Below are 230,686 nucleotides of genomic sequence, written 5' to 3'. Positions count from 1 at the left end.
TACATTACTGCGCCGTACAGAAGTATTGACTGAACGTATGGATGAAATGCCAAAAAACTTCTCTGGAGGAATGCAGCAGCGTGTGCAAATTGCCAAGGCATTAGCCACTAATCCACCCTTACTTTTTTTAGACGAAGTCACTACAGGTTTAGATTTATCTGTCCAGGCAGCCATTCTAGATTTAATTATGGAAATTCAACGTGAAAGCGAAACGGCCATGATTGTGGTAACCCATGACTTAGGTGTTATCCGCCTATTGGCGGGACGTACTATTGTGATGAAGTATGGTCGCATTATTGAAACAGGCTTAACGGATCAAATCTTAGAAGATCCGCAAGATGCTTATACACAACGCTTGGTTGCGTCAGCACTTTAAGGGGACCATGGACAATGAGTATTCAACCTATCTTAGAAGTCGAAGACTTTTCAAAAACTTTTATGCTGCATGAACAAGGAACAGAACTGCCTTCGGCGCACAGCGTATTTTTAAAAGCTTACCCTGGTCGTTTAACCGCTTTAACCGGTCCTACAGGTGCAGGGAAATCGACAGTTTTAAAAGGCATTTACCGTACTTATTTACCGACCAGCGGGCGCATAATATTTACCACGGAACAAGGACAACAAACGGATTTGGCTAAGGCTGATGAACATCAAATTCTAGAGTTGCGTAAAGACGAGATTGGATTTGTCACCCAGTTTTTACATACTCTGCCCCGGCAGTCGACTGAAGATGTCGTGGCCATGCCTTTAATCAAGAAAGGCATATCGCGGATTATCGCACTTGAAAAAGCACGAGAAATATTAAGCCAACTGAACCTGCCGGAAAGACTGTGGGCAGTTTCTCCTGCTACTTTTTCAGGTGGAGAAAAACAACGCGTCAATTTGGCACGCGGGTTATTAGCACAACCAAGATTATTGTTACTCGATGAGCCGACCGCAAGCTTAGATCCAAAAACCACGGATCGTGTTGTTGAATTGATTAACAACCTCAAACAGACGGGTACCGCGATGATTGCCATCTTTCACGATATGGATTTAGTGAAAAGGCTAGCCGATAGTGTGGTGGTGCTTGAACCGCCAATCGGTACCGAAAACTTCTTTAATTCAGATATAAACAAGGCTCCATAACCATGAATACGCAACCTTTATATATTAAAAATGCAACGCTCGTATTGGCTGACAATGTTCTCAACAAGGCGAGTTTATTAATAGAAAATGGGAAAATCTCTGCTATTAATCCTAAAATCGTCTCTGATGATGTTCAAACAATTGATGCTAAAGGCAAAACTGTAATGCCTGGCATGATTGATTTGCATTGTGATTCATTAGAAAAAGAAGTGGAGCCGCGTCCTAATGTGCATTTTCCATTAGATTTTGCTTGTGCTCAGGCAGATAAAAATAATGCCAGTGCAGGCATTACCACCGTATACCATGCTCTGTCTTTTGCAAATGAAGAGTTGGGCGTACGTAACAACCAGTTTGCGAAACAAATTGCGCAAGCTGTTCATCAATTCCAGCCACATGCCTTAGTCGATAATCGTGTCCATTGTCGTTATGAAATTACAGATCCAACCGGCCTGCCTATTCTAATAGACTTAATGAAAAACCAAGTGATGCAGCTTGTATCATTAATGGATCACACCCCGGGACAAGGACAGTTTAAAGATTTAGCTTCCTATAAAGCCTATTTTGGTAAAAGTTATAAAAAGTCTGACCAAGAGTTAGATAAGATAATTGCCAATAAAAAACAACAAGCAGAAGGGGCCATGGAGCGTGTTGAACTGCTGATAAAAACCGCTAATGAACAAGGCATAGCAGTGGCTTCTCATGATGATGATTGTAAAGAACGTGTTGATACTATGACCGCGTTTGGCGTGGGTATTTCGGAATTCCCTATTAATATGGAAACGGCTGAATATGCGCGTAAAAAAGGCATGAAAACCATTATGGGTGCACCCAACATTCTACGTGGTAAAAGCCAGTCAGGTTCAATGCGCGCCTTAGATGCGATTAATGCGGGTGTCTGCGATTGCCTTTGTGCGGATTACGCGCCAGCGGCTTTAATCGTTGCTGTTTTTAAACTACCTGAAATTTCAGATTTAACCCTTGCACAAGCGGTACAGTTAGCGACCAAAAACCCGGCAGAAGCCGCGAAACTTTATGATCGGGGTGTGATTGAAGTGGGTAAACGCGCCGATCTTATTATGGTTGCTAATTTAGACGGTTTAGTACAAGTCTCTGAGGTGTTTGTTGCCGGTGTTTCTGCCTTTAAAGCCAGTTATGACCATGCCTAATTCGATTATTAAAAAGTATCCCTCTAAGGGTAAACTTTTCTATGTGATTGGCGCGTCGGGTGTAGGTAAAGACTCTTTGCTGCATTATGCACGGCAGCGCCTGGCCAATGAATCGCTGGTTTTTGCACATCGTTATATTACACGCCCGGTAGAGTTGAAGGGTGAAAATCACATTCAGCTTACGAAGGAAGAATTTAACAATCGTCTACAACGGGGCTGTTTTAAATTTAATTGGCACTCCCACGAGTTAGATTACGGGATTGGCGTCGAAGTGGATAGATGGTTAATGCAGGGGTCAAATGTGGTTATTAATGGCTCCAGAGGTTATTTAAATACGGCAGTGGCATTACATCCAGGTCTTGTGCCGGTATTGATTCAAGTGGATTCAAATTTATTACATGAGCGCTTAATTAAGCGTGGACGTGAAACATTAGAACAAATTGAAAAACGTATTCAACGAGCACAAGCCTTTGTGGGATTAACTTCCCCAAATATGCAAATTATTGAAAATAACAGTGAGCTTTCTGTTGCTGGAGAACAGTTGGTAAGCTTACTTAGAAATCAGGCAGTGAAAATCTTATGAAATTTACTTTTTTAGGCACAGGCTCAGTGAAGGGCGCTCCCGTTTATGGTTGTGAGTGCATAGTATGTAATAGAGCACTCGCTAACCCCGATTTACGGCGTAATCCCGCTTGCGGTTTTTTAGAAATAGCTGGGCAATTGGGTACGGTACGTTTATTAATTGATGCCGGTTATCACCATCTTGCCGAGCGGTTTCCACCGGGCAGTTTAGACGCTGTTTTACTGACTCATTTCCACATGGATCATGTGCAGGGCCTATTCCCTATTCGCTGGGGAGTCGGCGAAACTATTCCAGTTTTTTCACCCGATGATCCAAAAGGCTGTGATGATCTGTTTAAGTATCCCGGAATATTTGATTTTTCTCAAAAAACACGGCCATTTCAGACATTTGAATTTAAAGATCTTCTTATTACCCCGATCCCATTAGTTCACTCCAAACTAACCATGGGTTATGTTATTGAGTTAAATGGTAAACGTTTTGCATATTTGTGTGATTCCGGTTTACTGCGTCGTGATGTAAAGCAATACCTCATTGACCAACCTATTGATCTTATGATTCTAGATTGCGAGCAACCACCGCTTGAAACTGCGCCAAGAAATCATAATGATTTAACCCGGGCCTTAGAGATATTTGCAGAGGTTCAGCCTAAAAAACTGGTGCTTACTCATATTAGTCATAATTTAGATGAGTACTTTATCAATCATCCAAACTGCCTACCTGAAAATGTGGCCATAGGTTATGACAACCAAGCATGGGAATTATAGTGCTGGCCTCTTTTTCTACCTTTGAACAGGCCTGGCTGTTTATTATTCTTTCGGTACTGATGCACGTCAGCTGGAATTTAATGGCTCGACAGGTCAACCCTAAAGCCGACTTTTTATGGTGGGGGTTATTGGGTCATCTTCTTTTATTGGGTGGTTATGGTTTGTATCACTTAGTGCAAATCGAATGGAGCTGGACATTGACAGGTTTGATTGCCATCACCGCTTTTGCGAATAGCCTGTATTTTCTCTCTTTACGAGAAGCTTACGCTTTAGCGCCTGTTGCTTTTGTCTATCCTATTGCCCGCAGCTCTCCCATTCTGGTGGCTATTTGGGCGTTATGGATTTTTGACGAAACGCTCTCTAATCTAGCTTGCCTTGGCATTTTAGTCAGTATTATTGGCTTGTGGATACTGGGCAATACAGTGAAACATAAGCACAACCCCAAAGTGCTATTATGGACACTCTCAGCGGCTTTTTTTACCAGTATCTATTCGCTATCGGATAAAGCAATCAGCCAGCAGATAGATAGCTTTTCGGCTTTATTAGGGGTAGTTACGCTGGGTTATTTGTCTGCTTGGATAACATTATGCCTCTATCGGAAAAAACATTGTGAAACTATTATTCCTGCCGTCTGTCCGCATTTAGGTGTGTGGCTCGCAGGCAGCCTGTTTATTGGAACCGCCTATGCTTTGGTGATACTCGCTATGCAAACCCTACCCACCGCTTATGTGCTATCCATGACCAATATTGGCATTTTATTAGCCGTGGTTTTATCCATACTGTTTTTTAAAGATCGCGTTCATCTTAAGCAAAAAATAGTTGCGACCCTATTTATTACCAGTGGTTTGTTGATCTTAGGAATTTTTGGTTAATCTAAAGTAGACCGATTAGCTTTCTGAAGTGGTTATTAAAATAGGCAGCGTTTGATGATTAATCATAGCAAAAATATAATTAAGCGATTACATTGAAAAATATAAAAACCTGTAAAGCATTGATTTAATAAATGGATTTTAATTAGGATTTATACCGACATTGAAGATCAACGGACAAAAGATAGGGCTATTTTACGTGATAGGCGCAACGGCCTATCACGGTTTACTTAAATAAAATCAATGGTATTTTAGCCATTCTTGTGCTGTTCAAACCACCACATAAATGCAAACATAAGCCCGGATGTTTTTGCGATGCTGACATCAAAAATAAGCGCTTTGGCTTCGTTTATCGGCAGGTACACAACTTCGATCATTTCAGCATCGATACCGCCGCCTTCATTGACCTTCATACTCTGATCAACTTCTGCATAGTAGAGTATTTGCCTGCTTCCGGCAAAGCCTACGGAGGTATGAAAAGAGGTGATTTCTTCTATCCTCTCAAGCGCTATATCATAGCCGCACTCTTCTTCTATTTCTTCTTTGGCTATCTGTTTTAAAGAGAGGTCTTTATCGACAATACCCGCGCACAGCTCAATGGTTAATCCATTATCATTGTTCAAATACACTGCCGGGCGGAACTGTTCTACAAGCACAAAAGCCTCTTTTTCTTTATGATAAATAAGGATAGCTACAGAGTCATGCGCTTTGACTACTTCCCATGATTTTTTGACACCGTTTTGCTCATAGGTTGCCAGTGAAGTTTTAATAAATTTCGCATCAACTAAAGGCTGAAGTTTAAAATTTTTGAGCGTATTGGCCATCTTAACTCCTTATACTTGTCGGTGTATTAGCATTCCAAAAAAAGCTAATACTGTGTTGTGTTGTTGCCAGTCTTTATTGCTTTATGATAATTGCCGCACTGTCTGCGTCATTAAATTTGATTGGCATTCAAGTTTTCATACATCCAAGCGTGCCATGGTAAGACTTGGATTTATGATTGCCTTTGCCACTTAAGTTTAGTCATTTATATAAATGACTTCCTATCATTTGCTAGAAACGATTTTTTGTCACCGCTTCATTGATACCAAAAGAATTTAATTTGTGATCAGATTGGCCCAGTCTCTTTGGCAAAGTGATTTTACGTGGTCAACTTGATGCCTAAAATTATTCCAACCTCTACTCACCTGGTCAACTATATCTTCATAATTTTTGAATGCGAAGTTTGCTAAGTCATTATCTCGCAACCAAGCCCATACTTGTTCAATAGGATTAAGCTCTGGAGAATAGGGGGGAAGGTGCATAATAGTTAGATTATCAAATTTAATGGCGGTCTTATTTGAATGCCAACTCGCACAATCCATTACAACAAGCGCATGCCGACCTGCGGGTGTCGCATATGATATCTGTTGGAGATGTTTCTCCATCATTTCCATACTCAAGATAGGACTGATTAATGCTTCTGTTTGACCTGTTGATGGGCAAACAGCACCATAAATATGCGTAGAAATAAATTGTTGCTGCCTGATTACTCTCGGTCGACTACCTTTCGTTGCCCAAACACGTGTTGTTGTATTTTGTTGGCCAAACCGTGCCTCATCTTGAAACCAAACATCCACCTTATCAAGTGCTATATGGCCAGGGATTATGATGATCGATTCAATTAGGAATTTTTTTAAACACTTCCTGAGCCGCTAAGTCTTGCTTAGGGTGTTTAGAACGAGAAGTTATCCAAACAATATCTAACTCTTTCATTAAACGATAAATATTTCTGACGCAGTAGTTCACATTGAAGGTTTCTTGGATATATTTTTGTATATTTTACCCATCAATCTGCCTCCTTGCACTTTAACTGCATGAGCTATTACGTATTCTTTTAATTGTATTTTTTGTTCATTGCTTAAGCGAGAAGGCTGTCCTGTTGCTAGCTTTAATGCCAATGCATCAAAACCACCTGATAAGTAATTTGTGATCCATTCATTAACCAAGCGTCGACTTGCATTAAGTGTTTTTGCAATTGATGTTCTTGAATAGCCTTCATGGAATTTTTGTACTGCCAAGTAGCGTAGTTTAAGGCTCGCATTATTTGTATATGGGATTTTTATTTGAGAAGTCTTTTTCATATGATAATCGCTCAGGTAATGATAAATGAACGATATCACATTAGATCACAAATTAAATTCTTTTGGTATAAGCTCCACATCTTCTATCGCACAGGCACTCGGTTGACGTTCACGCCAATCGTAATAGCCACTTTTAGATACACACAAAAACGCCAGTAACCTAACAACTTTTATGTCGGCTCTGAGTTTTTCGATGCATCGATAGCGGCTTGATGTTCCTCCCCAAGAAACCGTTGCCACTTTTTTAGGATATACAGCTCCTCCTTGAGTTGTTTGTTTTCGCGTTCAAGTTGTTGCTCTTTGGTGAGTACTTTTTTGGTTTTGTTTTGACCGCTACTTTTTTACGTTTATCCACCACAATGATCCCTTCACGATACTCTTTTCGCCATCGTGACAGCATAAATGGGTGTATGTCGAGTTTTTCAGCAACGGATTTTATGGTAACGCCGACAGTAAAACTGAGTTGAACCGCGTTAACTTTAAACTCATTTGAATACTGCCAAGTTCGTCTTGGATTGTTGTACTTGGGCATAGAACACCTCATCTTTAGTTATGATTTTGGTGTCCGTTAAAGCGGGGGAAGATCATTTTCCGTTTGAAGTTCTTGTTAGTTTTTTATTTACAAACACTTGTCACTTTAAATTATTGTCATTAACATTTTGATACTAAGAGTGATTAACAATAATGAAAATATCTTCTTTAACACTGAAACTGGCAAATAATGAGCTAGTTTTACACCATAAGGCGCACTGAAAAAACTGGTTATTGATATTAATACAACAGCTGGTAGATATATAAACCCAAAAGTATAGTTTTCTACCGACGTATTTGACCACCCATTAATTAGGTAGCCTAAAGTCCCTGCTATCGAGATAGGTAAACCAATAGCTGCTGAGGTACCTACAGCTTTTTTAATATTTATATTTCTCCAAACTAAATATGGAACAGTTAAAGAACCACCGCCAATAGAAACGAAAGCGGAAATAGCACCAATACCCGTACCGGCAAAAAATATTTCTTTATTCCCCGAGATGTTTTTATCTGGTTGTGGTTTTTTATTTAAAAACATTTGGATAGACACATACGCCATAAAAATTGAAAAGAATATAGCAAGATAGATAGAGTCAATTTTAGATGCAACAAATGTGGCAAAAAATGTCCCCAATAAAACACCTAAACTAATACCTTTAACAATTACCCAAATTACAGCATCATTTGAGTTGTGCGCTCTCATACTTGAAAAAGAAGTAAAAATCATAGAAGCCATTGACGTACCTAAAGCTAAATGAACTACTTTTTCGACTGGAAGCCCTTGAGCCAAAAAAATTGTTGTTAGAATGGGAACCATAATTCCACCACCGCCGATACCTAACAATCCAGCCATAACACCAACAAATGTACCGAGTAACAAAAAAGATAAAATCCATTCAATTTCTAACACTGCAACCTCCGAATATATTCTGAAAAAATTAACGCCACATTAAGAGGCAAATAATTGTTGGCTAAAATAAGCGACGAAGGAGCAAGTAGCTAGCTGTTATTTGTCCTGCTTGAATGCCTTGTTAGGTGCGATTATCACGCTTTGTGCAGCTTTTAAAAGCATAAAAACACCAATAAAAGTGTACATATATACTGGAGCTCAACTATAAGCTCCAAAACCAATTTAAAAACTCAATAAAGCTAGCTATAAGTAGAACAAAGTGATGAATAGTTGTAGTTTTATCTTTGCTTGGCTCACCAAACACTACCAACTCTTTGAGTATAAATAAAGAACTATACTTAAATAAAATACATATAGAAACATTTTGAGTACCAACAAGCTGACCAACATAAAGCTAATAAGGTGGAAGAACTAATAAATATTTTCAGTAAGAATGTAATTAATTTTTTTTATAAAAGAAGTACATTCCAATACTGCAGTTATAGGGGGTTAGTTTAATGAATCTCCGGCTGAACATAAGAACTAATTGAATTATTTGAATCTTGTGGAAAGCTAATTAATAGGAACTTCTCAAATATTACATTTGTAAATTCACAATATTGTCATACCTTCACCGTCGTCCTTCAACTCTTTAAGTAATTTACTGAATACAATTTTTAGTATTTTATTACCGTTCAGGGATAAAAAACATCAAATTCATTGACATCGAAAAAGTAAAAAAATCATTTAATACCTATAACCTTTAGATTTTTCTATATTAATTTAAAATCTTCAACGCCAAACCTATGTGGTAACTACTCAGCAGGGGTGAAAATATTCGGCAGCATACGATTTAACAATAGCGCTAAAGCAGTGGAGCCACTAACACCCTGCTTTTTACAGCTCGATAAGTAACTTCGTAGGCCAAAAAACATCTCAGCTCCATATTCATTTCTGAAGCAACCTGATATCTTTTGCTGAACTTTTGCCATTCTCAAGTCATTTTCACCCTGATTATTGGTAAAAGGAACCTCTTTATTGCTCATAAATCTGAGTACATCATCTTCATATTTTTGTAAGCGTTCCAGTAAATTTCGAGATTTGGTTCTTTTCAATTTGCCACGCTTACCTTTTATTGGTATTGGCGGAGGGCTTTCTTTTTCTCCCTCTTTTAAAATAACTCTGTATTGATCAATGTAGCCAGTTTGTTTTTCTGGGGTAAGCACATCATCAGAATCCCTCACAATTTGATTCAGATTAACTAAAAATAGACGCATTGTTTCAGCCCAAGCCTGATCATCTTGTTCATAAGATCGGGTTAATTCACGTAAATGATGTGCATTGCATAACGAGTGCAGACAGTTATAACGATAATAGGGCTTCCAATGATCATGGCATAATACCCCCTCGAAATGAGGCAATATGCCTATCGAGTTCATTGCATCCTGGCCGCGTTTTTCATGAGCAGACAAATAGGTCCATTTTAGAGAGGAAGCGTTGTGCAACCACTGCCGTGTCACATTAATATTAATTCCCGTTTTATCGGCATGTAGTACTTTCTCTTTTTGTAAATTCGCTTTAATTAGGTCACCTACATTGAGCGCTTCAAGCTTGCTATAAGCACTGTTAATGAAGTTATAAAGGCTACCACTGCTCAGGGGGATATCTAATTGGTCGGTGAAGTATTCACGAATACGTTCATAAGGCAGTAACTGATATTGCGAGAGGTACACCGCATGCGCCTTAACGCCATTACCGTATTGAATTCGACTATTAACACCATCAGGAAAGGGGGCGGTAAAGCGTTTGCCCGCTTCATTTTCAAGTATTTGAGCCTGATATTCAGTGACAATGCGTTTAAATTCAATATCAACAACTTGACGTGTTTCATAACCCACTTCTTTATAATGCCCTTTGGGCAAGAGAATTGTATCGACAGGTAATTGATGGGTGATATCTGGATCTATCTCACGTTCCAGTGTTGATCCATTATGACCTTTTTGTCCGCCTGTTTTATTTGAACTGTTATTCCTGGGTGATTTTTCTCTGTTCGGACACTTGATGGGGGCTTACCACTATTGCGACTGTTGAGTCCAAGGCGCTGGCAAAGCAAATTAACGATAAGCAGTAATAAATCTAACGTTGTGCGCATAGAAGGGGACAATGTTTTGTCATCCGCTATTTGCTATTTTATTTTCTCGATATTACTTTCAATATCAATGCCACTTACTTTCATTCTGTATCATTACGCCAATAGGAAGAGAGTAGTTAGAATAACGACTCAAAAGGATCAAGCAAGTCGATCTTTTTTGATCTTCTATAAATAATCAAAAATGTGATCAAGGTGCTGAGCAGTTACCCTATCTGTATATTTATAGCTTGCTAAAAATACTTAAGCCGCTATTGTGGATACTCATTTATGTATAGGAGAAACAAGAATGCTTAAATCACACATAATAAAAAGTTTGACGTTTACCACAATTTTACTTTCATCAGGAGCCTTAAGCGCTACTGAATTAAACCTCTCTCATCAATGGTCTACAAACGATGTACGCCATAAAGTTGTGAAAATCATTGCTGACGAAGTATCTGCAGCTAATGTAGATCTAAATATTACAATTTTCCCTTCAAAGTCATTATTTAAACCTAAAGAGCAATATACTCTAATGAGTAGAAACTTACTTGATATGTCAATTTTTCCATTAAGTTACGCTGCAGGACAACAGCCAGCTTTTGATTTAACCCTAATGCCAGGCTTAGTCAAAAATCATGATCATGCGGTCAGATTAATAGAATCGCCATTTATGGATGGTATAAAAGATAAAATGGCACAAGACGATGTTATGGTGCTGGTCGACGGTTATCTTGCTGGTGGATTTGTGAGTAAAGGCGAGTGTATAGAAAAGCCTAGTGATATGGAAGGTCTTCAAGCTCGTGCAGCCGGTAAATCCTTTGAACAGATGTTAATTGGAGCGGGTGCGTCTATCACCTCAATGAGTTCAGCTGAGATCTATAGCGCAATGCAAACAGATATTTTAGATGTAGCTAATACTTCTTCATCTTCTTTCGTTTCTTATCGTATTTATGAACAAGTAAAGTGTTACACCCCAGCATCTAAAGACGTCGCTCTTTGGTTTTTATACCAGCCAGTCATTATGAATAAAACTAAATTTGAAAAACTAAATTCAACTCAACAAGAAGCTCTATTGGCTGCAAGTAAAAAAGCAGAAGCTTATTACTCAAAAGAGGCTAAGTTACAAGATTCAAATTCAGTCGAAGTGTTTCGAAAAGCGGGTGTTAAAATCGGTACTATGACACCTGAAGACTTTGATGAGTGGAAAAACCTTGCTCGAGAAACATCTTACAAAAAGTTTTTAGAAAGCTACCCTGAGGGTGAAGAACTATTGGATATGGCCCTGTCTGTTAAATAATTATTTATAGCATGATATTCGTTTGGGCAGTATGTTACTGCCTATTTAAAGCAATGTGGACAAGAGAGGTATATATGACAGTTCACTCTACTATTAATTCATCTAATTCATCTGATTCATCTGATATTAGCCCTTCTAATGACAAGGAAAGACCTTTTTTTCTGAAAATAACCTCTTGGTTATCGACAATTTCTGGTTGGTGTTCAGCATCTATGACGTTGGCTGCAGTTTTTATTACTTGCCAAATGATCTTTGTTAGATTTGTGCTTAATGGCTCTACCACATGGCAGACCGAAGCTATTATTTATTTAATTCTTGGTGCAACTCTTATTGGTTTACCTTTTGTACAACAAGTACGCGGGCACGTTAATGTAGATTTAATCCCCTTGATGTTACCTTCTCGTGCACGCTATTACTTGGCGATTTTTACTTTAACTTTATCTGCTGTTGTCATAGGTACTATGTTTTGGTATAGCTTTGAATACTGGCACTTATTGTTTTCTCGTGGCTGGACAACAGACAGTGTTTGGGCAGTTAGATTATGGATTCCACATTCATCGATGATCATTGGTTTTGGTTTACTTTTTTTACAATTAGTTGCCGATTTAGTTGCTGTTTTATTAAAAATTGATAAACCTTTTGGGTTGGGAGAAAACTAATGGATCCTCTAATTCTTAGTGCCTTGGTCGGTATAACGACCATTCTTATATTGTTTTCTGGTGTATCTGTTGGTATTGGTTTGCTCGTAGTTTCAGGATTATTTTTGATTGTTTTTGATGGATTACAGTCGTTACAGCTAATGCCAGAAATATTTTTTGGCAAATTGGATAGCTTTGCTCTTTTATCAATCCCTATGTTTATTCTCATGGGATCGACTATATCCTCTACAAAAGCAGGCGCTGATTTGTATGAAGCGCTAGAGCGATGGTTAACAAGAGTTCCCGGTGGTTTAGTGGTATCAAATTTGGGGGCTTGTGCTCTGTTTGCTGCTATGTCCGGTTCTAGCCCTGCCACTTGTGCAGCGATTGGGAAAATGGGTATTCCTGAAATGCTTAAGCGAGGTTATCCTGAAGGAATTGCAACCGGATCAATTGCTGCCGGTGGTACATTAGGAATTTTAATTCCTCCATCAGTCACCATGATTGTTTATGGCATTGCAACAGAGACATCAATTGGTCGTTTATTTCTTGCAGGAGTGCTGCCTGGCCTGATGCTTGTGGGATTGTTCATGGCTTGGTCTATATACGCAACTTGGCGTTCAGGTAACCGTGCGTTAATGACACCAATCAATTATAGCTGGCGAGAAAAATTCGAAATACTGCCTCGTGTATTACCATTTGTTGGCATTATTATTGCTGTGCTTTATACCATGTATGGCGGTATTGCAACGCCATCTGAAACAGCAGCTCTGGGCGCAATAATGTGCTTAGTTGTTGCGATGATTATTTATCGTTTAACTAGTCCGAAAGATTTGTGGACAATATTGCGCGATAGCACCAGAGAGAGCGTAATGATTTTATTTATCATTGCAGCAGCGGGCGTTTTTTCTTATATGTTGTCTAGCCTTTATATTACTCAAGCAATAGCTGAGTGGATTGGAGCACTAGAAATTAATCGTTGGAGTTTAATGATTTTAATTAATTTCTTTTTGATTATAGCGGGATTCTTCCTCCCTCCGGTAGCAGTAATTTTAATGACAGCCCCTATTTTGTTGCCTGTGCTTATGAATGCTGGCTTTGACCCTATCTGGTTTGCTGTAGTCCTTACCATCAATATGGAAATTGGTTTAATTTCACCACCAGTCGGTTTAAATCTTTATGTGATTAATGGCATTACTCCAAACATTTCTTTGAAAACTATTCTGTGGGGTTCATTACCTTTTGTTGCCTGCATGATTATTGCCATTGTTTTACTCTGCTTGTTCCCTAGCATTGCTACATGGCTACCTGAGGCCGTAATGGGCTCAGCTATATAATATAATTTAATTATTAAGGAGTATTAGCTATGAAGATCAAATCTAGAAATTATCGTGTTGGGCTAATTGTGCCTAGTTCAAATATTACAATGGAAACCGAAATACCTTCACTATTGCGTGGTCGTGAAGCAATTTTACCTGAACGTTTTACGTTTCACTCCTCTCGCATGAGAATGAAAAGTGTTACAAAAGAAGAGCTTGAGCGAATGGATGATGATAGTTTGCGTTGCGCATTAGAATTATCCGATGCAGCGGTTGATGTACAAGCTTACGCTTGTCTCGTTGCGATTATGAGCCGAGGTAAAGGTTACCATCGAGTGGCGGAAGAAAGGTTATACAGAGTAAGCTTGGAAAATGGTATACCTGCTCCTGTTATTAGTTCAGCAGGTGCATTAGTTGAAAGCCTACATGAGATAGGTGCTAAGAAAGTATCCATCATTTGTCCCTATATGAAACCGCTCTCTCGACTGGTGGTAAACTATATTGAAAGTGAAGGGATAGAAGTTCAAGATTACCTGGCATTAGAAATTCCCGATAATTTAAAAGTTGGGGCCCAAGATCCAAATGCACCAACTGAATTGTGGAAAAAACTTGACGTTACTGGTATCGATGCCATTGTTGCTTCTGCTTGTGTACAAATGCCATCGTTACAATCAATTGAAAAAATTGAAAGAGCTTCTGGTTTACCAACATTATCTGCTGCGGTAGCCACAACCCGTAGTATTTTAAAAGCACTCAAACTCGACCCTGTAGCACCAGGGGGAGGCACATTATTAACACCAAGTAATTCATAAGTAATTCATGAGTAATTCATGAAATAATTTTTTAAGTCAATGACTCGTCCTAGCATGGGTTAACACATTTTGAATTAAAACGCCTGATGAACTTCATCGGGCGTTTTTTATTTTAAGGCCGTATACGCCTTCCTTCCATTATATATCATCACAGACTCCTCAACCATTTCCTTAGCTTCTTCTATACCCCTCACCATTCAAAGTGCGGGTTATAAATATCTCGGCCGCAAGCGACCGAGTTTTAAAACAAGTCCAGCTGATCTGAGTTTATTTCTTTACGATCTAATTCAATCAGTTGGTTTTGAACATATTTCCTAATGACTTCTTCAGTGGCATTTCCAATAGTTTCAACAAAGACACTTTGAGTCCATAATTTACCTCCCCAGAAGTATTTCTTTTTAATTTCAGGATAAGTCCTGAAAAATTCACGTGCTGTAATACTTTTAATTATTTGCATTACATCACTTGGTGACTGCTCAGGTATTCCCCTAATCACCATATGAATATGATCTTCTGGTATTTCTAATTCCACTATATCGATATCGTAATCATATCCAATTTTTTGAATTATAGCTTTAATCGTAGAACGATGAGGCTCATTGAATACTTTGTGACGATATTTAGGTATCCAAACAAAGTGATATATTAATCGATAAACATGATGTGTATTTCTTTGAGTATCCAGCACGGGGACAAGCCCCCGAGATTTACGCTTCGCTAGTTAAAACCTAAAAGTTGTCATTAATCCAACTATCACGAGTATTAGCAATTTCTGGTAGTGTGATTGTAAAAAACTCACCAACTCGCCGTCGAAATTCTTTCGTAGACGCAAAATATTCACCATTTCTAGTATGTTTATTCATCACCTTCCAAAGTCGCTCTATTGGGTTTAAATTAGGGCTATAGGGTGGTAAATAAATTAAGTCGATATTCAATTTTTTGCTTCATCTTTAACGATATCTGAACGGTGATAACCTGCTCCATCTAATACTAACTTTATCGTGCCACTTTCTAGGTAGCTTGCACGGACCTTGTTAAGAAAATCAACAATTGCCTCGCCATTAACGGTTTTTTCATATTCTTTGATAACGGCATTTTCTAAATAACCTAATTCAATTGCACCAACAATATTGATACGAGAGCGACTACCTGTTTTTTTTACGGCTTTATCGTCACCTTTTTTATCCAACCTGCCGTAATCTTGGTCGCTTGGGTTGGGTGAACAGCATCCATGAACAATAACCGCTCATCAGGTGCTAGCGTTGATTTTAGTTGCTCGTAAAACGCAATAAATCGGCTTGCTTATCTTCATCAAATTTATGAGGTACACCTTTGGGTTTTTTATAGCTGAAATTATGCTGATGTAACCATTTATTCAATCCGTATATCTGATAGATAACGGCATACTTTTCTTTAATATAATCCGCGATTTGATGTGCATGAAGATAAGTGACGTCACATAAATGCTCGATGAGTTCTTTAGTTTGCTCATCCGTTAGATAACTGTCGGAGCCACCACTATTTGTCGTTAATTTTTCGCTGGTTACATAATCATCAATATATCGAACAACACTGGTTTCATGTATGCGTAACGCTTGAGCAATCATGTGTGTTGACCAATCCTCATCGCGCAGTAAAACTATTCTGGTTTAATTGAACTGGACACTTTAATTTTGGATAATACAATCCACTATCGAGGTGAACATGAATACAAAACTTATACGAGTGAATTTAAAACAGAAGCATTAGGGTTAATCAGTGAGCAAGGTTATAGCGTTCAGGAGGCCGCTTCTGCTTTAGGTATCACAACTAGCCTGCTTTATAGCTGGAAACAAAAAGCCGAAGAGCATGCCAATTCAACGGTAAATTCTGATGAGCGGACGGAGTTATTATCCTTGCGAAAAGAAGTTAAACAGCTTCGTATGGAGAAAGAAATACTAAAAAAGGCCAGTGCCTTCTTCGCAAAAGAAATGAAGTAAAGTTTCGATATATTCGAGCATGTCGCTCTAAATATCCAATAAAACTACTTTGTAATGTACTACAAGTGAGTCGTAGTGCATTTTATGATTGGCTTGAACGGCCAGTTAAAATAAATAGTGAAGAAGAGCTGAATATGTACCGTACGGCGCGTCAGCTATTTAAACGCAGTCGTGGCAGTTTAGGCTCTCGCCAGTTGTGCAAGAACTTGAGACGAGCGGGTTTTAATGTGGGCCGTTACTGTACGCGCAGCATCATGCGTAAGCTGAAACTTGTGGTGACCCAACGCCAGGCATATAAAGTAACAACAAAGCGTAAGCATAGTAATAGCGTTGCTGATAACGTATTAAACCAGCAGTTCAATCCCGCACAGGTAAACTTGGTTTGGGCGGGTTATGTAACGTATTTGAGAACCAATCAAGGCTGGATGTATTTAGCCATTGTCATGGACTTATACTCCCGCAGGGTTGTCGGTTGGTCTATCTCGAAACGTATGACTGTTGATTTAGTTGAACGCGCATTACAAATGGCGATTAACATCAGGGAACCTAAAGCTGGATTAATGTTCCATAGTGATAGAAGCGCTCAATATACTAGCGGGCGATTTAGTCGATTGCTGAACAAGTATAAAATAACAGCCTCAATGAGCAGTGTCGGTGCTTGTTTATATAACGCTGTTGTAGAACGATTTTTTGGCAGTTTAAAGAATGAATGGTTATTAAATGTTGTGCATTTAACACGTGAAATGATGAAGATGGATGTTGAAGAATATATCCGTTATTACAACCATGAACGACTTCATACAACACTCGGTGATTTAACGCCGATTAACTATGAAAATTTACAAAGTCAGGTGTCCGGTTGGACTTGACCAGAATATGGTTTGATCACTGCTACATCAATAATTCAATTTATAATGATCTTGCCGTGCCATTGTGATGTATAATTATCGATTAAATTACCATAGTGATATATAATTATATATAATTATATATCAGTCATCTAAATACAGTTACATATCAGTTATCTAAATACAGGACAACTAATGACGCGGGCTGCGGACAAACTAATATCACAAATTACACAAGACATTACTTCAGGGGTTTTACAGCCTGGCGATCAACTGAAAGAATCTTTTTTAGCGGAAAAGTTTGGAGTTTCTCGGACACCTATTCGTGAAGCTATAAGAGCCATGGTAAGGCTTGGTTTATTAGAAGCTATCCCAAGAAAGGGAGTAAAAGTCAGAATTTTAAACACGAAAGAACTTTTGGATTTGTTTGAAGTAGCTGCAGGGTTGGAGGGCATGGCTAGTAGGTTAGCAGCATATTCACTCACAGACGAGCATGCAAAGGTAATTCTGAGTAAGTTGGAAAACTGCAAAGTAGCCGCTGAAAATGAGGATAAAGTTCAATATAGTATTGCGAATATAGAATTCCATGCAGCAATTCATGAGGCTACCAATAATCGCTGGTTAATTGAACAACTTCAACATATCGGTATACATATTAATACATATCGTTCTTTACCTTATAACGTTCGAGAACGACTTTCAAAATCAACAGAAGAACACGAGGCTATTTGCAAAGCAATTCTTGCTGGTGAAGGTAGTACAGCGAGTCAGTTAATGCGTGATCATATGATGTTGCAAGGACAACGATTACCATCTGTATTAAAATTTTTCACAAAATAAGTAATTGCTAACCTAACGATGTATCATAGGTTGGATCTTAAGAAATAAAACAATTGAAAACATGCTCTAAATTTGATCTGATAGTAATCACCAAACCACCACCTATCCCAAAAATAGAGCACGAATAAACATAATATTGAGTTAAACAAAATAACAATAGTGCTTAATGATTTTATACCCATCATCATTCAAAGCGCGGGTTATAAACGAATCGGCTGCAAGCGACCTAGTTTTAAGATAGTCCAAAGCTTTATCGCAAACGATAAAGCTAACAAAGCCTTGAAAAGCCAATGCTGGATAATCTAGACTAGGCTTCGCCCCGTCAACACTATCCAGCACGGGGGCAAGCCCCCGATATTTTCGCTACGCTCTGTTAAAACCTAAAAATTATCATTAATTCTGCTCGCCAAGACATCACCTATCTTAGGAAGCGTTTGACTAAAGAACTCATCAATTTTGTTTCTAAATTCTTTCGCTGTTGCAAAATATTTATTATTTCTGACATGCTCATTCATTACTTTCCATAGCCGTTCTATTGGGTTTAAATTAGGACAGGGCAAGATCATGAGATTTCTTTTATAGCTAAAGTGTGATCAAATAGCAGAAACAGTCACTTTGAGTTTCCTATGCTATGTCCCGTTCGTATCGTTCGGACAATAAGTTGTATATAAATCAATGGTCATTTTTGACATTTTGACCGTTAATTTGATTTATGGGGCATAAACTAATAATTAACTTTCTAATTTATGCTCTTTTATAAACGGAATGTGATAAAAATTATCATTTAGTAAGAACGATAATACTTCCATTTTTTTAATACAGCTCATTGTGATCAGTCAGGAAAGTAATAACCTGACAATACGCCACACCAGTCAGAAATAAATATTCCTTTACCTTTTGTTTTCTTGTTTGTAAAAAACTCAGCTGGCGTTCGATCATTTAAATTGGAGTGGGTTTTCACACAGTTATACCAAACTTGAAAACTATTCAATTCTGCTTTTAGGCAACGAGGAGAAAAATTTATCCAGTCAATCTGCTTAAATTTTATTTCTATAATATTCATGGTTTCCAGGTACATATATAATCGGTTGCTTAAAATGCTCACGAGCCCAAATCAAGCCTTTTATACCGATATGAATATCACCCGCTAAAATAACAACATCTGCATAAGCAGCTTCTAGTGGGGGTACCCATGTTTCAAATTCACAATGCAAATCAGAATAAATAGCCAGTTTCATTTTTGGTCTAGCTCTTTATGTTTTGCTAAGCAATTTAACCAAAGCTGTTTAGAGAAACTGGTAGATTGATGAAGTTTATCAATAAGCATATCGCTAATATCAAGCTCATCCTTTTTGAATTGGCAAAATTCATCCGTAGTTAAGTCGAGCATATCTTGCGCATGAATATCTGATACGTGATGGGTGATTTGCCATTTAACGAATAAATTAGCAAAGCTATACCTAAAGGTATTACTGCTCTCGCTTGTCGTTTTTAAGGTATAAAAATAGGCACTTCGGCCTTGACCAATGCGAAGTGGTTTCGCATTTTATCAATGAATAACTCTCCCTCATCAATCATCGCAACGGCGCAAACTTTAATCTAAGCCAAATAGAATTCAATAGGGGCGCAGTTGATATTATTCATTCCACCGTTTACAGCTATATATAGCTGGTTTTCATCTAGAGTATCAACACCAACATGTAACCAACTTGGGCTATTAGGTTGCTTTATTCGCTTTATAAAACTTTCTTGGGTTAGCATAAAATAGATGCACCATTTATCTTAGTGATAGAGCCGAAAGACTAGATGTTATTTTCTATTCTTATCGTTATTTCTATTAATTAATTTGAATCAATATAGAAAAGTATTGGTGAACCATCTTGAATGAAAAAACAATAAAAGCAAATCATACCCCTTGTAACAAAAGGAAAACCTTAGCATATGACGTCACTTTTATAATCCCTTATTACTTAACTAATTGAAATGTATAAACAGTCAATTTTATTGATAAATATTAAGAACTTTTTGTTATTTATTTTTAGTTTATTATATAAATAATGAATATACGAGGATCGTTTGAGTGGCTCATACTGGCAAAGTTACTGATAAATGTTGGCTATGTTTGACCGTAATGTTGGCAATAGATGATCGTAACGCTGGTCAATAATCACTGGAATATACAATATGAATAGGTTCGTGAGTAAGTTTAGGAAAAACATTCAGTATGCTCGTAAAAGTTTTCCTCATTTTGAACATCACTTTATGATTTGGACACCTGTAGTTAAAAATCAAGGACCTAATGCAAAACGGGACCAATCAAATTAGGGCTATTTAGGGTAACAATCCAATAGCTATCGCCAGCTCAACAAATGCTGAACGGGTAATATAAATCAGGTGGAAAAGGGTGTTTTAGTGAGCGTATTTTTAGGGCGGAAAGCCCAGAAGCGTCAGCCAATCATTGACGCATGTTCCGGTCAATAATTCATACGCAGAGGTCCCTTTACGCGGTCCATTACGACGCTCTCGCAGGTTATACCAAGCTTTAAATATCTCTAAGAATCCTTGATTAACCCCTTTTTTCGCATAAAGATAAGTTCGCAAGGTTGCGTTAAATCCTTCAATTGCACTTGATGCCATATGTCGAGTTTGCAGGAGTTGTTCTATTTTACTTGTGATTTCAGCAATCTCAGTATCAATAAGTTCGCGGCCGAGTAAATAATACGCCCCCGCCATTTCGATTGCCACATGACGGCGCTTCCATGGATTCATCTTTTTTATTTTCCTTTTACGCTCAATTATACGGCAAGTCAGTGAGATAGCTTCATCAGAATATTGGCCTCGAAGCGCAGATAAGCGTTGATGCAATGCTGATGTCGCTGACGTTAAGCCAGTGAGTCGATTATCTATGTAGAGTGCTACGGATAGGCAATCTCTATGCTCTGTTTTACGTAAGTGCACGATTGCTTGAGTCAGTAATTACTGTGCGGCATCCAGTGTAATTAACTCCCCACTCTTAAAATTGATACAGCAAAATGCACGACGTATTTTTTGAACCGCTTGCGCTGCTAAGGTATATCGTTTAATGGCATCTGCGTATTTTTTCTTAGCCCAATCTAATGATTTTGCTACACTTCTCTTATTTTCAGGCGATGCTTTAAGGTGCTTTTTGACAGCGTGGGCTTCATAAGCTATGTGGCGATAGGCTTTATGCTCAAGTTTCAATCTGGCTTTACTGGCTAAGTAAACGGCGTGAAAAGCATCGTCGCGTTGCTCTATCTCATCAAAAGTCATTTCAATACCTTTGGTTATCCCTTTTGCGCCATCTTTAACGACATGCTTAGGCTCCATACCTTGCTCTTTAGCTTCATTAAGCACCCGAGCCCATGTTTCACCAACACGTGAGGTTTCATGTGATAAAGAAAATAAATACCCGCTATCAAGGTCAATACCCGCCAATACAGGATCTCCTTGACTAAACATTTCATCAACGGCAATACTTTCAATATTGGCTAAAGGGATGGTGTTGTTAAATAGTGCAGTCTGCTCTTGCGCCTCAATGATCACCCCTTGAACATAGCCAAAACTAACGGAGCACCCTGGATACATAATGGGTATCTGATCTTGAATTGCGCGGATAGAGTTGGCTGATGTAATGGATAAAGCCACGATAGCGCGACGTAACTGAGATTTATCGACACCAACACGGATAATGCAATTTGGTTCACGCGTATCTTGAGTCAGCGCATTTAGAGCTGTTTGCATCGCATCGCGTGCTGCGTAAACTGCTTTTCTGGAGATAGAAAAATCACTTGCTAAAGAAGTAATGTTGCCATGAGCTTGGCAAGAGAACGATTTTACGAGAAGATGTAATTTGTCTGAGGGAGCAAGTCGTGTTCGGTCAAGTATCGGCATATTTTTTACTGTTATAGAAACTGCTTTTGGCAGAGCAATTGGTTTAAATAACGTAGTTTGATCTCTCAGACTCTCCTTGTCAATTTGTTACCCAAGTTTGATTGGTCCCTGCAAAACACAATCAAATGAGAGATATTGAACAGATAATAGATATCATTTCAAAAGAATTTGATGAGAAAATTAAGCCTTTAATTAATCAAGATTATGCTCACCTGAGGAGTTTTTAGCCACTTATCAACATGCAGTAGAAGCACCTTTCAAGCATGGTTATTACTCTATCAGTTCCGATTTCAGGTCTTATGCTAATCAAGTTAGAGAAGATAAAAATGAGCCTCTAGCTAATGCATTAGATTTATGTGCATGTATTTTATCGATGAAGTTAAACCCAAGTAGTCCAAATGAGCCATTTACTGCTTTCATGCACTTAAGTGATAAGCGTTCAGCTATTGCTGATGATTTTAATGAGATTGAAATTAATTTTATTGCGCAAGTTGTTAAGGATGTTAGCGAACCTATGATACAGGCTCGATTTGCCGATTTACTTTGGTTGTTGGTTACTACCGTATACCATGCTCTCTCTTTTGCAAATGAAGAATTGGGCGTACGTAACAACCAGTTTGCGAAAAAAATTGCGCAAGCTGTTCATCAATTCCAACCGCATGCCTTAGTCTATAACCGTGTCCATTGTCGTTATGAAATTACAGATCCAACCGGTCTACCTATCTTAATAGACTTAATGAAAAACCAAGCCATGCAGCTTGTCTCATTAATGGATCACACACCAGGGCAAGGGCAGTTTAAAGATTTAGCTTCCTATAAAGCCTATTTTGGTAAAAGTTATAAAAAGTCTGACCAAGAGTTAGATAAGATGATTGCCAATAAAAAACAACAAGCAGAAGGGGCCATAGGGCGTGTTGAACTGCTGGTGAAAACCGCTAATGAACAAGGCATTGCAGCGGCTTTTTTTACCAGTATCTATTCGCTATCTGATAAAGCAATCAGCCAGCAGGTAGATAGCTTTTCTGCTTGGGTAACCTTATGCCTTTATCGGAAAAAACATTGTGAAACTATTATTCCCGCCGTTCGACCGCATTTAGCTGTGTGGTTAGCAGGCAGCCTGTTTATTGGAACCGCCTATGCGTTAGTGATACTCGCCATGCAAACTCTGCCCACCGCTTATGTGCTATCCATGACCAATATTGGCATTTTATTAGCCGTGGTTTTATCTATGCTGTTTTTTAAAGATCGCGTTCATCTCAAGCAAAAAATAGTTGCGACACTATTTATTACCAGTGGCTTGTTGATTTTAGGGATTTTTGGTTAATCTAAAGTAGATAGATTAGCTTTTTGAAGTGGTGATTAAAATAGGCTGGGGTTGATGGCTAATTAGTTCATCTTTTGAATATTTATAGATAGGCAAGCGCGGCCGTTCTTATTATTAACAACAACTTGAAACGCATGCACGGGAAGCCTATCACGGCTTACTCAAAAGATATTGTGACTAACATTAGCCCTGTTTTCTAGCGGTTCTTTTGCTGTTCAAACCACCACATAAATGCAAACATAAGCCCGGATGTTTTTGCGATGCTGACATCAAAAATAAGCGCTTTGGCTTCGTTTATCGGCAGGTACACAACTCCGATCATTTCAGCATCGATACCGCCGCCTTCACTGACCTTCATACTCTGATCAACTTCTGCATAGTAGAGTATTTGCCTGCTTCCGGCAAAGCCTACGGAGGTATGAAAAGAGGTGATTTCTTCTATCCTCTCAAGCGCTATATCATAGCCGCACTCTTCCTCTATTTCTTCTTTGGCTATCTGTTCTAAAGAGAGGTCTTTATCGACAATACCCGCACACAGTTCAATGGTTAATCCATTATCATTGTTCAAATACACTGCTGGGCGGAACTGTTCTACAAGCACAAAAGCCTCTTTTTCTTTATGATAAATAAGGATAGCTACAGAGTCATGCGCTTTGACTACTTCCCATGATTTTTTGACACCGTTTTGCTCATAGGTTGCCAGTGAAGTTTTAATAAATTTCGCATCAACTAAAGGCTGAAGTTTAAAGTTTTTGAGCGTATTAACCATCTTATATCCTTATACTTTCCCGTATATTACCATTCCAAAAAAAGCATTAACTGCCTGATTATAATGAAAAAATTAATGCGTCTTGTTTTTTACCAGTTTTTATTTTTTAATGATTGCCGCACTGTCTGCGTTATTAAACTAAATTAAATTCGATTAACCTTCAATTTTTCAAGAAATCCAAGCATAGCATGGTAATGTTTAGATTTATTATTGCCTCTGCCATTCTTAGTTATCTAGGTTTACTCATTTAGAATATTTTCCTGCTTCAATGCGGTTAGAGAGAATTTTTTTTTCGTCGCATTCTGCGCTGAAAAAAAGTCTAACGGCAGCTAATCCGATGCCAAGAAAAAATCATTTAGCATCTCTTAATGATTTTGCATAAAGATGGCACTGCTTTGTAAAAGCTAATATTTTTGGTTCTTTTGAGCGACTGGCAAGGCAAACCATAGTAATAGTTTGTTTTATTTTGTCCTGCTCATGTAGTGGGATTAATTTAACTTTGTCATTTAAAATACGCGCAATTCTGTTTGGTAACAGACTGTAACCAAGACCGGTGCTGACCATGCTAATAAGGCTGAAAATATCATTGACTTCCATTACCACATTGGGCTTTATCTGTGCTTTTTCAAAGGTTCTTAAGACATCTTGAGCGGTGGCAAAACCTTTACTGAGCATCACAAAAGGGCAATTTTTTATATCCGCCAAGGCAATGCTGGAATAAGACGCAAGGGGGTCATTCACCGGAACGGCAAGCGCTAAGTGGTCCTCAAATAAAGGAAAGAAAATTAATGATGGATCAAGCAGTGGCGCGTCTAAAGAGACAACAATGACATCTAACTCCAAGGCCGTTAATTTCTTGAATAAATATTTATTAGAGGAGGTCGTTAACTCAATTTCAAGTTTCTTATCCTGTTTTTTCATGCTGGTTATCAATGCAGGGATGGAATTAAAAGTTAATGAATAGATAGATCCAAGCTTAAAATGAGCAGAAAAAATACCAGCTGTTTCTTGTGTCTCTGAAATAGTCCTCCCTAATTGCTTTAATAATATTTTTGCTTCTATCTCTAATGTTTTTGCACTGTCTAACGGGGACAAAAGTCGTCCTTGTTGTTGGAATAAGGGGCATTGTAATTCTGTTTCTAAAGAATGAATGGCTCTGTGTATGCTGACAGTACTCATATTTAACATCTCAGCTGTTTTATTCATTGTGCGGCATTTCATAAAAGTTAAAAAAATGTGTAATTTTTTTAAAGTAATATTTTCATTGAGCATGCTGATTTTCCTCGCTTCAACCTAAGATCATTACTTTCACAGTAATGATGGTGATGCGCTAGTTATTGATTTGTTAGAAGCACAACATTAAATTAACATCTCTTTAACATTATGATGTTCTTTATTTTATCAAGTGCTCATATATTTATTGTGTTCAGGTAAGCAAAGAAGCGTTTCATTTGCCTAAACCTGAATTTTAGTCATCTTGATTGAGTAACACTTTTTATTATAATAGGTAACTATATGTCTCTAAATAAAAAAAATTGGGCAACAAAAAAAGCATTAAAAGTGGAACGAATCAACTCAGTGCAGCATATTAGCCATGGCAAAGTGATTCCTACAGAGCAAATGGTCGCTGCATTAGAATGTTTACTACATATAGGGGATCGGGTGATCCTAGAAGGTAATAATCAAAAACAGGCAGATTTTCTGGCGCGTGCGTTAGAAAAAGTAGATAGCACTAAAGTAAATAATCTCCATATGATTATGCCCAGTGTTAGCTTACCTGAACATATGAATATTTTTGAAAAAGGCATTGCCTCTAAATTGGATTTTGCCTTTGCCGGACAGCAAAGTGTACGCATTTCACAAATGTTAGAAGATGGAATTTTAGAAATTGGTGCGGTACATACCTATGTGGAATTGTATGCGCGTTTATATTGTAATCTGATCCCGAATGTGGCCTTAGTGTGCGGCTTTAAAGCGGATAAACACGGTAATCTTTTCTGCGGAGGGTCAACAGAAGATACTCCGAGTCTGGTTGAAGCACCGGCTTTTAAAGATGGGATAGTGATTGCGCAAGTAAATGAGATTGTGGATGAAACCACGGATTTACCGCGTGTGGATATCCCCGGTGATTGGATTGATTTTATTGTTCAAGCAGACAAACCTTTTTATATGGAACCTTTATTTACGCGCGACCCGCGCCTCATTAAAGACACTCATATATTAATGGGGATGATGGCAATTAAAGGCATCTATGCAAAACATAAAGTGCAAACGCTTAATCATGGTATTGGTTTTAATACCGCCGCTATCGAATTATTGCTACCAACCTATGGGGAATCACTCGGTCTTAAGGGAAAAATTTGTAAGCATTGGCTGTTAAATCCTCATCCGACCTTAATTCCGGCCATTGAGTCGGGATGGGTGGAAAGTGTCCATTCTTTTGGGGGTGAATTAGGCATGGAAGAGTACATCAGAGAGCGTTCCGATGTGTTTTTCACCGGGCCAGACGGCTCGATGCGTTCTAACCGCACTATGTGTCAGCTGGCCGGGCAGTATGCTGCCGATATGTTTATTGGTGCCACCCTGCAAATGGACGCCGAAGGAAACTCTTCGACAGTGACTCGCGGCAGGTTATCGGGTTTTGGTGGTGCCCCCAATATGGGACACGATCCGCGTGGACGCCGCCATAGTTCAGAAGCTTGGTTAGATCTGATCACAGACAAAAAAAGTGATGTTGTGAAAGGGCGAAAGCTGGTTGTACAGATGGTTGAAACCTTTCAAAGTGGCGATACACCAACTTTTGTTGAAAAATTAGATGCTGTTGAGGTAGCTCACAAAACAGGCATGCCTATCGCACCTATTATGATTTATGGCGATGACGTAACCCATGTTTTAACCGAAGAAGGCATTGCTTATCTGTATATGGCTGAGGATTTGGCCGAGCGTAAACTATTAATTGCATCGGTTGCGGGTGTAACTGAGCTTGGTAAACAAGTCAGCACCGAGCAAGTTCAGTTATTTAGAGAGCAAGGTAAAGTGGCAACGCCTGAAGATTTAGGGATTAGGCGCTCGGAGGCGAATCGCAGCTTGCTTGCGGCTAAAAATGTCAGTGAATTGGTTCAATGGTCCGAAGGACTGTATCAGCCACCTGCTAAATACAGAAGTTGGTGATTATGGATAATTTATTAATAGATAACGACGCGACTTGGACTTGTTTGAAAATAGCTCAATTAGCGCAATGGGCGCTGCAGGAAGAAGTTCTTCTGACGCCTAAGCCGGGTTTAGTGGATGCTGCGGATAATGGTGCGCATCGAGATCTAAGCCTTGAACTAATGCTCTTATCCGCGCAGACATTAACCCCTTATTTTACTGAGATGTCATCCGTTGCATGGGGGCAGCCAACGGGTAAATTATTGCGTGAAAAGATAGGGGAGATTGGCCGTGACGCCGAGTCAGCTATGTTATTAGCTACCCGGCAAGTGAACACACACCGCGGTGCGATCTGGGCACTGGGTCTTATCAGCGCCGCGGCTGCACAAAATAATAGACAGTCCGATGCTGTCAGTTTATGCGCGCGAGCCGGTGCTATTGCGAGGTTAAATGATAAGTATATCCCTATTACCTTTAGTAAAGGTAAGAGTGCTTGTCAGCGTTATCAGGTCACTGGGGCGAAAGAAGAAGCACAACAGGGATTTCCCAGTATTATCAAATTAGCTTTACCAACATTACGAGCAAGCCGAGCGAAGGGTGACAGTGAACAAGCCGCGCGTCTCAATGCTTTATTAGTATTGATGGCAAATATTAATGATACCTGTGTCTTATCCCGGGGCGGGGAAAATGCATTATTGACTGTCCAACATTTTTGCCAGGAAATTATAGATGGTGGCGGCGTGGCAGCAGAAAATGGCATGTCTCAGCTGCTTAAATTAGGCGAAATCATGATTGAAGGCAATCTTTCACCAGGTGGTGCGGCTGATTTGTTATCGGCAACGTTATTTATTGATGCACTAGAAAATAAATTAATTTCGAGGTTCCACTATGCAACCAATTAAACTTTTTTTTGAAGGAAATGAAACCATATCGGACTCAGTGCGTGTTGGTAATGTAGGGTCGGGTGATCTTGAAGTTATTTTTTTACCCGCTTCGAGCAATAAAACCCAGGTGGTTATTAACACCTCAGTGAATAACCGTCAGCAATTATGGTCCGATATTCTGGATAAATGTTTGGGCAAAGAAAGGCTGCTGATGGATGTGTTGATCAATGATTTTGCGGCGACACCCGGGGTTGTTTCACTGCGTGTAGAGCAAGCCCTGGAACAAATTAAACAGGGGAAAAACCCACCCGTTTCCGGTAAATTTGGTATTTCTTTTGTCGAACTAAGCAGCAGAGAAAGAGCACATTATTTATTAGATGATGGTTCACAAAGAGAAGTATTAGGGCCGGAGAAAAACCTCACTTCCCCCTGGTTAATTCCTCAGGGCATAGTGCCGCAGTCCGATGATGGTTGTATTGTTATGAAAGGAACAATGAATTCCCTTAATACAGTAGTGATTGGTATTGAGGGCGCTTTTCAAGGCGGCGCTATTGGTGAAGTATCAGGTGCTAAAATGGCTGCGGCATTAGATCTTGCCCTGCAAGATAACCAGCAGGGAAAAACCACACAAGTTGTCTTGCTGCTGGAAACGGGGGGAGTGCGCTTACAGGAAGCTAATTTAGGATTAGCGGCCATTGCCGATATTCATTCTTCTATTGTGGCATTGCGTGAGCATATCAATGTGATCGGTGTTATTGCCGGTAGTGTTGGCTGTTTTGGTGGTATGTCCATGGCTGCGGCATTGTGCAGTACCTTAATTGTGACTCAAGAAGCACGTTTAGGATTGAATGGTCCTGCGGTTATTGAACAAGAAGCTGGTATTGAAGAGTATGACTCGCGCAATCGACCCTTTATTTGGAGTATTACCGGCGGCGCGCAGCGTCACGCCAGTGGTTTTGCAGATTATTTCAGCCAAGATAATGCCGACGAGATTAAGCAGGCTGTTATTCAAAGGCAAAATAGTGATTTGAAAACAGTGCGTTGTGAGCAGATAGAACATTACTTGTCGATCTTTAATAAGATCAATAAACAAGATCAATCTACCCCGGAATTAGTAAGAAAGTATTTTTCTGAAGGAGCGGCATAATGAGTGAACGAGGTTTAATATGGCTAAACAGTTTAACCAATGAAGGGTCATTAATAACGGGTTTTATCCCTTCGGTTAAAGTCATCGATAGCGAAATCAATGGCACTAAAGCGCGTTTTATCAGCGTAGTAAAAGATTCAGAGAATGCCTTTGTACGTGCACGTAAAGGTGAGGTCGGCTTACTTGAAGGCTGGAATATTGCTAAAGCCGTACAGGAGGTGGTTGAAAAAGATGTGGGCAGCATTTACAAAACGGCCATTATTGCTGTGGTTGATGTCTCTTCACAGGCCTATGGCCGACGTGAAGAAGCCTATGGCATTCACCTTGCGTTAGCAGCTGCAGTTAATGCTTATGCGCAGGCGCGTAATGCAGGTCATGCCATTATTGCATTAATTGTGGGTAAAGCCATGTCAGGAGGACTGCTTGCCCATGGTTATCAAGCTTCCCGAATCATCGCATTAAATGATGATGCCTGTATGGTTCACGCTATGAGTAAGGAGTCCGCCGCTCGTGTCACGATGCGCAGTGTTGAGCAATTAGAAGCATTAGCAGAAAAAATTCCAGCAATGGCATACGATATTAATAACTATAATCGCTTAGGTCTGTTATCTAATCTACTGGATGTTAGTAATGCGGATAACCCGACGCTTGATGACACCCATATTGTCCAGCAGGCCTTGGCGGATGCATTACAGGATATCCAGAATAACGGTAATGATTTGAGCTGTCGTTTACATGGAGAAGGGCGTAAGGCAACAAAAAATGTGCGTCAGCTGATGCAAGCTGACTGGTAAATAATAAGATGCTTACCGTTCTGTAAGCATCTATTCCTTAGCGTTTATGTATTTAAACTCCAATAAGGTGCAGAGAATGCAGGTTTCACTTTATCAGCCCCATGATTTACTTTGGGTGAAAGATATTGTCATCCATCAAGAAAACCCTAACTGGTATGCAAATCATATTATAACAAGGCCAGTGGTAGTACGCAGGGCAAAGGATCACCCGCTCATTCCTGTGGGTGTACGTGGCAGTCAAAAAACACAAAGGTTAGCTTGTTGGGTTAACCGTCAGGATATTATTAAAAGCATCTCAGCGATCGAGGTTGTTAAGCGGCAATTATGGTTAAGTCAGTACGCACAACACCCCTTACAACAGTTTAAAGTGCTGCAAAAAATAGAGCTTATATTCTCGCAATTAAACTTAAGTTGGGGATTATGCGGCAGCTTGGGATTTGAATTAGCAACGGGCTTAATGGTTGCAAATGAGAACAGTGATATTGATTTGATTGTTTATATGGCAGATAAACCGCAAAATGAAAAATTAGTATTACTTTGGCAAATGTTACAAAAACTGCCTTTTAAAGCAGATCTGCAAATTGAAACACCAATTGGAGCAATTGCTTTATATGAATGGATGAATAAACCAGAAAAAATAATGGTCAAAACCAATCTGGGGCCGATTTTATGTACGGATCCCTGGTCAGCAATAACCAAAGTATAAGTGAGGGGAAGATCAGCAATGAGTCTTTTATTTACCTTTCCCGGGCAGGGTGCACAAAAACCGAACATGCTTCGAAAGCTAAATGTTAATGCGCTAACTCAGGGGGTTTTTGAACAAGCATCGGATATGCTCGGTTATAATGTCTTTGATTTGGACTCGCAAAGCGCACAAAAAAACAATAAAAATGTGCAGGTGGGACTGACGGTTTGCGCTGTTGCTTGTGTGGAATTATTAGCCAGTGAAGGTATTCAAGCGGATTATGTTCTGGGCTTATCGATCGGCGCATTCCCCGCCGCAATTGCCAGTAAAATAATGAGTTTTGAGCAGGGATTAAAGCTGGTTAGTTTACGCGGAAAACTCATGTCCGAAGCTTATCCGACCGGATATGCCATGGCCGCTATTATTGGATTGCCCCTGCATAAAATACAAGTGTTGATTCATAGTGTTAATCAAACTCACTTACCCGTGTATCTGGCGAATATCAATACGGAATACCAATACATTATTTCCGGTCCAATTAGTTCATTAGAGATTATTTGTCAGCAAGCCAGACTATTGCAAGCAAGCAGCGCTAAGCTGATGAATGTTAACGTGCCTTCTCATTGCTTGTTATTAGAAGAACAGGCGCAGTCGTTATACCAAGAAATTCAAACCGCCACCTTTGCACCCCCACAATCCACTTTTGTCAGTGCTAATGCGGCGCGAGTTATCTTCAAAGAAGATTTTATCAAAAAAGATTTAGCCTTTAATATGGCTCAACAGGTGAAGTGGTGGGAAACCGCCGCCATGCTCAATCAGAGAGGCGTTTCTATGGCTATCGAAATGGCACCGGGCAGTGTGCTGAGTAAATTATGTGCCGTCAGCATGCCCAGCACTCAATGTTTATCCATTGAAACTTCATCGCTTAATAGCATTAGGGTATTAGCGGATCGTTTAAGCTAAGAAGTTGCAGGGATTTTTAAAAGCAAAAGCTGTTCCAGTTAATGCAGTACAGTCGAAGTGTTTATAATAAAAAAGCAGTTTTTTAAAGCTTATGTTTTACTGTGCCGGGGTTAAAAAAATCTCACCTAAGGTTGAGTTCAGTTAATTGGCAGTAATGGCTGATAGCCATCCATTACTGTTTTTTAATCGCTAATTTCGACTAGGAAAAAGGGACAGAAGTTTAGCCATTTGTAATAAAAAAATTAATAAAAATGGGCGTTAAAAATGAGGACATCCAAAGCTTTTATAATTAGCTTTACCGGCAAAAAGAATGTCCTCACTTTTTTCTTTAAAGAGAGCGGCTGGCAGTCTGTTTTTTACCGAGATTAGAGGCCATAGTTAGCATCAACTAACTCACCCACCTCAACGTTTTTAATAAGTGATTTTTCCTTTAACCAATTTGATAAAGCAAGACGATCTTCTTCTGAAGCTGAGCCGTATCGATCACTTGAAGACACAAAAGTATCAAATACATCAAGCCCGCCTCCACCAGCAATCATTAAGTTTCTCGACTCAACAAAATCGACAATTTCATCCAGAAAAGGGTCTAAAACACTTTCATCAATCTCCTTAAAGCTCAATGACACTTCAAATCCATAAATTGTGTATTCGTTAACATATAACTTTTTACGAAGTCGACGGCTTCTTTTTACATTCTGATCAATCTTCATTTTATCTCTCTTGTATTTCATTTATCAGGTTACAAAATATAAAGCTGAATATCTATTTCAAGCATTAGCTTAGCTTATGATTAAACCACCTATTCTGGTTTAACACCATCATTCACTGCGTTGGCTTGTTGTCCAAGTCTTATTCAAGTCGTGTAGGGAAATAACCCTTAGGTATATTGCACTCTAGGAAGCTTTTTACCTCTGGGACTGCACCTGCAAAGCCTTTCGTCAATTCCAGTTTGCAAAGAGAGAGGAGGATCATCACTCGATACACTTTGTTCAGTTCTTTTAAGCTGGTGCTGTTTTCAATGGCGGCTAATACAAAGGGAAGGTTTACATAATAATCAGTAGTGAGTTTTCCTTATTTAGCGCTGTCACCTTTTTGGTTATTAACTTTACCTGCTAGGTGATCGGCGTATTCAAACTGATAAAGGTTTTCCTGCTGCTGATCACTAAACAAGTAATACACTGGAATCCCATAAAAACAACAAAGCCCCGATATACGGGGCTTATATTAAGATATCTAACAACCTGAAATCGGCTAAAACATTATTCTATGTTCTGCACCTGCTCGCGCATTTGTTCAATTAATACTTTGCATTCTACTGCTGCGGCGGTGATTTCACTGTTAATCACTTTTGAGCCTAGGGTATTTGCTTCACGGTTAAATTCCTGCATCATAAAGTCCAAACGACGCCCTACTGGGCCACCTTTTTTTAAGACCTTACGGCTTTCTGAAATATGTGAATCTAAACGATCCAGCTCTTCTGCCACATCGGTTTTTTGTGCCAGTATCACGAGTTCTTGTTCAACACGCGTACTGTCTAATTCCACCTTGGCATCTTCGAATTTTTTAAGAATACGTGCTTTCTGCCATACCTGCACTTCCGGCATAAATGAACGTACTTTATTTGCCTGTTCGCCGATAGCGGTTAAACGCTGCTCTATAAATGCCGCCAGGTTGGTGCCTTCAGCGGCACGTGCATCAATGAATTCATTAAGTGTCTGTTCAAAACCTACCATTAGCTCAACGGTGACGGCATCCAGATCCTGCTCAGGTGTCTGCATTACGCCAGGCCAGTTTAGAACATCAATGGCGTTAAAGGTGCCGCTGCCGGCTTTATCGAGTATCCACTGCGTATTTTGAATCACTTGCGCGGCTAATTCCTGATTCATGCTTAATGCATTGTCATTGCTGCTGCTTGCTTCAAAACGCAGGTTACATTCGATCTTCCCGCGTTGTACTCGTTTGCGGAAAATATCTTTTAAGTTAACTTCAAGACCGCGAAACTGCTCAGGAAGACGAAAATAGCTCTCTAAATAACGCTGGTTAACTGAGCGAATCTCCCACACTGCAGTGCCCCAATCACCTTTGAATTGTTTGCGCGCAAATGCTGTCATACTGTAGATCATAATTACCTCCCTGAATTTGAATAAACAGTATAACTGAGTGATCCGTAAAGATGCTACGATAACCTGTTGGCAGGGTTATTTAAGCTTGGGGGGATGACCGTTATTGTGCTTTTAATTGTTATCAGTATTGATAAATATAAATTTTCAGGAAATAGTGAATGAAAAAAGCGATCCCTTGTCATCTTATTGCGGGTTTTTTAGGCTCGGGTAAAACGACTTTTATCAAACAGTTATTAACTTATAAACCGGTCGGTGAAAAATGGGCGGTATTAGTGAATGAATCGGGCAATAATCCGTATTCCGATCAATATTACAAAACAAATAATATCTTTATTAGCGAGGTTTATGGCGGTTGTTTATGCTGCAGTGCGGGCATGCCTTTTCGGGTGGCGCTTAATAATTTAATCAAACAGGTCAGACCGGACAGGTTGTTTATCGAGCCATCGGGTGCAGGGCATTTGAGTAATATTAAGCAGTTACTTCAGGGGCCGTTTTACCAACAAGTTGTGCAGGTTAAACCCATTATCTGCATTTTATCCGAGTGGCAATTGTCGGATCAAAAATATGCTGAGAATAAAAACTATCAGGCATTGGCAGCTCAAGCCGATAAACTCTGTATTAAAAGCCACTTAAGCAATGAACAGGCAATAAAAATGGCTCGCAAATATGCACCGCCACTCTATTTTTTACAGGGAACAAAAACAGATTTAGATTTTATTGAACGGCTTTAATCTCCGGCGCGCTAAAGTGATAGCCGGTGATATTTTTGTCCAGACAAAATTGTTGCAGCTTTGTCTGAATCTCTAATACGGCATCAATCGGATACGGCGCTTTATGTTCAGTACCCCAAACAACCCCGGGCCAGCATAGATCTGTCGTGGTACGGGCAATGATATGAAGATGAATTTGCGCGACTATATTGCCGATACTGGCCACATTTAATTTATCACAAGCAAAGTTTTGGGTGATAAATTCACTGATCATATTGCTTTGTTGAGTCAGTTTTTGCTGCTCTTGTTCCGTTAACCTGTAGAGCTCCGTCTGGGCGGTATTAGGGACAATAATCATCCATAGGAAATAGCGGTTATTGAGTAATAACCATAAATAATCCTCACTCTCAGCTAATTTATAACAGTCTTTTTGTAGATTTTGGTCTAATTCAATACTCATTTTCTTCCTCTTGAACATTTTCTCATCGATTGTTGTCAAATTAGTGCCAGCTTAATTTATAAGCCTTATTATTTTTCAAGTATACCCGGATCCCGTTGATTTTAATGTGACACCTAAATTATTTGCGTCATACTGAGGAAAAAAGGATTTTAAAATCCATGATTCACTTCTCTAAAGTTGCTAGACTCACTTCTTTGATCCGTTGTAATTGGATAAGATGATTGGAAAGCAAACATTATTTGATATTTGCAGCTCTTGCTCTGATTTATAACACAAGGAAATCACGATGAAGTTTAACCCGTGCGTTGATAATTGCACTAAAGATGGTACGCATTGCGAAGGATGCGGGCGCAGCCATCAGGAAATTCAATCCATGTCTGCGATTGGTGTGCAATTACTTAATCACCTGATTGAATATGATTATGATGATCCGGAGGTATTCGTCGAGATTGTCAGTAATAAAGCATTAAAGCGGCTTCGCAAGCATCAACAAAAAAAGTGTAAATAATATGGCTAAAAATAATCCGGAGGTATTCGTCGAGATTGCCAGTAATAAAGTATGACAGTGGCTTCGCAAGCATCAACAAAAAAGTGTAAATAATATGGCTAAAAATAATCCGAAAACTATTTCTCCAGAAACACAAAATGAAGCAATGCAGTTTGCCAAAAAGACCAATAAGCCGGGGCAAAGTAAAGAACAAACGCGCTTAATTGCCTTAGGTATTCAAAAAGGTATCGCTGAATATAAAAAAAATGTTAAAAGTAAACAGCGTGAAGCCGATAAAGCCAGTAAAAGAAGGAAAAGTCAGCAAACACCCGCAACAGAAGAAGTACAATCACCCGTTGTCACAAAGTCTCGTTATAATATTTTACCTTGGGGTTTGTTGCTGCTTAGTTGGGCTGCGATGGCGGCCTATTTTATAACAAAGGTTAACTAAAACGCTGTTGTTAAAAAATTAATTAGATTCTACAGATACAATTTATACTAGAAATAGTAAGGAAATAAAAATGGTCACAGTTATCGTAAATGGTGCAAAAGGGCGTATGGGCAGTGAAGCTGTTAATGCGATAAATAACGACCCGGCACTGCAATTGGTTGGGCAGTGTGATGTTGGTGATGACTTAACCCAGCTTATTATTGCGTCTGGTGCACAGGTGGTGGTTGATTTGACTGCGGCTTCTGCTGGTTTTAATAATACCAAAACTATTTTAAATGCAGGTGCTCGGCCTGTTGTTGGTACAAGTGGCTTTCAAGTTGAACAAGTAAAAGAACTGCAGGCATTAGCGGCGGAGAAAAAATTAGGTGGTTTAATTGCGCCTAATTTCTCCGTGGGGGCTGTATTGATGATGAAATTTGCAGCAGAAGCGGCCAAATATCTACCTGATGCTGAAATTATCGAAGCGCACAGTACGCAAAAAGAGGAAAGCCCTTCTGGTACAGGTATCCGCACCGCAGAGTTAATTGCACAAGCGCGCATTAAAAACGCGACGGCTTTTAATGATACAGAGCTACTCGAGGGTGCTCGCGGGGCCGAGTTACATGGTGTGAAAATACATTCTATACGCTTACCCGGGGTGGTCGCACAACAAACGGTTTTCTTTGGCGGTTTAAGTGAAACCTTAAAGATTGAGCATAACTCGTTGCATCGGGAGTCATTTATGCCGGGTATTTGTCTGGCTTGTAAGCAGGTCGTAAAGCGTAATGAATTAGTTTACGGCTTAGAGCATTTGATGGATTAAGCTTGTTTATCTGAGATATTCATAGGCTTATTTCAGTCAATTAATTGCGGTTAATGCACGGTAGAGCGTTATAAATCAAACTGTTATCATTGTTTTCGATCATATCAACCGGATATGCACGTTACTAATTGATATAACCGTGGTTATCTCCCTAAATAGAGTTAAAAAATGACCTTAAAACACCAATTGAGAAAGTTTGATCAATTTCGCCGCAGTAAAATGCCCAACCTTGAAACAGCGTTTTATCACCTTTTCAGTAATACAGCGAATTTAGAAAAGCATAAGCTCACAAAAGATAAAGTAAAACATATTCTCCTGATTCGTAATAATAAGCGTATTGGCAATATCTACTTTTTATTACCTTTTGTCCGCCAGCTTCGTGATGCTTATCCCGATGCAAAAATCGATATAATGCTTAATGAACCATGGCAAAGTAATATTTTTAATAATTTAGAAATCAATCATTTCTATTATTCCCACTTTTCGTTTCAGGGAATTTTTAAATTTTTAAAAATGATGAAAACACTACGGAAAATCACTTACGATATGATTTTGCTTCCTCAGACTTCCGCTGGCGATACTATTATAACGGCACTCTTAGATGGACGAAATAAAGTTTCAAGCTATCATCCCCAGCGTAACTTAATTTGTATGCATGCCGTCCGCATAGAGAACCCGAGAGAGCATGCCGCTCTTGGCTGTTTATCTGTTTTAGAGGGCTTAGGTCATACCCTTGTTGAGCCTTTTTTGCATACTTTAGCCTTTACCAAAGAAGAGCTGGATAGCGGATTGCAAGTCAGTCGGAATTTGCGCAATAATCAGGCGCGTTTAACTATTGCCTATTTTAGAGGTGCGCGCGGGGATAAATTATTATCTGACAAGACCTGGTTAACTATTTTATCAAAATTTGAAAGAGCGACAAATCAACAGGTTCAGTGGGTAGAGATATTAAGTCCGGATATTAGCAGTCCAATAAAAACGGGCGTAAAAACCTTTCAGACTGCCGATCTGCGTCACTTAGCTGCTGTGCTTAAGCATTTAGATGCTTTTATCTGCTGTGACACCGGGCCGCTGCATTTAGCGGACGCGGCAGGAGCAAGCTGTATTGGTTTATACAGCCACACTAATCCAAGTAGTTTTGGGGTCATTGGTGAAAATACGATTAACGTTGCGGATATAGAAAATCTGGATGCACAGGCAATAGGCAAAAAATTAAATCTTTTTTAGTGGCATTCGCACCTGAAGATTAATTATCTGCCTGTTGTTGTACTGATGCCGGTGGTTTTTAACCCTAATCGACCAACTTTATAAATATCAGTATTAATAATAGGATATTGGCAAATAACCCAAGCAGGTAAAAGTAAGAGCGCGGGCTTGGGTTTTTTTCCGTAGCGATAAGATAGTACAATATCATATGTATGATACGTGCGAGGGCATAAACCCAGACAGTCAGCGCGGTCCAAAATGGATCAACGTTGATTAAAATAGCTAAAAAAGCACTGCCAAGAAAAACACTGATATTTTCTAAAGAGTTTTCCATAGTGCGATTAGCACGGTAGGCAAAGCTCTCATGCCCAAGTGAAGGATCTATTTTACCCGGAATATGATTAGGTAATCTCGATTTGCTAATATTTGCGACAAAAGACTGCCCCACTAGGGTCAGCAAAACCACAAGTAAGCCACTAAATGCTAAATCGTACACTGTAAAATCCATCGAATCCTCTCATTTTTTATCCGTTGTGTTTAAAAGAATAGTATCATAATCATTTAGTTAGCAGTTGCTCCCTTTTCAGAATAGCAGCATTTGTCTATAGATCTTTCTGCAGTAGTAAATCAGTTTGAATATCACCGGCCATATTAAAGGGGTGGGTGCCTATTTTATAAAATCCCATTTTTTTATAAAAGTGTAATGCAGGAATGTTATTTTCCCAAACTCCTAACCAGATAAACTCTTTATTCTCTTGCCGGGCTAAATCACAAGTAAAATTCATCAACTGTTTACCTAATCCTTTACGTAAAAAAGACTTCCGAATATAAAAACGTTCAATCTCTAATGCATGATAATCCTTAATATCTGTTTGTGCGCTCATGACATTTACTTTTAAAAAACCAGCCACTTTTTTTGCAACGTAGATAAAATAGAAAGTACTGTTGGGATGATTCAGTTCTGCCTGCAGTTTTTCTTTATTTAAGGCATCCTGAAAATAGTGTGTCATTAATGTTTCACTGTTGCTGTTTGAAAATGTATCCCGATAGGTTTCAATTGAGATAGCACGTAATAAATCCAGCTGATTTTTTTTACAAATTTTAATATTGTCTGGCATTGTTCTCATCCGGTTTTTAATTTATAGCAATCCGCATAATTAATATGATTAATATTAAAGGTATTTATTGCTGAGTCATATGCATATTTAAAAATCATGACTGCTAATAAGCAATGTCTGACCAACCTCTGATTTTTTGTTTTTAGCTATTTCTATCTGTGATAAATGCATAAAAAGGCTGTTTATTGGACATTAACAGTGCTATTTTTGAACGGTTTTATTAGGGTATACATTCATTATTTTTTAATAGGCGTATTTATGAAATTAGAATCTCTCGCGTTACACTGTGGTTATGAGTCTGAAGCCACTACCAAAGCTGCAGCTGTGCCAATTTATCTAACCACTTCCTATACTTTTGATGATACCCAGCACGGTGCAGATCTGTTTGATTTAAAGGTTCCCGGTAATATTTATACGCGTATTATGAATCCTACCACGGATGTACTGGAAAAACGGATCGCAGCGATGGAGGGCGGGATCGGCGCACTGGCCGTGGCATCAGGGATGTCAGCAATCACTTATGCGATACAATGTATATGCGAAGTTGGTACTAACATTGTGAGCAGCAGTCAACTCTATGGCGGCACTTATAACCTCTTCGCCCACTCATTGCCTAAGCAGGGTATCGAAGCCCGAATGGTCAACTTTGATGATTATCAGGGCTTTGAGGATGCAATAGATGAAAATACGCGGGCGGTTTTTTGTGAATCAATTGGTAACCCTGCCGGTAATATTGTTGATCTTGAAAAGTTGGCTGAGATTGCCCATCGTCACGGTGTCCCTCTGATTGTGGATAATACCGTTGCTACACCGGTATTATGTCGTCCCTTTGAGTTTGGTGCTGATATTGTGGTGCATTCACTGACGAAATATATCGGCGGTCACGGTACCTGTATTGGCGGTATTATTGTTGATTCAGGTAAGTTTGACTGGGTCGCAAATAAAAAGCGCTTTGCTATTTTAAATGAACCGGATCCTTCTTATCATGGTGTTGTTTATACCGAAGCATTAGGTGCTGCAGCTTATATTGGACGTTGCCGTGTTGTACCGTTGCGTAATACCGGCGCAGCGATTTCACCAATGAATTCGTTTCAAATTATGCAGGGTTTAGAAACCTTGTGTTTACGCATGGAGCGGCACTGTGAAAATGCTGAGAAATTAGCAGCTTACCTCAGTACACATGAAAAAGTTGAGTGGGTTAACTACGCCGCACTTAAAAGCAGCCCTTATTATTCAATCTGTCAAAAAATATGTGGCGGTAAGGCTTCTGGTATTTTAAGCTTTGGTATTAAAGGCGGCGCAGTATCAGGCGGTCAATTTATTGATGCGCTGGAGATGATTCTACGCTTAGTTAATATAGGTGATGCTAAGTCGTTAGCCTGTCACCCGGCTTCAACAACGCATCGCCAGCTGAATCCCGATGAACTAAAAGCGACGGGTGTCAGTGAAGATTTGGTCCGTATTTCTGTGGGTATTGAAAACATCGATGATATTATTGCCGATGTTGAGCAAGCCTTAGCAAAAGTGTAAAAACAACTAAGCCGGTATAGCAGCCAATAAATGGTGACAAGCATATCGGCTACGATTTTTAAGAGGCAGTATTATTGTTAGATGATCCCAAAGTGCTCAGTGAAGCAATCAATCAAGTGATGCCCTTTGGTAAATATGCGGGGCGTAAGCTGATTTATCTGCCGGAGCCTTATTTAGTCTGGTTTAATAGCAAAGGTTTTCCTGAAGGAAAACTGGGGCGGCAGTTAGCTTTGATCTATGAAATAAAATTAAACGGGCTGGAAAAAATGTTAGCTCCTTTAGTTAAAGCTGGTGGTTTTGATCATAAAAGCTATCGCTAGGTTATTGTTTTTGTAACAATCTTTTTCACTTTTTTTTTAACGGCTTAGCTTAGATATTTCAATTTTAAGCAAACTTCGATGCATATTGTCATAATAACAGTGCGCATCAATATTGGCGGTTAAAATAAAGGTTGATATCATTTTTTGATTCGCAATGACTATCTATTACTCCATCACCCGCCAGGCGACCATTCATTTTTCCCCCAGATGGGCATTTTTGTGTAAATCCGCATGCTTATTAAGCTTATCTTTGATAGCATCAAAGGATTATTTTATTCACGAGAAAATGCATAAATGACTGCTCAAAAAATTCGTATTGCGACTCGCCATAGCCCTCTGGCTATGTGGCAAGCTAACTTTATTAAATCAGAACTTTTAAAATATCACCCGAATCTAATCGTTGAACTTTTACCGATGAAAACTAAAGGCGATATAATATTAGATACGCCTTTAGCTAAAGTGGGCGGAAAAGGTCTTTTTGTTAAAGAGTTAGAAGTTGCCATATTAGAAGGGCGAGCAGATATCGCGGTACATTCGATAAAGGATGTGCCTGTTGATTTCCCCGAGGGATTAGGGTTAACAACTATTTGTAAACGAGAAGATCCCCATGATGCTTTTGTGTCCAATCATTATAAACAGTTAGATGAGCTACCAGAAGGTGCAATAGTGGGGACCTGCAGCCTGCGCCGTCAATGTCAGATTCTAGCTTTACGCCCGGACATTATTATTAAAAATCTGCGTGGTAATGTGAATACACGTTTACGTAAGTTAGATGAGGGTGAATACGATGCTATTATTTTAGCCGCAGCGGGTTTAATGCGTTTAGAAATGCAACATAGAATCACCTCTTTGATCGCACCTGAGGTTAGCCTTCCCGCTGTAGGGCAAGGCGCAGTCGGAATTGAATGCCGTTTAGATGACGAGCAGACTATCACCTTATTGAAACCACTTGAAGATCCAGAAACGCGCATAAGAATAACGGCTGAACGAGCAATGAATCTCAAATTGCAGGGCGGTTGTCAGGTGCCTATTGGGAGCTTTGCCATACTTGAAAATGAACAACTATTTTTGCGCGGTTTAGTTGGCAGTGTAGATGGGAAACAGATTATCCGCAAAGAAATAACTGGCCATCAGAATGATGCGCAGCAATTAGGCATTACCCTTGCTGAGCAATTATTAGCCTGCGGCGCAGAAGAAATTCTTGCTGAAGTTTATAAAAACCAATGAAAGAAGCGCGCTTATTAGTGACACGTTTTGCACCTCATGCACAACGCTTAGTGAATTTACTCAATGCGCAGGGGACGGTTGCCTTTGCGCAACCCTTATTGGCACTTCAGAAAACAACAGAATTTAACCATGCAAGTAAAGTGTTGGCAAAAAATTATGATTATATTATCGCGGTAAGTCCCAATGCGGTTGACTATACCCAGAAGGCTCTGGCGGGTATCAACTGGCCGCAGACTGAATATTTAGCTGTTGGATTAGCGACTCAGGCTAAGCTAAAAGCAGCAACCACGCAGAATGTCGTTGTGCCTGAAAAATGCTTTGATAGTGAAGGGTTACTTGATTTACCCTTATTACTGAATTTACAGGGTAAGCATATCCTTATTTTACGCGGAGTCGGCGGCCGTGAGTTACTCTGTGACACCTTAAGACAACGCGGGGCAATCGTTGATTATTATCAGCCTTATCAACGTGTTGCTATTGTACTGTGTGGGAAAGCTTTAATAAAAGAATGGCAACAACAAAATATTAATGGTGCTATTATCAGTAGTATTGAATTGCTGGAAAGATTAATGTCTGTTGTGCCGCTTGCCGCGCATGAATGGTTGAAGGAGCTTACTATTTATGCCCCAAGTGAGCGTATACTCGATCAGGCAAAGCGTTGGGGCTGGTCAAATACAAAAGTACTTCCCGGAATGTCTGATCAGCAAGTGATTGATTATTTTAAACATTAGTAAAAAAAGATAGTCATGTATATTAGTAATTAAACCTTTTTGACTAAAAAATGTGAGGGTGGTTATGACCAAGAGTAATAATGATAATGATAATGAAGAAATAATCGATAATGAGGAGCTCAAATCTGACCTTTCGGCTGCTGAATCAGAAAATATCCCCGTCAATAAAAACCCTAAAAGCAGCAAATCAGCGCTGGTTATTGCTTTATTAGCCCTGTTTCTGATTGTTACTTTAATTTTATCAGCAGGTTATTTTTATAAACTGAATAAAACGCTAACGGATCAGCAGCAAGCCAAAATGGCTCAGTTGAGTAGCAGTTTATCTTCTCAGGAAGCCACCCTTAATCAACAAAATGCAACGTTAGAGTCGGCATTAGTGCAGGTTAATCAGCAACTTCGACAAGTGAAAAATCAAAATAAGCTTTATAGCAGCGATCTGCAGTCTTTACAGCGCCGCATGGCAGAAACAACAGTGCGTCACCCAAATGATTGGATTCTGGCTGAAGTGGAATACCTAATACGTTTAGCGGGCAGTAAAATTTGGTTAGAAAGTGATCTGGCAACAGCCGTTGCGCTTCTTAGCGCTGCTGATCAGCGTCTGCTGGTATTAAGCGATCCTAGTCTTAATCCATTGCGCTCTGCATTATTAGAAGATATTAACAGTTTAGAATCTTTACCGAAACGCGATCCTGATGGTCTGATTTTAGCGCTTTCTAACCTTGAAAGTAGGGCGGATAAACTGCTGGTGGTGGGGTTAAATTTATCAACACCGGACAGCAAAGATAAAAGTGAAGTTTCAACTGATATTAAAGATTGGAATGAAAACTTATCCAAATCATGGCGCAGTTTTGTTGAGAGTTTTGTGGTTATCAATAAACGTGATGTGAAAGTACAAGCGTTACTCTCTTCGGAGCAAAAGTGGTATTTACAGGAGAATTTACGCGCGGAGCTCGCTAAGGCTGAGTTTGCAGTTTACCGTGAGCAGCAAGATATTTATGACATAGCGATGCAAACTGCGTCTGATTTATTAACTGATTATTATGATTTAACCGATAATACCACCAACTACTTTTTCAAATCTATTCAGAGTTTAAGAGATAAAAAGGTGTCCGTTGATTACCCCGATCAGTTAAAAAGCGCAACTGTACTGGCGCGTATAATGACACAGCGGGTAAACAAATCACTCGCTAATTCGACTGAAGAATAGGGAGAATATTATGATTCGAATTATTATAGTCATTGCAGCACTGATCGCCGGATTATTTTTTGGTCCTGAAATTAGCAGTAATAAGGGTTATATTTTAATTTCTCTTGATAACTATACCACCTATGAAACAACGATTATTAATGCGCTTATTGCGACCGTTGTCTTTTATTTTTTATTAGGATTAATTGAATGGATTTTACGTAAATTACTTTCAATGAGCTCTATTACTCGTGGTTGGTTCGGTCAGCGTAAAACTAGAAAAGCACAAAGAAACAGTTTATTAGGTATGTTAGCGCTGCTCGAAGGTAATAGTCGACAAGCGCAAAAGTTATTGTCCAAATCAGCTGAGAAAACGGCAGCGCCTGCCTTAACTTATATTGCAGCAGCTAACGCTGCGCAGCAGCAAGGTGACTATGCATTACGTGACTCTTATCTGCAGCAGGCAACAAAAAGCCAAAAAGGCTGTAACTTAGCCGTTGGTTTGGTGTGGATTGAATTACAGATTGAAGCAAAACAATTTGCAGATGCTCTTATTAAGCTTAAGGAGTTGGATAGCACCTTTCCGGGTAATAAGCGTATTGCAAAATTGTACTTGGATATTTATCCCCCGTTAAATCAGTGGGCTGATTATATTGAGGTCTTAATCAAGCAACGTAAGTATTTGTCCTTAGTTGATACTGAGTTTGAGGCGATTAAATTAAATGCTTATCAGCACCTTTTTAAGCAGTTAGCCCTGCAGAGCGGCGAGGCCCTGCAGGCATTATGGAATGACAAATCATCGCGCAGCATGCGCAAAGATGTCGCTTACCAAAGCGCAATGCTAGATGCTTTTATTGAGGGGAAATATTATGAATTTGCTGAGTATTTTTTAGGAGAAAAGCTTAAAGAGCATTTCAATGTCACACTACTGGCTTATGTGGACAAGATAAAGATTATGGATAACAACAAGCTGATTTTAATCCTGGAAAAGCAACTTAAAAAAGATCCGGAAAATGGGGCTATTCATCATGCGCTCGCGAAGCTAAAATTAAATGAAGACAACGAATCAGCAGCGATCGAGCATTTGCAAAAAGGGGTCGAACTGGATCCTAATGTCGACGATTTTGCGCTACTGGCCAAAATACTGGAAAAAGCGGATCGCCTCGATGAAGCTAATAATTATTACCGCAAAGGCTTGTTATTATTTATGTCATCAAAATAAAATATTGATATCATAAATTATAAATAGAGCAAGGTCAGATTTCTGACTCTTAAAGCAGTTCGAGTATAGTCAAAGCAGAGCCTCTTCTGCTTTTTTTACAATTTTTAACAGGTAACCTTATGTCTATTCATCCCCTTTTTACACTCAGCGTTGAAAACAGTACTGCCAGCATAATTTTAACCCCTTGCCCGGGCACAAAAGAGGCCGATTTGGTCAATTCACTTCAACAAATAAAAGACGCTGGTGCGGTGGCATTATTAACCTTTATGACCCAAAGAGAACTGGATAAAAACCAGTTATCTGATATTGGGAAAGCTAGCGAGGCACAGGGACTGCAGTGGTTTCATCTGCCTATTGTTGATGACGAAGCGCCTGGAAACCCGTTTTTGAAGGCTTGGAAAAGTGCCGGCCCGATTGTGCATGATTTAATTGCACAGGGTAAAACCATTGCAGTGCATTGCAAAGGGGGCTCCGGACGTACGGGCCTGATTAGTGCGCAAATCCTTATTGAACGCGGCGAGTCCTTAGCGCCTCTTATGGCGCGTATTCAGGCTGTTCGGCCTAATGCATTTATGCATTTATGCCATCGTGATTATTTAACAGATCTGGCAAACAGTTTAAAATAAGCCATTTATATTTATAATACCAAAAAAATTAATGAAGTGATCAATGATTGCGAAGGAAAAATTAGCACTAATAAGGCGTGAGTTGCATTCGATCGTTATTCTCCTTCACAAAATGGTATGGAACAATTTTGAACAGCTTTAGCTGGCCACAAAGTGGTGAAGAACAGGATGTTCTGAATAAAACTCACAACGCAGTTAGGGATGATTTTAACCAGCAAGGGTGTTCACTTTTTTAGTTCTTTTGGTATACGATAGCCGTTCATTGAATGGCTATCTTATCGCGGCCAACTCTCCCATGTTTAATCCCTCTTGCTCTTAATAACGCATTGAAAGAGTCATTTTTTAGCCCTCTGTCATATTTCTGTCATATTTGTGCTTTAGGGTATATGTGGTATTCCACATATAAACAGATTAATGGCATGAGGTGTTATGAGCTCAACTCAATTTTTTAAGTGCCTTGCAGATGATACCCGTTTAAAAATATTGATACTTATTCAACATGAAAACGAGCTATGTGTAGGTGAATTGATGGTGGCGTTAGATGATAGCCAAACAAAAGTCTCACGCCATCTTGCACAGCTTAGGCAATGTGGTTTACTGCTGGTGCGCAAGCAAAGACAGTGGGCTTATTACCGCTTAAACCCGAATTTAGCGTTTTGGATGAAAGAGATTATTAAGCTCACAACTGAGCACCATCCCGTTTTCCTGAATAATGCTGTCGGGAAACTTAAAAAAATGCCTGAGGGACCGGATGGTAATAAAAACTGCTGCTCTTAATAAGCATTGAATAACTGCTACTAATTACTGATAGCCGATAGCTGATAGCCGATAGCTGATAGCTGATAGCCGATAGCTGATAACTGACAGCTGATAACTAATAACAAATTAAGGATATTAAATATGACAATTAAGATTGGCATTAATGGTTTTGGCCGCATTGGACGTTTAGCTTTACGTGCCTCTTGGGAATGGCCTGATTTTGAATTTGTACAAATTAATGATCCTGCCGGTGATGCAAAAACCTTGGCACATTTACTTAATTTTGATTCTATTCATGGTCGCTGGAGCTCACAAGCTGAAGCTTTAGACGATACTATTGTTTGTGATGGTAAAACCATCAAGGTCACTCACAACAAAGAGATAGGTGCAACAGACTGGTCGAACTGTGATGTGGTGATTGAAGCATCGGGTGTTATGCGCAAAAAATCCTTATTGCAGGCTTATTTAGACCAGGGAGTGAAACGTGTTGTGGTGAGCGCGCCCGTTAAAGAGGAGGGAGTATTGAACGTTGTGATGGGAGTCAATGATCACCTTTTTGATTATGATGCGCATCAAATCGTCACGGCAGCCTCTTGTACTACAAATTGTCTTGGTCCGGTTATTAAGGTGATTCAGGAACAATTTGGTATTAAACACGGTTCTATGACCACTATTCATGATCTGACTAATACCCAAACTATCTTGGATGCGCCGCATAAGGATTTGCGTCGGGCCCGTGCTTGCGGCATGAGTTTAATTCCTACAACCACCGGATCGGCAACCGCTATTACTGAAATATTTCCGGAACTAAAAGGACGCTTAAATGGCCATGCGGTGCGTGTCCCCTTAGCCAATGCATCGCTGACGGACTGTGTTTTTGAGTTAAACAAAAGTGTTACCGTTGAACAGGTTAATGAGGCATTGGAAAATGCGGCTAACGGTGAGTTAAAGGGGGTGCTGGGTTATGAAAGTCGTCCATTGGTTTCCATCGATTATAAAACTGATCCACGCTCGAGTGTGATTGATGCGTTATCAACTATGGTGGTTAACGAGACACAACTTAAATTGTACGTCTGGTATGACAATGAATGGGGTTATGTTAACCGCACCGCCGAACTAGTGCGCTTAGTGGGAACGGTAAAATAATAATGAATACGCGATTTAATAAACTATCCGCGGAGTTGCGCCAGTATATGGTGGTTACCGCTAATTACTGGGCATTTACCCTAACCGATGGTGCTTTACGGATGCTGGTTGTTTTATACTTCCATCAACTTGGTTACGATGCGCTGCAGGTGGCTTTCTTATTTCTCTTTTATGAGATATTCGGGGTTGTTACTAATTTAGTGGGTGGCTGGCTGGGAACTCGGTTAGGATTAAATCGCACCATGAATATTGGCTTGTTAATGCAGGTCATTGCCCTGCTTATGTTAGCCGTGCCTAACGAGTGGTTAATTATTCCCTGGGTAATGTTTGCCCAGGCGCTATCGGGCATTGCCAAAGATCTTAATAAGATGAGCGCAAAAAGTGCAATTAAATTGTTTGTTAAGGATGAGCAGCAGGGCACCTTATATAAATGGGTCGCTATTTTAACCGGCTCTAAAAACACCTTGAAGGGAGTGGGTTTCTTTTTAGGGGGTGTGCTTTTATCTATTACCAGTTTCCAATCGGCCGTTTTACTGATGGCCATTTTTTTGTTTGTAATCTGGTGTAGCAGTTTAATTTTATTAAAGCAGGATCTGGGTAAAGCGACCCAAAAAGTAAAATTTACGGAAATATTTTCAAAAAGCAGACAGATAAATATTTTATCTGCTGCCAGATTATTTTTGTTTGCGTCAAGGGACGTTTGGTTTGTGGTTGCCTTGCCAGTTTACCTAAGCCAAACCTTTGGTTGGAGTTACTGGAGTGTCGGTGGAATGATTGCACTTTGGGTCATTGTTTATGGTTTAATTCAGTCTATTGCTCCCTATTTTACCGGTAAAAAAGCAGGCCGATTACCTGATGGAAAAAGTGCGGCTGGCTGGGCTTTTGCATTATCCCTTACCCCTTTGCTGGTGATCGCCTCGTTACAATTTGAGCTTTTTTTACCCGTATTGTTTATTCTGGGCTTATTTATTTTTGGGGCGCTATTTGCGATCAATTCCTCTTTACACAGTTATTTGATTGTCAGTTATGCACAGCGCGAAGGTGTTTCTTTAGATATCGGTTTTTATTATATGGCCAATGCGATGGGGCGTTTAATAGGTACCCTGCTTTCAGGTTGGGTATTTGTCAGTTTTGGATTAACAGCCTGCTTACTCGTTTCCAGCGTATTTATCGTCATCGCCGGCTGTTTTGCACTGGCATTACCAAAAACTGAACAGGCAATCGCATAAAAAAGAGCAATACCAATAATCAGCAATAAAAATAGTCTGTTTTATTTAAGTGTTATATTATAACACTTAAATAGACTTTGTTTATTAAGTGTTATAATATAACAAAATAGACCTTATTTAATTATTCGAGATTTTTTATGTTGCTCTTTTTAAGCATTCTAGCCTTATTTCTAGGGCCACTTACCTACCGATTATTACAGCGCCAACCTGGTTGGCTAGATTTGCTTGATGCCTTTATTTTTGTCACCATTTCTGGATTGGTGCTCTTTCATATTCTGCCTGAGCTATTACACAGCGGTGGTTTATTCGTTTTGGTGCTGATGGTTAGCGGTTTATTAGCCCCCGGTTGGATCGAGAAATATTTTCATAAAGCGGCGCACCAGGCCCATCAAACAACCCTTTTTTTAAGTATCCTGGGTTTAGTGCTGCATGCAAGTCTTGATGGTTCTATTTTGCTGGCAGGGCAAAACGATCGCACCGGATGGTTACTTGCCATTGGCGTTTTACTGCATCGTTTCCCTGTTGGTATCACTATCTGGTGGTTATTACGTCCTCAATACGGGCGGGTATTACCCTTGGTTATTTTATGCGGGATGTCTGCTGCGACCTTAGTGGGTGCCTTTTTTGGCGAATATTCATTGGCCCAGCTTGATGGTCAGTGGATGTCATGGTTACAGGCCTTTGTGATGGGGTCAATAATGCATGTTGTTTTGCATCGCCCCTATTTACATAGCGCGCAACCGGGGCATAAAAAAGCGTTGCAGGAAAATAAATATTCAGCGGGTATAGGCAGCATTGCCGGATTAATAGCATTAGCTTTTGTGCTGCTGCCGCACTGGTTAGGTTATACTGTCCATGAGCATCAAGATGAGAAAATACCTGCTGCTGTTGAGGAGAAGTATAATCAACAGGGCTGGATTGATTTGCATAACGCAGACAACCATGAGCTTGCAGCAACGGATAATCATGGCGTGGATGAGATGCATAACGCAGACAACCATGAGCTTGCAGCAATGGATAATCATGGTGTCGATGAGATCCATAACGCAGACAACCATGAGCTTGCAGCAATGGATAATCATGGCGTGGATGAGATGCATAACGCAGAAAACCATGAGCTTGCTGCAATGGATAATCCTGTTGTGGATGAACATGATAACCATGATCTTGCGGCTATCGATAATCATGTGGCGGATCAAGCACATGATCATGAGCTCGCTGAGCATCAGCAAGATAATCAATTTAATACCGCATTAACTCTGTTCAACTTTTTCAATATAGCCTTATACAGCGCACCTATGTTATTAATTGCCTACTTTTTAAGTGCTTTGATGCATTATTTTAAACCGGCATTATCTTTAACTATCCCTGAGCAGGAGAGTTCGTCTTTTTTTAAAGATGCACTTAAAGGGCTGATTTATGGTTTGCCGTTACCTATCTGTTCGCCGAGTGCGAGTAAAATGCATCAACAATTATTAGGGTTGGGGGCAAACCAAACATTTGCGACCGCATTTTTAATTGCGGCCCCCATTATTGGTTTTGACGCATTACTTATTTCATTACCCCTGCTGGGAACTCAAATGCTTATCCTACGTGTTGTTTTAGCGGCCCTTTTTGCATTGTTGATAGCATGGCTAATAGGACGTCATTTTAAAACAGTTAAATCGCCAGTCGTTGCAGCCACTCCTCAATGCGGAGTGGCTAGATCTCGTTTTATTGATGCGATAAAAGATGGTTACCAGCAACAGTTAGATCATACGGCGCCTTGGGTTTTATTGGGCTGGGCATTAGCTGCAACACTCTCAGCTGCGTCTGCATGGACATTTTTTGATCAAGCTTTATGGTTACAAATTTTAGTGATGATAATCGTTGCATTCCCCTTTGCACTTTGTGCTACCGGCATTACGCCTGTTATTGCGATCCTATTACTTTCTGGTTTATCACCTGGTGCTGCTATGGCATTTTTATTAATTGCACCAACGATTAGCCTGGAATTACTTAAACAAGTGAAGTTGCAACAGGGTTTTTTTGCGGCGCTGAGTTTGGCGATGTTAACCTTAGCAGGGGCTTTTTTGATAGGTTTAGGGGTTAATCAATATATTGATGTTGTCTCTTTACCCTGGTTAAAACAATATCAAGGTGATTACAGCTGGTGGCAATATGGCAGTTTAGTGATTATTTTAGTACTTTATCTCACTTCATTATTACGCCGGGGTGCGCGTCTTTTTATTGCTGAACTAGTGCCGAAGAGTTTATTGAAACAGCATCACCATCATCATTAGTCATATGCCTGCCCATAAAACAGGGCAGGCATATGACTCTGCTCTAGTGCGTGACTAAATTGAGCAGATATTCTTCCGGTAACCAACAAAAGGTAAAGGTAACCGGCCTTGTTGGTACTGCTTGGCTAATATTATGCCGACAATCATGCTCAAGATAAAAGCCAAAACGATATTACTGCCACTGGCAATACTTGTGATGGCAGGGCCGGGGCAAAAACCGGCTAACCCCCATCCAGCCCCGAAAATAAGCGATCCGGAAATTAATGTACCATCAATCTTGGTATTGCTGGTCCAACTCAATTTATCACCATTAATAGCAACCGCACGTTTTTTAATAACAAAGTGATAAATAGGGGTGAATACAGCTAAGGCGCCGCCCATTACAAATGCAAGGCTGGGGTCCCAATTGCCGGTAATATTCAAAAACCCAAGAACTTTGGCCGGATTAACCATTTCGGAGATAATCATCCCCATACCAAACAACAGACCTGCAACCAGAGCGACACTGATACGAATTATTTTTGACTTCGACATTGTTAAAGTGCCCCAAATTGGTTACGGACAAAAACCACCATAAAAGCCGAAGCCATAAAGGCGATAGTGGCAAAAATTGAACGTTTTGAAAAGCGTCCCAACCCGATAATACCATGCCCGCTGGTACAGCCATTGCCTAAGCGCGTACCGAAACCAACTAGTAATCCGGCCAGAGAAACGACAACAATTGATTCACCAGTGGTATTGGGCAGCTCAAAACCAAAAGGTGCAACAATTAAAAAGCTGGCTATCATGCCAGTTAAAAAAGCGGCTCGCCAGCTCGATTCATGTTTCTGGGGATTTAATAAACCACCAATGATGGTGCTTATTCCAGCTATTTTCCCGCTAAACAACATCAGCAGGGCAGCAGAAAGACCAATTAATGCGCCCCCCGCTAATGCTGACCAAGGTGTGAAATTTTCCATAATTGACTCCAACCATTTTTAAATCAATTGCTTACATCAGGAGGGCAAAAAGCTTGTTGTAATGCACTAAGCAGCAAATCTACGCGCGGATCGGCAATAGAATAAAAGACCTGTTGCGACTTTTTTCTTACCTTTACGAGGTGGTTTTTTCTTAATACACCCAGATGTTGAGAAAATGCCGATTGACTTAATTTTGTATGCTCACGTAATTCTGATACGCCCATTTCACCATCGGATAACAAACATAACACCACCATTCGATCCGCATGAGCTATTATTTTTAATAACTCACTTACTTCACCAGCTTTATCATGTATTTCGGCTAATTGACTCATTTTTAATTCCTTAATGTTAGTCAAAGTATTTTACCTCGGCAGTTTTTTTAATCAATAGCTAAACGAGATAGATGTATATTAGCTTTTGCTAATCATATTGGTTACAATAATATTAGCGGTCTATTTCCTTTTAGTTGCGGCCCTAGCTAAACTATAGATCTAGTTTTAATCTAATTTTCGTATAATAAGGAGCACAACATGACAATTGATAATGGTGTTAGAGTAATGGCTGGTTCCATGATTTTACTCTCTGTTTTATTAACACAATTTGTTCATCCCGGTTTTATCTGGTTAACCGTATTTGTTGGACTAAATTTGCTGCAGAGTGCTTTTACAGGAATCTGTCCGGCTGCTTTTTTCTTAAAAAAATGCGGCTGTAAATAAATTATAACTCGTCGATTTGTTATTCAAAAATCTAAGCTGTTGCAATAGCAAATCGGTATAACCTTTAGGTGCACTACACCTATTATTTTTAACATGTTGAGACAACGAATGTCTAAGAAAGTATTAATTGTTGGTGGCGTTGCTGGCGGTGCATCAGCAGCAGCCCGAGCACGTCGTTTAGATGAAAATGCACAAATTATTGTGTTTGAGCGTGGTCCGTATATCTCATTTGCTAACTGCGGTTTGCCCTATCATATTGGTGGTGAAATAGAGCTGCGATCAGCATTATTACTGCAAACACCTGAAAGTTTTAAAAAGCGTTTTAATGTGGATATTCGCATTAAAAGTGAAGTGCTATCCATAGATAAAAAAGCTAAAACGGTCACTGTCCATAATATAGCAGCGGATACAGAGTATACAGAATCTTATGATGCGCTTATTTTAAGCCCCGGCGCCGGTCCATTGATTCCGCCAATTGCAGGTGTGCGTAATCATTTAACCTATGCGCTGCGCAATGTACCGGATATGGATGCAATTATTGCCTCAATTGAAATTAACAAACCCAAGCATGCCACCGTATGCGGTGGTGGTTTTATCGGTTTAGAGATGGCTGAAGCATTGCGTCACCGTAAAATCAAGGTGACGATAGTTGAACTTGGACCACAAGTGATGGCGTCGGTTGATATAGAAATCGCTAATGTCTTACATGATGAGCTTGAGCAACATGATGTTGAACTTAAATTAGGTAAAGCATTACAAGGGATTGCTCCATCTGCGCCAGCAGATAAATCCCTGATATTAACACTGAATGATGGCTCTGTTGTAGAGACTAACTTATTAATTATGGCGGTTGGGGTTAAGCCTGAAACATCGTTAGCGGTGCAGGCTGGATTAGAAATCGGTGAACTGGGCGGCATAAAAGTAAATGCGTTTATGCAGAGCAGTGATCCGGCTATTTATGCGGTAGGCGATGCCATTGAAGATCCTGATTTTGTAACCGGTGATGCCATCTTCGTACCGCTAGCGGGGCCTGCCAATCGTCAAGGTCGTTTGGCGGCCAATAATATTTTTGGGGCAAAGGAAACCTATAAAAAGACACAGGGTACCGCAATTTGTAAAGTATTTGAGCTGGCCATTGCATCGACGGGATTAAATGAAAAAACGCTGCTGCGTAAAGCCATATCATATGAAAAAGTTTATGTGCACGCATCAAGCCATGCAGGTTATTACCCTGGCGCCCATCCGGTGACATTAAAACTGCTTTTTGATCCTGCAACAGGCCTGATTTTAGGCGCGCAAGCGGTTGGTAAAGAGGGTGTTGATAAACGCATTGATGTTATCTCCGTTGCGCAGCGTGCCGGGTTAACTGTGTATGATCTGCAGGATTTAGAGCTATGTTATGCCCCTCCCTTTGGCTCAGCACGCGATGTGGTTAACCAGGCGGGATTAGTGGCCTCTAATGTGATGAAAGGTGATGAAGTTATTTTCCATAGTGAAGATCTTGAGTCGCTTTCCGACAAACAAATATTAGTCGATGTTCGCAGTGAATTGGAAGTGGATAATACGGGCATGATCCATGGTGCAATTAATATTCCTGTGGACGACATTCGTGCTAATTTATGTAAACTTGATCAAAACAAAGAGATTTTAATTTACTGCCAAGTGGGCGTGCGTGGTCACGTCGCTTCGCGCTTACTCACTAACTTAGGTTATAAAGTTAAAAACTTAAGCGGTGGTTTCAAAACGTGGAAGTTGGCAACCCGCTAGTGGCTTAGCCATTTATTATAATACCTAGTGCTATGATTAATGCCTACCTAGTAGGCATTAATATTCGATCAGGCGAAGCGGGTATTTAAATGTTCAATAATAGCCGATGACTCGTATAACCAAACCACCTTATTATTTTCTTCAATACGTAAACAGGGCACTTTTATTTTCCCACCCTGATTTTCCAAGACTTCTTTATGCTCCGCTTGTTTGGCATCGACTGTGTTAATATTTAAACCCTGACGACGTATTTCCCGGCGTACCTTCACACAAAATGGGCAGGCTTGATATTGATAAAGTTGCATGTTTTGCGTTTGCGCATCTACTTTGACTTGCTCCTGAGTTTCTCGTTTCAGTTTTTTAGGAGTAAAGATAAAGTTAAGTAATAAAATAATACGGCCTAAAATCCAGCGAATAATGAACATTTAACACCTCTTTTTGTTATGATTTTACTAATAAACAGAGAGTTTAACTGAAGAATTGTTATCATCATAATTAACTTTTTAAATTGACGAGATGAACACCTATGAATAACCTTAATTCGCCCTGTATTGGCTCTTGTTCATTGGATGGTGACAAAATTTGCCGGGGATGCTTTCGTCAGATAGACGAAATATTACAGTGGGGAAAGGCTACTGATCCGCAAAAGATAAAAATTTTAGCGGATAGTCGAGCACGGCAAAAAGAGTTTGTTCGCATTTATTAACCTTATTGGCATAAACTACATTATAGTTTATTTGTAAGTGCTTACTCACTCTTTAATCTTTGTGAATTAGTTATTTATTCCGTTTTATAGATTTTAGCGCACAAAATTCAGGAGAATAGACATGCAGAAGAGTATCAGTATTTTGGGTAGCGGCTGGTTAGGTTTACCTTTGGCCGAACAGTTACGGCCAGACTTTGACTCGGTTAATATTTCAACACGTAGGAATGACAAAGTGGCACTTTTATTATCTGCCAGATTACAGCCTTTTATTATTGATATTGACAATATCACGGATAATATTCAGCCATTTTTACAGTCGAATACTCTCATTATTAATATCACCAGTAAAAATGTCGAGGGGTTTAAAAACCTGATTAAAGAAATTGAAATGTCACCTGTTAAAGAAATTTTATTGGTCAGTTCAACATCAGTTTACCCGTCAGAAAATCGGCTGTGTCAGGAATCCGAGCCACTCGATATGAGCTCACATCCTTTATTAATTATCGAGGAGCTGTTTAATCAGAATAAACATTTTAAAACCACTATTGTACGCTTTTCAGGTTTAATTGGCGGTAAGCGTCATCCTGGGCGATTTTTTGCTTCGGGAAAAGCGATTCAGTTCGCCGATGCGGGGGTTAATATGATCCATATAACTGATTGTCTGGCCATTATAGGCATTATTATCAAGCGTCATATTTTTCCGGAACTGCTCAATGCCTGTGCGGATACTCATCCGAGTAAAGCACAATTTTATACCCTTAACGCCTTGGCCTTAGGTTTTAATAAACCAAATCTGAGTGATAAAAATACACCATCTAATAAAATAGTAAGTAATGAAAAGCTTAAAAAATGCTTAAATTATCAATTTATTTATGGCGATCTGATGCAGCTGGATCCGATCAGAGATTATGATTTAACGGTTTAGGTGCTGCATCGCTAACGATAGGACGCCTTTTTTATATTATTAAGCGCTCATATCAATAAATAACCAGACCATGTAAGCAATATAAGCGGTTAATAATATGACCCCGTTAATACGCCCTAAAACAGCGGTTTTACCTTTTCGCCATGAGGTTGAAAAAAGCATCAACAAAACGGTTAACGCTATCATCACCGGATAATCTCGGGTTAATACTTCGCTATCAAAGTTGTCCGGATGAATCAATCCGGGTAACGCCATTACGCCTAAGATATTAAAGATATTGGAGCCGATAATATTGCCGACAGCTAAATCAAACTCTTTTTTACGTGCTGCTGCTATAGTGGCGGCCAGCTCCGGTAAACTGGTGCCAATCGCTACAATAGTTAGACCAATAATTAAATCACTGACACCAAAGTAGGTAGCAACATCAACAGCGCCCCAAACAAGAAGACGAGAAGACGCTATTAATAGCACAATACCAATGATTAACCATTTTAATGCATCCCTTTTACTTACCTCCTCCGGCAACTCATCGAGTATTTCCTGTGGCAGGCTATCGGTGTTATGACTTTTCGCTTCCCATACTGTAAACACCAACATGGCAGCCATCATAGTTAATAGAATCAGACCATCTAAAAATCCAAGTCTCTGATCCCAAAGTAAAAATAAACTAAATATAAGCAGTGCCAATAATAGCGGCATTTCCCGTTTAAGCAGTTTTGAATGAATATGCAGCGGATAGAAAATAGCGGTCACGCCTAACATTAAACCAATATTGGTAATGTTTGAACCGATCGCATTACCGATAGAAAGACCTGTATTACCCTGAGCAGCTGCTATTGCGGAGACTAACATTTCCGGTGCAGAGGTCCCTAAACCGACAATCACTACGCCGACAATAAGCGGTGATATTGAAAAACTACGCGCAGTATTTGAGGCACCTAAAACGAATTTATCAGCACTCCAGATGAGTAAAGCAAAGCCAATGATAATCGCAAGGGCGGGCAGTAATAATGTTATCACGACAGATAAACTCCATTTTTTATTTAAAAAAAGTCATTAGTTAATTAATCTTAACGCTAAAATGACTGTTTGCAATCCCAGCAGGCTCCATCAAAGATTTTGTTAATAGTAAATTCATTCATTGGTACTCATTTATGCTGCTTATATCACAATAAATAATTAAGAAATTACTTGGAAAAACAGAATAAATAACCTAACGCATTGAATCTAAATTATTTTTACATTTTTTAATGCAGATTTTTTTATTTTTTGCTGTAAGTCGCGTTTTAAAACACTGAGCACAATCTCAGACCCGTTTCTTATCGATAAAAAAAACGCTGAACATTTTCATGCTCAGCGTTTTTTTAGAACTATTAAAAGGGTTGGTTATTAACCACGACCTTCAGCAATAGCGGCAACAGCTGCAAGTTCTGCTGTTTGTTTTTCATGCTTTTCTTGACGATCTTGAATATCCATCAATTCATTTGTGATTAGATTTTCTTCAATTTCACGTAAAGCGATAACCGTAGGTTTATCATTTTCCGGATCGACTAAAGGTGTTTTACCTTGAGTTGCAAGCTGGCGAGCTCGACGAGATGCCATTAAGATAAGATCAAAGCGATTACCAACTACATTTACTGCATCTTCAACGGTTACACGTGCCATTGCTGAACTCCAAAAATTTAATTACCCAAAAACGGGCGCTAATTATACGTTCAAAATTACAATTGATCCACAAACTTCGTGTTGGAATTATTAAGCTAATAACTCTTTAATGGTTGTTTGGTATTTTATCGCCTGCTTGGCTTGTTCATTCCGCCGTGCTTTCATAATAGCGGATAATTCTTTACTGGCGCTGTCAAAATCATCATTAATGATTAAATAATCGTATTCATCATAATGTGACATTTCAGCTTGTGCTTGGTTCATGCGCTTGGTTATGATTTCTTTACTGTCTTGACCGCGTTTATTTAAGCGCGCTTCTAACTCTGTCCGGCTGGGCGGAAGAATAAAGATACCTTTAGCATCAGGCATCATGTTTCTAACCTGTCGCGCACCTTGCCAGTCAATGTCTAGAAGCACGTCGACTCCTTTAGCTAGAGCCTCTTCTATTGCGATACGTGACGTGCCGTAATAGTTACCAAATACTTCCGCCCATTCAAAAAAAGCATTTTCAGCAATCAGCTTTTTAAAATTTTCTGTACTGACAAAATAATAATGTTCACCGTCTACTTCACCCACACGTGCTTGTCGTGTTGTGTGAGAAATAGAAACTTGCGCCTGCCAATCTTTTTTTTCAGCCAAAAGTGCATTAATAAGACTAGACTTTCCTGCTCCGCTTGGGGCGGATACAATATACAGTGTACCAACTTGGGACATAAACAATCATTCCTGAAAATATGAATTGGAATTAATCACCCCTTTTTTAGTTCAAAATGGGTGGCGACTTTTGTGAGTCGCAAATTATCCCTTATTTTTAAAGTGAAGTCTTTTGAATCGACTTTTTAATTTTTAGAATGTCTTATTTCCGCAGGTGAACGCTGTCCACCTGATGATCGGTAGCCTTAGTCAGGATCAGGTTTGCTCTATCACGGGTTGGACGAATATTTTCTTCCAAATTAACCCCATTGATCTCATCCCATATTTTTTCAGAAATATCAATCGCTTGAGTTTCTTCCATTTGCGAATAACTATGGAAATAGGCTTTAGGATCAGTAAATGCACCTTTACGAAACTTTAGAAAGCGTTGTACGTACCATTTTTTTAAGAGCTGCGTTTCTGCATCGACAAAGATAGAAAAATCCACAAAATCAGAGACAAAAGTGCGCTGCGGATGATCCGGATAATTGCTTGCACTTTGTAATACATTTAAACCTTCTAATATAACAATATCGGGTTTTTCAAGGTGTAACTTTTTATCAGGCAATATATCGTAAGTCAGATGTGAATATATGGGTGCAGAGATCAACTCTTTACCAGATTTTATTGCGGCAACAAAATCAATTAATGCCTTAGTATCAAAACTCTCTGGAAATCCCTTTTTGTGCATTATATTACGTGCAACCAGCTCTCGATTAGGCCGTAAAAAACCATCGGTTGTCACTAAGGCAACTCTGGGGTGCTCAGGCCAGTGAGATAAAATAGCCTGCAGGATACGTGCTGTGGTACTTTTACCCACAGCAACACTGCCTGCAATACCAATAATATAGGGTACGTTTTCATTCTTTGAGTTTAAAAATTTATCGCGTACGGTATGGCGACGCTGCTGTGTTTTGACATATAAATTAAGCAGACGGGACAGTGGCAAGTAAATATCAATCACTTCTTGAATAGAAAGTGATTCGTTAATCCCTTGTAACTGTCTTAGATCGTCTTCGGAAAGGGTTAACTCAACATTGTCGCGCAATTCAGCCCACTTTTGTCTTTCAAAGTGCATATAGGCATCATGGGCGTTATATTGCCCCTCTTCAGCTGTAATTTTTATTTTCACCAGATTCTTGCTCTACGTAAATTGATTTGGCGTTACCTTCTGGATTATCTGTACTGATGTGATATTGCTCGGCGGGTTTTATTAACAGTTCAAAGAGATTAACCAATGCGTGTTGCGATTGTTCAACATTGCTTTGTCCGACTAAACGAGCAAAAGCCGCATCATAATCACTGACAACCCAGCAGGTGTAATCATAAAGATCTAAATAAGCTTCCTGCAAAAGATAAACACCTTCAATAATGATGATCTCGACATTCTGAAAGTTATATTCAACCGTGCGAGGATTTAAAACATCTTCAAGTGTTACCGATGTTTTGATACTGCCGAACAATTTTAAAGGTAAAATAAGCTGCTCGAACATTTCATCAAACCGGTAGGCGTTTAAGTAATATTCTTCTGGGCTGCTCATAACGTTAAAACGAACATTTTCAGCGGCTTCCCAATCATCTGTGTGGATGACTGCAACCCGAACGCCCTCAAGTGTTAGCGCGTTAGCAATCTTTTCGCTTAAAGCGCGTTTTCCACCGCCTTCAATCCCACTAATTGCGATTATTGGCGCTTTTGTTGATTCATTTTTATTATAACGATCAAGTAAAGCGGCCTTTAGCTGGGCTGCGCTGTTAAAAATGGTTTTCAAATGGGCAACTCCCTTATCAAAGATACGTTATACCACACTGCAGCAAGTATCAAGAGGGCTTGCGCAGTGGCTTTTATCTCTAAGCCTTTCGAAGATGCTTTTATAGCATTCCTTAAGTGGTTTAGGTAACTGATTGTTCTAATTATATAATTAGTTTTTCTTCTGGGTTAAGAAAGTGACCAGTGCAACAAACTCTTCATTACTTCTTATTGAGCCTGTGTTTACTTTATATTTACCATTAACAATTAGCGTTGGCACGCCGCGGATGTTGAATGTTTCGGTATCTCGTTTCATTTGCGATGCTAATCCGCTGACCGGGAAACTCGCTAATGCATTTTGCGCTTCCTGTTTGTCAACGCCTGCTTTTTCAAATAGTTCAAGTACGCCTGCCCGGCCATTAATCGCTTTATCTTGAGTATGGATTTGATCAAAAATAAGACTTGAAAGTTTATCTTCTACTTTGAGGATTTCTGCGGCAGCATAAGCTTGAGTTAACTCAGCCCCCATTTCCTTACCTATAAAGTTTACATGCACTTTTTTGATTTTTACTTGCTCAGGCAATTTTTGCTTAAGATTAGTCATTAAGGGTTCGAATTTAAAACAATGCGGGCAGTAAAATGAAAAGAACTCTTTCACTTCTGGGGTTGCGGTGGCTGTCTGCTTGACCACTTCGTAGTGAGTTCCTTCTTCAAAATCAAATGCTTGTGCTGAAAATGGAAATATAATCAAGGCCGTTAGTAGTGCAAAAATCTTTTTCATTGTTGTTCCTTAGGTAAAATGGGTAACGCGGTTATCTTATCTTTAATAATTTGGTTGTAAAGAAATAGGCGCTTCCTTTAAGGCGATTAATTGATCTTTAAGTGATTGTAACAGCTCTTTCCAATATTGATCCGTTATAAACCACGGAAAGCTAAGCGGAAAAGCGGGATCTGACCAACGTTTATTAATCCAGTTAACATGACTAATGATTCGCATTGTGCGTAGTGGCTCAATTAAGCATAACTGATTCCGGTCAAAATCAAACTCTTCTTCGTAACCTTCTAATAACATTGACAATTGAAGCTGCTTCTCTGGTTTTGTGCCGCTCAGTAAAATCCACAGATCTTGGATGGCAGGGCCCATTTTACAATCATCAAAATCTACAAAATAGGGTGAGTTATTTTTGAGTAAAATATTACTCGCATGACAATCGCCATGTAAGCGAATTGTTGTATGTTTGTGATTATCAAATTGCTTTGTTATTTCAAGTTCAAGCGCATCGAGTATGGAAAATAATGGATTGCGGAGAGATTTTGGAATATAAGTACTTGTCCGCAGTGCTTTAATTGGGTTTGACAACATAGTTTGGACATTAAGAGGCTCTCTATGTTTAAAGCTATCCTGAGCCCCGATGCGGTGTATTTTTCCTAAAGCACAACCCACATCATAGAGTATATCGATATTATCAAGCTCCATGGAGCGTGCAGATAAACTATTGAACAGTGCAAAATAGTAACCTTGGAAGTAAAATAAGGTTTGTTGGTTAATTTCTATGGGTGAGGCAATTTGACAGCCGTTTTTCTCTAAGACTTGGCAAAATCGGTGTTCTTCTTTTAATTGCGCTTCACTCCAGTGTTGGGGCCTGTAAAACTTCACCACGTAACGAATTTTATTTTCATCGGTAAATAAAGACACCCGATTTTCATAGGAATTAAGTGAGATTAACCCTGATTCCGGATAGACGGCAATGGATGCCAGAGCATCAAGTTGCAGTTCAGGTGTAAGAGATTGGTAACTGAAATTTGCTTGCATGTGCATTACTCGATAAAAAAGGGCCTGATCAGGCCCTTGATATTTTTTTATAAACCAAGAAAGAAGGTTGTTTGTTGTTCTATTGTTTCAACTTCACCGGAGGCACCAGTCAGTGTAATAGTAATGTAAATCTTGTTTTCCTTAATGCCATAGGGATCGACAGCAATTGAAATAGGTTGGGTTAATACTTCGCCCGGTTTTATAATAATTTGGTTAGGACCAAGCAGCTGAGCATCTTTCAGACCGGAAAAAGATAAATCGTAGGTTTGGGTTTTTATGGTTTTATTTAATATTTTTAAAGTGTATGTATTTTCAGTTAACCCTTGACTATTTTCTCGGTATAACACGTTACGGTCGCGGAGAATCTCCATTTCGGCACTGCTTAAATTGGCAATGTTAATAAAAAATACGGCGATCATTATTAATAACAAAGCACCATAGCCGATAATTTTAGGACGTAATACCTTGGTTTTTTTACCCGCTAATTTTTCTTCCGTGGTATAGGATATTAATCCGCGCGGATAACCCATTTTATCCATAGTATAATCACAAGCATCCACACAAGCCCCGCAGTTAATACATTCATATTGTAAGCCATTGCGAATATCAATGCCCGTTGGACACACTTGCACACAAAGGTCACAATCGACACAATCCCCTAATCCTAACTCTTCAGGGGAATCCTTGCGACTTCTTGGGCCTCGAGTTTCACCGCGCTTCGCATCATAACCGACAATATAAGTGTTTTTATCAAACATGGCTGACTGGAAGCGGGCGTAGGGGCACATATGCAGGCAGACAATGGATCTCATCCAACCGGCATTTATGTAGGTGATTACGGTAAAAAAGAGCACACTGGTGGTGGTTGCAAAACCAGTATTAAAAGTGAAAAAATCGAGATAAAGTTCCCTAACAGGCACAAAATAAGATGAAAAAGCCAAGCCCGTGAGTAAAGAAAAAGTGATCCAACCTATATGTTTTGCCGTTTTTCGCCAAATCTTATTAAAGCTCCAGGACATCTGATCCAATCTTTTGCGTTTATTTGCGCTGCCTTCACAACGCTCTTCAAACCAAATAAAGATAAATGTCCAAACGGTTTGCGGACAAGTATAACCACACCAAACTCGTCCCAAATAAGTCGTTATAAAGAATAAAGCAAATGCTGCAATAATAAATACCCAGGCGAGTAGGGTAAGATCTTGTGGAAAGAGGGTCATATTAAAAATATGATACTGTTGATCGGCGATATCAAATAAAATTGCCTGCTGTCCATTCCACTGCATTAGGGGTAAGGCCACAAATGCAACAATTAATCCCCAGCCCGTATAACGACGTAGTTTTTGATAAAATCCATACATGGCGCGCACATAAATTCGGTTGCTCGGATTATATTGTTTAACGTCGCTTGTATTGCTGCTGTCTATCTCTTTTATTTTAATACGGTCAGTCATCATTCGATCCTGAGGTGGGGGTTTTTGAAAGCGTATTATAAAGGAAGTTGGCTAAATAAAAATAATGCATTTACTAATTTGACTTATTAATTGATCCTAACTAGCAACAATGGACACTTTTTTAGTACATTTTCTATTATTTTGCAAATGCGCATTCAACTCGATTCCAGCATTTTTAATGGCGGCTTTAGATAAAGTTCTACTTACTTAAAACTCAAATGTTTATCACGCACTAAAATAAAATAGTATATTTTCTATCATTTAAAGCAATTGATATTAAAGGCTGGAAATTTCATAGGATTTTTAAAGTTAAATACGATGGAAGCGAGTTCAGGTAAGGTGTTTTCTGTATTTTTTTGAGTGATTGGGTTTAGGGAATCATTGATCATTATTGCATGCCGTTTACAGGGGCGAAACGGCATGCCGGTTTTCTAAAAAATCAATTTTATAGAATGATATCTTTCAATTTTTGATCTTTTCTATCTAAGTAATGAGTGGAGCGGATACGACGTATAGTACGTGACTTACCGCGCACTAATAATGTTTCTGTCGTTGCTAAACGGCCATCTACCGTCACGCCCTCCACTAAATCACCCTTAGTAATACCCGTTGCAGAAAAAATTATATTATCATTTTTAACTAAATCTTCGAGTTTTAAGATTTTGTTAACTTCAATGCCGACCGCTTCACAACGTGCGGTTTCTTCTGCACCAATTCTTATATTTTCCTCTGTTGCCCCTTTGACCATAGGGCGAGGAATCAAGCGAGCTTGCATATTACCATCTAATGCGCGCACAACCGCTGCCGAAATAACGCCTTCAGGTGCACCACCAATACAATATAAAACATCTACTTGGTTATCTGGCATACAGGCTAATACAGAGATCGCAACATCACCATCAGGAATGGCAAAAACACGCACTCCTAAACCCTGCATCTCCTTGATAATTCGGTCATGGCGTGGTTTGGCTAAGGTAGCAACGGTTAATTGGCCTAAGGGTTTACCTAATGCAGCTGCAATTGCTTTTAAATTTTGCTCTAAAGAGAGATTTAAATCAATGGCATCTTTAGCGTTTGGTCCAACAATTAATTTTTCCATGTACATATCAGGTGCACGTAAAAAACTGCCTTTTTCGCCAACCGCCAGCACTGCGAGTGCATTAGACTGGCCCATTGCAGTCATGCGAGTACCTTCGATAGGATCGACAGCGATATCAACCGTATCACCTATGCCGGTACCAACGTGCTCACCAATATAAAGCATAGGAGCTTCATCAATTTCACCCTCACCAATAACGATTTCGCCATCAATCTCAATTTGATTGAAAGTTAAACGCATTGCTTCTACAGCTGCACCGTCTGCTGTGTTTTTATCACCTCTGCCTAACCATTTATAACCGGCTAGGGCAGCTGACTCTGTTACTCGACAAAATTCTATTTCTAATCCGCGTCTCATTTTTGAGCTCCCACTTTAATATATTTTTATTAGCTAACTATACAGGATAGTTAGCTACAATTTTCTGTTATTAGATGACATGCTGCTAATTGACTCAGGTCGTGCCGTTTGGTCGCTTTTTTGGTCTAAAAGCAATTTTCAAATAGATGAGCTTCGCAATGAATTGTATAAAACAGTTATTAAGCGATATCTTTGCCCATTTTTAACGATTAATCTGAGTAACAGGCATAGGCATGCTAGATTATTTAGTTAGTACTTTTACTGCTTGTTTAAATTTATCCATGGCCTGATCTATTTCTTGATGACTGATGTTGAGAGCGGGTGCGAAACGGATCACATTTGCACCTGCAGCCAGTACTAATAAACCTTGATCTGCACTTGCCAGCAGTAAATCTTTTGCTCGATCCTGGTACTGGTCATTTAAAACTGCTCCCAGTAATAAACCTGCCCCACGAACCTCTTTAAAAACATCATATTGTTGGTTTATTTTCTCCAGAGCATGACGTATTAAATGTTCTTTTTCTTTTACCCCGTTTAAGAGGGTCTCGTTATTAATTAATTCAAAGGCTTTGCTGGCAACGGCACAAGCAAGCGGATTGCCACCAAATGTTGTGCCGTGTGTTCCTACCGTCAGGCAGCTGGCAAATTTATCTAAGGTTAACATTGCTGAAATAGGGAAACCTGCTCCTAAGGATTTTGCAGAGGTAAGTACATCTGGGATAACACCTAATGCCATATAGGCAAATAATGAACCGGTGCGGCCCATACCCGTTTGTACTTCATCTAAAATCATTAGCGCATTATATTTATCACAGAGTTTACGGACACCCTGAGCAAAGGATTTATCGATCGGCAAAACACCGCCTTCACCCTGCAGAGGCTCAAGTAAAACAGCGCAGGTTTTATCAGACATTGCATTTTCTAATGCGCTTAAATCATTGTAATCAAGGTGTGTTATATCGCCTGGTTTGGGCCCAAAACCATTGGAGTAAGAGGTACTACCACCCGCACTGACTGTAAAAAATGTTCGTCCATGAAAACCGTGATGGAAAGCGATAATTTCAGTTTTTTCTTTGTCGTAATTATCAAAAGCGAAACGACGCGCTAATTTTAATGCGGCTTCATTGGCTTCTGCCCCAGAATTTGCAAAAAAAACTTTTTCAGCAAAAGTATTATCAATAATCTGCTGTGCCAATTGTAAAGCAGGTTCATTGGTATAATAATTACTGACATGCCATAGTTTTTTAGCTTGCTCCGTTAATGCCGTTACTAATTCCGGATGTGCATGGCCGAGTGCATTTACAGCGATTCCACCGGTTAGGTCTATATATTCACGATTTTCTTGATCCCAAACACGAGAGCCTTCACCACGAACAGGGATCATTGCTAAAGGGGCATAATTGGGCACCATAATTTGATCAAAAAGCGCGCGAGTGATAGCAGGGTTTGACATAAAAAAATCCTTTAAAATAAAAACACCAGATGAGGGCTTAAAATAATGGGTGCTAATATACGCACTTATTTTTTGAAACCAAGTGATTGGTCAATAAAATTATTGAGCAGTTTGAGGCCTTGTTCAGACATAATGCTTTCGGGATGGAATTGTACCCCTTCAAGCGCTAATGTTTTATGACGGATAGCCATTATCTCATTACTGTTTAGCACCGTTGCCGTTACTTCCAGGCAACTGGGCAGACTGCCCGGATCAAGTATTAGGCTATGGTAGCGTGTGATATTTAAGGGATTATTTAATCCTCTAAATACTCCCTTAGTATCATGCTCAATCAATGAGTTTTTACCATGCATGACTTTACTGGCGCGCACTACTTTTGCACCAAAGACCTGGCCAATACTTTGATGGCCCAGACAAACCCCCAATAAAGGAATTTGACCCGCAAAACGTTCAATTGTTTTTAATGAAATACCGGCTGCATCGGGTGTGCAGGGGCCGGGCGAAATGACTATCTGATCCGGGTTTAAGTCAGTAATCTCCTGTAAGCTTACCTGATCATTCCTTTTTACTATAACCTCTTGCTTTAATTGGCCAAAATATTGCACTAAATTGTAAGTAAAAGAGTCATAATTATCGATCATCAAAAGCATTGGGAAATTACCTGTCATAAAATAGCCGGGCATTATTTTATCATTACAATTCTAAACCACCTACACTAAAACCAAGTCTACAATTAATTTACTGATCTATTGATCATCTATTTACGTACAATAATATGTTAAATTAAGTTAAGTTATGTACTCACTCGGTTCGATCTGATTTAATCGAATTGCAAATTGGGATTATATAAACGAAGTAATGGGAGTCATTATGGATAAGGGTAAAGTGCTGCTAACCGGTTCATCTGGTTTGGTTGGAACGGCTTTAAGTGAGCTTTTGAAATCACAAGGTTATCAGGTTGGTAGATTATTGCGCAGCGATCAGCCGGGGGAACCCTATTGGGATATTAAGCAGCACTATTTTGCACTTAAGGATTTTGAAAATCCCGATGTAATTATTCATTTAGCGGGTGAAAATATTGGTGACGGGCGATGGACAAAGGACAAAAAAAAGAAACTGAGAGACAGTCGTATTCTATCTACCCAATTACTGGTCGAACATTTTAAAAAAGTCCTGCCGCCGCCTAAACTTTTTATCTGCGCTTCGGCAATCGGTTTTTATGGTAATAGAGGTGATCAAAAGCTTGATGAAAATAGTGCAGCCGGTGCTGATTTTGTCAGTCAATTAGCACTTGATTGGGAAGAAAGTAGCCAAGGAATTAAAGAGGCTGGCACTAGGCTGGTTAATCTGCGCACTGGTATCGTTATCAGTGAAAAAGGCGGTGCATTGGCGAAAATGTTACCAGCTTTTAAACTGGGTTTAGGTGGAAAAATTGGCTCTGGTGAGCAAATAATGAGTTGGATTGACATTAACGATATGATCCGCGCTATTTTATTTATTATTGAAAATGAGAATCTTCAAGGCCCGGTAAATTTGGTCTCTCCAAATCCTGTGACTAACCAGATATTTAGCCAACTGCTGGCAAAACAGTTAAATCGTCCCTGCTTTTTTCCCTTGCCTGAGGGCATGGTTAAATTGCTGTTTGCTGAAATGGGTAAGGAATTATTGCTTTCAAGTACGCGGGTCAACCCTAAAAAGTTGCTTGATGCTGATTTTGTATTTAAATATGCCAAGTTAGAAGAGAGTTTTCTCCAGCAGTTTGGGGGTAAATAAAGGTAAATTGAGGGGGATTAAAGGCAAAGGAAAGGGCAGCCTAAGCTGCCCTTATTTTAGTCACTCTGTCTTATCCATGACGGTTGAAGCTTCCTGCTGCATATCCCTATTGACTATTGCTATTGCCACCCTGCCTAGGCTTCCACTTCCCCTGTCCTTTGGGTTTCATCCATTTTATATCCCTATCAGATCAACGCTCCTGTTTATCTGCCTGCTCCCTTTCCCTGGGAGGTGTCCCTTTTTGTCATCCTGACTTAATAATATGTATCCCAAGTATTATTAACTACTTTTGTCCATAAAGTGTCCTAGTGTCTTCCTGACCAGATAAATAATCCCTATCTATCTATAACAACTAGCTTGCTTTTGTTATTCCTGAATCTTTCGTTGATGCTTTACTTCCTGTAAAACCATCTTGATTCTTACAAGGCTAATGATATGCCCTTATCTTAAAAAATTAACAATAAAAACCACATTTTTTGGGTTATGTGACAAGAAACTGATAATAACCTGTTTAATTACAGTAGGTTGTATTATAGAACTTGTTTTTAAACTTTTTTAAATCGGGTTGATTGACACAATATCGTCGATAAGGAATGGTCAATCTCCTACAAACTATAGTTGTTGATTTATAAAACGCAATAACTATCAAATAGTTGAGGTTGTTTTTTGTACAAATATTGCGCGGGGAGTCAATAATGGCGGTCAGCTTTCGATGGGGTAATAATGTGGGTTTGCTATAAAAAGTTCTATAAAAAGAAAGGGCAGCCGAAGCTGCCCTGAGTAGTATTAGTTCCCAAGTCCTTTGGGTTACCTCCTTGTAAGATAAACAATCCTGTTTATCAACCACTTGTCTTTTTAGCTATTGCTTTATGCGGATTAATCATAAAATCCGCAGCTCAGCAGTTATTAGAAGTTGTAACGTAGACCTGCTACCAGCTCATCATCACCACCGGTTAGGTTATCCAGTTTGTATGAAGCGTAAGTGCGCAGGCTGTCATTAAAGCGGTATTGTCCCTCAAGTGCAACGGAATCTGCTGTATCAGTAGTGACACCAGATAGATCTTGATCTGCCATGGTGTACATTGCGATCATGCGAAATTCTTTTGTGAGCTTATACTGCGCAGCAACTTCTAATGAAGTGAAATCATTGTTTGTAGCTTTTGAACCCATTGCATAGGTAGCAGCTAAATATAAATCTTCAAATTTGTATCCCGCACCTAGCGTTACTTGATCTTGTTTATCCTGCTCTGCATAGGAAACACCTAAGTCTATTCCCATATCCATTGAGTACAAAGCTGATAAACCAAAAGCATCTTCAGGAGTGGTACTAGTAGCTGTTTTCTTAACACCGTTGGCAATATAGTTAGCTTTTAGTGCTAAACCTTGGATAGAGTTATTTGCAAATACAAAGTTATTTGACTCTTTATCCGATGCTGCAGCAATAATCTGCTGCGCACCTGAGTGATACGATGCAATATCTGTCATATTAGAAATTTGTACGCTAGCGCTGTCCTGACGACCGTAAGAAAAATCACCAGCTTTTGTGCCAATACCAGCAAATAGGTAGCGGTTGTTTACTGTACTGCCAGGTTCAATTTCATATTCCATAAAAGCAAAACCAGTTAGGTCTTGAGAAATTTTTGTTTGACCTTCAAAATTGATACGTGCACGGCTTTTATCTAACATTGAACCATCAACTGCATCGGAAAATAGAGCGCGTACTTCAGCTCTGCCACCGATTGATAATTTAGTATTCTCTTTGTCGTAAACCGTTGCTGCACTTGCCGCGCCTGAAACGAAACTGCTAAGGATCAAGGTTGCTAATAATGTCTTTTTCATAATTCTTCCATTTATAGTTAGTTAAAGGTTTTGTTTTTAGTTTTTCAGCTCTGTGGCTGTTTACAAAAAGAAGCTTAACTTTTTACTGTGACAGTATTATGACAAAAGAAGGGTTATGTCGGAAAAATCAACATTTATTTCAGCAGGTTATAATAATAACAGTAATAGAAATGATAACTATTACTGTTTTAGGTTGAAAAAAACCGCTGAGTAGCGGCTTTTTATTAACAGCAAAGAGTGATTATTTGCCAATACAGAAGCTTGAGAAAATTTTGCCAAGCAGATCATCGGAACTGAATGCGCCGGTAATTTCACTCAGGTATTGTTGGGTTAATCTTAACTCTTCGGCTAATAATTCACCCGCTTTATACTCTTCCAGTTGGACTTTGCCCTCCAGCAAATGACGCTGTGCGTTATCAATGGCCTCTAAATGGCGACGTCTTGCCATAAAACCACTGGTGGTATGGCCCTGATAACCCATAATATCTTTAAGATGTTCTTTTAATAAGTCCACCCCCTGGCCGGTTTTCGCTGAAATACGATAAACGGGGTGATCATGGTTTTCAGTCATAGAGAAGGCCTCTCCAGTCAGATCCGCTTTATTACGTACGACGGTTAAACCTACAGATTTGGGCAGCTTATCAATAAAATCTGGCCAAATTTGACGAGGATCTTCAGCACTGGTGGTGGTGGCATCAAGCATAAAAAGGATACGATCCGCTGTTGTTATCTCCTGCCAGGCACGCTCAATGCCTATTTTTTCAATTTCATCCGCACCTTCACGCAGACCCGCAGTATCAATAATATGTAATGGCATACCATCTATGTGAATATGTTCGCGCATCACATCACGGGTGGTACCGGCAATGTCGGTCACTATGGCGCGCTCGACACCCACCAGGCTGTTTAATAAACTTGATTTACCGGCATTGGGTCGTCCTGCAATAACAACCTTCATGCCATCACGTAAAATAGCGCCCTGTTTGGCCTGCTTTTTTACCGCTTCCAGATTATCAATTATTTGGTATAAACCTTTAGAAATTTTACCGTCACTTAAGAAATCGACTTCCTCTTCAGGGAAATCAATAGAGGCTTCAACATAAATGCGTAAATAGATAAGGCTTTCAACAAGCTGCTCTATTTTCTCTGAAAATTCACCCTGTAAAGAGTGCAGCGCACTTTTAGCGGCTTGTTCTGAGGTTGCTTCAATTAAATCAGCAATCCCTTCAGCTTGTGCCAAATCGAGTTTATCATTCATAAATGCACGTTCTGAAAACTCTCCAGGATTGGCTCCACGAAGATTTTTTATGCTTAAAATTGCCTTAATAAGCATATCCATCACCACCGGACCACCATGCCCTTGGAGTTCCAGTACATCTTCACCTGTAAATGAATTGGGCGCTTTAAAAAACAGGGCGATACCTTGATCCAGCACTTCATTATGCTGATCGCTAAAGGATAAATATTCGGCAAAACGCAGTTTAGGGACTTTTCCTAAAATAACTTTTGCGACCGCTTCTACATCTGGCCCTGAAATGCGAATAATACCAACACCACCACGACCGGGTGCGGTTGCTTGAGCAACAATTGTATCAATAGCTTTGATCATGATTAGACCTCAAAATTTCAATTATTATATAAAAAGTTATTATACAAAAAAGGCGACTTTTTATAGTCGCCTTTTTATCAATGGTTATCGGGAAAATAAATTATTTTTTAGTAAGCACCACAGGTTCTTTTTCCTTTTGATGCAAACCCTTTTTTTCAAAGCTGCGATAAATCAGCGTTTGTTGGATCAGTGTGACAACATTACTCATTAACCAGTAAAGTACCAGACCTGCAGGGAACCAGAGGAAGAAGAAAGTGAAAATAACCGGCATAAACTGCATTACTTTCTGCTGCATTGGATCTTGTACTGTTGTTGGAGACATTTTCTGGATAAAGAACATGCTCACACCCATCAGGATCGGCAGAATGTAATAAGGGTCTTGTACCGACAGATCCTGAATCCATAACATAAAGGGTGCATGACGCAATTCAACCGATTCCATCAACGACCAGTATAAAGCAATGAAAATAGGCATTTGTAATAGGATAGGGAAACAACCACCGAGCGGGTTTACTTTCTCTTTCTTATACAGTTCCATCATTGCTTTGGATACTTTCTGACGGTCTTCTCCAAACTGTTCGCGTAATTCTTTAATCTTAGGCTGCAATAGGCGCATTTTAGCCATAGAAGTGTATTGCGCTTTAGTCAGAGGGTAAAGTGCACCTTTGACGGTAAAGGTAATCAGAATAATCGCAACACCCCAGTTACCAACAATGCCCTGGAAGAATAACAGCAGTTTGAACAGTGGTTGAGCAATAAACCATAACCAGCCGTAATCAACGGTTAAATCAAGGTTCTTAGCAACAAGGGCCATCTCTTCCTGTATTTTAGGACCGACCCACAAATTAGTCTCGAGCTCAGCAACACTTTGTGGTGCAATGGTTTTCGATGGTGCTTTAAAACCTATTGCGGCCTCTTTATCTTGAATAATATTACTGTACAGTACATTTTGATCCGTAGGGGATGGGATCCATGCTGATACAAAATAATGTTGTAACATTGCCACCCAACCGCCTTCAGTTGTTTTTTGCAATGGCCCGTCTTGCATATCACTAAAGCTGTATTTTTCGTAACGGGTCTCTGTCGTTGAGAAAGCGCCACCGCGATAAACAGGCATCACCATACTGCCGCTATCGTCGGATAATGTTTCTCTTAACTGTGCATAGAGCTGAACATTGAGCGGACTATCTGTTTTGTTTTCAATTTGGTAAGCAACATTAGTTACATATTCACCACGTTTAAGGGTGAAGGTTTTAATGAAAATATTACCATCTGCATCAACAAAATGCAGCATTGTTGATACTTCAGCCTGGCCATCGGCTAAGACCGATTCTGTATCAGTTGTATCGTATAGAGGGCGACCATTTTTATTAGCATCGGGGCCTTGCCCAATCAAACCACTTTGTGCGATATAGGTAAATCCATTACCGCTATCCAATAGACGGTAAGGAGTGTCAGAATCAAGTGTGGCATCATGTTGTAATAGATCCGCTTTAATAATATCACCACCGACTAGCGAGATGGTTAAGCGTAATTCGTCATTGGCTATCGTAACAGATTGACTTGCTGGCAGCTCAGTTGAAGTGGCATCGGTACTGCTTTGCTGGGGTGAGTTTGGCACGCCATCACTTAAATTGGCACTGTTGGCACTGGAAGCAACTGAAGCCGGAACAGATGAATCAACTTGTTCTGTTTGCACTTGTGGAGCTACTTGAGGAGTTTTTTCTTCGACCCATGCGGTATAAAGCAAAAAGCTCACAAACAGCAGGGCGAGTAAAAGTAAATTGCGTTGGGATTCCATAACGTTTTTTATTCTCTATTTAGTTAGGTTTATTTTTATTAGCACAACAAGTAGGCACAGGATCGTAACCACCCTCACTGAAAGGCTGGCATTTTATAATACGCTTAGCTGCGAGCCAACAACCTTTTATTATTCCGTTTAATTTTATCGCTTCGATCGCATATTGTGAACAGGTTGGCGTAAAACGACAACGTGGGCCAATCATCGGGCTAATAAATACTTGATAACCGCGAATCAATTTGATTACTACCCATTGCACCGCTGCACTAATTTCCGCCATAATTTATCCAATATTTTGTTGATTTCTTGATTTGATAAATCCGCAATACCCGCTTTAGCAATAACAACAATATCTATTGCAGGGAGTTGGTGTTGTTGGTGGCGAAATTGCTCTCTAACAATGCGACGAATTCTATTACGCCCTACGGCACGTTTTATGTGCTTTTTGGGAATAGCCATTCCGATGCGGGGGTGATCTAGAGTGTTTTTTCGAGCTAAAAGAGTCAGATAGGGGGAAACTGCTGGGACAGCATTTTTAAAAACAGGTTTAAAATCTTCGGGAGTTAACAAACGTAACTCCCGAGAAAACGAATAATTCACCACGTCTGGTAGATTATGCGCTTAAGCTTGAGCGGCCTTTAGCACGACGACGAGCTAGTACGTTACGACCATTTTTAGTCGCCATACGAGTTCGGAAACCGTGTGAACGCTTACGCTTAATGTTACTAGGTTGAAAAGTACGTTTCATGCTCTTTTCCACTATTGTTAAGTACGGTACAGTAGCTAATGTTTTTAGCTTATTATTGATAAGTCACTTTAGTGGTAACTCAGAAATAATAAATAAAAACTGTCAGCCGATTAAAAAGAGAGCGAATTCTATGTTTTGATCGACTAAAAGTCAATCAGAGATGCTTCTTTCGGCACATTAAAATTTTTACCTTAACAAGTATAAACTCATATTAGATAAAGATAATGTACGCGCCAGACTCATAGTCAGGGTGGGAGGATTATATAGAAGCGTCATTAATAAGCAAGGATCTTAGGATGATCTTTCTTTTATTTATCCCTGAAGGGGTTGCAGTTAAGAGATCCTCATTCTTAATCGCCCTGCTCAGGTCTATTATTTAAAAGGATTTTTCGCAGAACTTTTTAAAGCGATAAATAGTGTTAAGCACTTTGAGTCATTATAATGACCAGCACCTATCCTTTAAATTATAATATGACTGATCTATGTGCTCGAGAATAAGATTTTTATTTCAAGCCATTGCCTGCATTTTTATTATTTGGAGCTCCACCATTAAAAAAATTCAATTTATAGTCCGGCCAGTTTTAAGCGCTTTATTATTGATTAGCTGCTTATTTAGCACTTTGGCATTGGCTGATGTTAAGCAAACCTCTACAGGTTGGGTAACCGATCCTAATCATCCCCCAGTGAGCGTGTTGGCTGAGTTAACCGGGCAAATAGATAAAGATAAAGATAAACAAAGTGTTAATGCTCTATTACAAGTTCGCCTTGCAGGCGAATGGAAAACCTATTGGCGTTCACCCGGTGAAGGGGGAGTTGCGCCGAGCTTTGATTTTTCCAACTCAACCAATATCAAAGAGGTTAATTGGTTGTGGCCGGCCCCCAAACGTTACCCGGTATCAGGTGTGGAAACAATCGGTTATAAAGGGCAGGTTAATTTCCCGTTAACCATAGTGCTACAAGATATGGGGCAACCGGCTAGATTAAAGGGGATATTAACCCTTGCTTCGTGCACCAATATTTGTGTTTTAGGCGATTATGAAATTGACCTTACATTTGCTCCTAATACCCTGGTTAGCTTACCTGAAGTGGTATTTAAGTTCGGCCTGGCACTCGGCACTATTCCCATTTTAATAACTGAACAGCAACTTTTACAGCAGCAAGATAACGCCACTATTAGCCAAGTGCGTTCTTCCTGGAATCCATTAAAACAGCAGTTAGTGGTACAGATGAATAATCGCTTTGGCTGGTCTAAACCGGATCTGTTTATTGACTCAGACTCGCCTGACCTTGCTTATGTTACTTTTTCAGTTCCTGAAGTTAATATTTCAAACAAGACTATGACGGCAACCATTAAAGCCTCAAGTTGGTCCGGTGAGGTTGATTTGGCCAATAAAGTCCTTCACGCAACGGTACTTGATACTAATCTTGCCGTGGAGTTAGTGACAACAACATCGGATCAAATTATCAGCAGTAAAACGGCAGACGGTCTTTTGCCCATATTTTTAATTGCCCTGTTAGGTGGTTTAATTCTCAATATTCTGCCCTGTGTTTTGCCTGTTTTAGGAATGAAACTGAGTTCTATTTTATCTGCCCATGGCATACAGCGCGGTCAAATTCGCAGACAATTCTTAGCCTCCTCGCTGGGTATCTTAACTTCATTCTGGTTATTGGCCGTTTTCTTACTGCTATTAAAGTTATCCGGTCAGGCATTAGGCTGGGGTATTCAATTCCAAAGCCCTTATTTTATTGCTGTGATGGTGATTATAACGGCGCTGTTTGCGGCGAATATGTTAGGGCTGTTTGAGATTCAACTACCGGTGGCGATGCAAACCTGGCTTGCCGGCAAAGGTTCCCAATCTTATCTTGGTCATTACCTGCAGGGCATGTTTGCAACCCTATTAGCAACACCCTGCAGTGCTCCCTTTTTAGGTACTGCGGTGGCATTTGCGCTTGGGGGATCGATAGTAGAGTTGTTTGTTATTTTCACGGCATTAGGTCTGGGCATGTCACTACCCTGGTTATTAATTGCTCTTTTCCCTGCGATTGCATTGTTACTGCCTAAACCCGGCAGATGGATGGGGACAGTTAAGTTAGTCTTTGCTCTGATGATTTTGGCAACTACTTTCTGGTTGTTAAGCCTGCTCGGCAACTTTATCGGTACGTCAAATATGTTTTTGACGGCAGCGCTGCTGCTGGTTGTTTTATTTACTTTGACGCTCAGAAAATATGGTAAACGGATTCTGCTAATTGCATTAATTTCATTACTCTTAAGCTCTGCACTTGGTTTTTTGCTTGGTAGTCTAACGACTGAACATTGGGCTAGCCCGATAGCCGGCGAGCTGGATTGGTCTCCATTGGATGCAGCAGCAATCCAGCAGCAGGTGGCGTCGGGTAAGACAGTTTTTGTTGATGTCACCGCGGACTGGTGTATTACCTGTAAAGCGAATAAAATTGGCGTGATTTTACAGGAACCGGTGTACACGGCTCTGCAGGCAGAAAACATCCAGTTAATGCAGGGAGATTGGACCGTCCGATCTGATTCAGTCACTGCCTATTTACAGTCATATGGCCGATACGGTGTACCCTTTAATATTGTTTATGGGCCCGGGGCTCCAGAGGGACTGCCTTTACCGACAATATTAAGCAGCAAGCAGGTTTTATCTGCGCTTCAACAGGCGCAAAAATAATAACTGCTGCCGGTAGTTCTCCAGATATCAACTTCACGAGTTGCGATTAAAGCTGTTTTAACTGCGGTAACAACACTTTTTTTGTTTTTTTTGAGGCAATTTACTAATGAGTATTGGTATCGCTTGATAGGATCTGAGTTTTATGAAATAAAGAGCTTAATTAAATGAATTCAAACAAGGCTGGGCAATGAAAGAGCTGGATCGTATTGATCGTAAAATATTAAATGAGTTGCAAAAAGATGGGCGGATATCCAATGTTGAACTTTCCAAACGTGTTGATCTTAGTCCTACACCTTGCCTTGAGCGAGTAAGACGCCTTGAGCGTCAGGGGTTTATAACGGGTTACATTGCCACACTCAATCCGCAATATTTAGGAGCTGCACTACTGGTTTTTATTGAGGTAACCTTGAGCCGCGGCGCACCAGATGTGTTTGAGCAGTTTAATAAAGCCGTTTTGAAGTCAGATGCATTTCAAGAATGTCATTTAGTGTCAGGCGATTTTGACTACCTGCTGAAGGCGCGCGTTGCTGACATGTCTGCGTATCGTAAATTACTTGCAGAAACGTTATTGACTTTACCCAGTATTAAAGAGACTCGGACTTATGTGGTAATGGAAGAGGTTAAGGTAAATAGCCAGTTGATCATAAAATGCTAATGCAGAAAAAGCGCCACCTCATGGAGGCGCTCAATAAAGGTTATGCTAATGCGACTTTAGGATCAACAAACTCAAATCCTAAGTTTTCTGCCACGCTGGCACAAGTTATCTTACCATTGATAACATTTAGGCCATTTAAGAAATTCTGGTCACTTAATAAAGCTTCTTTATAACCTTTATTAGCAAGATTTATAATAAAGGGCAGTGTTGCATTATTCAATGCAAAGGTTGATGTCAGTGGAACAGCACCGGGCATATTAGCAACACAGTAGTGCACTACATCATCAACAATAAAGGTTGGATCTGCGTGTGTTGTTGCTTTTGACGTAGCAATACAGCCACCTTGATCAATTGCAACATCAACAATAGCAGAGCCCGCTTTCATGTTTTTAATATGTTCAGCTGTAACTAATTTAGGGGCAGCTGCGCCGGCAACCAGTACTCCGCCAATTACTAAATCGGCTTCAAGAACATGTTCTTCAAGCGCTTCCGCTGTTGAATAGACCGTTTTTATTTTATTACCAAACTGCGCATCAAGACGACGTAACACATTAACATTACGATCTAGAATAACCACTTCAGCACCCATGCCTACGGCCATTTGTGCTGCATTATTACCAACCATTCCGCCACCAATAATGACGACCTTGGCAGGAGCAACACCAGGAACACCACCTAATAACATACCACGGCCTGCATTTGATTTTTCAAGAGCTTGGGCACCTGCTTGAATTGACATGCGTCCCGCAACCTCTGACATTGGGGCTAAAAGAGGTAAACCACCTTGATTGTCAGTAACTGTTTCATAGGCAATACAAATTGCTTTTGATTTAATCAAATCTTCAGTTTGCGGAAGATCAGGTGCCAAGTGAAGGTAAGTAAATAAAATTTGTCCTTCACGCAACATAGCACGTTCAACTGCTTGAGGTTCTTTTACCTTAACTATCATGTCAGCGCTGGCGAAGACTTCTGCCGCATTTTTTTGTATTGATGCACCAACATTAATGTAGTCCTGATCACTGAAACCTATGCCTAAACCGGCATTTGTCTCAACAATAACCTGATGCCCATGATTGGTTAATTCACGTACGCTACCTGGAACCATACCTACACGATATTCGTGGTTTTTAATTTCTTTAGGGACGCCAACAATCATAATACACTCCGTTATGGTTTGATTTAATAAATATTTAAACCTAGTTTAAAGGTCTTTATCTAGATTGTGCTACTAAGTTTTTTTGCCTTTGTAGTTTTATATTTCAATTTTTTATGATTTTCTGGTTTTATATTCTGAATAGCTTGTTGTCAGCTTATTATTATCTTGTTATTAGATTGTTGTTGTCTTGTTGGCTTATAGTTATTACTTTGTTATTCAAAACTTAAAGGCAATAGGGAAAATCACCGCACAGATTAATGATAACGTTATAAAAAATTGTATAAAAAAACGCTGCACTTGTTCACATTGAATGGGGCTTAGGATCCTAACTATTCTGGCCAGAGTATAAAAAGTGATACTTAATTTAAGCATGATTCATTATGTAAGAAATCATTGCATTTAGCGTGAGCACCTTAGCATAATCAGCCTCTGGAATGACGATCTGAGTACGCTTGGAAACAGCGATCACTAAATTAAGGAAATCCATCGAATCGAGTTCCAGTGCTTCGCGCATATCCTGATCATCCGGTACGTCATCTGCTTCTATTTCAGGGGCAATATTACTTAACTCTTCAAGAATCAGTGCTTTTATTTCATTATTGTTCATAAGTCCTCTCATTTTATTATCTTTCAATTTTTAATCTGCTTTACCATGGCTAGGTATCGCTCTCATTCAAACTGTCCATAAAGCTTCCGGATTTTGCAGCAGTTGGTTTAACTGATAAAGAAAACGGGCTCCGATGCGTCCATCACTGACACGATGATCGGCCGCCAGAGAAGCCTCAATAACTGAACGTATTTTTATCGAACCATCGACGGCCATGACCTCTTGATGAGGGCTACCTAAAGCCAGAATCGCCACCTGTGGTGGAAAAATAACAGCGAACATCTGCTCTGCACCACGTTCACCAATGCTGGTTACAGTAAAACTGCCTCCACTCAATTCAGAAAAGACTAAACTGTCGTTGCGCGCATGTGTCACCTGCTGTTTAAGACGTTCCATCATCTTCGAGGGGGAGAGAGTTTGTGCTGCGCGGATGACTGGCATTACTAATCCTCCGCCACGTAAATTAATCGCATTGGCTAAATGTATTGCTTCACTCGCGACAAAGTGGCCCTCTGTATATTCGCCATTAAGTTGCTGGCTATCCATTAATGTACGCGCAACGGCACACAATAAAGGCGCTGCTAAGAGCAGGCGCTGATCGATGGCGAGCTTGGCGTTAACCTGCAATAAGTAGTCCTCTAACGCTGTTATATCCAAACGCTGGCGTAAATAATAATGTGGTATTTGTTGTTTTGAGCGTGTCACGGTTGCGCTAATCGCTTGGCGCATCGCTTCTTTATCAAAACCTTTTTTAGGTCTTGCAGCTGCTCTATCGGTGGCTTTGACCTTAGCGGTTTCTTTTTTATCTGCAGGCTTCAGCACATTTTCTGTCATCGCGGGTGACTGCTGGCTGAGCTGTTTTTGTTTTATTGCTTGCTCGACCATAGTCAAAGTAACAATTTTATTGCTAGGCTCGGGAAACAGTGAGTTTAAAGTGAGTTGCTGCTGTGTTGCCAAAAATCGCGCTGCGGGTGTTGCTAAAATAAAATCTTTAGGGGTTGTGAAATTACTGTTATCTTGCTCAACTGCACTGGACGCAGGGCTTGAACTTATATCTGTGGCAGTTGTTGTGGAGGCAGGGCTTGCACTTATATTTACAGGGCTTGTTGTGGATATAGGGTTAGGCTCGATATCGGCAACATCTGTCTGAGGAAGGGGGGCATTTTCACTGTCTTTAGTCGAGCTTAATCTGGCAATAGGCTCTCCAACCGCGATCTGCTGCCCTTCTTTGATCAGTAAGCTGATTATTAATGCATCTTCAAATAGATCTAAATCTATTGCCCCTTTGTGAGTTTCAATAACTGCAACCACATCACCCCGTTTTATATGGTCACCCTCTTTAACCAGCCACTGTACTAGGGTTCCTTTTTTCATATCAGAACCAAAAGAGGGCATCTTTAAGTCATGTTCATTGTTGCTCATAACAGATCCCTTGTATCAGCATCGGATGGTTCCATCATCTGCTTCGCCACTGCGATAATTTGTGCTACCTGTGGCAAGCTCGCCTGTTCTAAATGATATGCGTAGGGAATAGGTACTTCAGCACTACAAACGCGATTAACGGGTGCATCTAAATACCAGAGTCCAAGTTCTGCAATAGTTGCGCTGACTTCAGCGGACATGCCGCCGCTTTTCCATGATTCGTCAACAATCAGCGCCTTATGTGTACGGCGCACTGAATCTAAAATTGTTGCTCTGTCTAGGGGGCGTAAACAGCGCAAATCGACGACTTCCGCATCAATGCCTAAGGCAGCAAGCTGCTCAGCTGCATCCAGTGCTTTATACAAACAACCTCCCCAGGTGATAATGCTTAAATCATGACCGGTTTTGCGGATCACCGCTTTTTCCATTGGCGCGATCGTCTGTTTTTCCGGTAGTTCAGCCTCCTGATTATAGAGCATCACATGTTCAAAAATAATCACCGGGTCGGGATCATCAAGGGCCATTTTCAGCATATAACGCGCATCACCGATAGTGCCCGGATAAAGTACTTTAAGACCGGGAATATGGGCATATAAACCTTCAAAACTATGCGAATGTTGAGCCGCTAGTTGCTTACCTGCCCCGCAGGACATGCGAATGACTAAGGGTACAGATATCTGCCCGCCAGACATATGCCTGAGCGTCGCAGCATTATTGATGATTTGATCCAGTGCGAGCAGGCTGAAATTGACCGTCATTATTTCGACTATAGGTCTCATTCCACCTATTGCTGCACCAATTCCTGCACCGACAAAGCCGGATTCCGCTAAAGGAGCATCAATAATGCGTTGCGCGCCAAACCTGTCGAGCAATCCTTTGGAGACCGCATAACAACCCCCATATCGACCCACATCTTCGCCGATTAAAAAGACCCTGGCATCATTATTTAATGCTTCAGCTATCGCTTCCTTAAATGCCTCTCTGAAGGTGATTTTATCCATTGGACACCTCTGTATATACATGCTTTAACAAATTTTCGACGGGCTCGATATCAGCCGCATCTGCGCTGCACACTGCCGCATCAATCTCTTTCTCCACCGCTAATTCAATGGCTTGCAGCTCTTCGGGTTCTATTTGATGATTGTCTTTTAACCACTGGGTTAATTGGATCAGTGGTCCTTTTTTCTTCCACTGCTCAACTTCGTCATTATTACGATAAAGCTGGGTATCAAACATAGAGTGCCCACGAAAACGATAGGTCTGGCATTCGATAAAATGTGGCCCGGCACCATTGCGTATTGCGCTGCAGGCAAGTTTTGCCGCGGCTTCAACATCAATAACATTCATACCATCTATCACTTGTGCAGCTAAGCCATAACTTGCTGCTTTTAAATGAATTTTCTGATTGGAATGTTCAATTTCCAGCGCTGTGCCCATGGCATAAAGATTGTTTTCACAGATAAATAAGATGGGCAGTTGCCACAATTTGGCAAGATTCAGGCTCTCGTGAAACTCTCCCTCGGCGACTGCTCCGTCACCAAAAAAACAGCAGGTAACAGCCTGGCGCTGTAACATTTTATCCGCTAATGCGATCCCAACGGCAATAGGTAGCGCGCCAGCAACAATGGCACTACCGCCATAAAAGCGCTGACTGCTATCAAACAGGTGCATCGACCCGCCTCGTCCACCGCTACAACCACTGGCTTTGCCAAACATCTCCGCCATCACGGAATCCATGCTCAGACCTCTTGCCAGCGCATGGCCGTGTTCGCGATAAGTTGCCAGTACGGCATCTTCTGCCGTTAATGCCTGCATTACGCCAACGGCAATGGCCTCCTCTCCATTATATAAGTGTAAAAATCCGCGAATTTTTTCTTCATTATAAAGGGTCACGCAACGCTCTTCGAAGCGACGAATTCGAATCATCTGCTTAAGTAAAAAATGTAAATGAATACGATTAACATGTAATTTGTTACTGCTCATACCGTTACCTCCTAAGCAAACTTATCAGTTAGGCTTCATCACTTTCAAGAGTGGAAATATCACCTTCCGGCAATCCGAGTTCGCGCGCTTTTAATAAACGGCGCATAATTTTGCCACTGCGGGTCTTGGGTAAATTTTTACGGAAAACAATCTCTCTTGGTGCAACGGCGGCGCCCAAACGTTTACGTGAATGACCTAATAACGTTTTACGTAATATTTCATCACCTTCATACCCGGGTTTAAGGGCCACAAAAGCTTTTACGATTTCACCTGCGACTTCATCGGGTAAACCTATCACTCCAACCTCGGCGACAGCGGGGTGCTCCATTAACACACTTTCTACTTCAAAAGGACCAATCAAATGTCCCGAGCTTTTAATCACATCATCTGCCCGACCCACAAACCAGTAATAACCATCGGCATCACACATCGCGAGGTCGCCGGTTAAATACCAATCACCAACAAAACATTTTTGATAACGCTGCTCTTCATGCAGATAACCACGAAACATAGATGGCCAACCTTTTTTCAGTGCCAGCTCACCGACTTGATTTGCTTTTGTAGTGGCTTTGATTTCCCCCCCTTCAGTATGCTCCATAATGGCAACCTCAATACCGGGTAAGGGCCTGCCCATTGAACCTGGGCGAACGGCATTCGTTGCAAGGTTGGCGATCATGATGCCGCCAGTTTCGGTCTGCCACCAGTTATCGTGAAACGGCATGGCAAAAACTTTCTGTCCCCAGACGACAGCTTCAGGATTAAGGGGCTCACCTACACTGGCAATAAAACGTAAGGCACTAAGATCATATTGAGTGGCCAACTCACCTCCAGCTTTCATTAACATACGAATAGCGGTCGGAGCGGTATACCAGACATTAATTTTTTGTTCGCTGAGTAACTGATACCAATGCTCAGCATCAAATTCAGCTTCATCAATGATCATAGTGACTCGATTACATAACGGGGCAATAATGCCGTAGGAAGTGCCGGTTACCCAACCCGGATCGGCGGTACACCAATAACGGTCTCCGGGTTTAAGATCCAGTGCGTAAAAAGCGGAAATACTATGGTAAACGACGGCTTGATGAACATGCATAGCGCCTTTAGGTTTACCCGTTGTGCCCGAGGTAAAGTGCAATAAAGCGAGTTGTTCCGGATCGCAGAGACGGGCAGGGAAGTCCGCGCTACTTTCTTCTAATAAAGCATCAAGATCATAACAATTATCAGGGAGAGGGCCGGTTACATTATACAATAACACCCATTTTAGGCTGCTTAACTGTTCGCGCCAGGGGTTAACTTTTTTCAGATAAAGTGCTTCACTGGTAATTAAAACGCGTGCTTGGCCTATCTCCATGCGTGAACGAATAGGCTCGGGACCAAATGCTGAAAATAAGGGGGAAAATACCGCGCCAAATTTAAGCGTGCCCAATAATGAGATATAGAGTTGCGGTACTCTGCTGCATAAACCGAACACAGTATCATTAGGCTTCACACCAAATTTGAGCAGAATATTGGCAAAACGACTGGTTTGCTCCATTAATTCCGTATAACTAATGTCTACAGCCAAACCCTGTTTGCTTAGCCAGCGAATGGCTATCTGTTCGCCAAACCCCTCATCGACATGACGATCCAGTGCTTCATAGGCGATATTTAACCCATCTTTATTGCCGGCAATACGCTGCTGGGCCTGTTGCCAGTTAAAGTGAGTATAAGTATCTTGGTAATTAATTAAGTTATGCTCAGATGCCGATAAAGGATCTTTTTTTATTTCAGAAAAACTCATTTGTATCCCCTTTGCTAAAGCCTAAAACAAGTTAAAGAGCTTATTTAAGGATAGATCAAAGGAATAAAAATGCTTAGTTAATCGGAGATGCAGCCGAGCTCTGCAATGAACAAGTTGAGTCTTCGCTGGAAAGAAAATAACTATTTTAATAACAGCATTATTTATCTATGCATTTCATTATTAGAAGGGTCATTTTAGAGGAAAAAAAGAGCAGCATCGGATGTTACCATTTTTAATATCGGCTAAGGGTTAATAATAAATTTATTTACCCAGTTCGTTGCTGGTTAATATTGCTGATAATAGCGATTCTGCAGTGACTTCACGGGCATGTTGTGGATAGTTTTCCCAATCCTTTCTGAGTACCACAGAATATACTCATCAATATCTAACCTAGTAAGTTAACTGGAAGGTGGATCTGGCAGTGTGCTGATTGCCATAAATACACCATCATCTCGCAAGGTTGCAGTATTTAATCAGTATTTAAATTTTAATGTTTATTGATTGTTTTGAGAGTTGGGAGATCAGTTCATGCTGTCCGGCAAACAGCTGACCATTATTGTTATTTTTTTGTTCGCATTTTCGTAATATATTAAACAGTTTTTCCAATTCAGCTGATAACTGGGTATTTATTTTGGGGGGGAGAGAGGCAACAAATTTATCTATCTTTTGTGAAAATCCAAATGCGTTAACTATTTTCAAGCGCTTTAAATGGTTTTTTCTTAAGGCATCGATAGAAGCAATGATTTTATCATTGGTACAACTTAAACTCTCACCGTCCATTTTAAGACAGCTGTCTCTGACTGATTCGAGCAAATCAGTTAATGCGCAGGCAACCTGAAAATCACTGACAATAGTACGGTGAAAAATTGTCAGCATTTCTTTTTTAGTCATTGCTTGTATTATCCAACAGGTGTTCATTCATAATAGCCCGGGCAAGGCTGTTCAAATCTATTTTCAACTCGCCGTTAGCGATCGCGAGCTGTACTTGTTTTACTTTCTCCCTATCAATATCGGGTATTTCATTGATGGTTTTTGTCGCAGTCGCTATCGTTGCGGTATCACCTACGCGAACATCATTAAACGGTGCTGACGGTGACAGTTTTTTAGGTGTCACTTTATTCTTATTTTCTTCTGAAATTGCGCTTAAATTTGCGGTTGCCACTTTATTTATTTTCATATCGCCAATATCCATGTTTACCTTCTTTTTATATAAACGAAGAAATTTTTCATTTCATTTTTTTTTATGTAGCAATATAGCGTTTTTTTTATAATTTAAGCAAATTAGTCTGTCTTTTAATCTAAATTGCCAATGGCGTTAATTTGATAATCATCGGCAATCTCATTAAATGATAAAACAATTAAATCGCGTGAAAATGCGCGGGAAAATTTACTCATCATAGGTCTTACCGTTGGTGATACCAATAAAATAGGTACCAGTCCCTGCTGCATCATTTGCTGAGTGATATTAGGTAAATTTTGCTGTAGTTGGGCTAACAAATTAGGATCGATAGGGACTTCATCCAAACTGGTCTGTGGATTTTGCGTCTGAACCTGAGCGATTGCGTTACGCAGAATATTATCTAATTCACTGCTTAAGACAAACAGGTCAAGGGTTTTACTGTCCGGACTGATTAGACTTAAGATGGTGCGTTTCAACGCTGCGCGAACATCCGATGAAATAAGAATCGGGTCTTTGGTTTTATTGATGCTATCAAGAATAGTATTGGCAATGACCTTTTTATTTTTAACCGGGACTTGATCAATAAGCAGATTTTTAATGATTTGTAACTGTAACCCCGGTGTGACGGCAGCACTCAATGATTCGGACAGTTGCGGGTGAATCAGTCCAAGTTTATCGTTCATTGCTTTTATATCGTCATAGTTAAAAATACTGGCCAGATTCGCGCTTAATACCTTGTTGATATGCGTAGCAATTACGTCGGCTAAACTAATCACCTGATAACCGTAATTAATCGCAAGTGACTTATTCTCCGGCGTGATCCACAGTGCGGGCATCAAATAAGCGGGATCTTGTCCGATAATGCCATCTATTGAACCAAAACTGTCATCGGATGAAACTGCCATTAAATAGCCCGTTTTGACAGTGCCTCTTTCCATCTCTTCACCATCAATAAAAATAACATATTCGTCAGGTTTGAGGGATAAATTATCGCGAATGGTGACCTCAGGTATTAAAAATCCGACTTCCTCAGATAGAGATTTTCGTGTTCCTTTAATGCTTTTAAGCAGTGGTGCACCATTTTCAATGTTCAGCAGCGAAACCAGTTTAAAGCCGAGTGTCAGGGTAATCGGCTCAATATCTGTTACTACCTGCCAATCAAGTACCTCCTCCGAAGGGCTTTGCAACGGGTTGACCGACTGATTCACCTCTTCTAATTGAGACTCCTCCTGAATTTTGCTTTGCTGCCAGCCGACAAAACCCAAAAGAGCAGCAAATATTAAGAAGGGTAAATGCGGCATATTCGGCACCAGGCCGATAATCGTCATGACCCCTGCACTGGCATAAAGAACACTGGGTGTAGACAGGATTTGTTTTTTAATGGTCTGTGAAATATCGCTGTCGGAATTACTGACCCGGGTAACAATCACCGCTGCCGAGGTGGCTAATAACAGAGAAGGTATCTGCGCAACAATACCGTCACCTATGGTCAGCAAAGCAAATGTTTGAAAGGATTCTGCAGCGCTCATATCATGGGAGAAAATACCAATCAGCACGCCGCCGATTAAATTGATAAAAAGAATCAGCAGGCCAGCGATGGCGTCGCCTCGGACAAATTTACTTGCGCCATCCATTGAGCCATAAAATTCCGCCTCATCACCGGTTTCCTGACGGCGTGTTTTGGCTTGTTCCTGATTGATCAATCCTGCATTTAAGTCAGCATCAATCGCCATCTGTTTACCCGGTAGAGCATCTAGAGTAAAACGTGCGGATACTTCCGAAATACGCTCGCCACCCTTGGTAATAACCACAAAGTTAATAATCATTAAAATAATGAAAACCACCATACCGACCACATAGTTACCACCGATCACGACATCACCAAAAGCCTGGATAACATCACCTGCGGCATTGCCTCCCTTATGACCCTCAATTAATACGATACGTGTTGAGGCAACATTCAGGGTTAAGCGCATCAGTGTTGCGATTAATAACAGGGTTGGAAAAACAGAAAAATCCAATACTCTTTTGGTAGTGGTACTGACCAGTAATACGATAATCGCCAGAACAATATTCAGAGTGAAAAATATATCCAGTAAAAAAGGCGGTAAAGGCAGCATCACCATTGCCAATATCATCAACAGAGTGGCTGGAATCGCTAGGCTTAATTTAATGTTTTTAAACTTTTTTAACAGTTCCATTAAAATTGGAATCCTTTTGGCATAACAAAGTTAGGTAAATGAGCCGGTTTATCGATTTCATTTTTCTTAAAACGCCGCAGTTGCATAACATAGGACAGTACGTGTGCGATGGCGACAAACAATTGGTTGGGGATCATTTGTTCTAATTGGGTGGTGTGATAGATGGCGCGGGCAAGTGCCGGAGAGATAACCACTTCAACATTATTATCCAGAGCAATCCGCTGTATAAACAAGGCCGTTTGATCATTTCCTTTGGCCACCAAAAAGGGTGCCTCTGCTCTTTTGGGATCATACTTAATAGCAACCGCATAGTGGGTTGGATTCATAATAATAACATCGGCATCGGGCACTGTTTTTGTGATCGCGCGCTGTGACATTTGCTGCTGTATCTGGCGAATGCGTTGTTTAACTTCCGGCCGGCCCTCAGCCTGTTTATGCTCCTCTTTAAGCTCTTGTTTTGACATCTTCATCTGCTTATTAAATTCATAGAGCTGATAGGGCAGATCAATTAAACCGTAGAGCAATAAAATGGCGATAATATATAAAGAGTAAGTGGCTAATTTCGTGAGTACGGCAATAGAAGAAGCTTCTATCGGCAAGCGCTGTAAAGACAGCATGTAGAGCAGATTGTTGCTTAAAAAAGAATACAGAAGATAGACGATAACCGCCACTTTGAGAATTGATTTTATTAATTCTACAAGGGTCTTTAAAGACCACATGCGCTTGATACCTTTCAGAAAACTTAATTTATCTAATTTGGGCTGAATCGTTTTAAAGCTGAATACCCATCCGCCCAGTACTAAACTGCCGATCAGCGTTGACAGAACAACCACGAATATAAAAGGGAAAAAGATCTCGATCAGTGTAAAGAGAGATTTGTTCAGGCGTATTAGCATCTGGTCATTGTCCTGCAGCGTTGCCACAGAGAAAGAGAAATTAAGCTTAAAAAGGTTTAGCGCGGCCTCGGCAATGCGCTCAAAACTGAGATAAAAATACAAACAGAATCCAAGCAGCATACAGGCAGATGCAAATTCTTTAGCCCGTGCAATTTGTCCTTCGCCTTTGGATTTTTTAAGTTTCTGTGCTGAGGCCTGTTCGGTTTTATCCTGCGCATTATCACTCACTGGATACCTCCTATCATGTAGCTGCGCGCAAACTTTATCGCCTGCATTAAAATTTCAAAGTAAATACTGCCTATTCCGCTAAAGGAGATCAGCAGTGCAAATAAGCCTAAGAGCATGGTCATCGGGAAACCCAGTGCAAAAACATTTAAACTTGGCGCCGCCTTATTCATAAAACCAAAAGAAGCATTAGCAATCAGCATTGCCGCAATCGCCGGAATAGCAATCGCAAAAGCCGAAGCAAACATCCAAACCATCATGCTAATAATTAACGCTAAACTGCCCAGAGAAAATCCTTGTTTGATAGGCCAGATGGTGAAGCTTTCAACCATTAAAGCCAATATAGCAAGGTGGCCGTCAAAGGCTAAAAACAGCAGAGTGCATGCGAATAAAAATAATCGTCCAATTATTGCCACACTAACCCCATTGGCAGGATCATTCATGACCGCCATCGCAAGACCCATTTGCACCGAAATAGTCTGTCCGATAGTAGTGAAAATGGTAAAAAAAATTTGGAAAAGAAACCCGAAAAACAGCCCCCACAATAATTGTGTGACGCTTAATATTATTGCCTGCAGAGAAAAAGGGTCAATAGCCGGCTGCGGAGCAATCAGTGGAGCAACCAGCATCGCCATCACAACAGCCAGAGATAAACGCACCTTCATTGGCACACTGCCATCACCAAAAATGGGGGCGAACATAAAGACCCCGGAAATCCGCATAAAGGGCCACCAAAACAGCCCTAACCATTGGGTTATTTCAGCAAATGAAATGCTCATGTTCAGCCAATGATGTGCGGGATATTAAGAAACAAGTACCGAAATAAATCGCTTATTTCAGTAATCATCCAATTGCCCACAAAGATAATAGTTAATAGGGTAGTTAACAGCCGAGGCAGAAAACTTAATGTCTGTTCATTCACTTGTGTGGCTGCCTGAAAGACCGCCACGATAAGCCCGACTACTAAACTTGGTAATACCAGTACGGCAACAAACTTAATGATTAGCCAAATACTTTGCGAAAGAAGGGAGACAACAAATTCCGGACTCATAGGTTCATCCGAATGACGTACTTAAGCTGCCGACCAGCATGGTCCAGCCATCAACCAGCACAAAGGCGAGTAACTTAAAGGGCAGAGATACAATTAAAGGAGACAGCATCATCATACCCATTGACATCAATACGCTGGCGACCACCAAATCAATGATCAGAAAAGGCATAAACAACATAAAACCTATTTGGAAAGCCGTTTTCAGTTCACTTATCACAAAGGCCGGCAAAATAATGGCAAACGAAATATCTTCAGGTTTAACGTTCTCATCTTCACCGGCAATATTCATCATCTGCTCCAATGAACTGCTGTGCGTTTGCCTAAGCATAAACTCCCTTACCGGTTTCTCAGCAATACTGGCAGCCGTTAACAGGCTTATGTCCCCGGCATCATAGGGCACAAAAGCATTATCATATACATCAGTCCAAACCGGTTTCATAATTAAAATAGACAAGGCTAATGCTATTCCTAATAACACTTGGTTAGGGGGGGATTGCTGTAATCCGAGTGCCTGGCGGAGAATGGCCAGGACAATAATGATGCGGGTAAAACAGGTACACATTAAAATAAAAGCAGGAATAAAACTGAGCGCAGTCATTAAAATAAGGATTTGCAGCTTGACGCTATAGTCCTGCCCGGTTGGGGTATCGGTTATCGATAAAACCGATAATCCTTCACTGGCGAAAGAATTGAAGGGTGATAACAGTGCGAGCACCACCAGTACATTTAACAAAGCGCGCATCAATCAGTCAATATCTTTATTGACAATATCAGTGATTTTCACACCGTAATGTCCGTTGGCAACCACCACTTCACCGTAAGCAAATAACTTACCATTTACTTTTATATCTAACGCTTTTCCATTTTCTTTAGTGAGCATGAGTACCGAGTCATTTTTAATTTCTAATAATTCCTTCAGAGTCACTGTTTTGGCACCGACTTCGACCGTTACATGTACCGGAATATCATTAAGAAAACTCAGCGATTTTGCCTTTTTGGCTGAAGAGGAGGGGGGCGCATCACTAATATCATTAACATCATTAATCAGATCAAAATCCATATCATCTAAATCAAATTCATTATCTAAATCATTATCTAAGGGGTTCATTGGTCATTCTCTTGTTGATCATTGACGGTAAAGAGTAAGCGCTCATTTTGAGTGGAAATTTTTCCCCTAAAAACAGTGGTATCGCCAATTGAAAAAAAAGCGTGGTCATGCATCTCCATCGAAATAACATCGCCGATATTTAAAGATGAAATATCGCCTAATTTAAGGGTGCGGCTCATCATGGTGACATAACCCTCAACCTCTACACTCAGTAATGATTTTTCAATGGATGCTTTATCGATTAAAGGATGGGGGAGGTAACTTTTTACTAAGGTTTGTTCAATATTCTGATTTAAAATGACCTTAAAAGGAATCTTCTGATCTGTCGTGATTAAGGTAAATTGAAGCACAATCGACTGAGGCGCTAATTTTTTGGTAGCAACTATTTTACTTTTCTTATCACTGTGCAGCAGCTGAGACTGCTCAGCGACATGCTTTGCCAGCCGGTCAAATAAACGTAATGCGGTATTATTAACCCCATTACTGGCACCGGCTGGTTCATTAAAATAAAGATCTGTCAGTTGGTTCAGCGCGTCCTCGCAGATGGCCAGTGTTAATGTGCTCGTGGTGCTGATATCAACTGAAGTGTAAACAGTACCCGGTTGCTCGCCAACCAACTGCTGCACTAAGGCTTCAATTTCGGTCTCAATGGCAGTATTAAACAGGGTGCTTAAGGTGTTGTTTAAATTAACCTGCATTTTCCTGGCTAATTTAGCAACAGTGGGAAGCAATCTGCGATGTGCTAAACCCAGACTTTCAGTGGCTACTATTTGGTATTCTTTGAACAATTGTCCCATGCAATATACCTGATGAGGAGGTTATTATTTTCTAAGTGAAAATTGATTTTTTACGGGTAATAGAAATAAGATCGGCTAATCTGGATTGATCTCTTTCTGCTTTTTTTTTCCGTAATGCCTGTTGTTTTTGGTCTATGAACAGCTCAACTAATTTACTTCTTGCTGCCTGTCTGCTCAGGTGAAACTCTCTTCTGCTTAACTCGTTATTATGGTTTATATATTCTTTCTGCAAATTACTAGAAACATGGCTGATCAGATTTTTGTAATCATTATTATTTTGACTGATGATTTTGTGTAACTGGTCGTTATTGGCCGGTGTATTTAAAATACTATTGATGCTCTCAATGGACGAATTTATCTGCTCAACAGACTGTCTGGCACTTGCTACGCTGCTTAATAAGGAATGCTCTTTATGCTTTTCTATTACTTTGATAGTTTGATAAATATCGTTTTTCACTAGATTTCTCCCGGACACTTAACACCTTGCTGAATAATGGATGCTTTTTTATTATCTTGAGGCTCTGATAAATACTGCTGTTCATTAAGACATCTCGCCGGACGATGCACATAATCTCAGATTATAAAGTGAATAAATTAATATGACAGCAGAATGTTTTTTTTTATGTGTTTACCGAGTATTGATGCCTCCTTTAGAGCCGTGAATTTTAATCAGTGTCTAAGATTATTTGACAGCAGAAAACCAAAAAATGCGATTTTTTATTAATAAACTGAATTAAACCTTTTTTTTTACTCGTAACTACTGTTAGTTCGAAATAATATTTTATTGCAAATAAAAGGAGTTCAAGAATGTCTTTATCAATTCAAACTAACTATGCCAACTTGGTTGGTCAAAATACTCTTAACAAAACCAATGCGGATTTTAATACCTCATTAGAGCGTTTATCTACAGGTTATCGTATTAACTCAGCGTCCGATGATGCAGCGGGTCTGCAGATATCCAACCGTTTAGAAGCCCAAGGTCGTGGGATGGGCGTGGCAATGCGTAATGCCGGTGATGCCACTTCGCAAATGCAGACGGCGGAAGGCGCGATGGAAGAAATGACCAATATTGCTTACCGTATGAGCGATCTGGCAACACAATCTGCCAATGGTACCGCCTCTGATGATGATCGAACGGCGATGGAAGCTGAGTTCACATCCTTAGCAGCCGAACTTGGCAGTTTGATGGAAAATACCAATATGGGCGGCCAAAAACTGCTTGATAAAACCGACGGCGTTTTTGCGACGGGAGCTATTAATTATCAGGTGGGCAATACCTCAGCAGAAAAATTATCCGTGGATATTTCAACCGAGCTGACAACGGTAACGACATCGATTACAGCATTATCCGAGGGCGCTGCTTTTGCTGCCGCTTACAATACTGCCTACCAAACAGCTTATGATACAGAAATGGCTGGAGCTGGTGTTGTTGCCACTGCAAAGGCAAATGGTGTAGCTGCGGGTAATACTGCTGGTGCAGCCGATGCAGACGCTGGTGCTTATGCCACTATGGCGGCGGTGGAAACTAAAGGTTTAACATTAACGTCTCAAAAGGGCGCAACGAATGCAATCGATACACTCTCCGGGTTTATCAATGACATAGGAGCCACCCGTTCTCAACTGGGTGCAAATATTAACCGCCTGGATCATACGATGGCGAATCTGGCGAGCATGTCGGAAAATACCGCGGCGGCAAAGTCCCGTATTATGGATACCGATATGGCGGCGGAATCATCGGCGATGAGCAAAAACCAAATGTTAATGCAGGCCGGTGCGCAGGTGCTTTCATCGACTAAAATGGTGCCGCAGTTAGCCATGTCATTAATGGGTTAATCAACGGCCGGTTAAAAAACTGCGCCTTAACCAGTGCCCTGTTTTTTTGCTGTTTCTCGGTATATTAATTCGCATATTAGTAAAAAAGTGCGAATTTATATTAATAAACTGAATTAAAATTGTTTTTTTAGCCGTAGCTACTGTCAGGTCAAAACAATATTTTATTGTAAATAAAAGGGATTAAACAATGGCATTATCAATTCAAACCAACTATGCCAACCTGGTTGGTCAAAATACCCTCAATAAAACCAACGCGGATTTTAATACCTCATTAGAGCGTTTATCCACAGGTTTCCGTATTAACTCAGCGTCCGATGATGCGGCGGGTCTGCAGATATCTAACCGTTTAGAAGCGCAAGGTCGTGGTATGGGCGTGGCAATGCGTAATGCCGGTGATGCGACGTCACAAATGCAGACAGCAGAAGGCGCGATGGAAGAAATGACCAATATCGCATACCGTATGAGCGATCTGGCAACACAATCTGCCAATGGTACAGCCTCCGATGATGATCGTACTGCAATGGAAGCGGAGTTCCAATCACTCGCCTCTGAGCTTGGCAGTCTGATGGAAAACACCAATATGGGCGGCCAAAAACTGCTTGATAAAACCGATGGCGTTTTTGCAGCCGGTGCAATCAGTTATCAGGTGGGTAATACCTCGGCGGAAAAACTATCCGTGAATATTACAGCTGAGCTCGGAAAGGTGGCCTCTTTAGTTGGCGATCTTGCTGGTGCTGCGACTTTTACCGAAGCTTATGATACAAAATATGCTGAAATAAATACTGCAGCATATAGTGCCGCCGTGACAACTGCAAAAGGCGCTAATAATGCGACTGTAAGCGGTTCTAGTGGTTATTACAGCGCTTATTACAGCGCTGAGTCTATTACTGGTGCTGCAACCGCCCAGCAACAAGCTGATGCGGAAGCATATGCTGTAACGACTGCCGATGCATCACGCTCAGCCGAAGCTGTTACTGCGGGTGATACAGCGGGTGATACAGCGGCTAATTTAGGCACTAGTTTGGATACTATGATTGAGGTGGCTGCAAATCAGGAAGCCAGTGGTTTAACATTAACGTCACAAACCGGGGCAACGAATGCAATCGATACCCTTTCCGGGTTTATTACCGATATCGGTGCCACCCGCTCTCAACTGGGCGCAAATATTAACCGCTTAGATCATACTATGGCCAATCTGGCGAGCATGTCAGAAAATACCGCGGCGGCAAAGTCCCGTATTATGGATACCGATATGGCGGCGGAGTCATCTGCGATGAGCAAAAACCAAATGTTAATGCAGGCCGGTGCGCAGGTGCTTTCATCAACTAAAATGGTGCCGCAGTTAGCCATGTCATTAATGGGTTAATCAACCGCGGGTAAAAAAACGCACTTTAACCAGTGCGTTTTTTTATTTTAAATTGAGATTAAAGGCCTTTTTTACTCGTATTTTATAGCGTTCGCTTTAATCTTATTGACTTATTTCTCCTCTTACAAAATGCTTTTCATCAATCAATATATCCTTCATCAATCAACATAGCCTTATCATGTATCTTAGTGTGCTATTTTTGCTGTTTCTAAATATATTAATGCGCATATTAGTAAAAAAGTGCGAATTAAGATCAATAAACTGAATCAAAATTGTTTTTTGAGCCGTAACTACTGTCAGGTCGAAACAATATTTTATTGTAAATAAAAGGAATAAAACAATGGCATTATCAATTCAAACCAACTATGCCAACCTGGTTGGTCAAAATACCCTCAATAAAACCAACGCGGATTTTAATACCTCATTAGAGCGTTTATCCACAGGTTTCCGTATTAACTCAGCATCCGATGATGCGGCGGGTCTGCAGATATCCAACCGTTTAGAAGCCCAAGGTCGCGGGATGGGCGTGGCAATGCGTAATGCCGGTGATGCGACGTCACAAATGCAGACTGCGGAAGGCGCAATGGAAGAAATGACCAATATCGCATACCGTATGAGCGATCTAGCAACACAATCTGCCAATGGTACCGCCTCCGATGATGATCGTACGGCGATGGAAGCGGAGTTCCAATCACTCGCCTCTGAGCTTGGCAGTCTGATGGAAAACACCAATATGGGCGGTCAAAAACTGCTTGATAAAACCGACGGTGTGTTTGCAGCCGGTGCAATCAGTTATCAGGTGGGCAACACCTCGGCGGAAACACTCTCTGTGGATATTACAGCAGAGCTGGGAGAGGTGGTGACAGCCGTTGGAAAGCTTGCAGGCAGCGCCGCATATATTAAAGCTTATGATGCTGATATTGCAACTGCCGCAAGTGCTGGCTCTCCAACCGCTGGTGAAATTGCAGCTGCAGCAGCACTTGGCTTAGCTGCTGCTGAAGCTGCTGGCGCTGACGCAACAGTACTCGCTGGATTTACTGATAGGGCGACCGTTGAAACAAAACAGGAAGCAGGTGGTTTTACACTAAGCTCACAAGATACGGCAACTAAGGCAATAGATACACTCTCCGGATTTATCACCGATATAGGTGCTACCCGCTCTCAACTGGGCGCCAATATTAACCGCTTAGATCATACTATGGCCAATCTGGCAAGCATGTCTGAAAATACCGCGGCAGCAAAATCCCGTATTATGGATACCGATATGGCGGCTGAGTCATCTGCGATGAGCAAAAACCAAATGTTAATGCAGGCCGGTGCGCAGGTGCTTTCATCAACTAAAATGGTGCCGCAGTTAGCCATGTCATTAATGGGTTAATCATAACGATAACAAAAAACCACTCGCGGCGGAGAGTGGTTTTTTGTCTTAACTTATCAATAGGTGGATTAATAGCGAGCTATGACCCTGAATAGGGTTAAGATAAGCGATTAATATATTCAGGTGGCTTCAAATATAAGAGCAACTGTTTTATCTGTATTACATTGAGAAAAACGACATAGATTTAGTCATATCGATATTAAAGAGGGGTTAATATGATCGATCCGGTAAGTATGGCGACGCAACTGGCTTCCTGGGAGGTGTACCCCTTTGAGACAAGTGCCAATCTGCGATTAAAAGAGTTGAGTGGAAAACGCAGCGCATTAAGCAGTATCAATACTGAATTAAGTGCTTTTAATCGTACGCTTGAAAATCTGAGTGGTTACAATAAAACAGTTACCAAAAATTCTGCAACTTCTTCCGATGAAGATTTCTTAACGGCGAAGGCCGGTGCAAAAGCACAGGCAGGCAACTACCAACTTTTTGTTGAACAACTTGCCCAGCATCACCAATTAGCAACACAACTTCCTTCCGGCACAACTCAGGACTCCTTTGTACCGGCTTCTGGAGTGCTGACGATGAATATTAACGGTGAAAGTTTTACTGTCGATTTAGCCGTGGCAGATAAAGTAGGTAATGGCGAACTGAGTTATTTAGATTTAGTCACCGCCATTAACAATGCGCCGGATAATACCGGTGTTTCTGCCTCATTAGTCATCAGTAATGGCCAAATTCAGCTGCTGTTTAGTGGTGATAAGACGGGCGCAGAAAACAGCGTTAGTATTTCATCGAGTACTGCAGATTCGGTTTTTGATACGGCGATGAACAGTAATAACATGACTGAATTACTTAAAAGTCAGGATGCTATCGCCTGGCTTGGTGTTGAAAATAGCGGCCTTAAATTACAAAATAGCAGCAATGAGATGGAGGGTGTTTTCAGTGGTGTTGATCTTACTCTGAAAAAAGCACATCAAAGCGGCGAAGCGGGTGAGACGATCATTATTGATGCGGATAAGCAAGGGACCAAAGATGTGATGGATGCTTTGGTTAAACAATACAACAAGATTGCCAGCACGATAGATAAATACAGTGCGACCGGGAATACAGAAGGTCAATCACGCGGTGCATTGGCGTCGGATCCGACCACCCGCTCCATTAAAAACAGTCTGCGCGGTGTTTTTCAGCAGACCTTTGACGGTATCACCATGGGTGAGTTAGGTTTTGAGTTTAGTCGTGATGGCACCTTAAGCTTTGATGGTGACACCTTTGAGGCGTTTCAAAAGACCTCAACGGCGGATATTGAAGAAATATTTCGCGGGGAAGGTATGTTCCTCAGTCAACTGCAGGGCAAGCTTGATATTTATAATGATAATTCAAGCGGAACGATAAAAAACCAGATTGAGTCGATTGATATACAAAAATCGCGTGTTGATAATAAATTAGAATCTTTAGATCGTAAGTATGAAAATTTTTATGCGCGTTATTTAAAACAATATACCTCATTAAGTACGCTGCAGACTCAAATGAACAATATCAGTACTATGTTTAGCCAATATTAAGGATTTATTATGTTAATAAACAACCCGAGAAGAGCCTATAAAAAGACTCAGGTCGAAGCACAAGCTGCGGCTTCTTCATCAATAGAGCTGATTCGTATGCTGCACGTTAAGTTAATGGAAGAGATTGATAAGATGACCTTTCATCTGCAGGAAAAAAACTATGCAATGAAGGCTGCCTCAGCACAAAAATCGATGGATATCTTAATTGCCCTGGACAGTTCACTGGATTTAAGTACGGGTGATGAGCTGATTAATAATCTCCATCGTATTTATGAATTTGCGATCAGTAAAATTTATCAGGCCAGCCGTAATAACGATATTGAAGAAATTAACAAGCTCAAACCGATTATTCAGGACATTAAAGATGGCTGGGATGGATTAAGTGCGTGACAATGCGCTGCAACAGAGTTATATAAAACAAGTGAAATTGCTTACCGGCGGTTTGCAGCGTGCCACAGAGCATGAAGATTTGGATCAAATCAGTAAGTATGAAGCCGTGATTGAAAAATTATTAACCGATTTAGCGGGTAAAGAAATACCGCCGGCACTGCGTCTTGCGCTCAGTAAACTTAAGGTACAGCATGAACAGACCAGTGAAATAATCACCGAAAAATTAAATGATGTTAAAAGCGCACTCGTTAATCTTAATAAAAGCAAAAAAAGAATGGGTGCTTATAGCCAATCATCAATAACGAATATTATTGTTAAAGCATAGGGATTCTGATGGATTTAACGCTCAGGTTGGCGGCACCAGTCAATACAGCTGCAAGTGGCACTAAAAGTGAAAGTAAGCCGTTGCTAAGTGCTTTTACATTATTGGATGGGGCACAAGAAAGTTCGCTGGCAGAGGGATTTTCAGAGATAGTCGCGACTTCTGCTGATGGCGATCAAATTGAATTTACTGTACAGGAATCGTTAACAAGACTATTGAACCTTGCAAAGCAGGTCAAGATGACTCAAACCGCAAGTTCGGCTGATTTGATGCAAACGGATAACCGCTCTGCGGCGAATTTTAGTGCACCGATTGATATGATTGCTCAGGTTGAAGGGTTTACTCGGATCAATCAAAGAACTGCGCTGCCAACCTCGTCTTTATTCCGCAATGGATCGGTAGACTCTGCGCATATTCGTGATGCTATTCATTTATCTCATGCGAATTCTCTGCCTTTAAAAAATATCATTAGCAGTTCCATTGCGAGTCTTGATTCTGCACAGCAAAATATATCTGCTTTGCCTGGCATTAATGCAAGCAGTCCTGGTTTGACAGAAAAAATCATTGAATGGGCAAAGGTTGATTTGCATGCAGAGCTTGAGCGCAGCGATTCCAAGGCTGCAGCAAGCAGCCGGATTGGAGAAAAATTATTGCTTATACTGCAGGACAGAATAAATATTCAAGCCAGTAATAATATCAAAAGTGCTCAAATAAGGCTGGATCCACCTGACCTGGGACATATCAAATTAACTGTGGTGATCGAAGGCGATAAAGTCAGTGTCGCTATTACAAGTCCAAATAGTGTTGTTCGTGAAGCACTGATGCAGACCTCAGAAAGATTACGCCACGAGTTGCTAAATCAGAATTTTATTAACGTATCCGTTGATATTTCATCGGGCAGTGAGGGGCGGGCTAATAAAGAGCAAAACAGCCAAGAACAGATTTTAGGCAATCAATTTGCAAGCGTTGATGATAAGACAACAAATAGTCAAGATGAATTTATTGTTAAAGTTTAGCAGCGAGGGAAAGTAATAATGAATAAAATGATAATAGTGATTGGTCTACTTTTACTGCTTCTCGTCGCTGCGGGTGGTGGATATTATTATCAGACCCAATCGTCGTTGGTTGAAGCACATAAGGAGATAGAAGAACCAGCGAGCGAGGCGTATTTAGCCTTTGTTCTGGTCAACGATATTTATTATTCAAGCAATAACGGTAAACGTACCAAGCTGATTGCAATGGATATTGCCATTGAAGCTAAAGACGAGCTAAGCGAAACAGAGTTCAAAAAAAACATTCCTAGAATCAAAGGGGAAATATTAAAAATTCTGGCAACACCAAAGTATAAGAACATTGATGATGCTTCATTGTTAACCTTTATCAATGAGAATTTTAATAGCGATGTAAATCCAATACTCAAAAAAATCTCATCAGCTGGTGCATATTCTCAAGTGCATGTGACCAAGCTAATTATTCAGTAGGTGATAGGAGATGCTGCACTCAACTAAGCAAAAAAAATATAATCAGACGGCTGAGCTGACAGGAACAAGAAATAAGCAGGAAGAATCTTTTCTGGTGAACAAATATCTCTATCTGGTACATGCGGTGATAAAAAAAATGGGCTATATCAACTGCATTTCAGACAACGATGATATGAAGCAAGTGGGGCTGATTGCCCTATTGAAGATGATTCGCAGATTCCCTGTTATGGATGACGAAAAAGAATTTATCCGCCTCACTTATATCCGTATACGGGGCTCGATACTCGATGAGATCCGAAGCCGTGACTGGCGCTCCGAGGAAAGCCGAAAAAATGCCAGTACATTTTTGGCGCAGGAAAAAGCCCTGATGCAGTCCTTGGGTCGATTACCAAACAAGTCGGAAATGCTAGAGAATAAGGTACTCAGTGAACAACAATACGAAGAAGCCCGTTGCGCTATAAACGGCAAAGTTTTTTCCGAGCTGAGTGATCAACTGCTAAAGGACAATGCTCAGAGTGTAGACATCTGCACCGAAATTGATAATACACAATGTCTGAGTGTGGCTTTAAAACAGCTTACGGAAGAGGAAGTTTTGATTTTACATCTGATGTATGAAAAAGATATGTCGTTTAAAGAGATGGCATTAGCGACTAATAATAATTTCTCCCGAATCAATAAAATCCAGCGAGAGGCTCATCGAAAATTGACATATTTAGTTGTAAATAAAGGGGGTTTATTATGATCCGGTTAGCAGGCCTAGTTTTTATTATGTTTTGCCTATTTGGGGGTTTCATGATTGTTGGCGGGAATCTAAAGTTGTTATGGAAACCCACTGAAATTTTGATTATTTTTGGTGCCGGGTCAGGCGCGTTAATTGTAGGCTCCAGTAAAAACTGCCTGATCTTGATAACCTCTCAGCTCAAAGATGTCTTTACTGTTAATCCCTACAGCAAAGAATTCTACCGGCAGCTGTTAAGTCTCCATTATCAGCTGATGCGTGTAAAAAAAATGCCTTCCGGTGCGAAAGTGCTTGAAAGTCATGTGGAAGATTATGAAAATAGCAGTATTTTCAATCAATACCCTTTAGTCTTACGCAATGATTTGTTGGTCCATTTTATCGTTGATAATTTCAGAATGACCATTTCAAGCCTCGTTGCCGCACATGAAATCGATGCTACTTTAGAGAGTGAAATTGAGGTGATTACATCGGAGCTGCTTGAACCTGCGGTGGCGCTAAAAAAATTAGCAGATTCTTTACCCGGGCTGGGAGTCTTAGGTGCAGTAATGGGAATTATACTGACGATGCAGTCCATTGACACTGATATTGCAATGATAGGATCGAATATTGCGACCGCATTAATTGGTACCTTTTTAGGTGTTTTTGGCTGTTACTGTCTGTTTGATCCGCTTAGCTGCGCAGTGAAAAGTAACGTGATGAAATCGATTGTGCCCTTTGAAGTTGTGAAACAAATACTGGTTGCGCATGTCTCTAATCGATCTCCCCTTTTATCCATAGACTCAGGAAGACGTGCGATTGAAATAGATGAAAAACCGGCCTTTAAAATAATAGAAGAATGGGCAGATCAATTAGATAAGCCTTAGGAAAGCATAAAAATAAGCCATTAGAATAGAGGGAATTAAGATAATAGCAAAGTGGGCAGGTCAATCAGATTCGGTAAAAAAGGTAAGGGAAAATGTACGATAAAAAGCAGCAGATTATTATAATAAAAAAAGGTCGGCACCAAGCGCATGAAGAGCACTCATCGGCATGGAAGCTGGCATTTGCTGATTTAATGGTTTCTCTGATGTGCGTATTTTTGGTGCTATGGGCATTACAGATTGCAGATAAAAAAGAAAAAGAAGACATTATACATTATTTTCGCACCGGGCAGATGAGCACGCCGCAAGAGAGAATGTTCGCACAGAAAAATTCTTTAGTTTCAATACCTTTAATGTCATCTGCTAAAGATAATAATACAGATATTAATGACACGGTAAATAACGCATTAATACAGGGCGAATATAATACTCAGGAGGAACTGCAGTTCTTAATGAAACGCTTAGATGATCTTGTTGAAGAAATAGATGCCAGTAATAATATTTTGATTGAAGTTATCCCGGATGGATTACGCATTCTGTTAACCGCTAGTGAAGATCAAAAAATGTACGAGCGGGGAGGCACGCAGTTGACCCCTTTTTATGAGGATATGCTGCTTGAATTTTCTTCTGTTTTTAATGCTATTGAAAATGGTGTGGTGATAACCGGGCATACGGACTCTGCACCTTATAACGGACAGCAAGTCAGCAATTGGGAGCTCTCCTCACAACGAGCAAACAGTGCACGCCGTATTATGGAGTTAGGGGGATTAAAAAAAGCCAATATTACTCAGGTGATAGGCATGGCTAATACCAAACCAATCGATAAACAGAATGAATTAAGCAGTATTAACAGACGTGTCGAGGTAATTATCCTTACACGTCAGGCGGTTGATGATATGAATGATATTTATGGCGGCAGTGACGAACAGTATTCCAAGCTGCTGGCAAAAAAAGATAACGCTACAACATTAGCAAGCAAAAACAAACCTGTGACCCGGCTGGATTTTGCTGACTGAAACTGCTAGCTGCCTTTTACAGATAAGCTAATCTGCGCTACCTAATACGTGACACTCATCACGTTTATTGATCTAACCCGTGTGTTTTTTGCGCATTACTCGCCAAATCTGCATCACTAGCTTGCCTTTATTTTTTTATTGTTTATATATTCAATAAAATTAATTATTACTCAATAAGGAATAGCAAGTTGAGCATTCAGCTAGATAAAGCTTTGGGGATTCATACTCAACTGCTTCAGTTCCATACCCAACGTACCCAAATTCTTGCGAATAATCTGGCAAATTCTGATACTCCTAATTACAAGGCTCAAGATTTAACCTACTCAGCAACAATGAACAAAATAAATGCACGGGACACACAACTAAATTTGTCCAAAGAAATCTTTTTCAGAATACCTTTTCAGCGTTCAGAAAATGGTAATACAGTTGAGCTCGGTATAGAACAGGCCAAATTTGCTGAAAACAATCTGAATTATCAGACCAGCCTGAATTTTTTGAAGATGAAAATTTCAGGTTTAAAATCCGCGATAGAAGGAAGATAAGAATGTCGTTTCAGCAAATATTTTTAACCGCAGGCTCCGCAATGACAGCTCAGACGGTGAGGTTAAATACTATCTCAAGTAATTTGGCTAATGCAGATTCCTTCTCCGGTAATAAAGAGGATGTGTTCAAACCGTTAAAGCCCATTTTTGCGACAATTTATAATAATATGAACAACGGCTCAGCGAGTAATATTCGCTCTGCACAGGTTATGGTTGCCGATGTTATTGCAACAGACTCTCTTACCCAGCAGCGTCATGAGCCTGAAAATCCACTGGCAAACGCAGAGGGAAATGTTTTTTATTCAGGGATCGATGTCGTTAGTGAAATGGCCGATATGATGTCTGCGAGCCGCAGCTTTGAAATGAATGTTGAAGTGCTAAATAATGCCAAGTCGATGCAGCAGTCATTAATCAGCGTGTTGGATATTTAACGTGGCATTATCTGAAAGCAGTGTATTAGGTGCAGATGTCGCTATTACTCAGATGGCCTCGCAAACTAAGACGATTGACGCTAATCCCAATGATAGTAGTTCTCTGAAAAATGAATTTATTACCTTAATGGTTGCGCAAATTCAGAATCAGGATCCCTTAAATCCCGGCGATGGGACAGAGTATGTAAGCCAATTAGCACAATTTTCTCAGGTTGAAAGTGCTGAAAATATGGTTTCGTTAATGCAACGTAATTCGGTGATGATGGATAACCTGCAGGTACTGGCAACAGCTTCACTGGTTGGTCAGGAAGTGATGATCAGAAGTGATAAATTCAGTGTTGACGGAGAGCCTGCACAAAATCTTTCGGGGCAGGTGGTACTAACAAGTCCTTCATCGCAGGTCAATTTATTAATTAACGATCAATTTGGTCAGATTAAAAAAGTAGTGCTTGGCCCCCAAGCGGCAGGACAAGTTGATTTTAAATTAGATGTAGAGGCGTTAAATCTTGCCAAGGGAGCTCACAGTGTCTCGGTCGAGCTGAGCAACGGGCAGGAGTATCAGCCGCAGATATTACTGAGTGGAAAAATAGAATCAATTAATATTCCTGCTACGGGGGGGGCTTCAATGATCTCTCTTCGTGGTTTGGGCAGCGTACCATTTTACGATATCAGTCAATTTGGTGGAGCCAATTGATAAATATTTCTACCAATTAAACATTAACCATATGCTAAGGGGTTATAGATGAGTTTTAATATTGCAATCAGTGGGTTAAATGCCACCAATAAACAATTAAATACAATTTCAAATAATATCGCAAATGTTTCAACCTATGGTTTTAAGGAATCTCGAGCCGAGTTTGCCTCTATCTATAATGGTGGTCAGGCAGGTGGTGTTGAAGTCTCGGGTATTACCCAGAACTTTGACCGTAATGGTTCGCTTGAAGCAACCGGTCGCGCACTGGATTTGGCGATTAGTGGTAATGGTTTTTTTGCAACGGTAGACAACAAAGGTCAGCAGATTTACACACGTTCAGGGGCATTTTCCACCGATAAAGACAACTTTATTGTTTCCAGTGCAGGTAATAAGCTGCAGGGTTATACCGTCGATGCAAAGGCTAATCTGCAGAAGGGTAATATCGATGATCTCGCTATTTCGACAGCTTCATTATCAGCAAAAGCAACAGACAGTATTGAATTTACTGCTAATTTTGATGCTAGAGCAACGCCGGTGGCAAGTGCTGCTTTTGATCCTGCCGATCCAACTTCGTTTACATCTTCTTACACAGCGCAGGCATTTGATTCTTTGGGTAACGCCCACACAGTGTCACAATATTTTATTAATACCGGCTCAAATCAGTGGAATATTAAAGTTATTGCTGATGACAACGATGTCACTCCCGACCCGGCACCGGTGATTGAATTTACGACTGAAGGCTTGTTGGCTGATACTTCGACTATACCAATCTTGGTTTCGATTCCTGCTCTGGGTGCAAACTTGATAGCCGTTGAAATTGACTTAACCGGATCGACGCAATATGGAGCAGACTTTGGTGTCAGTACCAATAATCCCAATGGTTACACTGCGGGCGAACTAACCGGTATACGTGTTGAGGATAATGGTATGATTTTTGCGCAGTTTACCAACGGGCAAAGTCAGTTGCAGGGGCAGTTAGTATTAGCCGATTTCCCCAATCCAACCGCACTGGAACAGAGTAATAATACTTCCTGGATGCAGACTTTTGGGTCGGGCACACCCGTCAAAGGCGCGCCGGGCAGTGGTGTGTTAGGCAAATTAACATCCAATATGCTTGAGACTTCCAATGTTGATTTAACCAGCGAGTTGGTCAGCCTGATGACAGCACAACGTAATTATCAGGCGAATACAAAAACTATTTCAACTGCAGATCAGCTGACCAAAGCCTTATTTAATGCGGTTTAAAGGATAATCAATGAACCCTATTTTATTCACCGCCGCCACGAGTGCCAGTAAACTAATGATCTCGCAGCATGTGAGAGCCAATAATATGGCCCAAGTAAATACCATTGGTTTTAAGGCCGTGCTGGAAAGAACCGTTCCGGTATTCCGCACCGGGGATGGTTTTCTCAGCAGTGTTACCAGCCGAAGTAACTCTACTTCAATTGACTTCAGCCATGGCAAGCTCTCACAAACCGGACGGCCCTTAGATGTTGCTATTACCGGAGATGGTTTTTTTGCTGTTCGAGGCAATGATGGTAAAGAAAGCTATACCCGTGCGGGTAATATCAAAGCGTCAGCGGATGGGGAATTAAGTGTTAATAATAATGCTTTATTGGGCACCGGAGGGGAGCAACTGGTATTACCTGAGCATCAAAGTCTGACTATCAGTAATAAGGGTATTATCACTGTGATGTCTAATGGTGGAGGTGCGAGCATTGAGGTCGGCCAGATTAAACTGGTTAATCCGGATACCAATAAACTGACGTTAAACACCTCCGGGACATTTAGCAGCGCGGTGCCACTTGAGGCTTCTCCTGATGTAGAAATGACTTCGGAGTATCTGGAAAGCGCCAATGTATCGGTCATTTCAGAAATGATTGGGGTGATGACAGCCACTCGTCAGTATGAAATGCAGGTCAAAATGATGAAAGCGGCAGATCAACTGATAGCCGCAGGTAATAAACTAATCTCGGCGAGGGGATAAAGGTATGAACAGTGCTTTATGGATAAGTAAAACGGGGATGGCCGCTCAAGATGCAAAAATGACTGCTATTTCTAATAATTTAGCGAATATTAATACGGTTGGGTTTAAGCGTGACCGTGTGGTCTTTGAAGATTTGTTTTATTCCATTCAAAAACAACCTGGTGCATCCGTTGATGGCCAAAATAAACTGCCAACGGGCCTGCAGCTCGGTAATGGTGTACGAGTCGTTGGAACGCAAAAAGTTTATACTCAGGGCAGCATTCAAAATACCAGTCAGGAGCTCGACTTAGCCATTCTTGGCGCTGGATTTTTTCAGATTGAAAACTCCGATGGCACCATTATGTTTTCCCGAAATGGGCAGTTTCATCTTAACGCGGAAGGCCAATTTGTTAATACTCAAGGTTTATCTTTAATACCCCAAGTAAACGTGCCGCAGGGTGCAACTAGTGTAAGTATCGCTATCGACGGGAAAGTCAGCGCGGTTATTCCGGGTCAAACTGAACTTGAACAAATTGGTGAAATTACACTGGTCACTTTTATGAATCCATCTGGATTGATGGCAAAGGGGGGGAACTTATTTTCAGCAACAGAATCTAGTGGCGCTGCTAATGAACTGACTGCCGGACTTGATGGTGCAGGAATTATTAAGCAAGGTGCACTGGAAGGCTCAAATGTGCAAGTAGTTGAAGAAATGGTTGATATGATTTCAACTCAACGTGCTTATGAAATGAGCGCGAAAATGGTTTCTGCCGCAGATGAAATGTTAAAATACATAGCGCAAGCAACCTAATGGCCAGACATGAGGCAGGTCCTACCATCTATTATAAATCAGCATTTTTGCTTTTATTATCTTTATTCATAAGCGCTTGCACAGTACGCTCTGAATTTGTTCCACCTGCTCCAAATGACGCCGCGTTTGCGCCACCATTGCTGGATTATTCCCAGCCTAAAACCAGAAATGGTAGTTTATTCAAGCCTACCCAGTCTTTCTCACTTTTTACCGATATACGCGCCTATGACGTTGGCGATATTCTAATGGTATACCTCAACGAAGAAACCTCATCAAAGAAAGCAGCCGGTACAGAATTTGGAAAAAGCAGCAGTGCTGAAATCAGCGCACCAACTTTTGGCAGCAGCGTACTAGACAATTATTCTGCAAGTGTTGCGGGTGAGCGTGACTTTAGTGGTTCAGCCTCGAGCTCACAAGGTAATAAATTAAGTGGCTCAATCACAGTAACGGTTTATGAGGTTTTGCCCAATGGAGTATTACATATTCGTGGCGAAAAATGGATCACCTTAAATCAGGGCGATGAATTTATTCGTTTGACTGGCAATGTCAGGGTTGAAGATATTAACAGTGATAACGCTATTGGCTCACAGCGTATTGCCGATGCAAGAATTACCTATTCAGGAAAAGGCGCCTTGGCAGACAGCAATGCAGCCGGCTGGTTAATGCAGTTTTTTACCTCCCCCTGGATGCCATTTTAAAGGAGTCATAATGTCTAAAATGTTAAGAAGTTTTTGTTATCTTGGCTTGGTTTTCCTTATCAATTCGAGTGTTGCCGATGATTTGATGAATCTGGTTGATATTAAGGGTATCCGCACAAATGAGCTTGCCGGTTACGGTCTAGTCGTTGGTTTAGATGGTACCGGCGATAAAAGCCAGGTTAAATTTACCAGTCAATCTGTGACTAATATGATCAAAAAGTTTGGTGTGCAGCTTAACCCTGGCGTTAACCCTAAATTGAAAAATGTTGCGGCAGTATCGGTTACTGCAACGGTGACCGCCATGTTAGGTGAAGGGCAAAAAATAAATGTAGTGGTATCGAGTTTAGGGGATGCTAAAAGTTTACGCGGTGGAACCTTAATTTTAACGCCGCTGCACGGAATGGATGGTGAAATCTATGCGATTGCGCAGGGTAGCGTGATTGTTGGCGGTCTCGGTGTTCAGGGTGCCGACGGCAGCAGTGTGACGATTAATCTACCTACCACCGGGCGTATCCCTAACGGTGCAATTTTGGAACGTGAGATTTTGAATACCTTTAATGAGAGCTCGCATATCACCCTTAATTTGCAGAAACCGAATTTCACTACGGCAAAAAATATTGCCCGCAGTATCAATATGATTTTTGGACCTGGCGTTGCTGAGGCGATGAGTTTTGCAAGTGTGCAAGTCGCTGCGCCGATGGATAAGGGCCAGCGTGTGACATTTATGTCGATGCTTGAAGAAATTGATGTCGATCAAGGCAAAGGCAAAGCGCGCGTTATCTTTAACTCTCGCACCGGTACCGTGGTTATTAGCGAGTCGGTAAAAATATCGCGGGTGGCCGTGTCTCATGGTGGTCTTACTATCAGTATTCAGGAAGATGCCTTTGTCAGTCAACCCGCTGCATTATCGGAGGGAGGCAATACCGAGGTCATTAAAAATTCAAAAATTGTTATAGAGCAGGATAATCCCCAGATGATGGTTTGGCGCGAGGGGGTTGATTTACAGACTATTGTTAATGCAATTAACAGCGTTGGGGGATCACCCGATGATGTTATGCAGATATTACAAGCATTAGATGAAGCAGGCGCATTAAATGCAGAATTACTCGTTATATAGGGAATAAATTTATGTTTCAGGTAGTGGGCAGTTCAACAGTGTCACTCTATAACGACACGAAAATGATTAACAATATTAAATATCAAAGTGATCCGGAGGCCGCATTAAAAATGGCTGCTAAACAATTTGAAGGCATGCTCTATCAACAGATTCTTAAAAATATGCGGGCAGCTACAGATTTAATCAATAATGAAGACAGTCCATTATCTTCTAAAAGTGGCAGTATCATGCGTGATATGCACGACGGTCAGTTGGCGATGCAGATGGCACAGGGTGGTCCGGGGTCAATATCTGAAATGCTGGTGAAACAGTTATCCAGTGCCGGCACCACAGCAGTTAACCATTTTGCACTTAACAATGAGATTGCTTTTAACCAGTTGAATAATAAAGATTAAGAGCGCAGGGGATAGTCATGAGTATATATAATATTGCCCTATCAGGGGTAAGCGCAAACCGTACAGCTTTAAATATAACGGCTCAAAATATAGCAAATGCAAATACTGCGGGTCATTCTCGTCAGCAGGCAGTACAAAGCAGTATTACTCGCTCTAATGATGTCGGGGCTGGTGTGGAGGTTTCAAGTATCCGCCGTATGGCAGATCAATTTATTATTTCTCAGCTGCGCAGCAGCAATACCGAACTGGGTAACAGTAGCTACAGTGCGTCAAGCCTTGGCCAGCTGGAACAGATTGTCGGGTTGGACGGATTTAATCTTTCAGCTGGAATGGATCAGTTTTTTAGCAGTATCAGTGAAGCGAGTGTTGCGCCGGAATCCGTCGAGTTTCGTCAGCAGGTTTTATCTGATGCACAGGCACTTGCTCAGCGTTTTAAAGGGTTGAGCCAGACACTGAGCAATCAGAATGCGCAGTTAGCGAGCGACAGAGAAAATAACCTTTCTATGGTCAATGGACTGCTTGATAACCTTGCTCAAAGCAGCAAAGCTATTATGGAAGTTTATAATGTTGGCGGAAATACTGCAACGCTTGAAGATAACCGCGATCAGATGCTAAATGAATTATCACAGCTGATAAAGGTTAATGTAAATAAAGAAGAAAATGGTGAATTGCAACTATCAACGAACAATGGTCAACCACTGCTTATTAATGATAAAGCGGCAGAGTTTACAACGACTCCATTACCTTCTGATCCTTATCAGGCGATTATCAATGCTACTTTCAACGGTTCTACTTTCAATGTCTCGAGCGATCTCGGTGGGGAGTTGGGAGCAATCGACAAGACACAGAAAAAAGATCTGGCAGCGCTGCACAATACGATTAACGAGATGGCTGTTATTGTTGCCGATGAGGTTAATAAAAGCTTAGCGAGTGGTACCGATCTTAACGGACTTTCACCCGGTCTGGCTCTTTTTTCCTACGATCCTGCTAATCCGGCAGGCAGTATGCAAATGAACTTATTGTCGACGGATGAATTAGCGTTTTCAGGTGATGGTAATCCAGGTGATGGTCAAATACTGGCAAATCTGCTTGATATTTCAAAAACTGATTTTTCTATCACAGGGGCGGGTAATATTAATCTTTCGGAAGCTTTTAGTTTAAGCGTTGGCAAGATTGCCATTGACAGCCGGCAAGCACAGCAAAATTTAGATTCTAATACCGCCTTGTTTAATCAGGTGCAGGCATCAAGAGAAAATCTAAGTGGGGTTAACAGTGATGAAGAAGCTGCTAATTTAATGATCTATGCCAATGCTTATGAAGCAAATATGAAAGTTATCAGCACTGCAAATCAGATGTTTAATAGTATTCTTCGCGCTTTTTAACTGAGAATTTTAATATGCGAGTATCAGATTCATACTGTACCAATAACATGCTAATCGAATGATTATCAGTATTATTACTGCGGTTTAACTTGGAGTTTTAATATGCGAATTTCAGATTCACACTTTACCAATACTATGCTCACGGGCATGAGCAAAAGCAATACCGAGCTGAGTACATTACTGCAGCAGATGTATACGGGTGAAAAAATAACCAAACCTTCAGATGATCCTATTGCCACCATTAAACTGATGGGGTTAGAGAAAACTCAAGCGGAAATAAGCCAATATAAAGATAATAACGAAAATGTGAAAAGTGGATACCAGCTTTATGAAACACATATAGCAAATGTTGTTGAAGGCCTGCAGTCGACTAATGAATTATTGCTATGGGGGCTTAACGGCACCATGACGCTCGAAGATCGCGCGGGTATTGTGACCGAACTTGAGTCGCTTCATGCATCCATGGTGAGCACCTTTAATGCTAAAAATAGTCATGGCTCTTACCTTTTTTCCGGTACGGCAACAGATCAAAAACCTTTTAACATCACTGAGGGCGTTGTAACAGCTAACCCGGCGATTAATAACAACACCCGGGAAACGGCGATTGGCGACGGTATTATGATGCAGAATAACCTGACACTGGAAAAGGTAGATGCAGCTGCAATATTAGTGATGTTGGAGACTTCTATCACTGAATTAAGTAAAGCTGATCCCAATCTAAGCAAGCTGCAGGAGGCGCATAATAATAGCCTTATTTCACTTAATAAAGCTTCTTCCTCTCAGGCCTATGCCGGTAGTCAAATTAATAATATTGATCGTATGCTCGCGACACACAGTGATACAGAACTGTTTGCAACAAAACTCGTCGATCAGCTTACGGCATTAAGCTACGATGAAGCGAGTCTGAAATTGAATGATTTTATGAGCGCATTGGAAGCAACCCAGAAAACATTTGCACAGATAAGTTCCTTATCATTGTTTAAGCAGTTATGAGTTGTAGCCTAAAACTTTTTTTAACCCTTTTACTTTTATTTACGGGGGGGATTGCCGCCATACCCATCCATTATCAAGGAGAAATGGATAATACAACGTGGAAAACGGAGCTTAAGTTCGACCGCTGTGAGATTTATACGGAAATTCCAGACTGGGGTTTTAAAGTATCTTTTATTGCAGAATCGGGTCAGAGTTTACAGCTGTTGATTTACTCGCGCATTCATTCTGCGGCAGCCATAAAGGAGTCATTTGCCGAGGTTATTAATGCCCCTTGGTATGAGCTGCAAGCCTCTCCACAAGAGCAGATTATGGCTGATAGTATTGGCGAGAATAGTATTAACTTTCGTCAGGGGGTAGAGACCATTTTCCAGCATATGCTCGCCGGCAGCTGGTTACAATTTTATTCCATGTCGAATACAGAGGTTATGTATATTGTTTCTCTTCCAACCACTTCATGGCAGAAAGAGACCGTTTCTTTTAATCAATGCGCGAATCAATTACCCGTTATTAATTATGAAGAGATAAATCAGCTCTCTTTTAACTATATTGAAAATCAATATAAGCTAAATAAAACGCAAACTAAAGATTTGGTAAAACTCAGCGATTATATTAATAAAGATCAAAGTGTCGTAAAAATACTGATCGATGGACACTCGGATAAGTATGGAAATTCAAGCCAGAACCTCAGATTGTCCAAATTTAGAGCCGATGAAATTGCACAGACATTAATTAATAATTCGGTAAATATGGATTTAATTGAAATACGGGGGCACGGGGGGCGCTACCCTATAGCGAGCAATGATAGTGCCGAAGGGCGCGAAAAAAACAGGCGAGTATCTATCCGTTTGGTTAAGGCGAATGCAAAAACAAACAATCTAAATTAGACGATGGGGTTGATAGTGAAAGTATTAAAAATAGTTGTCTTTATCGATATGCTTCAAAGTTCGGTTAACTAAGAGAAATATAATGGCAGATAAAAACAATCTGCTGATATAACAATAGCCAAATTTTTCCTAGAAGCAGTACAAATTAAACACTACAGGAATGCTTATGAATATTTCAGCGACTAGCTTGCTCAATGCAGATCATCTGCAAAAAATATCGGATATAAAGAGTTCGCCTATCAAGGCAAATAATTTCGCTGCTACCCCGCAGGTCGATTTTAGTAAAACACTTATCTCAGTACTCAATAGTGTTAATGATCAGCAGGTGTCTGCAACCCAGAAGATTAATGCGGTTGAATTAGGTAAAAGTGATGATCTGATTGGCGCAGTAGTTGCCGCACAAAAAGCAAGCCTGTCCTTTACCGCTCTAATGCAGGTTCGAAATAAATTGTTATCAAGTTTTGATGAAGTTATGAAGATGTCAGTTTAATAAGGTTATGTCATGGAACACTCAATGCCCGCCCGTAAAAATACACTACCGGGTAACTTAGCAGACAAAAGCGGCGAAGCAAACGGCCGATTTGTAAATAGAAAAACAGGCAAGGGAGTTGCTGAAGATACCCTTTTTTCGGCATTAAGCGTCTGGGGAAAAATACTTTATTTGTTAAAAAACTCACGTAAAAGTTTTGCTGTTATCACGGTATTTTTAACTGCACTAGTGACCATACTGGTTATTTTATTATGGTCATCCTCAAGCAACTACCGTCCGCTTTACGGTATACAGGAGCCCTATAATAACAGTGATATTCTGGCTGCATTAGAAGCTGAAAACATAAAATATCAAATGCAGCCCGATACCGGTCTGATTTTAGTTGAAGATGGCGAAGTTGCAAAAATTAGAATGTTACTCGCGGCAAAGGGCGTAAAAGCAACACTCCCCGAAGGTTTGAGCGTGCTTGGAAAGCAATCTGCACTAGGTACAAGTCAGTTTATTGAGAATGCGCGATATAATCTTGGTCTTGAGGGGGAACTGGCTAAAACTATTATGTCACTGAATGCGATTAATAATGCCCGAGTGCATTTAGCTATTCCTAAGGAAAATTTGTTCGTCGGCCGAGGCGATAATATTGCGACCGCAGCGGTAATGCTGGATGTTAAATCCGGCGATAAACTGAGTGTTGCACAGATTACTTCTATTATGAATCTGGTCGCCGGCAGTGTGAATAATCTCAATCCGGAATCTGTTTCAATTACCGATCAATCGGGTCGTTTACTCAGTGATGATGTTAATGATGGCGAATATTCATTAGCGTCGTCTAAACAGTTAGAGTATAAAGCAGGCATTGAACAGCAGATCAAGAAACAAGCAAAATCGATGTTAATCCCGATTCTTGGTGAGAATAACTTCCGTATTGAAAGTGCTGCGGATATCGATTTTTCGAAAAAACAAGAAACCATGGAAAGGTTTGATGCTACGCCAGTTTTGCTCAGCGAAATGAGTATTGAGGATGACGATCAGTCAGATATTGCGATCGGGATTCCCGGATCATTAAGTAGCACTCCACCGGTGGTTGATGGACAAGAAAGTACACCCAACAACAGTAAAAAGAAATTGCGCCGTGAATTAAATCGAAAATATGCCGTTGGCAGTTCAGTCACTCATACGGAATATCAGCAGGGCAAGATTAATCATATTTCATTATCTGTGGTCATTAATAAAGATATTGCCCCGGATGGTGAGTGGACAGCTGATGAGTTGTCAAAAATAAATGCAATGATCTCTAGCGCGGTAGGGCTTGATTTGAACAGGGGTGACAGCATTAATGTCACTAGTTTTACATTTTCACCCATTCAGGTCACCAATCCCGTTGCTGCAGCCTGGTATGAAGAAACCAGGTGGCAATCGTTACTGAAAATAATTATCAGTGGCTTAGTCGCAATGATGCTGATTATTGTGGTGTTAAGACCGTTGATTAAACATATTACTGTTAATAATTCAGCGAAGGATGCCGGACCATTACCAGCAGAGCATCAAGCAATTGCGCAAAGTACGCAGGATAAAGAAAAAGAATTTGCACAGCGTTTAGCTGAATATGGAATTGGTGAGACTGCCAGCGGTAATGATTCAATGATGCAGATGCTGCCGAGTCCAAACTCACCGCTTAGTGTTCAAATTCAGCATTTGCAGCTTATCTCCAAAGAACACCCAAATCGTGTCAGTGAAATATTGAAAAATTGGGTTAACGCATAAGGGCTTATGATGGAAAATAAAGATACTACAATAACAGATTCTGATTTACCCAGCGTTTCTAACGAGCCACTTGCCCTTTCAAAGGTAGAGCAGGCCGCTTTATTGCTGCTTGGCATGGGAGAAGAGATTGCCGCGGGGGTATTAAGAAATTTTAGCCGTGACGAAGTACAGAAAGTGGCAAAGGTAATGTCGACATTATCTGATATTAAAACGACACAGGCAAAAGATGTGATTGAAGACTTTTTTAATGACTTCAAGCAGCACTCGGGGATTCATGGCGCTTCAAAAAACTTTATTGATAATATGCTCAATAGTGCCCTGGATGGCAATATAGCCAAGGGACTGGTCGCTGATCTCTACGGTGATGAAATCAAAAACAAAATGCAGAAACTACAATGGATTTCAGCTGAAATTCTGATGAAAAGTATTGCTAATGAACATGCCAAAATGCAAAGTGTCTTTCTGGCTTATTTACCCGCAGAAACAAGCTCTGAAATATTTACGTTATTTTCAGAAAAGACTCGTATTGACTTGCTTTACCGCATTACACAGATTGAGGAATTAGAGCAGAATGTTGCAGATGATTTATTAGAGCTGATTGAGCGCTGTGCGACGGAATATACTGAAAATAAAAACGGTTCATTAAAAGGCATTAAGCAGGTAGTCGATATTATTAATCATTACGGTGGTGATAAATCGGCCATTATGCATTCATTAAAAGAGAAGAATAGCGATGTTGTTCAACAAATTGAAAATGATATGTTTGACTTCTATGTCATTGCTAATCAAACCGAACAGACACTTGAGCTTATCCATCAACATATTACCCATGATTTATGGGCTGTTGCGCTTAAAGGTGCAACACCTGAATTCAAGCAGGATATCTTAAAAAGCTTACCTAAACGTCTTGCTGCCGATCTTGAAAGCGAGATAAAAGAGTTGGGCGGCATGCCAATCAGCGTGGTAAAGAATGCTCAAGCAGAGATTATGGAGACCTTGAGAGATCTGAATCGCAGGGGTGTAATAGAGCTTATTTTATATACTGAAAGTGTTGTCGAGTAATACATGGGCGATATAATCCGCAAGGCAGACTCAAGAGCATTTATTGCTTATGTCTTCCCCTCTTTGAAGAGTGCAGCCTTTAAAGCTAACTCGGATTTGACCGCAGCATCGACGGTTAGCGCGGTGTATTCGCAGGAGATGATCGATAAAGTTTTTAAAGATGCCTTTGAAAATGGTCAACAGGCAGGTTATGAAACAGGCTTTGAACAAGGCAAAAAAGAAGGTTACGGTACGGGATTATTACAAGGCGTGAAAGAGGGCACAGAAGAAAGTAAAAAAGAAATAGATCTTACTTTATCTGCCCTGAATAGCGCAGTGATTGAGTCGCAAACTATTACCGCCACCCTGAAAGAGGATGTTAAGCGGGCATCGATCAGCATGATCACTGAAATAACACAAAAAGTGATTAATAAAGAGCTGGCACTTAATCCGGAGATTATTGTGCAGTGGATTGAGGACAGTATCGCCTCTTTACCAGAGCAGCCAACTACCGTGTTGATTTCATTAAACGAGCAGGATTACCAGCGTATTACTAGTTTAGGACCGCTGCCGGATGCGAACTGGAAACTAAAATCTAATATTCTAATTAAGCCTGGCTGCTGCGAAGTTAATACCAACCTGGTTGATATTAAAATGAATGCGCAGGAAAAAATGCAGACCATGATAGAGCAGATTAGCTGATGAACTTGTTTTCTGGCAGCACTATTACGGATGTACCGATTGCGACCCTGACAGGAAAGGTTATTAATGCCAATAACCAGCTGATTGTTGCCGAAGGCTGCCGATTCCGTTTGAATCAAGATTGTATTATTGAAACGGATGTTGAAAATATAAAAGTTAAAGTGATTGGTATAAAACGTGCAAAAGCCTTCTTAATGCCATATCACCCGTTTTCGACTATTTATGTTGGTTCAAAAGTTATCCCGCTTAAAAAAACTGAGCACTATCATATTGATAACTCTTGGTTGGGGCGTGTATTAAATGCCCACGGCGAAGCGATTGATGACCTGCCATCTCCTCGGGGGATTGATACTATTACCCTGCGCAGCGCAGAAGCCATCAATATCTTAAAAAAGAAACCTATCAGTGAGCCTTTCGATGTGGGCATAAAATCGATTAATGGTTTATTAACGCTTGCTAAAGGGCAACGTGTTGGTTTGGTTGCCGGCAGTGGTGTTGGTAAGTCTGTTCTGATGGGGATGATCACTAAATTCTCAGAAGCTGATGTGGTTGTAGTTGGGCTGATAGGAGAAAGAAACAGAGAAGTTCGGGAATTTATTGAAAAAAATATTGGTGCGGAAGGTTTAAAAAAATCCGTAGTGATTGCAGCGCCAGCGGATCAATCACCTCTGATGCGTATTCAGGCCACCGAATTGTGCCATTCTGTGGCGGAATATTATCGGGACAAAGGCGCTAACGTTTTACTGCTGGTGGACTCCTTAACACGTTACGCCATGGCGCAACGTGAAGTGGCAATTTCTCTGGGGGAGCTGCCTGCCATCAAGGGTTATCCTCCCTCTGTTTTTTCATTTATCCCTCCCTTATTGGAGCGATCCGGAAATGGTCATGAAAATGCCGGCACCATGACCGCTATTTACACCATTTTGTCCGAGGGGGATGAGGACTATGATCCGGTTGTTGATACGGCAAAAGCGATTCTGGACGGCCATATAGTACTATCTAAAGAACTTGCCCAGCGAGGGCAGTTTCCGGCCGTGGATATCGAAAAATCCATCAGCCGCTGTATGGATGCCGTGGTAAGTGAACCTCATCTGCAAATAGCAAGACAATGCAAACGCCTTTACAGTATGTATAACAAGGCCAAAGACTTGATTGCATTAGGAGGTTACCAGCAGGGCAATGATCCGGAACTTGATGAAGCAATCCAAAAAAATCCAATCATAGAAAAATTACTGATGCAAAATACCATTCAATATGTCAGCTTTGAAGAAAGCTGCCAACAATTAGCACTTATTTTTAAAGGAAAGTAAAAAATGCTTACGATTTCAGTCGATGACGGCAGTACAAATGTAAAAATTTCCTGGTTTGACGGTACAAAAATAGAGACAATTATCAGTCCGAATTCATTTCGTAAAGGCTGGAAAAGTGCGGCACTGCGTGCCGATAAAGTGATCTCCAATTATTTAGTCGGGGAAACAAAATATACTTATGATATTACTTCGGATAAAGCCCTGGAGACAACACATATTGATTATCAGTATTCAGATCTTAATTTATTGTCAGTACACCATGCTTTATTAAAGACTGGCCTTAAGCCGCAGAAGATTAAGATTGTCGCGACGCTGCCGATTACCGCTTATTATAATGCCGATGACTGCCAAAAAAATGAAGGGAATATCCAGCGCAAAAAAGATAATCTGATGCGCACTCTGGTGCTCAATAAAGGTAAGGTTTTTAATATAGCTGCCGTCGAGGTTATGCCGGAAAGTGTGCCCGCGGTACTTTCAACTTTATTGGAATCAAATGTTAATGAATTTAGCCGCTCTTTAGTTATTGATATAGGTGGTACAACGGTTGATAGCGCTGTGATAGTGGGGCAGTTTGATGAAATATCAAGTGTTTACGGCAACACTGAAATTGGCGTCGGGCTGGTGACTAATACCGCGAGACAAGCTCTGGCAAATGCCGACAGCGATGCATCTTATCTGGTGGCCAACGAGCTGATTAAAAACCGTCACGATAGTGAATTTGTAAAAGAAGTGATTAATGACTTGAGTCAAGTTGATGTTGTACTGAAAAAAATCGAAGATCGGATTAACGAACTGGGTCAGACTGTTGCCGAAGAAATGAAGAAATTCTGCAAAAATCCAAATCGTGTTTATATTGTTGGCGGAGGAGCACCCCTCGTATATGATGCAGTAAAAGCGGCTTATTCTGTACTTGGCGATCGGGTCATTATTCTTGAGAATGCACAGATAGCACTCGCTAAAGAAAATATGCTGTATGCCTTAAGTGATGGTGAAGAAGAAAGTGTAGTATAATGGCAAACGTTAGAATTCAGTTCCCACTTGACCCTAAAAACAGCAATGAAAAAGCGGCACTCACAGAGCTTAAAAAGTGGAAGATTTTGTTTGATGACGGGCAGACAGATCTCTGTCTGTTGAAGCAGAGAGAAACACTTTTAGCGGGGCTTTATCTGCAGAAAATAATGCCTGACCTGGCTGAAAAATTAGCTCAAAATTTATCATCGGCAAGCCTTGATGAGTTAGATTTTTTTTATAGCGGGAACGCTCCGGTCTCCCACCAAGAGGGTATCAATAATCAGCAGAAAGAGGTGCTTGCTGCATTGCAGAGGCTGCAGGAAAGCGTGGACAGCAAGATGTCCAGTGTCATTCCCGCTAATGCCTCTATTGTCGCTTACGAAGGGTCTCAAAAGGTTGAAGCGGAATCTTCTGGGGCTTTCCCTGCCGCACAAGTGACAGAAATCATATCGGCTGATAAGTTAGCATTAGTCCGTAAGATAAAGGCTAAAAAAATATTTTAAACAATCAAGCTATTGATATTAATAGGCATGACGGATAGGAATTATGGTAACAACCACTAGAATAGATAGTTCTGTATCTTCTCTTGGGCAAAATAGCCCGACATCGATTAAAAGCCCTAGCTTATTAGCCGATGTTGCTGGTACTCGCCTTCAGCCTGCGAATCAAAAAAACAAGGTCAGCGGGTTATCAAAAAATATTGGTGCCTCCCTCGCGTTATCGGATTCTCATGTTGAACTGGCATCTATTGATCTTGCCAGACAGGGAATAAAAGAGATTGCAGGCAGCTTGATCAAAATAAAGAAAATGATCGAACCAAATTTGGCGCAGGGTATATCTGAATTACAGCCTGAGCAGGCTGCAAAAATCAGGTTGGAGCAACGAAAAATAAGTGCATCAATGGATGCGCAATTTTCTGGTAAGCGCGTCTTGGATTCAACGCTAAACGCGCAGATAAATACAGAAAATAAAATTAAATTTAAGATTGAAGGCTTAGACTTAAATCGCTCGCGTTGGGATAATGAGCTGGTTACCCTCAATATTGATGGAAAAATCAGCTTGCTGATGTTTGAAGCGGCAAAGACTGACGATGAGCTGCTCAACCAATTCAATAAAGCGTTGGGCTTTACCGATATCAGCGTAAAAAGCAATCAGAAAAATGAGCTCATTTTATCAATGAGTGACGCTCAATGGCGGCAATCTAGTAAAATTACCACAGTGACCGGACAAGGACACAGATTTCCCAGCGGGCAATCTATTCCAACTAATATAACCGCTATTGATAAGGATATAACAACATTAACCAGATCACCTCTGCCCATTAATGACCATACCCTGTCGACTCTTATTGGGCTTATTGATAGTGCCAAAGGCAGTTACCAGATGCTTAACCAATTAAGAAAGTCAGAACTCACATCCGGGGCATCTTATTTACAGCAGCTTACAACGGAGGAAACTCCATTTGAGCCCAAAGTGAATACCATTATGACAGAACAAAAATGGGCAGCGGCATTTAACCTTAACCAAAACCACGCCACTATATCGCGTAAAACCGTTGTTGATCTACTCAAGTGAGACGAATTTTAATTCTGCTTTTAGCCTTTTTAGCGAGTTATTCTTCGGCCCTTGAAGTTTCGCAGCTCACGACTATTGTAAAAAAACAGATCAATACCGACAGCGCTACGTTTGCCCGGAAAATGGATTGGCAGGAATACCGTTACAGCAGTACGCTGCGTATTCCGCCATCATTAAAAAAACTTGAGGATTGTTTGTCGCCTGTCATTATTAGTCTGGCGGCAGCTAATGCTATTAACCGCGTCAGCTATAAAGTGACATGTGATAATACGGTTAAGCAACACAAATGGTCAGTCAATATTGTCGCCAATATTAATTATTATATGGCGGTTGCTACCACTGCTTCATCATTACCCCGTGGGCATTCCCTGCAGCCTGAGGATATTGTCTTTCGTGAACAGAGAATAAGAAATAATGATTATTATCCGAATGTTGCCGGTCTTGCGGGGAAAAAAACAAAACGCAAATTACGTGCAGGCAGCATTATAAAAAAGAAAGATATAATCATAGAATATGCGGTAATACGAAAATCTGAAGTGAGCATTATATTCAAGCAGGATTCTTTTTCTTTGAGTACCCTTGGTATCGCGCTTAAATCAGGCCAGCTTGGTGATTTAATCAAGGTCAAAAATAAACGTTCGGGTAATATTATTACCACCACGGTGATCGGCAAAAATAAAGTGTCCGTTGAGTCCAAATAGAACCTGATTATCTTTGCCGATTAATTTTTGAGAAAGTTACAAATCAACAGCAATAATCATTTTAGAGCTGTTAGACACTCGGCTTCTATAAGATATCAGCGCCGTAATAGATTAAAATTGATAGCTTAAACCGGTCGATATAAATAAACCCTTAGTATCGTAAAAGTCGATATCAGAGCCCTCTTTTTTGTAACCCACCAGTATATTAAAACTGATAGGTGATGCCGGTCGACGTAAATAAACCTTCGCTATCGTAAAAGTCGATATCAGAGTCTTCTTTTGTGTAACCCGCCAGTATATTAAAACTGATAGGTTATGCCGGTCGATGTAAATAAACCTTCGCTATCGTAAAAGTCGATATCAGAGTCTTCTTTTGTGTAACCCGCCAGTACATTAAAACTGATAGGTGATGCCGGTCGACATAAAGAAACCTTTAGTATCGTAAAAGTCGATATCAGAGTCCTTTTTTTTGTAACCCGCCAGTAGATTAAAACTGATAGGTGATGCCGGTCGACATAAAGAAACCTTTAGTATCGTAAAAGTCGATATCAGAGTCCTTTTTTTTGTAACCCGCCAGTAGATTAAAACTGATAGGTGATGCCGGTCGACGTAAAGAAACCTTCGCTATCGTAAAAATTGATATCAGAGTCTTCTTTTGTGTAACCGGCCAGTAGATTAAAACTGATAGGTGATGCCGGTCGACGTAAAGAAACCTTCGCTATCGTAAAAATTGATATCAGAGTCTTCTTTTGTGTAACCGGCCAGTAGATTAAAACTTAATGGTTGCCAGTTAAGCGCCTGGTCATAGCTATAAACAGAAAAGAGTCCTGCATTCACGGTATTCTGTTTTTCATTAAAAGCCGGATTTTCAACGGCAAACTTTTTAATGCCGGTATTGAGGGTAGTAATTAAGCTGTGTCTGCCTTTAAAAACCAGAAGGCTTAACTGCAGTCCATATTGATCAAAGTTATGTGCTTCACCATCGGCAGACCTTGTTGTGTATTGCAGTGCGGGTTTGAAAAATATGCCGGGTGCGATCGAATACATGGTTTCTATTTCAGCGCGCTGATACAAGCTGTCACGCTGTAGCATGGTCAACTGCTTAGCATTCAATCCTAAACTTTGTCCGCTGTGTTCATTTTCTATCGCTGTAAAGGCAAAGGCATATTTAAGGGTAATTGTACTGCCTGCAATGCGGGTTAAAGCAAATCGCCCGCCCTGCGCATTTTCGTCCGTTGTTGTTCGTGTACTGCCGGTTAAATAGGGATCCTGCCAGGCATCATTGAAAGATAGCATTTGCGGAAAATAAGCGACCGTCATTTCGCTGCTGTTATTAAATAAGTGGGTGATCCCCAGTTCATATTGAAACTTGGCTGTCGAAATTTTTTCGCGGCTGTCCCCTGCAAATATCTGCGTTTTTAATTCTGTAAAAGTATACTGTGCGCGGGCTGTGGGAAATATAAATGGCTTACTGATAGCCTGACCGTTATTGTTAAGATTCTCATTGACTGCGTTATCATTATTGGTATTTAATTGTGAGCGACCAGCGCTGTAACCTAAATTGATGCCCAGAGTGAACTCCCAGCCCGCTTTCTCAGCAAGTGGTTGTACCGCTGGTGCTGAATTTGCGGCGACCTCAGCGGCCAGAAAATTGCTTAACAAAATACTTGATATGACAACCGGTAACAATTTACGCATTATTTTCTTCCTTGAATGAGATAACCTAAGACGGAAAACCGCCAATATTAAAAGAGTGATACGAAGCCTGAAGTGGTGCAGATCATATCATTGCGGATTCTACAGCTGGCATTAATTTTTCTAAAGACAGTATAGGATACTCTGGTGCAACAATGTGATCGCATTTTTCTGCTGCAACGTACTACATTTAAGCTAAATTTAGAATTCACTATTAGGGAAAATAAAGATGCGTATAATTTTGATCGCTGTGATTGCTTTTTTACAGTTTGGCTGTACCGGGGTAGCAAAGGATATCAAACCCGTCGAAGGGCTGCAGACTGAGAAATATTTAGGTCTATGGTATGAGATTGCCCGTTTGGATCACTCATTTGAAAGAGGGATGTCGAATGTTAAGGCCGAATATTCATTGCGAGAAGATGGCGGGATAAAGGTCTTAAATAGTGGTTACTCAAGCGAAGAAAAAGAATGGACAACGGCTGAAGGAAAAGCCTATTTTGTCGATGAGAAAAACAAAGGTCACCTAAAAGTATCATTTTTCGGTCCGTTTTACGGCTCTTATGTGATTTTTAAACTAGATAAAATAAATTACCAGTATGCTTATGTGACAAGCTACAGCAAAGATTATTTATGGTTATTAGCAAGAACAGCAACGGTAACAGAAGCTGTTAAACAAGATTTTATAAAGACCGCCAAAATAAACGGTTTTGCAACGGATCAACTGATTTTTGTTGATCAACAAAGCGTGCTCAATGAAGCTGAGAAAGGTGGAATTACGAAAGAATAAATCATACCAAATCCACTCATTTTCTATTCATTTATGCTTGTTAAAATGAATGTTAGCTTCGTTGTTTATTTTGTAATTAGAACAACTAGTTACTGCAATAAACGCCTTGCTTTCATGTGTTTTTCCGGCGCCTAAACAGATCACCCAATTAGTGGGATTGGTATTAAAAAAAACCGCTCATTGAGCGGTTTTTTTATCTGTATAAAGTGAATAAAGTTAAACGATTTTATTTTTCTTCTGAAGAATACTCTTCCATCATTGCTTCTACTTTATCGACCATTTTAGAACTACCACAGAAAAATGGCACTCGCTGGTGCAACTCGGTTGGTGTTAGCTCCATAATGCGGCGGTTAAAACCATCGGTTGCTCTTCCGCCAGCCTGTTCCATTATAAATGCCATCGGGTTACATTCGTATAATAATCTTAGCTTACCTTTTGGTGCGGAGGCCGTAGAAGGGTAGATGTAAATGCCGCCCTTAAGCAAATTTCGGTGAAAATCAGAAACTAAAGAACCAATATAACGAGATGTGTAAGGGCGGTTTGTTGGGCCATCAATTTCTTGACAGTATTTTAAATATTTTTTTACACCCTGTGGAAACTTCAGATAGTTACCTTCATTGATCGAGTAAATTGAACCGTTATCTGGAATTTTCATATTTTCATGTGAAAGGTAAAAAGTACCCAGTGAAGGATCGCAGGTAAAGCCGTGTGTACCATATCCAGTTGTATAAACTAACATAGTTGACGAACCGTATATAACATATCCGGCGGCAACCTGTTCAGTTCCTGGTTGTAGGAAGTCTTCTAAGATTGCTGGCTTGCCCGGCTCGCTAATACGGCGATAAATGGAGAAAATGGTTCCAACCGATACATTAACATCAATATTTGAAGAGCCGTCCAGCGGATCCATCAATACAACATATTTACTGTTTATACAGCGTTGATCATTAAAGGAAACAAACTCATCTTCTTCCTCGGATGCCACACCACAAACTTCACCACGCGCTTCTAATGCCGCTTTAAAAACGTCATTAGCGTATAAATCCATTTTTTGCTGGACTTCACCCTGCACATTTTCCACACCCGTTGCGCCAATAATATCAACTAATCCAGCTTTATTTATGTCTCTATTAACAACTTTGGTCGCTAACCGAATTGCGCCTAATATAGATGATAATTCTCCTGTCGCCTCTGGAGATTCATGCTGCTTTTTAATAATGTATTCACCGAGCGTAATCATTCCATATTCCTTTATCCAGATCTATTATCTGCAAAACGTTATCGTGTGTACAAAATTAACATGATTTAATATTGATTAATGTTAGCTAACATCAATATTGTGCTTTCAGTTGCAGTTATAACGGTTTTAGGTGTTTATTTGCTATTTCAACTATTTTATCAACACGTTTTTTATATTTTGCATCACCGCTAAGAAATTCTGTGGTCATCCAGGTATTGACAATCTCAGCAGCAATACCAGAGCCAATTATTTTGGCACCAATACAAAGGATATTGGTGTTTGAATGAGACCGTGCGAGTTGCGCACAAAAAGGGTCTTGGCAGACCGCCGCATACAATCCCGAAATTTTATTAGCGATTAACGCACTGCCATAACCGACGCCATCAATAAAAATGCCTCGCTCAGCTTCACCTTTAGCAACGGCTAATGCTGCCGGGTAAATATGATCGGATAAATCACAAGCCTCCTGGTTATTTGCGCCAAAATCTATAATAGTATGCCCGGCATTTTCTAATAACATTTTGACCTCCTCTTTTAAACTAAAACCAGAGTGGTCACAGGCCATTGCTATTTTCATATTATCTACCTTCTTAGTGTCTGAGTGGATTAAAAAATGTTCTTTTTTCTTCAAAATAGTGATATTTTCTGGAAAAAAAACCCAGCAATGTGCCGGGTTTTTATGGACTAACCAGTCGCTATTTAAAGCGTCAAATTAAGCTGCAACGGCTTCTTTACGGTCGCTTTTCTTAAGGAAGGCGTAACTGATACCAGTCACTGCTGTTCCTGCTGCAATCGCTACTAAGTAAAGTAGGACTGGTGAGATAGCACCCGGTATAAGCAGTACGAATAAACCACCGTGTGGCGCTAGTAGTTGTGCACCAAATAACATAGACAGTGCACCTGTTAACGCGCCACCGGCCATACAACAAGGGATTACGCGTAATGGATCATGTGCGGCAAAGGGGATAGCACCTTCAGAGATAAAGCAAAGACCTAATACGAATGATGCTTTACCCGCTTCGGCTTCACTTGCGATAAATTTAGATTTAGCTAAGAATGTTGCTAGACCCATACCTAGAGCCGGTACCATACCCGCAGCCATAATCGCCGCCATAGGTGCATAAGTTTGTGATGCCAATAGACCCACGCCAAAGGTATAGGCTGTTTTGTTGACTGGACCACCAAGGTCGAAACACATCATTGCGCCAAGAAGAATACCTAATAGGACAGCATTTCCTGAGCCCATGGTTTGTAGGAAGTCAGTTAGTCCGGCCATGACTGCAGCCACTGGCGTACCGACCACATAGATCATCACTAAACCTGTTACTAAGCTGGCAATCAAAGGAATAATTAAGATGGGTTTTAGCGCCGCCATAGAATCTGGCAATGGGAAATTATCGGCAACCCATTTTGCTGTGTAACCTGCTAGGAAACCTGCAATGATACCACCAAGGAAACCCGCTCCCGTTGAACTTGCTAACATACCGCCAATTAAACCGGGTGCAAGACCGGGTCTGTCGGCAATCGAAAAGGCAATAAAACCAGATAATACCGGAATCATCAACGCAAAAGCGGAAGCTCCGCCGATAGTCATTAATGCCGCTGCAAGTGTACCTTCCTCTTTAAAGGCTTCGATACCAAAGACAAAAGACAACGCAATTAATAAACCACCCGCAACAACCACAGGTAACATATGAGAAACACCGGACATAAGGTGTTTATAGATAGCAGACGATGCTTTCATTTGCTCACCATCACTGCTTGCCGCTGCACCTGTGCTGCGATAAATCGCTGCATCAGAAAATGCTTTGTTGATCTCTTGCTCGGTTTTTTTAAGGGCTAAACCAGTACTGGTTTTATACAATTTTTTGCCATCAAAACGGGCTAAATCAACGCTAATATCTGCGGCAATAATAACCAGATCAGCCGCGCTAATATCTTCTGCGGTTAACTGGTTTTTTGCACCGACTGAGCCGCGTGTTTCAACTTTAATTTCATAACCAAGCTCTTTAGCTTTATCTTCTAAGGCAGTTGCTGCCATAAAGGTGTGTGCAACACCCGTTGGGCAGGCTGTAATTGCAACAATTTTTTTAGTTGTTGACATAGTGGTCTTCCTCGTTATGGGTTGGATAAGCAGTTGTGCTTTGTTAACTGCGTTCTCCAGATAGTTTTTTGTATTTTCCAGGCATTCCGTAATATCAGATTGATACACTTTTTTACCCTGAAAGCGGCTAAGATCAACCGTTGTATTCGCAGCAATCACGATACAGTCGGCTTGATCAATTTGTTGTTGTGTTAAAATTTGTACCGATTTGACGCTAGACTGGCATTCGATTGTCGCTTCCCAGTTTAATGTTGAGACTGCTTTTTCAATTAAACCAGCAGCAATAATACTGTTGGCAATGCCGCTGGGGCATGCTGTGACTATCGCTAATTTCATATTCTTATCCTCTGAACAATTTATTTATAAAGTAAATACTAAGGTTATTAAATAACCTTCTTAATCACTCTTGTGTTATTTTTATGTTTTTTTGCAATGCTTCAACCTGATCGATGTCTTCAACACCCACACCCACTTGGCTAACCGCAAGCGCCGATAATGCGGTGGCAAAGCTTAAACTTTGTGATTTATCCCATTGATTTAGCTCACTCCAACAAAGGCCTGCGACTAAAGTATCACCGGCGCCAACCGTGCTCACTACTTCCATTTTCGGTGGTGTTGATTTAAGCCAGCCTGCTTGGTTAAGCCAAAGTACGCCATTTTCGCCCATAGAGATGACTACATTATGACAACCCTGTTGCTGTAATTGCTGTGCGGCATTCTTAATTTCATCCGTATTTTTTAATGGCAGATTAAGTAAAGCACTTAGTTCCTCATCATTGGGTTTAACCAGGTAAGGATGTGCATTAACACCGGCTGCTAAGGCTTTATTGCTGCTATCAAAAAATACTTTTTTACCGGCTTTGTTCAGTGTTTCAATCCAGCCTGCACAATGCTCCGGTGTCACGCCCTGCGGGAGGCTTCCGGCAATAACAAAGACATCATGTGTTTTTGAAAGCTTAAATAAAGTTCGCTCAAATTCAGCTAATTCAGATTCTCCAACAATCACGCCCGGGAAGTTGAGATCGCTCACCTGACCGGATTTTTCAACGATCTTGACATTGATGCGCGTATCACCTTGAACACGGATAAATTGGTCATTGATCTTTAACGATTCAAATAACTCTACAAATGAAGCTTGGTTATTTGTCCCGAGAAAGCCTGTGACAGTGACCTTTGCACCCAATTCGGCAAGTACCTTGGCAACATTGATACCTTTGCCTGCAGGGTGCAGACTACCGGTTTCAATTAAATTCACAGACCCTGTCTGTAATGCCTCAAGTGAGCCGGTAAGATCTAAGGCCGGGTTTAAGGTGACAGTAACCACTTTTAGATTTTTACTCATTGGATTTTTTCTCCAAGGCCGTCCTCAATCGCTTGACCAATGGCAAGCAGTGCCTGATCGGCATCTTCACCCTGTGCGGTAACCTGTAACTGGTCTTTAAACTTGACCCCCAAGGTCATCACTTTCATTAAACTTTTTGCATTGACTGTCTTGTCCGGCGTATCTGTTTTTGCCAGCTGAATGGTCGCTGCAAATTTTTTCGCCGTATTAACCAGCATCGCACCCGGGCGGGCATGTAAACCATGCGGATTACGGATAGTGAATGTTTTTTGAGTACCTTCGAGCGTTTCTTTTGTCAGTAAGTTGATAACTTGTTCTTGATTCGAACTGAAGAACTTATCTACTTTTTGTTTGGCAATCATATCAATCAGAAAATCCAGCGTTTTTAAATGCAGTTCACTGTTACTGGCGATACAGAGAAGGCCGCTGACTGGTTTATCTAAATGCTGGAATGATTGGGATACTTTTACAAAAGAGAGGGCAGTTTTATTAACACCTTGGTTGCTGGCAGTTAACCACAGACCTTGGCCTAAATGCGTTGGATTGTTAGCCGCTATTGCATCAGCAAAAGTATCACCGACCGCTCCCTGATTTTTGATTAAATCGGCTGCAAGCGCTGTTAGTTGAGAGATATCCTGTGCTGCAGTCTCGAGTTGAATCAAGTCAGTCGTTAACAACATTTCGGTTTGCACTTTGCCGGTTAATAAATCAACAATGGTTTCAGCAGTGGTTGCATTTTGTAACTGTTGTTCAACACCCTCAGCAGAAAGTACTTTCGTCAGCATTTTTAAAATTTCTAAATGCTGATCTGATTTTGCTGCGATACCTATTGCTAAATAAACCATATTATCATCACCCCAATTCACACCTTGAGGAAAGTGATGCAAAATCACACCGGTTTGTTTTATCTGATCACGGGTATCCGTTGTGCCATGAGGGATGGCGATACCATTACCTAAAAAAGTGGTGTTTTGGGCTTCACGAGCGAGCATACCGTTAACATAACCGATTTCGACATAACCCTTATCCATCAGGCCGTTCGCGATAGATTTAATTGCATCTTGTTTATTCTCTGCGGCTTGGGAAAGAATAATATCGTGGGTATTAATTGATAACATGCAGGGTACCTTACTAATGTTAGTGACTGTCGCGCTTATTAACGCAGACACAAATGGTTTAAAAATGAGCGCTTAGTCGTCAGTATAATTGTGAGCCAATCAACGATCATCTATTCAGTCTTATATTCACTATCGTGATGTGAATGGCTGTACTCTCAATCTATTATTTCTTGTCTTTATCGTTGCTGAACCGATTCAGTTGTTATGCTGAACCGTTTCAGCTACAATTGCAACTGCTTTTTGATGGTTATTGGTTTGGTGATTTCCTATACTGTGATACGGATCTCGATAATTGTTTTTTATAAAGGATTTTTGATGAAATTAGTAGAAATAGCGCGCTTAGCAGGTGTCTCTCGTACCACGGCCAGTTACGTTATTAATGGTAAAGCAGAGCAATATAGGATCAGTGAAAAAACGCGTCTGAAAGTGATGGCCGTTGTGGATAAATATAATTATAAACCTAACTATGCGGCCAGTACTCTACGGGTGGGCAATAGCCGTACCTTTGGTTTAATTATCCCGGATCTGGAAAATACCAGTTACGCTAAAATCGCTAAATTATTAGAGCGCGATGCCAGAAAATCGGGTTTTCAATTAATAATCTGTGGTTCGGGTGATGACATTAATACGGAAATGAATGTTGCTGAAAATCTTGTCCGGCGGGGTATTGATGTGTTAATTGTTGCCACTGCATTACCCGGTGATAATGAATTTTATCGCAATATACAGGCTAAAGGAGTGCCGGTCGTGGCGATAGACAGGTGTTTGGATGATGAGTGTTTCAGCAGCGTTATTAGTGAAGATCTTGAAGGCGCTTATCAGTTATGTGAAGCCCTATTAGAAAAAAATATTAACAGTATTGGTTTAATTGGCGCTGGGCCACTGCTGGGCGTCTCCAAAGAGCGAGAATTAGGGTTTAAAGCTGCACTGGCACAATACAGTGGCTCGCTTAACATTCAATACGCTTATGGTGAAGATTTTAGTATTGAACAAGGTCAATATTTAGCGCAGCAATGGATAGATCAGGGTTGTTTCCCCGATGCCATTTTAATTACCTCTTATACATTATTTGTTGGAGTACTGGATTGTTTATTAGCACATCCCGAATTACAGGAAAAAACTGAACTGGCAACTTTTGGTGATAACCGCCTGTTAGATTTTTTACCTATCAAAGTACAGTCCTTACCGCAGCAGTTAGAAGTTATTGCAGAAAAAGCACTGCAACTGGCCTTGCTTGCTGCACAGGGAACTTATAATCCCAGTGTGGAAGTTGTCCCGCGCCGGTTGATTAAACGCTAGTGCAGCGCAAATAATAAGGTGTGCGGTTAACTACATATTGAAAAAACCTAAAAATTCACACCATTGTGACGATTTTTCTTCAATATCTGCATCGTAAAAGCGGATTACTGAACCTGCTCTGGCCTGCGCTATCTTGGGTAGATCCAAGCGTGATACGCAGCCGATTTTCGGATAACCTCCCAGAGTTTGGCGATCATTGAGCAGTATGATCGGTTGTCCGTCGGGCGGAATTTGAATCGCGCCAAGTGCAATGCCTTCTGAAATAATGCCGGCAGTATCACACTTTATTGCTGCGCCTGTTAAACGCACGCCCATCCGATCGCTTTGCGGGCTAACGGCAAAACTACTTTGAAAAAATCGATCCCGCTGTAATTGAGGGAAGCGCTCAACTTGATAGGACGGCAGTACACCAATCTCGATAGTATCGGCATAGTCCGGGATAAAATGCTTTGGAACGGATCGACAGACAGTGCGATGCTGGTTAATGCTCGCCGCGGTTAATAACTGTCCTGCGGCTATTTTGTTTCCTCTGGCAAGGGAATCGTCGTCTTTTGCCAGCCCGCCAAGTTTATTACGCATCACAGTGGCGCTGCTGCCAAATATTTTCTGTGCGGCAAAACCACCGGCAATAGCAAGGTAAGCTCTAAGCCCGGTTTGAGCAAAACCAAGTTTAAGTGTCTGCCCTTTTTTGATTTGAAAGCTACACCAGTTTTTGTGTGCAACGCCGTCAAGGGTTGCCATCATATTGGCTCCCGTGAGGGCTACCATAGTATCTTCCTGGGCTGTAAAACTGGCCTGACCTAATGTGATTTCAAGTACTGGACAGTGCATGCTATTAGCAAGCAAGTGGTTTGCCCAGCAATAGGCATGCAGATCAATCGGACCACCTTGACTTAAACCCAGTTGTGCCACGCCAAAGCGGCCGACATCCTGAATAAGAGATAACATTCCCGGTTGAATTACTTTCAGTTTGGACATATTTTTCCTCCTTGCTGAATAAATTCTTGTTGTGATACCTGCTTAAAACGTACTGCGTCACCGACAGAAAACGTCACTCTTTCCGGCTGAATTACTTCCAGTCTGGACATGTTTGTCCTCCTTGCCGAGTAAACTCTTCTAGTGATACGGATTTAAAACGTACCGTGTCACCGACAGAAAACGGCATCATCGGTTCCTTTTCTGGATTAAATAAGGTGCTTGGGCAGTTACCAATAATCTGCCATCCACCCGGTGAATCATCGGGATAAACGGCTGTCTGCCGGTCCGCAATACCGACACTGCCTGCCGGTATTTTCAGGCGCGGACTGGCGTGACGGGGCATAACAATACGGTCATCGACGCTGCCAAGAAAGGCGAAACCGGGAGAGAAGCCGATCGCGCACACGGTATAAAGGGTCTGGCAATGAATATCGATAACCTGCTGAACAGATAAATTCTTCGCTTCAGCCAGCGTCCGTAAATCCGGTGCCACATCAGCGTGGTAATAAACGGGCAGTTCAATAATTCTTGCCTGGCTTTTTTGTGATTTTTGTTCAAAACTACCAAGCAGCTCGATTAAGCTTGCTTCCAGAGTTGCATAGGATATTTTTAAAAGATTGAATTCGATCATAATCGAGGTATAAGAGGGCACCACCTCAATAATCCCATCAGCGACCTCGAGGTGAATTTTTTCGCACAGAGAGCCAATTAGAGATGCCCGTTCCGGGGCAATAGTGTCCCCGATATAAATCATGGCATGGGTTTCTGATACCCGCTTGATGATAGGTGATTTCATGGGTTCAGTGCCCTGAATAGTTGCTCGACTGTTGCTACCGACTCCGGATTGTCACCATGAACACAGACACTATCAGCGTTAAGCTGCAGTTGGCCGCCCTCGATTGTGGTAACACAACCATTTTTGGCTAATTGCATAACCTGTTTGATAATTTGCTCTGGGCAATGATATACCGCACCTGCTTGTGAGCGCGGAGCAAGTCGGCCTTCAGGTGTGTAGGCCCTGTCGGCAAAGGCTTCTAAAATTAAGCGCACGCCCGCCTGATCAGCAATACCCTTGTAAAGGCTATTATCCGTTTGGGCGAGGATCATCAGCGCCGGCCGGGGAGACAGCTTGGTCAGACCGTCAATAACGGCGCGAAAAATATCTTGATCGACCATCATATCGTTATACAGCGCACCATGGGGTTTGACATATTCAACATTACCGCCATAGAGCTGGCAGATTGCTTGCAGGGCACCGGTCTGGTAGGCGATCAAGTGGGATATCTGCTTTTGGGTATGGGGAATACTGCGTCGTCCAAAACCTATTTTATCGTTATACCCGGGGTGGGCACCAATCTGGACGTTTTTTTTAACGGCTGACTGAACGGTTTTGGCCATCACATCCGGATCCGATGCATGGAATCCGCAGGCGATATTAGCCATATCAATCCAAGGTATCACCGCTTCATCTAAGCCCATTTCCCAGATACCAAAACTTTCTCCCATATCGCAATTAAGTTTCATTTCTACCTTCCTATTTTGACGTTAGGGTAATTATTTGAGAGCGATACGATCCTATCAGATCCGAGAAATGAATCTTATCATGACTCCAAAAGTGTGATTCAAAGATACATTGAAGACGATTTGTAAGCAAATTGTTTTTAATTTGTTGCCAAACTGTTGCGGGACGTATAAGTTCAGGCCTCAAATTTAAGTTGTGCAGTTATTATTATTGAAAGTTGTAGTAAGTGTTATCTATTTTAATTAGCTGTTATTTTTTAATAACAGCAAAATAAAATGGCTTAATTTAATGATCTGACCGCAGATAGGTCTAATCAACCTGAGGTTTTAAAAAAGGAACTAAAACAATGAGAGTATTTCTTAAAACAACCACAATGCTGCTTGCGATAGCGGCCACTTCGACCAGTTTTGCCAGCACCCGATGGGATATGGCGACACCTTACGTCGACTCAACTCATCATACCCAGAACATCCGTCAATTTGCTGAAGATGTTAAAGCGGCAACCGATGGTGAGCTTGAGATAGTCGTTCATGCAGGTGGTTCGTTAATCAACCATAAAGAGATCGTTCGTGCGGTACGTTCGCGCCAGATTTCTATCGGCGAAGTTTTTATCGGTATCTTAGGTAATGAGGATCCCGTGTTTAAGCTTGATAACCTGCCGTTTTTAGCCACTGATTTTGATCAGGCGAAGAAGTTATACGATGTATCAAAAGCAACGATAGAGAGCAAACTGGCCGAAGATAACATGATGTTGTTGTATTCTGTGCCATGGCCACCACAGGGCATTTATAGTAAAAAAGCGATTAACTCTGTAGAAGATCTGGAAGGCGGAAAAATGCGCGCTTACAGTTCAACCTTATCCCAATTATCTGTTTTGCTGAAGGCGTCACCTACTACGGTTCAAACGGTAGAAATTCCGCAAGCTTTCTCCACCGGCATTATCGATATGATGATCACCTCGCCAACAACAGGTGTCAGCAGCCAATCCTGGGATTATGTCAGCCACTATACAGACGTGCAGGCATGGATTCCGAAAAACATGGTGATTATTAATACCCGTGCATTTAAACGTTTGGATGAAAAAACTCAGCAGGGGCTATTACAAGCGTCCGCTGATGCAGAGTTGCGCGGCTGGGAAATGGCAAAAAAAGAAACGGCATTAAATACCAAAATCCTTGCTGACAAAGGGATGAACGTAGCAGCGCCGACAAAAGCTTTGATGAGCTCTCTTAACGACATTGGCGATGTCATGGCAAAAGACTGGATTAAAGAAGCTGGAAGTGAAGGTGAAGCCATCTTAGAAGCGTACAAAAAATAATATATCCCAAACTACTTGAAGATGCTGATTCCTGCATCTTCAGGTCATTTGGGTCTATCCTCTAGCGGAACAAAAAACAGGAGTTTCCATTCATGCGTTTTTTTTTAAATAAGTTGTATCACGGAGCAGGGATTTTATCCGCCGTATGTATCGTCGCCATATGTGTTGTGATTCTAGCTCGCGTGGTCGGACGCTGGATGGGAATTGTTGTCCCCTCAAGTGATGACTTTGCCGGTTTTTTGCTGGCAGCTTCAAGTTTTATGGCCTTAGCTTATACATTTCAGCACGGTGGTCATATTCGAGTGAGCTTATTTACTTCACGATTAGGTGAGAAAAGTGCACTTTTTTGTGAGCGTTTTGTCCTGCTCAGCGCGTCTGTTCTAAGCGCATATTTAGCCTACGAGCTTTGTTATATGGTATGGGAATCCTGGGATTATGAGGAGGTTTCATCGGGTTTTGTGGCCATTCCGATGTGGATTGTTCAACTTCCTGTTGCCATTGGCATGGTTATATTTGCTATCTCGGTCATTGACCTGACCGTATGTAGTCTTCTCTTTGGTAAACGAATTCCACTTTCTGAAGAGGAATCGCTGGCTGAAAAAGATTTTATTAATATTGACGGTGTAAAACATCAGGATTCAAAGGGAGAGAGTCAATGAATGAACTGATTATTGGAGGCATACTTCTGGTTGTGCTGTTTGGTTTTCTTGCCAGCGGACTGTGGGTGGCTTTGTCACTGCTGATGGTGGCTATCTCAGGTATGATCCTGTTAGGTAACGACGCCTTTGGTTTGATTTATGCAACCTCCACCTGGGGCGCGGTGTCTGACTGGTCACTCGCAGCTTTGCCGTTGTTTATCTGGATGGGGGAAATTCTATTCAGAACCCGTTTGTCCAGTGACCTGTTCGAAGGGTTAACACCCTGGCTGGGGCGAGTACCCGGTCGCCTGTTACATGTAAATATTTTAAGTTGCGGTCTATTTGCCGCAGTGTCCGGATCATCGGCTGCAACGGCGGCGACAATCGGTAAAATGACACTGCCTGAGCTCAAAAAGCAGGGCTACGATGATAAAATGGCGATTGCAACACTGGCAGGTTCAGGAACACTTGGTCTTTTAATTCCACCGTCGATTATTTTGATTGTTTATGGTGTGGCCGCAGAGGTTTCTATTGGCCGTTTATTTATTGCAGGTGCCGTGCCCGGTCTGATGCTGGTAATGCTGTTTATGGGATATACCATGTACTGGGCATTGCGCAATCCGAGCAAAGTACCTAGCGACACAGTTACCTACAGCTGGTCTGTAAAGTTGAAAGCCCTGCTCAAGCTTATTCCTGTTGGGCTTCTGGTCTTATTTGTTCTGGGTTCTATTTATGGTGGTCTAACAACTCCGACTGAGGCTGCGGCTTTTGGGGTCGTTGGCGCACTATTGCTTGCTTTTACTGGTCGCTCCCTGACTCGGGAAAGTCTGGTTGGCAGCTTAATGGGGGCGACAAAAACCTCATGCATGATTCTTTTAATTCTTGCCGGTGCGGCATTTTTAACCGTTGCAATGGGTTTTATTGGGTTACCCCGTATGCTGGCAGAAACTATCGCTGCAATGGAGCTTTCACCTTATCTACTGCTGTTTATTTTGACCTTGTTGTTTGTGGTGCTGGGCTGTTTCTTAGACGGCATTTCTGTTGTTGTCCTGACCACCTCAGTGGTTTTACCTATGGTGCTGCAGGCCGGAATTGATCCGCTGTGGTTCGGTATTTATATTGTGCTGGTTGTTGAAATGTCACAAATCACTCCGCCCGTCGGTTTTAACTTATTTGTCCTTCAAAGCCTCACCGGGCGTGATATGATCTTTATCTCAAAGGCTGCGCTACCGTTTTTCTTCTTATTACTTTTCGCGGTAGTAATAGTCACAGTATTTCCGGGTATTGTCACCTGGCTACCATCGGAAATGACCGCCAGTTAAAAAGAGGTAACTATGAAAAAGAGTGAATATTTTCCAATCGTATCTTCATCGCATTTGATGGGGAAAGATTCCGTTACGTTAAGTGAGTTTGAATATGCGTTAACTATGCTTAATAATGCCTTTGAACGTTGGATGCTATCGTGCAGTTTTGCCTCGGGGCTTCCTGAGCTGGGGCCGCTTGATATTCTGGTACTTCATAATATGCATCATCGTGACCGGCCAAAACGGATCGTGGATGTTGCATTCACTCTCAATATTGAAGATATTCATAATGTCTCCTACTCGGTGAGGAAACTTGTTAAGCGAGAACTGGTTGAAAGTGAAAGGCGTGGGAAAGATACTTATTATAAAGTGGCAGAAAGTGGGCGAGAATTTTGCGCGGAATATCGCAAGATCCGCGAAAAATGGCTTGTTGATGCTATCAGCAAGCTGGGCATTAGCGATCAACTGGGTGAACTTGCCGCTACCATGAGAACCTTATCGGGTATTTATGATCCGGCATCACGGGCCGTACGTTCATTGTAATCACTGATGGGAATTGCTTTTAGCCTCTGAAAAAATTCAGAGGCATTTTAAGCGTAATTAACTTAGTCTCCGCAGGTAAACCTGTGAAAATATAAACACCTGCTGATAGTCTTTTTTAAAAACCATATAATACTATTTTCCCCTTGGATTTTTCCGATTCTAATAAAGCATGCGCCTTGATAAGATTCGCGGCATTGATTGTTCCAAAATCATTTGCAACAGTCGATTTTAATTTCCCCTGATCCACCATGTTGGCAACGCGGGTTAATAATTTATGCTGCTCAATCATATCCTCTGTTTCAAAGAGTGAGCGGGTAAACATCAGTTCCCAATGAACAGAGACGCTCTTACGCTTAAGCGGCATAATATCAAGGGTCGCCGCATCATCGATCACTGCTAATTTTCCCTGCGGGGCGATAATTGTCGCTATTTCCGCGAAATGATCTTCCGTATGGGTAAGACTGGCAATGTAATTTACATTGTCCAGACCAATTGACAGCAGTTCCTGTTCTAAATCCTGACGGTGATTAATCACATGGTCGGCACCTAACTCCCTAACCCAACTTTGTGTTTCCGGTCTTGATGCTGTGGCAATAACAGTTAGATTGGTGAGCTGTTTTGCAAGTTGAATCATGATTGAGCCCACACCGCCGGCTGCGCCAATAATTAATAGTGTTCCTTTACTCTCACTATTAAGATTAAAGCGATCAAATAATATTTCCCATGCTGTAATTGAAGTCAGCGGCATAGCGGCTGCTTCGCGGCAGGATAAACTTTTGGGGGCCAAGGCAACAATTCTTTGATCAACCAGATGGTATTCACAATTTGCACCCTGGCGGTTGATTGCACCTGCATACCAAACTTTATCGCCGGGTTTAAATAAGGTTACCTGCTCACCAATAGAGACAATCGTGCCAACTGCATCCCAACCTAATATCTTGTACTGCTGATCGGTTGGAGTGACGTTATTGCGAACTTTGGTATCGACGGGATTCACTGAAATAGCTTCAACATTGACTAATATATCAGTGCCACTGGCGACCGGCTTTGGAAGGTCGACATCAATTAAAGCCTGAGGATGGGTAATAGGTTGTGAATTTTGGTAAGCAACTGCTTTCATATAGACTTCCTTTTTTAGTTATATTGCCAAGCTATTTGAGGATGCATATCCAGTCGTTTGGCTATATATCCAAACTACTTGGGTATATATTAACAGCGTTAAGCTGTCCGCCTGAAATGTGCAAATAAAGCAGCATAGCAGGTTTCTCTCTGCTGCGCGCTAGCTCACATGAAAATCATGATGATAGTAGAGGGATCTTATTTGGCACTCATTTTTGCCAGCTGGTTGACGGATATTTCTTCTACAGGATGCTTGTATGAATGATTGTAAAGTGTGATTTATGTCTCATAATTATTGATTTTAAATTTAAAAAACAATATAATGTAGATCCAAGTCACATTTTTAGAGTGTTTTTATGAAACAGAAAATAGTTACCATTAGCCGTGAAATAGCAGGAATATTTATCATGTTTTCAGTCACTGCAGGGATTATTATACTAGAAGCTTCCGTTTGGGTGTGATTGAGCAGCGGCTCGATTACCCTTTTAAATATATTCCCTTCAATATTTTCCTTTAAACAGTTAAATAGTTTTTTAACTGCCTACTCTGCATCATTAAAACATCGTAATATCTGCTAATCCGCAACACAAGAAGGCATTAAATTCTACGCAGAATTAAACAGAATGAACTATATTAGACTTGCATTCTTTCTGTCTGTAGGGAGTTAATCGCAGTTTTCCATAACCTATATACAGGGGCAGGGGAGATAATGAACCAAATAAAATCAACACTAATATCTATGCCGATACCAATACCTATGCCAATATTTATGACCATACCAATACCCATATCGATACTAAAATATTGTTTTAGGTCTGGCTAGTATTTATTGCAACCAGCATAAGTGATTAGAAAATTTGTTATTAATACTTTACTTATCCTCAAATAATCAAGGATCTATAAAATGAAAAAATGGTTAGCACTTTGTGCCGGTGGTTTACTCTTGAGTTTTCAGGTTGCCGCAGATCAGTATCAAACAACAATAGAGCAGTTTCAACGTTCGCCAAGCACAGCTGATTTTTTTGATAATGCTTATGGTTATGCCGTTTTCCCTACTATAGGTAAAGGCGGTATTGGTCTTGGCGGTGCCTATGGTGAGGGGCAAGTCTACTCAGGCGGACGGCCGACGGGCAGTGTGAATATGATACAAATCAGTTTGGGTTTTCAGTTGGGCGGTCAAGCCTTCAGTCAAATCATTTTCTTACAGGATAAACGGGCCTATGATGCTTTTACCGCCGGCAGCTTTGAATTTGGCGCTCAGGCAAGCGCGGTAGCGCTGACTTTTGGGACGTCGGCCCAAGCAGGCAGTACTGGCACAGGAGCTGCGCTAGGCAAGCAGCAGAGCAAAGCAAATTATGTCGGTGGTTTCGCGGTCTTCACCTTGGCTAAAGGTGGTTTGATGTATGAAGCGAGTATTGCCGGGCAAAAATTTAACTTTAAAGCTGATTAATAATTTTTAAATAAGGGGCAGAGCTAGTTGTCATTCAGCGGTTATTCTGCTGATCTTAATTCTCCCCTTTTTATTGTTTTACTTTCTTTAACAGGGGCTATAAATTAGGCTTAATTGTCGTACTTTATAGGTTTTAACATGAATTTTCTTGCACACTTACATATTGCGGAGCATACCGGGACCAGCTTCGTAGGGAATTTTTTGGGCGATTTTATTAAAGGAAACCCCAGCGGAAAATTTAATAGTGATATTGTGCAGGGAATTCGTCTGCATCGTTTTGTTGATAGTTATACTGACAGGCATCAATTGGTTAAATTAGCAAAACCCTTGTTTGCTAAAGAGTTGCGTCGTTACGCACCGATTGCTTTAGATATGTTTTGGGATCATTTTCTGGCTAAGCATTGGTCTCAATTTCATCATTCATCATTAAACGACTTTTGCCAGCAAGCGCAGTTACAAATTGAATTGGAATCTGCCCGCGAAATAAATACATTTCCAGAGCGTTTTAAAAAAACATCAACATTAGTTTGGCAGCAAAAGTGGCTTGAGTCTTACCAAAAAGTCGATAATATTCAGTATGCGCTGGAGTCTATGTCTTTACGCAGTATAAGAATGGCACCATTAGCTTTAACCGGTGAAACCTTAGTTAAGCATTATGCGGCGCTATCGGAAATATTCTTTGAGTTATATTCAGATTTATTGGATAAAACAGCTGGTTATATTACTTACGAGGGCTATAAATAATACTTTATATAAATAAAGTGTTATTTATAGCGGAAAATCAGATTCATTCGGTGAATAAATGCTTAATATTTTCAAAATCACTTTTACCGGAAACGATTTCTTCAATGCTTAAACCTGAAACTTCATGGGGAAACACTAACCACTCTTCTGATTCATGGATAAAATAATCAGGTACTATGGCAACGGTTTTATTTTTAGGTTTGTAATAGGGCGTGGCAATGCGTACATCGGTTGGCATATTTAAGCGCATTTCTGCTGTTAGTCTTTCAACTAATGCCACCACACTTCTGCCTGAGTCAAATACGTCATCAACAATTAATAAGCCATCATCAGCATTGGCATTTTCAATAATATAATGCAGGCCATGAACTTTTATGGTTTTACTTTGTTTGCCAATACCATAATAGGAAGAGGTACGCACTGCAATATGGTCGGTATCTACTTTTTTATAATCAAAGTATTCCTGTACTGCAATACCAATAGGTGCTCCTCCTCGCCAAATACCAACAATAAATTGTGGACGAAAACCGCTATCATAGACTTGTGCGGCAAGACGAAATGAGTCTTCAAGTAGTTGTTGGGCAGTAATATATACTTTGCTGGACATTTAATAACCTCTGCGAGTGAATTTTTGCGCAAAGTTTAGAGCAACAGGAAAAAATAACAATAACCTGGATCCTGTTTATTGCATTTTTTTACATAAAACTAGCATTATCAACGAGCGGACCCACAGACAGAGACCTCTTTATCAGATGAAATAAATGGTTTTTCAAACATATTCAGTTTGATGCTCTGGGGTATCCAAGACCTTACATATCCTGAATTCAGGTTATGTAAGGTACTCACTCGAAAGTTTTCTGATCTTAAAAAGCGTCTTTATTGAGTAAACTGCTCAAAAATGCGAGGAAATTTATGTAGAGTACTTAGTACGCTGTTTTAACAAGAAAATTAAAAATTTCATGTTAACTAATTTACTGTAAAAGACAAAGTGAGACAGCCTTTTTTTTCACTATGGATTATTTAAGCTATGCAAAGAGTGTTTTAATGACTGATCGCTTGGTTTGTTGATGGTAATAATAATCGAAGGGATCATAAGAAAATATTGACTTAGACGTCTATACGGCTTAGTGTTCGGCGGTATTTCGCTTTCATCTGCTTTCCGCATAGTGTAAATAGAAAAATGTAGGTCACTCACCGTTAAATTCAGGAAATTTGATGATCCAGATAAAAAAAGTTAATAAAGTATTCTATCAAGCAGGGAGAGCAATCCATGCACTCAGTAATATTAACCTCTCTATCGAGCAGGGCAGTATTTTTGGTGTTATAGGCTCCTCCGGTGCGGGTAAGAGTACTTTAATTCGCTGTGTTAATTTATTAGAACGCCCGTCAAGTGGCAATATCATTCTTGATGGCGTTGATCTTACTCAACTGTCAACGCAGGAGTTAACTTTAACGCGCCGTAAAATTGGCATGATTTTTCAACATTTTAACCTGTTATCTTCGCGAACCGTTTTTGATAACGTGGCGCTGCCCCTTGAATTAGCGGCTGTTAATAAAAATAAAATTAAAGATAAAGTCAATGGTTTGTTGGAGCTTGTTGGTCTAACCGACAAAAGGGATACCTATCCCGCTAATTTAAGTGGAGGACAAAAACAACGTGTGGCAATAGCACGTGCACTTGCGTCCGATCCTCTGGTTTTATTGTGTGATGAAGCGACGAGCTCATTGGATCCTGCAACCACGCAATCTATTTTAGAGCTGCTGCGCAAGATTAACCGTGAATTAAATTTGACCATTTTATTAATCACCCATGAAATGGCCGTCGTCAAAGGTATCTGTGCACAAGTTGCTATTATTGGTGATGGTAAAATGGTTGAACAAGGACTTGTTGGTGATATTTTCGCACATCCTAAAACAGAATTGGCACGTCAGTTTATACGTTCTACGCTGGACCTTACTATTCCAGCTGATTATAGTGCTCGCTTATTGACTAGTAGAGTTGAAAACAGTTTTCCATTGGTGCGTTTAGAGTTTACCGGCGCATCGGTTGATACCCCTGTAATCAGCCAGTTGGCACGGCAGTTTAATATAGATATCAGTATTATCAGCTCCAATATGGACTATGTTGGCGGGGTTAAATTTGGCCTGATGTTAGCTGAGTTTTTTGGCACGGAAGAAGCGGCTTTAAAAGCGATTGCTTTTCTAAAAGAACATAATGTAGAAGTTGAGGTGTTAGGTTATGTCATTTGATTTAATGTCGAGTTGGTGGGGGGAGCATGAAGGTCTTCTGCAATTATTACTCGAAGCGTTAGGTGAAACGGTTGCGATGGTGTTCGCTTCCGGGTTTCTAGGATTTGTTGTTGGCATTCCGGTGGGTATTGTATTGCACTTAAGCAAAAAAAACGGATTACTTGAACACGATTTGCTTAATAAAATATTGGGTATTGTGGTCAATATTGGTCGCTCTATTCCCTTTATTATTTTGTTGGTGGCGATTATTCCTTTTACGCGCTTTGTTGTGGGGACCACAATAGGAACCGCAGCGGCTATTGTACCCCTGACTATTGGCGCTATTCCGTTTATTGCACGTCTTGTTGAGGGGGCGTTATTAGAAGTACCCTCAGGATTGGTCGAGGCTGCACAGGCGATGGGTGCAAAACCGCAACAAATTATTACTAAAGTACTTTTACCGGAAGCACTACCCGGAATTATCAATGCGGTTACTATTACGCTTGTGACCCTAGTGGGTTATTCGGCAATGGCCGGTACTGTGGGTGGCGGTGGCCTTGGAGACGTTGGCATTCGTTATGGCTACCAACGCTTTGATGCTACCGTGATGATGATTACAGTGGTTATTTTAGTTTTTATCGTACAACTTATTCAATCAATTGGTGATCACTTAGTTAAGTCTGTGGATCATCGCTAATAACAACTTACATTAACATTTAAAAAATCAAGGAATACCTTGAAAGGAGATATATCATGAGCTTTAACCTGAAAAATATTTTTGCCGTTGTAGGCCTTGCTTCCACACTGATCCTAAGCGGTTGTGGTGATAAAGACGCTGCTGTTGATAATAATAAAATCAAAGTCGGTGTTATGGCCGGGGCCGAGGCGCAAGTAGCTGAAGTCGCTGCAAAAGTTGCAAAAGAAAAATACGGTCTGGAAGTAGAGTTAATTACTTTTTCTGATTACATTACCCCCAATGCAGCACTTGCAGAAGGCTCTATTGATGTTAATGCTTTCCAGCATAAACCTTATCTGGATCAGCAAATCAAAGATCGTGGTTATAAATTTGCCGTGGCAGGTAATACCTTTGTTTACCCTATTGCCGGCTACTCAAGCAAAATTAAATCACTTGACGAATTAAAAGAGGGTGACCTTATTGCCGTACCAAGCGACCCAAGCAACTTAGGGCGTTCATTGATGCTGCTTGAGCGCCAGGGCCTACTGGTATTAAAAGAAGGCGCAGGTCTTGGTGCCACCGTACTTGATATTGCTAGCAGCCCAAAGAATTTAGAGATTGTTGAGCTGGAAGCCGCGCAGCTGCCACGCTCTTTGGAAGATGTGAGCCTGGCTATTATTAATACAACTTATGCAAGCAGTATTGACTTGTCACCCGAGAAAGATGGTCTTTTTGTTGAAGGTAAAGACTCTCTTTATGTAAACTTGCTCGTTGCACGTGAAGATAATGTCGATGCTGAAAATGTCCAAAACTTTCTTAAAGCGTACCAGACAGAAACAGTTTATGACGCTGCAATGAAAATTTTCAAAGATGGTGTTGTTAAGGGTTGGTAAGTCATACTCTCTAACTAATTGCTTGTAATAGGAAAAAGTATTGATCTTAGATCAATACTTTTTTTTTGCGTATTGGCTTAAGATAAATTATTTTAAATAACGAATACTTTGCTTTATATTAAAACGATCACCGGGAGATGGAATGAAACTTGCTATTATTGGACTGGGTGATATTGCGCAAAAAGCGCATTTACCCGTAATTACTCAAATTCCAGGGCTTGAGGTGCTTCTCTGCACGCGCGATAAAAACACCTTAAAAAGACTGTCTAAGTTGTATCGTATTGATAGGTTATATTCAGATTATAAAGACTTAATTAAAGCCGGGATCGATGCAGTAATGATTCATAGCAGCACGGTTTCCCATCTGCAAATTGCGACCTTTTTTTTACAGCAGGGTATTCCAACCTTTGTTGATAAACCTCTGGCCGATAATGCCTTTGATTGTGAAAGACTTTATGAGTTGGCTGCAAAGCATCGACAACCTTTATATCTGGGCTTTAATCGTCGTTTTATTCCTTTGTATAATCAGTATCTGCCGAATATTCAAAATACCAAAGAGCATTCATCTTTATTATCATTACGTTGGGAAAAAAATAGATTTAATCAACCAGGTGATATTCGCACCTTTATTTTTGACGACTTTATTCATCCACTGGACAGTATCAACCTTGATGCTAAAAATAACTTGGATGATGTCTACCTTACCTGGCAGTCTCAAGGTCAGCGGTTATCCCGTGTAGATATTCAGTGGCAACAACAGAAGACCCTATTGCATGCCTCAATGAACCGTCTTTATGGTGCGACTAAAGAGCGCATTTCAGCGAGTTATGAAAATTGTGCTTTTGAGTTTGATTCCTTTGTTTCGGGTAAATGCTGGCAAGATAATCAAGAGTCCGTTATTGCTCTTCCTGACTGGACGCCTATGTTAACCGGCAAAGGCTTTACGGGTATGATCGATGATTGGTTAAGTGTGGTGGAAAAAGGCAAGTTAGCACCCTCGGTTGTTGAACGTAACCTTGCAAGCCATCAATTAGCCGAACTTATTTGCCAAAAGATATGGGTAGAATAGTCTACGAAACAGGTTGAACAAAGTAAATAAAAGACTCGTCATTCCCTTGCGGGTCGTCATTTTCCAGCATAATAGTTGATCACTTCCTTAACAGGTTTGCTATTATTGTTTTTTGTATGGCAGAAATGGAAAAGCATGAATAGATATCCTTCGATTGAAATCCCCTTTAATAATCGTAACCAATGCTGGTTTTGCGGCGAGCCGAAAGACAAAGTCATTAACTTTCCTAAATACAGCAGCGAAGAGAGTTTAATCACCCACGCGCCAATTTGTGTGCCGAGCTGTAATGAGTGTGCCTCTATTGTTCAACGTACCGCATTCAGTTCATTATTTGCCTACCGGGATGCGATTAAAAAAGCATTAACGGTCAAACATCAAAAAACACTGGGCATAGGTTCGAATTGGACTAAGCAGGAGCTGGCAGAATCTGAACTTGAAGGCAGTGCTTTTGAAGGATTTAAACGCAGTGCCTGGTTTATGTTTGAAATGATTCAGACACGTCTTAATTACCAAGGGTGGGAACTGCGGGTAAATAACGACAAGCTTTATCTTGAACAAGAAAATGAAGCTTTTGATTTTGATGGTACAACTTATGTTAATTTGGACAGTGCGATTATCTATGCCATTAAAACCTTTCATCTTGATGAGCAATTATTTACCCGGGTATTAAGTGTGATCGGCAAAGATAAGTTTGGTCAGGCAATCCGCTTATGTCGCTTGCATCCGCAATTGACCAGTAAAAATAGAGAAGGCGTTTTTTTGGATATTTTGCAGAGTATTGGCTTGTAGCTGAAAATCCTTTTTAAAGGAGGCTGTTATTGTTAATCTAAATTGCGATATAAAGTTTAAATGGCTGGGTGTTAAATGGAAAATCAAAAACCGACTGAAGATGAGTTAAATGCCTGGATAGAGAAAGTGCATTTTGGCAGTTGCTGCAGTGATTCTGTCGAGTCCCCCGATTCTGTCGAGGCGAATGACTTGCTGCAAACTGAAAAAGAAAGATCGGATAAATAAGCGCATAGACTGCGTTTCACTTAACTCTATGACAGTAATACTAGAAACAGGAATAATAGCCTTGCATGATGTAACCTTCTTTTATTTAGAAATGAACGCCCCTGAACAGCTGGTTGAAAAACCACCGGTTGAAGGTTTAATGATTATTGAGGCTGAAATTAAAGAGTTTCGTTTTAACAAATATCTCTATAGTTTGATCGGTGAAAGTTGGCAATGGGTTGATAAGCTCAATGATTCCCAGATGCAATGGGAAGCCCATGTTGAACGGGAGCAACTCAGAACTTGGGTTGCTTATTATCGGGGGGCAATTGCGGGTTATTTTGAACTTGAAATAGCAGATAGCGGTGATGTTGAGATCCTCTATTTTGGGCTGGCCCCCAAGTTTATCGGTCAAGGTTTTGGTGGTTATCTATTATCAACGGCGATTAAACACGCCTGGCAGTTATGCCAGGCTAAACGTGTTTGGCTGCATACTTGTTCACTTGATCATCCACGCGCATTGGCCAACTATCAAGCCCGCGGTTTTAGACTCTATCCCCAAACTACTTGAAGCTGCCTCTAGGTGATTTGGGTATTAGTCAATATATTGGAAAAACAGAGGAATAAAAAATGTTACAAGGAACACATCATACGGCGATTATCTGCTCTGATTATGAAAAATCGAAATATTTCTATACTGCTGTTCTTGGATTAAAGATTATTGATGAGAATTACAGAGAAGAGCGTGATTCTTATAAGCTTGATTTGCAGTTACCCGACGGCACTCAGGTGGAGTTATTTTCTTTTCCGGATTTTGCACCCAGAGCGAGTCACCCTGAAGCGTTAGGATTAAGACATCTTGCCTTTGTGGTCGAATCAATGGATCTGACTTGTAAGCATTTGCAGTCCTTTGCTGTTGCTGTGGAGCCTGTCCGTATTGACCCCTATACCAATAAAAAATATACCTTCTTTAGCGATCCCGATAATCTACCTTTAGAAATATGCGAGTTATAAACCAGGGCCCGAATTACAATAAGGGCTCCTCAATAATACCAAAAGAACTAAAAAGATAATCAGCCTTGCTGGTTAAAATCATCCCTAACTGCGTTGTGGGTTTTATTCAGAACATCCCGTTCTTCACCACTTCGTCGCCAGCTGAAGCTGTTCAAAATCGTTCCCTACTATTTTGTGTATTCAGAGCATCCTGTTCTTCTCCACTTTGTGGCCAGCTAAAGCTGTTCAAAATTGTTCCATACCATTTTGTGAAGAAGAGTAACGATCGAATGCAACTCACGCCTTATTAGTGCTTATTTTTCCTTCGCAATCATTGATCACTTCATTAATTCTTTTGGTATAAGCTGTTTGCCGTTAACATGATTTTATTCAGTTAAGCCTAAATTAGCCGCGTGAAAATAAAGATGTGTCTCAATGAAACTGGCAATAAAATAATAACTATGGTCGTAACCCTGGCGCATATTTAAACTCAATGGATAATGATTGCTGCTGGCGGCTACCACTAAACTATGGGGTTTTAGCTGCTCTTCTAAAAAATTATCATTCTCACCCTGATCAACTAACATCGGGATTTTTTGTTGCGCTAAAGCGATTAATTCACAGGTATCGTATTGTAACCATTTTTTTGAATCGGCACCAAGATACGCGCTAAATGCTTTTTTCCCCCAAGGGCAATTGACTGGGTTACTAACGGGACTAAAGGCAGTCGCCGATTGATAGAGACTAGGATTACGCAGTGCAATCATTAATGCGCCATGTCCGCCCATTGAATGACCGCTAATAACCCGCTGTTTATTGACCGGAAAATGATTTTCGATGATCCCCGGTAACTCATTGACCACATAATCATACATCTGATAATGTTTATTCCATGGCGCCTGCGTGGCATTAACATAAAAGCCCGCCCCTAAACCAAGATCATAAGCTTGTTCTGGATCATCTGCGACACCTTCTCCGCGCGGACTGGTATCGGGGGCTACAATAGCGATCCCCAATTCGGCAGCCAACTTAAGTGCGCTTGCTTTTTGCATAAAATTTTCATCGGTGCAGGTTAAGCCGGATAACCAGTACATAACGGGTACTTTTTTTCCATTAGCGGCTTGCGGTGGTAAATAAATCGCAAAACGCATTTTACAATTAAGTGTCTGTGATTGATGGTTATATTGTTTATGCCAGCCATCAAATACTTTATTGGTGCTAATATTTTCTATGCTCATGATTTTCCCAGATTGTTAAAAAACCGTTTCTAAAAATTTAGAAACGATTAATATCAGGATGGTTATTTAACCTCAGTTGTGTTGCTTATTCCGAAATGAGATTATTTAGCAAAGTGAATAACGCTGCGGATACTTTCACCTTTATGCATCAGCTCAAAGGCTTCATTGACATCTTCTAATGGCATAGTGTGAGTAATAAAATCCGATAATTTAAATTCCCCCTGTAAATAGCGCTCAACATAATCAGGCAATTCAGTACGTCCTTTGACACCACCAAATGCACTGCCTTTCCATACTCGCCCGGTCACCAATTGGAATGGACGGGTTGATATTTCTTTCCCTGCACCGGCAACACCAATAATAATCGATTCACCCCAGCCTTTATGGCAGCATTCCAGTGCGCTACGCATCACATCCACATTGCCGATACATTCAAAGGAATAATCCACACCGCCGTCAGTCATTTCAACAATCACATCTTGAATGGCTTTATCGAAATCTTTCGGATTAATACAATCCGTTGCACCCAATTTTTTTGCCAGCTCAAATTTACTTTCATTAATATCGATGGCGATGATTCGGCTTGCTTTTGCCATGGTTGCACCGATCACAGCTGAAAGGCCAATGCCGCCTAAGCCAAAGATGGCAACGGTTGCGCCTTCCTCTACTTTGGCCGTATTCATAACAGCGCCCATGCCGGTTGTCACTCCGCAACCGAGTAAACAGACCTCTTCAAGCGGTGCGGCTTTATTAACCTTAGCCAAGGAGATTTCAGGCAATACTGTATATTCTGAGAAAGTTGAACAGCCCATGTAATGGTAGATAGGTTGACCATCTTTATAAAAGCGAGTGGTGCCGTCGGGCATTAAACCTTTACCCTGAGTTTCACGAATTTTCTGACAAAGGTTGGTTTTTCCAGAAAGACAGAACTTACACTCACCACATTCCGGTGTGTATAACGGAATAACATGGTCGCCGAGTTTTACACTGGTCACTCCTTCGCCAATCTGTTCAACAATACCGCCACCTTCATGGCCTAATACACAAGGAAATATACCTTCTGGATCTTCGCCTGATAAGGTAAATGCATCCGTATGACAAACACCGGAAGCAATAATTTTCACTAATACTTCCCCTTTTTTAGGGAGCATGACATCAATTTCTTCAATGCTTAATGGCTGATTAGGTCCCCATGCTATTGCTGCTTTGGATTTAATATATTTCTCTGTCATATGAGCTCCGGTGATTTTTGGTGTGTTTCAGTAGGTATATTATCTTAGCATACGAATCTGCTGCTTAACTTGGTCTGAGTGTTACTGTTTTATTTAACTTCCCCCTATTATAACTATTACTGTTTGAATGATAATATAGTTAAAATTAAAATAACTTTTACTGTGTGGTAACAATATGCAATGGCAGGGTATTAATGAGTTTGTTGCGGTCGCAGAGATGCACAGCTTTACCCTGGCGGGTAAAAAATTGAAGATTTCGACCGCGCAGGTCAGCAGACAAATTAACGCATTAGAAAAAAGGTTGAATGTCAGGCTGCTCTACCGCACTACACGTCATGTTTCAGTGACGCAAGAGGGGCAGATTTTCTATCAGCATTGCCATAATGTATTAGAGGGGTTGGCAGCTGCGGAGCAGGCAATTAGCAGTTTACAGGCTAAACCACAGGGGCATATTAAACTCTCAGCCCCTATTACTTATGGAGAACAAAAAATTCTGCCGTTAATTAACGATTTTTTGTGCCGTTATGAGAGGATCCAAGTGACCTGCGAGCTGACTAATCAGCGCGTTGATTTAGTTGATGGCGGATTTGATTTAGCCATTCGCCTCGGTGACTTACCGGATTCGAGTTTAGTCGCCAAAAAATTAGCGGCACGTGAAAATTTTGTGTGCGCATCACCTGAGTACCTTAAAAAATTTGGTGAACCACACTCATTATCTGAATTAGTGCAGCACAATTGTTTATTAGGCACGCGTGATTATTGGCATTTTACTGAACAGGGCAAAGAAAAAAATATTCGTGTGCGGGGGAATCTGCGTTGTAATAGTGGCTTTGGGCTAGTGGATGCTGCGCTGAAAAATATTGGTATTATTCAGCTGCCTGATTATTATCTGCAGGAGCATATTAATTCAGGCAAATTAATTTCTTTATTAAACAATGTCCGGGTTGCTGAGGAGGGGATATGGGCGGTTTACCCGCAAAATCGTTATTTATCCCCAAAAATTCGTTTGCTTATTGATTTTCTTGCTGAGCATTTTGCAGACGGGACAAAACATCACTTAATGAAGGCTTAACTTGATGCCCTAAAGCCAGCGTTTCTGGGCAGGGAGTAACCAGATCCGGCACCTGAAAAACATGCATGCCAGCATTCACGGCTGCCCGAACACCATGATTTGAGTCTTCAAAAGCCAAACAAGCCGTGGGATCGGTATTTAAGCGTTTTGCCGCCAGTAAAAATATCTCCGGGTGAGGTTTACTGTGAGTGACTTCACATCCGGTGCTTAACTGCTGAAAATACCCCTCTAACCCAGATAATTTTAATTTAGTTAATGCGACGTCCTTCTCGCTTGAGGTGGCAACCGCCATCGGAATGGACTGCTCTTGTAACCAGTCGAGTAAAGCAATGACCCCCTCCTTAACGGGAATGGCCTGGAAATCAACCACCGCATGGTAACGTTTCATCCACTCAACGCGCAAACTCTCATAATCAAGCTCAGGGCCATAACCTGCGGTAATAATCTTTTTGATACTTAAGGCGTTAGTGCCGATTATTTTTAAATAAGTCTCATTTAATATGGGTAACGACAAGTGACGGCAGGCATCCTGAAATGCCTTTTGGCATACTCTTTCGGTATCCAATAATAAACCGTCCATATCAAAAACTGCTGCTTGATAATTCATCTTTTTTCCTAGTGATTGATTAGTTTAAGCAGTTGGAATGACAATATAAACGGTTCCCGGTCAAAGACTGCTGCTTGATAGTTCATCTTTTTTCCTAGTGATTGATTAGTTTAAGCAGTTGGAATGACAATATAAACGGTTCCCGGTCAAAAACTGCTGCTTGATAGTTCATCTTTTTTCCTAGTGATTGACTAGTTTGAGCAGTTGGAATGACAATATAAACGGTTCCCGGTCAAAAACTGCTGCTTGATAGTTCATCTTTTTTCCTAGTGATTGATCAGTTTGAGCCGTTGGAATGACAATATAAACGGTTCCCGGTCAAAAACTGCTGCTTGATAGTTCATCTTTTTTCCTAGCGATTGATTAGTTTTCGTTGCAGGAACGACAATACTATTATCGTTCCTAATCAAAGAATGCTATTCGTTTATTTAACCGAGTTAACTTCATCGGTGGTTAAATAACGCCATTCGCCTAATTTAAGATCTGTATCTAACTTAATTTCACCAATCTGCTCGCGGTGCAGTTCGACTACCAGATTACCAATAGCGGCAAACATGCGTTTTACCTGATGGTATTTACCTTCATGAATGGTCAGTAAAACTTCATTGTCCGTTAAAATTTCTAATGTTGCAGGTAAGCAGGGGACATTTTCACTTTTCAGTTGTATTCCTTCTTTAAACAAAGTAACTGCATTTTGTTCAACGGGTTGGGCAAGTGTGGCGCGATAGCGTTTACTGCAATTTCTGCGCGGGCTGGTGATTTTGTGAGACCATTGCCCATCATCGGTAATCAGTGCTAAACCCGTTGTATCGGCGTCGAGTCGACCTGCAATACAGAGCTGATCAGGTTTATCAACTTTTATTAAATTAATAATACTGGGGAACTGTTCATCAACAGTTGAGCAGATAAAATCTTTCGGTTTGTTAAGCATAATATAACGTGTGCCACGGACATTAATTAAGTTACCATCAAAACAGATTGGTGTATTCTCTAATACTTTATAACCCGTATTACGCATGACAGTGCCGTCGCTTGTTATACGTCCCTGGATAATGACCTTTTTAGCCTGGCTTCTGGTCATAGTGGTAGACTCACAAATGTATTTATCTAATCTCATTGATTTCCTCTTTTGGTAACGTTAGTGGTTAACTGTTTGATGGTTTCTTTTAGAATATATTGGGCTTGTTTTTTGCCTGTTAAATTATTTTTTCTGCAAATCTCTGCCCAACTATTATTTTGTAAGATTTTCTGGATAGCCAGACATTGTTGTGCTTTGCTTAAACCGGTTAAATCGCAGTTTAACATTAAATCTATCAGATCGTGTTCAATAAACTCATAGGGTAAATGGCCCTGCGTATAACTGAGTAAGCTTGGCTGGTCAGATTGCACTTTACTGCTGTTTAATAATAATTTTAAAACCACCTCCGTATCTAAATGCTGCAGGTGTCGACTTAATTGGGTGGGCAGTTGTTGCCTGAATTGTTGAACAATTAATTGATGTAAGAGATGCGCTCTTTTAGAAAGAGGTAAATTCATTATCAGAGAATGTGTGCCGCTGCTTGCATCCTGACTAAGACCGATACGTAAGGGGACAAAGTGGCGCTTTTGCCAGAAAGATAATAAATCAGCTGTCACGCCATAACTGACACACAGATGATCAAAGGCCTGTTTTTTCGCCCAACCAATTAAGTGGTTTATAAATTGTTTGCCTATACCGCGATTCTGACAGTCAGGGTGAATCGCTATCCGTTGTATTCTGGCATAAGAATTCGATGCCGCTAGCTGAAATCGGCTATGAAAAGTTAAAGATTGAGCTATTAGGTGTCCAGGCACGCGGCGCGATCCCCGCCATATTTGCTCGCAGAGATTGTGGTCAAAATTACCTTCTTCCTTTATAAGTGCAACCCCGAGTATTTGCCCTTGTTGCCTGGCAATAAAAATATGTACTGAACTGTCATTAAGTAATTTTTCAAGATCCGATGGTTTGGTCTGATAGTGTGCCAAGACCAATAAAGAAAAAAGTGCTTGTAATAATGTTTTATCGGCTAATAACTCTGCCGGAGTCAGTTTTTCAAAGCTAAGCGCCTGTTGTGCTTTATAAACAGGCTGTTGTGCAACGGCTTCCGTTAAGCAAATACTGCTCAGCGTAAAAGCTTCAAGAGGATCATTTTTTGCCCAGCGAATAGGTTGGTCCAGATGGAGCTTTCGCCATTGAGGAGCCAATTCCGTTAAGCGTTTTTGAAAACGCAGTGCAAATCCTCTTCCAGAGCCTTCATAACCATGGAGCGTAGTGGCAAAAACAAGTCGCGAGTAATGAATCACTAAAGATTCTAATGTGGGCACGGGTATTGCGGCCGCCTCATCAATAATTAACAGATCACATTGAGGATATTCATCAAGCAGGGTATCTGCTGCAATAAACTCAATAGTGCCTTGGTCTATTGTTGTGGTGCCACTTTGTCCATGCGCTGGTTTTAAGATTAAGTTTGCATGTCTGAACAGCGTGGCGGTCGCTTGCTTATTTGGCGCGCAGACCAGAATTTTTTTAACTCTGGATTCACTTAATAGTTGCGCGGCAGCGATCCCCAGAGCGGCTGATTTCCCCCTTCCTCTATCAGCTGTTAACACCAGTGGTCTCCGGCGGTGACCCGTCACTGTTTTAATGATTTCCTGAATTGCATTATGTTGTCCGCTGAGGTTAAGCGCGGGTTGTTTATTGATAACAGGGCAGTTGTTAGCAGGGGGGAGAGTAAAGTTGGGTAAGGGAAGACCCTGCTTCAGGGTGAGAAAGTTAAAATGTTGTAATTGTGCGCTTATATATTGGTAAAACAGATCATCACAGGAAATATCTGTCGGTGTTAAGAGAATTAATAATCCACCTCCTCGTAAGGTACCTTCAGCGGCAGCAAATTGATTGCCGTCAAAAGCCGGGTGAGCATTAATAACAAGTAATGATGTTTCTTGCCCTAAAATTTCTTTGTATGAAATAGAGTTATTGGTAATCGGGCTGGGGCCGCACCAAAAATAGGGGAGTTGCAGCTCAGCAATCATTTTTTGGGTTAGGGTAAAGCACCAATTCAAGTCGCCCTGCAGACGCAATAATTGGCGATGATTTTGAATTGTCGCATGATTTTTAAGATGGTCAAGCAAAGATAAAAGTGCCGGCACGAAAAACTCCCCATGTGTGTGTGACAGTGTGTATTTGATCGTTAGTATATACCCAGACAGGGACTGTCACTGTCAAGCTAAGAGTGGCTCTGTTGTTAATCGGATGAAGAATAAGCGATATCCAGCCAAGGTAACAGCAAGATTCTTTTGATATTTGTTTAAAAAACTACCAATAAAACCTTGTTTTCATTCCCCAATACTGTATTATGCTCGCACCTACCAATATGGTAGACGGGTTAAATCCCATAACTGATTTGAATCGGTTATTAAAATGACTCCCGATTTGGGAGCTACTAGTTTGAACGAGCACTTGGGATCTATTAAATATAGGTTACTAGGTGTTTGTTTGTATGTTGTATTTTTAACTATTGGAGTTTTGGTCCATGCAGAACCAAAGAATCCGTATCCGCCTTAAAGCTTTTGATCATAAACTGATCGATCAATCAACGGCGGAGATCGTTGAAACTGCAAAGCGCACAGGTGCTCAGGTACGTGGTCCTATCCCACTACCTACTCGTAAAGAGCGTTTCACTATATTGGTATCACCGCATGTAAACAAAGATGCTCGTGACCAATATGAGATTCGCACTCACAAGCGCTTGATTGATATCGTAGAACCAACTGAAAAGACTGTTGACGCACTGATGAAGCTAGATTTAGCTGCAGGCGTTGATGTTCAGATTAGTTTGGGCTAGAAAGGAGTTGACACAATGACAATCGGTCTCATAGGTCGTAAAGTTGGTATGACTCGCGTCTTCACTGAAGATGGTGTTTCTATCCCAGTTACAGTTCTTGAATGTTCACCTAATCGTGTTACTCAAGTGAAAACGCTTGATACTGATGGCTACCAAGCTCTTCAAGTAACAGCTGGCTCGAAAAAAGCTAGCCGTGTAAACAAGCCAGAAGCTGGTCACTTTGCGAAAGCAGGTGTAGAAGCTGGCCGTGGTCTGTGGGAGTTTACTCTTGCTGACAACGAAGGTGCAGATATCAAAGTAGGTGCTGAGCTAAGCGTTGAGCTTTTCAACGAAATTAATAAAGTAGATGTTACTGGTCAGTCTAAAGGTAAAGGTTTCCAAGGTGCTATTAAGCGTTGGAATTTCTCTATGCAAGACGCGACTCACGGTAACTCTGTTAGCCATCGTGCTCCAGGTTCAATTGGCCAATGTCAAACTCCGGGTCGCGTATTTAAAGGCAAGAAGATGGCTGGTCATATGGGTGCTGAGCGTGTTACGACTCAAAACCTTGAAGTTGTTCGCGTAGACATTGAACGCAATTTACTGCTCGTTAAAGGTGCAGTAGCTGGTGCGAAGAATGGCGACGTAATCATTAAACCTGCTGTTAAAGCATAGCCGAGGAGTTGATAATGGAATTGGTATTGAAAGATGCACAAAGTGCTCTTGAAGTTTCTGAAACTACCTTTGGACGTGAATTCAACGAAGCCCTAGTTCATCAGGTAGTCGTTGCATATGCAGCTGGTGCTCGTCAAGGTACTCGTGCTCAGAAAACCCGTAGTGATGTTAGTGGTGGTGGTAAAAAACCATGGCGTCAAAAGGGGACTGGTCGCGCTCGTTCTGGTACAATCCGCAGCCCTATCTGGGTTGGTGGTGGTGTTACTTTTGCTGCACGTCCTCAGGACCACAGCCAAAAAGTAAACAAAAAAATGTATCGTGGCGCAGTGAAAAGTATCCTTTCTGAGTTAGTTCGTCAGGATCGTCTAATCGTTGTAGAAAAATTTAGTGTTGAAGCTCCGAAAACTCAAGAGCTAAAAGCTAAATTAAAAGAACTGGATCTGAAAGATGTTCTAATCATTACTGAAGAATTAGATGAAAATCTATTCTTAGCAGCGCGTAACCTTTACAAAGTAGATGTTCGTGATGTTCAAGGTATTGATCCAGTAAGCCTAATCGCATTTGATAAAGTTTTAGTAACTGCAGCTGCAGTGAAAAAGATTGAGGAGAGCCTAACATGATCAGTGAAGCACGTTTACTGCAAGTTATACTAGCCCCGCATATCTCTGAAAAGGGAACTTTATCTGCTGAGAACCATAATACTATGGTATTCAAGGTTGCAGGTACTGCAACTAAAGCAGAGATCAAAGCGGCAGTTCAGAAACTGTTTGAAGTCGAAGTTACTGGTGTTCGCACACTGAACGTAAAGGGTAAAACCAAGCGTACAGGTCAACGTGTCGGTCGCCGTAGCGACTGGAAAAAAGCATACGTTAGCCTAGTTGAAGGTGCAGACATCGATTTCGCTGGCGCTGAATAGAGGAATTATAGATGGCTATTGTAAAATGTAAGCCTACCTCTCCAGGTCGTCGCCACTTAGTAAAAGTGGTAAACAACGATCTGCATAAAGGTAAACCATTCGCGGCACTTTTAGAGTCTAAATCTAAATCTGGTGGTCGTAATAATGGTGGTCGTATTACGGTTCGTCACATCGGTGGTGGTCATAAACAACACTACCGTATTGTTGATTTTAAACGTAATAAAGATGGTATCCCGGCAAAAGTAGAGCGTTTGGAATATGATCCAAACCGTAGCGCAAATATTGCACTAGTACTTTACTCTGATGGTGAACGTCGCTATATCCTTGCTCCAAAGGGCTTGGTTGCTGGTGATCAAATCATATCTGGTGAAGATGCATCAATCAAAGTAGGCAACTGCTTACCGATGCGTAATATCCCTGTGGGTACAACTGTACACGCGGTTGAGATGAAACCTGCTAAAGGAGCTCAAATTGCTCGTTCAGCTGGCGCATACAGCCAAATTGTAGCTCGTGATGGTGCTTATGTAACTCTACGTTTACGTAGTGGTGAAATGCGTAAGATCCCTACTGAGTGTCGTGCGACAATCGGTGAAGTTGGTAATGCAGAACATATGCTACGCCAATTAGGTAAAGCAGGTGCTACGCGTTGGCGTGGTGTTCGTCCTACCGTTCGTGGTGTTGTAATGAACCCAGTAGATCACCCACATGGTGGTGGTGAAGGTAAATCAAGTGGTGGTCGTCACCCTGTTTCGCCTTGGGGTATGCCAACTAAAGGCTACAAAACTCGTAAGAACAAAGGTACTGATCAGTACATTGTTCGTCGTCGTAATAAGAAATAAGCAGAGGTATCGCCATGCCACGTTCTCTCAAGAAAGGTCCCTTCATTGACCTGCACTTGCTGAAGAAGGTAGAGAAAGCGATGGAAAGCGGAGAGAAGAAGCCGATTAAGACTTGGTCTCGCCGTTCAATGATCATTCCAGATATGATTGGTTTGACCATCGCTGTCCATAACGGGCGTCAACACGTACCAGTATTTGTAACTGACGAAATGGTTGGTCAAAAACTGGGTGAATTTGCACCAACGCGTACTTACCGAGGCCACACCTCGGATAAGAAAACGAAGAAGAAATAGGAGATATTATGGAAGCTTTAGCTAAACATCTATATGCTCGTTCTTCGGCTCAGAAAGCGCGCCTGGTGGCAGATCAAGTACGTGGTCTTCCAGTAGAAAAAGCACTAGAACTTTTATCATACAGCCCTAAGAAAGCCGCTGTATTAATTAAAAAAGTTGTAGATTCTGCAATTGCAAACGCCGAGCATAATGAAGGCGCTGATATTGATGAACTAGTTATCACAAAAATTTGTGTTGACGAAGGTCCAACAATGAAGCGCATCATGCCGCGTGCGAAAGGCCGTGCCGATCGCATAATGAAGCGTTCTTGCCATATCACAGTCGTGGTATCAGACAGGGGTTAAACAATGGGACAGAAAGTTCATCCTAACGGTATTCGCCTAGGTATCACTAAAGCATTTAGCTCTACTTGGTATGCAGGCAAGAAAGATTTCGCAGCTAACTTATTTAGTGACTTTGAAATCCGAAAATTCTTAACAGAGAAACTGAAAAATGCTTCTTTGTCTAAGATTACAATTGAACGCCCAGCTAAAAGTGTTCGTGTGACTATTCACACTGCACGTCCAGGTGTTGTAATTGGTAAAAAAGGTGAAGATGTTGAGAAGCTACGCACAGCTATTGCTAAAATGGCCGGCGTTCCTGCTCAAATCAACATTTCAGAGGTTCGTAAACCTGAACTTGACGCAAAACTAGTAGCAGATTCAATCTCTTCTCAGTTAGAACGTCGTGTAATGTTCCGTCGTGCAATGAAGCGTGCAGTACAAAATGCTATGCGTCTTGGCGCTAAAGGCATTAAAGTTCAAGTTGGTGGTCGTTTAGGTGGTGCAGAAATCGCACGCTCTGAATGGTATCGTGAAGGTCGTGTACCTCTACATACTCTTCGTGCTGATATCGATTACTCAACTTCAGAAGCGCATACTGTTTACGGTATTATTGGTGTTAAGGTTTGGATTTTCAAAGGTGAAGTTCTCGGTGGTTTACCACTGCAAGTAGAAGAGCAACAGCCATCTAAACCAAAGCGCAAAAGCCGCGGTAAGTAGGAGATACGCTAATGATGCAACCAAAACGTATGAAGTTCCGTAAAATGTTCAAGGGCCGCAACCGTGGTCTTTCGAAAGGTACGGAAGTAAGCTTTGGCGAATTTGGACTAAAAGCTGTTGGTCGTGGTCGAATTACTGCTCGTCAAATCGAAGCAGCACGTCGTGCTATGACTCGTCACGTCAAACGTCAAGGTAAAATCTGGATCCGAGTATTTCCTGATAAACCCATTACCGGCAAACCGTTAGAAGTTCGTCAAGGTAAAGGTAAAGGTAATGTTGAGTACTATGTTGCTCAAACTCAACCGGGTAAAGTCCTTTATGAAATGGAAGGTGTTCCTGAGAAATTAGCTCGCGAAGCATTTGCTCTAGCAGCAGCTAAACTTCCTTTGGCAACCACTTTCGTAACTCGTAAGGTGATGTAATGAAAGCTAACGAACTTAAAGAAAAAAGCGTTGAAGAGCTTAATGCTGAACTTCTAAGACTATTACGTGAGCAATTTGACTTACGTATGAAGTTAAACACAGATCAGTTAGCACAGGCACACTTGGTTAAACAAGTACGCCGTGACATCGCCCGTGTTAAGACAGTATTAAATCAGAAGGCAGGTGCGTAATGAGCGAATCTAGAACTCGTACTCTTCAAGGAAAAGTGATCAGTGCAAAGATGGATAAATCTATCGTTGTTGCTATCGAACGTAAAGTGAAACACCCGTTATACGGTAAGTTCATGAGACGTACGACTAAGCTACATGTGCATGATGAAACTAATCAATGTAGTGAAGGTGACACTGTTTTAATCAGTGAATGCCGTCCACTTTCTAAGACTAAGTCTTGGACATTGGTAGAAATCGTAAATAAAGTTTAATATTAAACCTTATTTATATATGTATAAACGGCATCTTTTATAAAGGTGCCGTTTTTTTAGACTATCTTTCTCATAAAGTTGTGGTATTATGCCTCACCCTGAAAAAGCGGGTAAACAACTCTTAATGAGTAATCATAGTAAAATAGCGGAGCACTGTAATGATCCAAATGCAAAGTGTGCTGGATGTCGCCGATAACTCAGGCGCCCGACGCGTAATGTGTATTAAGGTCCTTGGTGGCTCGCACCGCCGTTATGCAGCAATAGGTGATATCATCAAAGTTACTGTGAAGGAAGCAATTCCTCGTGGTAAAGTTAAAAAAGGTGATGTTCATTCGGCTGTGGTTGTGCGTACCAGAAAAGGTGTACGTCGTCCCGATGGTGCTGTCATTCGATTTGATCGTAATGCAGCGGTTATGTTGAACGCAAATAACCAGCCTATCGGCACACGTATCTTTGGCCCTGTAACTCGTGAACTTCGTAATGAAAAATTTATGAAGATTGTTTCACTGGCGCCAGAAGTACTGTAAGGAACCGAAAATGGCAGTTAAAATTAAACGTGATGATCAAGTAATTGTGATTACTGGAAAAGATAAAGGTAAAACTGGAACAATTAAAACAGTTTTATCTAACGGTAAAATAATTATTGAAGGTGTAAACACTGTTAAGAAACACCAAAAGCCAAATCCGCAAGCGGATGTAGCTGGTGGTATTATTGAACAGTCAGCACCAATGCAAATATCAAATGTTGCGATCCTTAACTCGGCAACGGGTAAAGCGGATCGTGTTGGATTTAGACTTGAAGACGGCAAAAAAGTGCGTTTTTTCAAATCTAATAATGAACTTGTGAAGTAACTGGAGTTTACGATGGCGAAACTGCATGATTTCTATAAAGACAACGTGGTGTCTGATTTGCAAACGCAATTCGGCTATACGTCTGTCATGCAAGTCCCTCGAATAGAGAAAATCACCCTGAACATGGGTGTTGGTGAAGCACTGGCTGATAAAAAAGTCCTAGAGAACGCAGCGTCAGATATGGCAGCTATCTCAGGTCAAAAGCCACTAATTACTAAAGCACGCCGCTCTGTGGCTGGCTTCAAAATTCGTGAAGGCTACCCGATTGGTTGTAAAGTAACTCTACGTGGATCACGTATGTGGGAATTTTTTGAGCGTTTGGTAACAATCGCTATTCCACGTGTACGTGATTTCCGTGGCCTGAATGCTAAGTCATTCGATGGTCGTGGTAACTACAGTATGGGTGTACGTGAGCAAATCATTTTCCCTGAAATCGATTACGATAAAGTTGATAAAGTACGTGGTTTAGATATCACAATTACTACTTCAGCTAAGACTGATGAAGAAGGGCGAGCATTGCTGTCTGCCTTTAACTTCCCATTCCGTAAGTAAGGTGATAAGCAATGGCTAAACAATCAATGAAAGCGCGTGAAGTAAAACGTGCGAAGCTAGTTGTTAAGTTTGCAGAACAGCGCGCAACTTTAAAAACAACTATTAACGATGTAAATGCAACTGATGAAGACCGTTGGAGTGCAATGTTAAAGCTTCAAACGCTACCTCGTGATTCAAGCCCAGTACGCAAACGTAATCGTTGTAGCGTTACTGGTCGTCCACATGGTTTTCTTCGTAAATTTGGCATGAGCCGTATCAAGGTTCGTGAGCATATGATGCGTGGAGAAATCCCTGGCCTTAAGAAAGCCAGCTGGTAATCAATCAATCACGGAGTAGAAAGTTATGAGCATGCAAGATCCTATTTCGGATATGCTTACGCGTATTCGTAACGGTCAAGCAGCAAGCAAAGTGTCTGTAAAGATGCCTTCTTCTAAGCAAAAAGTTGCAATTGCAGCTGTGCTTAAAGCAGAAGGTTACGTTACAGAGTTCGTTGTTGCTGGTGACACAAAGCCTGAATTAGAAGTTACTTTAAAGTACTTTGAAGGCAAAAAAGTTATCGATACTATTAAACGAGTTAGCCGTCCAGGTCTGCGTATCTATAAAGGTGCAAATGATCTACCAAAAGTTATGGCTGGTTTAGGTATCGCCATTATTTCAACTTCACATGGTGTTATGACCGACCGTGCTGCGCGTAAAGCAAGCATTGGTGGTGAGATCATCTGTTACGTATCATAAGGAAGTAGTTTATGTCTCGTATAGCTAAGGCACCGATTACTGTACCTTCTGGCGTTGAAGTTGTAGTAAATGGTCAAAACGTTGCTGTTAAAGGCAACAAAGGCGAATTAGTTTGTCTTCTTAATGATGCTGTTGTTATTAAGCTTGAAGAGGGTGTGATTAGATTCGCACCAGCAGAAGGTTTTAAAGACGGTTGGGCACAAGCAGGTACTGCTCGTGCTAACGTTAATAACATGGTTTTAGGTGTAACTGAAGGCTTTAAGAAGACACTTCTTCTTCAAGGCGTTGGTTACCGTGCGCAAGTTGCCGGAACAATAGTAAATCTAACATTAGGTTTCTCTCACCCGGTTGCTTATCAACTACCTGAAGGTATTACTGCAGTGGCTAAAAGCCAAACAGAAATTATCCTTGAAGGTGCTGATAAACAAGTTGTTGGTCAAGCAGCTGCGAAGATTCGTGCATTCCGTCCACCAGAGCCTTACAAAGGTAAAGGTGTTCGTTACGCTAATGAAATCGTGCGTCGTAAAGAAGCGAAGAAAAAGTAAGGTAGAATTATGGATAAGAAAGCATCTCGTCTACGTCGTGCTACTCGCACACGTAAGAAGTTACAAGAGCTTGGTGCAACTCGTCTTGTGATTAACCGTACACCTCGCCATACTTACGCGCAGGTAATTACAGCGGACGCACAAGTCGTAGCAAGCGCTTCTACATTAGAAAAAGAAGTGCGTGCACAAATCAGTAACGGTGGTAATAAAGAAGCTGCTCAACTAATTGGTAAATTAGTTGCAGAACGTGCGGTAGAAAAAGGAATTTCTAAAATTTCTTTTGACCGTAGCGGTTTCCAATACCACGGTCGTGTAGCAGCACTAGCTGAAGCAGCTCGTGAAGCTGGACTCCAGTTCTAAGGGAAAAGATGATGGCAAAAGTAGAATCTCAAACCGGTGACCTGAACGAAAAGCTAATCGCAGTAAACCGTGTTGCAAAAGTAGTTAAAGGTGGTCGCATCTTTAGCTTCACAGCACTAACTGTTGTTGGTGATGGTAATGGTCGTGTTGGTTTCGGTTATGGTAAAGCACGTGAAGTTCCTGCAGCTATTCAAAAAGCTATGGAAAAAGCACGTCGCAATATCCGCGATGTCCAATTAAAAGGTAACACTCTGCAGCATCCTATCAAGGGCCGTCATTCAGGTTCTAAGGTATATATGCAACCAGCCTCTGAAGGTACTGGTATTATCGCAGGTGGTGCAATGCGTGCCGTATTAGAAGTTGTAGGTGTACAAAACGTACTATCTAAAGCTTACGGCTCAACTAACCCAATTAACGTTGTTCGCGCAACGCTTGATGCCCTAGAGAACATGAATTCTCCAGAGCAGATTGCAGCTAAGCGTGGCCTAAGTGTTAATGAATTACTGGGGTAATTAAGCATGGCTACTATTAAAGTAACTCAAGTTAAAAGTGCAATTGGCCGTTTACCAAAGCACCGTGCAACAATCACAGGTTTAGGCCTGCGTCGCATCAATCATACTGTCGAGCTGGAAGATACTCCAGCAGTACGTGGTATGGTTAATAAAGTTCATTATATGGTTAAGGTTGAGGGGTAATTATGAAATTAAATACTCTATCTCCAGCAGCAGGCGCTAAACACGCTGCTAAACGTGTAGGTCGTGGTATCGGCTCTGGACTTGGAAAAACTGCTGGCCGTGGTCACAAGGGTCAAAAGTCTCGTTCAGGCGGTTCTATACGTCCAGGTTTTGAAGGCGGTCAAATGCCTTTGAAACAGCGTTTACCAAAATTTGGTTTCACATCACGTAAATCTCTTGTTAGCGGAGAAGTTCGTCTGAACGAAATCGCTAAAGTTGATGGTGATGTAGTAACTATAGAAACGTTGAAACAGGCTGGTCTACTTGTAAACACTGTTAAGTTTGCAAAAGTAGTTCTTTCTGGTGAGATCTCTCGTTCAGTTACAGTACAAGGCCTTCGTGTTACTAAAGGTGCTCGTGCTGCAATTGAAGCTGCAGGCGGAAAAATCGAGGAATAATAGGCAATGGCTAAGAAACCAGGATTAGATCCTAAAGCGGCACAGGGCAGTAAATTGAGTGAGCTTAAAACACGACTTTTGTTTGTTTTGGGTGCTATTTTAGTGTTCCGTGCAGGTTCTTTTGTTCCAATTCCTGGTATTGACGCCGCTGTCCTGGCTGATCTGTTCCAACAGCAAAAGGGCACTATCATAGAGATGTTTAACATGTTCTCTGGTGGTGCGCTTGCGCGTGCATCTATCTTCGCATTGGGTATTATGCCGTATATTTCGGCTTCTATTATTATCCAATTGATGACCGTTGTTCATCCTCCTTTAGCTGAGCTAAAAAAAGAGGGTGAATCAGGTCGTCGTAAGATAAATCAATACACGCGTTACGGTACTTTGGTATTAGGTACATTCCAAGCGATTGGTATTGCGACTGGTTTGCCATCGATGATGCCCGGACTTGTTGAAAATGCAGGCCCGAGCTTTTACATCACGGCAGTTGTGAGTCTAGTGACAGGAACTATGTTCCTTATGTGGTTAGGTGAACAAATAACAGAACGTGGTATTGGTAATGGTATTTCTATCATTATCTTTGTAGGTATTATTGCTGGTCTGCCTCAAGCAATTGGGCAAACAGTAGAGCAAGCACGACAAGGTGAGATTCACCTTCTAGTGTTATTAGCATTAATTGTTATCGTTTTTGCGACAACCGCATTTGTTGTGTTTATTGAACGTGGTCAACGACGAATCGTTGTTAACTACGCTAAACGTCAACAGGGGCGAAAAGTTTTTGCTGCTCAAAGTACGCATCTGCCATTAAAATTAAATATGGCTGGTGTTATTCCTGCAATTTTTGCTTCAAGTGTTATTTTATTCCCAGGTACAATCGCGCAGTGGTTCGGTCAGACTGAAGGTTTAGGTTGGTTAACGGATGTTTCATTGGCCTTACAGCCAGGGCAACCGTTGCATATGATGTTATATGCAGCCGCTATTATCTTCTTTTGCTTCTTTTATACTGCATTGACGTTTAATCCACGTGAAACAGCAGATAATTTGAAGAAAAGCGGTGCCTTTATTCCAGGTATACGTCCCGGAGAACAAACATCGCGTTACATTGATAAAGTAATGACCCGTTTAACACTAGCTGGTGCGTTATATATTACCTTTATCTGTTTGATTCCCGAGTTTATGATGGTAGCAATGAATACTCAGTTCTACTTCGGTGGTACTTCGTTATTAATTATTGTGGTTGTTATCATGGACTTTATGGCACAGGTTCAGACTCATTTGATGTCCAATCAATATGACTCTGTCTTGAAAAAAGCTAACTTGAAGGATTACGGTAAATAAACCGATTCTCAAGTTATACTAACTACGGAGTGTTGCAATGAAAGTTCGTGCATCCGTTAAAAAAATCTGTCGTAACTGCAAAGTTATCAAGCGCCACGGTGTGGTGCGTGTTATCTGTGTAGAGCCAAAGCATAAACAGCGCCAAGGCTAAAACAGATTTTGGATATCAAAAGCTTAGGTGACTATGTTGCCTAAGCTTTGTTTTGTTTGCTAAATTATCATTTGTCGAGTATCCTACCGGGCTTTTCACAAATGAATCGTTAACTTTTAAGGAGTGCATAGTGGCCCGTATCGCTGGCATTAACGTTCCTGATCATAAGCATGCTGTGATTGCATTAACTGCAATTTTTGGTATCGGTAAAACTCGCTCACAGATAATCTGTGCAGCGTCTGGTATTGCTGAATCAACAAAGCTTAAAGATCTGGATGAGACACAAATCGAAGCGCTTCGTACAGAAGTAGCTACGTTCACCGTTGAAGGTGATTTACGTCGTGAAGTATCTATGAACATCAAGCGTCTAATGGACCTTGGCTGTTACCGTGGACTTCGTCATCGTCGCAGCTTGCCTGTACGTGGACAGCGTTCTAAAACGAATGCTCGTACTCGTAAAGGTCCGCGCAAAGCAATCAAGAAATAGGGTGAGAGATAATGGCTAAAACTCCAACTCGTGCTCGCAAGCGCGTTAAAAAGCAAGTTGCTGATGGTATGGCTCATATCCATGCTTCTTTCAACAACACAATCGTAACTATTACAGACCGTCAAGGTAATGCGCTTTCTTGGGCAACTGCCGGTGGTTCTGGTTTCCGTGGTTCTCGTAAATCTACTCCGTTCGCTGCACAGATTGCTGCTGAACGTGCTGCTGAAGCGGCTAAAGAGTATGGTCTTAAAAACGTAGAAGTTTTTGTAAATGGACCCGGACCTGGTCGTGAATCTTCGATTCGCGCACTAAATGCGGCGGGCTTCCGTGTAACTAACATTACTGATGTTACACCGATCCCACACAATGGTTGTCGTCCGCCTAAAAAACGCCGCGTATAATTACGACGTTTAAAGGTAACTGGAGAAAGAACAATGGCAAGATATTTAGGTCCTAAGCTAAAGCTTAGCCGTCGCGAAGGAACAGATCTTTTCTTAAAATCTGGCGTCCGTGCGATTGAATCTAAGTGTAAAATCGATAATGCACCCGGTGTTCACGGTGCACGTAAACCGCGTCTGTCGGATTACGGTTTGCAATTACGCGAAAAACAAAAAGTACGTCGTATGTACGGTGTGCTTGAAAAGCAATTCCGTAACTACTACAAAGAATCTGCACGTTTACAAGGCAATACGGGTGAAAACCTGCTTCAATTACTTGAAGGTCGTTTAGACAATGTTGTTTATCGTATGGGTTTTGGTGCAACACGCGCCGAGTCTCGTCAACTAGTCAGCCATAAAGCTGTATTGGTCAACGGTAAAGTTGTAAATATTCCTTCTTTTAACGTTAAAGCAAGTGATGTTATCGCAATTCGTGAAAAAGCTAAAAAGCAATCACGCATTGGCGCAGCACTTGAAATCGCCGGTCAACGTGAAGTCCCAACTTGGGTTTCTGTTGATGCAACGAAGATGGAAGGCATATTTACTCGTCAACCTGAACGTTCAGATTTATCTGCTGAGATTAACGAACAGTTAATCATTGAACTTTACTCTAAGTAAAGTTAACCGATAAGAGAGGGCACAAATGCAGGGTTCTGTAATTGAATTTCTAAAACCAAATTTAGTTGGTATCGAACAAATAAATGCAACTAGAGCAAAAGTGACTTTAGGACCGTTAGAACGCGGTTTTGGTCATACTTTAGGTAATGCGCTACGTCGTATTCTGTTATCCTCTATGCCCGGCACAGCGGTAACAGAAGTCGAAATTGATGGTGTACAACATGAGTACAGCACTAAAGAGGGCGTGCAGGAAGATATCCTTGAGATACTTCTTAACCTTAAAGGTCTAGCGGTTAAACTTGAAGGTAAAGACAATGTTCTAGTCAGCCTAACTAAATCTGGGGCCGGTCCTGTAACTGCAGGTGACATCACTCATGGTAGTGATGTAGAGATAGTCAACCCAGAACATGTGATCTGTCATTTAACAGGCAATGCTGAAATCAGCATGCGTATTAAAATTGAATCAGGTCGCGGTTATGTTCCAGCTTCATCACGTATTCATACTGAAGAAGATGAGCGTCCAATTGGTCGTTTACTAGTAGACGCGACTTTCAGCCCTGTTGAGCGTATCGCTTATAGTGTTGAATCTGCTCGTGTTGAACAGCGTACCGATTTAGACAAACTTGTTATCGATATGGAAACCGATGGGACACTTGATCCGGAAGAAGCGATTCGTCGTGCAGCCACTATTTTGGCTGAACAATTAGACGCATTCGTTGATTTACGTAAAGTCAGTGAGCCAGTCGCTAAGGAAGAAAAACCTGAGTTTGATCCTATTCTCTTACGCCCAGTAGATGATCTAGAATTAACTGTTCGTTCTGCTAACTGTTTGAAAGCAGAAACGATTCACTATATCGGTGACTTGGTACAAAGAACAGAAGTAGAGCTTCTTAAAACGCCTAATTTAGGTAAGAAGTCACTTACTGAAATCAAAGATGTTCTTGCATCACGTGGACTTTCTCTGGGTATGCGCCTGGAAAATTGGCCACCAGCAAGCCTCAGCGAAGATTAATCAGTCATCCGAATCATGAAAAATAAGGATTAGGTTATGCGCCATCGTCAAAGTGGACGTCAACTTAACCGAAACAGTAGCCACCGTCAGGCTATGTTTCGTAATATGGCAATCTCTATTGCTATGCACGAAGTTATTAAAACGACTGTGCCTAAAGCAAAAGAATTGCGTCGTGTAATTGAACCATTAATTACACTTGCTAAAACCGATAGCGTTGCTAATCGTCGTTTAGCATTTGCTCGTCTTCGTGATGATGCAACAGTTGCAAAATTATTTAATGAATTGGGTCCGCGTTACGCGACACGCCCAGGTGGTTACACTAGCATCATTAAATGTGGCTTCCGTACTGGTGACAAAGCTCCTATGGCTTACATCACTTTAGTAGACCGCCCAGTAGTTGCTGAAGACGAAGAGTAAATCTTAGTTTAAAGTGACATTAAAAAAGCCGAACAATTGTTCGGCTTTTTTGTATCTGAAATTCAGCCTACAGCCGTCAGCCTATAGCTGATAGCCGTCCCCTGTTACCCATATTCCTTTAATTTAGCCTGTACTGTTGTGCTGATTAGTTTTGCTAATTGCTCAAAACAGATCTTGCGAACACTATTTTTGCGGCATAATAAACTTATTTCACGGGTGGGCTTTGGATTTTTGAAAGGGATGTATTGGATCCCTCCCTCGTGCCGATTAACAGGAATGGCCAATTGTGGTAATAACGTCATGCCGTTTTCAGCACTTATCATATGGCGCAGCGTCTCTAGACTGGTCGCTTGAAAACTGCCATCTTCTAAGGCGCCCGCTGCAAAACAAAATCCCTTGGTTTGATCCCTTAAGCAATGTCCATCTTCCAGCATTAAAACATGTTCACCACGAAGCCCGTTAAGCTCTATTTCCGGTTGCTTTGCCCATGGGTGCACGTCTGTGATAGCCAGTTCCAAGGGCTCTTGATAGAGGTGATATTGAGTAAAGGATTCCATGCCGGGTAACAGTGCCAGAATCAGGCAATCGAGTTCTCCCTCCTCAAGCTGTTTTAATAACAGATTAGTTTGCTTTTCATAGAGATATAGAGATAAATCGGGAAAATTCGCTTTTATTACTGCAACTATCAAAGGTAACAGATAAGGGGCTACAGTTGGAATAAGCCCGATATGTAATGTGCCCTGCATCGGTTCGTTGTAACTTTTAGCTATCTCTTTTAATGATTTTACTTCTAATAAAATGGTTTTAGCTTTAGCGACAATATCCAATCCGGCAGGAGTGAAAAGGACTTTGCGGGGAGAGCGTTCCATTAATTGTATACCCAGTTCATCTTCTAGTTTACGTATTTGACCGCTCAGCGTCGGTTGACTTACAAAGCATTTTTCAGCAGCTTTGCGAAAATGTTTTAATTCTTCAAGTGCTATTAAGTACTCTAAATCCCTAAAATTCATGGTAAAAACCTTCTTCGTTAAAATCTTAACGATATGCTGACATTATTATTGAACTGTACCAGAAAACGGGCAATAAAGTGCACCCCGGAAAAGTTTCAGTGGCGTTTCTTGTACTTATTCTTTTTGTATATGGGAATGATCAGAAGGGAAATACTTATTCGGTCTCTTATCATTATTTTTTCCTGTTAAGATCAACAAAGCGAAGACGCTAAAATCTACTTAATATCACTATTTACAAATATTGATACAGGTTGGAGGCGTCGTTTATCTAAGATGCGCTGTTTGACTGTCTTTGTGTCCTGCTAATATCATGTATAATAGCCTTCTAAATATAACCCCTTATTTTTGAGAACGATTATGTCACCCGAACGTCTTGCCCGTATTACGAACATGTTAAATTATCGCCAACCGGATCTGACCGTATTTTTGGAGCAAGTGCATAAAGCGCATAACTTAGCGGCTATTGTGCGTACTGCGGACGCTGTCGGCGTGAGTGATGTGCATGCCACTTGGGAAAATAAAACAACACAGATTTCAGGCAATACGGCAACGGGCAGTCAGAATTGGGTCAATCTGCATTCACATGAAACCCTAGAGGATGCGGTAAAAGCATTACGTGCTCAGGGCATGCAGATTATTGCGACTAATCTCTCCGATAGTGCGATTGACTTTCGCGAGGTGGATTATACCAAACCTACAGCCATTTTAATGGGCCAGGAAAAGCATGGCATTAGTCCTGAAGCCCTGGCATTAGCAGATCAGGATGTGATTATTCCAATGGTTGGGATGTGCCAGTCATTAAATGTATCGGTTGCCTCTGCGCTTATATTGTATGAAGCACAACGCCAGCGTGAACTGGCCGGTATGTATAATGGGGAATGCCGTTTACCCGAGGAGGAAGCGCATCGCATTTTATTTGAAGGCGGGCATCCTATTTTCACTCAATTGTGCAAAGAGAGAAATCTCCCTTATCCTCCTCTGGATGATAAGGGGCAAATTGATGCTTCTGATGATTGGTGGCTGGCGGTTCGTTCATCTGTAAAGAGTCTGAAAACTAAATAAGTTCGGGAGAAGTTTCATTGAGTCTATTTCAGCAACGTTTATTAGCTGAAGGTGTACGCACTGTTGAAAGTGATTACCCCGCTTTATCCGCGCCCATTTTAAACAAGGCTGAGGCAAGCTTTGAGCTGCTGCTGCTGGATCGTGCAAAACAGCTGGATCAGGCGCTGCAAATCTCCACGCTCTTTACCCATTTTAAGGCCTTAACTAATAACCTGTTTGCTTTGTTATCTGTGCTTTTATTAGTGCTGGGAGCAGGCAGCGTAGGGCAACTTTTTAGTGAGCAGGGTACGCAGATAAACTTTTTTTGGGCGTTTGGACTGTTTTTTATTCCCAATCTGCTCGCATTGTGTATCTGGTTATTCCTGTTTTTACAAAGCAATCTATTAAGCGCTGGCTGGCTGGCTCATTTTAGTCTTTTTTTATTCAAAACCGCTGAAAAACGTTTTAATCCGCAAGCAACACTGCATCCATATTTTTGGCCGCTATTTAAATGTTATTTTAAAATTATTTTGTCCGGTGATTTAGGACGTTATCAGTTATCTTATGTCACTCATCTGTTGTGGTTAAGTTATTTTTTTGGTGCAACCATCATGCTGGTTATTATGCTGGCGACCCATCAGGTCGACTTTATTTGGGAGACCAGTATCTTGTCGGCGCAAAGCTTTCAGTGGTTAACGGAAGTGCTCGCTTATATTCCCAATCTATTGGGAGTGACAGTGCCTAACACACAGCTGATACAGCAAAGCCATTTAGGGGCGGTTAATGTACTTGCTGATGCGCAAAACAGCCGTCTGGTTTGGTCTAGTCTATTAATCAGCAGCTTATTAATTTACGGTATATTGCCGCGCTTCTTGTTGTTGTTATTGATGCGCTTTTTATTGACTAAAAACAAAGAGCGATTCCATTTAACCTTAAGTGGCCCTTATTACGTGCAATTACGGCAACAGTTAAAACCTAATGTCACATCGCTGGGTATTAAAGATCCTGATTTATCTCAAATTGAAGCCGCTCACCCCCCGCACTTGCAAACTCCATGTCATGAACTGCCATCCTGTTTTTATCCGGTGGCAGTCGAGCTATCGGAAAGACAATTTATTGAATGCCAGAAACACGTTAAGCACTCTTCTCCTGAGCAGTTGGCGCTATTAAAAAATGTTTGTGATTTTCAAGCTCAGCAGCACTTATTAAATGAGATTAAAACCATTCAGCAAAAAGCGGTCGTATTATACGTCACTCTGGCGCGCCTACCGGATCGTGGTTTATTGACCTTTATTAAATCATTAACTCATTTAACCTCAACATCGTTTTACTTATTACTGATAGATGAAGGCCTGATGGTCTCATCCCATATAAGCAAGCGGCGCAGTGATTGGTATCAGCTTGCAGCACAAGCTAATATCCCATTAGAGAATATTATTCAGTTCCAAACCGGAGGGTTAGATGAATAAAAAAGGTTTGTCGGTGGCGGTAGTAGGCCATGCAAATGCTGGAAAAACCTCCTTAATGCGTACTTTATTACGTGATCCGGAGTTTGGCGAAGTGGCCGATCAAGCTGGCACCACTCGGCATATTGAAGGCGGAGCATTATTAATAGATGATACTAATAGCCTCGCCTTGTTTGATACGCCCGGACTGGAAGACTCGATGCGCCTGCATCATATTTTAAGCGGTTATTTTACTGACCAGTCCGTCGATGGGATTGAGCGCCTGCACCACTTTCTTGCTAGGCAGTCTGAATACCCTGAACTTGAGCAGGAAGCGAAAGTACTGCGCACCTTGTTAAGTAACGATCTTATTTTTTACGTGGTTGATTTACGCGAGCCTATTTTAGGTAAATATCGGGATGAATTACAGATTCTAAGCTATGCGGCGAAACCTGTTATTCCGGTACTTAATTTTACAGAGGCCGGCGCGACAAATCTTGAACAGTGGAAAAAGCAACTGGCACGTTTAAACTTTCATGCTTTTGTGAGTTTTGATAATGTTCACTTTAAATTTTCCGATGAAATTAAAATTTACCAGAAAATGCAAACTTTGCTGACGGATAAAGAAGCGCTGTTGCAGGCGTTTATAAATCAGCGCCGTATTCAGTGGTCTGAACGTTTTAATGCAGCAAGTGTGATTGTCGCTAACCTGTTTATTGACTCTGCTTGTGTGCGTTACAAAGCAGTCAATACAGAGCAGGAAATTGAACAGGCAACCATTAAGCTTAAACAAGCTGTGCGCAATGCTGAAAGCAAATGTGCTCGACGATTGTTAAAGCTTTATCAATTTCGTAAAGGGGATGTAGAAAAGAGCGAATTACCCGTTGAACAAGATGGCTGGCAGTTGGATCTTTTTTCAGCAGATAACCTGCAGGAGTTTGGGATCAAGCTGGCGGGTAATATAGCGAAAGGGGCGGGTGTGGGAGTCGCGATTGATTTAGGTGCTGCCGGTATGACCTTCGGATTTGGTACTGTTGCTGGCGGAGTCGCAGGTGTGTTATGGGGTGTGAAGCAACGTTATTATGATGAGATACAAGCCAAAATCAAAGGCTGCCGTTATATCTGCTTAAATGAAACTACGTTGCAGGTATTGTGGTTAAGGCAGATCAAACTGCTGACACTGTTGCAGCGTCGAGGTCATGCGAGTGTTGATAAAATTGATTATCAAGTGAGCCAGGATAAGCAAAAAAATGAATTGCCAAAAAACTGGTCTAAATGGTTACGTAAATCGCGCAACCATCCCGACTGGTCATCACTGAATGAAAATGACGCAGATTTAGAAGAGAGAAAGCGTCTGCTGTTTATTCAGGAAGTTAGTGCGGAAATGGTTAATCAGCTAGGTGACGTATAACCAATCGATGGGATGCTCTTATCGTAACGGCGCAGATATCGATGATGGCAAGCATACGTTATTTATTCATAAACTCAGTGCGGATATACTTAATCAGCTAAGTGACTTATATCCACTCGGTTAATGAGATGCCTAACCCTATTGTGACGTTGTATATTTAGAATATAGAAACGTCTGCTGTTTGTTCATGAAGTCAGTGCAATACGCTCAGTGGCTTATAACCAGTCAGTCAATGAGATGCCTACCCCTATTGTAACGTCGTATATCTAGGATATAGAAACGTCTGCTGTTTGTTCAGGAAGTTAGTGTAATACGCTCAGTGGCCTATAACCAGTCGGTTAATGAGATACCTAACCCTACTGTATTGGTATATTGATTATACTCTATCAGGCTGTTGCCATAGCCTGAGAAAACCTGAAAATAACCGCGAATACTACCGTGAAGAGGGACACTCCAATTGAGCTCCAGTGACCCTTTGCTAAAGCCACTTTCAATATTATTGCGGCTGGTAATTGAAAAGTTATGCTTATTTATTTGATAAAGAGCATAAATTTTTCCGTGGCCATAATAATCCAATAAATCTGGATTATTATCATTTTTTGCATCTTCTGGTAAACGAAACCAGGGATTAAACGCCAGAGTGATATTCCCATTTTCCAAGACAATATTGCTTTCGATACGATTCCAGCTGCGGGATCCCGGCTCTGTTTTCCCATTGGATTGATGGGCTAAGTTCAGTGTTGCTAATTTAAAATGCCAATCTCCTCCTAGTTTTGTGTCATGTACCCACCGTAGAAACATCTCCGGTTCATAATTAGTTTCGCGAAACGGGGATGAATTACCGCTATTATAAGCCTGCCAGAAAGAGACTTGGGTATAACCAAAATAAAGCGTGAGGGGTAAGTCGGCAATATCCACTAAGACAGGTGTTTTAAAACTAAGTTGAAATTTTATCTCAACGGGTTGTAATCGGTCCGATGCGGCAACACCCTTATCAGCATCGTAAGATTGAATATTATTATTAAAAGTAAAAGGCAAAAGGTAATTGGGTTTATAGGGGATAATAGAAAAGCGGTCCTTCTGGAGTTTGTTCTCCTGCTCGATACGCTGATCAACGGCAGATTCTTCTGCCCGTGTGGCCGCGCTAAATAACAAAACAAAAACTAAAAATAATAGATACATAGCCATTTCCTTGATAAATTATGCTAAAAGAACTAATTAGTGCAACTTAAAGCATAATAGATGCAAGTTCTAATTATTGTCGAGTTTAACTGTTTGGGGTTTAAAATGAAATTAGATAAAATGCCCTTAACGGCGCTTAAAGGGGTCGGCATTAAAGCCTCGCAAAGGCTGGCTAAGATTGGTCTGCACAGTGTTGCTGATTTGCTCTTTCATCTGCCTTTGCATTATCAAGATAGAACCCGAATTTATGCCATCGCAGATTTAAAAGACAGTATGCAGGTCAGTGTGCAGGGCAAAGTATTAAGCTGCGATCTACAGTCCGGCAAGAGACGCATTCTAAAATGTAAAATAAGCGACGGCAGTGGTAGCGTAACCCTTAACTTCTTCCATTTTAATACAGCACAGCAAAATAGCTTTGTAAAAGGGGCATTAATCAAATGTTTTGGTGAGTTTCGTCGCGGTTACCACGGGTTTGAAGTTACTCATCCCGATTACCGCCTGCTTAATGCAATGCAGCAAAGCCATGTTGAGGAGACGTTAACGCCGATCTACCCGTCAACAGAAGGTTTAAAACAAAACAGTCTGCGTAGTTTAACCGAGCAAGCGTTACTTCACCTAGAGCAACATCAGATTGATGAATTATTGCCAACTCATCTGCTGGCTCACCCGATCAGTTTATCAGATGCACTTTTTTATATACATCGCCCGCCACCCGATGCCAGCATCGAACAATTAGAAAACAAAACCCACCCTGCGCAGCAACGTTTAATTATTGAAGAATTATCAGCACAACAAATCAGTATGCTGTCTTTACGGGTAAATGCACAGCAACATCAAGCCATTGCGGTCAAAGAAAGCGGTTTACTGCAGGATAGGTTATTACAAAGTCTGCCTTTTTCTCTCACTAATGCACAACATAGAGTGAACTGGGAGATTCAACAGGATCTAAAGCAAACAATACCGATGATGCGTTTGGTGCAGGGGGATGTCGGATCCGGGAAAACCTTAGTGGCAGCGATCGCGGCATTAAGTGTTATTGAGGCAGGTTATCAGGTGGCATTAATGGCCCCCACTGAACTTTTAGCAGAGCAGCATCTGCTTAATTTTCAAAAATGGTTTGCCGCACTTGATGTGTCTGTCGGTATGCTTTCTGGAAAAATGCGCGTCAAAGAAAAGCGTTCTCAGTTAGAAAATATCAGCTTGGGTTTATCGAAGATGGTGGTAGGGACGCATGCGCTGTTTCAGGAAAGTGTCCAGTTTAATAATTTGGCTCTTATTATTGTGGACGAGCAGCATCGCTTTGGCGTACACCAGCGTTTAGCATTACGTGAAAAAGGGCGCTCAGGTGATTTTGCTCCGCATCAGTTAACCATGACGGCAACCCCTATACCAAGAACGCTGGCGATGACAGCTTATGCGGATCTTAATGTCTCGGTCATTGATGAACTGCCACCGGGAAGAACGGCCATTAAAACCGTTGCACTGGTTGATAAGCGTCGTGACGAGGTTATTCAGCGGGTTTACCAGGCATGTAAAAATGAGGGGCGGCAGGCCTATTGGGTATGCACTTTGATTGAAGAATCGGAAGTATTGGAATGCCAGACAGCAGAAAATACCGCTAATGAGATGCAGTTGGCGCTTCCAGATCTTCGTATCGGCCTTGTTCACGGACGTATGAAGGCTAACGAAAAGCAGTCTGTTATGGACGCTTTTAAAGAGGGGCAGCTGGATTTATTAGTTGCAACAACAGTCATTGAGGTGGGTGTGGATGTGCCTAATGCCAGCCTGATGATTATTGAAAATCCGGAACGACTTGGACTGGCGCAATTGCACCAGTTGCGTGGTCGAGTAGGACGAGGTGAAGTGGCCAGCCATTGTGTTTTGCTATATAAAAATCCACTGTCGAAAACCGCCCAAAGACGTTTGCAGGTGTTGCGTGAAAGCAATGATGGTTTTTATATTGCCGAACAGGATCTGGCTATTCGCGGTCCTGGTGAAGTGTTAGGCACCAGACAGACGGGCGTTGCTGAATTTAAAATAGCTGATTTGCTGCGCGATCAAAGTTTATTACCGCAAGCGCAGCAATTGGCCTTTCAGCTGATGCATTCTTTCCCTGAGTTAATTCCAGAACTTATCCAGCGTTGGTTAGGGGATAAGGATCGTTATGTTCATGCCTAGCCATAGCGGCAGTCTTGAAAAATTAGCGGGTAAAAAAAAGTACTTGCTGCAATATGTCGTTAGGAGAAGGAGATGAAACGTTGTTTTGTCACTGGCGCTTTTATACTGGGTTTATTAGGTTTTTTATTACTCCTTTTTATCCGTTTTTTTGATATCAATGCGCATCGGGGGTTTATCAGCAAACAGATAGAACAGTTAAGCGGCTATCAGGTTAATTTTGAGTCAGTTGATAGTCACCTATTTTCTGATTACTCAGTTTCACTTTCTGGCCTGTCTTTGACAATCGCTAACCGGCAAGTATTTTATGTCGATAAAGTGAAGGTTAACCTCACTAAGCTTAATCTCTGGCAAAGGCAGTTAAAACTTGGCGAAGTACAATTAACCGGAGTGCGCATTTCAGGTGATACTGCTGCTTTTATTAATACTGCCGATGTTAAAATTGTGGAGAATAGCAACAGTGTTCAGCAAACGGCGGAGGTACAAATCCAGAAAAAACTAGCCTGGCAGCGGCTGACTATCAGCAGATTTTCGGTTAACGATTTAAAGATAGAATTTACTCACGCAGGGCAAAGAGTGGTGCTTGATGGTGCTGATTTTACGTCAGATAATCTGCAGATTATAGCCGATCACAAGCTCGTAAAAATGCCTTTTTCTGGTAACTTAAAGCTGCTGGCAAGAGAGTTTACTGCACAGCCTACAGCCAGTAAAACACTTACTGTTAAAAATCTTCAATTGACTGCGTCTTTTAATTTAAAAAATTTACAAGCGAATCTCAGTTTTAAAGCAGGGTCACTCAATCTCGCTTTCGGGCCGGAGGAGGTTGCACTGCAAAATACAGAGCTTGTCGCTGAGCTTAATAATAATAAAGCCAGCATAACAAAGTTAACCAGCCAAATATTCTCCGGGCAGTTACAACTTCAAGCAGAGGCCTTATTTTTAATAAAGCCGTTATCTTCACCTTTTCTATCAGTTCAACAGTTAACGGTGCAAAAGTTGGCCATTAAAAATATGAATGTCGTTATCCCCGCTGTGTTTAAGGATTCTGGCGCGGTTAAAAAAAATAAACTGCTATTTCCGATTACCAACCTTCTATTAAAGGAGCTTATTGTCAAAAATGTCAATATCCGCAGTGATAATTCGACAATTCCTTTAGTGATAAATAATTTAAATGCAGCAGTGACCGATTTCGTTTTACTACAGAATAAACAGCTGCAAGGTTTAGCTGAAGAAAAAAAACAAGCCGGATCCTTTGCTGTGCAGTTTGATTATTTACGGTGGATGGAAAGCAATATTGAGCAGTTTGAAATTTCAGGCAAACTGTCGCAAGATGATGACGGTGCTTTGCTGATAAAAAAACTATTAGCGGAATAAAAAGCTGTTTATAAAATAACCCATTGTTTATAAAATGACTTGTTGCTTATAAAACAACCGGTTGTTCATAAAGTAACCTATTGTTTGTTATGTAAAAAATTTAAAGAATAAAATATTTTATCTTGTTATAGTGCAGTTTATTTTTTAACTTTAACTTTAATATTAATGGGAGTTTCATGGCTGACAACACTTTTGCCATAGTATCGACATTTCTAGTGTATCTGGTGGTGATGTTACTCATCGGTTATTACGCATATAAACGCACCAGCGATACGTCGGATTATTTTTTAGGCGGACGTACATTAGGTCCATGGCCTGCAGCATTATCTGCCGGTGCTTCGGATATGAGTGGCTGGTTATTACTGGGTTTGCCTGGTTACGCTTATGCAGCGGGCATGGAGTCTTTATGGCTCGCTGGTGGACTGTTAATTGGTAGCTGGGCTAACTGGCTGATCACTGCAAAACGTCTGCGTACTTATAGTATTACGGCCGATGATGCATTAACTTTGCCGGAATTTATTGCCCGTCGTTTCAATGACAAAACGAAATTGCTGCAAACCCTTTCCGCTTTTTTCATCCTGATGTTCTTCCTCTTTTATACCAGCTCAGGTTTGGTTGCCGGTGGTAAATTATTTGAAACTGTCTTTGGTCTAGATTATATCTATGCAGTAATTATCGGTGCTATCTGTATTGTTTCTTATACTCTATTTGGCGGGTTTTTGGCCGTCTCATGGACAGATTTAGTGCAGGGCTTATTAATGTCAGCAGCACTAGTGATTGTACCTATCGTCGCAATGCAGGGCGGATTCGATCAGCTAAGCACTAATCTAGAAAATATTAATCCGGAACTACTTACCCTATGGAATGGTATGGATGGTGAGCCGTTATCCTGGATTGCGATTATCTCATTAGTCGCCTGGGGTCTGGGTTATTTTGGCCAACCGCATATTCTTGCGCGTTTTCTAGCAACACGCACAAATAAAGATTTAACTAAAGCACGCCGTATCGCGGTGAGCTGGACTATTATCTCTATCTTTGGTTCGGTTATGGTGGGTATTGTTGGTCTGGTCTTTGTGCAAAATCAGGTGGGCATGCAAGTCGCTGATGGCGAAAAGATCTTTATGGTGTTAGTTAATGCTGTCTTTCATCCGATCCCTGCCGGTATTTTGTTAGCCGCTATTCTTGCCGCTATTATGAGCACCGCTGATTCGCAGTTATTAGTCTCCTCTTCAGCATTAGCAGAAGACTTTTACAAGCAACTTCTCCGCCCTCAAGCTTCGTCAAAAGAAGTGTTGATGGTTGGACGTATCGGTGTAATTCTATTAGCACTATTAGCCTTGTATTTCGCAATGGATCCTGATAGTTCGGTACTTAGCTTAGTTTCCTATGCCTGGGCTGGTTTCGGTGCTGCATTTGGTCCGGTATTAATATTAAGCATATACTGGAAACGAATGAACGGAAAGGGTGCTTTAGCAGGTCTTCTTGTCGGTGGTATCACTATTGTTGTCTGGAAGCAGTTAACAGGTGGTATTTTTGAAGTGTATGAGATTGTACCGGGAATAATTTTTGCTTCTGCGGCAATTGTTATCACCAGTTTAGTCACTGCTCCGCCGGAAAAAGCGGTAACAGATAAGTTTGAAGAATTTGAAAGAAACTTAAAAACATTTAAATAAGAAGCAGACAGCTCTAAGGTCTGAAGGCTGGAAGGTCTGGAGGCTTGAAGCTCTAAAAGATAAAAGGCTGTAACTTTGTATAAAGTTACAGCCTTTTTTTTGCTTTCAGCTTTCAGCTTTCAGCTTTCAGCTTTCAGCTTTCAGCTTTCAGCTTTCAGCTTTCAGCTTTCAGCTTTCAGCTTTCAGCTTTCAGCTTTCAGCTTTCAGCTTTCAGCTTTCAGCTTTCAGCTTTCAGCTTTCAGCTTTCAGCTTTCAGCTTTCAGCTTTCAGCTTTCAGCTTTCAGCTTTCAGCTTTCAGCTTTCAGCTTTCAGCTTTCAGCTTTCAGCTTTCAGATCGAAGGCTCGCAGCCGTTAGCCGACAGCTGATAACCGACAGCTTTAGGAGATATCAAACTCTTTTAATTTACGGGTCAGCGTATTTCTACCCCAACCAAGCAGTGTTGCGGCTTCCTGTCGTTTGCCTTGAGTGTACTGCAATGCAGCCTGCAACATTATTTTTTCGAATTCCGGCAGGGCATTGGCAAGTATATTCTCTTTGCCCTGTTTTAATTCAGCTAAGGTCCATTCGCGTAACTGTTTCTGCCAATGCGGATTTTCATCATCAGTAGCTTGTGTTTCTTGGGCGGTTAATTCCGGTGGTAAATCGTAAATATGGACTTCCTGCCCGCTGGTCATTACCGTCACCCAGCGGCAAACGTTTTCCAGTTGACGTACGTTTCCCGGCCAAGGCAGTTGCGTTAAATACTCTTTTGTCTCCTTTGTAAATTGCTTGCTTTTGACATTTAACTCTTTGCCAATATTATTTAAAAAATGTTGTGCCAATAAACTAATATCTTCACAACGCTCTTTTAAAGCGGGGAGTTGGATACGAATGACATTTAAACGGTGGAAAAGATCTTCCCGGAAACTACCTGATTGCACACTTTTTTCTAAATTTTGGTGAGTAGCTGCAATAATGCGCACATCGACTTCGATCCCTTGATGGCCGCCCACCCGGTAAAATTTACCATCCGCGAGCACTCGTAATAAACGGGTTTGCACATCTAATGGCATATCACCAATTTCATCTAAAAAAAGAGTCCCGCCATTAGCTTGCTCAAACCGGCCTTGACGATTTGCAGCCGCACCGGTAAACGCCCCTTTTTCATGACCAAAGAGTTCAGCTTCGATCAACTCTTTGGGAATAGCGGCCATATTCAGGGCGATAAAGGTCTTATCTTTGCGTGGGCTGTGTTTATGTAAAGCCTTCGCAACCAACTCTTTACCGGTACCGGATTGACCATTGATTAATACACTCATACTTGAATGAGATAAACGCCCAATAATGCGGAACACCTCCTGCATTGCCGGTGCTTCACCAATAATTTCCGGTGTAGCAATAAGTAATTCCGGGACCTTTTTTTTGTTTTTTAATTCAATGCTATGGTTAATTGCGCGTTGAATTAAAGCCGTGGCTTCATGAATATCAAAGGGTTTTGGTAGGTAATCAAAGGCGCCACTTTGGTAGGCATTAACTGCACTGTCTAAATCACTGTGTGCGGTCATTATAATAATTGGAATTAATGGAAAGCGTCCATGAATACGTTCCATTAAAGCAAGTCCATCTATACCCGGCATCCGTATGTCGGAAATAATGACCTCAGGCTGCTCTATTTGTAACTGTTGCCATAAACATTCCCCATCGGGGAAACTGGCATAGTCAATCTTTTCAGCTTTTAGAGTACGTTCTAAAACCCAACGAATAGCGTGGTCATCATCCACAATCCAAGCTGAAGGCATCTGTTTTTTCCTTTTCATAAGTGTTAAATAGGGGAGTATTGATTTTATGTTTTATTAAATTGTTAAAGGCAGATAGATAAGAAACTCAGTATGACCTTCCATACTGTCGCATTCGATACGTCCTCTCTCTTGGTTAATAAGCTCCTGAGCAATAGATAGCCCCAATCCCGTACCATCACAGCGACCCGTTACCATAGGGTAAAATAAGGTATCTTTTAAATGCTCAGGGACACCTGGGCCATTATCAATAATTGAAATTTCAGCCGCTAAGCGTTGTAATACACCATGAATAATAACTTGGTGGGCAGTACGCGTTTTGATAATTATTTCTAAGTTTTTCTCCGGCTGAGTACTCAGTGATTGCACTGCATTTTGAAGAATATTTAAGAATGCTTGCTGCAGTTGATCCGGCTGCATTTCAAAATCTGGAATGCTCGGATCATAATCAATTTTGATGTGGATATGCTCAGGAAGCCCCAAACAGACTAATTTCCGCACTTTTTCAAGCACAGAATGTAAATTATGATAGGAGCGCTCTCCCAAGGTTTGCGGGCCTAATAAACGATTAACTAATGCGCTTAGACGATCCGCTTGTTCAATAATTATTTGGGTAAACTCTTTAAGTTCAGGATCTGCCAGTTCACTTTCTAATAATTGTGCCGCACCGCGTAGGCCTCCGAGTGGATTTTTTATTTCATGAGCAAGTCCGCGAACAAGTTCTTTTGCGACTTTTTGTTGATGATCTTGATAATGAAATTGGCTTATTTTACGCTGCTGTCCAATACAGTGCATCTCAATGATCACATAATTCTGATTTTCAAACTCTAAATAGGTGGCACTTAATGCCATTAAAAGAGGATGACCATCAACCATTAAGGTCGTTTCACTGTCAGTGAACGCATTTTGTTTGGTAAAAACAGCTTCAATATAGGTGGGATCAAAGTGATAATGATTTGCCAGTTGCTGCAAACTTTGCTGGTAAAGACGTTGTTTGCTTTGTGACAATAAAACCTCACTCGCTGGATTTGCATAGATCAGTTTTAATTTTGCGTTAATAATAACAAAGGCAGTATTCGCTTCTTCAAGTATGGCAACTGCAAGTGAGTTTGAATGATTATTTAACATTTAAGCCTTATTATGGAGCGGATATGCTGGATACCCGTTGTAAATGCACGGTAACTACCTGTGTTCTCGCAAGAACCTTGCCACTTTCATCTGATAATTGAACTTGTATCTGATGGGTGCCTCTATCAATGTTTTCCACCCGTATTGTTGATGACATTTGCGGATTACCCAGTGCTTTACCGTCTAAAAAGAGTTGTAGTTTCTGTGTGGCTTTGCTTTCAGGGGTTATTTTAACCTGAATATTAATTGAACCATCATTACTGCGCAGTGGACTGTCATTTTCAGGAGAAATAATATTGGCCTGATAGATAATTTTGGGTTCTTCTTTGACGGCTGCAGTTTTTTCTGGCGTTGTTGCTGACCGTATATTATCCGATGTGATGACATTTTGATTAACAACATTTATTTCTGTTGTGCCAAGTTCCGCAGTATCGGAATAATGGCGTTGGCCGTTCTCATCAAGCCAGTAATATATTTTTGTTTTTGCCACTGTCAGTGATGAAAAAACGACACAAAGACAGATGACAGATACCGAACTTACTAAAGAGAAATTCATACATAGATACCGCCATATTAAAATATAATCTTCATTGTGGGTTAGCGGTTTCTGTTAGGCAATAAAAAACTATTATTACTGCAAGTTATATCACTCAAAATAAAAGGGCTCATTTTTTATACATAAAAAGTGAGCCTTTTTATTAGTGTTTATTTATGAGCCTACTAATCCTAAATAAAATATTATTTGATAAATAACATTTCCTGATACTTAGGCAACGGCCATAATTCATCGGCAACAAGTGTTTCAAGCGCATCAGCGTGCTCGCGTGTTTGATCCATTAAGCCACGAATAACATCAGCACAGAAATGCATATGCGCCTCTACATCGACAAAGTCATGTGTTGCGACTGCTTGTTTAAGTTTAGTGACAGCTGTCATAAGCGCATTGGTCTCAACTGCGATTTCAGATGTGAGCGAAGTATCAAGCGCGATATCGAGTCCAATCATTGTCGAAGTCGTTAGACCAAGCTGTGATAAGTAACTCATAGCAGCAGGATAAATAGTGGTCGTTGCCATATCAATCACTAATTTAGCTTCTACCTCAATCGAAAGAATGTATTGCTCAGCATAAACTTGATAGCGGCTTTCTAATTCAATGGGTGAGAATACCCCAGTGCTTTCAAAAAGTTTAACGATTGACTCTTCACGAAATGCAGGTAAGGCATCGGCTGTTGTTGGAATATTTTGTAAACCACGCTCTTCAACCGCCATTGTGTGCCATTCTTTCGAGTAACCGTCACCACCAAATACAATATTGCCATGCAGTTCCATTAGTTCTTTTAATACAGATATAACGGCAATATTTTGGTTCTCAGATTCTGCTAAAGCCACTTCTAACTTTTCAGCAATCCAGTTTAATGAATCAGCAAGCATTGTATTCATAGCAACCAATGGACCAGATACTGATTGTGATGAGCCAACAGCGCGGAACTCAAAACGGTTACCTGTAAATGCAAAGGGAGAGGTTCTGTTACGGTCACCCGGATCTCGTTCAAAGTGCAGGATTTGCGATAAACCAGAATCCATTAAACCGGCATCAGCACAAGTTAACAGCTTGCCATTTTTAATGTCATTAAATAGCCCTTCTAACTGCTCGCCTAAATAAACAGAAAGAATAGCCGGTGGTGCTTCGTTAGCACCAAGCCGGTGGTCGTTAGAAGCTGATGCAATAACAGCGCGTAATAACGGGCCATATTTATGCACACCGCGAATAACGGCACCGCAGAAAAGTAAGAAATTAAGATTATCATGTGGTGTGCTGCCTGGATCTAGCAGGTTACCCTGGGTGCTGTTGCCCACCGACCAGTTAACATGTTTACCCGAGCCATTAATACCAGCAAAGGGTTTTTCATGTAATAAACATAGAAAGCCATGCTCTTTTGCAGTGCTCTTCATCACCGTCATCAAAAGTTGCTGATGATCGGCGGCGACATTAGCCGCTTCATAATAAGGTGCAATTTCAAATTGACCCGGAGCCACTTCGTTGTGGTGAGTTTTAGCCGGGATACCTAACTTGTAAAGTTTGTTTTCAAAATCCTGCATAAACACTTGAACGCGTTCAGGGATTGCACCAAAGTAGTGATCATCAAATTGTTGACCTTTAGCGGGAGGAGCACCGAATAAGGTTCTGCCTGCAAGTAACAAATCGGGGCGTGCATTGGCAAAGTTTTCATCAACGAGGAAGTACTCTTGCTCAGCGCCGCAGCTTGAATTAAGTGGTGCGGTATCAGTCTCACCCATTAATTTAAGTACTTTTTGCCCGGCTTCGTCCATTGCTGAAATTGAGCGTAGTAGTGGAATTTTTTTATCTAATGCTTCACCCGTCCAGGACATAAACACACTTGGGATCATTAAAGTCGAGCCATTAGCCGTATGCATAACGTAGGCAGGGCTGGTCGGATCCCAAGCGGTATAACCACGGGCAGCATTAGTCATACGCAAGCTACCGTTAGGGAAAGAGGAACCATCTGGCTCCCCTTTGATTAACAGGCTACCGGTAAATTCAGTAATTGCACCACCATCAGAATTGGTAATAATAAAACCATCATGCTTTTCTGCGGTAATGTTAGTCATAGGGTAAAAGATATGTGAGTAGAATTTAACGCCTTTACTAAGCGCCCAATCCTTCATCGCTGCAGCAACAACATCAGCCGTTGCCGGCTCTAAAGCACAGCCAGTTTGAACCGTTTTTTTAATCGCTTTAAAAGCATTTTTTGGTAATGCTTCTTCCATTTTATGAAGATTAAAAACGTCTTCTGCCCAAATTTTACTTAATGGCTCAGGTTTGTCGACCATATTGGGTGCACGATTAGTAATTTTCTCAATTGCTTTAAGGCGATTTTGGTTTCCACTCATGTGGGGCTCCTTGACTTATAAAATAGAGGCTGGATGGGATCAGCTTGGTTATTTTTAAATTTAAAAGATAATAGAAAGATATTAAGCAATAATTGTGCCAGTATTTTATTTTTTCTGCAGTAGAAAAAAGAGTGTTTTTTTGAGGAAATCGTTTTTCTTATGGAAGGGGTATCGGGTTATTGGATTTGCAGTGATTACTTAAATAAAAATAAAAATAAAAATAAAAGGATCAAACTAGTTGATCCTTTGAGCTGATGACAATTCCGTTAATTAAGCGGAATTAGTGTGAGCAGGTGTTCATAACCTAACTAAGTTCTTTGCTTATACGCTGTAGTATAATTCGAACTCTTTTGGATGCGTTGCACGAGAAACAGCTTCACATTCAGCTGTTTTAAGGGCGATGTAGGCATCAATCGAGTCATTCGAGAAAACATCTCCTGCGGTTAAAAAGTCACGGTCAGCATCGAGTTCAGCAAGTGCTTCTTCAAAAGAAACAGCAACTTGTGGTATTGCATCCGCTTCTTCTTTAGGCAGATCGTATAAATCTTTATCAAGAGGCTCGCCAGGGTGGATCTTGTTTTTAATACCGTCAAGACCCGCCATTAGCATCGCAGAAAAACCTAAATAAGGGTTCATCGTTGGGTCCGGGAAACGTAGTTCAACACGTGCCGCTTTTGGTGACGGTACGATTGGAATACGGATAGATGCGCTGCGATTACCGGCAGAGTACGCTAACATAACCGGTGCTTCAAAATGTGGCACTAGACGTTTATATGAGTTAGTTGACGCGTTAGTAAAGGCATTAAGTGCTTTAGCATGTTTGATAAGGCCACCAATATAATAAAGCGCTAGCTGAGAAAGCCCGCCGTACTGGTCGCCGGAGAACAGGTTAACACCGTCTTTGCCTAGGGACTGGTGACAGTGATTACCTGAGCCGTTATCACCAACAAGCGGTTTAGGCATGAAGGTTGCGGTTTGACCGTAGGCATGAGCAACGTTATGTACTACGTATTTGTAAATTTGTAGTTCATCGGCTTTTTTAACCATAGTATTAAAACGACAAGCGATTTCATTTTGGCCGGCAGTTGCGACTTCATGATGATGTGCTTCAACAATAAGGCCCATCTCTTCCATGATAAGACACATAGCACTACGGATGTTTTGTGCGGAATCTACGGGGGCGACAGGGAAATAACCACCTTTGATACCAGGACGGTGGCCTGTATTGCCTTCTTCATAGGAGGTACCTGAGTTCCACGCCGCTTCTTTAGCATCAATGGAAAAGAATGCACCTTGCATAGTATTACCGTATTTAACATCGTCAAATAGGAAAAACTCGGGCTCTGGACCAAATAAAATAGTGTCAGCAATGCCCGTTGAACGCAGGTATGCTTCGGCGCGTTTAGCAACAGATCGCGGGTCACGATCGTAACCAAGCATTGTTTTAGGCTCTAACACATCACAACGCAGGTTAAGCGTTGCATCATCCGTAAAGGGGTCAAGAACAGCAGTGGTTGGATCCGGCATTAATACCATGTCCGAATCTTGAATGCCTTTCCATCCTGCAATTGAAGAGCCATCAAACATTTTACCGTCTTCGAAAAAGTCTTCGTTTGCTTGGTGATGCGGAATAGAGACGTGTTGCTCTTTACCGTGTGTATCGGTAAAGCGTAAATCTACGAATTTTACCTCTTGCTCTTTAATAAAATCAAGAACATCTTGTACTGTTTTTGTAGACATGTTTAGAACCTCAATTGACATTTAAGTGGTGGACAACCATAACAAATTTATTTAATTACTCAAACGGCTAAAATTGTGCCGACCTGACTGCTATCCATTATATCTGAGCTTTTTTTTTTGACGAGTAAAATATCGCCTAATAAATGCTCTATTATGGTGCGCCCCTGCTCCAGCTTGGTGCGTTACTGCTCTCGTTGGTTGTAAATGATAAGAAAAGCTATCATACAGGACGGTTTCATAAATTGTGACCGAGTTAAAACTTTCTATTTTTCGAATAATGGTTACAATGTGCGCTAATAATACCAATTAAGTAAATACAGTGTAAAATTTCGCTGACTTTACCTAATTGGTATTTTTTCATACATTGTTACTTTTTCATAAATTGTTACTTTTGAGGCTCGTCATGTTGTTAGAAAAATTAAGAAATATTGCCATTATTGCTCACGTTGACCATGGTAAAACCACCCTTGTTGATAAATTACTAGAGCAATCTGGAACGCTAGATTCACGCGGTGGTGCTGAAGAGCGCGTTATGGACTCGAATGATTTAGAGAAAGAACGTGGTATTACTATCCTTGCAAAAAACACTGCGATTGTGTGGAATGATTACCATATCAATATCGTAGATACACCTGGACACGCCGATTTCGGTGGTGAAGTAGAGCGTATTTTATCTATGGTAGACAGTGTTTGTCTAATCGTAGATGCGGTTGACGGTCCGATGCCACAAACGCGTTTTGTAACTCAAAAAGCATTTGCACACGGTCTTAAACCAATAGTTGTTGTCAATAAAGTAGATAAAGCAGGCGCACGTCCTGAATGGGTTATCGATCAAGTATTCGACCTGTTTGATAATCTTGGTGCAACTGACGAACAGTTAGATTTCCAAATTGTTTATGCATCAGCGATAAACGGTTGGGCAAGTAAAGATATGGAAACTGAAAGCGATACTATGGAACCTTTATTCCAAACTATTGTTGACAGTGTTGAAGCACCGGATGCAGATCGTGATGGTGACTTCCAAATGCAAATCTCTCAACTTGATCACAACTCTTATGTAGGTGTTATCGGAGTGGGCCGTATTACACGCGGTAGTGTTAAAGTTAACCAGCAAGTGACAGTTATTGGCGCTGATGGTAAAAAACGTAACGCTAAAGTGGGTCAGGTATTAGGTTATTTAGGACTTGAACGTAACGATGTGGAAGTGGCTGAAGCCGGTGATATTGTTGCAATCAGTGGCCTGGGTGAACTTAAGATTTCCGATACTGTTTGTGCGCAAAACAATGTTGAAGCTCTGCCTCCATTAACTGTTGATGAACCAACGGTAACGATGACCTTCCAGGTAAACAATTCACCTTTCTGTGGTAAAGAAGGTAAATTTGTTACTTCACGTAATATTTTAGACCGTTTACACAAAGAGCTAGTACATAACGTAGCGCTTAAGGTTGAAGAAACCGCTGATCCGGATAAATTCAAAGTATCTGGTCGTGGTGAACTGCATTTAGGTATTCTAATTGAGAACATGCGTCGTGAAGGTTACGAACTTGCGGTATCTCGCCCTGAAGTTATCGAGCGTCTTGTAGACGGTCAATTGCAAGAACCCTATGAAACATTAACCGTTGACGTTGAAGAACAAAGTCAAGGTTCGGTTATGGAGCAGTTGGGCGTTCGTAAAGCTGAATTGACTAACATGATGCCAGACGGAAAAGGTCGTGTACGTTTAGACTTTGTTATTCCAAGCCGTGGTTTAATCGGTTTCCAAACTGAATTCATGACATTAACGTCGGGTTCTGGTTTACTTTACCATTCATTTGATCACTACGGTCCCCATAAAGGTGGCACTATTGGTCAACGCCAAAATGGTGTTTTAATTTGTAATCAAACAGGTAAAGCGGTTACTTACTCTCTGTTCTTCTTACAAGATCGTGGTCGTCTATTCCTAGGACATGCTACAGAAGTATACGAAGGTCAAATCATTGGTATTCATAACCGTGCTAACGATTTAACAGTTAACTGTGTACGTGGTAAATCATTAACTAACGTTCGTTCTTCTGGTACAGATGAAGCACAAACACTTTCACCTGAAATTATTTTAACGCTTGAACAAGCGCTTGAGTTTATTGATGTGGATGAATTAGTTGAAGTAACACCAAAAAGCATTCGTATCCGTAAGAAACTACTTTCAGAGAACGAACGTAAACGTGCATCGCGCCCTACTAAAGGCTAGATAACTAAAAGCAATACAGATAAAAGGTCTTACTTCGGTAAGACCTTTTTTTTATTTATGATTTAGGGTTAAATGGGTAAGGCTAACAGCTAACAGCTAACAGCTATCAGTCATTAGCGGTCAGTCGTCAGCAGTAGGTAGTAAGGTGTAAGACTCTAAGGATAATAGTGATGAAATTTGGTAGAAAAATTGTGATGGACAAAGTTAAAGTTACCTACCAATACTTGCTCTTTGTATGGCGGCGGAGTGAACAGGATAATATTAAGGTGCCGGCGGGGCATCTGGCCTATGTGACTTTATTATCTATCGTGCCCTTACTGGCCGTTATTTTCTATATGTTAGCGGCTTTTCCAGTTTTTTCTGATCTGAAGGGAATGTTAGAAGATCTTATTTATAACAATCTGCTGCCCACATCTGGAGATACGATTCAGGAGCATATCAGCGGCTTTATTGAAAATACTAAAAAAATGAGCATGATGGGGATTGGCTCATTGATAGCGATTGCATTATTATTGATATCTACGATAGATCAAACCATTAACCGCATCTGGCGTTGCACTAATAAACGTTCCCGAATCCAGTCCTTTACTATTTATTGGACTATTTTAAGCTTGGGTCCGGTGATTATCGGCGCGAGTCTGGCATTAAGCTCTTACCTTTTTAGTGTTTTTCAAGAACATGGCTCTCTGTCATTTGGCCAACGACTATTGAGCTTAATGCCTTTTATTTTAACCTGGTTAACCTTTGCCGGTGTTTATACGCTTGTGCCTCATCAGCGAGTCAGTTTTCGTTATGCATTAATAGGTGGTTTGATTGCGGCTATTCTGTTTTTCTTCGGCACCGATCTTTTCCGCTTATATATTACTAATTTCCCCTCGCAGCAGATAATATACGGTGCGCTGGCAGTGATCCCAATTCTCTTTGTGTGGATCTATTACAGTTGGTTAATTGTTTTAATCGGTGCTGAAGTCACTGCGACATTAGAAGAGTTTTTAAAGCAGCAGGAAGACAACAATGTGACTAAAGAATATTTGGGAGCGGACATATGATAGCCCTTATACAGCGTGTTAGTGACGCCAGAGTTACCGTTGCCGGAGAAAATATTGGTCAAATAGGGCCTGGGTTACTGGTTTTATTAGGCGTTGAAAAAGAGGATGATGAAGCTAAATGCAAACGTCTGGCACAACGGGTACTCGCTTATCGAATATTTGCCGACGGCGACGATAAAATGAATCTTAATGTGCAGCAAGCAGGAGGGAAAATTTTAGTTATTTCACAATTTACTCTGGCGGCACAAACGAATAAGGGCAATCGTCCAGGTTTTTCAAAGGGCGCGGAGCCGATCGAGGCCAAACGCCTTTACAAACTGTTTAATAAAAACTGTTCAGAGATGGGTATTAAGGTTGAAACGGGAGAGTTTGCTGCTGATATGCAGGTCAGTTCAACTAACGATGGCCCAGTAACCTTTTGGCTGCAGATTTAGTCCCTATTTATTTTTCTGGATTTTTTTGAACATTTTTCTTTAACCCGAGAGAACTTTCTTTTCAGTTAAACTTATTGCATAGTGGATTGTCTTATAGCAGCTCCCCTGATTTGGTCTGCGTAGTTTCCGTTTTTTTTGTAATTTATCATATTGAAGAGAATAAATAATGTCATATAGTCATCGACTAACCGTTTTCGTTTTTTGTTTCACATTGAGTTTTTCTTCGCTGGTAAGCGCTGATTCAAAGCAGGCTGCCTCTTCACTTGAAATACTCGAAACAGCAATAATACAAAGCCCAAATGATTCACGTGAATATCAGGTGATCCGTTTGGCGAATCAGCTGGAAGTTCTGCTGGTATCCGATCCGGATTTAGAAAACAGTGCCGCATCGTTATCTTTGCCGATTGGCAGTATGAATAATCCTGATCAGCAACTGGGTCTCGCCCATTATCTGGAGCATATGTTATTTTTAGGCTCAGAGCGTTACCCAACCATTAACGAATATAGTAAATTTATGACTCAACATGGTGGTTATACTAATGCCTATACTGCTCAGGAGAGTACTGTCTATGGGTTTGAAGTCAATGATAGCCACTTTGCTGAAGCGTTAGACAGATTAGGGGACGTGATGCGCGCCCCATTGCTGGATAAGCGTTATGCGGACAAAGAAAGAAATACTGTCTACGCTGAGCATAAAACCTATTTTGATAACGATATGCGTAAATTTTACGCGCTGCAGCATTATACTTTAAATCCGGATCACCCTACAGCGCGTTTTAGTACAGGTAATTTAACCACCTTAAAAGATAAACCTGGCAGTAAATTACAGGATGAATTGGTCAATTTTTTTGAGACCTATTATTCGGCTAATTTAATGAAGGTGGCATTAACCAGTCCGCGCTCAATTGTTGATTTACAGCAAATGGCAGAGTTATATCTTAGCCAGATTCCCAATAAAAAAGCCACTAAACCGGTGATTGTGAGCCCAATGTTAACTGCAAAAGAGTTAGCTATCAGTGTTGCAATAAAACCCACGGCCAATATTAAATTATTGCAGGTTAATTTTTTAATACCGAGCGTCCAAGATGAATATATGTACCAACCTGGTGGTTATATCAGCCGCTTATTAGGCTCAGATCATGAGGGCGGATTATCTAATCAGCTGCAAAAAGCAGGCTTAGTAGAATCTGTGATGGCGGGTTTTTATGGCTCTTTTAGTGAAAACTATTCACAATTTTCAATGCAGTTTGTAATGACCAATGCAGGCTTAAAGGAGCAGGATAAGATTTTAGCCAGTTTATTTGCTTATATTGAGTTAATTAAAAAACAGGGTATTAGTCAACTGCAGTATCGCGAACAAAAAAGCGGCTTAGACAGAGATTTTAAGTTTTTAACCAAAAATTCCGGTTTTAGCTATGTGATGGGTTTGTCCGCTAATATGCAGAACTACCCGTATAAAGATCTTCTGTTTCACCCTTACCGTTTAGATGGTTTTAATGCAAAATTTATATCCCAATTATTAACCTATTTAACACCAGAAAACAGCCGTATTTTTAAAATGATTCCAGATCTGGAAGGGGGAACGCAGATCCCTTATTACCAGGGAAAATATACGCGCGATATTATCAGTCAAAAAAACCAGCAAACTTGGTTGAGACAAGCACAGAACATTAAATTAACCCTGCCCGCGGGTAATCCGTGGTTACCTGAAAATTTCAACTTAGTGGATAGGCAGTATTCAGCGAAAGCGCAGCAGCTGGTTAATAAAGAGGGGCATTCTGTTTGGTTTAAGCAAAGTGCTTATTTTAAGGAACCCAAAGCCAGTATGAAGCTGCATTTAAACAGTGACATTAGCGATCAAAATCCTGAATCCCGGATAACCATGAGCCTATTGCTGGAAATGTTCAGCAAACAATTTGCAGCGCTGCATTTTGTTGCCGGTGAAGCTGGTTTGAACTTTGCTTTAAGTCATTCAAACGGGTTGTTAATCAGCACCTCAGGGTACAGTGATAAACAGGATAAATTATTACTGACCGTATTAAACGAGATTAAAAACGCACAATTTAGTGAGCAAACACTTAACCTTGCCAAGCAGGAAGTGCAGCGGCAGTTAAATAATAAAGTGGCAATGAAACCGTTGGATTTTGCCTTTGAGGGTTTCCGACAATTAGTGCGTCAACCGGCATGGTCCGATGCGGCTCTGCTGGCTGAAATTGACGGGATTAATTTATTAGATATTAATCAATTTATTGAAAAAATATTATCGCAATCGTCTTTACGGCTGTTAGCCTTAGGCAATTTAAGTCGTGAGCAAGTTGTCGATTTAGACAGTGCATTAGCCAGTATTGTGACTATTGAGCAGCAGCCTTTTTATACTATTAAACGTTTACAGGCGGACTTAAATGAAGGGGCATTAAACTATCAAATCAGTTCAAAGATGGATGATGATGCCTTAGCGACTATTTATCTTTCTGACCTTAAAGGGGATGCCGCGTTAGCCACGGCGGAGTTATTAAATCAATTGCTAAAGCCGGCATTTTATAATCAAATTCGGACAGAGGAACAGTTAAGTTACTCTCCTTTTAGCGCAAGTTTTCCTGTTGATGATTATGCTGCCTTTGGACTTTTCACCCAAAGCCCGACGCTCAGCAACGCTAAGTTATATCAACGTTTTGCTGTTTTCCTGGAAAATTTTAATAAGCAGTTAGATAAAACCAGCAAAAAAGAGTTTGCCGTCATTAAAAAAGCACAGATTGCCAATTATTTAGCGCAACCTACTTCGCTTAGCGATGAGTTTTCTTATTTGAGTCATCAATGGTTAAGTCTGAAACCGGAAATAGATACTGAGCAAGCTTATATTGACAGTTTATCGGCAGTCTCCTTAACCGATGTTAAAGCCTTTTTCCAAACTGTTTTGGTAAAGGGTGAAAATTCTCAGCCGGTGGTTATCCAAGTTCAAGGGACAAAATTTTTAAAAGAAGCTATTTTACAGCTTCACAATGAAGTTAAAATTACAAATATAGACAGTTTACCGAAGCATTAATCATCTCAATTTCGCTCTTATACCCACATTACCTGAAGCTGCAGCTTTAAGTAATGTGGGTATAACGTGACCTGTATTAACTTTACTCTTATAATAAACCTTCATTTTTAAAGAAGGCTTATTAATTTATGCGCCCTAGTAACCGTACTCCCGAACAAAACCGCGAAATCAAAATAACCCGTCATTATACTGACTATGCTGAAGGCTCGGTATTAATTGAAATGGGTAATACTAAAGTACTTTGTAATGCCTCTGTTTCCGGTTCTGTGCCGCGTTTTTTAAAAGGTAAAGGCAAAGGTTGGGTGACCGCTGAATACGCTATGTTGCCGCGTGCGACACATATCCGTAATATGCGTGAAGCCGCAAAAGGCAAGCAGGGCGGACGGACGCTTGAAATCCAGCGCCTTATTGCACGTTCACTGCGCGCCGCTGTTGATCTCAATGCGCTGGGTGAAAATATGATCACCGTTGATTGTGATGTGATTCAAGCCGATGGTGGCACCCGCACCGCTGCCATTACAGGCGGCTGTATTGCCTTAGCTGACGCACTTAATTGGATGGTAAAGAAGGGTAAACTGAAAAAAAGTCCGCTGAAGCAGATGATTGCTGCGGTTTCTGTCGGTATCTACCAAGGCACACCGGTATGTGATTTAGATTATGCGGAAGATTCCAACGCGGAAACAGACACGAATGTGGTGATGACCGAAAGCGGTGGTTTAATTGAGATTCAAGCAACAGCTGAAGATGGCGCATTTAGTCATGAACAGCTGCTTAGCATGTTAAGTCTTGCCAAGGGCGGAATTGAAGCTCTTGTTGTGGAACAGAAAAAAGCACTCAACGCGGAATAAAAAAAATGAAAGATTATCAAAAAGAATTTATTGAATTTGCCTTAGAAAAACAGGTTTTAAAGTTTGGCCAGTTTACCCTGAAATCGGGCCGTACCAGCCCTTATTTTTTTAATGCCGGGTTGTTTAATAGTGGACGTGATTTAGCCCGTTTAGGGCGCTTTTATGCGGCCGCTTTAATGGACTCAGGCATTGAGTATGACTTGCTTTTTGGTCCTGCCTATAAAGGTATTCCTATTGCAACCACAACAGCGGTTGCATTGTCTAACGATTACGATTTAGATATCCCCTACTGCTTTAACCGCAAAGAAGCTAAAACCCACGGCGAAGGGGGGAGTTTAGTCGGATCAAAGCTGCAGGGTAAAATAATGCTGGTTGATGATGTGATCACCGCAGGCACTGCAATTCGTGAGTCAATGGATATTATCCAAGCGCATCATGCCCAATTAGCGGGTGTTTTAATTGCATTGGATCGACAGGAAAAGGGCCGCGCTGAACTGTCTGCTATTCAGGAAGTAGAGCGCGACTACGGTGCTAAAGTTATTTCTATTGTTAAGCTTAGTGACTTAATTACTTATCTGGAAGCAAAGCCTGAAATGCAGAAGGATCTTGCTGCGGTTAACACCTATCGGGAACAATACGGCATTTGATTTTATCTCTGCCGGAAAAGCAAAAAAACCGCATTCTATTGCCAATAGACTGCGGTTTTTTTTAATAGATCTATCTTAATCACCGATAGTCTCTATTTTTTGCTGCTAAGATCATTATATCAATATTAAGGGAGTTAAAAATGAAAATTCTTATTACGGGTGGAATGGGTTATATCGGGAGCCATACTTGTATTCAACTGATGGCTGCGGGCATGACACCCATTATTCTGGACAATTTATCCAACAGCAGTGAAATCGTATTATCAAGAATCCATCATTTAACTGGCGCTACACCGGTTTTTTATCAGGGTGATGTGCGCGATCGTCATATTTTAGAAAAAATATTTGCAGAGCATGAAATTGCCGCTGTGATTCACTTTGCCGGTTTAAAATCCGTTGGCGAATCCGTTGCAAAGCCCCTGGAATATTATGATAACAATGTGCACGGCTCCCTACTGCTCGCAGAAGTTATGAAAAATGCAGGGGTAAAAAGCCTGTTATTCAGCTCATCGGCCACGGTCTACGGCTCCCCGCTGAAAATGCCTATTACTGAATCGACACCAACGGGTGCAACCACTAATCCCTATGGTCGCAGTAAATATATTGTTGAAGAGTGTTTGCGGGATTTACAAGCGGCACAGCCGGAATTAAGTATCACATTATTACGTTATTTCAATCCCGTTGGCGCCCATATTTCCGGTACTATCGGCGAGGATCCACAGGGTATTCCGAATAATCTAATGCCTTTTATTGCTCAGGTTGCGGTAGGAAGACGCGAAAAATTATCTGTATTTGGTAATGATTATAATACCCCCGACGGTACCGGTGTACGTGATTATATCCATGTAATGGACTTGGCCGACGGACATGTTGCCGCCCTTAAAGCGGTCGGACTTAAACCCGGTCTGCATATCTATAATCTGGGTACAGGCCAAGGCAGCAGTGTATTAGAGATGGTTGATGCCTTTGCTAAAGCGAGTGGCAAAGAAGTTCCTTATACTGTCTGTGCGCGTCGACCGGGTGACATTGCCGAATGCTGGGCAGATACTTCCAAAGCCAACCGCGAGCTAAACTGGAAAGCGAGCCGAACATTAAAAGAGATGTCCGAGGACAGTTGGCGTTGGCAGTCACAAAACCCTAAGGGTTATGGCAGTCAAGAATAGCAAACTAAGGTTGCGCAGAGCCCTCAATGCACAGTGCTAGAAGGCTTGATGGCTTGAAGGTGGAATGGACAAAATACATCCTGAGAGTTGAATAAACTTATCAATCACGCAGCAGCTATCAATTTCAAATCCAATAAAATAAAAAAGGCCTGACAAGAAAAATGTCAGGCCTTTTTTTAAGCTTTTTACCACCGAGGCACAGAGGATTCACACACTGAGGGAAAACAACACCGACAGCCGAGCCTGAAGGCCCAGTTCTGGGAGTGTGTGCAGTGAACCCGGGCAATGTTTTGTAAAAACATCCTGCTAACAATTACCAATATGCTGCTTTCAAAGCAACAAGCCAAGCCTAAAGGCCCAGTTCCGGGAGTGTGTTCAGACCTTGCTTTTTGGCATCCCGCCTTCAAGCTTTCAGCACAAAAACAATAAGCCGAGCCTGAAGGACCAGTTTAGAGAGTAATATCTTATTCTTTCCTCTGTGGTGACTTTTATAAAATAAAAAAAAGGCCTGACAGTAAATGTCAGGCCTTTTTATTAATGCCAATCTGGCTTTATAGCTTTATAGCTTTATGGCTTTATGGCTTTATGGCTTTATAACTTTATAGCCTAGTGCTCATGGTCTTTCACTTTATGTTCAAGCGTTTCATCAAACTCTTGACGGGGTTGATGCTTGCTGGCGATAAAAGAGTAAATAACAGGTAAAATAAACAGGGTAAATAAAGTACCAATGGATAAGCCCGCTACAATAACAATACCTATACCAAAACGGCTGACCGCACCGGCACCCGTTGCAAAGAGTAAAGGTATTAAACCCGCTACCATCGCCGCTGTGGTCATTAATATTGGACGCAAACGCACCGTCGCGGCTTTTTTAACAGCATCAATACGATTTAAGCCGTGATGTAACTGCTCTTCTTTGGCCACTTCGGCAATCAAAATACCGTGTTTAGTAATTAACCCCACTAGTGTTATCAAACCAACCTGGGTATAAATGTTCATGGTTGCAGCTCCCCAGGCAAGCGCCACTAATGCGCCACTAATAGCAAGAGGTACGGTCAATAAGATAACCAGAGGATCACGTATACTTTCAAATTGACTGGCAAGTACCAAGAAAATAATCAATATCGCCAGAACAAAGGTCATGTATAAGGCACTGCCTTCAGTCACAAATTGACGCGCTTCACCAAGATAATCATGGCTGTAACCCTGAGGTAATTTGGTCTCTGCAATGCCTTCAAAGAAATCAATCGCATCACCCATAGCAACGCCCGGGGATAATACTGCGCCAACGGTGGCACTATTAAGCTGGTTAAAGTGCGCTAAAGAACGCGGTTCAGCGGTCACATCAATAGTAATCAGGCTGCTGAGCGGGATCATATCCCCATTTTTTGCCCGCACATAAAAGTTACCCAATTTTTGCGGTGATAAACGATATTTCCGTTCTACCTGTGCAATCACTTCGTAACTGCGACCGTTAAGATCAATGCGGTTTAAATAACCATCACTTAATAATGTGCCTAATGTAAAACCAATATCCTTCATGGTGACACCATAAGCACCGGCTTTATCACGGTCAATTTGGATGTTCATTGTCGCTGAATCAAAGGCCAAATCTAAGGTTGAATAAACAAAGTTAGAACTTGCCTGCGTTGCTGCCAGTACATCGCTTGCAATACTGACTAAGCTTTCAAATTGATTGCCCGTGGTGATCACAAACTGCACCGGTAATCCACCCGATGAGCCGGGTAATTCCGGCATTTGGAATGCGGTTGTTGCAACCGCCGCTACGCTGTTAAACTTCGGCATTAAAGAGGCAGAAAGCTCTTTAGGACTTTTATCTCTTTGACTCCAAGGTTTCATTATCGCAATACCAAATGCCTGATTGGAATTAGGAATACCGGACATCGCTAAACTGCTTGTTACTTCGGGCTGTTTAGCTAATTCGCCGGTGATAATACGCATGCTGTTTTCGATGTAATCAAGGTTGGCATTGGCAGGCGCTTTTGCCATTACCATTAATGCACCTTTATCTTCTTTTGGCGCAAGTTCAGAAGGAATAGAGTTAAACAAAAAAGGCAAAGAGATAAACACCAGACAGGCATACAGAATAACCGCAGGACGTCGGGTCATTAGTTTATCCAATAAACGCCCATAACCCCTAGTGATAGAGGATAAAACTGACTCTACATTACGCTCAAAACGGTTTGGCTTTTGGTTGTTTTTAAGCAATTTACTGCACATCATAGGTGATAAAGTCAGTGCCACAATACCAGAGACAAATACCGCCCCCGCCAGGGTTAATGCAAACTCAGTGAACAGTGAACCGGTTATACCTCCCATCAGCGCGATCGGGGCATATACCGCTGCCAGCGTAATAGTCATGGAGATAACTGGCACTGCAATTTCACGTGTGCCGAGAATCGCGGCCCGAAACGGATCTTCTCCCGCTTTGATATGACGGTCAATATTTTCCACTACTACAATAGCGTCATCAACTACTAGTCCTATCGCTAATACCATGGCGAGCAGGGTCATTAAATTAAGGGTAAAACCAAACAGCTGCATCACGACCACCACACCAATTAAAGACAGTGGGATAGTAATAATAGGAATAATAACAGCTCGCCATGAACCTAAAAACAGAATCATCACCAGTAATACGATAAAACCCGCTTCAGCAATGGTTTTAATCACTTCAGAGATAGATTCTTCAATGGCGATAGTTGAGTCGTATAACACCTTCATGTTGATTGAACTGGGGTTGTTTTTCGCCAGAGCCGGTAGCATATCTCGGACCCCGGCGGTAATATCAAGGGGGTTGGCAGTGGGTGCTGCATCAATTGCCACCACTACAGCATCTTCACCATTGGCCATAGCACGGTAGACATCGTGGCTTTTTTCTAAAGATACTCGGGCAATATCCTGCAGACGAATGACCTTACCATCACCACTGGTGGCAATAACTAAGTTTTCCAGTTCAGCACCGGTTTCTACCTGGGTTCCTACATTACTGTTAAGCAGAGTGTAATAACTGTTCGTTTGTCCTGCTGCCGATTGAATATTATTAGCCTGCAGTATTTGTACAACATCCGCTGTTGTTAAACCAAAACCTGCCATGCGTTCAGGATCCAACCAGATACGTAGCGCAAATTTTGTGCCGCCATAGAGGTTAACTTTTGCGACCCCATTGATACTAAATAACTGCGGTTTAATAATACGTTCAAGGTAATCTGTGATTTCACTTGAGTTAAGCTGCTCACTGGAAAACGAGATGTAGATAACCGATGTGCTTGAGCCAGTGCTCATATCAATACTTGGATCTTCCGCTTCGCTTGGTAACTGCGAGCGCACACTATTGACCTTAGCAAGAATATCAGCTACCGCGCCACTGGGGTCAGTATTTAAGTTCATAAACACTGAAATCTTTGAATTACCCATATAACTTTGCGAGGTGATAAAATCAATATTATTGGCTTGTGCAATCGCCTGCTCAATAGGTTGGGTAATAAACCCCTGAATAAGGTCGGCATTTGCACCATAATAACTGGTTGAAACATTGACGACCGTATTGGTCATGGTTGGGTATTCACGCACCTGCATTTTATTTAAGGCTTGCAGACCTAACAAAACAAGTAACAAGCTGATCGAAATTGCCAGTACTGGACGGCGAATAAAAATATCAGTAAATTTCATCATAGCCCCTATAGTGCCGGAATTTCAGCAGGTATATTTAAAATGTCTGATTCTATGATAGTCACACGTGCCGTATTACTTAATCGTACCTGGCCACTTGTTACTACTAGATCACCCTTTTTAATACCATCGAGTATACGGATTGAACCATCTTTACTTTTACCGAGTTTGACTATGCGTTGGTCTGCCTGCAAAAAGCTTTTACCCGATTTATCCTGCTGCTCGGTGATCAGATAAACGGTTTTACCGTAAAGGGTATAATTAATAGCGGTTTCCGGAATAACAATTTGTTTTGGCACGGTAGGTAAAATAATATTGGCCTTGGCAAACATACCCGAGCGTAATTGTTGCGCCGTATTGGGTATCTCTGCCTGCACTTGAATCAGGCCGCTTTGATAGTTTACCGCAGGTTCGATAGCAGAAATGGTACCGGTAAAAGCAATTTCCGGCTCAGCATCAACAAAAATATCCATGGGCTGACCGATATAAATTTTATTCAGATCATTTTGCGGCACAGTAAAACGGAGGCGCATTTTACTGACATCTTCTAAACGCACTAGATCGGTACCCGCACTTAAATAATCACCAATAAATACATTACGCAGGCCGGTAATACCATCAAAGGGGGCACGAATAATACGGCGGCTAATGGTTGCCTGATAACTTTCTATTTGTCCCTGTAGGGCTAATAGGTCAGCTTCTGCATCATCGACCTGTCCCTGGGAAACCGATCCTTTGGAAAATAACGAGTTAACCCGCGTATAATTACGCTGAACGGCTGATAGGCGCCCTTGAGCGGCTCTTAAATTAGCCTCTTCAACTGCCGAATCAAGGTATACAAGGGGGTCATTCGCTTGCAGTTTCTGACCAGACTCAAATTCTATCTTAACCACTTTACCTGTCACTTCATTAGCAATATTAACCCCTTGAATAGGCTCAATAAAACCAATGGCGCGCAGATGTGGAGTCCAGTCTTCCAATGTAACCGTGGTGCTGGTAACTGGAAATTCCGGAATCGGACGGTTAGCCAGATACTCTTTAGTTTTCATGGCTTTAAACATATTAAAGCCAATCACGGAGCCGAAAACAAGCAGGGCTAAGATGATGGCTGATGCGATCCATTTTTTCATATTAATACCTTTAAAAAATAATTAAGTTGTGGGTTTTAAAATTGCCTGCCAGGAGGCGTCTATTATTTGCGTAATAAGTTGTTCGTCAGGTTGATCAATACTGTGATTCATCACTTTTTTTGCCAGATTAATGGACGATTCAAAGCTTAATGAAATTAAAGCCTGCACAGGGAAGTCATGGAATATATGCTCACGAATACCCTGCTCATAAATATTAAATAGCGGAGCAAAGAGAGCATCGTTACAGGAGAGCATCTCTTGCCCTTTTACACAGGGTCTAAGAAATAACATAGACACGGCAATTAAGCGGTTCGGGTTGGTTAATACCGACTGATAAGTATTACGCCAGCACAATGCATATTTTTCTTTTTCACTGAGCCCTTTATGCAGCCCTTTGAAGCTAACGGCCGCGATCTCTTCTTTAACATGTTGATGCAGCTGATTAATCATATCCTCTTTATTTTCAAAATAACGATAGATAGTGCCCGCCGCAACACCGGCAGAATCCGCCAGCGCTTTCATCGAAAGTCCGTAGAAACCGCGTTCAGCCAGTAAAATTTCAGCAGCGTTTAAGATTTTTTTGCGTTTATCGCTCATAATACACCAATAATGAATGAACGTTCATTATCGTTTATTTGTGACATTAAGCAATATTTAAATTACATTAAATTCTGATATGACTCAGCGGGTTGTAGCTTTGTCTATACGCGGGCACTGATGAAGAGGATCAGAAACTATATTGTTGATTGGTATTCAACTCAAACTGACGTAAAATCAGCAGCCGTTTACCCCAGTTATTTTGCAGGTAGGAAAAACCATGAAGCTTAATCCCGGACAAGATGCCGCCGTTAAAATGATCTCAGGCCCCTGCCTTGTTTTAGCGGGCGCGGGTAGCGGTAAAACGCGTGTGATCACCAATAAAATTGCTCACCTGATCCAAAATTGTGATTATCTGGCCAAAAATATTGCCGCAGTGACCTTTACCAATAAAGCGGCTCGCGAGATGAAAGAGCGGGTTAGTCAAACGCTGGGTCGTAAAGAGGCGCGCGGTTTAATCGTCTCAACCTTTCACTCATTAGGCTTGGATATTATCAAACGTGAAGTAAAAACGCTGGGCATGAAAACCGGTTTTACCTTGTTCGATGGTCAGGATACTCTGGCATTATTAAAGGAGCTCACTGAAAAGCAGCTAAAAGAAGATAAGGATTTGCTTAAAGCCTTAATGTCGCAAATTTCCAATTGGAAAAATGCCTTAGTATTACCCCCGCAGGCGATAAAGCAGGCGAAAGGTGAACGGGAGGTCATATTTGCCCATTGTTATGACCTTTATCAGCGCCAGTTAAAAGCCTATAACGCCTTGGATTTTGACGATTTGATCGTCTTGCCTACGCTGTTGTTAACGCACAAAGAAGAAGTGCGTTTACGCTGGCAGAAAAGAATTCGCTATCTGCTGGTGGATGAATATCAGGATACTAATACCAGCCAGTATGAATTAATTAAAGCCTTAGTGGGAGAGCGTGCTCGCTTTACCGTAGTGGGTGATGATGACCAGTCTATCTATTCATGGCGTGGTGCTCGTCCGGAAAATTTACTGCTGTTACAAAAAGATTTTCCGCAGTTAAAAGTGGTAAAACTCGAGCAGAATTATCGCTCCAGTCAGCGTGTATTAAAATCAGCTAATGTCTTAATTGCCAATAACCCGCATGAATTTGAAAAACGTTTATTCAGTGAATTAGGCTATGGTGATGCCTTAAAAGTCCTGTTCGCAAATAATGAACAACATGAGGCGGAGCGGGTGGTGATGGAGCTTTCTGGACATAAGTTTATGAATGGGTGCTCCTTTAAAGATTATGCGGTGCTCTATCGGGGCAATCATCAAAGCCGTTTATTAGAAAAGGTCATGATGGCAAACCGCATTCCCTATCGTATTAGCGGGGGAACCTCTTTTTTTGCGCGCAGTGAAGTGAAAGACATTATGGCTTACCTTAAATTATTGGTGAATCATGAAGATGATAATGCTTTTTTGCGTATTGTGAATACACCGCGCCGCGGTATTGGCCCGACCTCTCTGGAAAAATTGGGCAGTTACGCCAATATGCGCCACAGTCGTTTGTTTACCTGCAGTTTTGAAATGGGTTTAGAGCAGACGTTAACTGGTAAAGGGTTACAGTCACTGCGGGCTTTCACGCGCTGGTTGGTGGATCTTAATGACCGCCTTAAACGTGATCCGGCGATTGATGTTGTCCGTGATTTAATTCGTGATATCGGTTATGAAGACTGGTTATATGAAAGCAGCCCCAGCCCTAAAGCCGCTGAAATGGGCATGAAAAATGTGTCGACATTATTTAAATGGGTTACGGAAATGCTTAAAGGGGATGATCTTGATGAGGAAATGACTCTGGAGCAGGTTGTTGCCCGTTTAACACTGCGCGATATGCTGTCGCGTAATGAAGCTGAGGAGGAGTTAGATCAGGTGCAGTTAATGACCCTGCATGCATCCAAAGGCCTGGAGTTTCCCTATGTGTATATGATTGGCATGGAGGAGGGGATTTTGCCGCATCAAATCAGTATTGAGGAAGACAATGTTGAAGAAGAAAGACGCCTGACTTATGTAGGAATAACCCGGGCAAAAAAAGAGTTAACTTTCACTCTAGCCAAAGAGCGGACTCAATATGGAGAAACCATTAAACCCACACCAAGCCGTTTTTTATTTGAATTACCGCAGGATGATTTAGATTGGGAAAGTGGGCCATCGAAAAAAACAGATCAGCAGAAAAAGCAGCTGGCGGACAAAGGGATTGCCAGTTTGCGTGCTCTATTCGATTAAGCTCTGTCTTTCGGGATAGTGCCGGCGACTATTCGAAAGTGGCGGTTAGCGGTTTTGGAATCTCACCTTTAAGCCTTCGAGCATAAAAATAACAAGTGCCCAGCCTAAAGGCCCAGTTCCGGCAATATGAGTATTTCCTCTCTTTTGGTAGGAAAATATTGCAATAGCTTTTAGCTATTGCATCTATAATTATAAACGATTTTACCTATTCATGGTTTTTGTTCATAATAGTCTCATCAAAACAGGGTTAAGCAAACACAAACTTTGCTAACTTGTTTGAAATTTCTTCAAACTATGTAATATTAATAAACGCAAACTATGTAATATTAATAAACGAATATAAAAAAAGGAGTTACACATGTTAGATAATATCGAAGGTCAAAAAATACCGAATGTTACTTTCCCAACTCGTCAAGGCGATCAATGGGTAAATGTTTCTACTGACGAATTATTCGCTGGTAAAACAGTCGTTGTATTTGCTTTACCAGGTGCGTTTACGCCAACCTGTTCTTCAATGCATCTGCCGCGCTACAACGAATTAGCTGGCGTATTTAAAGAAAATGGCGTTGATGAAATTATATGTTCAAGCGTTAATGATACTTTTGTAATGAATTCTTGGATTGCTGATCAGGAAGCTGAAAATATTACTGTTGTACCAGATGGTAACGGTACATTTGCTGAAGGTATGGGTATGCTGGTAGATAAAAGCGACCTAGGTTTTGGTAAACGCAGCTGGCGTTACAGTATGCTTGTAAAAGATGGCGTGATTGAAAAAATGTTTATCGAACCTAATCAGCCTGGCGACCCATTTGAAGTTTCTGATGCGGATACTATGCTTAATTACATCAATCCTAAAGCAAAAGCACCTGCTGCGGTAACCTTATTTACTAAACCAGGTTGTCCTTTCTGTGCAACAGCAAAAGCTGCACTAAAAGATAACAATATCGCTTTTGAAGAGATCGTTTTAGGTAAAGATGCAACCAGTGTCAGCCTTCGAGCGGTAAGCGGAGAATCAACTTTCCCGCAGCTATTCGTTGATGGTAAACACATTGGTGATAGCGAAGCGGTAATCGCTTACGTTAAAGGTTAATACCTCTTTAAAGAGCCGCATTTAAGCTCATATAAAAAGCGCACTTTCAACAGGAAGCTGCGCTTTTTTTTTACCAAAATTTCACCAGATTGTGTAATCAATTTAAGCTAGGAGTTTTATGAAAAAGTTAAAAGTAGAAGTTGCAGTTATTGGTGGTGGTACAGCGGGACTTGCTGCATACCGGTCTGCTAAAGAAAAAACCGATTCAGTCATATTAATCGAAGGCGCACAATTTGGTACCACCTGTGCGCGTGTTGGTTGTATGCCCAGTAAATTGTTAATTGCCGCGGCAGAAGCGGCGCATAGTGCTTCGCATACCGAACCCTTTGGTGTTTTTATTGATGGAAAAATACGAGTTGACGGCAAAAAAGTAATGCAGCGGATCCGTGATGAGCGGGATCGTTTTGTGAGTTTTGTTGTTGAAGCGGTTGATAGCCTGCCCGCGCCGGATAAAGTAATAGGTAACGCTAAATTTATCAGCACAACGGAGCTGCAAATTGGCGATCATACCATTGTAACAGCCGATAGAATGGTTATAGCAACGGGCTCCCGTCCAAGTTATCCTGGCGTTTGGAATGAACTTGGCGACAAGTTAATTATTAATGATGATCTGTTTAATTGGACTGATTTACCAAAATCAATCGCTGTTTTTGGTCCTGGTGTGATTGGTTTGGAGCTGGGTCAATCATTACATCGTCTCGGTGTTGAAGTTCTAATGTTTGGCATGGGCGGCCAGGTAGGCCCGTTTACCGATCCACAGGTAATGGCTTATGCCCAAAAAACATTTTCTGATGAATTCTATTTAGATGCTGATGCCAATGTTAAAAATATGGTGCGCAAAGGTGAAAATGTTGAAATCACCTACTTAGATAAACAGGGTATCGAGCAGGTCACTGAAGTTGAATATGTTTTAGCAGCAACGGGGCGCCGTGCCAATGTAGATAACCTGGGGCTTGAAAATATTGAGATTGAAAAAGATGGACGTGGTGTGCCGATTGCCGATCGCTTTACTATGCAGACATCGGTACCCTCTATTTTTATTGCAGGGGACGCCAGCAACCAACTCCCGCTGCTTCATGAAGCGGCAGATCAAGGTAAAATAGCAGGCAGTAACGCCGCTGTTTATCCCAATATTCGCGTGGGATTACGCCGCTCATCGATTGCTGCGGTATTTACCGAACCTCAGCTGGCAATGGTGGGCTTAACCCATCAACAAGTCACTGAGAAATACACCGGCTGCGACTGTTTTGAAACGGGAAGTGTTTCTTTTGAAAGTCAGGGGCGTAGCCGTGTGATCCTTAAAAACCAAGGTTTATTAAATATTTATGGTGCGCATGGTACCGGGCGTTTTTTAGGTGCAGAAATGATTGGCCCGCAGGCTGAACATCTGGCACATCTGTTAGCCTGGGCGCATCAGAACAGAATGACTATTTCCCAGATGCTGGATATGCCTTTTTATCATCCGGTAATCGAAGAGGGGGTGCGTACCGCACTACGCGATTTGAATGCTAAACTGAGACTTGGCTCGGAAATGCTTAATGAATGTATGGAATGCGGACCCGGCTGTTAATTAGTTAAGCTTCAGTCACATTGTTTGCTTAAATATTGGTGCTTCAACTGTTTTTTTCAACCTGTTAAATACTTTCAAAAATTTTAATAGGTTGTTATTAATAGGGTTATTATCGCGAACAACAAATCTAAAAAGTAAAATGACTAAAGTTAACATCATAAAAAATAAAAATAAGGAAAAATAATAGTCTAGTGTTATTGGTTACCTAAACCACAAAAAAGGATTTTTATGAAATACAAACTAACCTACCGTTTATTAGCTATTTTTGCACTGCTTTTTCTGCCTTTTAGTCAGCAAGTTTGGGCTGCGGAGAAAGTTGAGCAAAGCATACAAATGACATCCCAAGTTGTTGAAAAAATAAATATCAACCAAGCAACGAGCCAGCAACTTACGATCGTCAAAGGTATCGGTGAAAAAAAAGCACAGGCCATTATCGACTACAGAACAATGAACGGTGATTTTGCTGATCTAAACGAGTTAGTGAAAGTAAGAGGGATTGGCGACGCGACACTGAAAAAAATCCAACCTTTTTTTACGCTTTAATAATCAATAAAAAAATCAATAAAAAAAATGGAGCCTTTTATTTAGGCTCCATTTTTTATCCTATCCCATAAACCTCTGCTAATATCACGGAACTGAGCCTTCAGGCTCGGCGCTTATTATTTAGCCTGCCTAAAGGCGCGATTCTGCTGTTGATCTATTATAGATAATCCAGAAACTATAAATAACCCAAAAACAAGCCAGCAAAAATAACGAATCCAACATAATTATTGTCTAGAAAAGCTTTAAAACAAGCAGTTTTTTCGCGGTTTTTTATCTGCAGTTGTTGCCTTAAAAATAAACCGCCAACTACCAGCAGGGCAATAAAGTAGATCCAATTTAAATCTTCCAACCAGCCTAATAGGCTTAATAAAATCAGGCTAGTCAGTTGTAATAAAGCAATAATTATCTTGTCATTGCTGGCAAATAAAATAGCAGTGGATTTCACGCCTATTTTAAGATCATCTTCCCTGTCCACCATGGCATAAAGGGTATCGTAAGCGATAGTCCAAATAATATTAACCGCAAAGATAATCCAAACCACAGCAGGTAATGCGTTCGCCTGTGCCGCAAATGCCATGGGGATAGACCAACTAAAAGCGAGACCTAATACAAGTTGCGGTAACTGCGTAAAACGCTTCATAAAAGGGTAGGCAAAGGCCAGTAGTAAACCCGCAAAGGACAACTGAATGGTTAAACTGTTTTGGGTCAGCACCAATAAGAAAGAAACGATGGCAAGTATGAAAAAAAGAATAATCGCTTCTGTGCTGGTGGCGCGACCGGAGGGTAATGGGCGGTGTTTGGTACGCTCGACAAAACCATCAATGTTACGATCTGCAAAATCATTAATCACACACCCTGCGCTGCGCATTAAAAAAACACCAGCTGAAAATACGATTAACACACCCAGATCAGGAAATCCCTGAGCGGCTATCCACAATGCCCAGAGGGTTGGCCAGAGTAATAAAAGGGTGCCAATGGGTTTGTTAATACGCATTAATTCTACGTAGGCCTGGCGTTTTTCTTTGCAAAAAAAATTCATGGTAAATAGATGCCTGAAGCAGGTAAAAAGACTTCACTGACCAATAACGGTTTGTTATTAACATAAAAAAGAGAACGTCTTCCCCACAGGGGGAAATCAACCTCTTGATTAAGATCAATGCACAGTTGATGCACAGCAGAATACACCGGGAACTGTGCAACTTCAATTTTATCGCGTCTCATGCTCGGATCTTGAAATAAAAATGTGCCTAATGAATCTGTGCCAATTTCCGCCAGTTTTGCCTGCTGATCAGTTAAGGTACTAAACGGGATTTCAGTTTGAGCAAATACCACCGGTTTATTATCACAAACTAAAAGTACTTCACGCACTAAGACCTTATTTTCTTCAGAAAAATAGGGAGAAAGTAAATCTTTACTGTGGCTTAAAGTCACTTGCTGCCTGACCTTTACCTTAAAGTCTGCTGATAAAGCTTGTAGCTTACGCGTTAAAGAGTTCTGATCTAAAAGCCAATCAAGCAGATTTTCTGAGCAGGTTGTGGGTGTTATATCGGCTGACCAAAGAGTTGAAGATGCCAGAGGAGTGATAGTAATATCCATTAACGATTAAAGCCTTTCTATAACAAGATAGTTAGTGATATAGGATTATAACCATAAGTGGTGGCAAAGGTCACTGTTGTTTCTGAATGCCAACATATATGACACTGATAACCTTACCCTGCGTTATTGCTCTGCAGTTGCTTATACCGAAAGATGCACCACCGAGGACACCGAGGACACCGAGAGCACCGAGTTAAGAAGGAAACCCCAAAAAACTTAGTAACCACTATTTTAGTCATTCCTCTGTGTAGCGCGTAGCGCCTCTGCGACCTCTGTGGTAGCCCCGTAGGTTAAACATGTAACCTTAGTTTACTGGTCAGAACCGCCATTAATAAACCCGCTAATAACCCCACCAGATGCGCATAGTTAGCAATATTTACCGGTAACAGATCCACAAAACCTAAAACCAGCCAGGCGAGTAAAAAGACAAAATAAGCATCGGGCAACATTACTTGACTGCTTTTATTGAGCTTGCCAAATAACCAGCAATAACCCACTAACCCATAAACAACACCGCTTAATCCGCCAAAATAAGGGCTGACTAAAAAATATTGCGCCAGATTAGCAGCGATTCCTGAAAACAGGAAAAGCACCAGCAAGTGCATTTTACCCTGCTGTTTTTCAACAAGACCGGCTAATTGCCACCACCACAGTAAATTAAAAATAATGTGCAGTGCGCTGAAATGTAATAACGCTGGGGTAATAAAACGCCAACTCTGTAAATAATCAAAGGGTTGCTGACTAAAAAAAGACAATACAGAAGGGATTGGTTGAAACACCCCAGATGCTATCAGCAGGTAAATAACTAAACAGACAGCAAAAATACTATGAGTCACTAACCCCGCATGATGGATAAAATTGCTGACTAAATTCGAGTCAGCAAAAGCGAAATAGTTATTTTCACTGCTTACCTCACCGGTTTGCCAGCTTGCCGACATATATTTAGGATCATTGGGATGCTGTAAAAACAGATCCAGCTCAATTTCAGCCTGCGTCTGCTGCTCTTTTTGTTCAATCAATAATTGATAGCTAAAGTCGTCATGATGAAGGTTGTTTTTAATACCAATAGCACTTAAATAATCAGAAAATGCTTGTGCAGCACGTTCGTTTTGAAATTGATGCAGTAAAAACATAGGTTAGCTTTCCACTTTTTTTAGAGCTGAATTTTTGAATGAAATATTATTATCCTGATTTAAAATCTTAAGCAATAACATCGAACGTTCTAACCCATCTTCGATATTAAAAATAGCCGTTAAGCCTTTAAAGGGGCCGCTTAAAATTTCTATTTTGTCTCCATTTTGATAGACGTCTTCACTATTAACTGCGAGTTTATTATTAACGTGGCATAACTGCTCAATTTTTTTGATCTGCTGATCTGGAATGGTTGCAATGCTAAGACCAAATTTTACAAAATTATTAATACCACGGGTCGAGCGAATAGCGCTAAATTTTTCATCATTTTTAGAAATATTAACAAACAGATAACTGGGAAATAGAGGCTCCTCTACAACCTTTTTTTTACTGCGTAAAATTTTTTCTTTGCATATTTTAGGAAAAAAAGAATAAACGCCCTGATTTTCTAAATTCCTTTGCGCACGTAACTCTTCCCGGCTTTTACAATATACAACAAACCATTGTAGGCTCATGACAGTTCCTTTTTTTGGCTAAATTAAGCAGGCAGTCCCCGAGTTTTTTAACCTATTGTAATCCATCTGTTACCTTAGCACCATTAACAAGGTTTTTAATCCGTAATATTCTTTCAACGACTGTCCCCGTTCTTTTATGTCAAAAGATCGCATTTTTAACTCATTCATTTATAATACGCCGCGCTCGTCAACCACTATTTTCAAATATAAAGCTGTTTTTCGCTTTATATTTGTGCCTTGTAAATAGATGCATTAACCCAAAATAGATAGATTTGAGTGTTTTTTCGCAATAAGTAACTTGCCTTTGGGAGCGTTGAACCTGTGGGCGGTAGCGTGCTTGAAATGACTGTTCTTAGTCACTTTAAGGATTTAATTCGCGTTTAGAAGATGCATTAATGTTAACTTATTTGTGGTTTATTTATAACTAAAATCAGTTTTGAGGTTAGCCGTACATAAGAATTAAACTCACCATTATTTAAAAGAAGATAAAATGAAAATTTTAGTGACAGGAGGAGCTGGTTTTATTGGCTCAGCGGTTATCCGCAATATCATTAGCAACACAAAAGATAGTGTTATCAATGTTGATAAATTGACCTATGCAGGAAACTTAGAATCCCTATCTGAAATCGAAGCGAGTGAACGTTATTCATTTGAACAAGTCGATATTTGTAATCGTACCGAGTTAGATGGTGTATTTAAAAAACATCAACCCGATGCTGTGATGCATTTAGCTGCTGAATCCCACGTTGATCGCTCAATTGATGGCCCCGCTGCGTTTATCGAGACGAATATAGTAGGTACTTACACCCTGCTCGAAGCGTCTCGTCAATATTGGAACCAGCTAAAAGCATCTCGTAAAGAAGCATTTCGTTTTCATCATATTTCAACGGATGAAGTTTATGGTGATCTGGAAGGCACTGATGATCTTTTTACTGAAACGACATCTTATGAGCCATCAAGCCCTTATTCAGCTTCAAAAGCATCCAGTGACCATTTAGTTCGAGCGTGGCAGCGTACTTACGGGCTGCCAACGTTAATAACGAACTGTTCAAATAATTATGGTCCTTTCCATTTCCCAGAAAAATTGATACCGCTGATAATTTTAAACGCATTAGATGGAAAACCCCTGCCAGTTTATGGCAATGGCATGCAAATTCGTGATTGGCTGTATGTTGAAGATCATGCTAGTGCACTTTATACCGTTGTAACTAAAGGTGAAATTGGTGAGACTTACAATATTGGCGGGCATAATGAAAAAGCAAATATTGAAGTAGTAACAACCATCTGTTCGTTGCTTGAAGAACTAGTTGCAAATAAGCCTGCAAATGTGACTAAATACGAAGATCTTATTACTTATGTAACAGATCGCCCAGGGCATGATGTGCGCTACGCAATTGACGCGTCAAAAATTGAACGTGAGCTTGGCTGGGCGCCTGCAGAAACATTTGAATCTGGGCTTCGTAAAACAGTCGAGTGGTACCTAAATAATAAAAAATGGTGGAGCCGTGTTCTTGATGGTTCATATAATTTTGAGCGTCTAGGCACAGCAAGTACAAGTGAGGAGAATAAATGAAAGGCATTATCTTAGCTGGTGGCTCGGGAACGCGTTTATACCCGATTACTCGTGGTGTTTCAAAGCAACTATTACCAGTATATGACAAACCAATGGTTTATTATCCAATATCGACATTAATGTTAGCTGGAATCAAAGATATTTTGATTATTACTACTCCAGAAGATATTGACAGTTTTAAACGATTATTGGGTGATGGTAACGATATTGGTGTTAATTTTGAATATGCGATTCAGCCAAGTCCAGATGGGTTAGCTCAAGCGTTTATTATCGGTGAAAAATTCATTGATGGGGATTCTTGTTGCCTGGTTTTGGGAGACAATATTTTCTATGGACAATCCTTTAGTCAGACTTTAAAAAATTCAGCTAGTCGAACAAAAGGAGCAACAGTCTTTGGTTATCAGGTAAAAGACCCTGAACGTTTTGGTGTCATTGATTTTGATAAGAATATGAGAGCGCTTTCGATTGAAGAAAAGCCAGCTAAGCCAAAATCTAACTATGCGGTCACTGGGTTATATTTTTATGACAATCGCGTTGTTGATTTTGCTAAAAAAGTAAAGCCTTCTCACCGAGGTGAACTAGAAATTACTAGCATTAATCAAATGTATCTTGATGATAATTCTTTGAATGTTGAATTGCTAGGACGCGGTTTTGCCTGGCTTGATACTGGTACTCATGAAAGCTTGCATGAAGCTTCATCTTTTGTGCAGACTATTGAAAATGTTCAAGGATTAAAGGTTGCTTGCCTTGAAGAGATATCGTGGCGTAATAATTGGTTAAGTGATGAACAGGTTCTTGCACTTGCTAATCCTATGATGAAAAACGAATATGGGCAATACCTAAAACGTTTAATTGAAGAATCAAAAGCGAAGGCATAAAGATATGCGCGTATTAATAACCGGAAGTAAAGGACAGGTTGGTCATTGCCTAACGGAACAGTTAAGAAATTATACTGATGCACAGTTTTTAGCGTTAGATTCAAAAGGCTTAGACATCACTGATCAATCTGCTGTCCAAGCAGTAGTGAATGAGTTTAAACCAACCATCATCATTAATGCTGCCGCATACACCGCAGTTGACCGAGCCGAAGATGAGTCTGATCTTGCTTACGCTATTAATCGTGATGGTGCAAAGTATTTAGCAGAAGCTGCACAAAGTGTAAATGCAGTGATTTTACATATCTCAACGGATTATGTATTTTCCGGCGATAAAGAGGGTATGTATACCGAGGCCGATCTAACCTCACCACAGGGAATATACGGTGAAAGTAAATTAGCCGGTGAGAAAGCCGTTATTGAGGCGTGTTCCCGGCATATTATTCTGCGAACTGCATGGGTATTTGGTGAGCATGGTAATAACTTTGTCAAAATCATGCTGCGTCTAGCCAAAACCCACGATACCTTAGGCATTGTGGGGGATCAATTTGGTGGTCCAACTTATGCAGGTGATATCGCATCGGCATTGGTTACTGTTGCAAAAACGCTCAGTAATGGTGATAACGATAAATATGGTATTTATCATTATTCTGGTTTCCCTCATGTCAGCTGGAGCCAGTTTGCTCAAGCTATTTTTGATGAGGCTGTTCAACAAACGGTACTAAAACAGTCACCTGTTGTTAACTCAATTACAACGGCAGATTACCCAACTCCCGCTAAGCGGCCAGCTAATTCAAAATTATCTACAACATTAATCAAAGACAAATTTGGGGTTAATGCAAGTGATTGGAAGGCTGCGCTACAGAATATTAAAGCGTATACAAATATATAACAGATTGAGTTTATTATGAAAATTATTGAAACAAAAATTCCTGATGTGAAAATCATTGAACCAGCCGTGTTTGGTGATGAACGAGGTTTCTTTATGGAAACATGGAATCAAAAATTATTTGAAAAAGAGGTCACAGGTAAACCAACTTTATTCGTGCAGGACAATCATTCTAAATCGAAGAAAGGGATCTTAAGAGGCTTGCATTACCAAACTGAAAACACGCAAGGTAAACTAGTTCGTGTGATTTCTGGTGAAGTTTTTGATGTGGCTGTGGATATCCGTAAGAGTTCAGCAACATTTGGCCAATGGGTTGGTGTCACTCTTTCTGAAGAAAATAAGCGTCAATTATGGGTGCCAGAAGGTTTTGCCCATGGTTTCTTGGTAACTAGTGATGAAGCTGAGTTTGTGTATAAGTGTACGGATTATTATAACCCAACCAGTGAAGTTTCAATCCTGTGGAATGATCCTGATATTGGTATTGAGTGGCCGATTAAAGAGGAAGTGCCTTTATTATCTGAAAAAGATAAAAATGCAAAATTATTAAAAATGATTAGCAGGATGCAATATGTATAAAGTTGATAAAAATTTAATATCATCAATATCAATACTGTATAAAAATAAACGTTTGATTATATCTTTAACTAGGCGTGATATCTTGCAAAGATATCAAGGTTCTCTGTTGGGTGTATTTTGGTCCATATTAACACCAATAGTAATGCTTGCGATTTATACTTTTATTTTTAGTGTTGTCTTTAAGGCTAAGTGGGGTATTGGAGGTGATAAATATCAATTCTCAATGTTGCTATTTTCTGGGTTGATATTGTTTAATTTCTTTTCTGATATATTATCGAGATCGCCTGAATTGTTGGTTTCGCACTCTAATTACGTCACAAAAGTTATTTTTCCTGTTGAAATATTACCATGGGTAATAACGTTATCAGCGTTATTTAACTTTATATTATCATTTATAATCTGGTTTATATTTTATACATTGTTGATTGGTTTACCTGCATTATCTGTGATTTTTACGCCTGCCATCGTTATACCATTCTGTTTTTTATGTTGTGGTTTGTCATATATTATATCTGCTACGGGGGTTTATTTAAAAGATACAAACCAACTCGTGGCATTGCTTGTTACTGCAATGATGTTTCTGACTCCAATTTTTTATCCTATATCGGCATTACCAGAAAAATATCAAGTTTATATGTACTTAAATCCAATAACAAATGTCATTGAAATGTTTAGAGATATTGCCATTTATAATAACTCTATAACTTTAAATGGTTACGCAATCTATTTTTTTTCTTCAGCATTTATTTATTTATTGGGTTTTTTGTGGTTTCAAAAATTGAGAAAAGGTTTTAGCGATGTATTGTAATGAAACAATATTATCAGTGGATAATGTGAGTAAATGTTTTGAGATGTACAAGAAACCTTCTCATCGGTTATTACAAATGTTCTTAAGGCGTAAAAAACTCTATAAAGAATTCTGGGCATTAAAAAATATATCATTTAGCGTTTCTCGTGGAGAGTCTTTAGGTATTATTGGCCGCAATGGTGCTGGTAAATCTACTTTATTACAAATAATTTGTGATACGTTGACACCCACTACTGGTGAAATAAAAGTCAACGGAAGGGTTGCCGCTTTACTTGAGCTTGGGGCAGGATTTAATCCTGAATTTACTGGTAAGGATAATGTATATCTATGTGCATCTTTATATGGGATGTCAAATGATGAAATTGATGAACAATATGAAAATATTATTCAATTTGCAGATATAGGTGAATTTATAAATCAAGTAGTAAAAACATACTCAAGTGGTATGTATGTTCGTTTAGCCTTTGCTGTTATCGCCCATGTCAATGCAGATATGCTTATTATTGATGAAGCTTTAGCTGTTGGTGATGCTTTATTTACTCAAAAATGTATGCGGTTTTTACGAGAGTTTAAAAAAACTGGAGTACTATTATTCGTTAGTCATGATACCTCGGCAGTTACAAATTTATGCGATAAAGCTGTTTGGTTGAAAAATGGTCAGTTGGAAAGCTTTGGTTCTGCAAAAGATGTCTCAGAGCAATATATGGCTTTTCTATATCAATCAAAAATATCGTCTAAAGATAAAGAACCTAAAAAAGTACTGAAACAAAATAAAGCATTTAAAGATTTCCGTCTTGACTTTATTAATTCAACAAATATTAGAAATGATATAAAAGTAATACAATTTGATGAATTAAATGTGAAATCTTTTGGCCATGATGGAGCTAATTTTACAGATGTATATATAACCGATACGGATAATAATCCGTTAAGTTGGTTTGTTGGAGGGGAAGATGTACGATTGAAATTAGTTGTGGATGTTTTATCTGAGCTAAAAAATCCCATAATTGGTTTTACAGTTAAAGATAAGCTTGGTCAGCCTATATTTGGTGATAACACATATATATCTACATTAAATCATAATTTTTTGTGCGATGCGAATAATGTATTAAATGTTGAATTTAGTTTTCTAATGCCAATCTTGATGAATGGTGATTATTCATTATCTGTTGCCATCGCGGATGGTGACCAAGAAAGTCATGTTCAGCATCAATGGATAAATGATGCGTTGGTATTCAGATCCATGTCCACGTCTGCTAGCACTGGTTTAGTAGGTATTCCGATGAAAGACATCAAATTTACAGTAAAATAGGCGGGTATTGTGTCTCATATAGAACAGCAAGAGTTTTGTCAATCAGTTAGATTAAAGTTTTCTTCATTTTTTGAGTATAAATTTGTGCTTGATATTGGGTGTCTCGATATTAATGGCAATAATAATGCTTTTTTTAGTGGTTGTAATTATTTAGGTCTTGATGTGGCACAAGGTCGGAATGTTGATATTATAACTCCAGGGCATGAGCTTGGTATGCCAGATGCAACATTTGACACAATTGTTTCGACAGAATGTTTTGAACATGATCAGTTTTATGAGAAAACCATAAAAAACATTTATCGAATGTTGAAACCTGGTGGCTTATTTTTATTCACTTGTGCAACGACAGGGCGACCTGAACATGGAACTAAAAGAACCACACCAGATGATGCTCCATTACTACAAAGTTTTGAGGGTTGGAGCGATTATTATAAAAATTTAGAGGAAGATGATATCAAAGCTATTTTTGATGATTTTGATTCTTTATTTAATGAATATTGTTTTTCTACTAATGACAAAACCAAAGATTTATATTTTTGGGGCTTTAAATCTGGTGAATATGAACCAAGAAGTGACTATTCCTTTATAATTAATCCTGAAAATAATGCCAAAAACATATTAGAGATTAAAAATAGTCAGGAAGAAACATTAGAAATTCTAAAAAAACAAACTGAAGAAAAAGTACAATATGAGAATAAAATTAATTCATTAGAGAGTAAACATGTAATCGAATTAGAGCAATTAAATTCAACACTTCATGATTCTCAAATTGAATTAGAACAATTAAATTCAAAGCTTCACGATTCTCAAATTGAATTGTTAACGATAAAAAAAAGTATCACTTATCGATTAACATCACCCATTCGAAATTTTAAGCATTTGTTGTTACGTGCTTATCATTCAAATAAAGTTAACCGTGTCATTCGATTATCGCAATTGTTTTATCAAAATCCTAAGATTGCACTTAAAGCAATTCAATTTGTGAAAAAATTTGGTATCAAGCAAACCGCTAAAAGATTGATTAGCGCTTCTAGTCTATTTATTCATGCTCCTGTTAGGCATATTAATATTCGTGACTATGAAAAAATATACATACTAACAACACCTCATTGCACATCGTTGGCAAAAAGAATTGAATCAAGTTTAGCTAAAATTTCATTTGAGAGTGAAGTTATTTTTGAAAAACCAAAATCTGGTTATCAAGATACGTTATATTTTGTTATTTGCCCTCAGATGTTTACTGAACTCCCAGAATTATATATTAGTTATCAGTTAGAGCAGTCAGTAAGTTCTCGTTGGTTTACTCCTGAGTATTTTTCTATTTTAGAGAATTCTTACGCGATTTTCGATTATGCTGAAAATAACATTAATTTTTTGCAGGAAAACGGGCTTCACTATCAACAAATGTTTTATATGCCTGTTGGATATCATAAAGATTTAAAAAGTCGTATTGATGAGGACTATCAATACGATGTTATTTTTTATGGTGATATAAATAACGCTCGTAGGAAAAAATATATAGAGGAGTTGTCTAGGAATTTCAATGTAAAAGTAATTAGAGATCTCTTTGGGGAAGAATTATATTCTGAAATAGCAAAAGCTAAAGTAGTTGTTAATATTCACTATTACGAGAATGCATTACTTGAAACAACACGAATTTATGAATCTTTAAGTTTAAATAAATTAGTTATTTCAGAAACAAGCTCTGATATTGAACAACATCAAGATATCAAGCAATGCGTAGATTTTGTTGATATTGATGACATAGAAGCCATGATAGCTCGTATTTCTTACTGGATTGGCGATACAGAGAATATTAAAGATAAAGTAACTGAAAATATCTCCTATCTACAAAGCATAAGTGATATGTTCGAATTCTATTTTATGCGTTTCATGTTGTCTAAAGATTGTATTACATTTGATGAGTTTTACGAATTGGCGAGTAAAAATATTCATTTTGATACGAATTTTGTCTGTTTAGGTTTGCCTGAGTCCACAGGACGTAAAGTTGGTTTTGATTGTGACAATAAGTACGGTATTCAATATGTTCCGGGACTTCGTCATGATCTTGGCTGGATTGGGTGTGGGTTAAGTTATAAATTTATTATTCGTAAAGCTAAAGAGCAAAATTTTGAAACAATCACAATATGTGAAGATGATGTTGAATTTAAAACAGATTTTGAATCTCGTTATCAAAATATAAAGAACTATTTGGATGGATTGGAAAATAATTCATGGGATTTGTTTTCAGGTCTTATTGCTGACTTCAATTCGAATACTAAAGTAGATAAAATTCAAGAATATAAAGAGGAAGAATTTATTTATATTGATAAGATGACTAGTACCGTCTTGAATGTTTATTCAAATGCTTTTTTTGATAAACTACTTGGCTGGAATGATACAAATCATGATGCAGAGACTAATACTATTGATCGATATATAGAAAATAATGGTTGCAAAGTCATTACTACACCTGAGTATTTAGTTGGACATAAAGAAGAGATGCATTCAACATTATGGGGATTCAATAATTCCACTTATAGTGAAATGATAAAACAGAGTAGTGAAAAATTAAATCAGAAAAAAGATTTATTTCTTCAAGCAAAATAGTAATTGCATGATGTGATTTTAACCAACCCATATTAAATATTCCTATATGTGCTGTTTTCAATTTAGGAAGATATGTACGGAGAATTTTTTATTTTGTTAGGTTACAAGTATCAGCATCTTTGTAGGACATTAGTAATTGCTATAATAGCTACTAGTTAGTGACAGTTAATTTGAAAATTGATTTTCTATATTTGCTTGTCACGTAACAGATCCTGATGGAGTGGTTGTAATTGAGTTTGATTATTTTGTTAAGGAATCAAACTCAATGAAGAATCTCCATCAAATCTAGCCCTATATGTTGTAGATCTGGATTTTATTCATTGGCGAAAAAATATTAAAGGATTAAATATGTATTTAATCCTTTAATAAATATTTTCATTAACAGATTTATTTTATTGAGGTTTTAAGGGTTGGCGCACATTTATATATCTATTGTTTCTCATGGTAATGATGACGATATTATTAACAATTATAATTTAAAAGAAATAAACTCGCTTAATAATGTCACCGTCATTATCAGAGATAATTTATCAAGTCAGAAATTGAAGAAATACTGTGCAGAGAACCATTTTGAGTATAACGCTTCGGATCCCATATTAGGGTTTGGTGCTAACAATAACATTAATTTTGAAGTTGCTTCCAAGTTGGGAATGAGTAAAACAGATTGGTTTGTTTTATTTAATCCGGATCTTGATATATCTGCTGTAATGATTCACAAACTGTCTGATTCTCTCGCTAATTTTTCAAGTCAGATTTTTGCTATTAATCTTTTTTTCGATGATAAATTTTCTAGAATGGAACATTCATTAAGAAGATTCCCTACTTTTTTTTCATTTTTCAATATACTTAAAGGAAAATCTTTTACAGAAGCTTATGATAAAACTGATCTGGCAGATGGTTCATCAGTTGATTGGGCGGCGGCCTCATTTTTGGTTTTTCAGGCAGAGTTATATGAAAAATTAAATGGTTTCGATGAGGACTACTTTATGTATTTTGAAGATGTAGATCTTTGCTATAGAGCTAATCAATTTTATAGTCAGAATGTGGTTTATTTAAGTAATGTTAAGGCGATTCATGAAGGTGCATACAAAAATAGAAAACTATTTTCTAAACATTTTAGATGGTATTTTTCGAGCCTGCTGAGATTCCTATTTAAAAGCACTTTCGAGACTAAAAGATGAAAATAGTATTAACAGGCTCTACAGGTTTTCTTGGTAAGGAGTTATTAACTAAACTTGCAAATGAGCCTGTTGAATTAATTCAAATTGGCCGTAACGAATATAACAAAAATAATCCTCATTATATTTATATCAAGGGTCTTGATTCAGCTTCTCAGTTTAATTTAGCCATTTATAAATGTGATGTTGTCATCCATTGCGCTGCCCGTGTGCATATTATGGATGATGATTCAGCTAATCCATTAGAAGATTTTCGTGAAGTAAATAGCCACGGCACACTCAACCTTGCTCAGCAGGCTGCGGATGCCGGGGTTAAACGTTTTATTTTTATTAGCTCTATTAAAGTAAACGGTGAATCTACCGAAACGGTTGCCCCTTTCAAACCTGATACTGATTTTGTCCCGACTGATCCCTACGGGCTGAGTAAATATGAGGCAGAAGTGGGTTTACGCAAAATAGCAGAACAGACCGGCATGGAGGTAGTGATTATTCGTCCTACTTTGGTTTATGGTCCGGGAGTTAAAGCTAATTTTGCAGCAATGATGAAATGGGTGAATAAAGGCGTTCCTCTGCCTTTAGGTGGTATTACCGATAATCGACGCAGTTTAGTATCAATAGATAATTTGGTTGATTTAATTATCATTTGCATTGAACACCCGAATGCAGCGAATCAAACATTTTTAGTCTCCGATGATGATGATATGTCGACATCTAAATTACTTGTCCGTATGGCGACCGCATTGGATGTGCCCAATAGAATGTTACCTATTTCGAGTTCCTGGTTGACGTTAGCAGCTAAGTTAATTGGAAAACCGGCAACAGCACAGCGGCTATGTGGCTCTTTGCAGGTTGATATATCTCAAACTAAAGAACTGTTAAACTGGAAGCCGCCCTACAGCACTCCTGAATGTTTAAAAAAAACAGCGGATGCTTTTCTTTATACCTCTGCACAAGTCACAAATAATATGAATTCTTTTACCATTCGAACATTAGATTTTTTAATGGCTTTTTTGGGCCTGTTCGTCACTTTCCCCATTTTATTGATCGTTACTATTATCGGTTATTTTGATACTGGTGCGCCTATTTTTATTCAGCAGCGTGTGGGCAAAAATAAACGCCCATTTAACTTAATTAAATTCCGTACTATGTCGGTTGATACCAAGTCGGTTGCCAGCCATTTAGCAAGCACTGCTTCAATTACTAAGCTAGGTTCTTTTTTACGTAAATCAAAATTTGATGAGATTCCACAGTTAATTAATGTGCTGAAGGGGGAGATGAGTTTTGTCGGGCCTCGCCCTAACTTGTTTAATCAGGGAGCGTTAATTATCGAGCGTGAGAGTCGTGGCGTGTACGATGTTTTGCCTGGTATTACTGGCCTTGCGCAGGTGAATACTATCGATATGTCAACGCCTCAATTATTGGCTGAAACCGATCAAAAAATGATTCAAACCATCACTCTTAAAAACTATTTCCAATACATTATTAAAACAGCAACAGGCAGTGGTTCGGGTGATCGGGTGAAATAGTTCTTTATTGATGACTACTCTCTCAACCGCTGAGCCCAAAGGCTCATGTCCAAAACCAACTCCTGCAAAACCAACTCCTGAAAGATGAGTGCCAAAAAATAGTTATCAATCCATTAATAAAAGCCATATGTAACATCAAGCATGTAATAGAATTCACATCCTTTGAGATTCATTTATACTGTGTTTTTTTGATTGTGTCCGACATTTTTATGGTCAGGTGTTAATCTTTATTTCTATTTTCTAGGACGTTATGTTCATTATTAACAAAATCTTCTCAATGCCCCGTATCTATAAACGAATCGTTAGTATTTTTGTTGATACCGTCTTTATTTTTTCAGCTTTTGTGGGAGCTTTTTATACTCGCTTAGAATCGGTTCCGTTTCTTGATAGCAGCAAATATTGGCAAGTACTCATGCTGCTCGTCCTCAGCACTCTTATTTTCTTTATCCGCGTCGGTCTGTACCGTGCAATATTACGCTACTTAAGTGTTCATGCATTATTCACTATTGTTCTTAGCTGTGCAGTGTCAGCTCTTTTTCTGGTTGTTTTGGGATATTTTTTTGAGGTGTTCCTGCCCCGGGCTATTCCTATTATTTATTTCGCTTATCTTGTTTTACTTAGTGGAGGCTCAAGGTTATTGGTGCGGGTGCTTGTCTCTCAGCATAATACCAAACAGAAAGATCGGGTTATTATTTATGGGGCGGGTGATTCAGGGCGACAATTAGCTAATTTACTGCGCCATGGTAATGAATTTCACCCCGTTGCTTTTATTGATGATGAACAAAAACTTTTCAAAAACGTTGTTAATGGTTTGACTGTCTATAACAGTAAAGATTTAAAGCGTTTAATATCGCGAATGCAGATCAATAAAGTCTTGTTAGCTATGCCAAGAGCTAAGCGATCGCAGCGTAAGGCGATCATTAACACTTTGACCGAGTTGCGTGTTGAGGTGAAAAGTGTGCCAGCTTTTGAAGAAATAATAAATGGTTCAGCATCAATGGATCAGCTTTGTGATGTGGCGATTGAAGATCTTTTAGGGCGTGATTGTGTTTTGGCTAAACCAGAGCTCCTTAACGCAAATATTAAAAATAAAGTGGTTATGGTGACGGGGGCGGGAGGCTCGATAGGATCTGAGCTTTGCCGGCAGATTGTGCAACAGGCACCAAAATCTTTGATATTATTTGAGCTGTCCGAGTACGGCTTATACCAGATAGATAAAGAGTTATCGGAGTTAGTGGCAGGGCAAAACTTAACCGTTCAAATTATTCCTTTGTTAGGCTCAGTGCAGCGTAAGAATCGCTTACAAACAGTACTGGAAAGTTTTGCAGTACAAACGCTCTATCATGCCGCCGCTTATAAGCATGTGCCAATGGTTGAACACAATGTCGTCGAAGGTGTGCGTAATAATATTTTTGGCACTTATTACACCGCATTGGCCGCCATTGCAGCAAAAGTGGAGTCATTCGTTTTGATTTCGACGGATAAAGCAGTTCGTCCAACTAATGTAATGGGCACAACAAAACGCATGGCAGAGTTGACACTGCAGTCGTTAGCGGCAGAAGAACATAACACGCGTTTTTGTATGGTACGTTTTGGTAATGTGTTGGGCTCTTCAGGCTCCGTTATTCCACTGTTTAAACGGCAAATAGCGGAAGGTGAATATGTCACCGTGACACACCCTGATATTATTCGTTATTTTATGACGATTCCTGAGGCCGCGCAATTAGTCATTCAGGCTGGCGCCATGGGCAAAGGGGGGGATGTCTTTGTGCTGGATATGGGCGAGCCGGTGAAAATTGTTGATCTTGCAAAAAATCTGATCCATTTGTCAGGTTTAGAGGTGAAAACATCGCAAAACCCCTACGGTGATATTGAGATTAAGTTTACTGGCCTGCGTCCAGGTGAGAAACTTTTTGAAGAGTTATTGATTGGTGATAATGTCGAAAAAACAGCGCATCAGTGTATTATGACTGCGAATGAAAATTTCTTACCCTACCCTGAGTATGAAAAAATTCTGCAGCGGCTTGATCAAGCCTGTCATGAGTTTGATCATGAAAGCATTCGGGAAATTTTATTGGCAACGCCTGCTGGTTTTAACCCAACAGATGGCATCGGTGATCTGGTTTGGAAGGCGAAAAAGCAACAGGGCATAAATTGAACGACAGTTCAGTCTTATTAACGGGTCAATCTTCACTTATTGCCGATAGCGAATAATAATTGAAATCGTATATTTAATTCATTAAGACTTCCGAATAACTCACTTCGGGAATGATTTGAGTTGGTTAAATTTCAAAAATAGATCACCAATTTAATCAGCTTGTTATACTATTTACATTAATGAATTACGGAAGAGGAGTTGCGCGTATGGAATTGTTAGTACTCTGTTTAACAAAATTTTAGTGGTTTACATGGGTAATGTTTTTCGCTCACTGATTGGCGAAGTGTTATTGAAAAACACTTACCACACCTTGAGGTTAATTTAGCTGGCATTAACGCCTTAGTCGGCAGATCTGCAGATGCACACTCGATCACCGTTGTAAGAGAAGAAAATATTGACTTGTCCCAGCATATTGAACCTGCTGCAAGGGGTAAAACCATGTTATTCAGCAATGGAATGGTCAGTAGGCATATAACCTCAAAGCAGAGAAGCATTTGAATTCGTATATGCAATGATGTCTGAATCTGCGCTTAAATGGGCGGAAAAACTCAACAAATTTTGAATAGAGTTTAACCATAGACTACACCGAGAGCACCGGGAAAGATTTAACAAATATTTTTTCTCGGTGTGCGAAGCCTCCGTGTTTCAAGCCTCGGTGTTCTCGGTGGTGAATAATTCAAATATTTTCAACAACAACTTCCTTATCCCCGGCATTAATCGAAACCCTGATTGCAGCCGTCACTGCTCATTTTTACCCGCCCGTTATACCCACACCGCCTCTTTATCTTAATGATTTATTTTTTTATTTATTTTCAAATCAAGCGACCAAAAAATCTGCAAATATTTGGATGTGTTTGGCTTTATAATATACTTTAGGATAAATGAGTAAGACTAAAATAGAGGGGATCTGCCATTGTTCAAATATAGATGTTAATTTGCCAGTTTGCACATATTGGCGAGTGTAGCATTTATTTAAACATCCTCTCCATAGCTACTACATATAAGATATAACCCCTGGCAGAGATGAGTTATAGCAGAAGAAATAAATTATTATCCCTACCTTTTAATTCAAATCGTGATTTTATTTATGTTGGTATTAACCTGTCAAAGAGTCATTCCATAACGGTTCTTTAAGATTTTCTATTCCTAGAAAGGCAGATTTATAAAGGGTGCTTATTAAAATTTCATTACAATAGTTTTTTCCTATTATGTTGATATTTACAATCATCTATATCTATTTTTTTTAAAAAGTTATGATTAACGAAATAAATATTATTAACTGAAAGATGATTTAAATGGACATCCAATTCCTGAATTTCTTCGACTTATTAGAGCATTAAAAACATCAGACGAACATAAAGCAGCAACACCACCGGATGGCTTTGTTCGTATGGAAAATGTTAGGCCCTTGTTGGTTTTATTTAGACTTAGAGCCTGTGATACTGGGTTATATTAGCTTTTTAACTGCAATAATGTAACTTGAACTGTAGGAACAATATGGACAAACCCTTAGAAAAAAAACTGAGCTCCTGGTTAAAAAAACAGAAAAAAACTTGTGGTTTTTATCTTAATTTAACAGTGATATTTGGCTTGTTAACTGGCTTTTCCCTGATAGTACAAGCCTACTTAATATCGACTGTCCTGCATGGCATTATTATTCTCAATCTTCCTAAGTCTCAATTCAGCAATGAATTTTTATGCTTATTGGCCTTAGTTCCAGTACGTGCCTTACTTGCCTATGCCCGTGAACGAAGCGGTTTCGAAGCTGGTAAACGGCTACGATTACAAATTCGCAGTGCAGTACTGGATAAAATCAGCGAGTTAGGTCCTGCTTTCATTAAAGGTAAACCGGCGGGTAGTTGGGCAAGTATCGTGCTTGAACAGGTTGAAGACCTACACGATTTTTATGCTCGATACTTACCACAGATGATACTGGCCGGTTTTATTCCACTGACAATTTTGGTTGTTGTCTTTCCATTAAATTGGGCTGCCGGACTTATTTTATTATGCACAGCACCATTGATTCCAATATTTATGATTTTTGTGGGTGAAGGGGCTGCAGATGCCAACCGTAAGAATTTCAGTGCCATGGCACAGCTAAGTGGCCATTTTATGGACAGGTTAAAAGGATTACATACTTTAAAGCTATTTAATCGAGGTGAAGCAGAAGGGAAGGATATTGAAGCCGCTTCAGAATCATTTCGTAAAAAAACCATGTCAGTCTTACGTATCGCCTTTTTAAGCTCGGCAGTATTAGAGTTCTTTGCCGCCATCTCTATTGCATTGTTAGCTATTTATTTTGGTTTTAGTTTCTTAGGTCATTTTGATTTTGGTGATTATGATGCGGGATTTAGTCTGTTTGTCGGCATGTTTGTATTGATGCTTGCGCCTGAATTTTACCAGCCATTACGAGATATGGGTACCCATTATCATGCGAAAGCACAGGCGATTGGTGCAGCTGAAGAGTTGATGGAATTATTAGAATATAATGTAGAGACAATTGAACAAACAACATCATCGACTGAAAAAAGCACAACGATTAAAACAATAAACTGGCACGCTGGCCTTGAGATAATTGCATCTGATTTCACTGTGAAGAGTCATTCGGGCATTACCTTAACGGGGCCGCTCAGTTTTCAACTTAATAATGGCCAACATATGGCGATTGTCGGTCCAAGCGGCGCGGGTAAAAGCAGCCTGTTAAATGCTTTATTGGGTTTTTTACCCTATCAAGGCTCGCTGAAAATTAATGGTGTGGAGTTAAACGAGTTACCAGTATCACAATGGCGTGCTCATTTGGCATGGCTTGGCCAAGATCCTCAGCTTTTCCATGGCACTGTGCGTGATAATGTGACTATGGCCTCCGCTGACATCGAGGATGAGAGGGTTCGATCGTTATTAGCGAAGGCGAAAGTACTCGATTTTGTTAATCAACAAACCTTAGGATTAGATCACCCTATTGGTGAGCAAATGGCGGGTGTTTCCGTAGGGCAAGCGCAGCGTATCGCATTAGCTCGCGCGCTTGGGCAAGAAGCAGCGCTCTTTTTATTAGATGAGCCAACGGCTGGTTTGGACAGGCATAACGAACAAGCTGTACTGAGTGCATTGCGTGATGCAATGACAAACTCATCCTGTTTGATGGTTACCCATCGATTAGATCAGTTGCAGCAAATGGATATTGTTTTAGTATTAGATAAAGGCATTATTGTTCAACAAGGCAGTTTTGAGCAATTAAACAAGTTACCTGGGTTATTTAAGCAGATGCAGACAGATGATCCAGACGAGCAAAAAAATAAGGAGCTTAACTGATGAGAACCTTATTGCCTTTTCTTAAATTGTTTAAACATCAATGGTTAATGATGTTGATCGGTTTGTTTTTAAGTATTACGACTTTATTCGCGGGTATTGGTTTATTATCGCTTTCAGGCTGGTTTTTATCAGCATCTGCCGTAGCAGGGCTAACCTTAGTCGCCACACAAGCGTTTAATTATTTTACGCCTGCTGGCGGCGTCCGCTTTCTCTCTATTATGCGAACAGCAAGTCGATACGGTGAGCGTTTAGCGACTCATGAAGCAACTTTTAAGCTGCTAACGAGGCTTCGAGTATGGGCTTGGCGTAAAGTGTTGCCGCTTAGTGCGCGTAATATGCAAAAGTTACGACAAGGGGAATTACTCAATCGCTTAGTGGCTGATATCGATACGCTAGATCACCTTTATTTACGATTGATTACGCCAATGATAAGCGCATTATTAATGATTGTGGGTTTATACCTTTTTGTTGCCTGGATTGATGTACAATTAGCGCTGATTTTGTGTGGTAGCTTATTGTTGATTTGGCTTATTCTACCTTGGATTTTCTATTTTCTTGGTCGAAAACCCGGTATCAAACAACTCGAAAGCAAACGAGTATTACGCGTCCAAATATTGGAATTTGTGCAGGGGTTAGCTGAAATATCTCTGTTTGGGGCGGATCAGCGCTTTCGTGAAAAATTAAGATTATCCGAAGAAAACCTTTTAGATAGCCAGCGTGCAATGGTGAATGTGACGGGATTGAGCCAGGCTGCGTTGATCTTATGCCATGGCATAGTTGTGGTGCTTATCCTTTATATTGCCGCTTCTGGTATTGGCGAACATCAGCCGCCCGGCCCTATGTTAGCAATGGTAACTTTTATGGTGCTGGCCTGTATTGAAATGTTAATGCCTATTGCGGGTGCTTTTCAGCATCTATCCTCTTGTGTCAACGCGGGTAAACGCGTTAATGAATTAGTTGAACAAACACCGGACATTGTATTTAACAATCAAAATCAAACCGTTGTAAAGAAAGGCGCATTACAGCTCAAAGATATCGTTTTCTCATATGAAAAGGGAGGTGTGGAAATCCTTAAGGGAATTAATTTATCCATTAAAGTGGGTGAAAAGGTGGCGTTATTAGGACCAACGGGTTGTGGTAAATCAAGTTTACTCTCATTGATTACGCGAGAATGGGCGCCAAATTCCGGCCGTTTGTTACTTGATGGGATAGCTGTTGACCAGTACAGCCAGCAGGCTTTAACTGGTGGACTTTCCCTAGTGAGTCAACGTATTTATCTGTTCTCTGGCACACTAAGAGACAATTTGACCTTAGCGCAACCGAATTTGTCTGAGTTTACAACTTATGCCGAGCAAAAAGCGGCTGAAGAGAGCAATGATAAACATCTGATTGTTGTGCTTAAAAAGGTTGGACTATCAGCATTAATAGAAGGAGATAATTCTCTTGATGCATGGATAGGTGAAGGCGGTAGACAACTCTCTGGAGGTGAACAGCGACGTATTGGTGTTGCTAGAGTGTTATTACGTGATGCGCCCTTATTATTACTGGATGAGCCCACAGAAGGCTTAGATAAGCGCACGGAAAGAGAGATCCTTTCTTTGTTATTTGAGTTTGCTAAGCATAAAACGGTGTTAATGATAAGCCATCGACTAACCGCTATGACAAAAATGGATGAAATTCACTTGATGGAAGATGGTCTGTTACGTGTTTCGGGTTCTCATTCCGATTTATTAGCACAAGATGATTATTATGCAAGCCTGCATCAACAGTTACATTAGATCTGTAATCTTTATCCGTAGACTCTGTTTTTTGGAATCTCGGCTTTTGGCTGGCAAAGTCACAAGCTTCAGTTGTGCATTGTCTGGGCACTTGGAACCGCGCCTTCAGGCATTGAAGCACTCCAGCATTCAAGCATCTTACCCGCCGAGTCTAAAGGCTTAGTTCTGAAAATAATACCTGAATCCTCGTTTTGGGCGGGCAGATTTGAATAATAATCATATAATACTAAAAAAAATAAAAAACTTTTTACAAGCTCGAGAGCCTTCTTAATATGTTATTATTTAACTTGAAGTAAATTAGCGTATCAAAACTTAATTATTATTAACTGGGAGTGATGATTTTTCCGGAATCCAAAAGTGATTTGATATGAAGCTATTAATGGTGGTGACTGGAAGATAAAAAACTATTTTTATGGTGCTAATAAGCTAATTGACTGGCAACCGGAAGGTGAAGATATGTTGATTAAGTTTGCTCAAGAAGTTCTTTTTCTTTAAAAAATAAGGATTATTGCGTTACAAAGGCAATAAAAATCCTTATACTGACGAGTTTTAATTTCAGGTGTGAATTTACACTGCGTTTTACAGCAAAACGAGTTGATTTGATGCCTTAGACAGTGTCTTTTTGAATAAAAAGATTATTAATTTAACAATGGGTACAACGCGCTATGAGTACAATGAATACTGAAAACAAAACAAGTTCATTCGACGGCCTTAAATGGGGTGTTACAACTTTATTACTAGTGGCAATTATTGTTGGTAATTATATGGTTGGTGACTCGCTAAATATTTTAGTGCGTGTAGGTATTTTACTACTGTTAGCTGCACTTGCAGTCTTTTCTGCGGTTATGACAGAAAAGGGACAAATATTCATCGCTTTCGCTAAAGATGCTCGTTTAGAAGTACGCAAAGTGGTTTGGCCTACGCGTCAA

At 40.6% G+C, this 230,686-nt stretch carries 238 protein-coding genes and 7 pseudogenes (2 of these 245 cut by a window edge); 151 read left to right on the top strand and 94 right to left on the bottom strand.

The features are described from left to right. The 6 genes in view from PING_RS19020 to PING_RS18995 are tightly spaced (at most 14 nt apart) and all read left to right on the top strand, a layout consistent with a single transcriptional unit that may run on beyond the window. A protein-coding gene (locus tag PING_RS19020) for an ATP-binding cassette domain-containing protein (protein ID WP_011771913.1) crosses the window boundary here: on the top strand, nt 1-376 show its end. The gene continues 461 nt to the left of window position 1, outside the view; the window shows 376 of its 837 coding nt (coding positions 462-837); the start codon falls outside the window, past its left edge; it ends in the stop codon at nt 374-376. Nucleotides 377-390: 14 nt separating this feature from the next. After that, the gene (gene phnL, locus PING_RS19015; protein WP_011771912.1) at nt 391-1,128 is read left to right on the top strand and encodes a phosphonate C-P lyase system protein PhnL; all 738 of its coding nucleotides are present in this window, start codon (nt 391-393) and stop codon (nt 1,126-1,128) included. 2 nt (nt 1,129-1,130) lie between these two features. Next, entirely contained in the window at nt 1,131-2,294 is a 1,164-nt protein-coding gene (locus PING_RS19010; RefSeq protein ID WP_011771911.1) for an alpha-D-ribose 1-methylphosphonate 5-triphosphate diphosphatase, read from the top strand. Next, nucleotides 2,287-2,877: a phosphonate metabolism protein/1,5-bisphosphokinase (PRPP-forming) PhnN gene (gene phnN / locus PING_RS19005; RefSeq protein ID WP_011771910.1), complete on the top strand. Its 591-nt coding sequence runs from the start codon at nt 2,287-2,289 to the stop codon at nt 2,875-2,877. The genes PING_RS19010 and phnN overlap by 8 nt, the downstream gene beginning before the upstream one ends. After that, entirely contained in the window at nt 2,874-3,641 is a 768-nt protein-coding gene (gene phnP / locus PING_RS19000) for a phosphonate metabolism protein PhnP (protein WP_011771909.1), read from the top strand. Before phnN ends, phnP begins: the two co-directional genes overlap by 4 nt. Further along, nucleotides 3,629-4,513, top strand: coding sequence for an EamA family transporter (locus tag PING_RS18995; protein WP_198134725.1), 885 nt, complete (start codon nt 3,629-3,631; stop codon nt 4,511-4,513). Before phnP ends, PING_RS18995 begins: the two co-directional genes overlap by 13 nt. Before the next feature lie 248 nt (nt 4,514-4,761). On the opposite strand, the gene PING_RS18990 is transcribed toward PING_RS18995, so the two are convergent. The 5 genes and pseudogenes from PING_RS18990 to tnpC form a co-directional block, all read right to left on the bottom strand. Further along, nucleotides 4,762-5,334, bottom strand: coding sequence for an NUDIX domain-containing protein (locus PING_RS18990; protein WP_011771907.1), 573 nt, complete (start codon nt 5,332-5,334; stop codon nt 4,762-4,764). 273 nt (nt 5,335-5,607) lie between these two features. Further along, nucleotides 5,608-6,633 (bottom strand): annotated as a pseudogene (locus tag PING_RS21960) (IS630 family transposase). A 69-nt stretch (nt 6,634-6,702) separates the two neighbouring features. After that, nucleotides 6,703-7,165, bottom strand: a pseudogene (locus PING_RS18975) (transposase); the annotation flags it as partial. Between the two features lie 105 nt (nt 7,166-7,270). Further along, on the bottom strand, nt 7,271-8,074 hold the full coding sequence (locus PING_RS18970) for a sulfite exporter TauE/SafE family protein (protein ID WP_011771905.1): 804 nt from the start codon (nt 8,072-8,074) through the stop codon (nt 7,271-7,273). A gap of 794 nt (nt 8,075-8,868) precedes the next feature. After that, nucleotides 8,869-10,235 (bottom strand): annotated as a pseudogene (gene tnpC / locus PING_RS18965) (IS66 family transposase). Nucleotides 10,236-10,491: 256 nt separating this feature from the next. Here tnpC and dctP point away from each other — a divergent pair. The 4 genes from dctP (at nt 10,492) to PING_RS18945 (ending at nt 14,253) form a co-directional block, all read left to right on the top strand. Next, on the top strand, nt 10,492-11,484 hold the full coding sequence (gene dctP / locus PING_RS18960; protein WP_011771904.1) for a TRAP transporter substrate-binding protein DctP: 993 nt from the start codon (nt 10,492-10,494) through the stop codon (nt 11,482-11,484). A gap of 74 nt (nt 11,485-11,558) precedes the next feature. Then, nucleotides 11,559-12,143: a TRAP transporter small permease gene (locus PING_RS18955; protein WP_011771903.1), complete on the top strand. Its 585-nt coding sequence runs from the start codon at nt 11,559-11,561 to the stop codon at nt 12,141-12,143. After that, nucleotides 12,143-13,459: a TRAP transporter large permease gene (locus PING_RS18950; RefSeq protein WP_011771902.1), complete on the top strand. Its 1,317-nt coding sequence runs from the start codon at nt 12,143-12,145 to the stop codon at nt 13,457-13,459. The genes PING_RS18955 and PING_RS18950 overlap by 1 nt, the downstream gene beginning before the upstream one ends. 29 nt (nt 13,460-13,488) lie before the next feature. Beyond that, on the top strand, nt 13,489-14,253 hold the full coding sequence (locus tag PING_RS18945; RefSeq protein ID WP_011771901.1) for a maleate cis-trans isomerase family protein: 765 nt from the start codon (nt 13,489-13,491) through the stop codon (nt 14,251-14,253). A gap of 241 nt (nt 14,254-14,494) precedes the next feature. Here PING_RS18945 and tnpA read toward each other — a convergent pair whose 3' ends face one another. From tnpA to PING_RS21195, 3 genes and pseudogenes are all read right to left on the bottom strand, one after another. Next, the gene (gene tnpA / locus PING_RS18940) at nt 14,495-14,941 is read right to left on the bottom strand and encodes an IS200/IS605 family transposase (protein ID WP_011771900.1); all 447 of its coding nucleotides are present in this window, start codon (nt 14,939-14,941) and stop codon (nt 14,495-14,497) included. Between the two features lie 40 nt (nt 14,942-14,981). Then, nucleotides 14,982-15,442 (bottom strand): annotated as a pseudogene (locus tag PING_RS21955) (IS630 family transposase). A 79-nt stretch (nt 15,443-15,521) separates the two neighbouring features. Beyond that, entirely contained in the window at nt 15,522-15,887 is a 366-nt protein-coding gene (locus PING_RS21195) for a winged helix-turn-helix domain-containing protein (protein WP_332248886.1), read from the bottom strand. Nucleotides 15,888-15,938: 51 nt separating this feature from the next. On the opposite strand from PING_RS21195, the gene PING_RS18925 reads away from it, so the two are divergent. Together PING_RS18925 and PING_RS18920 are read left to right on the top strand one after the other, a co-directional pair. Next, nucleotides 15,939-17,101, top strand: a protein-coding gene (locus PING_RS18925) for an IS3 family transposase (protein WP_086004621.1) whose coding sequence is annotated in 2 segments (ribosomal slippage) — nt 15,939-16,191 and nt 16,191-17,101 — 1,164 coding nt in all. Because the reading frame shifts where the segments join, the coding sequence is not laid out codon by codon here. Between the two features lie 174 nt (nt 17,102-17,275). Then, nucleotides 17,276-17,920, top strand: a complete 645-nt coding sequence (locus tag PING_RS18920; protein ID WP_011771897.1) for a GntR family transcriptional regulator — start codon at nt 17,276-17,278, stop codon at nt 17,918-17,920. 380 nt (nt 17,921-18,300) lie between these two features. On the opposite strand, the pseudogene PING_RS21545 reads toward PING_RS18920, so the two are convergent. The 5 genes and pseudogenes from PING_RS21545 to PING_RS18895 form a co-directional block, all read right to left on the bottom strand. Beyond that, a pseudogene (locus PING_RS21545) lies at nt 18,301-18,471 on the bottom strand (IS630 family transposase); the annotation flags it as partial. Nucleotides 18,472-18,752: 281 nt separating this feature from the next. Further along, entirely contained in the window at nt 18,753-18,983 is a 231-nt protein-coding gene (locus PING_RS18910) for a hypothetical protein (protein ID WP_041766721.1), read from the bottom strand. Beyond that, on the bottom strand, nt 18,958-19,158 hold the full coding sequence (locus PING_RS18905; RefSeq protein ID WP_041766719.1) for a metallophosphoesterase: 201 nt from the start codon (nt 19,156-19,158) through the stop codon (nt 18,958-18,960). The genes PING_RS18910 and PING_RS18905 overlap by 26 nt, the downstream gene beginning before the upstream one ends. A 1,186-nt stretch (nt 19,159-20,344) precedes the next feature. Continuing rightward, nucleotides 20,345-20,878 carry a hypothetical protein gene (locus tag PING_RS20820; RefSeq protein WP_157035409.1) on the bottom strand — a complete coding sequence of 178 codons (534 nt, stop codon included), beginning with the start codon at nt 20,876-20,878 and terminating at the stop codon, nt 20,345-20,347. 18 nt (nt 20,879-20,896) lie between these two features. Next, nucleotides 20,897-21,832, bottom strand: a complete 936-nt coding sequence (locus PING_RS18895) for a hypothetical protein (RefSeq protein ID WP_011771894.1) — start codon at nt 21,830-21,832, stop codon at nt 20,897-20,899. A gap of 247 nt (nt 21,833-22,079) precedes the next feature. Between PING_RS18895 and PING_RS21190 the strand changes: the two are divergent. Continuing rightward, nucleotides 22,080-23,156 (top strand): annotated as a pseudogene (locus PING_RS21190) (DUF7380 domain-containing protein); the annotation flags it as partial. A gap of 196 nt (nt 23,157-23,352) precedes the next feature. Here PING_RS21190 and PING_RS18880 read toward each other — a convergent pair. Both PING_RS18880 and PING_RS18875 read right to left on the bottom strand, forming a co-directional pair. Further along, the gene (locus tag PING_RS18880) at nt 23,353-23,925 is read right to left on the bottom strand and encodes an NUDIX domain-containing protein (RefSeq protein ID WP_011771892.1); all 573 of its coding nucleotides are present in this window, start codon (nt 23,923-23,925) and stop codon (nt 23,353-23,355) included. Nucleotides 23,926-24,276: 351 nt separating this feature from the next. Continuing rightward, nucleotides 24,277-25,197, bottom strand: coding sequence for a LysR substrate-binding domain-containing protein (locus tag PING_RS18875; protein ID WP_011771891.1), 921 nt, complete (start codon nt 25,195-25,197; stop codon nt 24,277-24,279). Between the two features lie 243 nt (nt 25,198-25,440). Between PING_RS18875 and mdcA the strand changes: the two genes are divergently transcribed. The 6 genes from mdcA (at nt 25,441) to PING_RS18845 (ending at nt 31,548) form a co-directional block, all read left to right on the top strand. Then, the gene (gene mdcA / locus PING_RS18870) at nt 25,441-27,096 is read left to right on the top strand and encodes a malonate decarboxylase subunit alpha (RefSeq protein WP_011771890.1); all 1,656 of its coding nucleotides are present in this window, start codon (nt 25,441-25,443) and stop codon (nt 27,094-27,096) included. A 2-nt stretch (nt 27,097-27,098) separates the two neighbouring features. Continuing rightward, nucleotides 27,099-27,977 (top strand): triphosphoribosyl-dephospho-CoA synthase, encoded by an 879-nt coding sequence (locus tag PING_RS18865; protein ID WP_011771889.1) that lies wholly within the window; start codon nt 27,099-27,101, stop codon nt 27,975-27,977. Continuing rightward, nucleotides 27,964-29,106 carry a biotin-independent malonate decarboxylase subunit beta gene (locus PING_RS18860; RefSeq protein ID WP_011771888.1) on the top strand — a complete coding sequence of 381 codons (1,143 nt, stop codon included), beginning with the start codon at nt 27,964-27,966 and terminating at the stop codon, nt 29,104-29,106. Before PING_RS18865 ends, PING_RS18860 begins: the two co-directional genes overlap by 14 nt. Beyond that, nucleotides 29,106-29,900, top strand: a complete 795-nt coding sequence (mdcE, locus tag PING_RS18855; protein WP_011771887.1) for a biotin-independent malonate decarboxylase subunit gamma — start codon at nt 29,106-29,108, stop codon at nt 29,898-29,900. Before PING_RS18860 ends, mdcE begins: the two co-directional genes overlap by 1 nt. 76 nt (nt 29,901-29,976) lie before the next feature. Beyond that, a complete protein-coding gene (locus PING_RS18850; protein WP_011771886.1) occupies nt 29,977-30,606 on the top strand; it encodes a malonate decarboxylase holo-ACP synthase in 630 nt (209 codons plus the stop codon). A gap of 18 nt (nt 30,607-30,624) precedes the next feature. Further along, a complete protein-coding gene (locus tag PING_RS18845; protein WP_011771885.1) occupies nt 30,625-31,548 on the top strand; it encodes an ACP S-malonyltransferase in 924 nt (307 codons plus the stop codon). 365 nt (nt 31,549-31,913) lie between these two features. Here the strand turns inward: PING_RS18845 and PING_RS18840 are convergent, their stop codons facing one another. After that, nucleotides 31,914-32,258 carry a YggL 50S ribosome-binding family protein gene (locus PING_RS18840; protein WP_041766716.1) on the bottom strand — a complete coding sequence of 115 codons (345 nt, stop codon included), beginning with the start codon at nt 32,256-32,258 and terminating at the stop codon, nt 31,914-31,916. Nucleotides 32,259-32,807: 549 nt separating this feature from the next. Next, complete coding sequence (locus tag PING_RS18835; RefSeq protein ID WP_011771883.1) at nt 32,808-33,671, bottom strand: YicC/YloC family endoribonuclease; 864 nt, start codon at nt 33,669-33,671, stop codon at nt 32,808-32,810. A 158-nt stretch (nt 33,672-33,829) separates the two neighbouring features. Here PING_RS18835 and PING_RS18830 point away from each other — a divergent pair, with 158 nt between their 5' ends. Further along, nucleotides 33,830-34,402: a GTP-binding protein gene (locus tag PING_RS18830; protein ID WP_011771882.1), complete on the top strand. Its 573-nt coding sequence runs from the start codon at nt 33,830-33,832 to the stop codon at nt 34,400-34,402. On the opposite strand, the gene PING_RS18825 is transcribed toward PING_RS18830, so the two are convergent. Beyond that, entirely contained in the window at nt 34,386-34,841 is a 456-nt protein-coding gene (locus tag PING_RS18825) for an HIT family protein (protein WP_011771881.1), read from the bottom strand. The genes PING_RS18830 and PING_RS18825 overlap by 17 nt on opposite strands. Before the next feature lie 286 nt (nt 34,842-35,127). On the opposite strand from PING_RS18825, the gene PING_RS18820 reads away from it, so the two are divergent. From PING_RS18820 to PING_RS18805, 4 genes are all read left to right on the top strand, one after another. After that, nucleotides 35,128-35,349 (top strand): DUF1289 domain-containing protein, encoded by a 222-nt coding sequence (locus PING_RS18820; RefSeq protein ID WP_041766714.1) that lies wholly within the window; start codon nt 35,128-35,130, stop codon nt 35,347-35,349. Between the two features lie 94 nt (nt 35,350-35,443). Next, a complete protein-coding gene (locus tag PING_RS18815; protein WP_011771880.1) occupies nt 35,444-35,779 on the top strand; it encodes a DUF2956 domain-containing protein in 336 nt (111 codons plus the stop codon). 70 nt (nt 35,780-35,849) lie between these two features. Then, the gene (gene dapB / locus PING_RS18810) at nt 35,850-36,581 is read left to right on the top strand and encodes a 4-hydroxy-tetrahydrodipicolinate reductase (protein ID WP_011771879.1); all 732 of its coding nucleotides are present in this window, start codon (nt 35,850-35,852) and stop codon (nt 36,579-36,581) included. A gap of 168 nt (nt 36,582-36,749) precedes the next feature. Next, nucleotides 36,750-37,808 carry a glycosyltransferase family 9 protein gene (locus PING_RS18805; protein WP_011771878.1) on the top strand — a complete coding sequence of 353 codons (1,059 nt, stop codon included), beginning with the start codon at nt 36,750-36,752 and terminating at the stop codon, nt 37,806-37,808. Nucleotides 37,809-37,872: 64 nt separating this feature from the next. Here the strand turns inward: PING_RS18805 and PING_RS18800 are convergent, their stop codons facing one another. Together PING_RS18800 and PING_RS18795 are read right to left on the bottom strand one after the other, a co-directional pair. Next, the gene (locus tag PING_RS18800; RefSeq protein ID WP_011771877.1) at nt 37,873-38,295 is read right to left on the bottom strand and encodes an MAPEG family protein; all 423 of its coding nucleotides are present in this window, start codon (nt 38,293-38,295) and stop codon (nt 37,873-37,875) included. A 94-nt stretch (nt 38,296-38,389) separates the two neighbouring features. Beyond that, complete coding sequence (locus PING_RS18795; protein WP_041766712.1) at nt 38,390-38,905, bottom strand: GNAT family N-acetyltransferase; 516 nt, start codon at nt 38,903-38,905, stop codon at nt 38,390-38,392. Between the two features lie 258 nt (nt 38,906-39,163). Between PING_RS18795 and PING_RS18790 the strand changes: the two genes are divergently transcribed. The 11 genes from PING_RS18790 (at nt 39,164) to PING_RS18740 (ending at nt 51,163) form a co-directional block, all read left to right on the top strand. Beyond that, on the top strand, nt 39,164-40,435 hold the full coding sequence (locus PING_RS18790) for an O-acetylhomoserine aminocarboxypropyltransferase/cysteine synthase family protein (RefSeq protein ID WP_011771875.1): 1,272 nt from the start codon (nt 39,164-39,166) through the stop codon (nt 40,433-40,435). A 74-nt stretch (nt 40,436-40,509) separates the two neighbouring features. Next, a complete protein-coding gene (locus tag PING_RS18785; protein WP_011771874.1) occupies nt 40,510-40,755 on the top strand; it encodes a DUF3820 family protein in 246 nt (81 codons plus the stop codon). A gap of 294 nt (nt 40,756-41,049) precedes the next feature. Further along, nucleotides 41,050-41,982, top strand: coding sequence for a hydroxymethylbilane synthase (hemC, locus tag PING_RS18780; protein WP_011771873.1), 933 nt, complete (start codon nt 41,050-41,052; stop codon nt 41,980-41,982). Beyond that, the gene (locus tag PING_RS18775) at nt 41,979-42,713 is read left to right on the top strand and encodes a uroporphyrinogen-III synthase (protein WP_011771872.1); all 735 of its coding nucleotides are present in this window, start codon (nt 41,979-41,981) and stop codon (nt 42,711-42,713) included. Before hemC ends, PING_RS18775 begins: the two co-directional genes overlap by 4 nt. Before the next feature lie 64 nt (nt 42,714-42,777). Then, nucleotides 42,778-43,920: a uroporphyrinogen-III C-methyltransferase gene (locus PING_RS18770; RefSeq protein ID WP_011771871.1), complete on the top strand. Its 1,143-nt coding sequence runs from the start codon at nt 42,778-42,780 to the stop codon at nt 43,918-43,920. 10 nt (nt 43,921-43,930) lie between these two features. Continuing rightward, nucleotides 43,931-45,121: a heme biosynthesis HemY N-terminal domain-containing protein gene (locus PING_RS18765; RefSeq protein ID WP_011771870.1), complete on the top strand. Its 1,191-nt coding sequence runs from the start codon at nt 43,931-43,933 to the stop codon at nt 45,119-45,121. 119 nt (nt 45,122-45,240) lie between these two features. Beyond that, nucleotides 45,241-45,747 (top strand): phosphatase domain-containing putative toxin, encoded by a 507-nt coding sequence (locus PING_RS18760; RefSeq protein WP_011771869.1) that lies wholly within the window; start codon nt 45,241-45,243, stop codon nt 45,745-45,747. Nucleotides 45,748-46,176: 429 nt separating this feature from the next. Beyond that, nucleotides 46,177-46,524, top strand: a complete 348-nt coding sequence (locus PING_RS18755) for a metalloregulator ArsR/SmtB family transcription factor (RefSeq protein WP_011771868.1) — start codon at nt 46,177-46,179, stop codon at nt 46,522-46,524. Between the two features lie 123 nt (nt 46,525-46,647). Continuing rightward, a complete protein-coding gene (locus PING_RS18750; protein ID WP_011771867.1) occupies nt 46,648-47,652 on the top strand; it encodes an ArsJ-associated glyceraldehyde-3-phosphate dehydrogenase in 1,005 nt (334 codons plus the stop codon). 2 nt (nt 47,653-47,654) lie between these two features. Then, nucleotides 47,655-48,881: an organoarsenical effux MFS transporter ArsJ gene (arsJ, locus tag PING_RS18745; protein WP_011771866.1), complete on the top strand. Its 1,227-nt coding sequence runs from the start codon at nt 47,655-47,657 to the stop codon at nt 48,879-48,881. Nucleotides 48,882-49,018: 137 nt separating this feature from the next. Then, the gene (locus PING_RS18740) at nt 49,019-51,163 is read left to right on the top strand and encodes a permease (protein WP_011771865.1); all 2,145 of its coding nucleotides are present in this window, start codon (nt 49,019-49,021) and stop codon (nt 51,161-51,163) included. 54 nt (nt 51,164-51,217) lie between these two features. Here PING_RS18740 and PING_RS18735 read toward each other — a convergent pair whose 3' ends face one another. The 3 genes from PING_RS18735 to PING_RS18725 are packed head-to-tail and all read right to left on the bottom strand — an operon-like array spanning nt 51,218 to nt 52,457. Further along, complete coding sequence (locus PING_RS18735) at nt 51,218-51,697, bottom strand: YeeE/YedE family protein (RefSeq protein WP_011771864.1); 480 nt, start codon at nt 51,695-51,697, stop codon at nt 51,218-51,220. A 2-nt stretch (nt 51,698-51,699) separates the two neighbouring features. Continuing rightward, nucleotides 51,700-52,122 (bottom strand): YeeE/YedE family protein, encoded by a 423-nt coding sequence (locus PING_RS18730; protein ID WP_011771863.1) that lies wholly within the window; start codon nt 52,120-52,122, stop codon nt 51,700-51,702. 23 nt (nt 52,123-52,145) lie between these two features. After that, complete coding sequence (locus tag PING_RS18725; RefSeq protein ID WP_011771862.1) at nt 52,146-52,457, bottom strand: ArsR/SmtB family transcription factor; 312 nt, start codon at nt 52,455-52,457, stop codon at nt 52,146-52,148. A 198-nt stretch (nt 52,458-52,655) separates the two neighbouring features. Here PING_RS18725 and PING_RS18720 point away from each other — a divergent pair, with 198 nt between their 5' ends. Continuing rightward, nucleotides 52,656-52,841 (top strand): YgaP family membrane protein, encoded by a 186-nt coding sequence (locus PING_RS18720; protein WP_011771861.1) that lies wholly within the window; start codon nt 52,656-52,658, stop codon nt 52,839-52,841. A 108-nt stretch (nt 52,842-52,949) separates the two neighbouring features. Beyond that, entirely contained in the window at nt 52,950-54,608 is a 1,659-nt protein-coding gene (locus PING_RS18715) for an FAD-dependent oxidoreductase (protein ID WP_041766710.1), read from the top strand. Between the two features lie 68 nt (nt 54,609-54,676). On the opposite strand, the gene PING_RS18710 is transcribed toward PING_RS18715, so the two are convergent. After that, a complete protein-coding gene (locus tag PING_RS18710; protein ID WP_011771859.1) occupies nt 54,677-55,033 on the bottom strand; it encodes a glutaredoxin family protein in 357 nt (118 codons plus the stop codon). Nucleotides 55,034-55,134: 101 nt separating this feature from the next. On the opposite strand from PING_RS18710, the gene PING_RS20240 reads away from it, so the two are divergent. Together PING_RS20240 and PING_RS18705 are read left to right on the top strand one after the other, a co-directional pair. Further along, nucleotides 55,135-55,314, top strand: a complete 180-nt coding sequence (locus PING_RS20240; protein ID WP_011771858.1) for a DUF1289 domain-containing protein — start codon at nt 55,135-55,137, stop codon at nt 55,312-55,314. Nucleotides 55,315-55,435: 121 nt separating this feature from the next. Continuing rightward, on the top strand, nt 55,436-56,239 hold the full coding sequence (locus PING_RS18705; protein WP_011771857.1) for a Rossmann-fold NAD(P)-binding domain-containing protein: 804 nt from the start codon (nt 55,436-55,438) through the stop codon (nt 56,237-56,239). 39 nt (nt 56,240-56,278) lie between these two features. Here PING_RS18705 and PING_RS18700 read toward each other — a convergent pair whose 3' ends face one another. From PING_RS18700 to PING_RS18650, 11 genes are all read right to left on the bottom strand, one after another. Beyond that, nucleotides 56,279-57,259, bottom strand: coding sequence for a calcium/sodium antiporter (locus PING_RS18700; RefSeq protein WP_011771856.1), 981 nt, complete (start codon nt 57,257-57,259; stop codon nt 56,279-56,281). A 369-nt stretch (nt 57,260-57,628) separates the two neighbouring features. Then, nucleotides 57,629-57,904 (bottom strand): DNA-directed RNA polymerase subunit omega, encoded by a 276-nt coding sequence (gene rpoZ, locus PING_RS18695; protein WP_011771855.1) that lies wholly within the window; start codon nt 57,902-57,904, stop codon nt 57,629-57,631. A gap of 90 nt (nt 57,905-57,994) precedes the next feature. Continuing rightward, complete coding sequence (gmk, locus tag PING_RS18690; protein ID WP_011771854.1) at nt 57,995-58,618, bottom strand: guanylate kinase; 624 nt, start codon at nt 58,616-58,618, stop codon at nt 57,995-57,997. Between the two features lie 142 nt (nt 58,619-58,760). Continuing rightward, nucleotides 58,761-59,675: a type I pantothenate kinase gene (gene coaA, locus PING_RS18685; RefSeq protein ID WP_041767482.1), complete on the bottom strand. Its 915-nt coding sequence runs from the start codon at nt 59,673-59,675 to the stop codon at nt 58,761-58,763. 31 nt (nt 59,676-59,706) lie between these two features. Beyond that, on the bottom strand, nt 59,707-60,366 hold the full coding sequence (locus PING_RS18680; RefSeq protein ID WP_011771852.1) for a uridine kinase family protein: 660 nt from the start codon (nt 60,364-60,366) through the stop codon (nt 59,707-59,709). A 150-nt stretch (nt 60,367-60,516) separates the two neighbouring features. Next, nucleotides 60,517-61,125, bottom strand: coding sequence for a thiol:disulfide interchange protein DsbA/DsbL (locus PING_RS18675; protein WP_011771851.1), 609 nt, complete (start codon nt 61,123-61,125; stop codon nt 60,517-60,519). A gap of 42 nt (nt 61,126-61,167) precedes the next feature. Continuing rightward, entirely contained in the window at nt 61,168-62,157 is a 990-nt protein-coding gene (locus PING_RS18670; protein ID WP_157035408.1) for a serine/threonine protein kinase, read from the bottom strand. A gap of 47 nt (nt 62,158-62,204) precedes the next feature. After that, nucleotides 62,205-63,611 (bottom strand): cytochrome c oxidase accessory protein CcoG, encoded by a 1,407-nt coding sequence (gene ccoG / locus PING_RS18665; protein ID WP_011771849.1) that lies wholly within the window; start codon nt 63,609-63,611, stop codon nt 62,205-62,207. Between the two features lie 442 nt (nt 63,612-64,053). Next, nucleotides 64,054-65,064 (bottom strand): class II fructose-bisphosphatase, encoded by a 1,011-nt coding sequence (glpX, locus tag PING_RS18660; RefSeq protein WP_011771848.1) that lies wholly within the window; start codon nt 65,062-65,064, stop codon nt 64,054-64,056. 241 nt (nt 65,065-65,305) lie between these two features. Continuing rightward, nucleotides 65,306-66,517: an aspartate aminotransferase family protein gene (locus tag PING_RS18655; protein WP_011771847.1), complete on the bottom strand. Its 1,212-nt coding sequence runs from the start codon at nt 66,515-66,517 to the stop codon at nt 65,306-65,308. 65 nt (nt 66,518-66,582) lie between these two features. Beyond that, nucleotides 66,583-67,167, bottom strand: a complete 585-nt coding sequence (locus tag PING_RS18650) for an anthranilate synthase component II (protein WP_011771846.1) — start codon at nt 67,165-67,167, stop codon at nt 66,583-66,585. 220 nt (nt 67,168-67,387) lie between these two features. Here PING_RS18650 and PING_RS18645 point away from each other — a divergent pair, with 220 nt between their 5' ends. Next, on the top strand, nt 67,388-68,290 hold the full coding sequence (locus PING_RS18645; RefSeq protein ID WP_011771845.1) for a TIGR01777 family oxidoreductase: 903 nt from the start codon (nt 67,388-67,390) through the stop codon (nt 68,288-68,290). 906 nt (nt 68,291-69,196) lie between these two features. Here PING_RS18645 and PING_RS18640 read toward each other — a convergent pair. The 6 genes from PING_RS18640 to rpmH all read right to left on the bottom strand — a co-directional run bounded on the left by PING_RS18640 (nt 69,197) and on the right by rpmH (nt 74,287). Next, the gene (locus tag PING_RS18640; RefSeq protein ID WP_011771844.1) at nt 69,197-70,129 is read right to left on the bottom strand and encodes a porin; all 933 of its coding nucleotides are present in this window, start codon (nt 70,127-70,129) and stop codon (nt 69,197-69,199) included. 241 nt (nt 70,130-70,370) lie between these two features. Then, nucleotides 70,371-71,738: a tRNA uridine-5-carboxymethylaminomethyl(34) synthesis GTPase MnmE gene (gene mnmE, locus PING_RS18635; protein ID WP_011771843.1), complete on the bottom strand. Its 1,368-nt coding sequence runs from the start codon at nt 71,736-71,738 to the stop codon at nt 70,371-70,373. Between the two features lie 100 nt (nt 71,739-71,838). After that, nucleotides 71,839-73,539, bottom strand: a complete 1,701-nt coding sequence (yidC, locus tag PING_RS18630; protein ID WP_011771842.1) for a membrane protein insertase YidC — start codon at nt 73,537-73,539, stop codon at nt 71,839-71,841. A 19-nt stretch (nt 73,540-73,558) separates the two neighbouring features. Then, nucleotides 73,559-73,819 carry a membrane protein insertion efficiency factor YidD gene (yidD, locus tag PING_RS18625; RefSeq protein ID WP_041766706.1) on the bottom strand — a complete coding sequence of 87 codons (261 nt, stop codon included), beginning with the start codon at nt 73,817-73,819 and terminating at the stop codon, nt 73,559-73,561. Next, nucleotides 73,786-74,142 (bottom strand): ribonuclease P protein component, encoded by a 357-nt coding sequence (gene rnpA / locus PING_RS18620; protein WP_011771840.1) that lies wholly within the window; start codon nt 74,140-74,142, stop codon nt 73,786-73,788. The genes yidD and rnpA overlap by 34 nt, the downstream gene beginning before the upstream one ends. 10 nt (nt 74,143-74,152) lie before the next feature. Then, the gene (gene rpmH / locus PING_RS20235) at nt 74,153-74,287 is read right to left on the bottom strand and encodes a 50S ribosomal protein L34 (protein ID WP_011771839.1); all 135 of its coding nucleotides are present in this window, start codon (nt 74,285-74,287) and stop codon (nt 74,153-74,155) included. A gap of 482 nt (nt 74,288-74,769) precedes the next feature. Between rpmH and PING_RS18615 the strand changes: the two genes are divergently transcribed. Then, a complete protein-coding gene (locus tag PING_RS18615) occupies nt 74,770-76,974 on the top strand; it encodes a protein-disulfide reductase DsbD family protein (RefSeq protein ID WP_011771838.1) in 2,205 nt (734 codons plus the stop codon). Nucleotides 76,975-77,161: 187 nt separating this feature from the next. After that, nucleotides 77,162-77,629 carry a leucine-responsive transcriptional regulator Lrp gene (lrp, locus tag PING_RS18610; protein ID WP_011771837.1) on the top strand — a complete coding sequence of 156 codons (468 nt, stop codon included), beginning with the start codon at nt 77,162-77,164 and terminating at the stop codon, nt 77,627-77,629. Nucleotides 77,630-77,669: 40 nt separating this feature from the next. On the opposite strand, the gene ald is transcribed toward lrp, so the two are convergent. The 16 genes from ald to PING_RS18530 form a co-directional block, all read right to left on the bottom strand. After that, on the bottom strand, nt 77,670-78,785 hold the full coding sequence (ald, locus tag PING_RS18605; protein WP_011771836.1) for an alanine dehydrogenase: 1,116 nt from the start codon (nt 78,783-78,785) through the stop codon (nt 77,670-77,672). Nucleotides 78,786-79,149: 364 nt separating this feature from the next. Beyond that, a complete protein-coding gene (locus PING_RS18600) occupies nt 79,150-79,392 on the bottom strand; it encodes an acyl carrier protein (protein WP_011771835.1) in 243 nt (80 codons plus the stop codon). A 66-nt stretch (nt 79,393-79,458) separates the two neighbouring features. Next, on the bottom strand, nt 79,459-80,814 hold the full coding sequence (locus tag PING_RS18595) for a dihydrolipoamide acetyltransferase family protein (protein ID WP_011771834.1): 1,356 nt from the start codon (nt 80,812-80,814) through the stop codon (nt 79,459-79,461). Then, nucleotides 80,811-81,815: an alpha-ketoacid dehydrogenase subunit beta gene (locus PING_RS21185; protein WP_011771833.1), complete on the bottom strand. Its 1,005-nt coding sequence runs from the start codon at nt 81,813-81,815 to the stop codon at nt 80,811-80,813. The genes PING_RS18595 and PING_RS21185 overlap by 4 nt, the downstream gene beginning before the upstream one ends. Beyond that, nucleotides 81,808-82,797 carry a pyruvate dehydrogenase (acetyl-transferring) E1 component subunit alpha gene (gene pdhA / locus PING_RS21180; protein WP_011771832.1) on the bottom strand — a complete coding sequence of 330 codons (990 nt, stop codon included), beginning with the start codon at nt 82,795-82,797 and terminating at the stop codon, nt 81,808-81,810. The genes PING_RS21185 and pdhA overlap by 8 nt, the downstream gene beginning before the upstream one ends. Before the next feature lie 28 nt (nt 82,798-82,825). Beyond that, the gene (gene acsA / locus PING_RS18580; protein WP_011771831.1) at nt 82,826-84,580 is read right to left on the bottom strand and encodes an acetate--CoA ligase; all 1,755 of its coding nucleotides are present in this window, start codon (nt 84,578-84,580) and stop codon (nt 82,826-82,828) included. Between the two features lie 480 nt (nt 84,581-85,060). Then, entirely contained in the window at nt 85,061-85,471 is a 411-nt protein-coding gene (locus tag PING_RS18575; RefSeq protein WP_011771830.1) for a flagellar export chaperone FlgN, read from the bottom strand. Continuing rightward, nucleotides 85,464-85,757: a flagellar biosynthesis anti-sigma factor FlgM gene (gene flgM / locus PING_RS19645; RefSeq protein ID WP_198134722.1), complete on the bottom strand. Its 294-nt coding sequence runs from the start codon at nt 85,755-85,757 to the stop codon at nt 85,464-85,466. Before flgM ends, PING_RS18575 begins: the two co-directional genes overlap by 8 nt. Nucleotides 85,758-85,873: 116 nt before the next feature. Beyond that, nucleotides 85,874-87,961 (bottom strand): flagellar biosynthesis protein FlhA, encoded by a 2,088-nt coding sequence (locus tag PING_RS18565; protein ID WP_011771828.1) that lies wholly within the window; start codon nt 87,959-87,961, stop codon nt 85,874-85,876. Next, a complete protein-coding gene (flhB, locus tag PING_RS18560; protein ID WP_011771827.1) occupies nt 87,961-89,085 on the bottom strand; it encodes a flagellar biosynthesis protein FlhB in 1,125 nt (374 codons plus the stop codon). Before flhB ends, PING_RS18565 begins: the two co-directional genes overlap by 1 nt. Next, nucleotides 89,082-89,861, bottom strand: a complete 780-nt coding sequence (gene fliR / locus PING_RS18555; protein ID WP_011771826.1) for a flagellar biosynthetic protein FliR — start codon at nt 89,859-89,861, stop codon at nt 89,082-89,084. The genes flhB and fliR overlap by 4 nt, the downstream gene beginning before the upstream one ends. Before the next feature lie 2 nt (nt 89,862-89,863). Further along, nucleotides 89,864-90,133, bottom strand: coding sequence for a flagellar biosynthesis protein FliQ (gene fliQ / locus PING_RS18550; protein ID WP_011771825.1), 270 nt, complete (start codon nt 90,131-90,133; stop codon nt 89,864-89,866). Between the two features lie 4 nt (nt 90,134-90,137). Further along, on the bottom strand, nt 90,138-90,875 hold the full coding sequence (fliP, locus tag PING_RS18545; RefSeq protein WP_011771824.1) for a flagellar type III secretion system pore protein FliP: 738 nt from the start codon (nt 90,873-90,875) through the stop codon (nt 90,138-90,140). A gap of 3 nt (nt 90,876-90,878) precedes the next feature. Then, nucleotides 90,879-91,241, bottom strand: a complete 363-nt coding sequence (fliN, locus tag PING_RS18540; protein ID WP_011771823.1) for a flagellar motor switch protein FliN — start codon at nt 91,239-91,241, stop codon at nt 90,879-90,881. Continuing rightward, a complete protein-coding gene (locus PING_RS18535) occupies nt 91,238-92,038 on the bottom strand; it encodes a FliM/FliN family flagellar motor switch protein (RefSeq protein WP_011771822.1) in 801 nt (266 codons plus the stop codon). Before PING_RS18535 ends, fliN begins: the two co-directional genes overlap by 4 nt. Before the next feature lie 31 nt (nt 92,039-92,069). Then, nucleotides 92,070-92,495, bottom strand: coding sequence for a hypothetical protein (locus tag PING_RS18530; RefSeq protein ID WP_041766703.1), 426 nt, complete (start codon nt 92,493-92,495; stop codon nt 92,070-92,072). 350 nt (nt 92,496-92,845) lie between these two features. Between PING_RS18530 and PING_RS18525 the strand changes: the two genes are divergently transcribed. The 32 genes from PING_RS18525 to flgA all read left to right on the top strand — a co-directional run bounded on the left by PING_RS18525 (nt 92,846) and on the right by flgA (nt 121,486). After that, nucleotides 92,846-93,871: a flagellin N-terminal helical domain-containing protein gene (locus PING_RS18525; protein WP_011771820.1), complete on the top strand. Its 1,026-nt coding sequence runs from the start codon at nt 92,846-92,848 to the stop codon at nt 93,869-93,871. A gap of 187 nt (nt 93,872-94,058) precedes the next feature. Next, nucleotides 94,059-95,237, top strand: coding sequence for a flagellin N-terminal helical domain-containing protein (locus tag PING_RS18520; protein ID WP_011771819.1), 1,179 nt, complete (start codon nt 94,059-94,061; stop codon nt 95,235-95,237). A 340-nt stretch (nt 95,238-95,577) separates the two neighbouring features. Beyond that, nucleotides 95,578-96,615, top strand: coding sequence for a flagellin N-terminal helical domain-containing protein (locus tag PING_RS18515; RefSeq protein WP_011771818.1), 1,038 nt, complete (start codon nt 95,578-95,580; stop codon nt 96,613-96,615). Between the two features lie 215 nt (nt 96,616-96,830). After that, on the top strand, nt 96,831-98,174 hold the full coding sequence (gene fliD / locus PING_RS18510) for a flagellar filament capping protein FliD (protein WP_011771817.1): 1,344 nt from the start codon (nt 96,831-96,833) through the stop codon (nt 98,172-98,174). 9 nt (nt 98,175-98,183) lie between these two features. Next, nucleotides 98,184-98,564: a flagellar export chaperone FliS gene (gene fliS, locus PING_RS18505; protein WP_011771816.1), complete on the top strand. Its 381-nt coding sequence runs from the start codon at nt 98,184-98,186 to the stop codon at nt 98,562-98,564. Beyond that, entirely contained in the window at nt 98,557-98,889 is a 333-nt protein-coding gene (locus PING_RS18500; protein ID WP_011771815.1) for a hypothetical protein, read from the top strand. The genes fliS and PING_RS18500 overlap by 8 nt, the downstream gene beginning before the upstream one ends. An 8-nt stretch (nt 98,890-98,897) precedes the next feature. Beyond that, on the top strand, nt 98,898-99,902 hold the full coding sequence (locus PING_RS19640) for a flagellar hook-length control protein FliK (protein WP_011771814.1): 1,005 nt from the start codon (nt 98,898-98,900) through the stop codon (nt 99,900-99,902). A gap of 18 nt (nt 99,903-99,920) precedes the next feature. Further along, nucleotides 99,921-100,367 (top strand): flagellar basal body-associated FliL family protein, encoded by a 447-nt coding sequence (locus tag PING_RS18490; RefSeq protein ID WP_011771813.1) that lies wholly within the window; start codon nt 99,921-99,923, stop codon nt 100,365-100,367. 10 nt (nt 100,368-100,377) lie between these two features. Further along, a complete protein-coding gene (locus tag PING_RS18485; RefSeq protein WP_011771812.1) occupies nt 100,378-101,109 on the top strand; it encodes a sigma-70 family RNA polymerase sigma factor in 732 nt (243 codons plus the stop codon). Next, on the top strand, nt 101,106-101,969 hold the full coding sequence (gene motA, locus PING_RS18480) for a flagellar motor stator protein MotA (protein WP_011771811.1): 864 nt from the start codon (nt 101,106-101,108) through the stop codon (nt 101,967-101,969). The genes PING_RS18485 and motA overlap by 4 nt, the downstream gene beginning before the upstream one ends. A gap of 92 nt (nt 101,970-102,061) precedes the next feature. Further along, nucleotides 102,062-102,982 carry an OmpA family protein gene (locus PING_RS18475; RefSeq protein ID WP_011771810.1) on the top strand — a complete coding sequence of 307 codons (921 nt, stop codon included), beginning with the start codon at nt 102,062-102,064 and terminating at the stop codon, nt 102,980-102,982. Between the two features lie 188 nt (nt 102,983-103,170). Next, entirely contained in the window at nt 103,171-103,524 is a 354-nt protein-coding gene (gene flgB / locus PING_RS18470; RefSeq protein WP_011771809.1) for a flagellar basal body rod protein FlgB, read from the top strand. 2 nt (nt 103,525-103,526) lie between these two features. Then, nucleotides 103,527-103,955, top strand: a complete 429-nt coding sequence (flgC, locus tag PING_RS18465; protein WP_011771808.1) for a flagellar basal body rod protein FlgC — start codon at nt 103,527-103,529, stop codon at nt 103,953-103,955. A gap of 1 nt (nt 103,956) precedes the next feature. Beyond that, nucleotides 103,957-104,649: a flagellar hook assembly protein FlgD gene (gene flgD, locus PING_RS18460; protein ID WP_011771807.1), complete on the top strand. Its 693-nt coding sequence runs from the start codon at nt 103,957-103,959 to the stop codon at nt 104,647-104,649. A gap of 48 nt (nt 104,650-104,697) precedes the next feature. Then, a complete protein-coding gene (flgE, locus tag PING_RS18455) occupies nt 104,698-105,894 on the top strand; it encodes a flagellar hook protein FlgE (protein WP_011771806.1) in 1,197 nt (398 codons plus the stop codon). A 10-nt stretch (nt 105,895-105,904) separates the two neighbouring features. After that, nucleotides 105,905-106,636 (top strand): flagellar basal body rod protein FlgF, encoded by a 732-nt coding sequence (locus PING_RS18450; protein ID WP_011771805.1) that lies wholly within the window; start codon nt 105,905-105,907, stop codon nt 106,634-106,636. Between the two features lie 4 nt (nt 106,637-106,640). After that, nucleotides 106,641-107,426, top strand: a complete 786-nt coding sequence (gene flgG / locus PING_RS18445) for a flagellar basal-body rod protein FlgG (RefSeq protein ID WP_011771804.1) — start codon at nt 106,641-106,643, stop codon at nt 107,424-107,426. After that, the gene (flgH, locus tag PING_RS18440) at nt 107,426-108,124 is read left to right on the top strand and encodes a flagellar basal body L-ring protein FlgH (protein WP_011771803.1); all 699 of its coding nucleotides are present in this window, start codon (nt 107,426-107,428) and stop codon (nt 108,122-108,124) included. Before flgG ends, flgH begins: the two co-directional genes overlap by 1 nt. Nucleotides 108,125-108,134: 10 nt before the next feature. Beyond that, nucleotides 108,135-109,241, top strand: a complete 1,107-nt coding sequence (locus PING_RS18435; protein WP_011771802.1) for a flagellar basal body P-ring protein FlgI — start codon at nt 108,135-108,137, stop codon at nt 109,239-109,241. A gap of 11 nt (nt 109,242-109,252) precedes the next feature. Continuing rightward, complete coding sequence (locus PING_RS18430; RefSeq protein WP_011771801.1) at nt 109,253-109,636, top strand: rod-binding protein; 384 nt, start codon at nt 109,253-109,255, stop codon at nt 109,634-109,636. 17 nt (nt 109,637-109,653) lie between these two features. Further along, on the top strand, nt 109,654-111,018 hold the full coding sequence (flgK, locus tag PING_RS18425) for a flagellar hook-associated protein FlgK (RefSeq protein WP_011771800.1): 1,365 nt from the start codon (nt 109,654-109,656) through the stop codon (nt 111,016-111,018). A gap of 102 nt (nt 111,019-111,120) precedes the next feature. After that, nucleotides 111,121-112,011 (top strand): flagellar hook-associated protein FlgL, encoded by an 891-nt coding sequence (gene flgL / locus PING_RS18420; protein ID WP_011771799.1) that lies wholly within the window; start codon nt 111,121-111,123, stop codon nt 112,009-112,011. Between the two features lie 83 nt (nt 112,012-112,094). Beyond that, nucleotides 112,095-112,895, top strand: a complete 801-nt coding sequence (locus PING_RS18415) for an OmpA family protein (RefSeq protein ID WP_041766701.1) — start codon at nt 112,095-112,097, stop codon at nt 112,893-112,895. Between the two features lie 166 nt (nt 112,896-113,061). Beyond that, the gene (fliE, locus tag PING_RS18410; protein WP_011771797.1) at nt 113,062-113,385 is read left to right on the top strand and encodes a flagellar hook-basal body complex protein FliE; all 324 of its coding nucleotides are present in this window, start codon (nt 113,062-113,064) and stop codon (nt 113,383-113,385) included. Between the two features lie 12 nt (nt 113,386-113,397). Continuing rightward, nucleotides 113,398-115,146, top strand: coding sequence for a flagellar basal-body MS-ring/collar protein FliF (gene fliF / locus PING_RS18405; RefSeq protein ID WP_011771796.1), 1,749 nt, complete (start codon nt 113,398-113,400; stop codon nt 115,144-115,146). A gap of 6 nt (nt 115,147-115,152) precedes the next feature. Next, nucleotides 115,153-116,208: a flagellar motor switch protein FliG gene (locus PING_RS18400; RefSeq protein WP_157035407.1), complete on the top strand. Its 1,056-nt coding sequence runs from the start codon at nt 115,153-115,155 to the stop codon at nt 116,206-116,208. A gap of 3 nt (nt 116,209-116,211) precedes the next feature. Beyond that, nucleotides 116,212-116,889, top strand: coding sequence for a FliH/SctL family protein (locus tag PING_RS18395; RefSeq protein ID WP_011771794.1), 678 nt, complete (start codon nt 116,212-116,214; stop codon nt 116,887-116,889). Beyond that, nucleotides 116,889-118,199 carry a FliI/YscN family ATPase gene (locus PING_RS18390; RefSeq protein WP_011771793.1) on the top strand — a complete coding sequence of 437 codons (1,311 nt, stop codon included), beginning with the start codon at nt 116,889-116,891 and terminating at the stop codon, nt 118,197-118,199. Before PING_RS18395 ends, PING_RS18390 begins: the two co-directional genes overlap by 1 nt. A 3-nt stretch (nt 118,200-118,202) precedes the next feature. Then, the gene (parM, locus tag PING_RS18385) at nt 118,203-119,210 is read left to right on the top strand and encodes a plasmid segregation protein ParM domain-containing protein (RefSeq protein WP_011771792.1); all 1,008 of its coding nucleotides are present in this window, start codon (nt 118,203-118,205) and stop codon (nt 119,208-119,210) included. Next, nucleotides 119,210-119,713 carry a hypothetical protein gene (locus PING_RS20315; RefSeq protein ID WP_011771791.1) on the top strand — a complete coding sequence of 168 codons (504 nt, stop codon included), beginning with the start codon at nt 119,210-119,212 and terminating at the stop codon, nt 119,711-119,713. The genes parM and PING_RS20315 overlap by 1 nt, the downstream gene beginning before the upstream one ends. A gap of 43 nt (nt 119,714-119,756) precedes the next feature. Beyond that, nucleotides 119,757-120,785, top strand: a complete 1,029-nt coding sequence (locus PING_RS18380) for a hypothetical protein (protein WP_011771790.1) — start codon at nt 119,757-119,759, stop codon at nt 120,783-120,785. After that, nucleotides 120,782-121,486, top strand: a complete 705-nt coding sequence (gene flgA, locus PING_RS18375; RefSeq protein WP_011771789.1) for a flagellar basal body P-ring formation chaperone FlgA — start codon at nt 120,782-120,784, stop codon at nt 121,484-121,486. The genes PING_RS18380 and flgA overlap by 4 nt, the downstream gene beginning before the upstream one ends. A gap of 111 nt (nt 121,487-121,597) precedes the next feature. On the opposite strand, the gene PING_RS21540 is transcribed toward flgA, so the two are convergent. The 7 genes from PING_RS21540 to PING_RS18370 are packed head-to-tail and all read right to left on the bottom strand — an operon-like array spanning nt 121,598 to nt 123,184. Next, on the bottom strand, nt 121,598-121,684 hold the full coding sequence (locus tag PING_RS21540) for a DUF2860 family protein (RefSeq protein WP_232279454.1): 87 nt from the start codon (nt 121,682-121,684) through the stop codon (nt 121,598-121,600). Between the two features lie 7 nt (nt 121,685-121,691). Then, on the bottom strand, nt 121,692-121,784 hold the full coding sequence (locus PING_RS21950) for a DUF2860 family protein (protein WP_408635132.1): 93 nt from the start codon (nt 121,782-121,784) through the stop codon (nt 121,692-121,694). A gap of 1 nt (nt 121,785) precedes the next feature. After that, entirely contained in the window at nt 121,786-121,875 is a 90-nt protein-coding gene (locus PING_RS20810; RefSeq protein WP_232279453.1) for a DUF2860 family protein, read from the bottom strand. 4 nt (nt 121,876-121,879) lie between these two features. Then, nucleotides 121,880-121,969, bottom strand: coding sequence for a DUF2860 family protein (locus tag PING_RS21945; protein WP_232279452.1), 90 nt, complete (start codon nt 121,967-121,969; stop codon nt 121,880-121,882). 4 nt (nt 121,970-121,973) lie between these two features. Beyond that, entirely contained in the window at nt 121,974-122,114 is a 141-nt protein-coding gene (locus PING_RS21535) for a DUF2860 family protein (protein WP_408635131.1), read from the bottom strand. Next, complete coding sequence (locus PING_RS21940) at nt 122,068-122,172, bottom strand: DUF2860 family protein (protein ID WP_408635130.1); 105 nt, start codon at nt 122,170-122,172, stop codon at nt 122,068-122,070. The genes PING_RS21535 and PING_RS21940 overlap by 47 nt, the downstream gene beginning before the upstream one ends. After that, nucleotides 122,162-123,184 (bottom strand): DUF2860 domain-containing protein, encoded by a 1,023-nt coding sequence (locus PING_RS18370; RefSeq protein ID WP_011771788.1) that lies wholly within the window; start codon nt 123,182-123,184, stop codon nt 122,162-122,164. Before PING_RS18370 ends, PING_RS21940 begins: the two co-directional genes overlap by 11 nt. Before the next feature lie 226 nt (nt 123,185-123,410). Between PING_RS18370 and PING_RS18365 the strand changes: the two genes are divergently transcribed. Further along, entirely contained in the window at nt 123,411-123,968 is a 558-nt protein-coding gene (locus PING_RS18365; RefSeq protein ID WP_011771787.1) for a lipocalin family protein, read from the top strand. Between the two features lie 226 nt (nt 123,969-124,194). Here PING_RS18365 and fbp read toward each other — a convergent pair whose 3' ends face one another. The 5 genes from fbp to fruB form a co-directional block, all read right to left on the bottom strand. Continuing rightward, nucleotides 124,195-125,208 (bottom strand): class 1 fructose-bisphosphatase, encoded by a 1,014-nt coding sequence (gene fbp / locus PING_RS18360; protein WP_011771786.1) that lies wholly within the window; start codon nt 125,206-125,208, stop codon nt 124,195-124,197. 115 nt (nt 125,209-125,323) lie between these two features. After that, a complete protein-coding gene (locus tag PING_RS18355; protein ID WP_011771785.1) occupies nt 125,324-125,785 on the bottom strand; it encodes an RpiB/LacA/LacB family sugar-phosphate isomerase in 462 nt (153 codons plus the stop codon). Between the two features lie 135 nt (nt 125,786-125,920). Next, entirely contained in the window at nt 125,921-127,648 is a 1,728-nt protein-coding gene (gene fruA / locus PING_RS18350) for a PTS fructose transporter subunit IIBC (protein WP_011771784.1), read from the bottom strand. Between the two features lie 64 nt (nt 127,649-127,712). After that, nucleotides 127,713-128,654 carry a 1-phosphofructokinase gene (pfkB, locus tag PING_RS18345; RefSeq protein ID WP_011771783.1) on the bottom strand — a complete coding sequence of 314 codons (942 nt, stop codon included), beginning with the start codon at nt 128,652-128,654 and terminating at the stop codon, nt 127,713-127,715. Then, on the bottom strand, nt 128,651-129,772 hold the full coding sequence (gene fruB / locus PING_RS18340; RefSeq protein WP_011771782.1) for a fused PTS fructose transporter subunit IIA/HPr protein: 1,122 nt from the start codon (nt 129,770-129,772) through the stop codon (nt 128,651-128,653). The genes pfkB and fruB overlap by 4 nt, the downstream gene beginning before the upstream one ends. A 315-nt stretch (nt 129,773-130,087) precedes the next feature. Here fruB and cra point away from each other — a divergent pair, with 315 nt between their 5' ends. Further along, the gene (gene cra / locus PING_RS18335) at nt 130,088-131,071 is read left to right on the top strand and encodes a catabolite repressor/activator (protein WP_011771781.1); all 984 of its coding nucleotides are present in this window, start codon (nt 130,088-130,090) and stop codon (nt 131,069-131,071) included. A gap of 30 nt (nt 131,072-131,101) precedes the next feature. Here cra and PING_RS18330 read toward each other — a convergent pair whose 3' ends face one another. Genes PING_RS18330 through PING_RS18320 form a run of 4 tightly spaced genes read right to left on the bottom strand, consistent with a single transcriptional unit; the run spans nt 131,102 to nt 133,573 of the window. After that, nucleotides 131,102-132,049: a 5-oxoprolinase subunit C family protein gene (locus PING_RS18330; protein ID WP_011771780.1), complete on the bottom strand. Its 948-nt coding sequence runs from the start codon at nt 132,047-132,049 to the stop codon at nt 131,102-131,104. Further along, complete coding sequence (locus tag PING_RS21655; protein ID WP_269571552.1) at nt 132,037-132,159, bottom strand: hypothetical protein; 123 nt, start codon at nt 132,157-132,159, stop codon at nt 132,037-132,039. The genes PING_RS18330 and PING_RS21655 overlap by 13 nt, the downstream gene beginning before the upstream one ends. Continuing rightward, on the bottom strand, nt 132,141-132,845 hold the full coding sequence (pxpB, locus tag PING_RS18325; protein WP_011771779.1) for a 5-oxoprolinase subunit PxpB: 705 nt from the start codon (nt 132,843-132,845) through the stop codon (nt 132,141-132,143). Before pxpB ends, PING_RS21655 begins: the two co-directional genes overlap by 19 nt. Further along, nucleotides 132,842-133,573: a 5-oxoprolinase subunit PxpA gene (locus PING_RS18320; RefSeq protein WP_011771778.1), complete on the bottom strand. Its 732-nt coding sequence runs from the start codon at nt 133,571-133,573 to the stop codon at nt 132,842-132,844. The genes pxpB and PING_RS18320 overlap by 4 nt, the downstream gene beginning before the upstream one ends. A gap of 344 nt (nt 133,574-133,917) precedes the next feature. On the opposite strand from PING_RS18320, the gene PING_RS18315 reads away from it, so the two are divergent. The 4 genes from PING_RS18315 (at nt 133,918) to PING_RS18300 (ending at nt 137,374) form a co-directional block, all read left to right on the top strand. Continuing rightward, nucleotides 133,918-134,889, top strand: coding sequence for a TRAP transporter substrate-binding protein (locus tag PING_RS18315; protein ID WP_011771777.1), 972 nt, complete (start codon nt 133,918-133,920; stop codon nt 134,887-134,889). Between the two features lie 92 nt (nt 134,890-134,981). Next, complete coding sequence (locus tag PING_RS18310) at nt 134,982-135,548, top strand: TRAP transporter small permease (RefSeq protein WP_011771776.1); 567 nt, start codon at nt 134,982-134,984, stop codon at nt 135,546-135,548. Continuing rightward, entirely contained in the window at nt 135,545-136,849 is a 1,305-nt protein-coding gene (locus tag PING_RS18305) for a TRAP transporter large permease (protein WP_011771775.1), read from the top strand. Before PING_RS18310 ends, PING_RS18305 begins: the two co-directional genes overlap by 4 nt. Before the next feature lie 12 nt (nt 136,850-136,861). Continuing rightward, nucleotides 136,862-137,374, top strand: a complete 513-nt coding sequence (locus PING_RS18300; RefSeq protein ID WP_011771774.1) for a winged helix DNA-binding protein — start codon at nt 136,862-136,864, stop codon at nt 137,372-137,374. Between the two features lie 115 nt (nt 137,375-137,489). On the opposite strand, the gene PING_RS18295 is transcribed toward PING_RS18300, so the two are convergent. Beyond that, nucleotides 137,490-138,494, bottom strand: coding sequence for a zinc-binding alcohol dehydrogenase family protein (locus tag PING_RS18295; protein WP_011771773.1), 1,005 nt, complete (start codon nt 138,492-138,494; stop codon nt 137,490-137,492). A 903-nt stretch (nt 138,495-139,397) separates the two neighbouring features. Between PING_RS18295 and PING_RS18290 the strand changes: the two genes are divergently transcribed. Next, nucleotides 139,398-139,943, top strand: a complete 546-nt coding sequence (locus tag PING_RS18290; protein WP_011771772.1) for a YSC84-related protein — start codon at nt 139,398-139,400, stop codon at nt 139,941-139,943. Between the two features lie 138 nt (nt 139,944-140,081). Next, nucleotides 140,082-140,687, top strand: coding sequence for an acyl carrier protein phosphodiesterase (locus PING_RS18285; RefSeq protein ID WP_011771771.1), 606 nt, complete (start codon nt 140,082-140,084; stop codon nt 140,685-140,687). A 43-nt stretch (nt 140,688-140,730) separates the two neighbouring features. Here the strand turns inward: PING_RS18285 and PING_RS18280 are convergent, their stop codons facing one another. Next, nucleotides 140,731-141,294 (bottom strand): phosphoribosyltransferase, encoded by a 564-nt coding sequence (locus PING_RS18280; protein ID WP_011771770.1) that lies wholly within the window; start codon nt 141,292-141,294, stop codon nt 140,731-140,733. 608 nt (nt 141,295-141,902) lie between these two features. On the opposite strand from PING_RS18280, the gene metN reads away from it, so the two are divergent. The 8 genes from metN to gloA2 all read left to right on the top strand — a co-directional run bounded on the left by metN (nt 141,903) and on the right by gloA2 (nt 147,561). Beyond that, complete coding sequence (gene metN, locus PING_RS18275; protein ID WP_011771769.1) at nt 141,903-142,937, top strand: methionine ABC transporter ATP-binding protein MetN; 1,035 nt, start codon at nt 141,903-141,905, stop codon at nt 142,935-142,937. Continuing rightward, complete coding sequence (locus PING_RS18270; RefSeq protein ID WP_011771768.1) at nt 142,927-143,613, top strand: methionine ABC transporter permease; 687 nt, start codon at nt 142,927-142,929, stop codon at nt 143,611-143,613. The genes metN and PING_RS18270 overlap by 11 nt, the downstream gene beginning before the upstream one ends. A gap of 56 nt (nt 143,614-143,669) precedes the next feature. Next, a complete protein-coding gene (locus PING_RS18265; RefSeq protein WP_011771767.1) occupies nt 143,670-144,485 on the top strand; it encodes a MetQ/NlpA family lipoprotein in 816 nt (271 codons plus the stop codon). A gap of 142 nt (nt 144,486-144,627) precedes the next feature. Next, complete coding sequence (locus PING_RS18260; protein WP_011771766.1) at nt 144,628-145,554, top strand: Gfo/Idh/MocA family protein; 927 nt, start codon at nt 144,628-144,630, stop codon at nt 145,552-145,554. 135 nt (nt 145,555-145,689) lie between these two features. Beyond that, nucleotides 145,690-146,343: a hypothetical protein gene (locus PING_RS18255; protein ID WP_011771765.1), complete on the top strand. Its 654-nt coding sequence runs from the start codon at nt 145,690-145,692 to the stop codon at nt 146,341-146,343. Nucleotides 146,344-146,418: 75 nt separating this feature from the next. After that, nucleotides 146,419-146,568 (top strand): hypothetical protein, encoded by a 150-nt coding sequence (locus PING_RS20805; protein ID WP_157035406.1) that lies wholly within the window; start codon nt 146,419-146,421, stop codon nt 146,566-146,568. Nucleotides 146,569-146,629: 61 nt separating this feature from the next. Further along, nucleotides 146,630-147,118 carry a GNAT family N-acetyltransferase gene (locus PING_RS18250; protein ID WP_011771764.1) on the top strand — a complete coding sequence of 163 codons (489 nt, stop codon included), beginning with the start codon at nt 146,630-146,632 and terminating at the stop codon, nt 147,116-147,118. 59 nt (nt 147,119-147,177) lie between these two features. Continuing rightward, the gene (gene gloA2, locus PING_RS18245) at nt 147,178-147,561 is read left to right on the top strand and encodes an SMU1112c/YaeR family gloxylase I-like metalloprotein (RefSeq protein WP_011771763.1); all 384 of its coding nucleotides are present in this window, start codon (nt 147,178-147,180) and stop codon (nt 147,559-147,561) included. Between the two features lie 365 nt (nt 147,562-147,926). Here gloA2 and fghA read toward each other — a convergent pair whose 3' ends face one another. Both fghA and PING_RS18235 read right to left on the bottom strand, forming a co-directional pair. Continuing rightward, nucleotides 147,927-148,778, bottom strand: coding sequence for an S-formylglutathione hydrolase (gene fghA / locus PING_RS18240; protein WP_011771762.1), 852 nt, complete (start codon nt 148,776-148,778; stop codon nt 147,927-147,929). A gap of 101 nt (nt 148,779-148,879) precedes the next feature. Next, the gene (locus PING_RS18235) at nt 148,880-150,010 is read right to left on the bottom strand and encodes an S-(hydroxymethyl)glutathione dehydrogenase/class III alcohol dehydrogenase (protein WP_011771761.1); all 1,131 of its coding nucleotides are present in this window, start codon (nt 150,008-150,010) and stop codon (nt 148,880-148,882) included. Nucleotides 150,011-150,185: 175 nt separating this feature from the next. Here PING_RS18235 and PING_RS18230 point away from each other — a divergent pair, with 175 nt between their 5' ends. Continuing rightward, the gene (locus PING_RS18230) at nt 150,186-151,082 is read left to right on the top strand and encodes a LysR family transcriptional regulator (protein WP_011771760.1); all 897 of its coding nucleotides are present in this window, start codon (nt 150,186-150,188) and stop codon (nt 151,080-151,082) included. Here the strand turns inward: PING_RS18230 and PING_RS18225 are convergent. The 3 genes from PING_RS18225 to PING_RS18215 all read right to left on the bottom strand — a co-directional run bounded on the left by PING_RS18225 (nt 151,021) and on the right by PING_RS18215 (nt 154,857). Then, nucleotides 151,021-151,689: an HAD family hydrolase gene (locus PING_RS18225; protein WP_011771759.1), complete on the bottom strand. Its 669-nt coding sequence runs from the start codon at nt 151,687-151,689 to the stop codon at nt 151,021-151,023. The two genes, PING_RS18230 and PING_RS18225, sit on opposite strands and share 62 nt — an antisense overlap. Before the next feature lie 424 nt (nt 151,690-152,113). Continuing rightward, nucleotides 152,114-152,806: a 16S rRNA pseudouridine(516) synthase RsuA gene (rsuA, locus tag PING_RS18220; protein WP_011771758.1), complete on the bottom strand. Its 693-nt coding sequence runs from the start codon at nt 152,804-152,806 to the stop codon at nt 152,114-152,116. Continuing rightward, nucleotides 152,803-154,857, bottom strand: coding sequence for a tRNA(Met) cytidine acetyltransferase TmcA (locus PING_RS18215; protein WP_011771757.1), 2,055 nt, complete (start codon nt 154,855-154,857; stop codon nt 152,803-152,805). Before PING_RS18215 ends, rsuA begins: the two co-directional genes overlap by 4 nt. A 383-nt stretch (nt 154,858-155,240) precedes the next feature. Here PING_RS18215 and rpsJ point away from each other — a divergent pair, with 383 nt between their 5' ends. The 28 genes from rpsJ (at nt 155,241) to rplQ (ending at nt 168,791) form a co-directional block, all read left to right on the top strand. Beyond that, nucleotides 155,241-155,552: a 30S ribosomal protein S10 gene (gene rpsJ, locus PING_RS18210; RefSeq protein WP_011771756.1), complete on the top strand. Its 312-nt coding sequence runs from the start codon at nt 155,241-155,243 to the stop codon at nt 155,550-155,552. Between the two features lie 15 nt (nt 155,553-155,567). Further along, nucleotides 155,568-156,206 carry a 50S ribosomal protein L3 gene (gene rplC, locus PING_RS18205; RefSeq protein WP_011771755.1) on the top strand — a complete coding sequence of 213 codons (639 nt, stop codon included), beginning with the start codon at nt 155,568-155,570 and terminating at the stop codon, nt 156,204-156,206. A gap of 14 nt (nt 156,207-156,220) precedes the next feature. After that, nucleotides 156,221-156,826: a 50S ribosomal protein L4 gene (rplD, locus tag PING_RS18200; protein WP_011771754.1), complete on the top strand. Its 606-nt coding sequence runs from the start codon at nt 156,221-156,223 to the stop codon at nt 156,824-156,826. Next, nucleotides 156,823-157,122: a 50S ribosomal protein L23 gene (rplW, locus tag PING_RS18195; protein ID WP_011771753.1), complete on the top strand. Its 300-nt coding sequence runs from the start codon at nt 156,823-156,825 to the stop codon at nt 157,120-157,122. The genes rplD and rplW overlap by 4 nt, the downstream gene beginning before the upstream one ends. An 11-nt stretch (nt 157,123-157,133) precedes the next feature. Continuing rightward, nucleotides 157,134-157,961: a 50S ribosomal protein L2 gene (rplB, locus tag PING_RS18190; RefSeq protein WP_011771752.1), complete on the top strand. Its 828-nt coding sequence runs from the start codon at nt 157,134-157,136 to the stop codon at nt 157,959-157,961. Between the two features lie 14 nt (nt 157,962-157,975). After that, nucleotides 157,976-158,254, top strand: coding sequence for a 30S ribosomal protein S19 (rpsS, locus tag PING_RS18185; RefSeq protein WP_011771751.1), 279 nt, complete (start codon nt 157,976-157,978; stop codon nt 158,252-158,254). Nucleotides 158,255-158,262: 8 nt separating this feature from the next. Then, on the top strand, nt 158,263-158,598 hold the full coding sequence (gene rplV / locus PING_RS18180; protein ID WP_011771750.1) for a 50S ribosomal protein L22: 336 nt from the start codon (nt 158,263-158,265) through the stop codon (nt 158,596-158,598). A 3-nt stretch (nt 158,599-158,601) separates the two neighbouring features. Continuing rightward, nucleotides 158,602-159,294, top strand: a complete 693-nt coding sequence (gene rpsC, locus PING_RS18175; RefSeq protein ID WP_011771749.1) for a 30S ribosomal protein S3 — start codon at nt 158,602-158,604, stop codon at nt 159,292-159,294. An 11-nt stretch (nt 159,295-159,305) separates the two neighbouring features. After that, nucleotides 159,306-159,716, top strand: coding sequence for a 50S ribosomal protein L16 (gene rplP / locus PING_RS18170; RefSeq protein WP_011771748.1), 411 nt, complete (start codon nt 159,306-159,308; stop codon nt 159,714-159,716). Then, entirely contained in the window at nt 159,716-159,907 is a 192-nt protein-coding gene (rpmC, locus tag PING_RS18165; protein ID WP_011771747.1) for a 50S ribosomal protein L29, read from the top strand. The genes rplP and rpmC overlap by 1 nt, the downstream gene beginning before the upstream one ends. Continuing rightward, nucleotides 159,907-160,158, top strand: a complete 252-nt coding sequence (gene rpsQ / locus PING_RS18160) for a 30S ribosomal protein S17 (protein WP_011771746.1) — start codon at nt 159,907-159,909, stop codon at nt 160,156-160,158. Before rpmC ends, rpsQ begins: the two co-directional genes overlap by 1 nt. A 158-nt stretch (nt 160,159-160,316) precedes the next feature. Continuing rightward, the gene (gene rplN, locus PING_RS18155) at nt 160,317-160,685 is read left to right on the top strand and encodes a 50S ribosomal protein L14 (protein WP_011771745.1); all 369 of its coding nucleotides are present in this window, start codon (nt 160,317-160,319) and stop codon (nt 160,683-160,685) included. Between the two features lie 10 nt (nt 160,686-160,695). Beyond that, nucleotides 160,696-161,010: a 50S ribosomal protein L24 gene (rplX, locus tag PING_RS18150; RefSeq protein ID WP_011771744.1), complete on the top strand. Its 315-nt coding sequence runs from the start codon at nt 160,696-160,698 to the stop codon at nt 161,008-161,010. A gap of 12 nt (nt 161,011-161,022) precedes the next feature. Further along, complete coding sequence (rplE, locus tag PING_RS18145; protein ID WP_011771743.1) at nt 161,023-161,562, top strand: 50S ribosomal protein L5; 540 nt, start codon at nt 161,023-161,025, stop codon at nt 161,560-161,562. 11 nt (nt 161,563-161,573) lie between these two features. Next, nucleotides 161,574-161,879: a 30S ribosomal protein S14 gene (gene rpsN / locus PING_RS18140; RefSeq protein ID WP_011771742.1), complete on the top strand. Its 306-nt coding sequence runs from the start codon at nt 161,574-161,576 to the stop codon at nt 161,877-161,879. 25 nt (nt 161,880-161,904) lie between these two features. Next, nucleotides 161,905-162,297 carry a 30S ribosomal protein S8 gene (gene rpsH / locus PING_RS18135; RefSeq protein WP_011771741.1) on the top strand — a complete coding sequence of 131 codons (393 nt, stop codon included), beginning with the start codon at nt 161,905-161,907 and terminating at the stop codon, nt 162,295-162,297. A gap of 11 nt (nt 162,298-162,308) precedes the next feature. Continuing rightward, entirely contained in the window at nt 162,309-162,842 is a 534-nt protein-coding gene (gene rplF / locus PING_RS18130) for a 50S ribosomal protein L6 (RefSeq protein ID WP_011771740.1), read from the top strand. A gap of 9 nt (nt 162,843-162,851) precedes the next feature. Then, on the top strand, nt 162,852-163,202 hold the full coding sequence (gene rplR / locus PING_RS18125; protein WP_011771739.1) for a 50S ribosomal protein L18: 351 nt from the start codon (nt 162,852-162,854) through the stop codon (nt 163,200-163,202). Nucleotides 163,203-163,213: 11 nt separating this feature from the next. After that, nucleotides 163,214-163,714 carry a 30S ribosomal protein S5 gene (gene rpsE / locus PING_RS18120; RefSeq protein ID WP_041766691.1) on the top strand — a complete coding sequence of 167 codons (501 nt, stop codon included), beginning with the start codon at nt 163,214-163,216 and terminating at the stop codon, nt 163,712-163,714. A gap of 6 nt (nt 163,715-163,720) precedes the next feature. Continuing rightward, on the top strand, nt 163,721-163,897 hold the full coding sequence (gene rpmD, locus PING_RS18115) for a 50S ribosomal protein L30 (protein WP_011771737.1): 177 nt from the start codon (nt 163,721-163,723) through the stop codon (nt 163,895-163,897). Nucleotides 163,898-163,899: 2 nt separating this feature from the next. Next, nucleotides 163,900-164,334 carry a 50S ribosomal protein L15 gene (rplO, locus tag PING_RS18110; RefSeq protein ID WP_011771736.1) on the top strand — a complete coding sequence of 145 codons (435 nt, stop codon included), beginning with the start codon at nt 163,900-163,902 and terminating at the stop codon, nt 164,332-164,334. Nucleotides 164,335-164,340: 6 nt separating this feature from the next. Continuing rightward, on the top strand, nt 164,341-165,669 hold the full coding sequence (gene secY, locus PING_RS18105; protein WP_011771735.1) for a preprotein translocase subunit SecY: 1,329 nt from the start codon (nt 164,341-164,343) through the stop codon (nt 165,667-165,669). A 37-nt stretch (nt 165,670-165,706) separates the two neighbouring features. After that, entirely contained in the window at nt 165,707-165,820 is a 114-nt protein-coding gene (gene rpmJ / locus PING_RS18100) for a 50S ribosomal protein L36 (protein ID WP_011770886.1), read from the top strand. A 130-nt stretch (nt 165,821-165,950) separates the two neighbouring features. Beyond that, nucleotides 165,951-166,307 carry a 30S ribosomal protein S13 gene (gene rpsM, locus PING_RS18095; RefSeq protein WP_011770887.1) on the top strand — a complete coding sequence of 119 codons (357 nt, stop codon included), beginning with the start codon at nt 165,951-165,953 and terminating at the stop codon, nt 166,305-166,307. Between the two features lie 11 nt (nt 166,308-166,318). Next, a complete protein-coding gene (rpsK, locus tag PING_RS18090; protein WP_011770888.1) occupies nt 166,319-166,708 on the top strand; it encodes a 30S ribosomal protein S11 in 390 nt (129 codons plus the stop codon). A 33-nt stretch (nt 166,709-166,741) separates the two neighbouring features. Then, complete coding sequence (gene rpsD / locus PING_RS18085; RefSeq protein WP_011771734.1) at nt 166,742-167,362, top strand: 30S ribosomal protein S4; 621 nt, start codon at nt 166,742-166,744, stop codon at nt 167,360-167,362. Between the two features lie 25 nt (nt 167,363-167,387). Continuing rightward, nucleotides 167,388-168,374, top strand: a complete 987-nt coding sequence (locus tag PING_RS18080) for a DNA-directed RNA polymerase subunit alpha (RefSeq protein ID WP_011771733.1) — start codon at nt 167,388-167,390, stop codon at nt 168,372-168,374. 36 nt (nt 168,375-168,410) lie between these two features. Continuing rightward, nucleotides 168,411-168,791 (top strand): 50S ribosomal protein L17, encoded by a 381-nt coding sequence (gene rplQ, locus PING_RS18075; RefSeq protein ID WP_011770891.1) that lies wholly within the window; start codon nt 168,411-168,413, stop codon nt 168,789-168,791. Nucleotides 168,792-168,895: 104 nt separating this feature from the next. Here the strand turns inward: rplQ and oxyR are convergent, their stop codons facing one another. Beyond that, complete coding sequence (gene oxyR, locus PING_RS18070) at nt 168,896-169,801, bottom strand: DNA-binding transcriptional regulator OxyR (RefSeq protein ID WP_011771732.1); 906 nt, start codon at nt 169,799-169,801, stop codon at nt 168,896-168,898. 357 nt (nt 169,802-170,158) lie between these two features. On the opposite strand from oxyR, the gene trmH reads away from it, so the two are divergent. Genes trmH through PING_RS18055 form a run of 3 tightly spaced genes read left to right on the top strand, consistent with a single transcriptional unit; the run spans nt 170,159 to nt 173,698 of the window. Then, a complete protein-coding gene (gene trmH, locus PING_RS18065) occupies nt 170,159-170,863 on the top strand; it encodes a tRNA (guanosine(18)-2'-O)-methyltransferase TrmH (RefSeq protein ID WP_011771731.1) in 705 nt (234 codons plus the stop codon). 17 nt (nt 170,864-170,880) lie between these two features. Continuing rightward, nucleotides 170,881-172,311: a DUF2868 domain-containing protein gene (locus PING_RS18060; RefSeq protein ID WP_011771730.1), complete on the top strand. Its 1,431-nt coding sequence runs from the start codon at nt 170,881-170,883 to the stop codon at nt 172,309-172,311. Continuing rightward, nucleotides 172,304-173,698, top strand: coding sequence for a GTPase/DUF3482 domain-containing protein (locus tag PING_RS18055; RefSeq protein ID WP_011771729.1), 1,395 nt, complete (start codon nt 172,304-172,306; stop codon nt 173,696-173,698). The genes PING_RS18060 and PING_RS18055 overlap by 8 nt, the downstream gene beginning before the upstream one ends. A gap of 324 nt (nt 173,699-174,022) precedes the next feature. Here PING_RS18055 and PING_RS18050 read toward each other — a convergent pair whose 3' ends face one another. Then, on the bottom strand, nt 174,023-174,880 hold the full coding sequence (locus PING_RS18050; RefSeq protein ID WP_011771728.1) for a phospholipase A: 858 nt from the start codon (nt 174,878-174,880) through the stop codon (nt 174,023-174,025). A gap of 105 nt (nt 174,881-174,985) precedes the next feature. Between PING_RS18050 and recG the strand changes: the two genes are divergently transcribed. From recG to PING_RS18030, 4 genes are all read left to right on the top strand, one after another. After that, entirely contained in the window at nt 174,986-177,058 is a 2,073-nt protein-coding gene (recG, locus tag PING_RS18045; RefSeq protein ID WP_011771727.1) for an ATP-dependent DNA helicase RecG, read from the top strand. A gap of 72 nt (nt 177,059-177,130) precedes the next feature. Then, complete coding sequence (locus tag PING_RS18040; RefSeq protein ID WP_011771726.1) at nt 177,131-178,429, top strand: AsmA family protein; 1,299 nt, start codon at nt 177,131-177,133, stop codon at nt 178,427-178,429. 176 nt (nt 178,430-178,605) lie between these two features. Then, nucleotides 178,606-180,102, top strand: coding sequence for a sodium/proline symporter PutP (putP, locus tag PING_RS18035; RefSeq protein ID WP_011771725.1), 1,497 nt, complete (start codon nt 178,606-178,608; stop codon nt 180,100-180,102). Nucleotides 180,103-180,177: 75 nt separating this feature from the next. Then, complete coding sequence (locus PING_RS18030) at nt 180,178-180,468, top strand: hypothetical protein (protein WP_011771724.1); 291 nt, start codon at nt 180,178-180,180, stop codon at nt 180,466-180,468. A gap of 12 nt (nt 180,469-180,480) precedes the next feature. Here PING_RS18030 and glnG read toward each other — a convergent pair whose 3' ends face one another. The 5 genes from glnG to glnA all read right to left on the bottom strand — a co-directional run bounded on the left by glnG (nt 180,481) and on the right by glnA (nt 187,659). After that, on the bottom strand, nt 180,481-181,881 hold the full coding sequence (gene glnG, locus PING_RS18025; RefSeq protein ID WP_011771723.1) for a nitrogen regulation protein NR(I): 1,401 nt from the start codon (nt 181,879-181,881) through the stop codon (nt 180,481-180,483). A gap of 54 nt (nt 181,882-181,935) precedes the next feature. Further along, entirely contained in the window at nt 181,936-183,006 is a 1,071-nt protein-coding gene (gene glnL / locus PING_RS18020; protein ID WP_011771722.1) for a nitrogen regulation protein NR(II), read from the bottom strand. Nucleotides 183,007-183,016: 10 nt separating this feature from the next. After that, nucleotides 183,017-183,562 (bottom strand): DUF4124 domain-containing protein, encoded by a 546-nt coding sequence (locus PING_RS18015; RefSeq protein ID WP_011771721.1) that lies wholly within the window; start codon nt 183,560-183,562, stop codon nt 183,017-183,019. 182 nt (nt 183,563-183,744) lie between these two features. After that, nucleotides 183,745-185,919, bottom strand: a complete 2,175-nt coding sequence (locus tag PING_RS18010) for a glutamine synthetase III family protein (RefSeq protein ID WP_011771720.1) — start codon at nt 185,917-185,919, stop codon at nt 183,745-183,747. Between the two features lie 321 nt (nt 185,920-186,240). Next, a complete protein-coding gene (gene glnA / locus PING_RS18005; RefSeq protein ID WP_011771719.1) occupies nt 186,241-187,659 on the bottom strand; it encodes a glutamate--ammonia ligase in 1,419 nt (472 codons plus the stop codon). A gap of 403 nt (nt 187,660-188,062) precedes the next feature. Between glnA and typA the strand changes: the two genes are divergently transcribed. The 7 genes from typA (at nt 188,063) to galE (ending at nt 197,070) form a co-directional block, all read left to right on the top strand. Continuing rightward, nucleotides 188,063-189,886, top strand: coding sequence for a translational GTPase TypA (gene typA, locus PING_RS18000; protein WP_011771718.1), 1,824 nt, complete (start codon nt 188,063-188,065; stop codon nt 189,884-189,886). Between the two features lie 170 nt (nt 189,887-190,056). Further along, nucleotides 190,057-190,935, top strand: coding sequence for a virulence factor BrkB family protein (locus PING_RS17995; RefSeq protein WP_011771717.1), 879 nt, complete (start codon nt 190,057-190,059; stop codon nt 190,933-190,935). After that, the gene (gene dtd / locus PING_RS17990; RefSeq protein ID WP_011771716.1) at nt 190,932-191,369 is read left to right on the top strand and encodes a D-aminoacyl-tRNA deacylase; all 438 of its coding nucleotides are present in this window, start codon (nt 190,932-190,934) and stop codon (nt 191,367-191,369) included. Before PING_RS17995 ends, dtd begins: the two co-directional genes overlap by 4 nt. Before the next feature lie 166 nt (nt 191,370-191,535). Then, nucleotides 191,536-194,412 carry an insulinase family protein gene (locus PING_RS17985; RefSeq protein WP_011771715.1) on the top strand — a complete coding sequence of 959 codons (2,877 nt, stop codon included), beginning with the start codon at nt 191,536-191,538 and terminating at the stop codon, nt 194,410-194,412. 128 nt (nt 194,413-194,540) lie between these two features. Then, entirely contained in the window at nt 194,541-195,260 is a 720-nt protein-coding gene (gene rph, locus PING_RS17980) for a ribonuclease PH (protein WP_011771714.1), read from the top strand. A gap of 5 nt (nt 195,261-195,265) precedes the next feature. Then, nucleotides 195,266-195,907, top strand: coding sequence for an orotate phosphoribosyltransferase (pyrE, locus tag PING_RS17975; RefSeq protein WP_011771713.1), 642 nt, complete (start codon nt 195,266-195,268; stop codon nt 195,905-195,907). 140 nt (nt 195,908-196,047) lie between these two features. Beyond that, complete coding sequence (galE, locus tag PING_RS17970; protein WP_011771712.1) at nt 196,048-197,070, top strand: UDP-glucose 4-epimerase GalE; 1,023 nt, start codon at nt 196,048-196,050, stop codon at nt 197,068-197,070. A 606-nt stretch (nt 197,071-197,676) separates the two neighbouring features. On the opposite strand, the gene PING_RS17965 is transcribed toward galE, so the two are convergent. From PING_RS17965 to PING_RS17955, 3 genes are read right to left on the bottom strand one after another with little or no spacing between them, the layout of a single operon-like run. Continuing rightward, nucleotides 197,677-200,763, bottom strand: coding sequence for a multidrug efflux RND transporter permease subunit (locus PING_RS17965; RefSeq protein ID WP_011771711.1), 3,087 nt, complete (start codon nt 200,761-200,763; stop codon nt 197,677-197,679). 8 nt (nt 200,764-200,771) lie between these two features. After that, on the bottom strand, nt 200,772-201,893 hold the full coding sequence (locus tag PING_RS17960; RefSeq protein ID WP_011771710.1) for an efflux RND transporter periplasmic adaptor subunit: 1,122 nt from the start codon (nt 201,891-201,893) through the stop codon (nt 200,772-200,774). A 21-nt stretch (nt 201,894-201,914) separates the two neighbouring features. After that, the gene (locus PING_RS17955; RefSeq protein ID WP_011771709.1) at nt 201,915-202,490 is read right to left on the bottom strand and encodes a TetR/AcrR family transcriptional regulator; all 576 of its coding nucleotides are present in this window, start codon (nt 202,488-202,490) and stop codon (nt 201,915-201,917) included. 220 nt (nt 202,491-202,710) lie between these two features. Here PING_RS17955 and rep point away from each other — a divergent pair, with 220 nt between their 5' ends. The 4 genes from rep (at nt 202,711) to PING_RS17935 (ending at nt 207,923) form a co-directional block, all read left to right on the top strand. Continuing rightward, nucleotides 202,711-204,720 carry a DNA helicase Rep gene (rep, locus tag PING_RS17950; RefSeq protein ID WP_011771708.1) on the top strand — a complete coding sequence of 670 codons (2,010 nt, stop codon included), beginning with the start codon at nt 202,711-202,713 and terminating at the stop codon, nt 204,718-204,720. Nucleotides 204,721-205,078: 358 nt separating this feature from the next. Next, nucleotides 205,079-205,810, top strand: a complete 732-nt coding sequence (locus tag PING_RS17945; protein ID WP_011771707.1) for a glutathione peroxidase — start codon at nt 205,079-205,081, stop codon at nt 205,808-205,810. 118 nt (nt 205,811-205,928) lie between these two features. Then, nucleotides 205,929-207,380, top strand: coding sequence for a dihydrolipoyl dehydrogenase (locus PING_RS17940; protein WP_011771706.1), 1,452 nt, complete (start codon nt 205,929-205,931; stop codon nt 207,378-207,380). Nucleotides 207,381-207,608: 228 nt separating this feature from the next. Continuing rightward, complete coding sequence (locus PING_RS17935) at nt 207,609-207,923, top strand: ComEA family DNA-binding protein (RefSeq protein ID WP_011771705.1); 315 nt, start codon at nt 207,609-207,611, stop codon at nt 207,921-207,923. 175 nt (nt 207,924-208,098) lie between these two features. Here the strand turns inward: PING_RS17935 and ubiA are convergent, their stop codons facing one another. The 4 genes from ubiA to rfaH form a co-directional block, all read right to left on the bottom strand. Continuing rightward, nucleotides 208,099-208,962 carry a 4-hydroxybenzoate octaprenyltransferase gene (gene ubiA / locus PING_RS17930; RefSeq protein WP_011771704.1) on the bottom strand — a complete coding sequence of 288 codons (864 nt, stop codon included), beginning with the start codon at nt 208,960-208,962 and terminating at the stop codon, nt 208,099-208,101. Further along, entirely contained in the window at nt 208,959-209,519 is a 561-nt protein-coding gene (locus tag PING_RS17925) for a chorismate--pyruvate lyase family protein (protein WP_011771703.1), read from the bottom strand. Before PING_RS17925 ends, ubiA begins: the two co-directional genes overlap by 4 nt. A 290-nt stretch (nt 209,520-209,809) precedes the next feature. After that, complete coding sequence (gene glpG, locus PING_RS17920) at nt 209,810-210,652, bottom strand: rhomboid family intramembrane serine protease GlpG (protein ID WP_011771702.1); 843 nt, start codon at nt 210,650-210,652, stop codon at nt 209,810-209,812. Between the two features lie 3 nt (nt 210,653-210,655). Next, nucleotides 210,656-211,165, bottom strand: a complete 510-nt coding sequence (gene rfaH, locus PING_RS17915; protein ID WP_011771701.1) for a transcription/translation regulatory transformer protein RfaH — start codon at nt 211,163-211,165, stop codon at nt 210,656-210,658. Between the two features lie 490 nt (nt 211,166-211,655). Between rfaH and rfbB the strand changes: the two genes are divergently transcribed. The 14 genes and pseudogenes from rfbB to secE all read left to right on the top strand — a co-directional run. Beyond that, on the top strand, nt 211,656-212,738 hold the full coding sequence (rfbB, locus tag PING_RS17910; protein ID WP_011771700.1) for a dTDP-glucose 4,6-dehydratase: 1,083 nt from the start codon (nt 211,656-211,658) through the stop codon (nt 212,736-212,738). Next, on the top strand, nt 212,735-213,616 hold the full coding sequence (gene rfbA, locus PING_RS17905; RefSeq protein WP_011771699.1) for a glucose-1-phosphate thymidylyltransferase RfbA: 882 nt from the start codon (nt 212,735-212,737) through the stop codon (nt 213,614-213,616). The genes rfbB and rfbA overlap by 4 nt, the downstream gene beginning before the upstream one ends. Before the next feature lie 4 nt (nt 213,617-213,620). After that, nucleotides 213,621-214,505, top strand: a complete 885-nt coding sequence (gene rfbD, locus PING_RS17900) for a dTDP-4-dehydrorhamnose reductase (protein WP_011771698.1) — start codon at nt 213,621-213,623, stop codon at nt 214,503-214,505. Nucleotides 214,506-214,520: 15 nt separating this feature from the next. Further along, nucleotides 214,521-215,078, top strand: a complete 558-nt coding sequence (gene rfbC / locus PING_RS17895) for a dTDP-4-dehydrorhamnose 3,5-epimerase (RefSeq protein WP_011771697.1) — start codon at nt 214,521-214,523, stop codon at nt 215,076-215,078. Next, nucleotides 215,071-215,886, top strand: coding sequence for an ABC transporter permease (locus PING_RS17890; RefSeq protein ID WP_011771696.1), 816 nt, complete (start codon nt 215,071-215,073; stop codon nt 215,884-215,886). The genes rfbC and PING_RS17890 overlap by 8 nt, the downstream gene beginning before the upstream one ends. Further along, nucleotides 215,876-217,198 carry an ABC transporter ATP-binding protein gene (locus tag PING_RS17885; protein ID WP_011771695.1) on the top strand — a complete coding sequence of 441 codons (1,323 nt, stop codon included), beginning with the start codon at nt 215,876-215,878 and terminating at the stop codon, nt 217,196-217,198. Before PING_RS17890 ends, PING_RS17885 begins: the two co-directional genes overlap by 11 nt. 9 nt (nt 217,199-217,207) lie before the next feature. Further along, nucleotides 217,208-219,808: a methyltransferase domain-containing protein gene (locus PING_RS19635; protein WP_011771694.1), complete on the top strand. Its 2,601-nt coding sequence runs from the start codon at nt 217,208-217,210 to the stop codon at nt 219,806-219,808. A gap of 410 nt (nt 219,809-220,218) precedes the next feature. Next, nucleotides 220,219-220,989 carry a glycosyltransferase family protein gene (locus tag PING_RS17870; protein ID WP_011771693.1) on the top strand — a complete coding sequence of 257 codons (771 nt, stop codon included), beginning with the start codon at nt 220,219-220,221 and terminating at the stop codon, nt 220,987-220,989. Next, nucleotides 220,986-221,897 (top strand): annotated as a pseudogene (locus PING_RS21175) (UDP-glucose 4-epimerase family protein); the annotation flags it as partial. The gene PING_RS17870 and the pseudogene PING_RS21175, both read left to right, overlap by 4 nt. Before the next feature lie 54 nt (nt 221,898-221,951). Further along, the gene (locus PING_RS21170; RefSeq protein ID WP_198134825.1) at nt 221,952-222,512 is read left to right on the top strand and encodes a sugar transferase; all 561 of its coding nucleotides are present in this window, start codon (nt 221,952-221,954) and stop codon (nt 222,510-222,512) included. Between the two features lie 250 nt (nt 222,513-222,762). Next, complete coding sequence (locus PING_RS17860) at nt 222,763-224,670, top strand: nucleoside-diphosphate sugar epimerase/dehydratase (protein WP_011771691.1); 1,908 nt, start codon at nt 222,763-222,765, stop codon at nt 224,668-224,670. Nucleotides 224,671-226,167: 1,497 nt separating this feature from the next. Beyond that, nucleotides 226,168-227,979: a heme ABC transporter permease/ATP-binding protein CydD gene (gene cydD / locus PING_RS17855; RefSeq protein WP_011771690.1), complete on the top strand. Its 1,812-nt coding sequence runs from the start codon at nt 226,168-226,170 to the stop codon at nt 227,977-227,979. Beyond that, the gene (gene cydC / locus PING_RS17850) at nt 227,979-229,757 is read left to right on the top strand and encodes a heme ABC transporter ATP-binding protein/permease CydC (RefSeq protein WP_011771689.1); all 1,779 of its coding nucleotides are present in this window, start codon (nt 227,979-227,981) and stop codon (nt 229,755-229,757) included. The genes cydD and cydC overlap by 1 nt, the downstream gene beginning before the upstream one ends. A gap of 665 nt (nt 229,758-230,422) precedes the next feature. Further along, on the top strand, nt 230,423-230,686 hold the 5' portion of the coding sequence (gene secE / locus PING_RS17845) for a preprotein translocase subunit SecE (RefSeq protein ID WP_011771688.1). It continues 117 nt past the right edge of the window; 264 of the gene's 381 nt are visible here — the first part of the coding sequence; it begins with the start codon at nt 230,423-230,425; its stop codon lies beyond the right edge, outside the window.

The sequence above is a fragment of the Psychromonas ingrahamii 37 genome (genome assembly GCF_000015285.1).
GTDB lineage: Bacteria > Pseudomonadota > Gammaproteobacteria > Enterobacterales > Psychromonadaceae > Psychromonas > Psychromonas ingrahamii.
This window is presented reverse-complemented; position numbering and strand designations above follow the sequence as displayed.

What these genes read in the sequence shown, in the direction of transcription:
- PING_RS18270 (WP_011771768.1), top strand. Translation starts at nt 142,927, where the DNA reads ATGTCATTTGATTTAATGTCGAGTTGGTGGGGGGAGCATGAAGGTCTT.
- rph (WP_011771714.1), top strand. Translation starts at nt 194,541, where the DNA reads ATGCGCCCTAGTAACCGTACTCCCGAACAAAACCGCGAAATCAAAATA.
- PING_RS18945 (WP_011771901.1), top strand. Translation starts at nt 13,489, where the DNA reads ATGAAGATCAAATCTAGAAATTATCGTGTTGGGCTAATTGTGCCTAGT.
- fbp (WP_011771786.1), bottom strand. Translation starts at nt 125,208, where the DNA reads ATGATTACGCTCGGTGAATACATTATTAAAAAGCAGCATGAATCTCCA.
- PING_RS18430 (WP_011771801.1), top strand. Translation starts at nt 109,253, where the DNA reads ATGTTTCAGGTAGTGGGCAGTTCAACAGTGTCACTCTATAACGACACG.
- oxyR (WP_011771732.1), bottom strand. Translation starts at nt 169,801, where the DNA reads ATGAATTTTAGGGATTTAGAGTACTTAATAGCACTTGAAGAATTAAAA.
- PING_RS18080 (WP_011771733.1), top strand. Translation starts at nt 167,388, where the DNA reads ATGCAGGGTTCTGTAATTGAATTTCTAAAACCAAATTTAGTTGGTATC.
- PING_RS18490 (WP_011771813.1), top strand. Translation starts at nt 99,921, where the DNA reads ATGAATAAAATGATAATAGTGATTGGTCTACTTTTACTGCTTCTCGTC.
- ubiA (WP_011771704.1), bottom strand. Translation starts at nt 208,962, where the DNA reads ATGAATTTTTTTTGCAAAGAAAAACGCCAGGCCTACGTAGAATTAATG.
- PING_RS18615 (WP_011771838.1), top strand. Translation starts at nt 74,770, where the DNA reads ATGTGCTCGAGAATAAGATTTTTATTTCAAGCCATTGCCTGCATTTTT.
- PING_RS18225 (WP_011771759.1), bottom strand. Translation starts at nt 151,689, where the DNA reads ATGAATTATCAAGCAGCAGTTTTTGATATGGACGGTTTATTATTGGAT.
- glnG (WP_011771723.1), bottom strand. Translation starts at nt 181,881, where the DNA reads ATGCCTTCAGCTTGGATTGTGGATGATGACCACGCTATTCGTTGGGTT.
- typA (WP_011771718.1), top strand. Translation starts at nt 188,063, where the DNA reads ATGTTGTTAGAAAAATTAAGAAATATTGCCATTATTGCTCACGTTGAC.
- rfbB (WP_011771700.1), top strand. Translation starts at nt 211,656, where the DNA reads ATGAAAATTTTAGTGACAGGAGGAGCTGGTTTTATTGGCTCAGCGGTT.
- PING_RS18790 (WP_011771875.1), top strand. Translation starts at nt 39,164, where the DNA reads ATGAAATTAGAATCTCTCGCGTTACACTGTGGTTATGAGTCTGAAGCC.
- rpmH (WP_011771839.1), bottom strand. Translation starts at nt 74,287, where the DNA reads ATGAAACGTACTTTTCAACCTAGTAACATTAAGCGTAAGCGTTCACAC.
- PING_RS18670 (WP_157035408.1), bottom strand. Translation starts at nt 62,157, where the DNA reads ATGCAAGCAAATTTCAGTTACCAATCTCTTACACCTGAACTGCAACTT.
- rplE (WP_011771743.1), top strand. Translation starts at nt 161,023, where the DNA reads ATGGCGAAACTGCATGATTTCTATAAAGACAACGTGGTGTCTGATTTG.
- PING_RS18645 (WP_011771845.1), top strand. Translation starts at nt 67,388, where the DNA reads ATGGATAAGGGTAAAGTGCTGCTAACCGGTTCATCTGGTTTGGTTGGA.
- PING_RS18860 (WP_011771888.1), top strand. Translation starts at nt 27,964, where the DNA reads ATGCAACCAATTAAACTTTTTTTTGAAGGAAATGAAACCATATCGGAC.
- PING_RS18775 (WP_011771872.1), top strand. Translation starts at nt 41,979, where the DNA reads ATGAAAGAAGCGCGCTTATTAGTGACACGTTTTGCACCTCATGCACAA.
- glpG (WP_011771702.1), bottom strand. Translation starts at nt 210,652, where the DNA reads ATGTTTTTACTGCATCAATTTCAAAACGAACGTGCTGCACAAGCATTT.
- PING_RS18835 (WP_011771883.1), bottom strand. Translation starts at nt 33,671, where the DNA reads ATGATCTACAGTATGACAGCATTTGCGCGCAAACAATTCAAAGGTGAT.
- rpsQ (WP_011771746.1), top strand. Translation starts at nt 159,907, where the DNA reads ATGAGCGAATCTAGAACTCGTACTCTTCAAGGAAAAGTGATCAGTGCA.
- PING_RS19010 (WP_011771911.1), top strand. Translation starts at nt 1,131, where the DNA reads ATGAATACGCAACCTTTATATATTAAAAATGCAACGCTCGTATTGGCT.
- rplN (WP_011771745.1), top strand. Translation starts at nt 160,317, where the DNA reads ATGATCCAAATGCAAAGTGTGCTGGATGTCGCCGATAACTCAGGCGCC.
- fliS (WP_011771816.1), top strand. Translation starts at nt 98,184, where the DNA reads ATGTTAATAAACAACCCGAGAAGAGCCTATAAAAAGACTCAGGTCGAA.
- PING_RS21170 (WP_198134825.1), top strand. Translation starts at nt 221,952, where the DNA reads ATGAATTCTTTTACCATTCGAACATTAGATTTTTTAATGGCTTTTTTG.
- fliN (WP_011771823.1), bottom strand. Translation starts at nt 91,241, where the DNA reads ATGAACCCCTTAGATAATGATTTAGATAATGAATTTGATTTAGATGAT.
- PING_RS18565 (WP_011771828.1), bottom strand. Translation starts at nt 87,961, where the DNA reads ATGGAACTGTTAAAAAAGTTTAAAAACATTAAATTAAGCCTAGCGATT.
- fliD (WP_011771817.1), top strand. Translation starts at nt 96,831, where the DNA reads ATGATCGATCCGGTAAGTATGGCGACGCAACTGGCTTCCTGGGAGGTG.
- pxpB (WP_011771779.1), bottom strand. Translation starts at nt 132,845, where the DNA reads ATGAAATCACCTATCATCAAGCGGGTATCAGAAACCCATGCCATGATT.
- rplB (WP_011771752.1), top strand. Translation starts at nt 157,134, where the DNA reads ATGGCTATTGTAAAATGTAAGCCTACCTCTCCAGGTCGTCGCCACTTA.
- PING_RS20240 (WP_011771858.1), top strand. Translation starts at nt 55,135, where the DNA reads ATGAATAACCTTAATTCGCCCTGTATTGGCTCTTGTTCATTGGATGGT.
- acsA (WP_011771831.1), bottom strand. Translation starts at nt 84,580, where the DNA reads ATGAGTTTTTCTGAAATAAAAAAAGATCCTTTATCGGCATCTGAGCAT.
- rplC (WP_011771755.1), top strand. Translation starts at nt 155,568, where the DNA reads ATGACAATCGGTCTCATAGGTCGTAAAGTTGGTATGACTCGCGTCTTC.
- PING_RS18400 (WP_157035407.1), top strand. Translation starts at nt 115,153, where the DNA reads ATGATGGAAAATAAAGATACTACAATAACAGATTCTGATTTACCCAGC.
- fliE (WP_011771797.1), top strand. Translation starts at nt 113,062, where the DNA reads ATGAATATTTCAGCGACTAGCTTGCTCAATGCAGATCATCTGCAAAAA.
- phnL (WP_011771912.1), top strand. Translation starts at nt 391, where the DNA reads ATGAGTATTCAACCTATCTTAGAAGTCGAAGACTTTTCAAAAACTTTT.
- PING_RS18725 (WP_011771862.1), bottom strand. Translation starts at nt 52,457, where the DNA reads ATGAGTCAATTAGCCGAAATACATGATAAAGCTGGTGAAGTAAGTGAG.
- flgC (WP_011771808.1), top strand. Translation starts at nt 103,527, where the DNA reads ATGTCGTTTCAGCAAATATTTTTAACCGCAGGCTCCGCAATGACAGCT.
- flgH (WP_011771803.1), top strand. Translation starts at nt 107,426, where the DNA reads ATGGCCAGACATGAGGCAGGTCCTACCATCTATTATAAATCAGCATTT.
- PING_RS18230 (WP_011771760.1), top strand. Translation starts at nt 150,186, where the DNA reads ATGCAATGGCAGGGTATTAATGAGTTTGTTGCGGTCGCAGAGATGCAC.
- PING_RS18655 (WP_011771847.1), bottom strand. Translation starts at nt 66,517, where the DNA reads ATGTCAAACCCTGCTATCACTCGCGCGCTTTTTGATCAAATTATGGTG.
- PING_RS18825 (WP_011771881.1), bottom strand. Translation starts at nt 34,841, where the DNA reads ATGAGTATTGAATTAGACCAAAATCTACAAAAAGACTGTTATAAATTA.
- rpsK (WP_011770888.1), top strand. Translation starts at nt 166,319, where the DNA reads ATGGCTAAAACTCCAACTCGTGCTCGCAAGCGCGTTAAAAAGCAAGTT.
- flgG (WP_011771804.1), top strand. Translation starts at nt 106,641, where the DNA reads ATGAACAGTGCTTTATGGATAAGTAAAACGGGGATGGCCGCTCAAGAT.
- PING_RS18390 (WP_011771793.1), top strand. Translation starts at nt 116,889, where the DNA reads ATGAACTTGTTTTCTGGCAGCACTATTACGGATGTACCGATTGCGACC.
- rpmD (WP_011771737.1), top strand. Translation starts at nt 163,721, where the DNA reads ATGGCTACTATTAAAGTAACTCAAGTTAAAAGTGCAATTGGCCGTTTA.
- rpsH (WP_011771741.1), top strand. Translation starts at nt 161,905, where the DNA reads ATGAGCATGCAAGATCCTATTTCGGATATGCTTACGCGTATTCGTAAC.
- dctP (WP_011771904.1), top strand. Translation starts at nt 10,492, where the DNA reads ATGCTTAAATCACACATAATAAAAAGTTTGACGTTTACCACAATTTTA.
- pyrE (WP_011771713.1), top strand. Translation starts at nt 195,266, where the DNA reads ATGAAAGATTATCAAAAAGAATTTATTGAATTTGCCTTAGAAAAACAG.
- PING_RS18905 (WP_041766719.1), bottom strand. Translation starts at nt 19,158, where the DNA reads ATGAAACTGGCTATTTATTCTGATTTGCATTGTGAATTTGAAACATGG.
- rplX (WP_011771744.1), top strand. Translation starts at nt 160,696, where the DNA reads ATGGCAGTTAAAATTAAACGTGATGATCAAGTAATTGTGATTACTGGA.
- rsuA (WP_011771758.1), bottom strand. Translation starts at nt 152,806, where the DNA reads ATGAGATTAGATAAATACATTTGTGAGTCTACCACTATGACCAGAAGC.
- rpoZ (WP_011771855.1), bottom strand. Translation starts at nt 57,904, where the DNA reads ATGGCACGTGTAACCGTTGAAGATGCAGTAAATGTAGTTGGTAATCGC.
- ald (WP_011771836.1), bottom strand. Translation starts at nt 78,785, where the DNA reads ATGATTGTTGGCGTCCCTAAAGAAATTAAAAACCACGAATATCGTGTA.
- metN (WP_011771769.1), top strand. Translation starts at nt 141,903, where the DNA reads ATGATCCAGATAAAAAAAGTTAATAAAGTATTCTATCAAGCAGGGAGA.
- PING_RS18990 (WP_011771907.1), bottom strand. Translation starts at nt 5,334, where the DNA reads ATGGCCAATACGCTCAAAAATTTTAAACTTCAGCCTTTAGTTGATGCG.
- PING_RS18255 (WP_011771765.1), top strand. Translation starts at nt 145,690, where the DNA reads ATGAATAGATATCCTTCGATTGAAATCCCCTTTAATAATCGTAACCAA.
- lrp (WP_011771837.1), top strand. Translation starts at nt 77,162, where the DNA reads ATGAAAGAGCTGGATCGTATTGATCGTAAAATATTAAATGAGTTGCAA.
- PING_RS18525 (WP_011771820.1), top strand. Translation starts at nt 92,846, where the DNA reads ATGTCTTTATCAATTCAAACTAACTATGCCAACTTGGTTGGTCAAAAT.
- parM (WP_011771792.1), top strand. Translation starts at nt 118,203, where the DNA reads ATGCTTACGATTTCAGTCGATGACGGCAGTACAAATGTAAAAATTTCC.
- PING_RS18015 (WP_011771721.1), bottom strand. Translation starts at nt 183,562, where the DNA reads ATGAATTTCTCTTTAGTAAGTTCGGTATCTGTCATCTGTCTTTGTGTC.
- PING_RS18820 (WP_041766714.1), top strand. Translation starts at nt 35,128, where the DNA reads ATGAAGTTTAACCCGTGCGTTGATAATTGCACTAAAGATGGTACGCAT.
- rfbD (WP_011771698.1), top strand. Translation starts at nt 213,621, where the DNA reads ATGCGCGTATTAATAACCGGAAGTAAAGGACAGGTTGGTCATTGCCTA.
- PING_RS18740 (WP_011771865.1), top strand. Translation starts at nt 49,019, where the DNA reads ATGTTGCTCTTTTTAAGCATTCTAGCCTTATTTCTAGGGCCACTTACC.
- PING_RS18040 (WP_011771726.1), top strand. Translation starts at nt 177,131, where the DNA reads ATGAAACGTTGTTTTGTCACTGGCGCTTTTATACTGGGTTTATTAGGT.
- PING_RS18355 (WP_011771785.1), bottom strand. Translation starts at nt 125,785, where the DNA reads ATGAAAATAGCAATGGCCTGTGACCACTCTGGTTTTAGTTTAAAAGAG.
- PING_RS17985 (WP_011771715.1), top strand. Translation starts at nt 191,536, where the DNA reads ATGTCATATAGTCATCGACTAACCGTTTTCGTTTTTTGTTTCACATTG.
- flgM (WP_198134722.1), bottom strand. Translation starts at nt 85,757, where the DNA reads ATGAAAATAAATAAAGTGGCAACCGCAAATTTAAGCGCAATTTCAGAA.
- PING_RS18720 (WP_011771861.1), top strand. Translation starts at nt 52,656, where the DNA reads ATGACAATTGATAATGGTGTTAGAGTAATGGCTGGTTCCATGATTTTA.
- PING_RS18315 (WP_011771777.1), top strand. Translation starts at nt 133,918, where the DNA reads ATGAGAGTATTTCTTAAAACAACCACAATGCTGCTTGCGATAGCGGCC.
- gloA2 (WP_011771763.1), top strand. Translation starts at nt 147,178, where the DNA reads ATGTTACAAGGAACACATCATACGGCGATTATCTGCTCTGATTATGAA.
- glpX (WP_011771848.1), bottom strand. Translation starts at nt 65,064, where the DNA reads ATGAGACGCGGATTAGAAATAGAATTTTGTCGAGTAACAGAGTCAGCT.
- PING_RS18850 (WP_011771886.1), top strand. Translation starts at nt 29,977, where the DNA reads ATGCAGGTTTCACTTTATCAGCCCCATGATTTACTTTGGGTGAAAGAT.
- coaA (WP_041767482.1), bottom strand. Translation starts at nt 59,675, where the DNA reads ATGCACTTTGAAAGACAAAAGTGGGCTGAATTGCGCGACAATGTTGAG.
- PING_RS18650 (WP_011771846.1), bottom strand. Translation starts at nt 67,167, where the DNA reads ATGCTTTTGATGATCGATAATTATGACTCTTTTACTTACAATTTAGTG.
- rplW (WP_011771753.1), top strand. Translation starts at nt 156,823, where the DNA reads ATGATCAGTGAAGCACGTTTACTGCAAGTTATACTAGCCCCGCATATC.
- rfaH (WP_011771701.1), bottom strand. Translation starts at nt 211,165, where the DNA reads ATGAGCCTACAATGGTTTGTTGTATATTGTAAAAGCCGGGAAGAGTTA.
- rpsJ (WP_011771756.1), top strand. Translation starts at nt 155,241, where the DNA reads ATGCAGAACCAAAGAATCCGTATCCGCCTTAAAGCTTTTGATCATAAA.
- PING_RS18845 (WP_011771885.1), top strand. Translation starts at nt 30,625, where the DNA reads ATGAGTCTTTTATTTACCTTTCCCGGGCAGGGTGCACAAAAACCGAAC.
- PING_RS18815 (WP_011771880.1), top strand. Translation starts at nt 35,444, where the DNA reads ATGGCTAAAAATAATCCGAAAACTATTTCTCCAGAAACACAAAATGAA.
- PING_RS18705 (WP_011771857.1), top strand. Translation starts at nt 55,436, where the DNA reads ATGCAGAAGAGTATCAGTATTTTGGGTAGCGGCTGGTTAGGTTTACCT.
- PING_RS17860 (WP_011771691.1), top strand. Translation starts at nt 222,763, where the DNA reads ATGTTCATTATTAACAAAATCTTCTCAATGCCCCGTATCTATAAACGA.
- cra (WP_011771781.1), top strand. Translation starts at nt 130,088, where the DNA reads ATGAAATTAGTAGAAATAGCGCGCTTAGCAGGTGTCTCTCGTACCACG.
- PING_RS18280 (WP_011771770.1), bottom strand. Translation starts at nt 141,294, where the DNA reads ATGTCCAGCAAAGTATATATTACTGCCCAACAACTACTTGAAGACTCA.
- galE (WP_011771712.1), top strand. Translation starts at nt 196,048, where the DNA reads ATGAAAATTCTTATTACGGGTGGAATGGGTTATATCGGGAGCCATACT.
- PING_RS18600 (WP_011771835.1), bottom strand. Translation starts at nt 79,392, where the DNA reads ATGAACAATAATGAAATAAAAGCACTGATTCTTGAAGAGTTAAGTAAT.
- PING_RS19640 (WP_011771814.1), top strand. Translation starts at nt 98,898, where the DNA reads ATGGATTTAACGCTCAGGTTGGCGGCACCAGTCAATACAGCTGCAAGT.
- PING_RS18765 (WP_011771870.1), top strand. Translation starts at nt 43,931, where the DNA reads ATGATTCGAATTATTATAGTCATTGCAGCACTGATCGCCGGATTATTT.
- fliR (WP_011771826.1), bottom strand. Translation starts at nt 89,861, where the DNA reads ATGAGCATTTCATTTGCTGAAATAACCCAATGGTTAGGGCTGTTTTGG.
- PING_RS18920 (WP_011771897.1), top strand. Translation starts at nt 17,276, where the DNA reads ATGACGCGGGCTGCGGACAAACTAATATCACAAATTACACAAGACATT.
- PING_RS18830 (WP_011771882.1), top strand. Translation starts at nt 33,830, where the DNA reads ATGAAAAAAGCGATCCCTTGTCATCTTATTGCGGGTTTTTTAGGCTCG.
- PING_RS17960 (WP_011771710.1), bottom strand. Translation starts at nt 201,893, where the DNA reads ATGAAAAAATGGATCGCATCAGCCATCATCTTAGCCCTGCTTGTTTTC.
- phnP (WP_011771909.1), top strand. Translation starts at nt 2,874, where the DNA reads ATGAAATTTACTTTTTTAGGCACAGGCTCAGTGAAGGGCGCTCCCGTT.
- PING_RS18265 (WP_011771767.1), top strand. Translation starts at nt 143,670, where the DNA reads ATGAGCTTTAACCTGAAAAATATTTTTGCCGTTGTAGGCCTTGCTTCC.
- fliQ (WP_011771825.1), bottom strand. Translation starts at nt 90,133, where the DNA reads ATGAGTCCGGAATTTGTTGTCTCCCTTCTTTCGCAAAGTATTTGGCTA.
- PING_RS18050 (WP_011771728.1), bottom strand. Translation starts at nt 174,880, where the DNA reads ATGTATCTATTATTTTTAGTTTTTGTTTTGTTATTTAGCGCGGCCACA.
- pfkB (WP_011771783.1), bottom strand. Translation starts at nt 128,654, where the DNA reads ATGAGTAAAAATCTAAAAGTGGTTACTGTCACCTTAAACCCGGCCTTA.
- PING_RS18730 (WP_011771863.1), bottom strand. Translation starts at nt 52,122, where the DNA reads ATGGAAAATTTCACACCTTGGTCAGCATTAGCGGGGGGCGCATTAATT.
- PING_RS18750 (WP_011771867.1), top strand. Translation starts at nt 46,648, where the DNA reads ATGACAATTAAGATTGGCATTAATGGTTTTGGCCGCATTGGACGTTTA.
- dapB (WP_011771879.1), top strand. Translation starts at nt 35,850, where the DNA reads ATGGTCACAGTTATCGTAAATGGTGCAAAAGGGCGTATGGGCAGTGAA.
- PING_RS17885 (WP_011771695.1), top strand. Translation starts at nt 215,876, where the DNA reads ATGTATTGTAATGAAACAATATTATCAGTGGATAATGTGAGTAAATGT.
- PING_RS17935 (WP_011771705.1), top strand. Translation starts at nt 207,609, where the DNA reads ATGAAATACAAACTAACCTACCGTTTATTAGCTATTTTTGCACTGCTT.
- PING_RS18795 (WP_041766712.1), bottom strand. Translation starts at nt 38,905, where the DNA reads ATGCCAGACAATATTAAAATTTGTAAAAAAAATCAGCTGGATTTATTA.
- PING_RS18895 (WP_011771894.1), bottom strand. Translation starts at nt 21,832, where the DNA reads ATGCCGATACTTGACCGAACACGACTTGCTCCCTCAGACAAATTACAT.
- PING_RS18370 (WP_011771788.1), bottom strand. Translation starts at nt 123,184, where the DNA reads ATGCGTAAATTGTTACCGGTTGTCATATCAAGTATTTTGTTAAGCAAT.
- rpsC (WP_011771749.1), top strand. Translation starts at nt 158,602, where the DNA reads ATGGGACAGAAAGTTCATCCTAACGGTATTCGCCTAGGTATCACTAAA.
- PING_RS18910 (WP_041766721.1), bottom strand. Translation starts at nt 18,983, where the DNA reads ATGAATATTATAGAAATAAAATTTAAGCAGATTGACTGGATAAATTTT.
- yidC (WP_011771842.1), bottom strand. Translation starts at nt 73,539, where the DNA reads ATGGAATCCCAACGCAATTTACTTTTACTCGCCCTGCTGTTTGTGAGC.
- fruA (WP_011771784.1), bottom strand. Translation starts at nt 127,648, where the DNA reads ATGAAATTAGCGATAGTCACAGCATGCCCCAGCGGCATTGCCAACAGT.
- PING_RS18755 (WP_011771868.1), top strand. Translation starts at nt 46,177, where the DNA reads ATGAGCTCAACTCAATTTTTTAAGTGCCTTGCAGATGATACCCGTTTA.
- cydC (WP_011771689.1), top strand. Translation starts at nt 227,979, where the DNA reads ATGAGAACCTTATTGCCTTTTCTTAAATTGTTTAAACATCAATGGTTA.
- PING_RS18305 (WP_011771775.1), top strand. Translation starts at nt 135,545, where the DNA reads ATGAATGAACTGATTATTGGAGGCATACTTCTGGTTGTGCTGTTTGGT.
- PING_RS18260 (WP_011771766.1), top strand. Translation starts at nt 144,628, where the DNA reads ATGAAACTTGCTATTATTGGACTGGGTGATATTGCGCAAAAAGCGCAT.
- PING_RS18010 (WP_011771720.1), bottom strand. Translation starts at nt 185,919, where the DNA reads ATGAGTGGAAACCAAAATCGCCTTAAAGCAATTGAGAAAATTACTAAT.
- PING_RS20315 (WP_011771791.1), top strand. Translation starts at nt 119,210, where the DNA reads ATGGCAAACGTTAGAATTCAGTTCCCACTTGACCCTAAAAACAGCAAT.
- PING_RS18450 (WP_011771805.1), top strand. Translation starts at nt 105,905, where the DNA reads ATGAACCCTATTTTATTCACCGCCGCCACGAGTGCCAGTAAACTAATG.
- PING_RS18955 (WP_011771903.1), top strand. Translation starts at nt 11,559, where the DNA reads ATGACAGTTCACTCTACTATTAATTCATCTAATTCATCTGATTCATCT.
- PING_RS18320 (WP_011771778.1), bottom strand. Translation starts at nt 133,573, where the DNA reads ATGAAACTTAATTGCGATATGGGAGAAAGTTTTGGTATCTGGGAAATG.
- PING_RS18310 (WP_011771776.1), top strand. Translation starts at nt 134,982, where the DNA reads ATGCGTTTTTTTTTAAATAAGTTGTATCACGGAGCAGGGATTTTATCC.
- motA (WP_011771811.1), top strand. Translation starts at nt 101,106, where the DNA reads ATGATCCGGTTAGCAGGCCTAGTTTTTATTATGTTTTGCCTATTTGGG.
- cydD (WP_011771690.1), top strand. Translation starts at nt 226,168, where the DNA reads ATGGACAAACCCTTAGAAAAAAAACTGAGCTCCTGGTTAAAAAAACAG.
- PING_RS17945 (WP_011771707.1), top strand. Translation starts at nt 205,079, where the DNA reads ATGTTAGATAATATCGAAGGTCAAAAAATACCGAATGTTACTTTCCCA.
- PING_RS18295 (WP_011771773.1), bottom strand. Translation starts at nt 138,494, where the DNA reads ATGAAAGCAGTTGCTTACCAAAATTCACAACCTATTACCCATCCTCAG.
- PING_RS18055 (WP_011771729.1), top strand. Translation starts at nt 172,304, where the DNA reads ATGAATAAAAAAGGTTTGTCGGTGGCGGTAGTAGGCCATGCAAATGCT.
- PING_RS18880 (WP_011771892.1), bottom strand. Translation starts at nt 23,925, where the DNA reads ATGGTTAATACGCTCAAAAACTTTAAACTTCAGCCTTTAGTTGATGCG.
- glnL (WP_011771722.1), bottom strand. Translation starts at nt 183,006, where the DNA reads ATGTTAAATAATCATTCAAACTCACTTGCAGTTGCCATACTTGAAGAA.
- PING_RS21185 (WP_011771833.1), bottom strand. Translation starts at nt 81,815, where the DNA reads ATGGATAAAATCACCTTCAGAGAGGCATTTAAGGAAGCGATAGCTGAA.
- rpsD (WP_011771734.1), top strand. Translation starts at nt 166,742, where the DNA reads ATGGCAAGATATTTAGGTCCTAAGCTAAAGCTTAGCCGTCGCGAAGGA.
- PING_RS17955 (WP_011771709.1), bottom strand. Translation starts at nt 202,490, where the DNA reads ATGAGCGATAAACGCAAAAAAATCTTAAACGCTGCTGAAATTTTACTG.
- PING_RS18640 (WP_011771844.1), bottom strand. Translation starts at nt 70,129, where the DNA reads ATGAAAAAGACATTATTAGCAACCTTGATCCTTAGCAGTTTCGTTTCA.
- PING_RS18365 (WP_011771787.1), top strand. Translation starts at nt 123,411, where the DNA reads ATGCGTATAATTTTGATCGCTGTGATTGCTTTTTTACAGTTTGGCTGT.
- PING_RS18300 (WP_011771774.1), top strand. Translation starts at nt 136,862, where the DNA reads ATGAAAAAGAGTGAATATTTTCCAATCGTATCTTCATCGCATTTGATG.
- PING_RS18675 (WP_011771851.1), bottom strand. Translation starts at nt 61,125, where the DNA reads ATGAAAAAGATTTTTGCACTACTAACGGCCTTGATTATATTTCCATTT.
- rep (WP_011771708.1), top strand. Translation starts at nt 202,711, where the DNA reads ATGAAGCTTAATCCCGGACAAGATGCCGCCGTTAAAATGATCTCAGGC.
- PING_RS18330 (WP_011771780.1), bottom strand. Translation starts at nt 132,049, where the DNA reads ATGTCCAAACTGAAAGTAATTCAACCGGGAATGTTATCTCTTATTCAG.
- mdcE (WP_011771887.1), top strand. Translation starts at nt 29,106, where the DNA reads ATGAGTGAACGAGGTTTAATATGGCTAAACAGTTTAACCAATGAAGGG.
- rplF (WP_011771740.1), top strand. Translation starts at nt 162,309, where the DNA reads ATGTCTCGTATAGCTAAGGCACCGATTACTGTACCTTCTGGCGTTGAA.
- putP (WP_011771725.1), top strand. Translation starts at nt 178,606, where the DNA reads ATGGCTGACAACACTTTTGCCATAGTATCGACATTTCTAGTGTATCTG.
- rplO (WP_011771736.1), top strand. Translation starts at nt 163,900, where the DNA reads ATGAAATTAAATACTCTATCTCCAGCAGCAGGCGCTAAACACGCTGCT.
- flgE (WP_011771806.1), top strand. Translation starts at nt 104,698, where the DNA reads ATGAGTTTTAATATTGCAATCAGTGGGTTAAATGCCACCAATAAACAA.
- rfbA (WP_011771699.1), top strand. Translation starts at nt 212,735, where the DNA reads ATGAAAGGCATTATCTTAGCTGGTGGCTCGGGAACGCGTTTATACCCG.
- fliP (WP_011771824.1), bottom strand. Translation starts at nt 90,875, where the DNA reads ATGCGCGCTTTGTTAAATGTACTGGTGGTGCTCGCACTGTTATCACCC.
- PING_RS18840 (WP_041766716.1), bottom strand. Translation starts at nt 32,258, where the DNA reads ATGAAGATTGATCAGAATGTAAAAAGAAGCCGTCGACTTCGTAAAAAG.
- PING_RS18770 (WP_011771871.1), top strand. Translation starts at nt 42,778, where the DNA reads ATGACCAAGAGTAATAATGATAATGATAATGAAGAAATAATCGATAAT.
- flgL (WP_011771799.1), top strand. Translation starts at nt 111,121, where the DNA reads ATGCGAATTTCAGATTCACACTTTACCAATACTATGCTCACGGGCATG.
- rpsE (WP_041766691.1), top strand. Translation starts at nt 163,214, where the DNA reads ATGGCAAAAGTAGAATCTCAAACCGGTGACCTGAACGAAAAGCTAATC.
- rpsN (WP_011771742.1), top strand. Translation starts at nt 161,574, where the DNA reads ATGGCTAAACAATCAATGAAAGCGCGTGAAGTAAAACGTGCGAAGCTA.
- PING_RS18435 (WP_011771802.1), top strand. Translation starts at nt 108,135, where the DNA reads ATGTCTAAAATGTTAAGAAGTTTTTGTTATCTTGGCTTGGTTTTCCTT.
- PING_RS18515 (WP_011771818.1), top strand. Translation starts at nt 95,578, where the DNA reads ATGGCATTATCAATTCAAACCAACTATGCCAACCTGGTTGGTCAAAAT.
- recG (WP_011771727.1), top strand. Translation starts at nt 174,986, where the DNA reads ATGAAATTAGATAAAATGCCCTTAACGGCGCTTAAAGGGGTCGGCATT.
- PING_RS17940 (WP_011771706.1), top strand. Translation starts at nt 205,929, where the DNA reads ATGAAAAAGTTAAAAGTAGAAGTTGCAGTTATTGGTGGTGGTACAGCG.
- flgK (WP_011771800.1), top strand. Translation starts at nt 109,654, where the DNA reads ATGAGTATATATAATATTGCCCTATCAGGGGTAAGCGCAAACCGTACA.
- secY (WP_011771735.1), top strand. Translation starts at nt 164,341, where the DNA reads ATGGCTAAGAAACCAGGATTAGATCCTAAAGCGGCACAGGGCAGTAAA.
- PING_RS18800 (WP_011771877.1), bottom strand. Translation starts at nt 38,295, where the DNA reads ATGGATTTTACAGTGTACGATTTAGCATTTAGTGGCTTACTTGTGGTT.
- PING_RS20805 (WP_157035406.1), top strand. Translation starts at nt 146,419, where the DNA reads ATGGAAAATCAAAAACCGACTGAAGATGAGTTAAATGCCTGGATAGAG.
- fghA (WP_011771762.1), bottom strand. Translation starts at nt 148,778, where the DNA reads ATGAGCATAGAAAATATTAGCACCAATAAAGTATTTGATGGCTGGCAT.
- PING_RS18285 (WP_011771771.1), top strand. Translation starts at nt 140,082, where the DNA reads ATGAATTTTCTTGCACACTTACATATTGCGGAGCATACCGGGACCAGC.
- rplR (WP_011771739.1), top strand. Translation starts at nt 162,852, where the DNA reads ATGGATAAGAAAGCATCTCGTCTACGTCGTGCTACTCGCACACGTAAG.
- PING_RS18710 (WP_011771859.1), bottom strand. Translation starts at nt 55,033, where the DNA reads ATGTTCATTATTCGCTGGATTTTAGGCCGTATTATTTTATTACTTAAC.
- PING_RS18485 (WP_011771812.1), top strand. Translation starts at nt 100,378, where the DNA reads ATGCTGCACTCAACTAAGCAAAAAAAATATAATCAGACGGCTGAGCTG.
- PING_RS18805 (WP_011771878.1), top strand. Translation starts at nt 36,750, where the DNA reads ATGACCTTAAAACACCAATTGAGAAAGTTTGATCAATTTCGCCGCAGT.
- PING_RS18475 (WP_011771810.1), top strand. Translation starts at nt 102,062, where the DNA reads ATGTACGATAAAAAGCAGCAGATTATTATAATAAAAAAAGGTCGGCAC.
- PING_RS17925 (WP_011771703.1), bottom strand. Translation starts at nt 209,519, where the DNA reads ATGGATATTACTATCACTCCTCTGGCATCTTCAACTCTTTGGTCAGCC.
- rpmC (WP_011771747.1), top strand. Translation starts at nt 159,716, where the DNA reads ATGAAAGCTAACGAACTTAAAGAAAAAAGCGTTGAAGAGCTTAATGCT.
- PING_RS18575 (WP_011771830.1), bottom strand. Translation starts at nt 85,471, where the DNA reads ATGACTAAAAAAGAAATGCTGACAATTTTTCACCGTACTATTGTCAGT.
- PING_RS18415 (WP_041766701.1), top strand. Translation starts at nt 112,095, where the DNA reads ATGGATAATACAACGTGGAAAACGGAGCTTAAGTTCGACCGCTGTGAG.
- PING_RS18875 (WP_011771891.1), bottom strand. Translation starts at nt 25,197, where the DNA reads ATGCTCAATGAAAATATTACTTTAAAAAAATTACACATTTTTTTAACT.
- rplQ (WP_011770891.1), top strand. Translation starts at nt 168,411, where the DNA reads ATGCGCCATCGTCAAAGTGGACGTCAACTTAACCGAAACAGTAGCCAC.
- PING_RS17995 (WP_011771717.1), top strand. Translation starts at nt 190,057, where the DNA reads ATGAAATTTGGTAGAAAAATTGTGATGGACAAAGTTAAAGTTACCTAC.
- fliF (WP_011771796.1), top strand. Translation starts at nt 113,398, where the DNA reads ATGGAACACTCAATGCCCGCCCGTAAAAATACACTACCGGGTAACTTA.
- PING_RS18290 (WP_011771772.1), top strand. Translation starts at nt 139,398, where the DNA reads ATGAAAAAATGGTTAGCACTTTGTGCCGGTGGTTTACTCTTGAGTTTT.
- PING_RS18760 (WP_011771869.1), top strand. Translation starts at nt 45,241, where the DNA reads ATGTCTATTCATCCCCTTTTTACACTCAGCGTTGAAAACAGTACTGCC.
- glnA (WP_011771719.1), bottom strand. Translation starts at nt 187,659, where the DNA reads ATGTCTACAAAAACAGTACAAGATGTTCTTGATTTTATTAAAGAGCAA.
- PING_RS18395 (WP_011771794.1), top strand. Translation starts at nt 116,212, where the DNA reads ATGGGCGATATAATCCGCAAGGCAGACTCAAGAGCATTTATTGCTTAT.
- dtd (WP_011771716.1), top strand. Translation starts at nt 190,932, where the DNA reads ATGATAGCCCTTATACAGCGTGTTAGTGACGCCAGAGTTACCGTTGCC.
- PING_RS17890 (WP_011771696.1), top strand. Translation starts at nt 215,071, where the DNA reads ATGTATAAAGTTGATAAAAATTTAATATCATCAATATCAATACTGTAT.
- arsJ (WP_011771866.1), top strand. Translation starts at nt 47,655, where the DNA reads ATGAATACGCGATTTAATAAACTATCCGCGGAGTTGCGCCAGTATATG.
- rpmJ (WP_011770886.1), top strand. Translation starts at nt 165,707, where the DNA reads ATGAAAGTTCGTGCATCCGTTAAAAAAATCTGTCGTAACTGCAAAGTT.
- rplP (WP_011771748.1), top strand. Translation starts at nt 159,306, where the DNA reads ATGATGCAACCAAAACGTATGAAGTTCCGTAAAATGTTCAAGGGCCGC.
- phnN (WP_011771910.1), top strand. Translation starts at nt 2,287, where the DNA reads ATGCCTAATTCGATTATTAAAAAGTATCCCTCTAAGGGTAAACTTTTC.
- PING_RS18995 (WP_198134725.1), top strand. Translation starts at nt 3,629, where the DNA reads ATGGGAATTATAGTGCTGGCCTCTTTTTCTACCTTTGAACAGGCCTGG.
- rpsS (WP_011771751.1), top strand. Translation starts at nt 157,976, where the DNA reads ATGCCACGTTCTCTCAAGAAAGGTCCCTTCATTGACCTGCACTTGCTG.
- gmk (WP_011771854.1), bottom strand. Translation starts at nt 58,618, where the DNA reads ATGTCCCAAGTTGGTACACTGTATATTGTATCCGCCCCAAGCGGAGCA.
- PING_RS18865 (WP_011771889.1), top strand. Translation starts at nt 27,099, where the DNA reads ATGGATAATTTATTAATAGATAACGACGCGACTTGGACTTGTTTGAAA.
- rplD (WP_011771754.1), top strand. Translation starts at nt 156,221, where the DNA reads ATGGAATTGGTATTGAAAGATGCACAAAGTGCTCTTGAAGTTTCTGAA.
- PING_RS18735 (WP_011771864.1), bottom strand. Translation starts at nt 51,697, where the DNA reads ATGTCGAAGTCAAAAATAATTCGTATCAGTGTCGCTCTGGTTGCAGGT.
- rfbC (WP_011771697.1), top strand. Translation starts at nt 214,521, where the DNA reads ATGAAAATTATTGAAACAAAAATTCCTGATGTGAAAATCATTGAACCA.
- mnmE (WP_011771843.1), bottom strand. Translation starts at nt 71,738, where the DNA reads ATGATCAAAGCTATTGATACAATTGTTGCTCAAGCAACCGCACCCGGT.
- PING_RS18520 (WP_011771819.1), top strand. Translation starts at nt 94,059, where the DNA reads ATGGCATTATCAATTCAAACCAACTATGCCAACCTGGTTGGTCAAAAT.
- fruB (WP_011771782.1), bottom strand. Translation starts at nt 129,772, where the DNA reads ATGTTATCAATTAATACCCACGATATTATTCTTTCCCAAGCCGCAGAG.
- pdhA (WP_011771832.1), bottom strand. Translation starts at nt 82,797, where the DNA reads ATGAGCAGTAACAAATTACATGTTAATCGTATTCATTTACATTTTTTA.
- PING_RS18535 (WP_011771822.1), bottom strand. Translation starts at nt 92,038, where the DNA reads ATGGGACAATTGTTCAAAGAATACCAAATAGTAGCCACTGAAAGTCTG.
- hemC (WP_011771873.1), top strand. Translation starts at nt 41,050, where the DNA reads ATGACTGCTCAAAAAATTCGTATTGCGACTCGCCATAGCCCTCTGGCT.
- PING_RS21655 (WP_269571552.1), bottom strand. Translation starts at nt 132,159, where the DNA reads ATGTCCAGACTGGAAGTAATTCAGCCGGAAAGAGTGACGTTTTCTGTC.
- PING_RS18380 (WP_011771790.1), top strand. Translation starts at nt 119,757, where the DNA reads ATGGTAACAACCACTAGAATAGATAGTTCTGTATCTTCTCTTGGGCAA.
- ccoG (WP_011771849.1), bottom strand. Translation starts at nt 63,611, where the DNA reads ATGATGACTGACCGTATTAAAATAAAAGAGATAGACAGCAGCAATACA.
- yidD (WP_041766706.1), bottom strand. Translation starts at nt 73,819, where the DNA reads ATGGCGGAAATTAGTGCAGCGGTGCAATGGGTAGTAATCAAATTGATT.
- PING_RS18235 (WP_011771761.1), bottom strand. Translation starts at nt 150,010, where the DNA reads ATGACAGAGAAATATATTAAATCCAAAGCAGCAATAGCATGGGGACCT.
- trmH (WP_011771731.1), top strand. Translation starts at nt 170,159, where the DNA reads ATGTCACCCGAACGTCTTGCCCGTATTACGAACATGTTAAATTATCGC.
- PING_RS17965 (WP_011771711.1), bottom strand. Translation starts at nt 200,763, where the DNA reads ATGAAATTTACTGATATTTTTATTCGCCGTCCAGTACTGGCAATTTCG.
- PING_RS18595 (WP_011771834.1), bottom strand. Translation starts at nt 80,814, where the DNA reads ATGAGCAACAATGAACATGACTTAAAGATGCCCTCTTTTGGTTCTGAT.
- mdcA (WP_011771890.1), top strand. Translation starts at nt 25,441, where the DNA reads ATGTCTCTAAATAAAAAAAATTGGGCAACAAAAAAAGCATTAAAAGTG.
- PING_RS18950 (WP_011771902.1), top strand. Translation starts at nt 12,143, where the DNA reads ATGGATCCTCTAATTCTTAGTGCCTTGGTCGGTATAACGACCATTCTT.
- rplV (WP_011771750.1), top strand. Translation starts at nt 158,263, where the DNA reads ATGGAAGCTTTAGCTAAACATCTATATGCTCGTTCTTCGGCTCAGAAA.
- PING_RS18715 (WP_041766710.1), top strand. Translation starts at nt 52,950, where the DNA reads ATGTCTAAGAAAGTATTAATTGTTGGTGGCGTTGCTGGCGGTGCATCA.